The 225,293-nt window shown below is 62.5% G+C and carries 214 protein-coding genes, 2 tRNA genes, 1 pseudogene and 2 riboswitches (2 of these 219 running past the window's edge); of the genes and pseudogenes, 100 read left to right on the top strand and 117 right to left on the bottom strand.

All coding sequences use genetic code 11. The annotated features are described in order from the left end of the window. Together FDM28_RS10330 and FDM28_RS10325 are read left to right on the top strand one after the other, a co-directional pair. Positions 1–293: the end of a peptide ABC transporter ATP-binding protein gene (locus FDM28_RS10330; protein WP_138515053.1), read on the top strand. It extends 703 nt beyond the left edge of the window; 293 of the gene's 996 nt are visible here — the last part of the coding sequence; its start codon lies off the left edge, out of view; the stop codon is at positions 291–293. A gap of 29 nt (positions 294–322) precedes the next feature. Then, the gene (locus tag FDM28_RS10325) at positions 323–1,951 is read left to right on the top strand and encodes an ABC transporter substrate-binding protein (RefSeq protein WP_138515052.1); all 1,629 of its coding nucleotides are present in this window, start codon (positions 323–325) and stop codon (positions 1,949–1,951) included. Positions 1,952–1,998: 47 nt separating this feature from the next. Here the strand turns inward: FDM28_RS10325 and FDM28_RS17745 are convergent, their stop codons facing one another. Then, entirely contained in the window at positions 1,999–3,555 is a 1,557-nt protein-coding gene (locus tag FDM28_RS17745) for a winged helix-turn-helix domain-containing tetratricopeptide repeat protein (protein ID WP_138515051.1), read from the bottom strand. A 146-nt stretch (positions 3,556–3,701) separates the two neighbouring features. Here FDM28_RS17745 and FDM28_RS10315 point away from each other — a divergent pair, with 146 nt between their 5' ends. After that, entirely contained in the window at positions 3,702–4,292 is a 591-nt protein-coding gene (locus FDM28_RS10315) for a hypothetical protein (RefSeq protein WP_138515050.1), read from the top strand. A 73-nt stretch (positions 4,293–4,365) separates the two neighbouring features. Here the strand turns inward: FDM28_RS10315 and gloA2 are convergent, their stop codons facing one another. The 3 genes from gloA2 to FDM28_RS10300 form a co-directional block, all read right to left on the bottom strand. Further along, positions 4,366–4,752 (bottom strand): SMU1112c/YaeR family gloxylase I-like metalloprotein, encoded by a 387-nt coding sequence (gene gloA2, locus FDM28_RS10310; RefSeq protein WP_138515242.1) that lies wholly within the window; start codon positions 4,750–4,752, stop codon positions 4,366–4,368. A gap of 11 nt (positions 4,753–4,763) precedes the next feature. Beyond that, on the bottom strand, positions 4,764–6,527 hold the full coding sequence (locus FDM28_RS10305; RefSeq protein ID WP_138515241.1) for a thiamine pyrophosphate-binding protein: 1,764 nt from the start codon (positions 6,525–6,527) through the stop codon (positions 4,764–4,766). A gap of 84 nt (positions 6,528–6,611) precedes the next feature. Continuing rightward, positions 6,612–8,219 carry an aminotransferase class V-fold PLP-dependent enzyme gene (locus FDM28_RS10300; RefSeq protein ID WP_138515049.1) on the bottom strand — a complete coding sequence of 536 codons (1,608 nt, stop codon included), beginning with the start codon at positions 8,217–8,219 and terminating at the stop codon, positions 6,612–6,614. 128 nt (positions 8,220–8,347) lie between these two features. On the opposite strand from FDM28_RS10300, the gene FDM28_RS10295 reads away from it, so the two are divergent. Beyond that, entirely contained in the window at positions 8,348–8,815 is a 468-nt protein-coding gene (locus FDM28_RS10295; RefSeq protein ID WP_138515048.1) for an Lrp/AsnC family transcriptional regulator, read from the top strand. Between the two features lie 64 nt (positions 8,816–8,879). On the opposite strand, the gene phhA is transcribed toward FDM28_RS10295, so the two are convergent. The 4 genes from phhA to hppD are packed head-to-tail and all read right to left on the bottom strand — an operon-like array spanning position 8,880 to position 12,667. Next, on the bottom strand, positions 8,880–9,734 hold the full coding sequence (phhA, locus tag FDM28_RS10290) for a phenylalanine 4-monooxygenase (RefSeq protein WP_240791968.1): 855 nt from the start codon (positions 9,732–9,734) through the stop codon (positions 8,880–8,882). A 12-nt stretch (positions 9,735–9,746) separates the two neighbouring features. Then, on the bottom strand, positions 9,747–11,027 hold the full coding sequence (gene fahA, locus FDM28_RS10285; RefSeq protein WP_138515046.1) for a fumarylacetoacetase: 1,281 nt from the start codon (positions 11,025–11,027) through the stop codon (positions 9,747–9,749). Then, positions 11,024–11,569, bottom strand: a complete 546-nt coding sequence (locus FDM28_RS10280) for a VOC family protein (protein ID WP_138515045.1) — start codon at positions 11,567–11,569, stop codon at positions 11,024–11,026. The genes fahA and FDM28_RS10280 overlap by 4 nt, the downstream gene beginning before the upstream one ends. 9 nt (positions 11,570–11,578) lie before the next feature. Then, positions 11,579–12,667: a 4-hydroxyphenylpyruvate dioxygenase gene (gene hppD / locus FDM28_RS10275; protein WP_138515044.1), complete on the bottom strand. Its 1,089-nt coding sequence runs from the start codon at positions 12,665–12,667 to the stop codon at positions 11,579–11,581. A gap of 108 nt (positions 12,668–12,775) precedes the next feature. Between hppD and FDM28_RS10270 the strand changes: the two genes are divergently transcribed. Beyond that, a complete protein-coding gene (locus FDM28_RS10270; RefSeq protein ID WP_138515043.1) occupies positions 12,776–13,279 on the top strand; it encodes an Lrp/AsnC family transcriptional regulator in 504 nt (167 codons plus the stop codon). Between the two features lie 30 nt (positions 13,280–13,309). Here FDM28_RS10270 and FDM28_RS10265 read toward each other — a convergent pair whose 3' ends face one another. After that, positions 13,310–13,993, bottom strand: coding sequence for a ProQ/FINO family protein (locus FDM28_RS10265; protein WP_338110184.1), 684 nt, complete (start codon positions 13,991–13,993; stop codon positions 13,310–13,312). Positions 13,994–14,054: 61 nt separating this feature from the next. After that, on the bottom strand, positions 14,055–15,299 hold the full coding sequence (locus tag FDM28_RS10260) for an MFS transporter (RefSeq protein ID WP_138515041.1): 1,245 nt from the start codon (positions 15,297–15,299) through the stop codon (positions 14,055–14,057). A gap of 105 nt (positions 15,300–15,404) precedes the next feature. On the opposite strand from FDM28_RS10260, the gene FDM28_RS10255 reads away from it, so the two are divergent. Together FDM28_RS10255 and FDM28_RS10250 are read left to right on the top strand one after the other, a co-directional pair. Then, positions 15,405–16,235 carry an AraC family transcriptional regulator gene (locus tag FDM28_RS10255; RefSeq protein WP_138515040.1) on the top strand — a complete coding sequence of 277 codons (831 nt, stop codon included), beginning with the start codon at positions 15,405–15,407 and terminating at the stop codon, positions 16,233–16,235. 95 nt (positions 16,236–16,330) lie between these two features. Further along, positions 16,331–16,487, top strand: a riboswitch (FMN riboswitch). An 88-nt stretch (positions 16,488–16,575) separates the two neighbouring features. After that, entirely contained in the window at positions 16,576–17,043 is a 468-nt protein-coding gene (locus FDM28_RS10250; RefSeq protein WP_138515039.1) for a 6,7-dimethyl-8-ribityllumazine synthase, read from the top strand. A 31-nt stretch (positions 17,044–17,074) separates the two neighbouring features. Here the strand turns inward: FDM28_RS10250 and FDM28_RS10245 are convergent, their stop codons facing one another. Then, positions 17,075–17,494: a PACE efflux transporter gene (locus FDM28_RS10245; RefSeq protein WP_138515038.1), complete on the bottom strand. Its 420-nt coding sequence runs from the start codon at positions 17,492–17,494 to the stop codon at positions 17,075–17,077. A 126-nt stretch (positions 17,495–17,620) separates the two neighbouring features. Between FDM28_RS10245 and FDM28_RS10240 the strand changes: the two genes are divergently transcribed. The 3 genes from FDM28_RS10240 to FDM28_RS10230 all read left to right on the top strand — a co-directional run bounded on the left by FDM28_RS10240 (position 17,621) and on the right by FDM28_RS10230 (position 18,812). Then, positions 17,621–18,091, top strand: a complete 471-nt coding sequence (locus tag FDM28_RS10240; RefSeq protein WP_138515037.1) for a cupin domain-containing protein — start codon at positions 17,621–17,623, stop codon at positions 18,089–18,091. Positions 18,092–18,175: 84 nt separating this feature from the next. Then, positions 18,176–18,478: a nucleotidyltransferase family protein gene (locus tag FDM28_RS10235; RefSeq protein ID WP_138515036.1), complete on the top strand. Its 303-nt coding sequence runs from the start codon at positions 18,176–18,178 to the stop codon at positions 18,476–18,478. After that, a complete protein-coding gene (locus FDM28_RS10230) occupies positions 18,468–18,812 on the top strand; it encodes a HepT-like ribonuclease domain-containing protein (protein WP_138515035.1) in 345 nt (114 codons plus the stop codon). Before FDM28_RS10235 ends, FDM28_RS10230 begins: the two co-directional genes overlap by 11 nt. A gap of 27 nt (positions 18,813–18,839) precedes the next feature. Here FDM28_RS10230 and FDM28_RS10225 read toward each other — a convergent pair whose 3' ends face one another. Then, on the bottom strand, positions 18,840–19,121 hold the full coding sequence (locus tag FDM28_RS10225; RefSeq protein WP_138515034.1) for a DUF427 domain-containing protein: 282 nt from the start codon (positions 19,119–19,121) through the stop codon (positions 18,840–18,842). A 113-nt stretch (positions 19,122–19,234) separates the two neighbouring features. Here FDM28_RS10225 and FDM28_RS10220 point away from each other — a divergent pair, with 113 nt between their 5' ends. Next, on the top strand, positions 19,235–19,363 hold the full coding sequence (locus FDM28_RS10220) for a DUF3149 domain-containing protein (RefSeq protein WP_138515033.1): 129 nt from the start codon (positions 19,235–19,237) through the stop codon (positions 19,361–19,363). A 78-nt stretch (positions 19,364–19,441) separates the two neighbouring features. Here FDM28_RS10220 and clpB read toward each other — a convergent pair whose 3' ends face one another. Continuing rightward, positions 19,442–22,033, bottom strand: coding sequence for an ATP-dependent chaperone ClpB (clpB, locus tag FDM28_RS10215; protein ID WP_138515032.1), 2,592 nt, complete (start codon positions 22,031–22,033; stop codon positions 19,442–19,444). Between the two features lie 163 nt (positions 22,034–22,196). Between clpB and FDM28_RS10210 the strand changes: the two genes are divergently transcribed. Then, a complete protein-coding gene (locus FDM28_RS10210) occupies positions 22,197–22,796 on the top strand; it encodes a hypothetical protein (protein ID WP_138515031.1) in 600 nt (199 codons plus the stop codon). Positions 22,797–22,832: 36 nt separating this feature from the next. On the opposite strand, the gene FDM28_RS10205 is transcribed toward FDM28_RS10210, so the two are convergent. The 6 genes from FDM28_RS10205 to FDM28_RS10180 all read right to left on the bottom strand — a co-directional run bounded on the left by FDM28_RS10205 (position 22,833) and on the right by FDM28_RS10180 (position 29,005). After that, positions 22,833–23,327, bottom strand: coding sequence for a molybdenum cofactor biosynthesis protein MoaE (locus FDM28_RS10205; RefSeq protein ID WP_138515030.1), 495 nt, complete (start codon positions 23,325–23,327; stop codon positions 22,833–22,835). 16 nt (positions 23,328–23,343) lie between these two features. Next, positions 23,344–23,595 (bottom strand): molybdopterin converting factor subunit 1, encoded by a 252-nt coding sequence (moaD, locus tag FDM28_RS10200; protein WP_138515029.1) that lies wholly within the window; start codon positions 23,593–23,595, stop codon positions 23,344–23,346. After that, entirely contained in the window at positions 23,592–24,851 is a 1,260-nt protein-coding gene (locus FDM28_RS10195) for a molybdopterin molybdotransferase MoeA (protein ID WP_138515028.1), read from the bottom strand. Before FDM28_RS10195 ends, moaD begins: the two co-directional genes overlap by 4 nt. A 78-nt stretch (positions 24,852–24,929) precedes the next feature. Next, positions 24,930–26,369, bottom strand: a complete 1,440-nt coding sequence (gene thrC, locus FDM28_RS10190; RefSeq protein ID WP_138515027.1) for a threonine synthase — start codon at positions 26,367–26,369, stop codon at positions 24,930–24,932. Between the two features lie 15 nt (positions 26,370–26,384). Continuing rightward, a complete protein-coding gene (locus FDM28_RS10185; protein ID WP_138515026.1) occupies positions 26,385–27,707 on the bottom strand; it encodes a homoserine dehydrogenase in 1,323 nt (440 codons plus the stop codon). 71 nt (positions 27,708–27,778) lie between these two features. Next, positions 27,779–29,005 (bottom strand): pyridoxal phosphate-dependent aminotransferase, encoded by a 1,227-nt coding sequence (locus FDM28_RS10180; protein ID WP_138515025.1) that lies wholly within the window; start codon positions 29,003–29,005, stop codon positions 27,779–27,781. A 99-nt stretch (positions 29,006–29,104) separates the two neighbouring features. Between FDM28_RS10180 and FDM28_RS10175 the strand changes: the two genes are divergently transcribed. The 3 genes from FDM28_RS10175 (at position 29,105) to FDM28_RS10165 (ending at position 31,982) form a co-directional block, all read left to right on the top strand. Next, positions 29,105–29,470 carry an Mth938-like domain-containing protein gene (locus tag FDM28_RS10175; RefSeq protein WP_138515024.1) on the top strand — a complete coding sequence of 122 codons (366 nt, stop codon included), beginning with the start codon at positions 29,105–29,107 and terminating at the stop codon, positions 29,468–29,470. Between the two features lie 154 nt (positions 29,471–29,624). Next, complete coding sequence (locus tag FDM28_RS10170) at positions 29,625–30,101, top strand: peroxiredoxin (protein ID WP_138515023.1); 477 nt, start codon at positions 29,625–29,627, stop codon at positions 30,099–30,101. Positions 30,102–30,278: 177 nt separating this feature from the next. After that, positions 30,279–31,982, top strand: coding sequence for a PhoH family protein (locus FDM28_RS10165; protein WP_138515022.1), 1,704 nt, complete (start codon positions 30,279–30,281; stop codon positions 31,980–31,982). Positions 31,983–32,065: 83 nt separating this feature from the next. Here the strand turns inward: FDM28_RS10165 and dnaB are convergent, their stop codons facing one another. The 7 genes from dnaB to ppsA all read right to left on the bottom strand — a co-directional run bounded on the left by dnaB (position 32,066) and on the right by ppsA (position 39,930). Continuing rightward, positions 32,066–33,469 (bottom strand): replicative DNA helicase, encoded by a 1,404-nt coding sequence (gene dnaB, locus FDM28_RS10160; protein ID WP_138515021.1) that lies wholly within the window; start codon positions 33,467–33,469, stop codon positions 32,066–32,068. Positions 33,470–33,661: 192 nt separating this feature from the next. Continuing rightward, on the bottom strand, positions 33,662–34,114 hold the full coding sequence (gene rplI / locus FDM28_RS10155) for a 50S ribosomal protein L9 (protein ID WP_138515020.1): 453 nt from the start codon (positions 34,112–34,114) through the stop codon (positions 33,662–33,664). Between the two features lie 12 nt (positions 34,115–34,126). Beyond that, entirely contained in the window at positions 34,127–34,408 is a 282-nt protein-coding gene (gene rpsR / locus FDM28_RS10150; RefSeq protein WP_029708819.1) for a 30S ribosomal protein S18, read from the bottom strand. A gap of 17 nt (positions 34,409–34,425) precedes the next feature. Further along, positions 34,426–34,719, bottom strand: a complete 294-nt coding sequence (priB, locus tag FDM28_RS10145; RefSeq protein ID WP_257789658.1) for a primosomal replication protein N — start codon at positions 34,717–34,719, stop codon at positions 34,426–34,428. A 33-nt stretch (positions 34,720–34,752) separates the two neighbouring features. Then, the gene (rpsF, locus tag FDM28_RS10140; protein ID WP_087494188.1) at positions 34,753–35,118 is read right to left on the bottom strand and encodes a 30S ribosomal protein S6; all 366 of its coding nucleotides are present in this window, start codon (positions 35,116–35,118) and stop codon (positions 34,753–34,755) included. A 115-nt stretch (positions 35,119–35,233) separates the two neighbouring features. Continuing rightward, positions 35,234–37,540, bottom strand: a complete 2,307-nt coding sequence (locus tag FDM28_RS10135) for a VC_2705 family sodium/solute symporter (protein WP_240791967.1) — start codon at positions 37,538–37,540, stop codon at positions 35,234–35,236. After that, positions 37,540–39,930: a phosphoenolpyruvate synthase gene (ppsA, locus tag FDM28_RS10130; RefSeq protein ID WP_138515018.1), complete on the bottom strand. Its 2,391-nt coding sequence runs from the start codon at positions 39,928–39,930 to the stop codon at positions 37,540–37,542. The genes FDM28_RS10135 and ppsA overlap by 1 nt, the downstream gene beginning before the upstream one ends. Before the next feature lie 216 nt (positions 39,931–40,146). Between ppsA and ppsR the strand changes: the two genes are divergently transcribed. Then, complete coding sequence (gene ppsR, locus FDM28_RS10125; protein ID WP_138515017.1) at positions 40,147–40,968, top strand: posphoenolpyruvate synthetase regulatory kinase/phosphorylase PpsR; 822 nt, start codon at positions 40,147–40,149, stop codon at positions 40,966–40,968. Here the strand turns inward: ppsR and FDM28_RS10120 are convergent. Further along, complete coding sequence (locus FDM28_RS10120; protein WP_240791966.1) at positions 40,925–42,037, bottom strand: DUF2325 domain-containing protein; 1,113 nt, start codon at positions 42,035–42,037, stop codon at positions 40,925–40,927. The two genes, ppsR and FDM28_RS10120, sit on opposite strands and share 44 nt — an antisense overlap. A 624-nt stretch (positions 42,038–42,661) precedes the next feature. Between FDM28_RS10120 and bfr the strand changes: the two genes are divergently transcribed. The 5 genes from bfr to FDM28_RS10095 all read left to right on the top strand — a co-directional run bounded on the left by bfr (position 42,662) and on the right by FDM28_RS10095 (position 48,106). Beyond that, positions 42,662–43,138, top strand: a complete 477-nt coding sequence (gene bfr / locus FDM28_RS10115) for a bacterioferritin (RefSeq protein WP_138515015.1) — start codon at positions 42,662–42,664, stop codon at positions 43,136–43,138. Between the two features lie 130 nt (positions 43,139–43,268). After that, entirely contained in the window at positions 43,269–44,426 is a 1,158-nt protein-coding gene (locus FDM28_RS10110) for an imelysin family protein (RefSeq protein ID WP_138515014.1), read from the top strand. After that, on the top strand, positions 44,423–45,871 hold the full coding sequence (locus tag FDM28_RS10105) for a di-heme oxidoreductase family protein (protein WP_138515013.1): 1,449 nt from the start codon (positions 44,423–44,425) through the stop codon (positions 45,869–45,871). The genes FDM28_RS10110 and FDM28_RS10105 overlap by 4 nt, the downstream gene beginning before the upstream one ends. Continuing rightward, positions 45,868–46,935: an imelysin family protein gene (locus tag FDM28_RS10100; RefSeq protein WP_138515012.1), complete on the top strand. Its 1,068-nt coding sequence runs from the start codon at positions 45,868–45,870 to the stop codon at positions 46,933–46,935. The genes FDM28_RS10105 and FDM28_RS10100 overlap by 4 nt, the downstream gene beginning before the upstream one ends. Positions 46,936–46,942: 7 nt before the next feature. Beyond that, positions 46,943–48,106: a DUF1513 domain-containing protein gene (locus tag FDM28_RS10095; protein WP_170211708.1), complete on the top strand. Its 1,164-nt coding sequence runs from the start codon at positions 46,943–46,945 to the stop codon at positions 48,104–48,106. Here the strand turns inward: FDM28_RS10095 and FDM28_RS10090 are convergent. After that, positions 48,095–48,868, bottom strand: a complete 774-nt coding sequence (locus FDM28_RS10090; protein WP_138515010.1) for a tetratricopeptide repeat protein — start codon at positions 48,866–48,868, stop codon at positions 48,095–48,097. The genes FDM28_RS10095 and FDM28_RS10090 overlap by 12 nt on opposite strands. A 194-nt stretch (positions 48,869–49,062) precedes the next feature. On the opposite strand from FDM28_RS10090, the gene FDM28_RS10085 reads away from it, so the two are divergent. The 7 genes from FDM28_RS10085 (at position 49,063) to hemP (ending at position 54,527) form a co-directional block, all read left to right on the top strand. Beyond that, positions 49,063–49,278, top strand: coding sequence for a (2Fe-2S)-binding protein (locus FDM28_RS10085; protein ID WP_138515009.1), 216 nt, complete (start codon positions 49,063–49,065; stop codon positions 49,276–49,278). A gap of 127 nt (positions 49,279–49,405) precedes the next feature. Next, on the top strand, positions 49,406–51,646 hold the full coding sequence (locus FDM28_RS10080) for a TonB-dependent receptor (protein ID WP_138515008.1): 2,241 nt from the start codon (positions 49,406–49,408) through the stop codon (positions 51,644–51,646). Positions 51,647–51,675: 29 nt separating this feature from the next. Further along, positions 51,676–52,359, top strand: a complete 684-nt coding sequence (locus FDM28_RS10075; RefSeq protein WP_138515007.1) for a Fe2+-dependent dioxygenase — start codon at positions 51,676–51,678, stop codon at positions 52,357–52,359. Between the two features lie 35 nt (positions 52,360–52,394). After that, entirely contained in the window at positions 52,395–53,093 is a 699-nt protein-coding gene (locus FDM28_RS10070; protein WP_138515006.1) for an energy transducer TonB, read from the top strand. Between the two features lie 50 nt (positions 53,094–53,143). Further along, positions 53,144–53,863 (top strand): MotA/TolQ/ExbB proton channel family protein, encoded by a 720-nt coding sequence (locus FDM28_RS10065; protein WP_138515005.1) that lies wholly within the window; start codon positions 53,144–53,146, stop codon positions 53,861–53,863. Between the two features lie 21 nt (positions 53,864–53,884). Continuing rightward, positions 53,885–54,307, top strand: a complete 423-nt coding sequence (locus FDM28_RS10060; protein WP_138515004.1) for an ExbD/TolR family protein — start codon at positions 53,885–53,887, stop codon at positions 54,305–54,307. Between the two features lie 10 nt (positions 54,308–54,317). Then, complete coding sequence (gene hemP, locus FDM28_RS10055) at positions 54,318–54,527, top strand: hemin uptake protein HemP (protein ID WP_138515003.1); 210 nt, start codon at positions 54,318–54,320, stop codon at positions 54,525–54,527. A gap of 84 nt (positions 54,528–54,611) precedes the next feature. Here the strand turns inward: hemP and FDM28_RS10050 are convergent, their stop codons facing one another. After that, positions 54,612–55,019 (bottom strand): GlcG/HbpS family heme-binding protein, encoded by a 408-nt coding sequence (locus tag FDM28_RS10050; RefSeq protein WP_138515002.1) that lies wholly within the window; start codon positions 55,017–55,019, stop codon positions 54,612–54,614. Between the two features lie 213 nt (positions 55,020–55,232). Here FDM28_RS10050 and FDM28_RS10045 point away from each other — a divergent pair, with 213 nt between their 5' ends. Together FDM28_RS10045 and FDM28_RS17740 are read left to right on the top strand one after the other, a co-directional pair. Next, positions 55,233–55,928, top strand: a complete 696-nt coding sequence (locus FDM28_RS10045) for a Bax inhibitor-1/YccA family protein (RefSeq protein ID WP_138515001.1) — start codon at positions 55,233–55,235, stop codon at positions 55,926–55,928. Between the two features lie 117 nt (positions 55,929–56,045). Then, positions 56,046–56,423 (top strand): hypothetical protein, encoded by a 378-nt coding sequence (locus FDM28_RS17740; RefSeq protein WP_206021960.1) that lies wholly within the window; start codon positions 56,046–56,048, stop codon positions 56,421–56,423. Between the two features lie 12 nt (positions 56,424–56,435). Here the strand turns inward: FDM28_RS17740 and rlmD are convergent, their stop codons facing one another. From rlmD to surE, 5 genes are read right to left on the bottom strand one after another with little or no spacing between them, the layout of a single operon-like run. Next, positions 56,436–57,902, bottom strand: a complete 1,467-nt coding sequence (gene rlmD / locus FDM28_RS10035; protein WP_138515000.1) for a 23S rRNA (uracil(1939)-C(5))-methyltransferase RlmD — start codon at positions 57,900–57,902, stop codon at positions 56,436–56,438. Between the two features lie 26 nt (positions 57,903–57,928). Beyond that, positions 57,929–58,954, bottom strand: a complete 1,026-nt coding sequence (locus FDM28_RS10030; RefSeq protein WP_138514999.1) for a sigma-70 family RNA polymerase sigma factor — start codon at positions 58,952–58,954, stop codon at positions 57,929–57,931. Positions 58,955–58,960: 6 nt separating this feature from the next. Then, positions 58,961–59,857 carry a peptidoglycan DD-metalloendopeptidase family protein gene (locus FDM28_RS10025; RefSeq protein ID WP_138514998.1) on the bottom strand — a complete coding sequence of 299 codons (897 nt, stop codon included), beginning with the start codon at positions 59,855–59,857 and terminating at the stop codon, positions 58,961–58,963. Positions 59,858–59,871: 14 nt separating this feature from the next. Next, positions 59,872–60,693: a protein-L-isoaspartate(D-aspartate) O-methyltransferase gene (locus tag FDM28_RS10020; RefSeq protein ID WP_138514997.1), complete on the bottom strand. Its 822-nt coding sequence runs from the start codon at positions 60,691–60,693 to the stop codon at positions 59,872–59,874. Beyond that, on the bottom strand, positions 60,690–61,460 hold the full coding sequence (gene surE / locus FDM28_RS10015) for a 5'/3'-nucleotidase SurE (RefSeq protein WP_138514996.1): 771 nt from the start codon (positions 61,458–61,460) through the stop codon (positions 60,690–60,692). The genes FDM28_RS10020 and surE overlap by 4 nt, the downstream gene beginning before the upstream one ends. Before the next feature lie 128 nt (positions 61,461–61,588). Between surE and FDM28_RS10010 the strand changes: the two genes are divergently transcribed. Further along, a complete protein-coding gene (locus FDM28_RS10010; protein WP_138514995.1) occupies positions 61,589–62,572 on the top strand; it encodes an NADPH:quinone oxidoreductase family protein in 984 nt (327 codons plus the stop codon). Between the two features lie 57 nt (positions 62,573–62,629). Here FDM28_RS10010 and FDM28_RS10005 read toward each other — a convergent pair. The 6 genes from FDM28_RS10005 to uvrC all read right to left on the bottom strand — a co-directional run bounded on the left by FDM28_RS10005 (position 62,630) and on the right by uvrC (position 67,920). Then, positions 62,630–62,705 (bottom strand) — tRNA-His (locus FDM28_RS10005). Between the two features lie 40 nt (positions 62,706–62,745). After that, positions 62,746–64,668, bottom strand: a complete 1,923-nt coding sequence (locus tag FDM28_RS10000; RefSeq protein WP_138514994.1) for a peptidylprolyl isomerase — start codon at positions 64,666–64,668, stop codon at positions 62,746–62,748. Between the two features lie 64 nt (positions 64,669–64,732). Next, positions 64,733–64,808 (bottom strand) — tRNA-Val (locus FDM28_RS09995). 15 nt (positions 64,809–64,823) lie between these two features. After that, positions 64,824–65,096, bottom strand: coding sequence for an HU family DNA-binding protein (locus tag FDM28_RS09990; protein WP_066709320.1), 273 nt, complete (start codon positions 65,094–65,096; stop codon positions 64,824–64,826). Positions 65,097–65,353: 257 nt separating this feature from the next. Continuing rightward, positions 65,354–65,929, bottom strand: a complete 576-nt coding sequence (pgsA, locus tag FDM28_RS09985) for a CDP-diacylglycerol--glycerol-3-phosphate 3-phosphatidyltransferase (protein WP_138514993.1) — start codon at positions 65,927–65,929, stop codon at positions 65,354–65,356. A gap of 20 nt (positions 65,930–65,949) precedes the next feature. After that, positions 65,950–67,920 carry an excinuclease ABC subunit UvrC gene (gene uvrC, locus FDM28_RS09980; RefSeq protein WP_138514992.1) on the bottom strand — a complete coding sequence of 657 codons (1,971 nt, stop codon included), beginning with the start codon at positions 67,918–67,920 and terminating at the stop codon, positions 65,950–65,952. A 48-nt stretch (positions 67,921–67,968) separates the two neighbouring features. Here uvrC and earP point away from each other — a divergent pair, with 48 nt between their 5' ends. After that, on the top strand, positions 67,969–69,174 hold the full coding sequence (earP, locus tag FDM28_RS09975; RefSeq protein ID WP_240791965.1) for an elongation factor P maturation arginine rhamnosyltransferase EarP: 1,206 nt from the start codon (positions 67,969–67,971) through the stop codon (positions 69,172–69,174). A gap of 118 nt (positions 69,175–69,292) precedes the next feature. Then, positions 69,293–69,847, top strand: a complete 555-nt coding sequence (efp, locus tag FDM28_RS09970) for an elongation factor P (RefSeq protein ID WP_087494218.1) — start codon at positions 69,293–69,295, stop codon at positions 69,845–69,847. Positions 69,848–69,965: 118 nt separating this feature from the next. Here efp and FDM28_RS09965 read toward each other — a convergent pair whose 3' ends face one another. Beyond that, complete coding sequence (locus FDM28_RS09965; protein WP_420853010.1) at positions 69,966–71,150, bottom strand: HPP family protein; 1,185 nt, start codon at positions 71,148–71,150, stop codon at positions 69,966–69,968. A gap of 90 nt (positions 71,151–71,240) precedes the next feature. Here FDM28_RS09965 and FDM28_RS09960 point away from each other — a divergent pair, with 90 nt between their 5' ends. Further along, entirely contained in the window at positions 71,241–72,110 is an 870-nt protein-coding gene (locus FDM28_RS09960) for an LOG family protein (protein ID WP_138514991.1), read from the top strand. Here the strand turns inward: FDM28_RS09960 and FDM28_RS09955 are convergent. The 6 genes from FDM28_RS09955 to FDM28_RS09930 all read right to left on the bottom strand — a co-directional run bounded on the left by FDM28_RS09955 (position 72,092) and on the right by FDM28_RS09930 (position 78,288). Continuing rightward, positions 72,092–73,342: an MFS transporter gene (locus FDM28_RS09955; protein WP_138514990.1), complete on the bottom strand. Its 1,251-nt coding sequence runs from the start codon at positions 73,340–73,342 to the stop codon at positions 72,092–72,094. The two genes, FDM28_RS09960 and FDM28_RS09955, sit on opposite strands and share 19 nt — an antisense overlap. After that, entirely contained in the window at positions 73,339–74,754 is a 1,416-nt protein-coding gene (locus tag FDM28_RS09950; protein WP_138514989.1) for a DNA recombination protein RmuC, read from the bottom strand. Before FDM28_RS09950 ends, FDM28_RS09955 begins: the two co-directional genes overlap by 4 nt. A 151-nt stretch (positions 74,755–74,905) precedes the next feature. Further along, on the bottom strand, positions 74,906–75,904 hold the full coding sequence (locus FDM28_RS09945) for a 2-hydroxyacid dehydrogenase (RefSeq protein WP_138514988.1): 999 nt from the start codon (positions 75,902–75,904) through the stop codon (positions 74,906–74,908). After that, on the bottom strand, positions 75,901–77,145 hold the full coding sequence (gene pncB, locus FDM28_RS09940) for a nicotinate phosphoribosyltransferase (RefSeq protein WP_138514987.1): 1,245 nt from the start codon (positions 77,143–77,145) through the stop codon (positions 75,901–75,903). The genes FDM28_RS09945 and pncB overlap by 4 nt, the downstream gene beginning before the upstream one ends. A gap of 7 nt (positions 77,146–77,152) precedes the next feature. Continuing rightward, entirely contained in the window at positions 77,153–77,848 is a 696-nt protein-coding gene (locus FDM28_RS09935) for a nitroreductase (protein ID WP_138514986.1), read from the bottom strand. After that, positions 77,845–78,288, bottom strand: a complete 444-nt coding sequence (locus FDM28_RS09930) for an acyl-CoA thioesterase (RefSeq protein ID WP_240791964.1) — start codon at positions 78,286–78,288, stop codon at positions 77,845–77,847. Before FDM28_RS09930 ends, FDM28_RS09935 begins: the two co-directional genes overlap by 4 nt. A 278-nt stretch (positions 78,289–78,566) precedes the next feature. On the opposite strand from FDM28_RS09930, the gene FDM28_RS09925 reads away from it, so the two are divergent. Next, positions 78,567–79,118, top strand: coding sequence for a phasin family protein (locus tag FDM28_RS09925; RefSeq protein WP_138514984.1), 552 nt, complete (start codon positions 78,567–78,569; stop codon positions 79,116–79,118). A 262-nt stretch (positions 79,119–79,380) separates the two neighbouring features. Here FDM28_RS09925 and FDM28_RS09920 read toward each other — a convergent pair whose 3' ends face one another. The 3 genes from FDM28_RS09920 to FDM28_RS09910 are packed head-to-tail and all read right to left on the bottom strand — an operon-like array spanning position 79,381 to position 84,418. Further along, entirely contained in the window at positions 79,381–80,337 is a 957-nt protein-coding gene (locus FDM28_RS09920) for an alpha-E domain-containing protein (RefSeq protein WP_138514983.1), read from the bottom strand. Between the two features lie 17 nt (positions 80,338–80,354). Continuing rightward, a complete protein-coding gene (locus tag FDM28_RS09915; RefSeq protein WP_138514982.1) occupies positions 80,355–81,869 on the bottom strand; it encodes a circularly permuted type 2 ATP-grasp protein in 1,515 nt (504 codons plus the stop codon). Positions 81,870–81,928: 59 nt separating this feature from the next. Then, the gene (locus FDM28_RS09910) at positions 81,929–84,418 is read right to left on the bottom strand and encodes a DNA internalization-related competence protein ComEC/Rec2 (protein ID WP_138514981.1); all 2,490 of its coding nucleotides are present in this window, start codon (positions 84,416–84,418) and stop codon (positions 81,929–81,931) included. Between the two features lie 147 nt (positions 84,419–84,565). Between FDM28_RS09910 and FDM28_RS09905 the strand changes: the two genes are divergently transcribed. The 7 genes from FDM28_RS09905 (at position 84,566) to FDM28_RS09875 (ending at position 94,723) form a co-directional block, all read left to right on the top strand. Continuing rightward, positions 84,566–88,117 carry a transglutaminase family protein gene (locus FDM28_RS09905; RefSeq protein WP_138514980.1) on the top strand — a complete coding sequence of 1,184 codons (3,552 nt, stop codon included), beginning with the start codon at positions 84,566–84,568 and terminating at the stop codon, positions 88,115–88,117. 1 nt (position 88,118) lies between these two features. Continuing rightward, on the top strand, positions 88,119–89,216 hold the full coding sequence (locus tag FDM28_RS09900; RefSeq protein WP_420853016.1) for an AbrB family transcriptional regulator: 1,098 nt from the start codon (positions 88,119–88,121) through the stop codon (positions 89,214–89,216). 29 nt (positions 89,217–89,245) lie between these two features. After that, positions 89,246–89,953, top strand: coding sequence for a P-loop NTPase family protein (locus FDM28_RS09895; RefSeq protein WP_138514978.1), 708 nt, complete (start codon positions 89,246–89,248; stop codon positions 89,951–89,953). Positions 89,954–90,092: 139 nt separating this feature from the next. Then, on the top strand, positions 90,093–90,398 hold the full coding sequence (locus FDM28_RS09890; RefSeq protein ID WP_138514977.1) for a high-potential iron-sulfur protein: 306 nt from the start codon (positions 90,093–90,095) through the stop codon (positions 90,396–90,398). Positions 90,399–90,558: 160 nt separating this feature from the next. Continuing rightward, the gene (locus tag FDM28_RS09885; RefSeq protein ID WP_240791963.1) at positions 90,559–93,177 is read left to right on the top strand and encodes a circularly permuted type 2 ATP-grasp protein; all 2,619 of its coding nucleotides are present in this window, start codon (positions 90,559–90,561) and stop codon (positions 93,175–93,177) included. After that, a complete protein-coding gene (locus FDM28_RS09880) occupies positions 93,177–94,199 on the top strand; it encodes a transglutaminase family protein (protein ID WP_138514976.1) in 1,023 nt (340 codons plus the stop codon). The genes FDM28_RS09885 and FDM28_RS09880 overlap by 1 nt, the downstream gene beginning before the upstream one ends. A gap of 65 nt (positions 94,200–94,264) precedes the next feature. Beyond that, positions 94,265–94,723, top strand: a complete 459-nt coding sequence (locus FDM28_RS09875) for a RidA family protein (protein ID WP_138514975.1) — start codon at positions 94,265–94,267, stop codon at positions 94,721–94,723. Here FDM28_RS09875 and FDM28_RS18125 read toward each other — a convergent pair whose 3' ends face one another. The 6 genes from FDM28_RS18125 to FDM28_RS09845 form a co-directional block, all read right to left on the bottom strand. After that, a complete protein-coding gene (locus FDM28_RS18125) occupies positions 94,724–96,316 on the bottom strand; it encodes a methyl-accepting chemotaxis protein (protein WP_138514974.1) in 1,593 nt (530 codons plus the stop codon). It abuts the gene before it with no gap. 71 nt (positions 96,317–96,387) lie between these two features. Continuing rightward, complete coding sequence (folK, locus tag FDM28_RS09865) at positions 96,388–96,864, bottom strand: 2-amino-4-hydroxy-6-hydroxymethyldihydropteridine diphosphokinase (RefSeq protein WP_138514973.1); 477 nt, start codon at positions 96,862–96,864, stop codon at positions 96,388–96,390. Positions 96,865–96,867: 3 nt separating this feature from the next. After that, positions 96,868–98,475 (bottom strand): polynucleotide adenylyltransferase PcnB, encoded by a 1,608-nt coding sequence (gene pcnB, locus FDM28_RS09860; RefSeq protein WP_138514972.1) that lies wholly within the window; start codon positions 98,473–98,475, stop codon positions 96,868–96,870. Between the two features lie 30 nt (positions 98,476–98,505). Then, a complete protein-coding gene (locus tag FDM28_RS09855) occupies positions 98,506–99,192 on the bottom strand; it encodes a histidinol-phosphatase (RefSeq protein ID WP_138514971.1) in 687 nt (228 codons plus the stop codon). Continuing rightward, positions 99,189–99,872 (bottom strand): DnaA regulatory inactivator Hda, encoded by a 684-nt coding sequence (gene hda / locus FDM28_RS09850; RefSeq protein WP_138514970.1) that lies wholly within the window; start codon positions 99,870–99,872, stop codon positions 99,189–99,191. Before hda ends, FDM28_RS09855 begins: the two co-directional genes overlap by 4 nt. A gap of 9 nt (positions 99,873–99,881) precedes the next feature. Then, a complete protein-coding gene (locus tag FDM28_RS09845; protein ID WP_138514969.1) occupies positions 99,882–100,964 on the bottom strand; it encodes an AI-2E family transporter in 1,083 nt (360 codons plus the stop codon). Between the two features lie 84 nt (positions 100,965–101,048). On the opposite strand from FDM28_RS09845, the gene purM reads away from it, so the two are divergent. Continuing rightward, on the top strand, positions 101,049–102,098 hold the full coding sequence (gene purM / locus FDM28_RS09840) for a phosphoribosylformylglycinamidine cyclo-ligase (RefSeq protein ID WP_138514968.1): 1,050 nt from the start codon (positions 101,049–101,051) through the stop codon (positions 102,096–102,098). A 52-nt stretch (positions 102,099–102,150) separates the two neighbouring features. On the opposite strand, the gene FDM28_RS09835 is transcribed toward purM, so the two are convergent. Together FDM28_RS09835 and murJ are read right to left on the bottom strand one after the other, a co-directional pair. After that, on the bottom strand, positions 102,151–103,005 hold the full coding sequence (locus FDM28_RS09835) for a SirB1 family protein (RefSeq protein ID WP_138514967.1): 855 nt from the start codon (positions 103,003–103,005) through the stop codon (positions 102,151–102,153). Between the two features lie 15 nt (positions 103,006–103,020). Beyond that, positions 103,021–104,586 (bottom strand): murein biosynthesis integral membrane protein MurJ, encoded by a 1,566-nt coding sequence (gene murJ, locus FDM28_RS09830; protein ID WP_138514966.1) that lies wholly within the window; start codon positions 104,584–104,586, stop codon positions 103,021–103,023. Between the two features lie 130 nt (positions 104,587–104,716). Here murJ and rpsT point away from each other — a divergent pair, with 130 nt between their 5' ends. Beyond that, positions 104,717–105,016, top strand: a complete 300-nt coding sequence (gene rpsT / locus FDM28_RS09825; RefSeq protein ID WP_087494412.1) for a 30S ribosomal protein S20 — start codon at positions 104,717–104,719, stop codon at positions 105,014–105,016. Between the two features lie 123 nt (positions 105,017–105,139). Here rpsT and FDM28_RS09820 read toward each other — a convergent pair whose 3' ends face one another. Then, positions 105,140–105,478, bottom strand: coding sequence for a DUF3579 domain-containing protein (locus FDM28_RS09820; protein ID WP_138514965.1), 339 nt, complete (start codon positions 105,476–105,478; stop codon positions 105,140–105,142). Between the two features lie 243 nt (positions 105,479–105,721). Here FDM28_RS09820 and FDM28_RS09815 point away from each other — a divergent pair, with 243 nt between their 5' ends. Together FDM28_RS09815 and argF are read left to right on the top strand one after the other, a co-directional pair. Beyond that, positions 105,722–106,939 (top strand): aspartate aminotransferase family protein, encoded by a 1,218-nt coding sequence (locus FDM28_RS09815; protein ID WP_138514964.1) that lies wholly within the window; start codon positions 105,722–105,724, stop codon positions 106,937–106,939. After that, entirely contained in the window at positions 106,936–107,907 is a 972-nt protein-coding gene (gene argF / locus FDM28_RS09810; RefSeq protein WP_138514963.1) for an ornithine carbamoyltransferase, read from the top strand. The genes FDM28_RS09815 and argF overlap by 4 nt, the downstream gene beginning before the upstream one ends. A 27-nt stretch (positions 107,908–107,934) precedes the next feature. Here argF and FDM28_RS09805 read toward each other — a convergent pair whose 3' ends face one another. Next, complete coding sequence (locus tag FDM28_RS09805) at positions 107,935–108,438, bottom strand: hypothetical protein (protein WP_138514962.1); 504 nt, start codon at positions 108,436–108,438, stop codon at positions 107,935–107,937. 117 nt (positions 108,439–108,555) lie between these two features. Between FDM28_RS09805 and kynU the strand changes: the two genes are divergently transcribed. The 3 genes from kynU to FDM28_RS17650 all read left to right on the top strand — a co-directional run bounded on the left by kynU (position 108,556) and on the right by FDM28_RS17650 (position 111,332). After that, positions 108,556–109,866: a kynureninase gene (gene kynU / locus FDM28_RS09800; protein ID WP_138514961.1), complete on the top strand. Its 1,311-nt coding sequence runs from the start codon at positions 108,556–108,558 to the stop codon at positions 109,864–109,866. Positions 109,867–110,171: 305 nt separating this feature from the next. Next, positions 110,172–111,011 carry a tryptophan 2,3-dioxygenase gene (gene kynA / locus FDM28_RS09795; protein WP_138514960.1) on the top strand — a complete coding sequence of 280 codons (840 nt, stop codon included), beginning with the start codon at positions 110,172–110,174 and terminating at the stop codon, positions 111,009–111,011. Positions 111,012–111,191: 180 nt separating this feature from the next. Continuing rightward, positions 111,192–111,332 carry a hypothetical protein gene (locus FDM28_RS17650; protein WP_170211697.1) on the top strand — a complete coding sequence of 47 codons (141 nt, stop codon included), beginning with the start codon at positions 111,192–111,194 and terminating at the stop codon, positions 111,330–111,332. 37 nt (positions 111,333–111,369) lie between these two features. Here FDM28_RS17650 and FDM28_RS09790 read toward each other — a convergent pair whose 3' ends face one another. Further along, the gene (locus FDM28_RS09790) at positions 111,370–112,422 is read right to left on the bottom strand and encodes a DMT family transporter (RefSeq protein ID WP_138514959.1); all 1,053 of its coding nucleotides are present in this window, start codon (positions 112,420–112,422) and stop codon (positions 111,370–111,372) included. 158 nt (positions 112,423–112,580) lie between these two features. On the opposite strand from FDM28_RS09790, the gene FDM28_RS09785 reads away from it, so the two are divergent. Next, entirely contained in the window at positions 112,581–113,621 is a 1,041-nt protein-coding gene (locus FDM28_RS09785) for a zinc-dependent alcohol dehydrogenase family protein (protein WP_138514958.1), read from the top strand. Between the two features lie 21 nt (positions 113,622–113,642). Here FDM28_RS09785 and FDM28_RS09780 read toward each other — a convergent pair whose 3' ends face one another. The 9 genes from FDM28_RS09780 to hutU form a co-directional block, all read right to left on the bottom strand. Then, complete coding sequence (locus FDM28_RS09780) at positions 113,643–114,938, bottom strand: acetyl-CoA hydrolase/transferase family protein (RefSeq protein ID WP_138514957.1); 1,296 nt, start codon at positions 114,936–114,938, stop codon at positions 113,643–113,645. Positions 114,939–115,093: 155 nt separating this feature from the next. After that, positions 115,094–115,537, bottom strand: coding sequence for an SgcJ/EcaC family oxidoreductase (locus FDM28_RS09775; protein WP_138514956.1), 444 nt, complete (start codon positions 115,535–115,537; stop codon positions 115,094–115,096). Further along, a complete protein-coding gene (locus tag FDM28_RS09770; protein ID WP_138514955.1) occupies positions 115,534–116,262 on the bottom strand; it encodes an alpha/beta fold hydrolase in 729 nt (242 codons plus the stop codon). The genes FDM28_RS09775 and FDM28_RS09770 overlap by 4 nt, the downstream gene beginning before the upstream one ends. 2 nt (positions 116,263–116,264) lie before the next feature. Beyond that, positions 116,265–117,437, bottom strand: a complete 1,173-nt coding sequence (locus FDM28_RS09765; RefSeq protein ID WP_138514954.1) for an ABC transporter substrate-binding protein — start codon at positions 117,435–117,437, stop codon at positions 116,265–116,267. A gap of 97 nt (positions 117,438–117,534) precedes the next feature. Further along, entirely contained in the window at positions 117,535–118,752 is a 1,218-nt protein-coding gene (locus FDM28_RS09760) for a LysR family transcriptional regulator (RefSeq protein ID WP_138514953.1), read from the bottom strand. Positions 118,753–118,757: 5 nt separating this feature from the next. After that, complete coding sequence (locus FDM28_RS09755; protein ID WP_138514952.1) at positions 118,758–119,570, bottom strand: phytanoyl-CoA dioxygenase family protein; 813 nt, start codon at positions 119,568–119,570, stop codon at positions 118,758–118,760. A gap of 13 nt (positions 119,571–119,583) precedes the next feature. Beyond that, a complete protein-coding gene (locus FDM28_RS09750) occupies positions 119,584–119,862 on the bottom strand; it encodes a hypothetical protein (RefSeq protein ID WP_138514951.1) in 279 nt (92 codons plus the stop codon). Between the two features lie 106 nt (positions 119,863–119,968). Continuing rightward, entirely contained in the window at positions 119,969–121,516 is a 1,548-nt protein-coding gene (hutH, locus tag FDM28_RS09745; protein ID WP_138514950.1) for a histidine ammonia-lyase, read from the bottom strand. A gap of 111 nt (positions 121,517–121,627) precedes the next feature. Beyond that, entirely contained in the window at positions 121,628–123,331 is a 1,704-nt protein-coding gene (hutU, locus tag FDM28_RS09740) for a urocanate hydratase (protein ID WP_138514949.1), read from the bottom strand. Between the two features lie 91 nt (positions 123,332–123,422). On the opposite strand from hutU, the gene hutC reads away from it, so the two are divergent. The 5 genes from hutC to FDM28_RS09715 are packed head-to-tail and all read left to right on the top strand — an operon-like array spanning position 123,423 to position 128,110. Then, a complete protein-coding gene (gene hutC, locus FDM28_RS09735) occupies positions 123,423–124,124 on the top strand; it encodes a histidine utilization repressor (protein ID WP_138514948.1) in 702 nt (233 codons plus the stop codon). Next, positions 124,121–124,711, top strand: a complete 591-nt coding sequence (locus FDM28_RS09730) for a HutD/Ves family protein (protein WP_138514947.1) — start codon at positions 124,121–124,123, stop codon at positions 124,709–124,711. Before hutC ends, FDM28_RS09730 begins: the two co-directional genes overlap by 4 nt. Then, positions 124,708–125,925 (top strand): imidazolonepropionase, encoded by a 1,218-nt coding sequence (gene hutI, locus FDM28_RS09725; protein WP_138514946.1) that lies wholly within the window; start codon positions 124,708–124,710, stop codon positions 125,923–125,925. The genes FDM28_RS09730 and hutI overlap by 4 nt, the downstream gene beginning before the upstream one ends. Next, complete coding sequence (hutG, locus tag FDM28_RS09720) at positions 125,922–126,731, top strand: N-formylglutamate deformylase (protein WP_138514945.1); 810 nt, start codon at positions 125,922–125,924, stop codon at positions 126,729–126,731. Before hutI ends, hutG begins: the two co-directional genes overlap by 4 nt. Beyond that, entirely contained in the window at positions 126,728–128,110 is a 1,383-nt protein-coding gene (locus tag FDM28_RS09715; protein WP_138514944.1) for a formimidoylglutamate deiminase, read from the top strand. The genes hutG and FDM28_RS09715 overlap by 4 nt, the downstream gene beginning before the upstream one ends. Before the next feature lie 57 nt (positions 128,111–128,167). Here FDM28_RS09715 and FDM28_RS17645 read toward each other — a convergent pair whose 3' ends face one another. Both FDM28_RS17645 and FDM28_RS09710 read right to left on the bottom strand, forming a co-directional pair. Beyond that, positions 128,168–128,308 (bottom strand): hypothetical protein, encoded by a 141-nt coding sequence (locus FDM28_RS17645; RefSeq protein ID WP_170211696.1) that lies wholly within the window; start codon positions 128,306–128,308, stop codon positions 128,168–128,170. Beyond that, a complete protein-coding gene (locus FDM28_RS09710; protein ID WP_138514943.1) occupies positions 128,305–129,519 on the bottom strand; it encodes an FAD-dependent monooxygenase in 1,215 nt (404 codons plus the stop codon). Before FDM28_RS09710 ends, FDM28_RS17645 begins: the two co-directional genes overlap by 4 nt. 112 nt (positions 129,520–129,631) lie before the next feature. Here FDM28_RS09710 and FDM28_RS09705 point away from each other — a divergent pair, with 112 nt between their 5' ends. Beyond that, positions 129,632–131,086: a sensor domain-containing diguanylate cyclase gene (locus FDM28_RS09705; protein ID WP_240791962.1), complete on the top strand. Its 1,455-nt coding sequence runs from the start codon at positions 129,632–129,634 to the stop codon at positions 131,084–131,086. Here the strand turns inward: FDM28_RS09705 and cadR are convergent. Beyond that, positions 131,083–131,541 carry a Cd(II)/Pb(II)-responsive transcriptional regulator gene (cadR, locus tag FDM28_RS09700; RefSeq protein ID WP_138514941.1) on the bottom strand — a complete coding sequence of 153 codons (459 nt, stop codon included), beginning with the start codon at positions 131,539–131,541 and terminating at the stop codon, positions 131,083–131,085. The two genes, FDM28_RS09705 and cadR, sit on opposite strands and share 4 nt — an antisense overlap. A gap of 90 nt (positions 131,542–131,631) precedes the next feature. On the opposite strand from cadR, the gene FDM28_RS09695 reads away from it, so the two are divergent. Then, positions 131,632–132,255: a cation efflux transmembrane domain-containing protein gene (locus FDM28_RS09695; RefSeq protein WP_138514940.1), complete on the top strand. Its 624-nt coding sequence runs from the start codon at positions 131,632–131,634 to the stop codon at positions 132,253–132,255. On the opposite strand, the gene FDM28_RS09690 is transcribed toward FDM28_RS09695, so the two are convergent. Beyond that, positions 132,252–132,896 carry an NAD(P)-dependent oxidoreductase gene (locus FDM28_RS09690; protein ID WP_138514939.1) on the bottom strand — a complete coding sequence of 215 codons (645 nt, stop codon included), beginning with the start codon at positions 132,894–132,896 and terminating at the stop codon, positions 132,252–132,254. The genes FDM28_RS09695 and FDM28_RS09690 overlap by 4 nt on opposite strands. 116 nt (positions 132,897–133,012) lie before the next feature. On the opposite strand from FDM28_RS09690, the gene FDM28_RS09685 reads away from it, so the two are divergent. Then, complete coding sequence (locus tag FDM28_RS09685) at positions 133,013–133,906, top strand: LysR family transcriptional regulator (protein WP_138514938.1); 894 nt, start codon at positions 133,013–133,015, stop codon at positions 133,904–133,906. Here FDM28_RS09685 and acnA read toward each other — a convergent pair. Together acnA and FDM28_RS09675 are read right to left on the bottom strand one after the other, a co-directional pair. After that, positions 133,903–136,785: an aconitate hydratase AcnA gene (acnA, locus tag FDM28_RS09680; protein ID WP_138514937.1), complete on the bottom strand. Its 2,883-nt coding sequence runs from the start codon at positions 136,783–136,785 to the stop codon at positions 133,903–133,905. The two genes, FDM28_RS09685 and acnA, sit on opposite strands and share 4 nt — an antisense overlap. 38 nt (positions 136,786–136,823) lie before the next feature. Continuing rightward, positions 136,824–138,914: an EAL domain-containing protein gene (locus FDM28_RS09675; RefSeq protein ID WP_138514936.1), complete on the bottom strand. Its 2,091-nt coding sequence runs from the start codon at positions 138,912–138,914 to the stop codon at positions 136,824–136,826. A 193-nt stretch (positions 138,915–139,107) separates the two neighbouring features. On the opposite strand from FDM28_RS09675, the gene FDM28_RS09670 reads away from it, so the two are divergent. Continuing rightward, complete coding sequence (locus FDM28_RS09670; RefSeq protein ID WP_138514935.1) at positions 139,108–141,339, top strand: molybdopterin-dependent oxidoreductase; 2,232 nt, start codon at positions 139,108–139,110, stop codon at positions 141,337–141,339. A gap of 25 nt (positions 141,340–141,364) precedes the next feature. On the opposite strand, the gene FDM28_RS09665 is transcribed toward FDM28_RS09670, so the two are convergent. After that, the gene (locus FDM28_RS09665; protein WP_138514934.1) at positions 141,365–142,261 is read right to left on the bottom strand and encodes a LysR family transcriptional regulator ArgP; all 897 of its coding nucleotides are present in this window, start codon (positions 142,259–142,261) and stop codon (positions 141,365–141,367) included. A gap of 83 nt (positions 142,262–142,344) precedes the next feature. On the opposite strand from FDM28_RS09665, the gene FDM28_RS09660 reads away from it, so the two are divergent. Then, positions 142,345–142,998: a LysE/ArgO family amino acid transporter gene (locus FDM28_RS09660; RefSeq protein ID WP_138514933.1), complete on the top strand. Its 654-nt coding sequence runs from the start codon at positions 142,345–142,347 to the stop codon at positions 142,996–142,998. A gap of 30 nt (positions 142,999–143,028) precedes the next feature. Continuing rightward, positions 143,029–143,409, top strand: coding sequence for an MAPEG family protein (locus tag FDM28_RS09655; RefSeq protein WP_138514932.1), 381 nt, complete (start codon positions 143,029–143,031; stop codon positions 143,407–143,409). A gap of 21 nt (positions 143,410–143,430) precedes the next feature. Here FDM28_RS09655 and FDM28_RS09650 read toward each other — a convergent pair whose 3' ends face one another. Beyond that, on the bottom strand, positions 143,431–144,039 hold the full coding sequence (locus tag FDM28_RS09650; protein WP_138514931.1) for an IMPACT family protein: 609 nt from the start codon (positions 144,037–144,039) through the stop codon (positions 143,431–143,433). Between the two features lie 256 nt (positions 144,040–144,295). Here FDM28_RS09650 and FDM28_RS09645 point away from each other — a divergent pair, with 256 nt between their 5' ends. Continuing rightward, the gene (locus FDM28_RS09645; protein WP_138514930.1) at positions 144,296–145,486 is read left to right on the top strand and encodes a cyclic nucleotide-binding domain-containing protein; all 1,191 of its coding nucleotides are present in this window, start codon (positions 144,296–144,298) and stop codon (positions 145,484–145,486) included. A 125-nt stretch (positions 145,487–145,611) separates the two neighbouring features. Here FDM28_RS09645 and FDM28_RS09640 read toward each other — a convergent pair whose 3' ends face one another. Next, positions 145,612–147,078 carry a nucleobase:cation symporter-2 family protein gene (locus FDM28_RS09640; RefSeq protein WP_138514929.1) on the bottom strand — a complete coding sequence of 489 codons (1,467 nt, stop codon included), beginning with the start codon at positions 147,076–147,078 and terminating at the stop codon, positions 145,612–145,614. Positions 147,079–147,161: 83 nt separating this feature from the next. Beyond that, positions 147,162–147,791, bottom strand: a complete 630-nt coding sequence (locus FDM28_RS09635) for a TetR family transcriptional regulator (protein ID WP_138514928.1) — start codon at positions 147,789–147,791, stop codon at positions 147,162–147,164. A gap of 190 nt (positions 147,792–147,981) precedes the next feature. On the opposite strand from FDM28_RS09635, the gene FDM28_RS09630 reads away from it, so the two are divergent. From FDM28_RS09630 to FDM28_RS09620, 3 genes are read left to right on the top strand one after another with little or no spacing between them, the layout of a single operon-like run. After that, on the top strand, positions 147,982–149,241 hold the full coding sequence (locus FDM28_RS09630; protein WP_138514927.1) for an efflux RND transporter periplasmic adaptor subunit: 1,260 nt from the start codon (positions 147,982–147,984) through the stop codon (positions 149,239–149,241). 27 nt (positions 149,242–149,268) lie between these two features. Continuing rightward, positions 149,269–152,424, top strand: a complete 3,156-nt coding sequence (locus tag FDM28_RS09625) for an efflux RND transporter permease subunit (RefSeq protein WP_138514926.1) — start codon at positions 149,269–149,271, stop codon at positions 152,422–152,424. Then, positions 152,417–153,877, top strand: coding sequence for an efflux transporter outer membrane subunit (locus FDM28_RS09620; RefSeq protein ID WP_138514925.1), 1,461 nt, complete (start codon positions 152,417–152,419; stop codon positions 153,875–153,877). Before FDM28_RS09625 ends, FDM28_RS09620 begins: the two co-directional genes overlap by 8 nt. 150 nt (positions 153,878–154,027) lie before the next feature. Here FDM28_RS09620 and FDM28_RS09615 read toward each other — a convergent pair whose 3' ends face one another. The 5 genes from FDM28_RS09615 to FDM28_RS09595 form a co-directional block, all read right to left on the bottom strand. After that, a complete protein-coding gene (locus FDM28_RS09615) occupies positions 154,028–155,647 on the bottom strand; it encodes a M48 family metalloprotease (RefSeq protein WP_138514924.1) in 1,620 nt (539 codons plus the stop codon). A gap of 5 nt (positions 155,648–155,652) precedes the next feature. Beyond that, positions 155,653–155,952, bottom strand: a complete 300-nt coding sequence (locus tag FDM28_RS09610; RefSeq protein WP_138514923.1) for a hypothetical protein — start codon at positions 155,950–155,952, stop codon at positions 155,653–155,655. A gap of 87 nt (positions 155,953–156,039) precedes the next feature. Further along, positions 156,040–157,527 carry a CHASE2 domain-containing protein gene (locus tag FDM28_RS09605; protein WP_138514922.1) on the bottom strand — a complete coding sequence of 496 codons (1,488 nt, stop codon included), beginning with the start codon at positions 157,525–157,527 and terminating at the stop codon, positions 156,040–156,042. Beyond that, positions 157,524–158,864: a SulP family inorganic anion transporter gene (locus FDM28_RS09600; protein ID WP_138514921.1), complete on the bottom strand. Its 1,341-nt coding sequence runs from the start codon at positions 158,862–158,864 to the stop codon at positions 157,524–157,526. The genes FDM28_RS09605 and FDM28_RS09600 overlap by 4 nt, the downstream gene beginning before the upstream one ends. A gap of 404 nt (positions 158,865–159,268) precedes the next feature. Then, positions 159,269–160,630 carry a caspase family protein gene (locus FDM28_RS09595; RefSeq protein WP_206021946.1) on the bottom strand — a complete coding sequence of 454 codons (1,362 nt, stop codon included), beginning with the start codon at positions 160,628–160,630 and terminating at the stop codon, positions 159,269–159,271. 448 nt (positions 160,631–161,078) lie between these two features. On the opposite strand from FDM28_RS09595, the gene FDM28_RS09590 reads away from it, so the two are divergent. After that, on the top strand, positions 161,079–161,522 hold the full coding sequence (locus FDM28_RS09590) for a DUF3617 domain-containing protein (protein ID WP_170211692.1): 444 nt from the start codon (positions 161,079–161,081) through the stop codon (positions 161,520–161,522). 48 nt (positions 161,523–161,570) lie between these two features. Here the strand turns inward: FDM28_RS09590 and FDM28_RS09585 are convergent, their stop codons facing one another. The 9 genes and pseudogenes from FDM28_RS09585 to FDM28_RS09550 all read right to left on the bottom strand — a co-directional run bounded on the left by FDM28_RS09585 (position 161,571) and on the right by FDM28_RS09550 (position 168,865). Then, the gene (locus FDM28_RS09585) at positions 161,571–161,987 is read right to left on the bottom strand and encodes a hypothetical protein (RefSeq protein WP_138514918.1); all 417 of its coding nucleotides are present in this window, start codon (positions 161,985–161,987) and stop codon (positions 161,571–161,573) included. 107 nt (positions 161,988–162,094) lie between these two features. After that, the gene (locus tag FDM28_RS09580; RefSeq protein WP_138514917.1) at positions 162,095–162,490 is read right to left on the bottom strand and encodes a DNA cytosine methyltransferase; all 396 of its coding nucleotides are present in this window, start codon (positions 162,488–162,490) and stop codon (positions 162,095–162,097) included. Then, positions 162,423–162,575 (bottom strand): DNA cytosine methyltransferase, encoded by a 153-nt coding sequence (locus FDM28_RS18195; RefSeq protein WP_138515237.1) that lies wholly within the window; start codon positions 162,573–162,575, stop codon positions 162,423–162,425. Before FDM28_RS18195 ends, FDM28_RS09580 begins: the two co-directional genes overlap by 68 nt. A gap of 140 nt (positions 162,576–162,715) precedes the next feature. Continuing rightward, positions 162,716–162,862, bottom strand: a pseudogene (locus tag FDM28_RS18190) (Fic family protein); the annotation flags it as partial. A gap of 18 nt (positions 162,863–162,880) precedes the next feature. Next, on the bottom strand, positions 162,881–163,237 hold the full coding sequence (locus FDM28_RS09570; RefSeq protein WP_138514916.1) for a helix-turn-helix domain-containing protein: 357 nt from the start codon (positions 163,235–163,237) through the stop codon (positions 162,881–162,883). Further along, positions 163,227–163,463, bottom strand: coding sequence for a type II toxin-antitoxin system HigB family toxin (locus FDM28_RS09565; RefSeq protein ID WP_338110183.1), 237 nt, complete (start codon positions 163,461–163,463; stop codon positions 163,227–163,229). The genes FDM28_RS09570 and FDM28_RS09565 overlap by 11 nt, the downstream gene beginning before the upstream one ends. A 112-nt stretch (positions 163,464–163,575) precedes the next feature. Next, positions 163,576–165,981, bottom strand: coding sequence for a DNA topoisomerase IV subunit A (gene parC, locus FDM28_RS09560; protein WP_138514914.1), 2,406 nt, complete (start codon positions 165,979–165,981; stop codon positions 163,576–163,578). Positions 165,982–165,992: 11 nt separating this feature from the next. Then, positions 165,993–166,862: a lytic transglycosylase domain-containing protein gene (locus tag FDM28_RS09555; RefSeq protein ID WP_170211690.1), complete on the bottom strand. Its 870-nt coding sequence runs from the start codon at positions 166,860–166,862 to the stop codon at positions 165,993–165,995. Positions 166,863–166,894: 32 nt separating this feature from the next. After that, the gene (locus tag FDM28_RS09550) at positions 166,895–168,865 is read right to left on the bottom strand and encodes a DNA topoisomerase IV subunit B (RefSeq protein WP_138514912.1); all 1,971 of its coding nucleotides are present in this window, start codon (positions 168,863–168,865) and stop codon (positions 166,895–166,897) included. A gap of 136 nt (positions 168,866–169,001) precedes the next feature. On the opposite strand from FDM28_RS09550, the gene FDM28_RS09545 reads away from it, so the two are divergent. Genes FDM28_RS09545 through bamC form a run of 5 tightly spaced genes read left to right on the top strand, consistent with a single transcriptional unit; the run spans position 169,002 to position 172,957 of the window. Continuing rightward, positions 169,002–170,216, top strand: a complete 1,215-nt coding sequence (locus tag FDM28_RS09545) for an MFS transporter (RefSeq protein WP_138514911.1) — start codon at positions 169,002–169,004, stop codon at positions 170,214–170,216. Then, positions 170,213–170,347, top strand: a complete 135-nt coding sequence (locus tag FDM28_RS18120) for a hypothetical protein (protein WP_276611873.1) — start codon at positions 170,213–170,215, stop codon at positions 170,345–170,347. Before FDM28_RS09545 ends, FDM28_RS18120 begins: the two co-directional genes overlap by 4 nt. Beyond that, positions 170,332–170,919, top strand: a complete 588-nt coding sequence (locus FDM28_RS09540) for a class I SAM-dependent methyltransferase (protein ID WP_138514910.1) — start codon at positions 170,332–170,334, stop codon at positions 170,917–170,919. The genes FDM28_RS18120 and FDM28_RS09540 overlap by 16 nt, the downstream gene beginning before the upstream one ends. Before the next feature lie 33 nt (positions 170,920–170,952). After that, positions 170,953–171,849, top strand: coding sequence for a 4-hydroxy-tetrahydrodipicolinate synthase (dapA, locus tag FDM28_RS09535; RefSeq protein ID WP_138514909.1), 897 nt, complete (start codon positions 170,953–170,955; stop codon positions 171,847–171,849). Positions 171,850–171,874: 25 nt separating this feature from the next. Next, a complete protein-coding gene (gene bamC / locus FDM28_RS09530; protein WP_138514908.1) occupies positions 171,875–172,957 on the top strand; it encodes an outer membrane protein assembly factor BamC in 1,083 nt (360 codons plus the stop codon). An 80-nt stretch (positions 172,958–173,037) separates the two neighbouring features. On the opposite strand, the gene FDM28_RS09525 is transcribed toward bamC, so the two are convergent. The 3 genes from FDM28_RS09525 to FDM28_RS09515 form a co-directional block, all read right to left on the bottom strand. Next, on the bottom strand, positions 173,038–173,235 hold the full coding sequence (locus FDM28_RS09525) for a hypothetical protein (protein ID WP_138514907.1): 198 nt from the start codon (positions 173,233–173,235) through the stop codon (positions 173,038–173,040). A 155-nt stretch (positions 173,236–173,390) separates the two neighbouring features. After that, on the bottom strand, positions 173,391–173,891 hold the full coding sequence (locus tag FDM28_RS09520; RefSeq protein ID WP_138514906.1) for a hypothetical protein: 501 nt from the start codon (positions 173,889–173,891) through the stop codon (positions 173,391–173,393). After that, a complete protein-coding gene (locus tag FDM28_RS09515) occupies positions 173,878–175,008 on the bottom strand; it encodes a JmjC domain-containing protein (protein WP_138514905.1) in 1,131 nt (376 codons plus the stop codon). Before FDM28_RS09515 ends, FDM28_RS09520 begins: the two co-directional genes overlap by 14 nt. Before the next feature lie 16 nt (positions 175,009–175,024). On the opposite strand from FDM28_RS09515, the gene FDM28_RS09510 reads away from it, so the two are divergent. Beyond that, positions 175,025–175,558 carry an FKBP-type peptidyl-prolyl cis-trans isomerase gene (locus FDM28_RS09510; protein WP_138514904.1) on the top strand — a complete coding sequence of 178 codons (534 nt, stop codon included), beginning with the start codon at positions 175,025–175,027 and terminating at the stop codon, positions 175,556–175,558. A 5-nt stretch (positions 175,559–175,563) separates the two neighbouring features. Here the strand turns inward: FDM28_RS09510 and dut are convergent, their stop codons facing one another. Next, positions 175,564–176,010, bottom strand: a complete 447-nt coding sequence (gene dut, locus FDM28_RS09505; RefSeq protein ID WP_138514903.1) for a dUTP diphosphatase — start codon at positions 176,008–176,010, stop codon at positions 175,564–175,566. A gap of 9 nt (positions 176,011–176,019) precedes the next feature. Continuing rightward, entirely contained in the window at positions 176,020–177,234 is a 1,215-nt protein-coding gene (gene coaBC, locus FDM28_RS09500) for a bifunctional phosphopantothenoylcysteine decarboxylase/phosphopantothenate--cysteine ligase CoaBC (RefSeq protein WP_138514902.1), read from the bottom strand. A gap of 118 nt (positions 177,235–177,352) precedes the next feature. On the opposite strand from coaBC, the gene FDM28_RS09495 reads away from it, so the two are divergent. From FDM28_RS09495 to FDM28_RS09475, 5 genes are all read left to right on the top strand, one after another. Further along, positions 177,353–179,020 (top strand): CTP synthase, encoded by a 1,668-nt coding sequence (locus tag FDM28_RS09495; protein WP_138514901.1) that lies wholly within the window; start codon positions 177,353–177,355, stop codon positions 179,018–179,020. Then, positions 179,020–179,874, top strand: a complete 855-nt coding sequence (kdsA, locus tag FDM28_RS09490) for a 3-deoxy-8-phosphooctulonate synthase (protein WP_138514900.1) — start codon at positions 179,020–179,022, stop codon at positions 179,872–179,874. Before FDM28_RS09495 ends, kdsA begins: the two co-directional genes overlap by 1 nt. A 61-nt stretch (positions 179,875–179,935) precedes the next feature. Continuing rightward, positions 179,936–181,219: a phosphopyruvate hydratase gene (eno, locus tag FDM28_RS09485; RefSeq protein ID WP_138514899.1), complete on the top strand. Its 1,284-nt coding sequence runs from the start codon at positions 179,936–179,938 to the stop codon at positions 181,217–181,219. A 26-nt stretch (positions 181,220–181,245) separates the two neighbouring features. After that, positions 181,246–181,521, top strand: a complete 276-nt coding sequence (locus FDM28_RS09480) for a septum formation initiator family protein (protein ID WP_138514898.1) — start codon at positions 181,246–181,248, stop codon at positions 181,519–181,521. A gap of 15 nt (positions 181,522–181,536) precedes the next feature. Then, on the top strand, positions 181,537–182,160 hold the full coding sequence (locus FDM28_RS09475) for an AAA family ATPase (RefSeq protein WP_138514897.1): 624 nt from the start codon (positions 181,537–181,539) through the stop codon (positions 182,158–182,160). Here the strand turns inward: FDM28_RS09475 and hslO are convergent. After that, positions 182,157–183,146 (bottom strand): Hsp33 family molecular chaperone HslO, encoded by a 990-nt coding sequence (gene hslO / locus FDM28_RS09470; RefSeq protein WP_138514896.1) that lies wholly within the window; start codon positions 183,144–183,146, stop codon positions 182,157–182,159. The genes FDM28_RS09475 and hslO overlap by 4 nt on opposite strands. 41 nt (positions 183,147–183,187) lie before the next feature. Next, positions 183,188–183,712 carry a gamma carbonic anhydrase family protein gene (locus FDM28_RS09465; protein WP_138514895.1) on the bottom strand — a complete coding sequence of 175 codons (525 nt, stop codon included), beginning with the start codon at positions 183,710–183,712 and terminating at the stop codon, positions 183,188–183,190. Between the two features lie 34 nt (positions 183,713–183,746). Between FDM28_RS09465 and FDM28_RS09460 the strand changes: the two genes are divergently transcribed. Together FDM28_RS09460 and FDM28_RS09455 are read left to right on the top strand one after the other, a co-directional pair. After that, positions 183,747–184,586, top strand: coding sequence for a ferritin-like domain-containing protein (locus FDM28_RS09460; protein ID WP_138514894.1), 840 nt, complete (start codon positions 183,747–183,749; stop codon positions 184,584–184,586). A 33-nt stretch (positions 184,587–184,619) separates the two neighbouring features. Continuing rightward, a complete protein-coding gene (locus FDM28_RS09455; RefSeq protein WP_138514893.1) occupies positions 184,620–185,870 on the top strand; it encodes an EAL and HDOD domain-containing protein in 1,251 nt (416 codons plus the stop codon). A gap of 14 nt (positions 185,871–185,884) precedes the next feature. Here FDM28_RS09455 and xerD read toward each other — a convergent pair whose 3' ends face one another. Both xerD and FDM28_RS09445 read right to left on the bottom strand, forming a co-directional pair. Next, positions 185,885–186,781 carry a site-specific tyrosine recombinase XerD gene (gene xerD / locus FDM28_RS09450; RefSeq protein ID WP_138514892.1) on the bottom strand — a complete coding sequence of 299 codons (897 nt, stop codon included), beginning with the start codon at positions 186,779–186,781 and terminating at the stop codon, positions 185,885–185,887. Between the two features lie 9 nt (positions 186,782–186,790). Then, the gene (locus tag FDM28_RS09445; RefSeq protein WP_138514891.1) at positions 186,791–187,753 is read right to left on the bottom strand and encodes a tripartite tricarboxylate transporter substrate binding protein BugE; all 963 of its coding nucleotides are present in this window, start codon (positions 187,751–187,753) and stop codon (positions 186,791–186,793) included. Between the two features lie 66 nt (positions 187,754–187,819). Between FDM28_RS09445 and FDM28_RS09440 the strand changes: the two genes are divergently transcribed. Next, positions 187,820–188,791 carry an AEC family transporter gene (locus FDM28_RS09440; protein WP_206021945.1) on the top strand — a complete coding sequence of 324 codons (972 nt, stop codon included), beginning with the start codon at positions 187,820–187,822 and terminating at the stop codon, positions 188,789–188,791. 9 nt (positions 188,792–188,800) lie between these two features. On the opposite strand, the gene FDM28_RS09435 is transcribed toward FDM28_RS09440, so the two are convergent. Next, positions 188,801–189,814 carry a M14 family zinc carboxypeptidase gene (locus tag FDM28_RS09435; RefSeq protein ID WP_138514889.1) on the bottom strand — a complete coding sequence of 338 codons (1,014 nt, stop codon included), beginning with the start codon at positions 189,812–189,814 and terminating at the stop codon, positions 188,801–188,803. A gap of 377 nt (positions 189,815–190,191) precedes the next feature. On the opposite strand from FDM28_RS09435, the gene FDM28_RS09430 reads away from it, so the two are divergent. Then, positions 190,192–191,193 carry an MBL fold metallo-hydrolase gene (locus tag FDM28_RS09430; protein ID WP_138514888.1) on the top strand — a complete coding sequence of 334 codons (1,002 nt, stop codon included), beginning with the start codon at positions 190,192–190,194 and terminating at the stop codon, positions 191,191–191,193. Between the two features lies 1 nt (position 191,194). On the opposite strand, the gene FDM28_RS09425 is transcribed toward FDM28_RS09430, so the two are convergent. Together FDM28_RS09425 and queG are read right to left on the bottom strand one after the other, a co-directional pair. Next, positions 191,195–191,995, bottom strand: a complete 801-nt coding sequence (locus tag FDM28_RS09425) for a cysteine hydrolase family protein (protein WP_138514887.1) — start codon at positions 191,993–191,995, stop codon at positions 191,195–191,197. A gap of 13 nt (positions 191,996–192,008) precedes the next feature. Beyond that, the gene (queG, locus tag FDM28_RS09420; protein WP_138515236.1) at positions 192,009–193,073 is read right to left on the bottom strand and encodes a tRNA epoxyqueuosine(34) reductase QueG; all 1,065 of its coding nucleotides are present in this window, start codon (positions 193,071–193,073) and stop codon (positions 192,009–192,011) included. 39 nt (positions 193,074–193,112) lie between these two features. On the opposite strand from queG, the gene tsaE reads away from it, so the two are divergent. Further along, entirely contained in the window at positions 193,113–193,631 is a 519-nt protein-coding gene (gene tsaE / locus FDM28_RS09415) for a tRNA (adenosine(37)-N6)-threonylcarbamoyltransferase complex ATPase subunit type 1 TsaE (protein ID WP_138514886.1), read from the top strand. Continuing rightward, positions 193,628–195,025, top strand: a complete 1,398-nt coding sequence (locus FDM28_RS09410; protein WP_138514885.1) for an N-acetylmuramoyl-L-alanine amidase — start codon at positions 193,628–193,630, stop codon at positions 195,023–195,025. The genes tsaE and FDM28_RS09410 overlap by 4 nt, the downstream gene beginning before the upstream one ends. 43 nt (positions 195,026–195,068) lie before the next feature. On the opposite strand, the gene FDM28_RS09405 is transcribed toward FDM28_RS09410, so the two are convergent. Continuing rightward, positions 195,069–195,710, bottom strand: a complete 642-nt coding sequence (locus tag FDM28_RS09405) for a VTT domain-containing protein (RefSeq protein WP_138514884.1) — start codon at positions 195,708–195,710, stop codon at positions 195,069–195,071. Positions 195,711–195,766: 56 nt separating this feature from the next. Here FDM28_RS09405 and mutL point away from each other — a divergent pair, with 56 nt between their 5' ends. The 3 genes from mutL to FDM28_RS09390 are packed head-to-tail and all read left to right on the top strand — an operon-like array spanning position 195,767 to position 199,730. Further along, a complete protein-coding gene (mutL, locus tag FDM28_RS09400; protein ID WP_138514883.1) occupies positions 195,767–197,839 on the top strand; it encodes a DNA mismatch repair endonuclease MutL in 2,073 nt (690 codons plus the stop codon). An 8-nt stretch (positions 197,840–197,847) separates the two neighbouring features. Continuing rightward, positions 197,848–198,972, top strand: coding sequence for a competence protein CoiA family protein (locus FDM28_RS09395; RefSeq protein ID WP_170211688.1), 1,125 nt, complete (start codon positions 197,848–197,850; stop codon positions 198,970–198,972). Positions 198,973–198,983: 11 nt separating this feature from the next. Continuing rightward, positions 198,984–199,730: a DNA alkylation repair protein gene (locus FDM28_RS09390; protein ID WP_138514881.1), complete on the top strand. Its 747-nt coding sequence runs from the start codon at positions 198,984–198,986 to the stop codon at positions 199,728–199,730. Positions 199,731–199,783: 53 nt separating this feature from the next. Here the strand turns inward: FDM28_RS09390 and trhP are convergent, their stop codons facing one another. Both trhP and FDM28_RS09380 read right to left on the bottom strand, forming a co-directional pair. After that, positions 199,784–201,196, bottom strand: coding sequence for a prephenate-dependent tRNA uridine(34) hydroxylase TrhP (gene trhP / locus FDM28_RS09385; protein WP_138514880.1), 1,413 nt, complete (start codon positions 201,194–201,196; stop codon positions 199,784–199,786). A 75-nt stretch (positions 201,197–201,271) separates the two neighbouring features. Further along, positions 201,272–202,036 (bottom strand): IclR family transcriptional regulator domain-containing protein, encoded by a 765-nt coding sequence (locus FDM28_RS09380; RefSeq protein WP_138514879.1) that lies wholly within the window; start codon positions 202,034–202,036, stop codon positions 201,272–201,274. A gap of 175 nt (positions 202,037–202,211) precedes the next feature. Between FDM28_RS09380 and FDM28_RS09375 the strand changes: the two genes are divergently transcribed. The 8 genes from FDM28_RS09375 to FDM28_RS09340 all read left to right on the top strand — a co-directional run bounded on the left by FDM28_RS09375 (position 202,212) and on the right by FDM28_RS09340 (position 210,711). Continuing rightward, positions 202,212–203,606, top strand: a complete 1,395-nt coding sequence (locus FDM28_RS09375; RefSeq protein WP_138514878.1) for an MFS transporter — start codon at positions 202,212–202,214, stop codon at positions 203,604–203,606. 2 nt (positions 203,607–203,608) lie between these two features. Beyond that, a complete protein-coding gene (locus FDM28_RS09370) occupies positions 203,609–204,451 on the top strand; it encodes a shikimate dehydrogenase family protein (protein ID WP_138514877.1) in 843 nt (280 codons plus the stop codon). Positions 204,452–204,495: 44 nt separating this feature from the next. Then, positions 204,496–205,389 (top strand): DMT family transporter, encoded by an 894-nt coding sequence (locus FDM28_RS09365; RefSeq protein ID WP_138514876.1) that lies wholly within the window; start codon positions 204,496–204,498, stop codon positions 205,387–205,389. Between the two features lie 76 nt (positions 205,390–205,465). After that, a complete protein-coding gene (locus FDM28_RS09360) occupies positions 205,466–206,641 on the top strand; it encodes a glycerophosphodiester phosphodiesterase (RefSeq protein ID WP_206021943.1) in 1,176 nt (391 codons plus the stop codon). Between the two features lie 90 nt (positions 206,642–206,731). Further along, positions 206,732–208,153, top strand: a complete 1,422-nt coding sequence (locus tag FDM28_RS09355) for an MATE family efflux transporter (RefSeq protein ID WP_138514875.1) — start codon at positions 206,732–206,734, stop codon at positions 208,151–208,153. After that, positions 208,150–209,133, top strand: a complete 984-nt coding sequence (gene miaA, locus FDM28_RS09350) for a tRNA (adenosine(37)-N6)-dimethylallyltransferase MiaA (protein ID WP_138514874.1) — start codon at positions 208,150–208,152, stop codon at positions 209,131–209,133. The genes FDM28_RS09355 and miaA overlap by 4 nt, the downstream gene beginning before the upstream one ends. Next, positions 209,130–209,786 (top strand): ABC transporter ATP-binding protein, encoded by a 657-nt coding sequence (locus FDM28_RS09345; RefSeq protein ID WP_138514873.1) that lies wholly within the window; start codon positions 209,130–209,132, stop codon positions 209,784–209,786. The genes miaA and FDM28_RS09345 overlap by 4 nt, the downstream gene beginning before the upstream one ends. Before the next feature lie 82 nt (positions 209,787–209,868). Continuing rightward, positions 209,869–210,711 (top strand): substrate-binding periplasmic protein, encoded by an 843-nt coding sequence (locus FDM28_RS09340; RefSeq protein ID WP_170211686.1) that lies wholly within the window; start codon positions 209,869–209,871, stop codon positions 210,709–210,711. A gap of 33 nt (positions 210,712–210,744) precedes the next feature. On the opposite strand, the gene FDM28_RS09335 is transcribed toward FDM28_RS09340, so the two are convergent. From FDM28_RS09335 to FDM28_RS09325, 3 genes are read right to left on the bottom strand one after another with little or no spacing between them, the layout of a single operon-like run. Continuing rightward, positions 210,745–211,404: an ABC transporter ATP-binding protein gene (locus FDM28_RS09335; protein WP_138514871.1), complete on the bottom strand. Its 660-nt coding sequence runs from the start codon at positions 211,402–211,404 to the stop codon at positions 210,745–210,747. Continuing rightward, a complete protein-coding gene (locus FDM28_RS09330) occupies positions 211,397–212,980 on the bottom strand; it encodes an ABC transporter permease (protein WP_138514870.1) in 1,584 nt (527 codons plus the stop codon). The genes FDM28_RS09335 and FDM28_RS09330 overlap by 8 nt, the downstream gene beginning before the upstream one ends. Before the next feature lie 26 nt (positions 212,981–213,006). After that, the gene (locus FDM28_RS09325) at positions 213,007–214,050 is read right to left on the bottom strand and encodes a thiamine ABC transporter substrate-binding protein (protein WP_138514869.1); all 1,044 of its coding nucleotides are present in this window, start codon (positions 214,048–214,050) and stop codon (positions 213,007–213,009) included. 60 nt (positions 214,051–214,110) lie between these two features. Continuing rightward, a riboswitch (TPP riboswitch) is annotated at positions 214,111–214,204 on the bottom strand. Positions 214,205–214,257: 53 nt separating this feature from the next. Here FDM28_RS09325 and FDM28_RS09320 point away from each other — a divergent pair. After that, a complete protein-coding gene (locus tag FDM28_RS09320) occupies positions 214,258–216,924 on the top strand; it encodes an ABC transporter permease (protein WP_138514868.1) in 2,667 nt (888 codons plus the stop codon). A 36-nt stretch (positions 216,925–216,960) separates the two neighbouring features. Here FDM28_RS09320 and FDM28_RS09315 read toward each other — a convergent pair whose 3' ends face one another. The 4 genes from FDM28_RS09315 to FDM28_RS09300 are packed head-to-tail and all read right to left on the bottom strand — an operon-like array spanning position 216,961 to position 220,359. Then, positions 216,961–217,992 (bottom strand): TRAP transporter substrate-binding protein, encoded by a 1,032-nt coding sequence (locus FDM28_RS09315; protein WP_138514867.1) that lies wholly within the window; start codon positions 217,990–217,992, stop codon positions 216,961–216,963. 45 nt (positions 217,993–218,037) lie between these two features. Further along, positions 218,038–219,330, bottom strand: coding sequence for a TRAP transporter large permease (locus tag FDM28_RS09310; protein ID WP_138514866.1), 1,293 nt, complete (start codon positions 219,328–219,330; stop codon positions 218,038–218,040). Positions 219,331–219,334: 4 nt separating this feature from the next. Continuing rightward, positions 219,335–219,856, bottom strand: a complete 522-nt coding sequence (locus tag FDM28_RS09305) for a TRAP transporter small permease subunit (protein ID WP_138514865.1) — start codon at positions 219,854–219,856, stop codon at positions 219,335–219,337. Beyond that, a complete protein-coding gene (locus FDM28_RS09300; RefSeq protein WP_240791961.1) occupies positions 219,853–220,359 on the bottom strand; it encodes a gluconokinase in 507 nt (168 codons plus the stop codon). The genes FDM28_RS09305 and FDM28_RS09300 overlap by 4 nt, the downstream gene beginning before the upstream one ends. Positions 220,360–220,536: 177 nt before the next feature. Between FDM28_RS09300 and gntR the strand changes: the two genes are divergently transcribed. Next, positions 220,537–221,559, top strand: a complete 1,023-nt coding sequence (gene gntR, locus FDM28_RS09295) for an HTH-type transcriptional regulator GntR (protein WP_138514864.1) — start codon at positions 220,537–220,539, stop codon at positions 221,557–221,559. A gap of 7 nt (positions 221,560–221,566) precedes the next feature. Here the strand turns inward: gntR and FDM28_RS09290 are convergent, their stop codons facing one another. After that, positions 221,567–222,031 (bottom strand): DUF2917 domain-containing protein, encoded by a 465-nt coding sequence (locus tag FDM28_RS09290; RefSeq protein ID WP_138514863.1) that lies wholly within the window; start codon positions 222,029–222,031, stop codon positions 221,567–221,569. Between the two features lie 128 nt (positions 222,032–222,159). Between FDM28_RS09290 and FDM28_RS09285 the strand changes: the two genes are divergently transcribed. The 4 genes in view from FDM28_RS09285 to FDM28_RS09270 are tightly spaced (at most 35 nt apart) and all read left to right on the top strand, a layout consistent with a single transcriptional unit that may run on beyond the window. Then, a complete protein-coding gene (locus FDM28_RS09285) occupies positions 222,160–223,161 on the top strand; it encodes a LysR substrate-binding domain-containing protein (RefSeq protein ID WP_240791960.1) in 1,002 nt (333 codons plus the stop codon). A 35-nt stretch (positions 223,162–223,196) separates the two neighbouring features. Then, positions 223,197–223,784 (top strand): SH3 domain-containing protein, encoded by a 588-nt coding sequence (locus FDM28_RS09280; protein WP_138514861.1) that lies wholly within the window; start codon positions 223,197–223,199, stop codon positions 223,782–223,784. After that, the gene (locus FDM28_RS09275) at positions 223,784–224,749 is read left to right on the top strand and encodes a M48 family metallopeptidase (RefSeq protein WP_240791959.1); all 966 of its coding nucleotides are present in this window, start codon (positions 223,784–223,786) and stop codon (positions 224,747–224,749) included. Before FDM28_RS09280 ends, FDM28_RS09275 begins: the two co-directional genes overlap by 1 nt. Further along, on the top strand, positions 224,749–225,293 hold the 5' portion of the coding sequence (locus FDM28_RS09270; RefSeq protein ID WP_138514860.1) for a lipocalin-like domain-containing protein. 568 nt of this gene lie beyond the right edge of the window; only the first 545 of its 1,113 coding nucleotides appear in the window; its start codon is at positions 224,749–224,751; its stop codon lies beyond the right edge, outside the window. The genes FDM28_RS09275 and FDM28_RS09270 overlap by 1 nt, the downstream gene beginning before the upstream one ends.

The raw sequence follows: 225,293 nt of genomic DNA, 5'->3' as shown, positions 1-225,293 counted from the left end.
AGGTGGTGGAACAAGGCGACAAGACCACGCTGTTCGAGCAGCCGCTGCACCCCTACACCCAGGCACTCATGGCTTCCACGCCCGGCATGCACGCGCCCGGCGGCAAAAGCCAGCGCATCGTGCTCAAGGGCGAGCTGCCCTCCCCGCTGAACCCGCCGGCCGGCTGTGTGTTTTCTACCCGCTGCCCGCACGCTACCGATCGCTGCCATGCCGAGCGGCCTGTCCTGCAGCCCTTGGCTGGCAGGCAAGTTGCTTGTCATGAAGCTTCCGCATTTAGCCAACCCGCTGCATAGGCAGCATCAACCCCAGAGGAGTATCTCCAATGACCCTGACCCTGAAGAAAGCTACGGCTGCACGACGCACCAAAAGTGCATTGCTGTGTGCCCTGGCCCTGCCCGCTGCTCTGGCACTGTCGCCGGTAGCTGCCAAGACCCTGGTGTACTGCTCCGAAGGCAGCCCCGAGAACTTCTACCCCGGCGTGAACACCACCGGCACGTCCTTCGACGTGACCGAGCAGATTTACGACAACCTGGTGCACTTCGAGCGTGGCGGCACCAAGGTAGAGCCTTCTCTGGCTGAGAGCTGGACCATTTCCAAAGACGGTCTGGAATACACCTTCAAGCTGCGTAAGGGCGTGAAGTTCCAGTCCAACAAGAACTTCAAGCCCACCCGCGATTTCAATGCGGATGACGTGCTGTTCATGTTCGAGCGTCAGTGGAAAGAGAACGACCCCTACTTCCGCGTCACCAGCCCCAACCACGCCTACTTTGGCGACATGGGTATGCCCAAGCTGCTCAAGTCCGTGGACAAGGTGGATGAGTACACCGTCAAGATCACGCTGAACCAGCCTGAGGCGCCTTTCCTGGCCAACTTGGCTATGCAGTTCGCCGGTATCCAGTCCAAGGAATACGCGATTGCCATGCTCAAGGCCGGCACGCCCGAGAAGATCGACCAGGACCCCCTGGGCACCGGCGCCTTCCAAGTGGTGCAGTACCAAAAAGACTCCATCATCCGCTTCAAGGCCAACGCCCAGTACTGGGCTGGCAAGGCCAAGATCGATGACCTGATCTTCTCCATCACCCCGGATGCCTCCGTGCGCTGGGCCAAGCTGCAAAAGGGTGAGTGCCATGTCATGCCCTACCCCAACCCCGCAGACCTGGACGCCATCCGCAAGGACGCCAACGTCACTGTGATGGAACAGCCCGGCTTGAACATCGGCTACCTGGCGTACAACACCACCAAGAAGCCGTTTGACGACGTGCGCGTGCGCAAGGCGATCAACATGGCCATCGACAAAAAGGCCATCGTCTCCGCCGTGTACCTGAGCACCGGTGTGGCTGCGGTCAACCCGATTCCTCCGGGCCAGTGGTCTTACAACAAGAACCTGAAGGACGACCTCTACAACCCCGAGCAGGCCAAAAAGCTGCTGGCGGCAGCTGGTTACCCTAACGGTTTCACCACCGACCTGTGGGCCATGCCCGTGCAGCGCCCCTACAACCCCAACGCCAAGCGCATTGCGGAGTTGATGCAAGCCGACCTGGCCAAGGTGGGCGTGACGGCTGAAATCAAGAGCTTTGAGTGGGGCGAGTACCGCAAGCGCATGCAAGCGGGCGAGCACCAGATGGGCATGTTGGGCTGGACCGGTGACAACGGAGACCCGGACAACTTCTTGAACACCTTGCTGGGTTGCAGCTCGGCCAAGCAAAACGGCTCCAACGTGGCCAAGTTCTGCTACCAGCCGTTTGAAGACTTGGTGCAAAAAGCCAAGGTGGTGTCCAACCCTGCCGAGCGCACCAAGCTGTACGAAAAAGCCCAGGTGATCTTCAAGGAGCAAGCACCCTGGTTCACCATTGCCCACGCGGTGCAACTGAAGCCCGTGCGTAAGGAAGTGGTCGACTTCAAACTGAGCCCGTTTGGCCGCCACACCTTCTACGGCGTGGACATCAAGTAATCCTGCCTTGCAGGATGCACAAAGGGCCGGTGTTTACCGGCCCTTTTTTATGCTTGCCACCCGGCAGCGGCGAGCGCGGCCAAAAAGCGGGCCCGGTGTTCTTCATGCACAAACGGGTGGCCAATCGTGATGGCCTGAAGGTTGTAACCCCGGCCACCCAGCGCCTGGCTCAAACTGGCTTGGGCGGCCGGCAGGTCTCCCGCCGCTGACAGGCAGGCCGCCAACAACAGGTGGTTGAAATACCAGTCGGCGCGTTTGGCCGTAGCCTCGCGCGCATAGCGCACGGCATCGGCATAACGGCCCTCGATAAAGCAGCCGATGGCACGGCTGCGAATCCACAAGCTCAGGTGCGGGTCGTGCGGGCTGGCATCCACCGCTTGCAGAATGAACTCCTCCGCCTCTTCGGTACGGCCGGAAAACACCAGCAAGCGCCCCAATTCCCCGGCGGCCGCAGCCGCCTGCGGGTACAAGGCCAGCGCGCACTCCAGCTCCGCAATGGCTGCCTGCATCTGCCCGGCACACGACAAGGCCGTGCCCAGCGTGAAGTGGGCAAAGGCATCGCGCTCGTCATTGCGCACGGCCAGCAAAGCCAGCCGGTGCGCCTCGGCCACCGCCGCCCGCGGGTCTTCCGCCCAGGCGCCCCAGACCTTGGCCATGTAGGTGAACGACAGCAAACACAGGCTGGCCGGGTCGCCGGGCTTAATCTCCAGCGCGCGATCCAGCAAGGCTTGGGCTTGCAGCACATGGTCGGGCGTGGTGCGCCAGAAGTGCCAGCGGGCGCGCATCAGCAAATCCCAGTGCTCCATACTGTGCTGCGGCACCTCGCCGGCCACCCGCTCCTCGCTGTGCAGGTACACCGGCTCAATCGCGCTCACGATATGGGCAGAAATACGGGCCTGCACCGCAAACAAGTCGGCCAAGGGGCGGTCAAACCTGTCAGCCCACAGCGTTTTGCCCGTGGTGGTGTCCACCAGCTCGGCCGTCATGCGCAGCGTCTGCGCGGCGCGGCGCACACTGCCCAGCACCAGATAGCGCGCCCGCAAGGCCGCACCCACGGCCTGATTGCTCTCGCGGGTATTGCGGTAGGCAAAAGACGAATTGCGCGACACCACCAGCAGCCACGGCGAGCGGGTGAGGTGGCTGATGATGTCTTCTGCCAGCCCGTCCGAAAAATACTCCTGCGTTGGGTCGGCATCCAGGTTCACAAACGGCAGGACCGCAATGGTGCGGCGATAGGCTTGTTGATCGCCGGCGTCTGAAGCCGAAGCGCCGCCGGAGGACGCAGGCGCCAAGCGCAAGGCAAACCGGTAGCCCCGGCCCGGCACCGTCGCAATCGCATCGGCCCCCAGCATGCGGCGCAAGCTGGACACGTGCACCTGCAGGTTGTTTTCCTCCACCACCAGACCGGGCCACACCATGTCAAACAACTGTTTTTTGGTGACCAGCTCGCCCGCGTGGTCGACCAGCACACACAGCACGTCGAAGGCCCGGGCCCCGACCAAGAGCGGCTGCCCGTCGCGCAGGAGGCGACGCTCATGCCGCTGCAAGGTGAAAGCACCAAAAACACTGACGCCGGCATCTGTGCCGGTGGATAAAGAGTTCACGGGAGCTGTGCTTTCTTTGTAAGGGGAGACCGCTCCAACGATGAAGCGCCAACGAATTCAGGAATTTTAAGGAGTCCTTGAAGACTTTTGGGGCCCCTGCGCTCCACACTCTGTCTCACGTCGTTGCCCATAACAAACACTTTGCCATGCCCCACTCTGACCACCACCGCAGCACCAACCCGCAAGGCCTGTGGCGCCAAACCACCCTGTTGCGCAACAGCCGGGGGCAGGATGAAGCCATCAGCATCGGCCCGGACGGCATGGTGTGGAGCTTTATTGCCGGCAGCGGCCCGGACTCTGCCGGCCAGCGCCTGGAGAATTTGGGCTTGCAGGCCGACTTTGTGACTGTGGGCCGCCACAGCGACGACACCCTGGTTGTCATGGCCGCCCAAGGCCTGACTCTGCAATACCGCAGCGAAATTGCCAGCTCCGGCAGCAGCTATCTGCACCAGCGCTGGACGCCCGCACGTGCGGTGCCGCTTCCGGAGATCGCAGGAGCCGTGGGCGTGCGCAGGCTCTACACCCAAACCGATTTCAGCGGCCTGCGCATTGCCCTGATTGTGGATACCGACACGCCGGAGCATGGCCCCAGCTATGTCATGGCCTGCTCGCAATGGACGGACCAAGGCCCCGGCCCTTTCATTCTGGTGCCGCCTCTGGGCGCCCCCAAGCCTGCAGCGTCTCCTGCTGTCGCTCCCACAGGCACAGGCTTCTTCCGCCGCATCGCTTTGAGCTAAAAGAGCATCTAGCGCTTTTGGAATATGCGCAAGCAGCTATTTAATTGATAGCAATCCGCCACACCGCGGCCTGCTACGCTTCGTACAACTCCAGCGGCAAGCCATCGGGGTCGGCAAAAAAGGTAAAGCGCTTGCCGGTGTACTCATCCACCCGGATGTCTTCCACCACCACGCCTTGCGCCTCCAGCGCCTGCTTGGCAGCAGCCACATCCACCACCGCAAAACACAGGTGCCGCAGCCCACAGGCCTCCGGGCGCGATGGGCGTGCCGGCGGCGCAGGAAACGAAAACAGCTCCAGCTGCGTGCCGTCTGGCAGCGCCAGATCGAGCTTCCAGGAATCGCGCGCGGCGCGGTAGTGCTCGGCCACCACCTTCAGGCCCAACACCTCCACATAGAAATGCTTGGAGCGTGCGTAGTCCGACGCAATGAGAGCGACGTGGTGCACCGCCTGCAGCTGCAAGGCAGGCGTGCTCATCGCTTCAGGGCCGCTTGGGTCATGGCGTTCAGGGTGCCACGTGTGCTGATGAGCTCGGGCTCCAGCACCACCTCGATCACCGTGCCGTTGGGCCGCTCCAGCGCCGCCAGCAGCTCCGCCTCAAAGTCGGCGCTCTTGCGGATGGTGACACCCGCGTAGCCATAGGCGCGGGCGAGCGCCGCAAAGTCGGGGTTGGCGAGTGCTGTGCCTGCCACGTGCTGCGGGTACTCGCGCTCCTGGTGCATGCGGATGGTGCCGTACATGCCGTTGTTGAGCAGCAGGATGATGCTCTTGGCGCCGTACTGCACCGCGGTGGCCAGCTCCTGGCCGTTCATCAAAAAGTCGCCATCCCCGGCGATGGTAAAGGCCACCCGCCCGGTGCCGGCTTGGCCAGCCACGCCTTGGCTCACGATGGCGGCCGCAATGCCGGCCGGCACGCCATAACCCATGGCGCCGTTGGTGGGGGCCAGCTGCGTCTTAAAGCCAGCCGCCAAGCCGGTGTAGCGGTAAAAGCGGTGCAGCCAGCTGGCAAAGTTGCCCGCGCCGTTGGTGAGCACCGCATCGGCCGGCAAGTGCTTTTGCAGCGTGGCGATGACCGAGGGCATATCGACCAGCCCGCGCTCGTTGTCAGCAGGCAAATCCTGGATGACGCTGGGCACCAGGTTGGCCTGGTAGTCAGCGTTGCAGCCTGCGGTCCAGGCCTCCCATGGCAGGTGTACCGGCGCGGTCAGCACCTCCAGCGAGCGGGCCGCAGCGCGCATGCTGGCGTGGATGGCCAGGTCTGCCTGGTAGACGCGGTTCAGCTCTTCGGCACTGGCGTGAATGTGCACCAGCGTTTGCGCCGTTTTGGGGGCTTGCAATAGCGTGTAGCCGCCAGTCGTCATCTCGCCCAGCCGGGGGCCGATGGCGATGATCAGGTCGCTCTCACGCACGCGCTTGGCCAGCGCCGGGTTGATGCCTATGCCCACGTCACCCGCGTACTGCGGGTGGTGGTTGTCAAAGGTGTCCTGAAAGCGGAAGGCATTGCCCACCGGCAGACGCCAGTTTTCGGCAAAACGTTGCAGCGCCTGGGCGGCCTGCGGTGTCCACCCGCCGCCACCGGCGATGACGAAGGGGCGCTCTGCTTTCAGGAGCAGCTGGCGCAGATCCCGCAAGGCGCCGGGGTCACTCCAGGCCTCCACCGGCTCCACGCGGGCCAGCGGCTGGGGCAGTTTGCCATTCGCTGCCGGAACCAGTGCCTGGGTCAGCATGTCTTCGGGCAGCACCAGCACCACGGGGCCGGGGCGGCCATTCATGGCCGTGGCAAACGCGCGGGCCACGTATTCGGGAATGCGGGCCGCATCGTCAATGCGCTCCACCCGCTTGGCCATGCCCAGAGCGCTGGGGCCGAACATGACGCGATAGTCCATTTCCTGAAAGGCTTCGCGGTCGCGCTGGTCGCTGGCCACATCGCCCACAAACAGCACCATGGGCGTGGAGTCTTGAAACGCGGTGTGCACGCCGATGCTGGCGTTCGTGGCGCCCGGCCCGCGTGTCACAAAGCAGATGCCCGGGCGGCCGGTGAGCTTGCCGTGCGCCTCGGCCATAAAGGCCGCGCCGCCCTCCTGCCGGTTCACAATGAATTGGATGTGTTCGCGGTAGCGGTGAAACCCGTCCAGCACCGCGAGATAGCTCTCGCCGGGCACGCCGAACGCGTGGGTCACGCCTTGCGCTACAAGGCATTGCACCAGCAGGTGGCCGGCCAGTGCAGGAGGGGTCATGTCAGGGGTGGATTGGTGTGTCTGCATGCCCGCCATTGTGCCGCCGGGAGGCATGCGCTTCCCTCATGCCACACGCCACATTTCTCATGCCATTTCGGCCAGCGCCAAGCCGCCCTCCAGATGCCACACCTGGGTGTGCCCGCGCTCGCGCAGCCAAGCCGCCGCCTGCCGGCTGCGCGCACCGCTGCGGCAAAACATCAGCACCGGCCCGAAGGACTGCAGCACCTCTGCAGATGTGTCTGCGGGCATGGTATGCCGCAGGGTGTCCAGCGGCAGGTTGAGCGTTGGCGCCGCCGGCAGTGCATCTCTCCAGGGCAGAAGATGGGCACCGGCCTGGTGCTCGGCCACATCGCGCACATCCACCAGACGGGCATGCGGGTGGCGCTCGAAAAAAGCCGCCAAGGCGGGGGCGCAGACGCCGTGGGCATCGGGAGCATCGCCCGCCTCCACCTGCACCTGCAACTGCACCGCCGCCGCTTCGGTTGGCCTTTCACCTGCCAATGCCTGCAACACCTCACCGCAACGGGCAATGCGGGTGCAGGCCTCATCGATGAACGCGTCGTCCACCGTGGCGCCTATGGACAGGCGCACCGCGCCCACGGTTTGCCACTCCGGCAGGCCCATGGCCTGCAGCACATAGCTGGGCTCGGCCTTGGCGGCACTGCAGGCACTGCCCGCGCTGATGCGCATGCCTGCGGCATCAAACACGTTGAGCAAGGTCTTGCTCTCCAGACCAGGCACCGAAAAATTGAGCGTGGTGGGCAGGCTGCCATCGAACGGCATGTTGAACACCACCGCAGGAAAAGCGGCGCGCAGTGCGTCGGCCAGGCGGGCGCGGTCGCGGGCCAGTTGCGCGTGGGAGCGGAAAACGCCCTCGCCCCCTGCTTCCAACACCTCCAGCACCGCGCCCAGCGCGGCAATGCCGGGCATGTTTTCGGTGCCGGCGCGGCTGCCCCCTTCTTGGCCGCCACCGGCCATGAGCGCGGTATAGGGGCTGCCGGCGCGCACATACAGCATGCCTATGCCTTTGGGGGCATACAACTTGTGGCCGGAGAACGGCGCGTAGTCGATGCGGGTAGCCGCGAGGTTCAAAGCCAGCTTGCCCAGCGCCTGCACACAGTCCACCAGCCACAAGGCCCGCGAACCGCTGCCCTGCAACACGGCCTCGATGCCGGCAAGATCAGACACCACGCCCGTCTCGTTGTTGGCAGCCATGGTGCAGAGCAGGGTCGCGCCCGGCAGGTGCTGCTGCAAAAAAGCGAGGTCATGCAGGCCCTGCGCGTTGACGGGCACCGTGAGCACCGGCAGGTTCAGGCCCAGCAGGCGGTTCCAGTGCGCGATCGCCTGGGGCACGGCTTTGTGCTCGGTGGCACCCAGCAGAATCGGCCCGTCCACCCGCTCACCCGCCGCGCGCCGCGCCTGCACTGCGCACAGGGCGGACAACACCGCGGTTTGGATGCCCTCGGTGGCGCCGCTCACAAACAGCAACTGCCCCGCGCCCGTGCCCAGCACCCGCGCGGCCCGGGCGCGCACGCCGTCCAGCAGCGCCTTGGCCCGCAGGCCGGTGCTGTGGCTGCTGCTGGGGTTGCCGAACTGGCCCTTGAGGGTGCGCAGGGCGGCGTCCGCAGCGGCGGGCAGCACGGGGGTGGTGGCATTGCAGTCCAGGTAAATCTCGTGGGCAGGTGCGTGCATGGCGGGCTCGTGGGCAACATCAATGAAGCCTTTGATGGTAGGCAGGCAGCCACGAACAAACGTTCTGAAAATCCTCCTTTATTTCAATTAAATAGAATGTTCATTCTCTTTATTAAAAAATTACAGCCATGGAAACCACCAAAATACTGGACCGCACAGACCGCGCGATTCTGAGCGCACTGCAGGAAGACGGCACCCTGTCGGTGGCCCAACTCAGCGAGAAGGTGGGCCTCTCGACCACCCCGTGCTGGAAACGGGTGAAGGCCATGGAGGAGTCGGGGCTGATTGAGAAGCGAGTGGCCATCGTCAACCGCGCGCAGGCCGGGCTGCCGGTGACCGTGTTCGTGAGCCTGCGCACCAACCGGCACGACGAGGCCTGGCTGCGCGAGTTTGCCGCCGCCGTCTCCGCCATGCCGGAGGTGCAGGAGTTTCACCGCATGAGCGGCGATGTGGACTACCTGCTCAAGGTGGTGGCCGCCGACATTGCCGGCTACGACCGCTTTTACAAGCGCCTGATCCAGCTCGCCGAGCTCTCCGGCGTGTCGTCGGCGTTTTCCATGGAGCAAATCAAAAGCACCACGGCGCTACCATTGTGATAGCAGCTTGCGGATATTCCACGGGCGCTAGGGGCGTATTTTATTCAAATAGCCCGCCAACCTGTCACGCCGCCACCGGCAAGCGGCTGCGCGCGTAACTGCCATCGCCCTGCTGAAACACCCGGTCCGTGGCCAACACATCAGCAGGCGTGTACGTCGGGCCACTATTCAGCCGCTCGTAGACCGGGTCAAAGTCGATGCGGGCCAGGGCCAGCAGGTCGTCCAGGCTGTCGAGCACAAAGTAGCACTCCTGAAAATCGTCGATCCGGTAGCGGGTGCGCATGACCCGCTCCAAGTCAAACCCGATGCGGTGGGGCGATGGGCTTTGCACCGCAAAGCCGCTCTCGGTGAATGACGAGGCAATGCCCGCACCGTAAATGCGCAAAGCTTCTTGGATGCCGGCCTCGCCCGGCACCAGCTCCGTCACCAGCCCGAACTCCACCGTGTACCAGTAGACCCGCGCCAGCTCGGTGAGCTTGCCGATGCGCTGGGCCCGCAGGCCTGCCTCGCCATACAGCTGGATAAAGTCCGCCATCACCGGGTGCATGAGCATGGGCACGTGGCCAAACACGTCGTGAAACACGTCGGGCTCTTGCAGGTAGTCCAGCTGGTCCGCGCGGCGGATGAAGTTGCCACTCGGAAAGCGCCGGTTGGCGAGGTGGTTGAAAAACACCTCGTCCGGCACCAGCCCCGGCACCGCCACCACTTGCCAGCCGGTGCGGGGCATCAGCACCTCGTTGAGGGCGGCAAAGTCGGGAATCGCCTCCGCGCTCAGGGGCAAGGCACGCATGCCCTCCACAAACTCGCGGCAGGCCAGCTGGGGCAGCAGCGCCGTCTGACGCTCAAACAGCGTTTTCCACACGGCGTGGTCGGTAGCGCTGTAGTGCGCCCAGTGCTGGGGAATGGTGTAGTCGTTCACCGCCACCCCCGCTCAACGTGCGGGCAGCACCGTGCCCCGGCAATCGCCGAAGCCGATGCGCCGTGCCCCCGCAGCCTCGCAGGCCCCGCGCAGGATGATGGTGTCGCCATCCTGCAAGAAGGTGCGTGTCTCGCCGTTGGGCAAAGTGATGGGCTGCTTGCCGCCCAGGGTCAGCTCCAGCAGCGAGCCCCCCTGCTCCGGCGCTGGGCCGGACAAGGTGCCGGTGCCCAACATATCGCCCGCGCGCAGGTTGCACCCGTTGACCGTGTGGTGGGCCACGAGCTGCGCCAGCGTCCAGTAGGCATCGCGCATATTGGATTGCGACAGGCGCACACCGGCGTTGCCCGCCGCCCGCATGGCGGGGGTTTGCAGCCAGACTTCGAGTTGCACGTCCAGTGCGCCTTGGGCGCGGTTGGCCTCGCTGTCCAGATACGGCAACGGCTGGGGGTGTGCAGCATCGCGCACAAAGGGGGCGCGAAACGGGGCCAGCGCCTCCATGGTCACCAGCCAGGGTGACACGGTGGTGGCAAAGTTTTTGGCCAAAAACGGGCCGAGCGGCTGGTATTCCCACGCCTGTACGTCGCGCGCGCTCCAATCGTTCAACAGCGTGAGACCGAAGATGTGCTCTTCGGCATCTGCTATGGAAACAGGAGCACCGAGCGCATTGCCCTGCCCCATCCAGGCGCCCAGTTCCAGCTCATAGTCCAGCCGCGCGCTGGGCCCGAAATCGGGCACGCTGGCACCGGGCTTCAAGGTCTGCCCACGGGGCCGGTGAAATTGCTGGCCACTGGCGCCAATGCTGCTGGCCCGGCCGTGGTAGCCAATGGGCACCCACTGGTAGTTGGGTAAGAGCGGATTGTCCGGGCGAAACAGTTTGCCCACGGTGGTGGCGTGGTGGATGCCGGTGTAGAAGTCGGTGTAGTCGCCCACCTCGCAGGGCAGGCCCAGCTCCACCTCGGTCTGGCGCAGCAGGGCATCGGTCCACACTTTTTGCAGTGCAGAGCCTTCGCGTAGCCCCTCCCAAATAGCCAAGCGCAAGGCGCGGCGCTGAGCCATGGGTTGCGCCATCAGGCGGTGCATATCGTGGTGGTCGATCAAGCCGGTGGCGTGCAGATTGAGCACGCGGTCGCCAATGGCCACCCCGATTTGCCAAGGCTCCAGCGGGTTGTGGCGAAAGCGGCCAAACGGCAGGTTCTGGATAGGAAAGTCGGTATCCGGCGCATTGGCCGACTCCACCCAGCTACGGGTGTCCGGCGCGTGGGTGGCGTCCAGGGTCAGCACCGCCGCGCTCATGCCTTGGCTCCAAACTCATTGGCGTGCAAAAAGGCGGCGTGCTTGGGCGCGCGCTTGGTCACGCTCCACTCCTCCAGCATCTGCCACTTCACGGCGTCCATCTGCGCCAGCTTGGCTTGCTCGTCCGGGTCGGGGCACGACAGCTCCAGCCGGTGGCCGTTGGGGTCAAAGAAGTAAATGCTGTGGAACATGCCATGGTCGGTCACGCCCAGCACATCCACGCCCTGCGCCTCCAGGTGGGCCTTGAACTCCAACAGCTCCGCGCGGTCTTTCACCTTGAAGGCGATGTGTTGCACCCAGGTGGGCGTATTGGGGTCACACCCCATGGGGGGTTGGGTAGGCAGCTCAAAAAATGCCAGCACATTGCCCTGCCCTGCGTCCAGAAAAACGTGCATGTAGGGGTCTGGGGCTTTGGTGCTGGGCACCAGGTCTTCAGCGATGGCCAGCACAAAGTCCATGTGCAGCATCTTCTGGTACCAGAGCACGGTCTCTTTGGCGTCTTTGCAGCGGTAGGCCACGTGGTGGATGCTATCGATTTTCATGAAGCCTCCTTACGCGGTTTCCAAGGCGCCGCGGCGTACCTGGTCACGCTCCAGCGATTCAAACAGGGCCTTGAAGTTGCCCTCGCCAAAGCCTTCGTCGCCCTGGCGCTGGATGAACTCGAAGAATACCGGGCCCAACTGGGTTTGCGAGAAGATTTGCAGCAGCAGGCGCGGTTGACCGCCTTCTGTAGAGCCATCCAGCAAAATGCCGCGACTTTGCAACTCAGCCACCGGCTGGCCATGGCCGGGCAGGCGGCCTTCCAGCATCTCGTAGTACACATCGTTGGGCGCGGTCATCAGCGGCACACCGGCCATGGCCAGCTTGTCCACGGTGCTCACCAGGTCGTCACAGATCAGCGCGATGTGCTGGATGCCTTCGCCGTTGAATTGCATGAGGTACTCCTCAATCTGGCCTCCGCCCTGGCGGGACTCTTCGTTCAGCGGGATGCGGATTTTTCCGTCCGGCGCAGTCATGGCCTTGGAGGTCAGGCCGGTGTACTCGCCCTTGATGTCGAAATAGCGGATTTCGCGGAAGTTGAACAGGCGCTCATAAAAGTCGGCCCAAAAGGCCATGCGGCCGCGGTACACGTTGTGCGTCAGGTGGTCGATGAGCTTCAAGCCATGGCCGACCGGGTGGCGGTCCACGCCCTCGATGAATTCAAAATCGATGTCGTAAATCGACTTGCCGTCCTCATAGCGGTCAATCAGGTACAAGGGCGCGCCACCAATGCCTTTGATGGCCGGCAGGTTCAGTTCCATGGGGCCGGGGCGCAGCTCCACGGGTTGGGCACCCAACTCCAGCGCGCGGTTGTAGGCGTGGTGCGAATCTTTGACGCGAAAAGCCATGCCGCAGGCGCTGGGGCCATGCTCGGCGGCAAAGTAGCCGGCCACGCTTTTGGGCTCGCGGTTGACGATGAAGTTGATGTCACCCTGGCGGTAGAGCACCACGTTTTTGGAGCGGTGCTTGGCCACCAGCGTGAAACCCATGCGCTCAAACACCGGCTCGATCACGCCCGCGATGGGCGAGGCGAACTCCACGAACTCAAAACCCATCAGGCCCATGGGGTTCTCAAACAAATCGGTGGTGCTGGCTGTCATGGAGAGACTCCTCAAACGTTATTTTTGAAGCCTTGATTGTGGTCAATCTGCCATGCAAGGGGCGTGCAATTTAAGGGGTGCCGCGGGTCATCTATGCATAATTTATGCATGAAAACCAATAAAGATGAAGATTCATTGCTTGATAGCTTTGATATCAGCCTTCTTGCTGCACTGCAGCGGGATGCACAGGCCACGCACCAGCAGATCGGGGAGCAGGTGCATCTGTCGGCCTCGCAGGTCAGCCGGCGGGTGCAGCGCCTGCAGGCGGCCGGCATCATCCGGCGCTATGTGGCACTGTTGGAACCTGCCTCCGTGGGCTTGAGCGTGCGCGCCATCACCTATGTCACGCTCACGCGCCACAGCGGCGACGAGGGCCTGGCCTTCGAGCGCGAGATGGCCAGCTTTCCCGAAGTGTTGGAGTGTTACTCGGTGGCCGGTGAGTCCGACTACATCCTGCAAATCGTGGCAGCGGACTTGAGCGTGCTGTCTGAGCAGGTGCTGCGTCGCCTCACCCGTATTCCAGGGGTGGGCCACATCCGGTCCAACATCGTGCTGGGCCGCATCAAAAGCAGCACCGAGCTACCACTGGCGCATTTAAAGCGCCACGTGTGAGCAGGGCTACGGCGCCCGGCCCGCTCCCGATTACGCGTTGACCGCTGCCTGGCTGGCCTGCAAGCGGCGCATGGCCGCAGCGTCCAGGCCATACATGTCGGCAAATTCGGCTGCCGTTTTGCCACTCGCCTGGAAGGCGCGCTGCAAGGCCTCGTTTTTGGCGGCACGGGCCTCCACCTCGGCGCGGGCGACTTCGAGCGCGGCGTTGGCTGCCTCGTCTTTGCTGCGCACCAGGTCGGCATAGGCACCGGGGGCCAGGCCTGAGACCTCCATCGCCCGCACCATGCGGGCCACCAGCTTGGGGCGCAAATCTTCTTGGGTGCGCACCTGCCGGCGGCGGAACACCTCGACCAGCGCATGGTGCACATGCTCCGGCGCCATGGGTTCAGCCACCTCCCCTTGCAAATCGTAGCGCGGCAAGCCGGAGGCCACGGCCGTCAGGTAACGGGTGGAGCGGGTGTGAAAAGCCAGCGCGGCTCGCAAGAGCTCTTGCTCAAACGCATCAGGGTGCAGCGTTTGCAAATCTTGAAAAATGCCGCGCTTGAGCGGCAAAAACTCCGCACCGAAATGCTTGGGATACAAAGCCGCGAGCTTCTCCAGCACCGGAAACACATCGGGCTTGGCGGGGCCGGCCTTTTTGGTTTTTTGGGGGGCAGGCGCAGCAGCAGTGGAGTCTTCCGCCAGAGGGGCGGCGGGGGTCACGGAATCGGTCATGAATAAGGTAAGTGGACGGGCAACAAAGCCCTCCATCATGCCAACATTTCAGCGCCCCGCCTCAAGCGGCCTGCAAAGGCTTGGCCGTGCGCTTGCCCACGCCCAGCGCGGCACCCACACTGAGCAGCAACACCAAGGCGGCGCCCAACAGGGTGGCGCCGTACCAGCCCCGGTCCATAAACACCCCGAATACCAGCGGCGAGATCGCAAAACCCGTGTCCAACCCGGAATACACCAGGCCATACACCCGGCCAGTCGCACCCTTGGGGGTGGCCTTTTTGATCATCATGTCGCGCGACGGACCACCAATGCCCACCGCAAAGCCGGTAATGGCCAACACCACCATGGTGCCGGTGGCTCCGAGCAAGCCCGTGCCACACAAGGCCAGCAATGCGGCGCCTGCGGCCATGGCCAGAGCCACCACGCGGTCGGAGTGCTGGGACTTGGCCGCCACAAAACCGCCAATGAACATGCCCACCGCCCCGAACAGCATGTAGGACGAAATGGTGAGCGTAGCCGCCTCAAAGCTCACGCCGTGCATGGCCTTCAAGATGGACACGGCATAGCTCTGCACCACCGCCAGCGTCATGGTGGAGAGCAAAAAGAAACCGAAGCACCACCACACCACCGGCAGCTTCATGAAAGCCATGTCGTGCTCGGCTTGCGCGGCGCCCGCCACCGGCTCTGGCTTGCGCACCACCGTGGTGTGCAAATGCGCGCGCTGCACGAACAACAAAGCGATCACGCCGAGGTACATCAGCGCCGCAGCCAGGTAGGCCTGCCGCCAGCCGATGAGGGCCCCCAGCCCCGCAAAAAACACCGGTGCCAGCGCCCAGCCGAGGTTGCCCGTCAGGCCATGCGCACTGAAGGCGTAGCCCAGCCGAGGAGCCGACACCCGCTGGTTCAGGATGGTGAAGTCCACCGGGTGGAAGGTGGCATTACCCAGGCCCGCCAACACAGCCACGGCGAATAGTGCGGGGTAACCCGTCACCAGCGAGCCCGCCACACAGGCCGCCGCAAACAGGCTCAGCGCCACAAACATCAAGGGGCGGGCCCCCAACCGGTCCACCACAAAGCCGGCACAAGCCTGGCCCACGCCGGACACCACAAAAAACACCGTCATCAGCAAGCCCAGCTGCGAGTAGCTCAGGCCGAACTCCTGCATGAACACCGGAAACAGCAGCGGCAACAACAGGTGCCCGAAGTGCGAGCTGGCGTGCGCCAGACCGACCAGGCCGATCACCGCGGCGTCTTGCCGGAAAGGGGCTGCGGGAGGGGTGGAAGCGGGTAAGGTGGCAGTAGTCATGCCTGCATCGTACGGTCGTGCGGATTTTCTGGAATGCGACAAAAAGACAATAATCATCGCAAACCAGCCAATCCCCCGCCAACCCTGCCCCTCTGCGCTGTTGCCATGACCCGCACCACCAAACCCACCCGCCTGCACCCGGTGCAGAGCGACCTCTCGCCCGACCGCCCGCCCACGCGGGAGCGCCCCGTGCGCAGCCGTGGCCGGGCGCTGGCCATGAACGCCCACATCGAGCCGCACCAGCACGCGTGGTCCCAATTCTCGTACTGCGCCAGCGGCTTGATGCAAGTCACGGTCACGCAGGGCGAGCGCGAAACCACCTTCATCGTGCCGCCCAGCCGCGCCGTCTGGATACCGCCACAGGTGCAGCACAACGTGGTGGTGCTGGAGAACGCTGAGCTGCGCACCGTGGACATCGCCCCCACCGCCCTGCCCCCGGACTGGACCGAGTGCCGTGTGCTGGTGGTGAGCACCTTGCTGCGCGAGCTGATCGGGGCGCTGCAGGGCAGCCAGGCCAGCGCACGGGAAAACGCCGTCATGGCGCTGGCGTTGGACGAAATCCAGCACGCCGACACCCAGGCTCTCGGCGTGCCCATGCCCCACCCGGTGCATGGCGACAAGCGCCTGCGCGCCCTGTGCGAGGCCGTGCTGCGCGACCCGGCCGAGAAAAACCAGCTGCGCGAATGGGTGGCCGAGGTGGGTGCCAGCGAGCGCACGGTGGCTCGCCTGTTCCGTGAAGAGCTGGGCACCAGCTACCAGCAGTGGCGCACCCAGGCGGTGCTGGCCCACGCCCTGCCCCAGCTGGCGCGCGGTGTGCCGATTGCCCAGGTGGCGGCGGCCAGCGGCTACGCCAGCGACAGCGCGTTTTCCGCCATGTTCAAGCAGGCCATGGGCAAAGCGCCGCGCCACTTCCAGAGCAAATCGCTATCAAAATAGGAGCTGCTTGCGCACAAGGTACGGGCGCTAGAGGCCTATGGGGCTCATGGTTTTCGCAAGGTGGCTACAATCCCGCCCGCAGTCCGCGAGGGCTGCCGCGTTCTCAGGGCGGGGCGGAATTCCCCACCGGCGGTATCTGTGGCTTGACCTCAGCAGCCCGCGAGCGCCCCCACCGGCCTTTGCAGGTGGGGGTCAGCAGATCTGGTGAGATGCCAGAGCCGACGGTCACAGTCCGGATGAAAGAGATCGCGCACACTAGGTGCCGGCTCGCGCGTTTGCGCGCGCCGGTTCTGCGTTTGCGTGCGCCCTGATTCTTGTTAATCCTCATTGTGAGAGCACCATGAATCAGACTTCTTCGCCGCGCATTGCCATCATCAGTTCGTCTTGGCATCGCGACATCGTCCACAACAGCACCCAAGCCGCCTTGGCCGAGCTACAGCGACAGGGCGTAGCCCCCGAGCAGGTGAGCCATATCGAAGTGCCCGGCGCCTTCGAGATTCCGCTGCACGCCCAGCGGCTGGCCCGCAGCGGCCGGTTTGACGCCATCATTGCCTGCGGCCTCATCGTCAACGGCGGCATTTACCGCCACGAGTTTGTGACCACCGCCGTCATCGACGGGTTGATGCGCGTGCAGCTCGACACCGATGTGCCCGTCTTCAGCGCCGTGCTCACGCCGCGCGATTTCCATGAGCACGAGGAGCACCTGCGCTTCTTCCGCGAACACTTTGTGAAAAAAGGCACCGAGGTCGCGCAAGCCTGCCTGCAAACCCTGCGCAGCTTGCAGGCCCTGCCACCCCACGAAGGCTGACACCAACGCCTCCAAGCGGCCCAACCGCCCCTCACCGGGCCGATTGGGGCAGGCCAAACAGGCGGTCAAACGCCCAGGTAAAGCCCACGGTGTAGGCAAAAAAGAAGACCAACAGGCCCAGGTCCGCCACGAAGGCGGCCCACAAAGAAATGTCAAGCCAGTAGGCCATCACCGGCATCAGGATGATGGCCAGGCCGCCCTCAAACCCCAGCCCATGCACCAAGCGCCGCCGAGGCGAGCGGCCCTTGACACTCTGACGCGCCTCCCAGCGCTCGAACAGGCTGTTGTACACATAGTTCCAGGCCAGCGCGATGCTGGACATGACCGCCGACAGCACCAAGGCCGAGCCCGGCGGGTGAGAAAACGCCAAGGCCAATGTGGGCGTGACCACGGCGATGGCAATGCCCTCGTACAGGCAGGCTTGAAGAATGCGACGTTGGAGTGGAGACATGCCGCCATCGTAAAGGCTGTGCAAGGCGTGACAGCAGAGCACGGGTGATTTACTATCAATTCCATAGCTGCTAGCGCACACTCTACGGGCGCCAGAGCCGCTTTTCATTCATAAAGCGAGTACACCATGCCACCACCCATTGCCTTGCACGCTGCCGATGCGGCGCCACGCACCAAGCCCTCCAACTACCCCGAGCCGTTTGCCTCGCGCACAGCAGGGCGTGTGAAAAGAGCACTGGGCGATGTGTTCGGGCTGCGCAACTTCGGCGTCAACCACACCACACTGGCGCCCGGCGCCATCTCGGCCCTGCGCCACCACCACACCAAGCAGGATGAGTTCATCTACATCCTGCAAGGCCACCCCACTCTGCTCACCGATGAAGGCGCCACGCCGCTGGCCCCCGGCATGTGCGCCGGCTTTACCGCCGGCAGCGGCAACGGCCACCAGCTACTCAACCAGACGCAGGAGCCCGTGGTCTACCTGGAAGTGGGCGACCGCACCCCCGGCGATGAAGGCCACTACCCCGACGACGACCTGCAAGCCGTCATGCGCGATGGGGTCTGGGTGTTTATGCACAAGGATGGGAGCAGCTACTGAAGTAGCCGACCAACCCAGAACGATCGATTGGAAAAACACGCTACGCAAGGCACAATGCCCACTCGTCGTTGAGACACAACGCCCATGCCTACAACCCTTCATCTTGATCAGCAAGCCCTCAAGCAATTCTGCGAATCCCACCGGATTCGCAGCTTGGCCTTGTTTGGCTCGCAAGCCAAAGGCACGGCTCGGACCGACAGCGATGTCGATTTACTGGTGGACTTTGAGCCCGACGGAGTACCTGGCTTGATAGGTATGGCAGCGCTGGAAGATGAGCTGTCAGTCCTGATGGGCGGGCGCAAAGTGGACTTGCGCACGCCACATGATTTATCGCGCTATTTCAGAGACGATGTGCTGCGTACCGCCCAAGTGCAATATGCGCGCTGAAGACCGTATTCGTTTGCTCCACATGGTGGAGGCCGCCCAAGCTGCCTTGAAGTTTGTCAACGGTAAACAACTCGCTGACCTGCAATCAGACCAGATGCTGCTGTTTGCCGTAATTCGCGCCATCGAAATCTTGGGCGAGGCCGCCAACAAGATCTCAGAGGATCTGCAGTCCACCAGCCCCTCTATCCCTTGGCGCGCTATTGTCGGGATGCGCAACCGCTTGGTGCATGCCTACTTTGACGTGGACACTGAAATGGTCTGGAAGACGCTTCAAGATGAAATTCCAGCTCTGCTCCACGCGCTGCAAGCGCTACTCGCGACTGACCAGACCTGACAACTCACGCACCTACTAATCGAGGCCTCAGGCCGTCACCTGCACACCCTTCCAGAACGCCACGCGGTCGCGGACCATCTCCGCTTCGGGTTTGGGGTCGGCGTAGTACCAGACGGCATCGATATTCATCTCGCCATTCACCAGCAGCGAGTAGTAGCTGGCTTGGCCTTTCCAGGCGCAGCTGGTTTTGTGGTTGCTGAACTGCACATAGTCGCGGTTCAGGCTGCTGGCGGGAAAGTAGTGGTTGCCTTCTACGAGCACGGTGTCGGTGCTTTCGGCAATCACGGTGCCGTTCCAAATGGCTTGCATGGGGTCTCCTGAGTGGGTATGAAGCGCTCGATTGCAACACAAGCTTGATGCACATCAGTGCGCCGGCCCGCAGCAGGCCCAAGAATGGCCCTTGTTATTGAAGGAGAAAGACCATGAAACTGTGGAGTGACTTGTTTTCTACCGACTATGGCCTCATGAGCGTGGCGGTATTGGCGTTCATTCTGGTGATGGCGGTGTGGTTCACCGCCTTCTTCCGCCGCAAGATGAACGAAAACGGCTGAACACGGGCATTTGAGCCCGCCCCAAAACACAAAGCGCACCCTGAGTGCGCTTTGTGACTTTTGGAAGCAGATGGCCGTTCAACTGAAGCTGAACTGCCCCGGCGCCAGAATGGGGTCCACCCCCACCTGAATCGTCGATTTGGGCGGGAACTTGCCTTCCAGCAACAGCTTAGAGAGCGGGTTCTCGATGCGCTGCTGAATAGCGCGCTTCAAGGGCCGCGCACCGAACACGGGGTCGAAACCCACCTTGGCCAGCTCGGCCACCGCAGCGTCGCTCACGGCTAGCGTCAGGTCCATCTTGGCCAGTCGGCCCATCAACGTGGCCAGCTGGATCTTGGCAATGGAGGCGATGTTGGCAGCGTCCAGCGAGTGGAAGACCACGGTCTCGTCGATCCGGTTCAGGAACTCGGGGCGGAAGTGGTTTTTCAGCTCGCCGGTGACTGCTTCTTTCACGTCCTCGTAGTCCTGCCCCACCATGCTCTGGATGAGCTGGCTGCCGATGTTGCTGGTCATCACGATCACGGTGTTCTTGAAGTCCACAGTGCGGCCCTGGCCGTCGGTGAGGCGGCCATCGTCCAGCACTTGCAAGAGCACGTTGAACACATCGGGGTGGGCCTTCTCCACCTCGTCAAGCAGCAGCACGGCATAAGGTTTGCGGCGCACGGCTTCGGTGAGGTAGCCGCCCTCCTCATAGCCCACATAGCCGGGAGGCGCGCCGATCAAACGGGCGACCGAGTGCTTCTCCATGAACTCGCTCATGTCGATGCGCACCAGATGCTCTTCGCTGTCAAACAAAAACCCAGCCAGCGCCTTGCACAGCTCGGTCTTGCCCACGCCCGTGGGGCCGAGGAACAAGAAAGAACCCGTAGGTCGGTTCGGGTCCGACAGGCCCGAACGGGAACGGCGGATGGCATTGGACACGGCGGCAATGGCTTCTTCCTGCCCTACCACGCGGTCGCGCAGCTTGCCTTCCATTTGCAACAGCTTGTCGCGCTCGCCCTGCATCATCTTGGCCACCGGAATGCCCGTAGCGCGGCTCACCACCTCGGCAATTTCCTCCGCGCCCACCTGGGTGCGCAGCAGCTTGTTGGCCCCGCCAGTCGCGGCCTTGCCGGCTTCCTGATCCTGGGCTTCCTTGAGGCGCTTTTCCAGCTCGGGCAGCTTGCCGTATTGCAGCTCGGCCACCTTGGCGAGGTCGCCCTTGCGGGTGAGGCTCTCGATCTGGGTACGCAGCTTGTCGATCTCTTCGCGCACCTGGGCGCTGCCTTGGGCGGTGGCTTTTTCGGCCTTCCAGATTTCGTCCAGATCGGCGATTTCTTTTTGCAGGCTGTTGATCTCTTCGTTGATCAACTCAAAGCGCTTGAGCGAGGCTTCGTCCTTCTCTTTTTTGACGGCTTCGCGCTCGATCTGCAGCTGGATCAAGCGGCGGTCCAGCTTGTCCATGACTTCAGGCTTGGAGTCCAGCTCGATCTTGATTTTGGAGGCAGCCTCGTCAATCAGGTCGATGGCCTTGTCCGGCAAAAAGCGGTCGGTGATGTAGCGATGGCTCAGCTCGGCTGCAGCCACGATGGCCGGGTCGGTGATGTCCACGCCGTGGTGCACTTCGTAGCGCTCTTTGAGGCCGCGCAGGATCGCGATGGTGGCTTCCACGGTGGGCTCGCCGACCAGAATTTTCTGGAAGCGGCGCTCCAGCGCAGCGTCTTTTTCAATGTACTTGCGGTACTCGTCCAGCGTGGTGGCGCCTACGCAGTGCAGCTCGCCACGGGCCAGCGCGGGCTTGAGCATGTTGCCGGCGTCCATGGCGCCCTCGCCCTTGCCAGCGCCCACCATGGTGTGCAGCTCGTCAATGAACACTATGGTTTGGCCTTCGTCCTTGGCCAGGTCCTTGAGCACGTTCTTCAGGCGCTCTTCAAACTCGCCGCGAAACTTGGCACCGGCCAAGAGGGCCGCCATGTCCAGCGACAGCACGCGTTTGCCCTTGAGGCTGTCGGGCACTTCGCCCTCCACGATGCGCTGGGCCAGGCCTTCGACGATGGCGGTCTTGCCCACACCGGGCTCACCGATCAGGACGGGGTTGTTTTTGGTGCGGCGTTGCAGCACCTGGATGGCGCGGCGGATTTCGTCGTCCCGGCCGATCACCGGGTCCAGCTTGCCCAGGCGGGCGCGCTCGGTCAGGTCGATGCAGTATTTTTTGAGCGATTCGCGCTGGTCTTCGGCGTCCGAGCTGTCCACCTTCTGGCCGCCACGCACGGCGTCAATGGCGGCTTCCAAGCTCTTGCGGGTCAGGCCGTTGGTACGAGCCATCTGACCCGCGTCGCCCTTGTGGTCGGCCACGGCCAACAAAAACAGCTCGCCGGCAATGAACTGGTCGCCCCGCTTGATGGCTTCTTTCTCGGCGGCTTGCAGCAGGCTCACCATATCGCGCCCCACCGTCACCTGCTCGTGGCCCTGCACCTGCGGCAGGCGCTTGATACCCGCCTCGGCAGAGGCCAGCAAGCCCGCCACGTTGACGCCGGCCCGGTTCATCAGGGCCTTGGGGGCGTCGTCGGTGCGGATCATGGCGGCCAGCACGTGCACCGGCTCGATGTAGGCGTTGTCATGGGTGAGCGCCAGCGTTTGCGCCTCGGCCAGCGCTTCCTGGAATTTGGTGGTGAGTTTGTCGATTCGCATGGTGTAACCCCCGTGGAAATTGGTAATTACCCACCAGCTTGGGCCCGAGTGGGTGGTTTTCAAGTCGGTGACCCATCGGGCCTTTGATCCAGGACAAGTCTGGTGCACAAAGTGCCCGCCGCCCGATAATTGGGGGGTACCCGCTTTTTACCGCAACGCCCCCATGCAGATCCACCAGTTTCAAGTCAGCTACCTTGCCGAGCAGGACCGCATTTTGGTACGCATGAACTCCACCAACGGCCAGGAGCAACGGCTCTGGCTCACCCGCCGCATGCTGCTGGGCCTGTACCCGCACCTGGAGCAAACCTCGGCCCAACTGACGATTGCCGACGCATCCCCCGTGGGCCACGATGGGGCGGCGGGTGATGCGGTGCAGGCCTTCCAGCGCCAGGAGACGCTGGACCGCACCGACTTTGACACGCCCTTCCAATCCCCGCAGCCGCTGTTCACCGATGCCGATCAGCCGCTGCTGGTCACGGCGGCCCACATCCAGCAGCAAGGTGCCAGCATGCTGTCGGTGCGCTTTGAGGAAACCTTGCCGGGCATGCCGGAGTCGCGGCAATTGGAAATCAACCTCGGCAGCGACACCCTGGTTGCCCTGCTGCACGTGATCAGCTTGGCGCTGCAAAACAGCGATTGGGGCCTGCACACCGCCGCCGCTCGCCCGCCTACGCCACCCCAAACCATCGTGATAGAAACCGACGCTCAAGACTCCGAGTGGGACGCCTTTGCGGCAGCCGAGCCGCCCAAATACCTGAACTGAGCCAGACAAAGCCGCACGGGTCTGCGGCAGGCGCCCTCAGGCGTTGCGTGCCGCGATGCCCCAGCGCGCCAGGGCCTCGTCGTCGCTCACCCGGGCATCGACCCAGTGCGCACCTTCGGGAGTGGTTTCTTTCTTCCAGAACGGGGCCTGGGTTTTGAGGTAGTCCATCAAGAATTCGCAGGCCTGAAAGCTCTGGCCCCGGTGTGCGGAGCTCACCGCCACCAGCACCACACCTTCGGTAGGCTGCAGTACGCCAACCCGGTGCACCACGCGGGCGCCAAAAATATCAAAACGCCGCAGGGCCTCCTCCACCATCGCTTCGATGGATTTCTCCGTCATGCCGGGGTAGTGCTCCAGCTCCATCGCCTGCACCGAGCCTGCGGCACCCGGTGCATTGCGATCGCGCACCGTACCGACAAAGCTGCACATGGCCCCCACCCGGGGGTCACCAGCCTGCAAGGCCGCGAGTTCTGCGGCCACATCAAAGGGCTGCGTTTGCACGCAAACGCGAGGTACGGCAGGGTTTTCCATGCGAGGGCTCCCCAGCTCAGCCACCGGTCACCGGTGGGAAAAAGGCCACTTCACAACCTTCTGTGAGTGCGGTCGAGGCATCGCTCATCACCTGGTTGAGCGCCATGCGCACCGATCGATTGGTGCCCAGCGCCTCAGCGCCGGCACCGCCACGTGCAATCAGGGCGCTGCGCAAATCACCCAGCGTGGTGGCCTGCGTGTCCAAAACCTCGCTAGAGGTGCCCATGGCCTCGCGCATGGAGGCGAAATAGCGAACGGTGACCTTCATGCCAACAACTCGCTGAACGGGATGTAGCGCACCGTCTGGCCATATAACACAGGTTGGCCGGGCGGCACATCGACCACACCATCGCCCCAGACCGCAGAGGTCAACACCCCGGAGCTCTGGTTGCCAAACAAGTCAAGACCGCCATTGGCGTTGCGCCGTACGCGCAAAAATTCACGGCGTTTGTCGGCTTTGGGCCAATCAAAATCGGCGCGAGCAGCTATGCTTTTCATAGCGACATCCTGCACGCCCTGAAGCCGCAGCAAGAAGGGCCGCACCAGCAGCAAAAAGGTGACGTAGCTGGACACCGGGTTGCCGGGCAAGCCGATGAAGTGCGCCGCACCGATGCGCCCGTGCGCAAACGGTTTGCCGGGCTTGATGCCGATTTGCCACAGGTCCAAGGTGCCCAGGCTTTGCACGGCGGGCTTGATGTGGTCTTCCTCCCCCACCGACACGCCGCCGCTGGTGAGGATGACATCGTTGTCCGCCGCCGCACGCTGCAGTGCCCCGATGGTGGCGGCGCGGTCGTCAGGCACGATGCCCAGATCAGCCACCTCGCAACCCATGCGGCGCAGCAGATTGAGCAGGAAAAAGCGGTTGGAGTTGTAAATGGCGCCCGGCGGCATATCCTGCGGCGCTACGGCGCCGGGCATGACCAGCTCATCCCCGGTCGAGAGCAAGGCCACACGCGGCTTGCGCACCACCGGCAGCTGAGCCATGCCGATGCTGGCCGCCAAGCCCAGCTCTGCCGGCCCCAGGCGCGTGCCGGCAGGCAATACGCACTGGCCTTGTTGCACGTCTTCACCCGCATGGCGGATATGCTGGCCCGGCAAAGGCACACCCTTCACCCGGATGCGGGCTGGCGCCGGATCACTCCCATCGCTCAGCAGTTCGCAGTCTTCCTGCATGACCACGGCATCGGCCCCCGGAGGCACCGGTGCCCCGGTGAAAATGCGCGCCGCCGTGCCCGGCTCCACCCGCTGTCCGGTGCTGCCAGCAGCAATGCGTTGCGTGACATGGAGTTCGTGCAAACCGTTGAGCAAATCTTCGGCGCGCACCGCGTACCCGTCCATGGCGCTGTTGTCGAACCCGGGCACTTGCAAGCCGGACACCACAGCCACGGCCAGCACCCGGCCATCAGCGTCAAAGGTGGACACCGCCTCCTGCGCTGAAAGCGGCGCAACAGCCGCCAGCAATTGCGCCAGCGCATCATCCAGGGGCATCAAGGGCTTGCGAGGGGCGCTGGGCGCAGAGGTCATTTGCTATACATTCAGGAGCTGCCTGCGCACAGCGGGCGGGCGCAAGGCAGCAATTTCACTCAAAACAGCGATGTGAAGTCAGGCGCACTCGCGCTCGATCAAGGCCTTCACGGCAGCCACATCGGCATCCATCACCTGCACACGCTTGGGCAGGGCTTCGATGCCTTCAAACTGTGCAGGCCGCTCGGGCTCACGGCCCAAGGCCTCGACCACGGTGGCCGCAAACTTGATCGGCAAGGCAGTTTCCAGCACCACCATGGGCACGTCAGCGCTCAGGTGCTCCAGCGCCACTTTCAGGCCGTCGGCGGTGTGGGTATCGATCACCATGCCGTGCTGCTCGTAAGTGGCGCGGATGGTTTCCAGGCGGTTGGCGTGGGTGCTCTTGCCGCTCACAAACCCGTACTTCGTGGCCGCTTGCACGAACACCGGGTCGGCACTCAGGTCGAACTGGCCACTCTTGGACAGGCCTTCGCCGAACAAAGCCTTCACCCGCGCACCATCGCGGCCCAGCAGGTCGAACACAAAGCGTTCGAAGTTGCTGGCCTTGGAAATGTCCATGGACGGGCTGGATGTCTCATGCGTGTCGGCCGTGCCGCGCACGCGGTACACGCCGGTGCGGAAGAACTCGTCGAGCACATCATTCTCATTGGTGGCGACCACCAGCTTATCGACCGGCAAGCCCATCTGGCGGGCCACATGACCGGCACACACGTTGCCGAAGTTGCCGCTCGGCACGCTGAACGACACCTTTTGCGAATTCTGCTCTGTCGCCTGGATGTAGCCGGCAAAGTAGTACACCACCTGCGCCAGCAAACGCGCCCAGTTGATGGAGTTGACAGTGCCGATCTTGTATTTGCGCTTGAACTCGAGGTCGTTGGACACCGCCTTGACGATGTCCTGGCAATCATCAAACACGCCCTTGATGGCGATGTTGTAGATGTTGGCGTCCTGCAGGCTGAACATTTGCGCCTGCTGGAAAGGGCTCATGCGGCCGTGCGGGCTGGTCATGAAAACGCGCACGCCCTTCTTGCCCCGCATGGCGTGCTCTGCGGCGCTACCGGTGTCGCCACTGGTGGCGCCCAGAATGTTGAGTTCTTCACCGCGGCGGGCCAGTTCGTATTCGAACAGGTTGCCCAGCAGCTGCATGGCCATGTCCTTGAACGCCAGGGTCGGGCCGTTGGACAGGGCTTCGATCCAGACGCCGTCTTGCAGGTGGCGCAAGGGCACGATCTCGCCGGTGCCAAACACTTCGGCGGTGTAGGTCTTGGCGCACAGGGCGCGCAAATCGTCGGCCGGAATGTCGTCGATGTACAGCGACAGGATTTCAAACGCCAGCGTGGCGTAGCCCTGCTCGTGGTAGACCTTGCGCCAGCGGGTCAGCGTGGCGTCGTCTACTTGCGGGTAGGCCACCGGCATGTAGAGGCCGCCGTCCGGCGCCAGGCCTTCGAGCAGGATCTCGCAGAAGCGTTTGCGGTCTTGCGTACTGCTTGATGCAGCGCGGGTGGAGATGTAGTGCATTCGGCAGACTCCTGATTACGCCAGCTCTTCTTTGCGGATGCGGGTGATGGGCTGCAGCACGGTGGGCAGCGCCTGCATCTGTGCCAACGCCGCGTTCATCTTGGCTTCCGCGCAGTCGTGCGTGAGGATGATGACGTCGGTCTGAGTCGCCGCTTCACCGCTGATTTCGTCCGCTTCGCGCTGCAACACTGCATCGATGCTGATGCCAGCTTCGGCCAGCAAACCGGTGACCTTGGCCAACACACCGGCCTCGTCAGCCACGCGCAGGCGCAGGTAGTAGCTAGTCACAACCTCGCTCATGGGCAAGACCGGGGTATTGCTAATGGCATCCGGCTGGAAGGCCAGGTGGGGTACGCGCTGGGCGGCGTCTGCGGTGTGCAGGCGGGTGATGTCCACCAAGTCCGCAATCACGGCACTGGCTGTAGGCTCAGAGCCCGCACCCTTGCCGTAGTACAACGTGGTGCCCACAGCGTCGCCATGGGCCATGACGGCATTCATCGCGCCTTCCACATTGGCGATCAGGCGCTTGGCCGGCACCAGGGTGGGGTGCACGCGCAGTTCAATGCCGGCGGCCGTGCGCTTGGTAATGCCCAACAGCTTGATGCGGTAGCCCAGTTGCTCGGCGTATTTGATGTCGGCCGCGCCGAGCTTGGTGATGCCTTCCACATAGGCCTTGTCGAACTGCACAGGAATGCCGAATGCAATCGCGCTCATCAGGGTGACTTTGTGCGCGGCGTCCACGCCTTCAATGTCGAAGGTCGGGTCGGCTTCGGCGTAGCCCAGACGCTGGGCTTCTTTGAGCACCACGTCAAAGTCCAGGCCCTTGTCGCGCATCTCGGACAAGATGAAGTTGGTGGTGCCGTTGATGATGCCGGCGATCCACTGGATGCGGTTGGCAGTCAGGCCTTCGCGCAGTGCTTTGATGATGGGGATGCCACCGGCCACGGCCGCTTCAAACGCCACCATCACACCCTTGGCGGAAGCCGCCGCAAAAATTTCGGTGCCGTGCACGGCGAGCAAGGCCTTATTGGCTGTGACCACATGCTTGCCGGCGGCGATGGCTTCCAGCACCAGCGCCTTGGCAATGCCGTAGCCACCAATCAGCTCGATAACGATATCGATGTCGGGGTTAGCGATGACCGCACGCGCGTCGTTCACCACCTTCACATCAGGGCCGACAATGCTTTGGGCACGCGCCACATCCAGATCAGCCACCATGGTGATTTCGATACCGCGGCCGGCACGGCCCTGGATGTCTTGCTGGTTGCGCTTGAGCACATTGAATGTGCCGCTTCCCACGGTGCCAATGCCGAGCAGGCCTACTTGTATCGGTTTCATATCATTCTTACGTAAAAAGTGCGTCTAGCCCTTGCGAACAGTGCGCGGGCAGCTATCAAAATCAGAGTGAGTCAGTTCCCGTTGCGCTTGCGATAGCTCTCAAGGAACTTGGCAATGCGGCCGATGGCTTCGCGCAAATCGTCCTCATGCGGGAGGAACACGATGCGGAAGTGGTCGGGCGCATGCCAGTTAAAGCCGGTTCCCTGCACCAGCATGACGCGGGTCTCACGCAGCAGCTCCAGGAAAAATTGCCGGTCGTCCAAGATGGGGTACACCTTGGGATCCAGCTTGGGGAACATATAGAGCGCGGCCTGCGGCTTCACACAGGTCACGCCAGGAATGGCGGTAATCAGCTCGTAAGCCAAATCGCGCTGGCGGCGCAGGCGCCCGCCTTCGCACACCAGATCGTTGATGCTCTGGTAGCCACCCAAAGCGGTCTGGATGGCCCACTGGCCGGGCACGTTGGAGCACAGCTTCATGTTCGAGAGCATGTTCAGCCCCTCGATGTAGTCAGCCGCCGCTTTCTTGTTGCCCGACACCACCAACCATCCTGCGCGGTAACCGCAGGAACGGTAGCTCTTGGAGAGCGAATTGAAGGTGAGCGTCAGCACATCGGTCGACAAGCTCGCCAACGCGGTGTGCTGGATGCCGTCGTACAGCACCTTGTCGTACACCTCGTCGGCCAGAATCACCAAGCCGTGCTCGCGCGCGATCTCGATGATGCCTTGCAGCAACTCGGTGGAGTACAGCACGCCGGTCGGGTTGTTGGGGTTGATGACAACAATGCCTTTGGTTCGAGGCGTAATCTTGGCGCGGATGTCGTCCAAGTCGGGCATCCAGCCATTGTTCTCATCGCACAGGTAATGCACCGGTGTACCGCCGGACAGGCTGGTAGCTGCGGTCCACAAGGGGTAGTCCGGCATGGGCAGCAGCAACTCGTCGCCGTTGTCCAACAAGGCATTGGTGGCCATGGTGATCAATTCACTGGCGCCATTGCCCAAATAAATGTCATCCAACGTAACGCCGGCAATGCCCTGCTTCTGGGTTTCGTGCATGACCGCTTTGCGGGCCGCAAAAATGCCTTTGCTGTCGGAGTAGCCAGCCGAGTTGGGCAAGTTGCGGATCATGTCCTGCTGGATTTCCTCGGGCGCATCAAAACCGAACACCGCCAAGTTGCCCAGATTGAGCTTGATGATTTTCTGACCCTCATCCTCCATCTGACGCGCCGCGTCCATGATGGGACCGCGGATGTCATAGAGCACATTGGCCAGCTTGGCAGATTTCTGAATGGTTTTCAAAGTCCCTCCGGGAGGTGTCAGCACAGGGTGAAACCTATAATTTGACCACAGTTCGGCAGGCACCCCGCCCCGCCGCCATCTCCCAGGCTTCACCTTCCCATGAAATTCATTCCCGACGCTTTGCAAGGCCCATCTGTGACCGGTTATGGCTCCGGCTGGGTCGAGGTGAACGGTGAGAAGTACCACTCCAGCATCATCGTGAGCAGCCAAGGCATCTGCCAGCCCTGGTCTTGCGCCCGCTTTGAAGACCTCACGGAACAACATTTTGAAGAACTGACGGGCTTTGCGTCGGAATTGGTGCTGTTTGGCAGTGGCGCCGCCATCCGCTTCCCGCACCCCCGATGGCTGGCGCCCTTGTACAGCCGCCGTATCGGACTGGAAACCATGGACACCCAGGCCGCATGCCGCACCTACAACTTTTTGGCAGGCGAAGGCCGCAAAGTAGTGGCGGCACTCCTCATCTAGGTAGCCGCCTCGGGAAAGGTGGTCGGTGGACACCTTTTCAGAGTAAAATCATGGGTTGCGGTCCAGAGCGAAGAATTGCTGTCACGTTCGACGCTGTCCCCTATGACTGACCAGTCCGGCACGCCGGACTGAAACACCGAGATTGAAATTCCATATGGCGATTGTTGTCAACAAACCCCTTCCCGAATTTGAGGCCAACGCTACCGGCGGCATCAAGGTGACCAACACCACCCACGTCGGGAAAACCATGGTTTTGTACTTCTACCCCAAAGACAATACCCCCGGCTGCACCACCGAAGCCATGCAATTCAGGGACAAGTACAAGGACTTCGTGAAAGCCGGTGCCGAAGTGTTCGGCGTCTCCCGCGACAACATGAAGTCCCACGACGAGTTCAAAACCAAGCTCGAACTCCCCTTTGAGCTGATTGCCGACACCGAAGAAAAGATGTGCCATATGTTCGGTGTGGTCAAAAACAAGATCATGTACGGCAAAAAGGTGAAGGGCATTGAGCGCAGCACCTTCCTGATCGGCGCCGATGGCTTGGTCAAAGAAGAGTGGCGCGGCCTGAAGGTTCCCGGCCATGTGGACGACGTTCTCAAGGCTGTGAAAGCCCTGAAAAAAGCCGCCTGATTGCCTTGTTGTTTTGATGCACCCGGCGGTTTAGACCGTCATGGTGCTCATGCATAATGGTTCGCATGCCGTTGAAGCTCGCAACCGCGCTCCCCAAAAAAGCCGCCTTGGCTCAAGGCGGCTTTTTCGTTTTTTCGGCATCGCTTTTCCACTTTCCAACTTCTGCGAATCCACTCCATGCCACTGCCCCCTGCCCCGTCCAAGCGTGCTGACCGATTGACCGCCAAAGACTTTGAGGCTCCCGCGCGTGCATCCGCCCGCCCGGCCCGCAAAGCCAGCCCAGAAGTTGCGCCTGCCCAAGCAGCCCAGCCCATGCAAGAACGCCAGGTTGCGCGGGAAACCCGGAAATCCACACAAACTCCGGCCTTGACCCGTGCACCCGTGGCCGTTGCAGCCCCGGCCCCAACTCAGGTGAGTTTGCCGACAAAATCCGTCTCCCAAGCCGCTGCCCTTGCGCCTGAGACCAAGCGCAGCAAGCGCGCGAAATCCACCGGCCCCAAGAAGCTCTTTGTGCTGGACACCAACGTGTTGCTGCACGATCCGATGTGCCTGTTCCGCTTCGAGGAACATGACATTTATCTGCCCATGATCGTGCTGGAAGAGCTGGACGGCCACAAAAAAGGCATGACCGAAGTCGCGCGCAACGCCCGCCAAACCAGCCGCACCCTGGATACGCTGGCAGGCGCTCCGGGCGCCGATATCACAGCAGGCTTCTTGCTGGACAGCACCGGCCACAAGGATGCGCGCGGCAAGCTGATGTTCCAGACCCAGCCGCTGAACTACACCTTGCCCACCAGCCTGCCCCAGGGCAAGGCGGATAACCAGATCCTGGGCGTGGTAGAAGCCCTGCGTCAGCATTACGCCCCCCGCGAGGTGGTGCTGGTCTCCAAGGACATCAACATGCGTGTCAAAGCCCGCGCCTTGGGCTTGGCCACCGACGATTACCAAAACGACAAAACCCTGGAAGACGGCGACCTGCTGTATTCCGGCTCGCTGGCATTACCCTCTGATTTCTGGGCTACCCATGGCCAGGGCGTGGAGAGCTGGCAGCAGGGTCCGCACACCTTCTACAAGGTGGACGGCCCTGTAGTGCCGCAAATGATGATCAACCAGTTTGTGTACTTTGAGTCGCCTGGTGAGCCCAGTCTGTACGCCCGGGTGACCGAAATCCGCGGAACCACGGCGGTTTTGAAAACCCTCAAAGACTTCAACCACCTCAAGAACGCCGTGTGGGGCGTGACCACCCGCAATCGTGAGCAGAACTTCGCGATGAACCTGCTCACCGACCCGGAAGTCGATTTCGTGACCCTGACCGGCACCGCCGGCACCGGTAAAACGCTGATGGCTTTGGCGGCCGGTTTGACCCAGGTGCTGGACGATCGCCGCTACACAGAAATCATCGTAACCCGTGCTACCGTGAGCGTGGGCGAAGACATCGGTTTCCTGCCAGGTACCGAAGAAGAAAAAATGGGCCCTTGGATGGGCGCCTTGGACGACAACCTGGAAGTGCTGGGTAAAACGGACACCAACGCCGGCGAATGGGGCCGCGCAGCGACCAACGAGTTGATCCGCAGCCGCGTCAAAATCAAGAGCATGAACTTCATGCGGGGACGCACCTTCCTGAACAAGTACGTCATCATCGACGAGGCTCAAAACTTGACACCTAAGCAGATGAAAACGCTGATCACCCGCGCAGGCCCCGGCACCAAAATCATCTGCATGGGCAACCTGGCGCAGATCGATACGCCCTACCTGACCGAGGGATCGTCGGGCCTGACCTTTGCCGTCGACAAGTTCAAGGGATGGCCCCATGGCGGGCACATCACCCTGGCCCGTGGCGAGCGTTCGCGTCTGGCGGACTTTGCCAGCGAAGTGCTATAAAAATAGTAGCTACTTGCGCATATGTAAAAAGGGCTGGAAGCCGATTTGGCTTCCAGCCCTTTTTCTATTTACTTGACCGAAGATCAGTAATCATCCCCACCGCTGTGGGCCAGGTTTTCGAACTTGGTGAACCGGTTCATGAAGGCGAGCTTGACGGTACCTGTCGGGCCGTTACGCTGCTTGGCGATGATGACTTCAGCCACGCCCGGCTCTTTACATTGGTCCTTCGTGTAGTACTCATCGCGGTAAATGAACATGATGATGTCCGCATCCTGCTCAATAGCGCCGGATTCACGCAAGTCACTCATCATGGGACGCTTGTCGGGCCGCTGCTCCACTGAACGGTTCAGCTGGGAGAGCGCAATCACCGGGCATTTGAGCTCACGGGCCAGCATCTTCAAGCCCCGGGAGATTTCACCCAGCTCGGTCGCGCGGTTTTCACCGTCGCCACCGCTGCCACTCATCAGCTGCAAATAGTCCACCACAATCAGGCCGAGCTGCCCGCACTGGCGTGCCAGACGGCGGGCATTGGCACGCACTTCGCTCGAATTGAGACCGGCGCTTTCATCGATGTGCAGTGAGATGGTGCGCAGCTTCTCAATCGCCTCCGACAAGCGCGGCCACTCTTCATCCGTCAGCTTGCCGGTGCGCAAGTGGCCCTGGTCCACGCGGCCGATGGAGCCCACGATACGCACCGCCAATTGGGCGGCACCCATTTCCATCGAGAAGATGGCAACCGGCAAACCTTCGTTCAGAGCCACGTGCTCCGCAATGTTGATGGCCAGGGCCGTCTTGCCCATGGAAGGACGTGCCGCCAACACAATCAGGTCGCCAGCCTGCAGACCTGCCGTCATGCGGTCGAAATCGATGAAACCCGTGGGTACGCCGGTGACGTCGTTCGGGTTGTCCGCCATCTCCTGCACGCGGTCCAGCAAGTTGACCACGAGGTTGTCCATCGACTGGAAGCCCTGCTTATTGCGCTTGCCCGCCTCGCCGATGTTGAAAATCTTCTGCTCGGATTCGTCCACGATCTCCGAAACGGGACGTCCCTTGGGATTGAACGCATTGGTGGCGATTTCGTCACTGGCGCTGACCAGTTTACGCAGAATCGAACGGTCCCGCACGATCTCGGCGTAGCGGCGGATATTGCTCGCACTCGGCACGTACTGGGCCAGGGAGTTCAAATAGGCGAGCCCGCCCACCTCTTCTGCTTTGCCCTGGTTCTGGAGGTGCTCAAACACCGTGATCACGTCTGCTGGCTTGTTGCCGTTGATCAAGACGCCAATCGACGCATAAATCAAGCGATGCTCGTGCCGGTAAAAATCGGCATCCATCAGGATGTCGCTCACTCGGTCCCACGCCTCGTTGTCCAACAACAGCCCCCCAATCACACTGGACTCCCCTTCAATGGAGTGCGGAGGCACCCGTAGCTGGGCGATCTGGCGATCAGATTCGAAGCCATCAGTAAGAGAGGGGACTGCAGACATGAGATTTCCTTAGAGCCTGTGATCCTAAAGCGTGCCCGTGCGTACGTCGAGGAAAAGGCTGGGGGCAAGTTGTGGGAAAACTGTGCAAAGAGCGGGATAAGTCACCGCACAAAATACAAAAGCCGCAAGAGGCAGGCCCTTGCGGCTTTTGAGTTGCTGCAGTCTGTTACCAGACTGCATGCAGAGGATTGCTTACGCAGTTTCGCCGTACACGGACACGGTGATGTCCACCACCACGTCAGTGTGCAGAGCCACGCTCACAGTGCTGTCGCTCACGACCTTGATAGGGCCGTTGGGCATACGCACTTGCGACTTGGCGACTTTGTAACCAGTCTTAGCCAATTCTTCAGCGATGTCGTAGTTGGTGACGGAACCGAACAAACGGCCATCCACACCCGCCTTTTGAGTCAGCTTGATGGTGGTACCGCCGAGCTTTTCGCCCAAAGCCTTGCACTCAGCCAACTTGGCGGCTGCAGCTTTTTCCAGTTCAGCGCGCTTGGCTTCGAATTCTGCCTTGGCAGATTCAGTAGCGCGACGTGCACGGCCGGAGGGGATCAGGAAATTGCGAGCGTAGCCGTCTTTGACCTTGACGATTTCGCCGAGGTTGCCGAGGTTCACGACCTTGTCGAGCAGAATGATTTGCATGGTCGGGACTCCTTAGATCTTGTGCTGGTCGCTGTAAGGCAGCATCGCCAGGAAGCGAGCGCGCTTGATAGCGGTGTTCAGTTGACGCTGGAAAATAGCGCGGGTGCCGGTGAGGCGTGCGGGGATGATCTTGCCGTTTTCAGCAATGAAGTCACGCAAAGTGTCGATGTCTTTGTAGTCGATTTCTTCCACACCGGTCACGGTGAAGCGGCAGAAACGCTTGCGCTTGAACAGCAGCGATTGGGTGTTGCGCTTGGGACGCTTGTCTTTGTTGAAACGTTTTGGTCCGGGCATGATGGACTCCTAAAAAATTAATCTTGCAAAAATTCTTGAATATGGAAAACGACTGACTTTCCCTGTCGTGCATTTGCCAAAAAACCGGTGAAGTTCCAGACACTGCCTATGGCTTGCTTGGCAAGCCGTTCTGCCAGTGTTCCGAAGGCCACCGCCTTGACTACGACTTTCACGGTTCTGCTGCTGCCGGCTTCCTGAACCACAGACTCGTGCTCGAGCCGCAGATTCAAGGCCGGTAAGCCTGCGGGCGTGTAGCGCATGGTTTCTACCTCTGCGATACAAGCACCTAAAACCAGTGAATTCGCTTGCACTCCTTACCAGGAAAGATTCGTTAACCGATCCAATTAGGCTTGGTACTCGGCCTGTTGGGCCTTGCGTGCGTCTTCGCGCTCGACTGTCTTCATCATGGAAGAAGGACCGGTTTCAGCTTTCTTCTTGGACACAGTCAGGTGACGCAACACAGCGTCGTTAAACTTGAACGCGTGTTCGAGTTCAGACATCACAGCCTGGTCGGCTTCGATGTTGACGCACAGGTAGTGGGCCTTGGCCAGCTTGTTGATCATGTACACCATCTGACGACGGCCCCAATCTTCAACGCGGTGCACCTTGCCACCGCCAGCGGTGATCATGCCCTTGTAACGCTCCAGCATGGCAGGAACTTGCTCGCTCTGATCCGGGTGGATCATGAGGATGATTTCGTAATGACGCATTGATACTCCTTGAGGATTTCCCAGCATCTGGGTTCCCGGCACTTGCGTGCCGGTCAATAAAAGCTGCCCCCGGCGTCTAGACGGGGTGCAGCAAGGCGAAGCCCATGATTATAGCCTAACCCAGAGGAGGTGCCCAATTACCATCTTCACTAGACTCCGGCGAGGTCGCCAGGCTGACCAGGAAAGCAACTATCAGCCCCACCGGCACACCGAAAACGCCCGCCGATACCGGCTGAATGCCGAACCACAGATGCTCGCCGGAAAATCCAAACCACTGCCGCAGCAAAGGGAAATTGACCACCATGTAATACACCGTAGTGCCCAAGCCCGCGAGCATGCCGGCAACTGCACCGGTTCGTGTTGTGCGCTTCCAAAAAATGCCCATCACCATGGCCGGCACAAAAGCAGCCCCCGCCAAGGAAAACGATGCAGACACCAAATACAAAATGCCTGCAGGCCGCTGCGCCGCCGCATAGGCCGCCATCAGCGCCACAACCAAAAGCGCGAACTTGGACAACATGACGCGGCGCATCGCCTCTGCCTTATTGCTCTTGCCCTCAAAGTACATATCATGTGCTAGCGCATTGCCAATCGTGAGCAGCAGCCCGTCTGCGGTAGACAGCGCGGCGGCCAACCCCCCCGCTGCGACTAACACGGACACCACATACGGCAACCCACCTATATCGGGCGAGGCCAGCATGACCAGATCAGCACCGACCCGCAGCTCTGCAAACTGCAGGATGCCATCGCTGTTCACATCGCTGAAGGCAAGCAAATTCGGATCGCGGGACCATTGCAACATCCACGAGGGCAAGGCATCAAACGGTTGGCCTACGAGATGGGCCATCACCTCATACTTAACCAGTACGGCCAGCGCGGGCGCTGACAAATACAGCAGTGCAATGAACACCAAAGACCATGCCACCGACCTGCGCGCCTGGGCCACACCCGGCGTGGTGTAGTAGCGGGTTAACAAATGTGGCAGACCTGCAGTGCCCACCATCAAGCAAAACATCAGCGCTAAGAAGTTGGAACGGGACGCCGTGAACGCCGACTGCTCTGCAGGCGAACCATCCGGGTCCCCCGCAAATGCGCGGGTCTGCGAGGCCATGCCCCCTAAGGCCTTGGCGCGGTCGGCGTTCTCCTGGAAGCCACGACTCCACATCTCGCGGGCGGCAACCGCATCTTTGGGCAGGGCGGCCAAGGCTTTACGCGTGGATTGCACCAAGGTGTCAGGCGCCTTGCTGTCACCCAACACGCGCAGTTGGCGCCGTAACTCGGCACGCTCTTGCGCGAGCGAGGCATCGACATCCTGCAACTTGCGCTGAAACTCCTCTGCACGGCGGGCATAAATCACCACAACCTCTTGCTCCTGCGCTGACACGGCAAACGCCCGCTCCATGTCCGTAATCTTGCCCAGCTGCTGTCCATACGCCAGTGGCGCGAATGGATTGCCTGTTTGCTGGTAAGACAACCAGGACACCGGGATCAAAAAGGCCAGGATGATCACCACATACTGAGTAACTTGCGTCCAGGTGACCGCCCGCATTCCACCCAAGAACGAGCACACCAGCACGCCTCCCAGCGCCAGCAAAATACCGATTTCAAAATGCACGCCGGTCAGGCGTGAAGTGATCAAGCCTACCCCGTAGAGCTGAGCCACTACATAGGTGAATGAGCACAGCACCGCCGACCAGGCCGCAATACGCCGGGGCCAATGTCCACCAAAGCGCACCAAGAAGAAATCCGGTACGGTGTACAAATTCATGCTGCGCAGGTAGGGCGCCACCAACAGGGCGACGAGACAAAACCCGCCGGTCCAGCCCAACACATAGGCCAAACCTCCCGGCTGCGCACCGGAGCCACTGAACCCCTGGGAGTAAAGCCCTCCGGCCAAGCTGATGAAGGAGGCCGCACTCATCCAATCGGCGGCGGTCGCCATACCGTTGTACACACTGGGGATACGCCGCCCTGCAACGTAGTACTCATTGGCATCCGCGGTGCGTGCAAACACTCCGATCACCGCGTACAGCACCAAAGTCACCGACAGAAAAATACCCGCCACCCACGCCCGGGGCAAGCCCCAATGCTCTGCCAGCCCCAGCGCCATCAAAAAGCAGAGCAGCACTGCCACGAAAACAAAAAACCGGCGATGAATACTGCGGGTGTACTGCCGGTATTCAGCAGGATGAAAAAGAGAAGTTTCTTGCGATCGTCGGTTCGCGAAAAAAGCAAACGTCACCACGATGCCAATGAACACCAGCACAGACCCCTGCGCCGCAAACCAGTACGCGATCGGCCAAGAGAAAAAACTCCCGGACAGATCGCGTGCAAAAAAAGTAATCCCGAATGAGAAGACAAACCACAGCGCAAGCAGAACTGCATGCAGGCGCCAGTTGCGCCGGGTTGTCATCTCAGGCATCAAGCAGCGAGTTGCTGCCAGGTGGCAATCACCGAATCAGGGTTGAGCGAGATGGAGGAAATGCCCTGCTCGTCCAACCACTTGGCAAAGTCGGGGTGGTCGCTGGGGCCCTGGCCACAGATACCCACATACTTGCCTTGGCGCTTGCAAGCGCTGATGGCCATGGTGATCAAAGCTTTCACGGCAGGGTCACGCTCGTCGAAGTCTGCTGCCAACAGTTCCAAGCCGGAGTCACGGTCCAGCCCCAAGGAGAGCTGGGTCAGGTCGTTGGAGCCGATGGAGAAACCGTCGAAGTACTCCAGGAACTGGTCTGCCAAAATGGCATTGCTCGGAATCTCGCACATCATGATGAGCTTGAGGTCTGCCTCGCCGCGGCGCAAACCATGGCGACCCAACAGTTCTGTCACGCGCTTGGCTTGGCCCAAAGTACGCACAAACGGCACCATCACCTGCACATTGGTCAGCCCCATTTCGTTGCGCACGCGCTTGAGGGCCTCGCACTCCATGGCAAAGGCCTCACCGAACTCGTTGCTGATATAGCGTGCCGCACCGCGGAAGCCCAACATGGGGTTTTCTTCTTCCGGCTCGTAACGGCTGCCACCAATCAGCTTGCGGTACTCGTTGCTCTTGAAGTCAGACAGGCGAACAATCACCGGCTTGGGCCAGAAAGCAGCCGCAATCGTGGCCACACCTTCAGCAACACGGTCCACATAGAAAGCGCGGGGGGAAGCATGGCCACGTGCCACAGATTCCACGGCTTTCTTCAAATCGGCGTCCACGTTCGGGTAGTCGAGAATGGCCTTGGGGTGCACGCCGATGTTGTTGTTGATGATGAACTCGAGACGAGCCAGACCCACGCCTTGGTTCGGCAGTTGGCAGAAATCAAATGCCAGCTGCGGGTTGCCCACGTTCATCATGATCTTGACGGGAATCTCAGGCATCAAGCCACGCTGAACTTCGGAGACTTCCGTTTCTAGCAAACCGTCGTAGATGAAACCGGTGTCGCCTTCAGCGCAGCTCACCGTTACCAACATGCCGTCTTTGAGCAGGTCGGTTGCATTGCCGCAACCCACGACCGCCGGGATACCCAACTCACGCGCAATGATGGCCGCATGGCAGGTACGCCCGCCGCGGTTGGTCACGATGGCACTTGCACGCTTCATGACCGGTTCCCAGTTGGGGTCGGTCATGTCCGTCACCAACACATCACCGGCTTGGACTTTGTCCATCTCGCTGATGTTGTGCACGATGCGGACCGGGCCGGTGCCGATCTTCTGGCCGATGGCACGCCCTTCAGCCACAACATTGCCTTTGCCCTTGAGCTTGTAGCGGTACTCTGCGCTGGCACCGGCTTGGCTTTTCACCGTCTCAGGTCGGGCCTGCAGGATATAAAGTTGCCCGTCGATACCGTCCTTGCCCCATTCAATGTCCATGGGGCGGCCATAGTGCTCCTCGATCACCAGCGCGTACTTCGCCAGTTGCTCCACATCGGCGTCGGTCAAGGAATAGCGGTTGCGCAATTCGGCAGGCACATCCGTTGTTTTGACCAACTTACCGCCAGCGGCCTTTTCTTCTGCGCTGGTGAACACCATTTGCAAAAGTTTGGAACCCAAATTGCGGCGAATCACCGCACGATTGCCGGCCTTGAGCATGGGCTTGTGCACATAAAACTCGTCCGGGTTCACTGCGCCCTGCACCACAGTTTCACCCAAGCCGTAGCTGGAGGTGATGAAGACGACTTGATCGAAGCCGGATTCGGTGTCGATGGTGAACATCACGCCAGCAGCGCCCAAGTCCGAACGCACCATGCGCTGAACGCCAGCACTCAAAGCCACCACATCATGGGCAAAGCCCTTGTGCACGCGATAGCTAATAGCGCGGTCGTTATAGAGCGAGGCGAACACCTCTTTCATCTTGTGGAGCACGTCTTCGATGCCCACCACATTCAAAAAGGTTTCCTGCTGACCGGCAAATGAGGCATCCGGCAGATCTTCTGCCGTAGCAGACGAACGTACGGCGAAGCTGGCCTGGTCGTTGCCGGCAGACAAGGTGGCAAAAGCCTCACGAATGGATTTTTCCAAATCTGCGGGGAAAGGCTGGGCCTCCACCATGGCACGGATTTCTGCACCTACGACCGCCAAGGCACGGACATCTTCGGTATCCAGCGTTTTCAGCTTGGCGCTGATTTTGTCGGCCAAGCCGTCGTGGGCCAAGAACTGGCGGAATGCGTGGGCCGTCGTGGCAAAGCCCGTGGGGACCCGCACGCCTTGCGGCAGCTGGGAAATCATCTCCCCCAAGCTGGCGTTTTTGCCACCGACGGACTCAACGTCCGTCATGCGCAAACGCTCGAAAGGCACGACCAGGTCGGTCGCATTGAAAAGTTCAGACATAGGATGCTCCAGAAGTTAAAACCTTTCCATGACCCGCCGGACCATGCCGGGCGCGGGTCGCGCCGCCTGTCACTTTCCTGTTGTTGCTGTTGTGGGAAACGTAACGGGTACCTAAATGCGCTAAATTGCGGTGATTGTAGGTGTGCACATCGTGTAACCCGATTACGAAAACCACCGCGCCCTTGCATCAGACTGACGCTCACACACCCGACCAACATGCCCCAACGCACCGTATTTTTCATTTCCGACGGCACCGGCATCACCGCTGAAACCTTCGGTAACGCCATCCTCGCCCAGTTCGAAACCAAAGCACGGCATGTGCGCCTGCCCTTCGTGGACACGGTCGACAAAGCCCACCAGGCGGTGCGGCAAATCAACCACACCGGCGTGGTGGACGGCAACAAGCCCATCGTATTCACCACCTTGGTGAATATGGAAGTGCTCAAAGTCATCCAGGAAGGCTGTCAGGGTATGTTGCTGGACATGTTCGGCATGTTTGTGCATCCCTTGGAGCAGGAGCTGGGGCTCAAGTCCAACCACCGCATCGGCCGCTTCAGCGACGCGAGCAAAAGCAAGGAATACCACGACCGGATTGAAGCCATCAATTTCTCCCTGGCGCACGACGACGGCCAAAGCAACCGCGACCTGGAACAGAGCGATGTGATTCTGGTGGGCGTGAGCCGCAGTGGTAAAACCCCCACCTCGCTGTATCTGGCCATGCAATACGGCCTCAAAGCGTCCAACTACCCGCTGATCCCGGAAGACTTTGAGCGCCGCCAGCTTCCGCCGGCCCTGGTGCCGCACCGGGGCAAGATTTTTGGCCTCACCATCCAGCCCGAGCGTTTGAGCGAAATCCGCAATGAACGCCGCCCCAACTCACGCTACGCGTCGCTGGAAAACTGCCGCATGGAGGTGAGTGAGGCCGAGGCCATGATGCGCCGCACCGGCATCCGTTGGCTCTCCACTACCACCAAGTCAATCGAAGAAATCGCGACTACGATTCTTCAGGAAATACACCCGGAGCGGCTGGTGTACTGAGCGCTTGCAGTTTGCGCTCCAGCGATGAAACGCTGGCACTTTCCACATACACGCACTGTTTGCCGGTGCGCTTGCAAAAGTCTTTGACGCGCCAATAGGCGTTGTGGCTGATGCAGCCGGTCTGGCAAATCACCAGATCTGCAGCGGCGAGACTGGCATCCAGCACCGAGGCGTTGTCTTCCAGACCGCCATCGTGGTGGGCGAAGCGCCCACCCACCCGCTCCACCACATCGCGGTAGTTGGCGATATTGCCGCTGCGCCCGCCTACACACAGCACCGTTTTCTGGCCCAAGGCCAGATGCACCGGGTGCTCTTGCACAGCCGCTACCCGAGGCAAAACGGCGCGCTCCGGCAACGCATGTCTCTCCGCCAAGCTGCGCTCTGCAGACTGCAAGCGCCGCCGCAACTCGGTGTTGTGCTGCTCCAGCTCTCGTTGGCGCACGGTCATGCGTTCCAGCTTCTTCTGGAGATGCACCTTCTCGTCCCATTGGGACACACTGCCGCGTAGCTGCTCCAAATCCTGCGCCATGAAGGCAATACGGCTGTCTTTAGCAACGACCTCGGCCCGCACTTGGAGCAATGCCGTCTGCAGTCGATCCAGCTCTGCTTTCTTCTCCACCATCACGCGCGTCATGCGCTCCTGGACCTTGCCCAGCTCGCGGATCAGCACCGCATTTTCATCGGCGACCGCATGGAAGCGGGTCATTTCCAGACGTACACCCGCCCCCGCCTGGTGCTGGAACATGTGCAAATCTTTGCACATGGCATCGCGCAATGCAGCATCACACCGCGGATGGGTCAATGCTGCCCAAAAGGCGCCTGCTACGTCCCCCGCTTTCAAATAGCGCACCCAGAGTTCCGCCACTGCCAGCGTGTTCTTGGCGGGCCTGAATGCCTGGATTTCGCGCGCGTAGCGCACCTCCAACTCCGCCTGCATAAGCTCCGACAGCTTGCAGCGCCGCGCCGCTTCAGACACCGCGCCTGCATGCACCTCATAGTCATTGGCGACCGCGCTACCGCCCAAAGCTTTGTTCACCAAGCGCCGCAAAACGTCGATCGGCAAACTCACTCCGATCAGAGGGCAATGGCAATGGGCATCCAAATCCCACAAGCGCCGGCGACGCGAACCGGTGAGCTCCGACGGACCGGGGTGCGGAGACTGACAGCCCTGCGCAGGAGCGGAGTTGGGGTACGCCAAGGAGGGTTCATTTGCTATAATTTTAATAGCTGCTTGCGCAGATACTGCGTGCGCTAGAGGCATATTTGACTCCTAATTTCAGAAAAATCGCCCGAAGGCTGCTGGTGCCCTTGCGCAGCCAAGCGCTTACGCCACGCCATCACGGGGCGTACCACCTCGCGCCGCTGAGGCTTGCCCGCGCGAGTCTCAGCCGCAGGCTCGCAACACAGGCACCACGCCTGATAGCGGCTGCCACTTTGCGCATGCGGGTGCTGAGCCCGCATCAGCGCTTGCACGGCGGAGCCGCCTCCGCCTGCATCGTCGTTTGAGTGATCGTCCATCGCTCCTCCTCTGCAATTTCGACATGAAATGCATATCGCTCAAAACAAAGTATATGCGAATCATTCTCATTTGATGAGAATTTTGAAGTGCAAGCGAGGTGTCGATTTACCAAACTTTGCAATGCCACGAACAAGCGCGCTGGGGATAATGGCGCTTTCAACACAAGGAGCCCCCATGAAAGGCGACGCACAAGTCATTGGCCATTTGCAAGCGCAACTCAAGAACGAGCTGACCGCCATCAACCAGTACTTTTTGCACTACCGCATGTACAAGCACTGGGGCTTCGACAAGCTGGCCAAAAAGGAATACGCCGAGTCGATTGGCGAGATGAAACACGCAGACATGCTGATGGACCGCATCTTCATGCTCGACGGCCTGCCCAACCTGCAAGACATGGCCAAAATCATGGTCGGCGAGAGCGTGCCCGAGGCGCTGGAATGCGACTTGAAAGCCGAAGTGGGCGCGCAGGCCACCATCAAAGCCGGCATCGCACATTGCGAATCCGTACGCGACTACGTGTCGCGCGACCTGCTGCAAAAAATTCTGGACGACACCGAAGAGCACATCGATTTTCTGGAAACCCAGATCGACCTGATTGCCAAGGTCGGCCTGCCCAACTACCTGCAAAGCCAAATGGGCGAGCTGAGCTAATTACGCGCTCATCCCCCCTCTCTCTGCAGATTGCGCCGCGTCAAAACCGGCGCATTTTTTTCAAAAGCAATGAGAACGATTTGCATTAAGATGCGCAACATTCATCTTTAGCCATTTCAGGAAGACTCTCATGCATCAGCGCACCCTCGTTGCCGCCGCCCTGCTCAGCGCCGTTTTGTGGAGCGGTGTGGCCGCACATGCCCAGACCACCGAGCCCAAGACCGTCGTTCAGCATTACGCCAACCTCGTGCACGCCAACTACAGCGATGTGCTCAGCAGCGCCCAAAAGCTGCAAAAGGCAGTGGCAGCCTTCACAGCCGCGCCCTCGGCCCAAGGGCTTGCAGATGCCCAACAAGCCTGGCTGGCAGCGCGGGAGTTTTACGGACAAACCGAGGCCTTTCGCTTTTACAGCGGCCCGATTGACGACGACAAAGGCCCCGAAGGCCGCCTGAACGCCTGGCCGCTGGACGAGTCGTATATCGACAGCGTGGCGGGCAAGCCTAAAGCCGGCATCGTCAACAACCCCAAAATCAAAATAACCAAAGCCAATCTGGCCAAGCTCAATGAGCGCGGCGGTGAAGAAAACATTGCTGCGGGTTGGCATGCCATCGAATTCATGTTGTGGGGCCAAGACCAAAGCGACACCGGCCCCGGCAACCGCTCCTTTGAAGACTTTGTGGATGGCAAAGTACCCAACGCAGATCGACGCAGGGCTTTCCTGAACACCGCTACCGAGCTGCTGGTAGATGACTTGAGCTTTCTCGTCAACGCATGGGCGCCCGGTGCCAAAAATTACCGCGCCCGGTTCGAGCAAGGCGGCATGCAGTCGGTGCGCAAAATGATTGTGGGCTTGGGTTCCCTCTCGCGCGGCGAGTTGGCGGGCGAGCGCATGGAAGTCGCCATGAACACCCAGGACAAGGAAGACGAGCACTCGTGCTTCTCCGATAACACCCACCGCGACATCGTGGCCAACGCACAGGGCATCGAAAACGTGTGGCTGGGCAGCTATAAGCGCCTGGACGGCAGTCTCTTGCAAGGCCCTTCTCTCAAAGACCTAGTTGCAGCAAAAAACGCCCTGGTGGCGGAGCGTACCAGCCAGCAGATCGCGACCAGCGTAGCCAACGCCAGTGCCATCCAGGCTCCGTTTGACCGCGAGATCGTGGGCGACAAAAACGCCCCCGGTCGCCAGCGGGTGCAAAAAACCATCGACAGCCTGGTGCAGCAGTCCAAGGACATCACCGAAGCGGCCGCTGCCATCGGCATCACCAAGCTCGCCCAAACCAAATGAAGCTGCGGCCTCGCCAAAAGTTCGGCCTGGCTATTTCTGCCGCAGGTGCCTTCGCCGCTTTGTGTTGGCCCCTGTGGGGCAATACCAGCCCCCAAACCAGCGGCAACGCGCAAGGCGAGCTGACAGCGGGTGCAGCCACCGCTTTTGCCACCGGACGCAATGCGTTTTCCATGCCCTTGCCCACGCTGGATGATGAAGAGCGCGCCCGCTTTGCCGTGGGCAACTCTTTTTTCAGGCGCAATTGGGTGGAAGCACCGGCATCCACCACCGCGCGTGACGGATTAGGCCCTCACTTCATCGCCCGGTCGTGCGGCGGCTGCCATGTGCAAGACGGGCGTGGCGCTCCGCCCGACTTCCGCAAAGGGCTGAGCGAGCAGCCCGTGGCGCTGCTGATGCGCCTCTCGGTGCCGGGTGTGGGCGCCCACGGTGGCGTGGTGCCCGACCCGGTGTATGGCGACCAGTTCAACAACGCCGCCATCCAAGGCGTGCAGCCCGAGGGGCAGGTTCGCATTCGCTACCAAACACTGCGGGGCCGCTTTGCAGACGGCACCCCTTACACCTTGCGTCAACCCCACTACGAACTTGTCAACTTGGCCTATGGCCCGCTGGCACCGGGTGCCATGTTGAGCCCCCGCATTGCACCGCACATGGCGGGCGTAGGTTTGCTAGAGGCTATTCCTGAGGCCGACATTGTGGCCAATGCGGCTGCGCAAGCGGCAAGCCCCGGCCCCATCAAAGGCCAGGTCAATCATGTGTGGGACGACTTCGCCCAGGCCATGCGCGTAGGCCGTTTCGGCTGGAAGGCCAACCAGGCTAGCATTGCCAGCCAGACGGCGGGGGCGTTTTTGGGGGACATCGGCATCACCTCGACCCAGCACCCACAAGAAGCCTGCACCCCCGCGCAAAAAGACTGCCTCGCCGCCCCCCGAGGCGCGCAAGGAAAGGCCCCCGAGATCGACGACCGCACCTTGTCGGATGTGGTCTTTTACCAAGCCACCCTGGCGCCGGCCGCGCGCCGCCATGCCGAGTCGGCGACCGTCGCCCAGGGGCAAGCGCTGTTCACCCAAGCACAGTGCAGCGCCTGCCACCGACCCAGCTACACCACGGGCGAGCCACCGTTCCCCCGTTTGTCCAGCCCCAAGGTACAAGGCCTCACCATCTGGCCTTATACCGACTTGCTGCTCCACGACATGGGGCCCGCGCTGGCGGATGGCCGGCCCGACTTTGCAGCCAATGGCCGACAGTGGAAAACCCCGCCTCTCTGGGGCGTGGGCCTGATCCACGACGTGAACGGCCACCGCCGCTTGCTGCACGACGGGCGTGCCAACGGCGTGCTGGAAGCCATTCTTTGGCACGGCGGCGAGGCACAGGCCGCCAAAGAGCGGGTACTCAAACTTTCAGCCGATGAGCGCCGCGCACTGGTCGCTTTTGTGGAGTCTTTGTGAAACGACGTGATCTCGCATTTTTGATGCCATTTATGGCCCTAGCGCCTATGGAATATGCGCGAGCAGCTATCAAAAAAGGAGCACTCCCTGGCTGTGAAGGTACACCTGCCGCCCCAGCTCCCTACATACGCGCATCCGAATTGGTGCTGGACCTGCTGGGCCACAGCCTGTTGCCCGCCGCCAACGCATTTGCACAGCACAGCCACACGCTGCACGAGCACCTGCGCACCCGCCCCTGGGCGGACTGCCGCGCCGCCTGGGTGAACAGCATGTTGGCCTGGGAGACCTTGTCTGCCGTGCCGGTAGACGCCTTGCTGGAGCGCCGCTCTGCGCGCACCGTGGATTTTTGGCCAACGCGCCCGGCGCAAATTCAGGTGCTGCTGGACGCCGGCACTACCCGCTTTGACTCCCCGCAAGCCCTGCAAACCATTGGCGCCAGTGCCAAAGGCCTGCCTGCGCTCGAGTGGCTGCTGTTTCGCAACGATGGCAGCGCGCCCCAGCCTGCACTGGCTGTAGCGCTGGCCGAGCAGGTGCTGCTGGAAGCCCGCACCCTGGAGCAGGCTTACACCGCACTCCACCAAACGACATGGGACGAGGCAGACGCCTGGTCCGCCTACGGCAACTGGTTTGGGCAGGCGGTGGGCAGCCTGGAGCAGTTGCGGCTGAAAAAGCTCAAAGCCAATACCCGTGGCAAAGACAGCGCCATATGGGTCCGCGGCGTCAGCGGCCAAACGCGGGCTGCCTGGCAAGCACAGGCGCGTGCCTTGCAGGCATTTTTCACCGGCCCGCTGGACAGCGCACCGGGGTCTGCCTGCCACGCCGCGCTCCCTTTGCCCGGCACCCTGCACAGCCTATTGCTGGGCCGGCGTTACCCCCGGGAGGCAGAGCGCTTGCAGGTACTGACCCGCGCGATGGTGCAGGCACTCCACCAGGCCCGGCCCGAGAACACGGCCAGCCTCCAGCGTGCGCAGCAAAGCCTCGCGGGCTTGCACCGCTACGTGAGCGACCTGGGGAGCGAGCTGTTCGACTTTTCGCTGGGCTTCACCGATGCTGATGGCGATTGAGCCCTCCGTGACGCCACCCACCAGCACCCGTAGCGCTAGCCTCAGCCGTCGCACGCTGCTGCAAACCACACTGGCAGCCTGTGTGGGCTGGCTGGGGGGCACCACCCACGCAGCTGCGGCCGCACAAGAAGGGGCCGCAAGCAGCCGCTCGGCGCTGCGCGTGTTGACCGCTTGGCAACAGGGGGAGACGGCGTATGCCGGCATCTGGTCTCCGGGCGTGCAGTTGCGGGGCATCGCATTACCGGCGCGGGCGCATGGGCTGCTGCCTGTGCCGGCGGCAGCAGGCTTGCCGGGCGCCCAAGCCCTGGTGCTGGCCCGCCGCCCCGGGGAATACCTGCTGCGCATGGACTTGCACCGCCAGCGCGCCCTGCGGTGGCACCCCCTGGAAGACGATCGCTACCTGGCCGGCCACGCTTGCGCCAGCCTGGACGGCACCACATTTTTCACCACCGAAACCGATGGAGAAACCGGAGCCGGCCTGGTGGTAGAGCGCCACTGGGCCAGCCTGGAGAAACAACGCGAATTTGCCAGCCATGGCATCGGCCCGCACGCCTTACTCACCTTGCCAAACGACCATCTGCTGGTGGCAAATGGCGGCATTCTCAACCTGCCCGAAACCGGAAGGCATAAGCTCAACATCGGGCGCATGGCGCCCAACCTGAGTGTGCTGGAGCCCACCACGGGCGAGCACATACAAGGCTGGTCTCTGGACGACCCGTACCTGAGCCTGCGCCATCTTGCACGGTCTGCGGACGGCACAGTTGCCGTTGCGATGCAAGCCGAGCACCCGGACCCGACTGCACGCCAGCACGCTCCGGCCTTGGCGCTGTGGCGCGACGGGCAGTTGAAAACCGTGGACTGGCACGGCGGCCAAGCTCCGCCGGGCTGGGACGGCTACGCCGGCGATGTGTGCTGCACCCACGGCCGCTTTTGGATCAGCGCGCCCCGTGCGGGATGGATGGTGTCGTGGTCGGTGCGGGGCGACGATCAACAACTCATCCCGCTGGCGGGCGTAGGAGCACTGAGCGGGCAGGGCCCTAGATTGTTCGCGGCAGGCGAGGCTGCGGCTTTGTGGCTCCCGGCAGACGCCGCAGCCCCGACCTCGCACCGCCTCTCCACCGCGTGGGACAACCATGCGATGGTGCTACCGCCAACGGCGTTACGGAGCTAAGGCCTCCAGGCTTTCCAGCATCTGCCGCCCTACCGCTTGAAACTCAGGCGTGGGGGACTGCACAAGTTGCTCACCCGCCAAGCGCTTGTAGCCGGGCGTGGCGGTGAGGGGCACTTTTTTGAGCCACTCCAGCGCCTGTTGCAGCTGCCCCCGGGCGGCTAGCATGCTGGCGTAGTTGAACTGCCCGCGAAAGTCTCCCCCATGGGCGCCCTTTTCAAACCACGTAAAGGCTGCCTCCACGTCTCTGCGCACCACGCGGCCGTCTTCATAAAAGTGGCCGATTTTGGTCATGGACTTGGCATGCCCCAAGCGGGCGGCACGGCGGTACCACTCCAGCGCAGCCGTCGGATCTTTGCGCACACCACGGCCGGTAGCCAGCATGTTCGCATAGTTGTACATGCCCGCCTCCAAGCCCTTGTGTGCCGCCTGCCGGTACCAGTTGACCGCCGCAAACGCATCGGGCGGGGTACCCCAACCATTTTCAAAACAACGCCCGGCCATGTTGATGCCGACGATGTGGCCTTGCTTACCGGCCTTGAGAAACCACCCAAGCGCCTCCTGGGGGTTGCGCTCCACACCATGACCATCCAGCAACCACTGCCCCAGGATGGATTGCGCGTCTCCATGGCCCAGGTGCGCGGCCGCCTGCATCCAGGCAGCCGCCGCCATGGGCTCGTCCGCAGTAATGGACTGCCAGTCCTCCGGTGAAAGTGCATTCAAAGAGGCCAGGCTATCGGGGAGAGCAAGAACATTGTTCGGCATTATTTATTCGCATCAAATAAGAATTGTTCGCAATGATAGCCATCATCTGTCCGACACAGTTCATCTGGATTCCAGAGGTAAAAGTGCTGTTGTGTTTCAACCCAATAGACATTATTTCTTTACAAAGAATGCAAATGCGACAAATTCCCATTTAGAATACGCAACTTCCATTCAACGCTTCACTGTGAGCTTCCATGATTGTTTGCGTTTGCCACCGCGTCTCTGACAAAGAAATTCACCAGCACGCCAGTGAGGGGAAAAGCTTTGAAGATATCCAGATCGATCTGGGCGTTGCCACCCAGTGCGGCCGCTGCGAAGACTGCGCCCGCGATGTCGTGGAATGCTGCCACGCGAATGCAGCACTGGTCCACGGCGCATGGAAAACCATGCAGATCACGCGTCATCTGTAACCATTTTTTTGCAAGCAAACAGGAATAATTCTTGTTTACTTAAAACTTTCAGCAAGCCACGTCAGTTGTCACCGGAGGTGATGAAGACATAGCCAGCAAATTCTTTCACACGAACGTATTGAGCGCTATGCCACACACCAAACCACTGGAGACTTCCAGCCCCTCATCCCACTCCCCCGCCACTTTGCTGCCCCTGGGCGCCATGCTGCTGGCCGGCTCGTTTTCAGCGGTTGCGCAAGAAAGCGCCGGCGCCCCCGTGAAATCGCTCAAGCAGGTCACCATCACCGAGCAGGCAGAAGAAGCCCAGGGCAAAGATTCTGTGCGTGCCACCACCACCAGCATTGGCAAGGGCAAGCAGGACTTGCGGGATATTCCCCAATCCATCACCGTGGTCACCGAGAAGCTGGTCGATGACCGCAACCTCGACACCCTCAAGGACGTGCTGCACAACACCGCAGGCGTGACCTTCTTGGCCGCCGAGGGCGGTGAAGAAGACATCCGCCTGCGCGGTTTCTCGCTGGCGCAAACCGGAGACATTTTTGTAGATGGCATGCGGGACCCCGCGTTTTATGACCGCGACACCTTCAACAGCGACAAAATCGAACTCTTGCGTGGCTCTGCCTCCATGTTGTTCGGGCGTGGCTCCACCGGAGGCGCCGTCAACCAAAGCAGCAAACAAGGCCGCGCGATAGACGACAACGAAGTCACCACCACGCTAGGCAGCTACAACTACCGCCGCGTTACTGGCGACTTCAACATCAAAACCGGCGAAGACTCCGGCCTGCGTATCAACGCCATGGCGACCAAGGCCGACAACAACGGCGCGGGCAGCAGCATCGACAAGCGCGGGATAGCCGCTAATTACCGCTGGGGCATCGGCACCAAAGACGAGTTCTCGGTCAGCTTGTATTCGCTGGAAAACAATAACGGCATCAACTACGGCGTGCGCTGGATCAAACCCACATCCACTGCAGACACTGCGACCAGCGTACTCAACGAAGCCATCGCGCCACAAACGTATTACGGCATGGCCAGCGACTACAACGATGGCACTGCGAACTACATCACCGCCAGCCACACCCACCGCTTTGACGACGACAGCGAACTGAAAACCAGCGTACGCCGTGGTGTGTACACCCGCGACCAACGGGCCACTCTGTGGAACTACGCAGCCGGAACAGGAATTAACAACTTCTCAAATGCCACGGTAATTACGCGCGGAGCGCAGAACAAGATTCAAGATCTGAACTCCGTCTACCTCCAAAGCGACTACACCAAAAAGCTCACGGCCTTCGGCCTGAAACATGAGCTATTCACTGGGGTGGATGTGGCCCAAGAGAACAAAAACGTGTTCAGAGTGACTGGAGGTGCAAGCCGCCCTTCCACGACAGTAGCCACTCCAAACGACGGAGCATCCGTGGATGAAGGTGCGCGCGTACTCAGCCGCTCCAGCGCGTTCCAGGCCGATAACCTGGGTCTCTACGCCATGGACCTCGTGCAAGTCGCAGAACACTGGAAGGTGCTGGGCGGATTACGTTTTGACCGCATGCGTGGCAACTACGTTACCGAAGATGCTGCCGGCAACAAAACAGCCGCTTACGACCAGACCATTGCGAACTGGAGTCAGCGCGTTGGTGTTCTTTACCAACCTACGGAGTTGAGCTCTTACCACTTCTCATGGGGCACTTCGTACAACACGTCTGCAGACACCTACTCTTACAGCGGCACCAGCTCCAATGCACCACCTGAGCAGAGCCGCAACGTAGAGATTGGTGCCAAGCTGGACTCTGCAGACAAGCGCTACACCACTCGTTTGGCAATCTTCCAGTCGGTGAAGTTCAACGAACGCAACACCGACCCAGACAACGCTGCTGCCACAGCGGTGCTATCCGGGCGTCGCCATGCCACGGGTCTGGAAGTTGACGTCTCCGGCATGTTGACCCCGAAATGGGAGGTTTACGGCTCCTACATGTGGATGCCTGACGCCATGGTCGATGCGGCCGCACCGTGCCCCGCAACAGGAACCTGCACCCAAAACACAGCGGGTGATCGCGTTGGCGATCGCCCCTCCCTGACCCCAGTGCACAGTGGAACCGTGTGGACAACCTACCAGTTCACGCCCAACTTCCGCGCAGGCACCGGTGTCAACTTCCGTAGCGAACAGTCGCCGAACCGGAACCCGGGCTTTTTTGCACCCGGATACGCCACGCTGGACTTGATGGGCGAATACAAATTCAGCGAGAAAACCGCGCTGAAGGTGAACGTCACCAACGCCCTCGACAAGCTGTATGCCGACGGTCTGTACACCTCGTTCTACACACCCGGTGCGGGCCGCAATGTCCAGGCGACGTTGACCCACAAGTTCTAAACCCCACCCACTCCCTGCCAGCCACCGCCATGCTTTTGCACCTGCCCGAACTCCTGACTTCCGATGAAGTCACCCACGCCCAGCAACTTTTGAAAGAGGCACCGTGGGTGGACGGGCGCAAAGGCACTGGCGAGCTGGCCAAGCAGGTCAAAAACAACGAGCAGCTCGACCACGACGGCGAAATCGCGCGCAGCATCCGGGAACTGGTGCTGCGCGCCTTGGACCGCAACACCACCTTCTTCTCGGCGGCGTTGCCAAAAAAAGTGTTTCCGCCCCGTGTGAACCGCTACGGCGGGGACTCCAACTTCTACGGCAACCATATTGACGGCTCGGTGCGCTACCTACCCGGTACCGGCCAACGCCTGCGCACCGATGTGTCGTGCACTGTGTTTTTGAGCGACCCGGCCGACTACGACGGTGGCGAACTCACCATCGCCGGCACCTATGGAGAGCAAACCGTCAAACTGCCGGCAGGCCATGCGGTGCTCTATCCGGGCACCAGCCTGCACCAGGTCAAGCCCGTGACACGCGGTCACCGGGTGGCCTGCTTCTTCTGGATTGAGAGCCTGGTACGCGGCGACGAGCAGCGCCGCATGCTCTACGAGCTGGATATGAACCTGCTGAACTTGCGCCGCCGCCATGGCGATTCGGATGAAACCGTCGCGTTGACCGGCGTTTACCACAACATGCTGCGCATGTGGGCCGACACCTGAGCGTGCGCCATACCCCACCTCCCCCGTACACCGCCATGTCTACCTTTGACCTTGCCCGACCCGGCCCCCTGCCTGCCATGAGCCGCAACACCTCCATCGCCATCAGCGTGGTTGCCCTGCACATTCTGGTGCTGTGGGCGCTGCACACCGGCTTGCTACGCCGTGTGGCAGAAGTGGTGGTGCCTGCAGAAATTCTGGTGGAAATCATGGCCCCCGCCTCGCCTCCACCCCCAGCGCGCCCCACCCCCAAGCCGCAACCGGCTGCCAAGCAGACTGCACCCAAGCCCCCCACACCTGCACCGCTGGCCATTGCGCCATCCGCGACCGCACCTGCAGCCACGGCTGCGGCTCCCACCGCAACGGCACCGGCCGCCGCATCGGCCAACACCACCGCCAGCACCAGTGGCAACGCCCCCGCCGCACCACCAGCGCCCCCTGCACCGGCCAAGGTGGAAATGCCCTCCAGCGATGCGGACTACCTAAACAACCCCAAACCGGCCTACCCCGCCCAAAGCAAGCGCCTGCTCGAAACCGGCAAGGTCGTGGTGCGCGTGTTCATCGGCACCGATGGCCAAGCCAGTCAGGCCAGCGTGAAACACAGCAGTGGCTTTGACCGCCTCGACCAAGCCTCGCTGGAGACCGCTCTCAAGTGGCGCTATGTACCCGGCAAACGCGACGGCGTGCCACAGGGCATGTGGTTTGACGTGCCCTTTAACTGGCAACTCACTCGCTGAGTCGCCCCGTTTTATTCACCTGAATTTGATTTTTTGATTGGAGTAAATGTATGGAATCCCAACTCGGACTCGCCACCCTCTGGACCCAAGGCGACTGGGTCACCAAATTCGTGGCCCTGCTGTTGCTGGGCATGTCGCTGGCCTCGTGGATCGTGATCCTCATCAAGGCGCTGGACATTTTCAAGTTCAAGTCATTGGCGGCCCGCACCGAAAACTTCTGGCACAGCGCCGACTTTGAAGGCGGCATTCAGGCCTTGGGCACCCCGACCGACAACCCCTTTGTGCAACTGGCCCGCTCCGGCCAGGAAGCCACTACCCACCACCGCAACACCCAAACCCAGTTGCACGACGCCCTGGACATCAGCGACTGGATCAGCCGCTCCCTGCGCAACAGCATTGACGACAGCACCGCCCGCTTCCAGAGCGGCCTGGCCGTGCTGGCCTCGGTAGGGTCTACGGCGCCCTTCGTGGGCTTGTTCGGCACCGTATGGGGCATCTACCACGCGTTGATGGGCATTGGCGCCTCCGGCCAGGCCACCATCGACAAGGTTGCCGGCCCGATTGGCGAGGCACTGATCATGACGGCACTGGGCCTGGCCGTGGCCATTCCCGCCGTGCTGGGCTACAACGCGCTGGTGCGGGGCAACAAGTCCATCCTCACCAAGCTCAACCGCTTTGCACACGACCTGCACGCCTACTTCGTCACCGGCGCCCGGGTGAGCCACCACCAGGGTACCGATGGCAAGGTCGTTGCCATGAAAAAAGCCTAAGCCGCTGCCGAGGAACCTACCATGTCATTCGGAATGCAAGACGCCAGCGCCGACAGCGATGGCGAGGTGATGAACGAAATCAACATGACGCCCCTGGTGGACGTGATGCTGGTGCTGCTCATCATCTTCATCATCACCGTGCCGGTGATGAAACATGCGGTGAATGTAGAGCTGCCCACCGCCACCAGCCAGCCCCAGCAAACCAAGCCGGAAACCCTGCAGCTCAGCGTGGATGCGCAGGGCACCTACTTCCTGAACCAAGCCAGCGTTAGCACCGACGCCCTGCCCGGCGTGCTGCAGGCAGAGGCGGCCAAAGACCCCCAGCCGGAGCTCCACATCCGGGGAGACAAGGCCGTGCGCTACGAGTTTGTGGCGCAGGCCATGGCGGCCGCACAGCAAGCCGGCTTGCGCAAAATCGGCTTTATCACCGAGCCCCAACACTGAACGAGGCGGCATGCACACACCCAGCACCTTGGCGCCCATGCCGAACGCTCACCCCCTCCAGGCCAGCCCGAGTAGCCCAGAGGCACGCACTCCGGATTGGGGCCCGGTGGTGCAAGCCAGCGCCCTGCTGGGGGCCCGCCAGAGCGTGGACATTGAGTACAAAGGCCAGCGTTACCGCCTGCAAACCACCAAAGCCGGCAAACTGATCCTAACCAAGTAAGCCCGCGTTGGGCATAAAAATAGCTGCTGGCGCACATCCGCTGTGCGGGAGCAGCTATTTTTTTGATAGCAGCGAGAACGCGGCTTACAAACCAATGGCTGCGATGCCCGCCTTGGCAATCTGCGCGTCTTCGCTCGACTTGACGCCGCTCACACCCACCGCACCCAGGCACTGGCCGTCTTTGATGATCGGCACGCCGCCTTCCAGCAAGGCATCCAGGTGAGGGGCGCTCAAGAAAGAGACACGGCCGCCATTGATCATGTCTTCGTACACCTTGCTCTCGCGGCGACCCAAGGCAGCCGTGCGGGCTTTGCCGGGCGCAATGTGCGAGGAGATGGGCGCGGCGCCATCCAGACGCTGGAAGGACAACAGGTGGCCGCCGTCATCCACAATGGCAATGCTCACTGCCCAGTGGTTTTTGACAGCCTCGGCGTATGCAGCAGCGGCGATGGCGGCCACGTCGGAAAATTCGAGTACAGCTTTGGTTTTCATGGTGCTCAGGTTAAAAGTGGGTGAAAACCCAGAGCATACCCAAAGCGCAAGGCCTCTTTCTGCCGCCCAACACACATCAGCCCCACCCGAAAGTGCTGGAATAGACATACAAAGCACGGGGGCGGCCTTGCAAAACCCTAGAATGTTCGCATCTGCAGGTCACGCACGCACCACGCGGCGCATACCCCGCAGTTTTTTAACTGGAGTAACACCATGACAGATCGCACTACAACCTTCGGCCAGAGCCTGGGCTATGGCGCATCGACCGCGCAACGCAACAAAGTGCTGCGCAACACCTACTGGCTGCTCTCGCTGAGCCTGATTCCCACCGTGTTGGGCGCCTGGGCCGGCGTGGCACTGAATATTGCGCCGCTGTTCAGCGGCATGCTGGGCTTTGTTTTGTTCATGGCAGTGGCCTTCGGCTTCATCTTTGCCATTGAGAAAACCAAGAACTCGGCCACCGGCGTACCCGTCTTGCTGGGCTTTACCTTCTTCATGGGCTTGATGATGTCGCCCCTGATCCAGCGCACGCTGGGCTTCAGCAACGGCCCCCAGCTGATCATGACGGCCTTCGGCGGCACCGCTGGCGTGTTCTTTGCCATGGCCAGCCTGGCTACCGTTATCAAGCGCGATTTGACCGGCATGGGCAAGTGGCTGATGGTGGGCACCATCGTGCTGCTGGTGGGTGGCCTGATCAACGCCTTTGTGGGCTCCAGCGCCGGCATGATGGCGCTCTCCATGGCGGCCATCGGCATTTTCAGCTTCTGGATGCTGTACGACGTCAAGCGCATCATCGATGGCGGCGAGACCAACTACATCACCGCAACGCTGGCCCTGTATTTGGACATCGTCAACGTGTTCCAGAACTTGCTGGCCTTGCTGGGCATCTTCGGCGGCGAGCGCGACTAAGCGCTTGCGCATGCACCCTCAAAAAAGGCCCCTCGTGGGCCTTTTTTATTGCCCGCGCATCAAGGGTTAATAGTTGAGCGTAATTGCCGATATAACTGGTAGCACTCCATCCGCCCTATGACACTACGCCCCCTGCTTCTTCTTTCTGCCCTGCTGCTGACGGCTTGCGATCTGCAATCCATCCAGGCGGCCATGGCAGACCCGAAGATCGCCCAGCGCGAGGCCGAAGCCAAAGCCATCGGCAGCGCCTGCCGCCACGGGCTGCGCAGCATTGAAGACTGCTACTCGCTGAACGAGAAAGCCTCCAAAGCCGCCGTATTCGCCGGATGGAAAGAGATGGACCTCTACATGCGGGAAAACAAAATCGAAGGCGTGGCCCCCCAAGGCCTGAAGCCCGCACCGCCACCGCCGCCGCCCTCGGAAGAAGTCATCACCGAAAAAGCGGCGGACGATAGCAAGGCCAAAACCAAGCCCAAAGCAAAAGCGGAGCACTAGGCTCCGCTTTTTTTAGTTCAGCTCGAACACCGCAATACTCTCCACATGCGCGGTGTGGGGGAACATATTCACCACCCCCGCCTTGGTGCAGGTGTAGCCGGCTTCGTTGACCAGCACACCGGCATCGCGCGCCAAGGTCGCAGGAGCGCAGCTCACGTAAACGATACGCTTGGGCGGCGTCCAGCCTTGGCGCAGCTCCGGCTGCTGGTGCAAGGCGGCCAGGGCCTGCACCAGGGCGTAGGCGCCTTCGCGGGGCGGGTCGATCAGCCATTTGTCGGCGCTGCCATCGGCAATCAACAACTCGGGCGTCATCTCAAACAAGTTGCGCGCTACAAATTTAGTAGCTGCCAGCGCAGGCGTATCGGGCGCCAGAGCTTCTTTCTGCTTGGAATTGAATACCAGGTTTTCGCGCGAGCGGGCCACCAGCGACTCGGCCCCCTCCACGCCCAGCACTTCGCGCGCCTGGGTGGCCAGCGGCAGGGTGAAGTTGCCAAGGCCGCAGAACCAGTCAATCACCCGCTCGGTCTTTTGCACCTGCAGCAGCCCGAGCGCGCGGGACACCAGCACGCGGTTGATGTGCGGATTCACCTGCGTGAAGTCCGTGGGGCGGAAAGGCATGGTGATGCCGTAGTCCGGCAAGGTGTAGGCCAGGTCGCCGGTTTCATGGCCAGGCAGCTCATCCAAGCGGTGAATGGTCTCTGGCCCCTTGGGCTGCAGCCACCATTGCAGGCCGGGCTGGGTGGCCGCAAATTCGCGCAGGCGGCCCTTGTCGGCCTCTGACAAGGGCTCCATGTGGCGCATCACCAGGGCGATGACGCCAGCCTGGCTGTCCTGGCTGGTGCCCATGTCGCCCATGGCGAGTTCGAGCTGGGGAATCGTTTCCACCGCGTCCATGGACTCAATCAACTGGCGCAGCGGCAGCAGCATGGCACTCACGCGGGGCGCCAGCACAGGGCAGACCTTCATGTCGGCCACATAGCGGCTCTTGCGCTCGTGAAAGCCGATCAGCACCGCTCCCTTTTTACGCACAAAGCGCACCGACAGGCGCGAGCGGTAGCGGTAGCCCCAGGCCGGGCCTTCAATGGGGCGCACCACGTTGTCCGGCTTGACTTTGCCGATGTGCTGCAGGTTGTCTTCCAGCACCCGTTGCTTCACGGCGACCTGAGCGCCTACGTGCAAATGCTGCATCTTGCAGCCACCACAGGCGCCTTCATGCAAGCCGAAGTGCGGGCACGCCGGCTGCACCCGTTGGGAGGATTCGGTGTGGATCTCGGTGAGCGTGCCTTTCTCAAAACTGGCTTTGCTGCGGTGCATTTGGGCGCTCACCACTTCAAAGGGCAAGGCACCTTCAATGAACACCACTTTGCCATCGGGGCGGTGGGCCACGCCCTGGGCTTCCAGATCGAGGGATTTGACGGCCAGCCAGCCCTCAGGCAGCGGCTTGGGCGAAACCATGTCGTTGTTGTGTACGTCTGTCATCCCTGAATTGTCTCAGGTCGGCGCACTCAGATCAGAAACTCCCGCTTGATACCGCGCCGGGCGAGGTAGCGCTTGAGCTTGAACAGCGCCTCGTTCTGAATTTGGCGCACCCGTTCGCGGGTCAGGCCGAGGCGCTCGCTCAGGGTTTCCAGGGTTTCCGGATCGCGATCATGCAGGCCGAAGCGGGCTTCCAGCACCTCCTGCTCCCGGGCGTTCAGGGTGGCCATCCACTCCTCCAACAAGGCATCCACCTCGTGCTCCAGCGCCACATGGTCGGGGGTGGCGGACACGGTATCTGCCAGGCCGTCGCCCAGCGAATGTTCATCGCCGGAGTGGTCGGAGCGGGCATCCAGTGAGCGGGGGGCCTCTGCCATGGCCAGCAGGTCGGTCACGTCTACCGTGTCCCGGCCGAGCAAGGCGGCAATGTCCTCGACACGGATGCCCTCCGGGCGCTGGGCCAGCAGGGCCGGATCGTTCTCCAGCAGCTTGCGGGCGCGCAGCACCTGCTGCACCTCGCGCACCACATTCACCGGCAGGCGCACCGCACGGCCCTGGTACATGAGTGCGCGATCCACCGACTGGCGTATCCACCAGGTGGCATAGGTGGAAAAGCGGAAACCCCGCTCGGGCTCAAACTTGTCGATAGCGTGCATCAGCCCGAGGTTGCCCTCTTCAATCAAATCCGAAATCGGCACCCCGCGACCGGCGTAGCCCTTGGCAATGCTGATCACCAGGCGCAGGTTGTGCTCGATCATGCTCTGGCGGGCCGCAAAATCACCCGCACGGGCGCGGGTCGCCACGGCAAACTCTTCTTCGGGGGTGAATAGCGGCGTACGGCGCACGCCACGCAGGTAGACCGCCAAGGCGTCGGGGCCCTGCTCGGCGTCAGCAAGGCTATCAATCTCCGGGTGCGCAGCGTCTTTTGCTATGGAATCAGGAGCTGCTCGCGCATATTCGGCGGGCGCTAGAGAGCCATTTGACGTATAAACCGGCTCCACACCTTCACCGGGGACGTTGTCGTCATCGTCGGTGAAGGCGGGGGGCGAGGCCATGGTGTGTTACCGGGGAGGCAGGTACTTGGCAGGGTCCACCGGCTTGCCCTGCTTGCGCACTTCAAAGTGCAGCTTGACCCGGTCGGCATCGCTGTTGCCCATTTCGGCGATCTTCTGGCCCTTTTTCACCGTTTGGTCTTCTTTGACCAGCAGGGTCTGGTTGTGGGCGTAGGCCGTGAGGTAGGTGTTGTTGTGCTTGAGGATGATCAAGTTGCCGTAGCCCCGCAAACCGGCGCCTGCGTACACCACTTTGCCCTCACCGGCGGCCAGCACGGGGTCGCCCGCGTTGCCACCGATATCCACACCCTTGTTTTTCACTTCATCAAACCCGGCGAGCACCGGGCCCTTGCCGGGCCAGATCCACGCCACTTCGTCATCACCGGTGCTGGCAGCCGTAGGCGCGGCAGCGGCGGCGGGTGCACTCGCCGGTGCAGATGCGGCTTTGGCGGGCGCGCTGGCGGCGCTGCTGGCCGCTGTGGCACTGGCAGGCGCCGCAGGAGGCAAGGCGGTTGTCGTGCTGCTGGCGGCCACTACGGGCTTGGCAGTGACGGCCTCGCTGGCAACCGGCGGCACGATGCGCAGCACCTGGCCGACTTCAATTTTGTTGGGGTTCTCAAGGGCGTTCCAACGGGTAATGTCTTTGTGGCTCTGGCCACTTTCCAGCCCGATGCGAATCAGCGTGTCGCCGGGCTTGACGGTGTAGTAACCCGGTTTGCCCGCATTCTCAAAACCCGGAGGCTGCTTGACGGCCTGGGTACGCACGTCCGTCACTACCACTTGCTTGGGTGCCTGGTTGGACCGGTCTTCCACCGGCGCTCGGGTCAGGGGCTTGGAGCCGCACGCAACCAACATTCCCGTGGCCACCACGACTGATCCCACCCACAAACTACGCGAACCCAGCATATTGATTTTTTCCTTCAGGCAACGCCCGATTTTAGGGGCACAAAATGCACGGCCTCGAGAATGCTCTGGCGTAGGCCTTGCGGGGTCTTGTCCACCACCATCAAGGCCTGCCCACCCGCATGCACCGTAGGCGCCACCAAGCGCCCGCCGACGGCCAATTGGTCGATCCACGCTTGGGGCAGCACATCGCCGCCTGCGGCAGAAATAATGCCCGCATACGGCCCGCCTTGGGCATAGCCCACCATGCCGTCACCAAACAACAAATGCAGGTTGGCCAAGCGCAGATGGCGCAGGTTCTCGCGCGCCTTGTCGTGCAAGCCGCGCAGGCGCTCGACGCTGTACACCTGCTCCGCCACACAGCTCAGCACGGCCGCCTGGTAGCCGCAACCGGTACCGATTTCGAGCACCCGGCCCATACGGCCGGTGGCGCCATTGCGCAGCAACTCGATCATGCGGGACACCACACCGGGCTTGGATATCGTCTGCCCCAAACCGATAGGCAAGCTGGTGTCTTCATAGGCCTGGTTGACCAAGGCGCTGTCCACAAAACGATGCCGCTCTATCCTGCCCATGGCCTGTAACACCAAGGGGTCAGTGACCCCCTGCCCTGCCAGCTTTTGCACCATGCGCTGGCGCACGGCTTGGGAATCCATGCCTACGCCCAAGGGCACCGGAATCGCCGCCCCTTTGGATTTGCCAGCGCCCGCAACCCCTGCAGCCGTCTTGGCCACCACGGTCAAGGCGGGAGCCGCATGCCCCAAACCACCCACCGCACTGGGGCGGTTTTTGGCCAGCGTGCTGTCCAGCCGGGCCGGAAACGAAGGCCGCTCTTTCATGCGCTTGCCGGTTGCGCGACACGGCCCATGGTCTGCGCCCAGTAACCCAAGTGGGCATGGTCAGTGAGATCGATTTGCAAGGGCGTGACCGAGACATGGCCCTGCGCAGTCGCGTGAAAGTCGGTGCCTTCGGCATCATCTTTGGCCGGGCCGGCAGCACCAATCCAGTACATGGTCTCGCCGCGCGGGCTTTGTTGCTGAATCACTTTCTCCGCCGCATGCCGCTTACCCAAACGGCAGAGTTTGATAGAGCGAATGTCTTCAAACGGCCGGTTGGGAATATTCACATTCAACAGCCAAGGGGTTGTGGTGATCAACTTTTGCTGCTGCATGGCCAACACCATTTCGCGTGCCTTGTGCGCTGCAGACTGCAGGTGCACCCAGTCCTTTTCCACCTGCGAAAACGCAATCGCCGGCACGCCAAACAAAAAACCCTCCATCGCCGCGCCCACGGTGCCGGAGTAAATCGTGTCGTCCCCCATGTTGGCACCGTTGTTGATGCCGCTCACCACCAAATCCGGCCGGTAGTCCAGCAAGCCGCTCAAGGCAATATGCACGCAGTCTGCTGGGGTACCGTTTACGTAGCGGAAACCGTTGGATGCACGGTGCACGTACAAAGGGGAATGCAGCGTCAGGGCATTGGACTTGGCGCTGTTGTTTTGCTCGGGGGCAATAACTTCCACCTCGGCGACATCTTTCAAGGCCTCGTACAAAGCCACGATGCCTGGCGCCTGGTATCCGTCGTCGTTGGAAATGAGAATTTTCATAGCTAAAAAGAGTGTGAAGGCATTGTAGAGGTCGGACTACGAGCCCGTCGCCGCCGGGACAATCTGTGCTGTAGCAAGCCCACCGTGCAACCTATGATTTGGCAGGAACCACCCTTTGGAGACACTGCATGCATGCTTGGCTTTGTGAAGACCCTACAGGGGTAGACGCGCTGAACTGGAAAGAACTGCCCACGCCGACGCCCGGCCCCGGCGAGGTGCTGGTGGACATCAAGGCAGCAAGCCTGAATTTCCCCGACCTGCTGATCGTGCAGAACAAGTACCAAATCAAACCGCCCCTGCCTTTTGTGCCCGGTGCCGAATATGCCGGCACCGTGGTGGCGCTGGGCGATGGCGTCAAACACCTCAAGATAGGCCAAGCCGTGGCCTGCCTGAGTGGCACCGGCGGCTTTGGCACCCACACACTCGCGCCCGCAGCCCTGTGCATGCCGTTGCCACCCGGCTTTGCGATGGTGGACGCCGCCGCATTCATCATGACTTACGCCACTTCTCACCATGCCTTGGTGGACCGCGCGCAACTGAAGGCGAGCGAAACGGTGCTGGTACTCGGTGCGGCCGGTGGCGTGGGCACGGCCGCCATTCAAATTGCCAAGACCATGGGTGCCAAAGTGATCGCTGCGGCGTCCAGCGCAGAAAAATGCGCCTTGTGCACCACCCTGGGCGCGGATGCAACCATCAACTACCAGACCGACAACCTGCGGGATGCGCTCAAAACACTCACCGGCGGCAAAGGCCCGGATGTAATTTATGACCCCGTAGGCGGCGATTTCGCAGAACAGGCCTTCCGCTCCATCGCCTGGCGCGGGCGCTATCTGGTGGTGGGCTTTGCAAGCGGCCCCATTCCTGCGCTGCCGTTCAACCTCGCATTGCTCAAGGGAGCCTCCATCGTGGGCGTGTTTTGGGGAGACTTTGCCAAACGCGAGCCACAGGCGAATGCCGCCATGATGCAAGAGCTCGCCCAATGGTACGGGCAAGGAAAAATCAAACCCGTTATCGACCGCACCATCCCCATGGCCGACCTCAAGGCCGCTTTTGCCCACATGGGTTCACGCCAGGTCATGGGCAAATTGGTGATGGTGAACGGACCGGTGTAAAGACCACTGCAAAAGCACAGACGAAAAAAAGCCCGCTTGCGCGGGCTTTTTATATCTTGGGGTGGCTGATGGGGCTCGAACCCACGACAACAGGAATCACAATCCTGGACTCTACCAACTGAGCTACAGCCACCGTAGACAAAAATTATAACCTGAAATTCAAAGCTTTTCGGTCAATTCGTTGCCGTTTTGGCAGCACCCGGAGCCGGAACCTTGATTTGCACCTTGAAGCGCTGCTTCAAACTTTCGTAGTAGGCACTGCTCTCCGCAGCGGCAACCCATTGGGCGAATTGGGCTTGCTCCTGCTTGCCCTTTGCCTCTTCCACCGCATTGCGCGGCAGAACCTTGTTCACCCGCACAACAGCGTAACCCTGGCCTGCGACATCCGTGCCTACAAAGGCAGGCAATTTGGCCGCATTCGCTTTCAGAGCGGCATCAATCACCGCACCGGGCAAACCTTGTGCGGCATCTCGCGAGATGGTGAGAGCCGCTGGAAAAGTGACAGCGCCGGGGTTTGTTTGCAACGCAGCAAGCTTGTCAGCACCTTCTTTTTTGGCCTGCTCCAATGCACGGCTGGCTACCAGGCGCTCACGCACTTGCGCCTTGACTTCATTCAAAGCCAAAGAACGTGCAGGGCTGTAAGACACCACACGGGCAGACACCAGTTGGTTTGCACCCAGTTCCAGCGCCTCTGTGTTGCGTTTTTTCTCCAGAGAGTCCGCATTGAAAATTGCTTCCAGCAATTTGGCATTCGCCAGAGGTCCCGTTGCGCCAGGCAGAGGCTGGCGTTGCACGTTGGCAGCGGTCTTCACTTCCAGCTTCAGGCGATCTGCCACAGGCTTCAGGCTGTCAGACTGTTCGTACACCCCGTTGGTGAACGATTCTGCAATTTCGGCGTATTTGCGCTGGGCCAATTGCGTACGCAACTCAGGTTCCAAACTGGCACGGGCTTCCTCGAAGCTGGGTTGCTTGGCTCCTTTGATATCTACCAGCTTGATGATGTGGAAACCGAAATCCGACTCCACCACTTCACTGATATCACCCTTTTTCATGGCGAATGCAGCCTCTTCAAAAGGCTTGACCATGGCACCACGACCGAAGAAGTCCAGGTCACCACCGCGGGGCGCAGAGCCTGCATCCTGGGAGTTTTTCTTGGCAAGTTCAGCAAACGACTCCGGCGCTTTACGCACTTGGCTCAACAGCGCTTGCGCACGCTCTTTGGCCTTGGCGCGGTCCGCGGCCGGCATATCCTTGGGCGCATTGATCAAAATATGGCTGGCGCGACGCTCTTCCTTGGCGCTCAGGCGATTGGCATTCTGCTCAAAGTAGGACTTCAAGTCTGCTTCGCTCACGGTCACCGTCTTTTTGACAGCGTCTAAATCCAACACCACGTACTCCACATTCGCAGTTTCGGTGGACTGAAACAATGCCGTGTTGGCTTGGAAATACGCCTCGATGTCGGCATCCGAGGGGTTGATTTTTGCGGCGTAGTCTGCAGGGCTGAAACGCAAAACCTGCACTTCGCGGCGTTCAAAAAATGCATTTAGCGCCAAGTCGGACAAGGCTTTGGGTGAAAACGCCGTAGAAGTGACCGCAGACTCCACTTGCATCAAGGACAGATCGCGGCGGACACGGGCCTCAAACCCCTCGGGCGTCAGCCCCTGACTGGCCGCCAACTGGCGATAGCGTTCCATATCCAGTGTGCCGTCCGGCTTGCGCAAACTGGCAATCGTCGGGTTTTGTTGCAACTCACGGGCCAGACGTGCATTGCTGGTGGTCATGTGGGCACTTTGCACAGCCTCTGCCATCACCTTTTCGCGCACCAGCCGCTCCAGCGTGGTGTAGCGTGCCTCGTCAGATTCCAACAACTTGGGATCCAGATTGGGCACCGAGGTGCGCAGGCGATCCACTTCGTTTTTATGGGCGAAATCCCATTCTTCCTGGGTGATTTTTGTATTGCCAATGGTGGCCACCGTTGCCCCCTTGGCCGCCATGTTTTTATAGCCGTCCACACCTACCAGGATGAAAGCCAGGATGATCAACAAGAACAGGGGGCCTGCAATCACCTTGCTGTGCTTGCGAACAAAATCAAACATGCGCTAACTCTCCATGTGAACAACAAAAAAGGCGAACAATTTGTTCGCCTTTGCTGGGTGGGGGTGGTGGGTGATGACGGGCTCGAACCGCCGACCTACGCCTTGTAAGGGCGCCGCTCTACCAACTGAGCTAATCACCCCCCGAAAACCGGATTTCAGTTCAGGGCATCTTTCAATGCTTTACCTGGACGGAATTTTGGCACCTTGGCTGCCTTGATTTTAATCGCAGCGCCGGTACGTGGATTGCGACCTGTGCGAGCAGCGCGCTTACCAACTGCAAATGTACCAAAACCCACGAGGGAAACTGTACCGCCCTTTTTCAGGGTGGTCTTGACTGCGCCGATGGTGGACTCCAGCGCGCGAGTTGCAGCTGCCTTGGAAATGTCAGCGTGCTTGGCGATGTGCTCGATCAATTCTGTTTTATTCACAAAGACCCCTTAGTCGGAAGCGGAGTTGAACAATGTCTCTTCAAATTTCTGGTGCGGCACCCGGTTTGGCAGGCGCTTGGCGCTTTCTGCAACAAACGGTACCGGTATATGGCACCCGCTTTTGAAGCGGTGCGGAGGCGAATTCTAGACGTAAAACCTGAGAGTTCCCTTGCACTTGCTGTTTTTTTCTTTCATCCGCGTTTCGTGCATTTGCAAGCAGATGCAACAAGGTCCTCAGGCGCGCTCATCGCGCACTTCTACCTCGCTTTGGCCCGGATTTCTGGGAGCGCCTTTTGCAGGTAGTAGACCATAGACCACACCGTCAGCACCGCCGCCATCCAGATCAACCAGACACCCCAAGCGTGGGTATCGATCAAGCCGAACAGCGTGCCGTTGAACAGCAGAAAGGGAATCGCCACCATCTGCACCAACGTTTTGAGCTTGCCGATCATATGGACGGCCACACTCTTGCTGGCACCGATCTGGGCCATCCACTCCCGCAAGGCGGAGATGGCAATTTCGCGGCCAATAATGATGAGTGCCACGAATACATCGGCACGCTGCAGATGCACCAGTACCAGCACACACGCGCACACCAAAAACTTGTCCGCAACGGGGTCGAGAAACGCACCGAATGACGAGGTCTGGTTCAGTTTGCGCGCCAAGTAGCCATCCAGCCAATCGGTCAGTGCAAACAACACAAACATGACGGTGGCCACCAGGTTCCGTTCATAAGCGCTGGCCATGCTATCGGGCAGATAGAACACGCCCACGATGAGGGGAATCGCGAAAATTCGCGCCCAGGTCATGATGGTGGGGATGGTGGTAAACATGGTCAGGATTGTGGCACGGCTTAGTGCAGGGCCCGGTAGATTTCCTCGGCCAGCTCGCGCGAAATACCTTCAACCGAAGCGATGTCCTGCGCACTGGCCTGCTCCACCCCCCGCACGCCACCAAAACGCTGCAACAGCCTGGCGCGCCGCTTGGGGCCAATGCCCGGAATCTCCTCCAGCTTGCTACCGCCGGTGCGCACCTTGGCACGGGCGGCACGCATACCGGTGATGGCGAAGCGGTGCGCTTCATCGCGAATCTGGGCCACCAGCATCAAGGCCGCCGAGTCTGCACCCAAATAGACCTTGTCGCGCCCATCGGCAAACACCAGCTCCTCCAGCCCAACCTTGCGGCCTTCGCCTTTTTCAACACCCACGATCAGCGACAGGTCCAGCCCCAGGCTTTCAAACACCTCTTTGGCCATGGACACCTGGCCTTTACCGCCGTCCACGAGCACCAAGTCCGGCAAGCGCGCATTGCCGCTCAGGGCGGTACCACTGTGCTTGGCCTCCCGGATTGCCTCCGCCATCTTGCTGTAGCGGCGCGTGAGCACCTGGCGCATGGCCGCGTAATCGTCCCCGCCGGTAATGCCATCGATGTTGAAGCGCCGGTACTCGGCGTTTTGCATCTTGTGGTTTTGGAATACCACGCACGAGGCCTGCGTCGCCTCCCCTGCTGTGTGAGAAATATCGAAACACTCAATACGCAAATCGTCCAGATTGTCGAGCGCCAGATCCAGCGCATCGGCCAGCGCGCGGGTACGGGCCTGCTGCGACCCCTCTTCGGCCAGCAGGCGTGCGAGCTGCAGGCCAGCATTGGTTTGGGCCATCTCCAACCAGGCCCGGCGCTGCTCGCGCGGCTGGTGCACCGCCGTCGCCTTGACGCCGGTCTGCTCTGACAACGCTTGGAGCAGGCCTTTGCCAACCGGGTCGCTCACCACCAGCACCGAGGGCATGGGCACCTGGATGTAGTGCTGCGCGATAAAAGCTTCCAGCACCTGCACCTCGACCGACGCGCTCGCGGCGCCCTCCTCCGCAGCATCCATGGCAGAGGCATCTTCCACATGCACCGGAAAGTACGGCCGATCGCCCAAATGGCGACCGCCACGCACCATGGCCAGATTCACGCAGGCCTTGCCGCCTTGCACCTTGACGGCGAGGATATCCACATCCCGGTCCGACACATTGTCCACCGACTGCTGATGCAGCACGTTGGATAAGGCCGCAACCTGGTTGCGCAACTCGGCAGCCTTCTCAAACTCCAGCTTTTCGGCGTGTGCCATCATGCGGGACTCCAGCCCCCGCATCACGTCCTGGGCCTCGCCCCGCAGAAAGCGCTCGGCATTCGCAACATCTTGCGCATAGTCCAGCGGCTGGATGTGCCCCACACAAGGGCCCGAGCAGCGCTTGATCTGGTACAGCAAACACGGCCGGGTGCGGTTGGCAAAAATCGAATCCTCACAGGTACGCAAGCGGAACACCTTTTGCATCAGCAAAATGGCCTCTTTCACCGCCCAAGCACTCGGGTAGGGGCCGAAGTAGCGGTGCTTTTTTTCCACCGCACCGCGGTAATACGACACCCGGGCAAACTCCACCGGCTGCGGCGCGCGTGCAGGCGCACCGGGTTCAGCAGGCGCCATATTCTTGGGCACCGGCGGGGTGCCGGTCATCTTCAGATACGGATAGCTCTTGTCGTCCCGAAACAATATGTTGTATTTGGGGTTCAGCGTCTTGATGAGGTTGTTTTCCAGCAGCAGCGCCTCGGCCTCGGAGCGGACCACTGTGGTCTCCATGCGAGCGATCTTGCTCACCATATGGCCGATACGGGTGCCACCATGGTTTTTCTGGAAATAGCTGCTGACCCGCTTTTTCAAGCTGATGGCCTTGCCCACATACAGCACCTGCCCATCGGCATCGAAATACCGGTACACGCCAGGCAAAGACGGGAGTGCCGCCACGTCTCGCAGCAACTCTTCAGGATGGGTATCACTCATGGGGCGCTATTGTCGGGCCACGCCGCCCCCTTGTGCACAATCGGGCGCATGCCTTTTCCTGAAGTCACTTCCAGCCCCGCAAATGTCAGCCAGTCGCCGATGCTGTGGGATGTTTTTTGCCGGGTCATCGATAACTTTGGCGACATCGGTGTGTGCTGGCGCCTGTGTGCCGACCTCGCGCACCGCGGACACACCGTGCGGCTGTGGGTGGACGACAGCAGCGCGCTGGCCTGGATGGCCCCCGGCGCACGGGACAAGCAGTGGCCAGGTGTGACCGTGCTGGACTGGAACCAAGCCAGCAACACCGATTTTTTGCAGCACCTACCCCCGGCAGATGTGTGGATCGAGGGCTTTGGGTGTGACATTGCTACTGAATTCATAGCTGCTCGCGCACACACCACGGGCGCTGGAGGCATAAATAGCCCTCAAACACCTGTGTGGGTAAATCTGGAATACCTGTCTGCCGAAGGCTATGTAGAGCGCTGCCACGCACTACCCTCCCCGGTCATGCAGGGGCCTGCCAAGGGATGGACCAAGCATTTTTATTACCCCGGCTTCACCACGGGCACAGGAGGCCTGCTGCGCGAACCGGCGCTGCCCCAGCAGCCCGACATGAGTGACGCCACCCGCGCCGAATGGTTGGCTGCGCACCATGTGCCCTGGGCGGGAGAGCGCCTGGTCAGCCTGTTTTGCTACGAGCCTGCAGCGTTGGCAAACGCGCTGGCGGCCTGGATGCAAGCGGACACCCCTACCCTGCTGCTGGTCACACCAGGTCGGGCAGCCCAGGCCATCGAGGCGGCACTGCCCACCGCCCGAGAGCAGGCAGGTCCCCACCTGCGCCCTGACGCCCTGCGGCTGCATCACCTACCCGCGCTGAGTCACCCCGACTTTGACGCCCTGCTCCACGCCTGCGACCTGAACCTGGTGCGCGGGGAAGACTCCCTGGTGCGTGCGCTGTGGGCCGGCAAACCTTTTATTTGGCACATCTACCCGCAAGACGATGGTGCCCACGCCGACAAACTGGCTGCCTTTCTGGACTGCATGGGAGCAAACAACACCGTGCGCCAGTTGCATGCCGCCTGGAACGGCCTGCCGACAAGCGCTCTGGGGGCCGCCACCCTGCCCGGGGGCTCCGGCTGGGCAGCGCTGCCCTTGGCGCCGTGGCAAGCGCAGGTGCACAGTTGGCGCACACGCCTGCGGGCACAGCCCGACTTGGTGAGCACGCTGATCGGCTTCGTGCAGAAAAGGCGATAAAATGCGAGGCTTTGCTGAATTTGCCGCCTGAACCGCCTAGGTTTGAGGGGGGCAAATCATGCCCCGCCGCAGACTGCGGCCTACAGTCGCTGTACGCGACAAACGTCCTCGCAACCCTATGAAAATCGCACAAGAAATCCGCGCCGGCAACGTGATCATGCACGGCAAAGACCCCATGGTCGTCCTGAAAACCGAATACAGCCGCGGCGGCCGCAACTCTGCCACCGTGCGCATGAAGCTCAAGAGCCTGATCGCCAACTTCGGTACCGAAGTCGTGTTCAAGGCCGACGACAAGATGGACCAGATCATTCTGGACAAGAAGGATTGCACTTACTCCTACTTCGCTGACCCCCTGTATGTCTGGATGGACGCTGATTACAACCAGTACGAAGTCGAAGCCGAAAACATGGGCGACTCCCTGAACTACCTGGAAGACGGCATGACCGCCGAAGTGGTGTTCTACGAAGGCAAAGCCATCTCCGTCGAACTGCCCACCAGCGTGGAACGTGAAATCACCTGGACTGAGCCTGCTGTGAAGGGTGATACCTCCGGCAAGGTGCTCAAGCCTGCCAAGATCGCCACCGGTTTTGAAATCGGCGTGCCAATCTTCGTGGCCCAAGGCGACCGCGTTGAAATCGACACCCGCACCGGCGAGTACCGTAAACGCGTCTGACCAGCCGCGTTGCCGCAAACGCGTCTAACCCACACGTTTCACACAGACACTGCGGTGTCTGTCAAAAAATGGCTCCTCCGGGAGCCATTTTTTTTGCGCGCAAGTAGCAGATCTCGAATCAGGCCTCGACCCGCACCGCACGGTACAACGCCCGCACCAGGTCGGACTGGGTGATGATGCCCACCAGGCGCGACTCGCCATCGATGATGGGAATGTGGTGGTGCCCGTCTTCCGAGAACAGGGGAACCAACTCCATCAGCGGCCGGTGTGCGCTGGCCACACGCACTGTGCGCGTCATGATCTGGCCGGCCACCTCGGGCTTGTCGGAGCTCAAGGTGCCGGAAGCGCGGATGAACGCGCGCAAGCGCTGCCCCAATCCGTCCGCATCCGCCAAGCCTGCATGGCGCATGAAATCTGCCACCGTGATGATGCCCACCATCCGCCGCGCGCGGTCTACCACTGGCAGCGCTTTAACACGATGCATCTGCAACAAGGACCACGCCTCGCGAAGCGGCGTGCCGAACTGCACCGACACCGGGCTGGCCGACATCACATCCTCGCACCGCAAAGCACCCAGCTTGCGACGGTAAGCAGCCAACTCCGCTTGCTCAAGCAGCGTTTCGAGGTCATCACGGCTCACGTCCAGCAGCTGGTGGTAATGGGCCAGTGCCGCATCCATGTCCGCCTTGGTGAACCGTCCCTGGGCATCAATGGTGGAGGCTGGCGGCCGGTGCGGCTGAGGGTATGCGCGGCCGGTAAGCGTGTTGTAAAGCACCCCGGCAGCGATCAGGAGCGCCGCATTGGCCAGCAGCGGCGCCCAAGGCACACCCGCATCCGCCCAATGCCCCAGCACCGCAGACAAGGCCATGGCACCGCCCGGTGGATGCAGGCAGCGCAAATACAGCATCAGCACAATAGCCAGCGGTACCGCCAAGGAGGCGGCCAGCACCGGGTTGTCCACCCAGCGCGCGCACAACACACCCACCAAGGCAGACACCCCGTTTCCGCCCAATACCGCCCACGGCTGGGCCAGCGGGCTCAGGGGCACGGCAAACACCAGCACCGCACTCGCGCCCAAGGGGGCCAGCAGCCAGATGCCCGAGGCTTGTCCTGCGAACAGCCCGTGGCTGATGACCGCCGCCAAGGCCACCCCCACCCCGGCGCCCAAGGCGGCGCGCCAACGTTCGCGTGACTCCATGGCAATCGGCGCGGGCCAGAAGGCCAACCCATACATGCGCCAACGCGCCCGGCGCGACAACGTGTCGACGGAGGCGTCAGAGGAAGGCGGTGATTCTGTTGGCATGGCGCATGCTTGAAGGAGCGGGAGAAAACATTATCTGTGCGCCGCTCCCTGCGTCACAAAGGCTGCTTGAAAGTGCCGCACAATGAAGCCATGGAAAACACGCAAAACCTCAACGAAAGCCGCATTGCCAACGCCTGGGCAGACCTGCAAAACCACTCCGACCAAGGCGGCGCCCTGGACCAGGACGCCTACCGCCTGGCCTTTGCCGATCCCGAATTTTTGCTGCGCCGCGAGACCCGCGGCATCCGTATCCAGCTGGAAATGCTCAAGCCCGACATCGACCAGGCGGAGCAAGGCGTCGACAACACCGTGGTCGTGTTCGGCAGCGCCCGCTTTCCGTCGCCCGAAAGTGCCAAAGCCTCTTTGGAAGCCGCCGAAAAAAGTGGCGATGCCCAGCAACTGGCTTTGGCACAACGGCACATGCGCAACGCCAAACACTACGACAACGCCCGCTTGTTTGCCCGCCTGGTGGCTGGCCACAGCGCCCGCAAGCCCAAAGAGGAGCGTCTGTTCATTTGCACCGGTGGCGGCCCCGGCATCATGGAAGCGGCCAACCGTGGCGCGCATGAAATGGGCGCCCTCACCCCCGGCCTCAACATCACCCTGCCGCATGAGCAGCGGGCCAACCCTTACGTGACGCCGTCCTTGAGCTTCAAGTTCCACTACTTCGCGACCCGCAAAATGCATTTCATGATGCGGGCCAAGGCACTGGTGGCGTTTCCCGGAGGTTTTGGCACGCTGGATGAGCTGTTTGAAGTGATCACCCTGGTGCAAACCAAGAAGGCCAAGCCGGTGCCCATCATCCTCTTCGGCACCGACTACTGGAAGCGCCTGATCAACATGGATGTGCTGGTCGAAGAAGGTGCCATCTCGCCCGAAGACCTGAACCTGCTGCACTACACCGACGACCCGCAGGACGCCTGGGACACCATCCGTAACTTCTACGGACTGGCACTCTGAGACCCCTCACGCAGCCCCCAGGCTGCGTGTGAACCTAGCCCCACCAGGGCGCCCACCGTCCAGAACACCACCGACACACCCACCACCACACCCGCCGTGCCGAACAACATGGGCATGAGCACGCTGGAGAGGTTGAGCGTCATCAAGCGCAAGGCAATCGCTTGGCCATGCAAATGGTGCGGCGTGATCTGGTGCAAGGTGCTCATGATCATGGGCTGCACCGTGCCCAAGGTCAGCCCCAGCAGCACCGAACACGCGCCCATGGCCCAGGCGCTGGGCATGAAGGGATAGGCAGCAAACAACACTGCCGTGACCACCATGGCAGTGGTGACCACTGCCCACTCCCGCAAATGGGCCGCCAGCAAGGGCAAAAACACCCGCACCACCGCAGCCGCCACTGCAAACGCGCCCAGGATGGTGCCGATGACCGAGGCGCTGTACCCGCGCTCGTGGCCCAGCACCGGCACCACAAAAGTGTGCACATCCCAGCAGCTCGACAACAACCAGTTCACCAACAGCAGCCGGCGCATCTGCGGCTCCCGCAACAAGGGCCAAGCGCTGGGTGGGCCGCCTTCCGCGTGCACTACCGGAGGCAGCTCGCGCGTGGAGCGTACACATAGCCAGGCCAATGAAGGCAAGAGCGCGGTGAATGCAAACGCGGCCACAAAGCCGTTATGGTCTGCCGCGCGCCCGCCCAACCACACCCCCGCGTGGTCAATCAGCAAGCCGGCACACACCGGCCCGAGAAAGTTGGACACTGCCGGCCCGCTGGACAACCAGCTGAACACCCGGCGCAAATCGGTGGCATCGGCAGCCGCGCGCCCCACGTGGCGCTGCAAGGCAATGGCGGCAGAACCGGTGGCGCCGCCCATCATCAGCGCCGCGAAACACAGCACCCCGAATTGGGGAAACGCAGCGGCTGCAGCCGCTCCCACCATCGACACACCCACCGCCCAGAACACGGGCTTGCGCAGGCCGTGCCGGTCGGCATACCGGCCGGCAGGCAAGGCCAAAAACACCTGCGACAACGAAAACAAGGCCAGCAAAAACCCGACGGCCAACGGCCCATAGCCCTGCTGCAAGGCCCACAAGGGCGCCGCCAAGCGCATGCCGGCCATGCTGGCGTGCAGGCACACATGGCCGCTGATCAGCCTGAGCAGTGCCAATAAGCTTTGGGGCTCTACAGGCGCATCGTGGCCCGGTGCGCCCGGGTTGCTAGGGCTGTGACTCATAGACTGGCGCCGTCGGCATCCCGGTCCCCATCACGGTCAGCATCGCGGTCTATGGGTAACAAAGCCTGCGCCTGGGTATCCGGCAAGGCTTCCACTTTTTTGAGCGCCCGCCCCATGGCGCGGCTGCGCACTTCGGCGCTGTCCAGGGTTTTGAGCACGGTCTCGGTTTGCGACTTGACCTTGGCCAGCACATCACCGAACTTGCTGAACTCAGTTTTGACAGCACCCAGCACCTGCCACACCTCGCTGGAGCGTTTTTCCAAGGCCAGGGTGCGAAAGCCCATCTGCAATGAGCTGAGCATGGCCAACAAGGTGGTGGGCCCCGCCAGGGTGATGCGGTGTTCGCGCTGCAAAGCCTCCATCAGCCCGGGGCGGCGCAGCACCTCGGCATACAAGCCTTCAGTGGGCAGGAAAAGAATGGCGAAGTCGGTGGTGTACGGGGGTTCCACATACTTCTCGGAAATCGACTTGGCCTCCAGCCGGATGCGCATTTCCAGCGCCTTGCCGGCGGCCTCGGCAGCGGCGGCGTCCGCCCTGCCCTGCGCATCGAGCAGGCGCTCGTAGTCTTCGTTGGGAAACTTGGCGTCAATCGGCAGCCACAAGGGCTCGCCGTTATCCGACTTGCCGGGCAGCTTGATGGCGAAGTCCACCACGTTTTTGCTGCCGGGGCGGGTGGCCACCTGCGTGGCGTACTGGTCGGGCACAAACACCTGCTCCAAGAGGGATGCCAGCTGCGCTTCGCCGAACATGCCACGGGTTTTGACGTTGGTGAGCAAGTGCTTCAAGTCGCCCACGCCCTGGGCAAGCGACTGCATTTCGCCCAAGCCTTTGTGCACCTGCTCCAGCCGCTCAGCCACCTGCTTGAAGCTCTCGCCCAAACGGGCTTGCAAGGTGGTCTGCAACTTCTCGTCTACCGTGGCGCGCATCTCGTCAAGCTTGGCCGAGTTGGTGGTCTGCAACTGGGCCAATTGGGCCTCGAGTGTCTGGCGTACTTCTGCCATGCGACGGTCGTTGGATTCGCTCAGCGCGCTAAGCTGGTTCGCCAGGGTGTCGGACAGGGTCTTTTGCAAAAGCGCGAGTTGCTGGCCGAAGGCATCGATCTGGGTGTTCTGGGTGCGGGTGGCTTCGGCAGTTTGCTGCACCAGGCTTTGCTGGAAGGTGGCCAGGTTTTGTGCCAGCTCCTGCCGGCCACTGCGGGCGCTCTCTTGCACCTCGCGACGCAGCTCGCGCTCCACACGTTCGCTGCTGCTTTGCAGGCGGGCCAGCAGCTCCTGGCGCGGGGCCTCCTGTTGCGCCAACTCTTGGGCACGGGCCTGCGAGTCGTCGGGATTGCGGCTACGCAAAAGCAACACGAGCAAAACCAGTTGCACCAGCCCCAGAGCCACGCCCGCCACCACCATCCATTCCGTCATAGTGTCCTTTTAGTTATGCATCATTTGAGCCGCTAGCGCTCGTTCCATATGCGCCAGCAGCTATCAAAACAATAGCAATTGATTGCTCGCGCCACACAACTGCGCTTGCGGCCCGCGGCCTTACCCGCCCGCAAACGCCGGCGCATGCCTTCTAGCGCCGTACGCTCACCGGCGTATTCACAGGGGTGAGCACCTCGCCAGTCGCGAAAAAGCGCAGCAGGTTGTCGGCCGCTAGTTGGGCCATGGCCCGGCGCGTGGCCAGGGTCGCACTGGCGATATGCGGGGTCAGCACCACGTTGGGCACGGTGAGCAGGTCCGGGTGCACTTGGGGCTCGCCTTCAAATACGTCCAGCCCTGCGGCGGCAATCTGCCCGCTGCGCAAAGCGTGGGCCAGCGCAGCATCGTCCACAATGCCGCCGCGCGCAATGTTGGTCAGCGTGGCCGTGGGCTTCATCTGCGCCAACTCTGGCGCGCCGATGGTGTGGTGCGATTCAGCAGAGTACGGCACCACCAGCACCAGATGGTCGGTCTGTGCGAGCAGCGTGGCTTTGTCAACATACTGCGCGCCGCAAGCCGCTTCCAGCCCCGCATCCAGACGGCTGCGGTTGTGATAGATCACCTTCATGCCGAAGCCGTGGAAGCCGCGCCGCGCAATGCCCTGCCCAATGCGGCCCATGCCCAGAATGCCGAGTGTGGCGCCATGGATGTCGCTGCCGCAAAACATGTCGTAGCTCCAGCGCTTCCACAAACCGGCACGCAAAAAGTGCTCGCTCTCGGCCATGCGGCGGGCGGCGGCCATCATCAGCGCGAAGCCGAAGTCGGCGGTGGTCTCGGTGAGCACATCCGGGGCATTGGTGCCCTGCACGCCACTGGCCGTCATGGCCTGCACATCGAAGTTGTTAAAGCCCACGGCCATATTGGCGCAGATTTTGAGTTGCGGGCAGGCCTGCAGCAGCTCGGCGCTGATGCGTTCGCCACCGGTGGTGAGCACGCCGTCTTTGCCTTGCAGGCGGGCGGTCAACTCTTGGGCCGACCAAACGGCGTCCGCCTGGTTGTGTTCGACCTCGAACACCGACTCCAACTGGGCGAGCACTTCCGGGAAGATGGCCCGGCTAACGAGGACGCGGGGTTTGGGATTGCGTGTAGTCATACAGAAACAGACAAGTTGGGGGCCGACGGTGCATCCACCGGGCTCGGGATTTCAAACACCTGGCGCAAGTAGGCCAGGTATTTCTCGTCATCGCACATGTTCTTGGAGGGTGTGTCGGAGAGCTTGGCCACCGGCTGGCCGTTGCAACGCACCATCTTGATGACGATTTGCAGCGGCGTGTAGCCGAGATCATTGGTCAGATTAGTGCCGATGCCAAAGGCCAGCTGGCAGCGCCCGCGGAACTGCTGGTACAGCTCAATGGTGCGCGGGATGGTCAAGCCATCGCTGAAGATCAGCGTCTTGGTGCGCGGGTTCACCCGGTTATGCAGGTAATGCTCGATCATGCGCTCGCCCCAGGTGAAGGGGTCACCGCTGTCGTGGCGCGCGCCATCGAACAGCTTGCAAAAAAACATGTCGAAGTCGCGCAAAAATGCGTTCATGCCATACACATCGCTGAGCGCAATGCCAAGGTCACCACGATATTCGCGGGCCCAGGACTCGAAGGCGAATATCTGACTGTCCCGCAGGCGCGGGCCCAGGGCCTGCGAGGCTTGCAGGTATTCATGCGCCATGGTGCCCAAGGGCGTGAGGCCCAGCTTCATGGCGAGCAACACATTGCTGGTGCCGGCCAACTGCCCCGGCCGGCCGGCTGCGTTGCCGGGGCTTTGCAAGGTGCCGAGCTTGGCACTGAGCACGCGCAGCACTTCGTCATGCCAGGCACGGGAGAAGCGGCGGCGGGTGCCGTAGTCGGCAATCTTCAGGTCTTCCAACCCTTCTGCACGCAACTGCTCGATCTTGGTTTCAAGGCGCTTGCGCCCTTCTACAAAATCCGGCACGCGTTGGGTGTTGCGGAAGTACACCTCGTTCACGATGGCCAGCACCGGAATTTCAAACAAGATGGTGTGCAGCCAAGGGCCGACGATGCTGATCTCCAGCTCACCGTTGGCCTGCGGTGTCACCGTGATGTACTTTTCGTTCAGGCGGAACAGCCCCAAAAAGTCCACAAAGTCGCTCTTGATGAAGCGCATGGACCGCAGGTAGGCCAGCTCGCTCTCCGAGAACTGCAAGCTGCACAGCGAGCGGATTTCCTCGCGGATTTCAGCCGCATGGGCTGCCAGATCCACGCCCGGGTTACGGCACTTGAAGCGGTACTCCACCTGCGCCCCGGGAAACTGATGCAGCACCACCTGCATCATGGTGAATTTGTAGAGGTCGGTGTCCAGCAGGCTGGTGATGATCATGCCGCGCTCACTCCAACCAGCGGGTGAAATCGGCCACCGGCACGCGCGGGGTGTGGAAGGTGTTGACCGGCGCTTCCGGGTCGGCATAACCGAGCGACATGCCGCAAACCAGCATTTCGCCCTCGCCTGCACCGATGTGCGGAAGGATGATGCTGGAAAAGCCATTCCACGCCGCCTGCGGGCAGGTGTGCAGCCCGCGCCCCCGCGCCGCCACCATGATGTTTTGCAAAAAGGCTCCGTAGTCCACCAGCGAACCACGGCCCATCACCTTGTCCACGGTAAACATCAGGCCGACGGGCGCATCGAAGAAGCGGAAGTTGCGCTGGTGCTGGGCGTGCATTTTGTCTTTGTCGGCCTTGCCGATGCCCAACAAGCCATAGAGACCCCAGCCGTTTTCACGGCGACGGTCGATATAAGGGCTGACCCACTGGGCGGGGTAGTAGTCGTATTCCTCCTTGTACTGCGCAGCCAGCTCAGGGTTGGCACGGATGGCATCGTGCGCGGCACAGGTTTTGTCGACCAGCGCATCGCGGCTCGCACCTTGCAGCACATAGACCTTCCAGGGTTGGCAGTTGGTGCCGGATGGCGCACGGCTGGCGACCTCCAGAATGGCTTCAATGTCTGCCCTAGCAACCGCTTGGGGCAAAAATGCACGGGCGGACATGCGGGAGCGGATGGCGTCATCGACGATGGCTGCGGTCATAGCAAGGTCTCCAGTAGTTGTCTCAAAGCATCAGGAAGCGGCACAGGCTTGCGGGTGAGCCTGTCTACGTACACATGAATGAAATGCCCTTTGGCGGCGGTCGTCTCGCCTTGGCCGAAGATGCCGATCTCGTAGCGCACGCTGGAAGTACCGAGCTTGGCCACACGGATACCGGCTTGCACCGTCTCGGGAAAAGCCACCGACGCAAAGTAGTTGCATTGGGTTTCGACCACCAGGCCAATCGTGGCACCGGCATGGATATCCAACACGCCCTGCTCCATCAGGTAGGCATTCACCGCCGTGTCAAACCAGCTGTAGTACACGACGTTGTTCACATGCCCGTAGACATCGTTGTCGGACCAGCGGGTGGGAATGGGGCGCAGCACCCGGTAGGCACTTCGCGGCTCGGCGTAGGGTTTGGGCAATGCGGGTGGCTGCATGCAGACCATTTTGCCAGCGGTGCGGATACCTTCGCCCCGGCACCGGCAATGCCGGCGACACCGACATTCAGCGTGCGGTGACGCGCGTATGACAAAACCCCGCACCCGGCCGGTTTTAGGCATATTTCACCAAATTGTTGCACCGCAACAAAAAGTGCTTGCATTGATGGAACGACTGCCTATAATTCGATCCATGCTGCACTGCAACATAAAGTCCCCGGGGGACACGGTTACGGAGCAGATGGTGATTTTTTACCTTAACTTTTGGAGATATCTCTATGCTGACCGTTGAACAAGTTATCGCTTCCCACAAAGCCAACCTCGAAACCCTGTTCGGCCTGACCAACAAGGCTTTCGAAGGCGTTGAAAAAATTGTGGAACTGAACCTGACTGCTTCCAAAGCTGCGTTGTCTGAAGCCGCCAGCCACACACAAACTCTGTTGAGCGTGAAAGACGCCCAAGAGCTGTTGGCTCTGCAATCCGGCCTGCTGCAGCCTTTGGCTGAAAAGACCGCTGCTTACAGCCGTCACCTGTACGACATCGCTACTTCCACCAGCGCTGAATTCACCAAGAATGCTGAAGCCCAAGCTGCTGACGCACAAAAGAAATTCGCTGGCCTGGTTGACAGCGCTGCCAAGAACGCACCCGCAGGTTCCGAGTCTGTGGTTGCAATCCTGAAGAGCTCCGTGTCTGCTGCCAACAATGCACTGGAATCCGTGCAAAAGGCTGTGAAGCAAGCTACTGAAGTGGCCGAAGCTAACTTCAACGCTGTGGCCGCCACAGCAACCAACGCCACCAAGGCCGCTACTTCTGCTGCCAAAAAGCGCTAATTGGACGGTGGACATTAAAACAATTTAGGTTTTTTTGTCCTACCCTCTAGCAACCAAGGGAAAACCCTGAGATAATTTAGTCATCAGAAACATTCCCTTGTTTCTACCGGTTGTCTCCTCGGGTCCTTTCGAAACCTCAAGGTTCAGGGATCCCTTCAAGGCCTCGTTGCAAAACGGGGCCTTTTTTTTGCCCCTACTTTGAGCTGATTGACAGACGAAAAAAATGCGGCCGAAGCCGCTTCTCTGCCAGGTCACGGGCCGGTCAATTCACCGGAACCAGAAACTCCCGGCTGATGTGGATGCCCAGGTCGTTCACCCGGTCCAGGAACTGGGTCAAGTAGGCATGCAGACCGGTCGCCAGAATTTCGTCGATACGACCATATTGCAGCTCCGAGCGCAGCTTGCCGGCACGGCGCAGGGTTTCACTCTCGGGGTTGCTGGCCACCAAAGCCAGATTACTGACCACTTCATTCAAGCTGGCATGCAAAGAGCGCGGCATGTCAGACTTGAGGATCAGCAGCTCCGCCACGCGCTCGGGTTTGATGACGTCGCGGTACACCTTGCGGTAAATCTCAAACGCCGACACGCTGCGCAAGATGGCGCTCCAGTGGTAGAAGTCGTACTCTTGGTCCTTCTCGCTCGCGACGCCAAAAAAGTCGCTCTGCACAGCATGGAACTTCACATCCACCAAACGTGCGGTGTTGTCGGCCCGCTCCAGGAAAGTGCCCAAGCGCATGAAGTGCAAGGACTCGTCCATCAGCATGGTGCCCACCGTCACCCCACGGGAGAGGTGGGAGCGGAACTTTACCCACTCAAAAAACTGCGAAGGATCTTTTTCAAAGTCTCCGCTCTTGATCATGCGTTTGACTTCGAGCCAGGTGGTGTTTTGCGTTTCCCAGACCTCGGTAGTCAAGGCACCGCGCACCGCGCGGGCGTTCTCGCGGGCGGCGCTCAGGCAGGACATGATGGAAGACGGATTGCTCTCGTCCTTGACCATGAAGTCCATCACTTCGCGGGCCTGAATTTCGCCATGCCGCTCTTTGTAGGAGTACAGCAATTCACTGATGGACAGCAGGCCTTGCCAGCCCATCTGGGCCACGGCATGGGATTGGGGGAGCAGCGATGTCTGGTAGTTCACATCCAGCATGCGCGCAGTGTTTTCGGCCCGCTCGGTGTAGCGGGACATCCAGAAAAGGTGGTCAGCGGTGCGTGACAACATAAAAGGTTTCCTCGTCCTTAAGCTGACTGTGTTTGCGACTGGGTGGCGGCTGTTGCAGCGGGAGCCGCAGGCACGTCTTCTTCCAGAATCCAGGTGTCTTTGGTGCCGCCGCCCTGGCTGCTGTTGACAACCAGCGAGCCTTCTTTCAAGGCGACTCGGGTCAGGCCACCCGGCACCATTTGCACGGTCTTGCCCGAGAGCACATAGGGGCGCAGGTCGATGTGGCGCGGTGCGATGCCGCTCTCCACAAAGGTGGGGCAGCTGGACAAACTCAGGGTGGGCTGAGCGATATAGCCGGCGGGGTTGGCCAGCACTGCTTTGCGGAAGTCTTCAATCTCGGCCTTGGTGGCAGCAGGCCCCACCAGCATGCCGTAGCCACCGGCACCGTGCACCTCTTTCACGACCAAGTCCTTCAAGTTGGCCAGCGTGTAGGCCAGGTCATCCTTGTTGCGGCACATGTAGGTGGGCACGTTGTTAAGGATGGGCTTCTCACCGAGGTAGAACTCGATCATCTTGGGCACGTAGGGGTAGATGGACTTGTCGTCCGCAATGCCGGTACCTACGGCGTTGCAGATGGTCACATTGCCCGCGCGGTAGGCGTTGATGAGGCCGGCGCAACCCAAGGTTGACGTAGGGCGGAAGACGGTAGGGTCCAAAAAGTCATCATCCACGCGGCGGTAGATCACATCCACACGGCGCGGGCCGCGGGTGGTGCGCATGTAGACAAAGTTGTCTTTGACAAACAAGTCCTGCCCCTCGACCAGCTCCACCCCCATCTGCTGGGCTAGGAAGGCATGCTCAAAGTAAGCACTGTTGTACATGCCGGGCGTGAGCACCACCACGGTGGGCTCGGCGGTAGTGGCCGGGCTGCTCTGGCGCAGGGTCTCCAACAGCAAGTCGGGGTAATGGGCCACAGGCGCCACGCGGTGCGCGCTGAACAGATCAGGGAACAACCGCATCATCATCTTGCGGTCTTCCAGCATGTAGCTCACGCCGCTGGGTACGCGCAGGTTGTCTTCGAGCACGTAGTACTCGCCGTTGCCCTTGGCATCCGGCGCCCGCACGATGTCGATGCCGGAGATGTGCGAATAAATCTGGTGCGGCACATCGACCCCCACCATCTCGGGGCGGAACTGGGCGTTGCCCTCAATCTGGTCGCGCGGCACGACGCCGGCTTTCAGAATTTCCTGGTCGTGGTAAATGTCGTGGATGAAGCGGTTGAGCGCATTCACGCGCTGCACCAGGCCTTTTTCCATGCTGGACCATTCGTGGGCCGGGATGATGCGGGGGATCAGGTCAAACGGGATCAGGCGCTCGGTACCGGAGCCGTCCTCGTCCTTTTCGCCGTACACGGCGAAGGTGATGCCCACGCGGCGGAAGATCATTTCCGCCTCCTCACGGCGTTTGGCCATCATGTCGCCGGGCTGGCGCGCAAGCCATTCGTCGTAAATCTTGTAGTGGTCTCTTATCTGGCTGCCCTTGCTGAAAAATTCATAAGGGAGCTGGGTGTACATCTCGTCGAATTTCTGCATGTAAAAGACCTCTCTGAATACCTCTTATGCAAACTTCGGGCCACAGCACCGATGCACCACTATGGCACATCGTGGCGCCAATAATGCCGCTCGTCTTCCCGCATACACGCCACATTTTGGGGCTCTGCAGAGCGCCAGCGCGCTGCACCACAACGGGGCGATGGCACCAGATGGATGCGTAAATCCTGGTAGCGCTCCAGCACCGCAGCGGCCGGATGACCATAGCGGTTGCGGTAGCCCGCCTGCACCAACGCGTGCTGCGCTTGCACCGCCTGCAAGAACTCGGGCGTGCTGGATGTTTTACTGCCGTGGTGCGGCACCAGCAACACGTCGGCGCGCAGCTTGGCGGCAGTCGCCGGATCGGCCAGCATCTGCCGCTCCTGGGCCGCTTCGATGTCGCCCGCCAGCAATACAGTCTGGCGGCCATTGCTGATGCGCAGCACGCAGGACAAGGCGTTGGGCTTGGGTGCCGGCTGCCCCTCGTAAGCGCCGGCCTGCGGCTGCAGCACCTCGAACTCCACCCCATCCCACGCCCAGTGTTGACCGGCCTCGCAGCGCTCGGAATGGCGGAGTTGCTGCAAGGCATGCTGCGGCTCCAGAGAGCTCAGCAACGCCGCTTGCGGCTGCTGCATGAGCACCGCTGCGGCGCCGCCCACATGGTCCATATCCCGGTGGCTGAGCACCACGGTGTCCAGCCGCACATCCAGTGCTTTGAGCAAAGGCAGCATTACGCGGTTGCCGGCATCGCTCTCCAAGCTGTAGCGCGGGCCGGTGTCAAACAGCAAGGCGTGGTGCGCGGTTTGCACCAGCACCGCATTGCCTTGGCCGATGTCGGCGGCCAGTAACTCAAACTCCCCTGGTGCCGGCAATGCGGGGCGCCACAGCACGGCGAGCCATAGCAGGGGCACACCCGCACTCCGCACCGCCCACGGCATGGGCAGCACCAGCAACACGCCGCCCAGCACCCCGGCCATGCCCATTGCCAGCGGCGGCACGGGCGCACTCCAACTGCTCCAGGGCCAGGCGGCCAACACATCCAGCCCCGCATACAACAAAGCCACCGCGCCGCTGGCCGCCGTCCACAACTCGGGCCACACCACGCCCGCCATGGCCAAGGGGGTGAGGACCAGCGTGACCCACGGAATGGCCAATGCATTGGCCACCAGCCCAATGAGCGACACCTGCCCGAACAGCAACAGCCCCAGCGGTGCCAGCGCCAGCGTGACCACCCACTGCTCGCGTAGCAGATGCACCACCGTCAGCACGCCCCAGCGGCAGACACGGCGAACTTGAGAGTCTTTTGCCGCGCTAGCGCGCGCAGCATCTGCGGGAGCAGCTCTCAAATCCATAGCAATGCTGGTCGCAAATAGCACCCCCACCGCCACAAAACTGAGCCAGAAGCCCGCCTGCAGCATCGCCCACGGGTCCCACAGCAAGACCACCACGGCGGTGAGCAACCACACCCAGGGCCACGGCCAGCGCGCGCCCGACAAGCGCAGCACCGCCACAGTCGCCAGCATCACGCACGTGCGCTGCGCCGGCACGCCCCAGCCGGAAAACAAGGCATAGGCCCACGCCAGCGCCACACCACACATCAACGCCGCCTGCGGCGCCGGCCACCAACCGCACAAGCGGGCTGAGCCACGCCACAGCCACCCCACCACGCCCACCGCCAGCCAGGCAAACATAGTGATATGGGTACCAGAAATACTCACAAGATGGCTCACCCCTGTGGCGCGGAACACATCCCAGTCGTTGCGGTCGATAGCGCGCTGGTCGCCCACCACCAGCGCGGCCAGCAGGCCGGCGGAGCGGGCATCGGCCACATGCGCCTGGATGCGCTCACGCACCCACTGACGGGCCAGGGCCACGGGCGCCGCCCAGGTTTGCCCCAGCATCTGCGGTGGCGGTGCGCTGGCGGTAGCGCGCACATAGCCGGTGGCCTGCACGCCTTGCTCCCACAGGTACAGCTCGTAGTCAAAACCATGCGGATTCACACTGCCGTGCGGCGCTTTCAGGCGCAGTGACAGACGCCAGCGCTGGCCGGCGCGCAGGTCCGGCGGCGGGCGTTGCAGCTCCGGCACTTGCGCTTGGGCGTTGTAGGCGCTGGTGTACCAGCCCACATCCAGCAGCGCGGGCACCTGCACCGCTTGCCCATCCAGCTCCGCGGCCTCCGTCGCCAAGCGCAGGCGCAAACCGGCCTCCGTGACTTGGGGCATATCGACCACCACGCCGGTAACCAGCACGTCGCGCCCCTCCAGGGCCGGGTTCAGTGCCTGGCTCACAAACAGCAAGGCCCGCAAGCCGGTCAGGCCCCATGCGAATGCCGCAGCGGCCAGCAGCACGGTGACCTGGCTTCCTGCATCTGCTCTCTTTTTGATAGCTACTAGCGCATACAGAACGAGCGCTAGCAGCACAAATAATGCATAAATTCCTGCTGAAAGCAAGCCCGCCTGCTGTAGCTGCAAGGCCATGCCCAGCAGCAGCCCGCCGCCCAACGCCAGGCCGGTGCGGGGCCAGATGGCAATGCGGGAGGCAGTGGCGTGCATGGTGGCATGCTAGCGTGGTCACTAGGGGGCGATGGCGCGGCCATGGCGCGGACCTTGCTTGAAGTGCTTGTCAAACCCGATTGTTAGTATGGGGGTTGCGCGGCCCGGGCCGCGCGGCTTTCCTGTGAGACTTACCGAGACCGGCCCATGTCCATTCACGCAGCGCTGAACCACGTTACCCACTATTCGTACGACCGCCTGGTCAACCTCGGCCCCCAAGTTATCCGCCTGCGCCCGGCGCCACACTGCCGCAGCAAAATCATTTCGTACTCGCTCAAAGTCGAGCCCAGCACCCACTTTGTGAACTGGCAGCAAGATCCGTTTGCCAACTACCAGGCCCGCCTGGTGTTCCCCGAAAAAACCAAGGAGTTCAAAGTCACGGTCGACCTGGTGGTCGAAATGGCGGTGTACAACCCCTTTGACTTCTTCCTGGAGCCTGCGGCCGAGAACTTCCCCTTCAAGTACGACAAGCTGCTGGGCCAGGAGCTGGCTCCCTACCTGGTGGCCGAGCCGCTGACCCCGGCGTTCGAAAAATTCCTGAAGGCTATCGACCTCAAGGAACGCCGCACCATCGACTTTCTGGTCTACATCAACCAGCTCGTACATAACGCCGTCAGCTACACCATCCGCATGGAGCCCGGTGTGCAAACGCCGGAAGAAACCCTGACGCTGGCCAGCGGGTCGTGCCGCGACTCCGGCTGGCTGCTGGTGCAACTGCTGCGCCACTGCGGGCTGGCAGCGCGCTTTGTCTCGGGCTACCTGATTCAGCTGGCCCCGGACGTCAAATCCCTGGACGGCCCCAGCGGCACCGAAGTCGACTTCACCGATCTGCACGCCTGGTGCGAGGTCTACCTGCCCGGCGCAGGCTGGATCGGGCTGGACGCCACCAGCGGCTTGCTGGCCGGCGAAGGCCACATCCCGCTGGCCTGCACCCCGCAACCCAGCGGTGCAGCCCCGATTGAAGGTGGCGTGGACAAGTGCGAGGTGGAGTTCGCCCACCACATGCAGGTTACCCGTCTGTACGAATCCCCCCGCGTTACCAAGCCCTACACACCCGAGCAATGGGCCGAGGTCATGACCCTGGGCGACGCGGTAGACGCAGAACTCGTGGCCGGCGATGTGCGCCTGACCATGGGTGGCGAGCCCACCTTTGTGGCGGTGAACGACCGGGACGCGCCCGAGTGGAACACCGACGCCCTGGGCCCCACCAAGCGCGGCTTCGCCACCGAACTGGTGCACAAGCTGCGCGACGAATACGGCCAGGGCGGCTTTCTGCACTTCGGCCAGGGCAAGTGGTACCCCGGCGAGCAGCTGCCACGCTGGGCCCTCAACATTTACTGGCGTGCCGACAAACAAAAGGTGTGGAACAACCCCGCCCTGTTCACCGACGAGCGCAAGCCCACTCACTACACCGCCGAAGACGCGGGCACCTTCATCCGCACCCTGGCCAGCCGGTTGGGGCTGACCGACCAATACGTGCAAGCCGGCTATGAAGACACTTGGTATTACCTGTGGCGCGAGCGCCGCCTGCCGGTGAATGTGGACCCCTTCAACAGCAAGCTCGACGACGAGATGGAGCGCGCACGCCTGCGCCGTGTGTTCGAGCAGAAGCTGGACTCAGTGGTGGGCTATGTGCTGCCGCTCAAGGTGGGCGATGGCCCGCGCCTGACCGGACCGAGCTGGACCACCGGCCCCTGGTTCTTCCGCGATGAGCGCATGTACCTCATGCCCGGCGACTCGCCCATGGGCCTGCGCCTGCCGCTGGATTCCCTGCCCTGGGTCAGCCAAGGCGACTACCCCTATTTGGTGGAACGCGACCCGACCGTAGACCGCGGCGCGCTGCCCCCACACGCAGCCTTTGCACAGCGCTACGCACCCAACGCAACCACGGTCGCGGGAACCGCCAATGCAGGCGCCACTGGGACAGCAATTACAGGGTCAGTGGCCGCCAATGGCATGCCCTACCTGGCCGGCAACCTCGCCGTGCCGGAAGCCGGCCGCAAGATGCAAACCGCCAAGGGCACCGGCGACACCAGCATTGCCACCAACGCCCAGAGCGCCAAGCAGCCTGAGCCTGCGATGTACGCGCAGGCTCCGAACCGCTTTGAGTCCGCCCACTGGATCACCCGCACCGCCCTGTGCGTGGAAGTGCGCGACCCCCGCCGCGCCAGCGGCCCCAAAGCCGAGGCCGTGGGCTCCAAATCGGGCGTGATGTACATCTTCATGCCGCCGCTGGAGCGCCTGGAAGACTACCTGGACCTGCTGGCCGCCATCGAGGCCACGGCCACCGAGCTCAAGATGCAAGTGGTGCTGGAAGGCTACCCGCCCCCCCGCGACCCCCGCCTGAAGCTCCTGCAAGTCACCCCCGACCCCGGCGTGATCGAGGTGAACGTGCACCCGGTTACTAACTGGCGTGAGCTGGTCACCAACACCGAGTTTTTGTACAACGCGGCCTTTGAGTCTCGCCTGAGTGCCGAGAAGTTCATGACCGATGGCCGCCACACCGGCACCGGCGGCGGCAACCACTTTGTGATGGGCGGCGCCACGCCCGCAGACAGCCCGTTTTTGCGCAAGCCGGAGCTACTGGCCAGCCTGCTGCTGTATTGGCACAACCACCCATCTTTAAGCTACCTGTTCAGCGGCATGTTTGTCGGCCCCACCAGCCAGGCCCCGCGCGTGGACGAAGCCCGCAACGACCAGCTTTATGAGTTGGAAATTGCCATCGAGCAGATCTACAAAAACCGCGAGTTGTATGGCCAGAGCATGCCGCCCTGGTTGGTGGACCGCACGCTGCGCAACATCCTGATCGACGTCACCGGCAACACCCACCGCAGCGAGTTCTCCATCGACAAGATGTACTCGCCGGATTCCAGCACAGGCCGCTTGGGCCTGCTGGAATTGCGCGCCTTCGAGATGCCGCCCCACCCCCATATGAGCAGCGTGCAGCAACTCTTGCTGCGCGCACTCGTGGCCCGCTTCTGGAAAACGCCGTACAAGGCACCGGTCACCCGCTGGGGCACCGAGCTGCACGACCGCTACATGCTGCCCACTTTCATCAAAATGGACTTTGATGACGTGATCGCCGACATGAACGCGGCCGGCTACGCGTTTGATACCAGCTGGTTCGCCCCGCACTACGAGTTCCGCTTCCCGCTGGTAGGCTCGGTCAAGAGCATGGGCGTCGAGCTGACACTGCGCAACGCGCTGGAGCCCTGGCATGTGATGGGCGAAGAAAGCGCTGCTGGCGGCACCGCCCGCTATGTGGACTCCAGCCTGGAGCGCCTGGAAGTGCGTGTCACCGGGCTGAATGAGAGCCGATACGTGGTCACCTGCAACGGCGAAGCCTTGCCCATGACCAGCACCGGCACCGTGGGTGAATTTGTAGCCGCTGTGCGCTACAAAGCCTGGAACCCGCCGAGCAGCCTGCACCCCACCATCGGCGTGCATGCCCCGCTGACCTTCGACATTGTGGACACCTGGATGAAGCGCTCGCTGGGCGGTTGCCAGTACTTTGTGGCCCACCCCGGCGGGCGCAATTACGACACCTTCCCAGTGAACAGCTACGAGGCCGAGAGCCGCCGCTTGGCCCGCTTCGCCGCCATGGGCCACACACCGGGCATGCTGGTGGTGCCACCTGCCACCATCCATGTGCCTGGCAGCAAAGAGTTTCCATTCACCAAAGACATGCGCAGGAACTGATCTGCGATTTCCGTCTTTACGCCACCGGCCTCGGCTGCACTGGCCGGCCCTGCTGTTGTGCAGCGCGCTGGGCAGTGCCGTGTTTCTCAGCATCGGCGTGCCGGCAGGCATGCTGCTGGGCTGCATGCTGGCCGCCGTCGTGCTGGCCACGCAGGATATGGAGGTGCAAGTACCTGCCCCGTTGTTTGCCATTGGTCAGGCTGTCATTGCCTGCCTGATGGCGCGCAGCCTGCACTTCGAGGTGCTGCACCGTGTGGCCGGTGAATGGCCGCTGTTTCTGGGCATTGCATTCGCGGTGATGAGCGCCAGCGTGCTGCTGGGCTATTGGCTCATGCGCAGCGGCCTGCTGCCGGGCAGCACTGCCGTGTGGGGCCTGGCACCGGGTGCTGCCTCAGCTATGGTGCTGATGGCAGGCGACTTTGGTGCCGACACGCGGCTGGTGGCCTTCATGCAATACCTGCGGGTGGCCATCGTCACGGCGATTGCCTCGCTGGTGGCGCACTACGCCTCGGTGTCGGCTGCGCCGGCCGGCGTGGCGGCACTGAGCTGGGGTGCGCAATTCGGCCAGTGGCTCACCATCCACAACCCCACCCACGCCGGCATCAGTGTGGCTTTGGTGCTGGTAGCTGCTTGGCTGGGGCGGGTGCTAGGGTTCCCGGGGGCAGCGCTGCTCGTGCCCATGGCGTTGGGCCTGGTGCTGGACAACCTCAGCCCCTGGAAGCTGGAGCTACCCGGCCCGCTGCTGGCCTTGGCCTATGCCGTGTTGGGCTGGGGCATCGGCCTGCGCTTCAACCGCGCGATTTTGGAGCACGCCTGGCGGGTACTGCCGCGCGTGTTGCTGGCCATTGGCGCACTCATTGCGCTGGGCTTGCTGATTGCCACCGGCCTCATGGTGCTGGGTGGCGTGCCGCCCCTCACCGCCTACCTGGCCACCAGCCCGGGCGGCGCAGATTCGGTCGCGGTCATTGCGGTAAGTGCCGCCGTGGATGCCGGCTTTGTCATGGCCATGCAGATGGTGCGTTTTTTCATGGTGCTGTTGCTCGGGCCACGCCTCTCGCGCTGGCTGGTGCAACGCGTGGCCGGCCGCACACACCCTTAATTTTTCTTTTCACTTCACCCAGGATTCTCATGCCCTCCATCAACTTCATAGGCGGCGAAAAAGGCGGCGTCGGCAAATCAGTCGTCGCACGCCTGCTGGCCCAGCACTTCATCGACAAGGGCCGTGCTTTCACCGGCTTTGACACCGACCGCTCGCACACCTCGTTCACCCGCTTTTATGCCGACTACGCCGCCCCCGTGGTGGTGGACAGCTACGAAGGCCTGGACCTGATTGCCGCGCAATTTGAAGACATGCCTGCACATGGCGTGCAGCCCCACATCATCGTGGACCTCGCAGCCCAAACCGCTGCCCCCCTCGCCCGCTGGGTCAAAGACTCCGACCTGGTTTCACTCATGGCCAGCATGGGCATCACGGTTAACTTCTGGCATGTGGCCGATGCAGGCAAAGACTCGGTCGATCTGCTGGACCGCCTGGTCACCACATTTGGTGCCGGCCCCAACTACATCGTGGTGAAAAACCAGGGGCGTGGTAGCGACTTTTCGCAACTGGAAAACTCTGCCGCGCTCAAAAAAGCCGTGGCTTTGGGCGGGCACGTCATCAGCCTGCCGCAACTCCACGAAGCCAGCATGCGCAAGATCGACCGGCAGAACGCCAGTTTTTGGGCCGCCATCCACCGCAAGGAGGGCGACGATGCCCTCGGCATGCTCGAGCGCCAGCGCGTCAAAACCTGGTTGAAGAACTGCTACGCCAGTTTCGACGCCCTGCCACTGGGCTAACACCCCTGCCATGCCACACAACACTGGAGTGCATTAGCCGGGTATTGATACGGATCAAGTGAACCACCCGCGCTTTTCATAACAATGCAGGGCTGAACCGCTATCCTGCGGCCCAGCCCCCCAACAAGGAAACCAAGCCATGACACAACGTCGCGAATTCATGCTTCAAGTCGCGCTCGGCAGCACTGCGCTGCTGGCAAGCCAGGTACACGCAGCCGCCCCCATGGTGGACGAAAAAGACCCCCAAGCCACCGGCCTGGGCTACAAAGCCGACGCCACCAAGGTCGACAAAACCAAGTTCCCCAAATACGCCGCCGGCCAAGCCTGCGCCAACTGCGCCTTGTTCCAAGGTAAAGCCGCTGACGCAGCAGGCGCTTGCGCCCTGTTCGCCGGCAAGCAAGTCGCTGGCAAAGGCTGGTGCAGCGCCTACGCCAAGAAGGCCTAAACCTCACTGGCGCTCTGCGCAAAAAGCCGCTGTGACCTTCGGGTTGCAGCGGCTTTTTTTATAGGCCTCTCGGTTCTTGCGGTAACGGTAACCACGGCACACGCCTTGCTTGGGGCTTCCGATACCCGCCAATCCCCCCTAGACTGGCATACTCCGCCCAGTGACTACGCCGCCAAACCTTCACCCGGAACCGCCCTCCCCCGACGCCGATGCGCCCCCCCGCATCGCGCAGGCCTGCGCGGCAGCCACCGGACACTTTGACGAGCTGCGCGGCGCTATTAATTCAGGAGCTGCTGGCGCACGTTTGACGGGCGCTTGGGCCCAATTCTTTGCCCATATGGAAGCGGGCGATGCCGCAGGGCTCGACCAGCACTTTGCCAGCCTGCAGCGCCAGATACGCGACAACGGGGTCACCTACAACGTGTATGCCGATACCGAGGGCCCGCAGCGCCCTTGGTCCCTGGACCTGTTTCCCCTGATTGTGGATGTGCCGGACTGGCAGCACATCGAAGCCGGCGTGCAGCAGCGGGTGCGCCTGCTGGACGCCGTGATGGCCGATATTTATGGCCCCCAGCAGTTGCTGACCTCCGGCTTGTTACCCCCTGCGCTGGTGCACGGCCACCCCGGCTACCTGCGGCCCATGGCGGGCGTGCAACCCGCCGGCGGCGTGCATTTGCATGTGGCCGCTTTTGACCTGGCCCGCGGACCGGATGGCAACTGGTGGGTAGTGGGCCAACGTTGCCAGGCGCCCAGTGGCTTGGGCTACCTGCTGGAAAACCGGCTGGCGGTGTCGCGGCAGTTTCCGCAAGCCTTTCAAGCCCTCAAAGTGCAGCGCCTGGCCAGCACCTACCGGGCCCTGATGGACAGCCTCAAAACCGCCAGCCCCGCTGGCGCGCAGGCCCACATTGCCCTGCTCACCCCCGGCCCCTACAACGAAACCTATTTTGAGCACGCCTACCTGGCCCGCTACCTCGGCTTGACGCTGGTGGAAGGTAGCGACCTGCTGGTGCGCGACGAGCGCCTCTTCCTCAAAACCCTGCGCGGCCTGGTGCCGGTGCACGGCCTGCTCAAGCGGGTGGACGACCAGTACCTCGACCCGCTGGAGCTGCGGCCCGACTCCACGTTGGGCGTGCCCGGTCTGCTGCAAGCCATACGCGCGGGCAACGTGCTGGTGGCCAACACGCCGGGCTCGGCGTTTTTGGAGTCGCCCGCGCTGCTGGGCTTTTTGCCGGCCATTGCGCAATCGCTGCTGGGCGAGCCCTTGGCATTGCCCTCCCTGCCCACATGGTGGTGCGGCGAGCGCAGCGCCATGGAAGAGGCCCTGCCCCTGCTGGCCGAGCGCACCATCAAGCCCACCTACCCGGGCTCCAGCATCCACCCCAGCTTTGACGCCATGCTGGGCCACACCCTAAGCCAGAGCGCGCTGGACCGGCTGGCCGGCCGCATCGTGCGCCAAAGCGAAGAGCACACGGTGCAGGCCTACATTCCCCTCTCGCAAATGCCCACCTGGCACCGGCAGGCAGATGCGGCCGACGCGGCCATGGTGGCCCGTTCGGTCATGCTGCGGGTGTTTGCCGTGTCCGACGGGCGCAACGCCCAAGGCCAGCCTCAGTGGCGGGTACTGCCCGGCGGCCTGGCCCGCGTGGCGGGCGCCAGCGCTGACATTGCTGCCATGCAGCGCGGCGGCAGCAGTGCCGATGTCTGGGCGCTCACGCAGGGCGAGGTCGATACCACCAGCCTGCTGCCCACCACCCTGACCCCCGCCGTGCTAGCCCAGCGCAAACGCCTGGTCACCAGCCGGGCTGCCGAAAACCTGTACTGGCTGGGCCGCTACACCGAGCGGGCGGACAACACCATCCGCCTCGCGCGCCTGGCGCTGGAGTGCTTGGGAGGCGAAGACCAGTCCAGCCCCCCGCTGCTCGACTGGTTGAGCCAGCTGGCGCAACTCAACACCCTGGTGCTGCCGGGCGTGCCCTCGGCGGTGCAGGCGCGCCGGGTGTTTGAGCGCTCGCTGATTGCCAACCTCGCCTCGCCCGAGGGCGCTACCAGCGTGGGCTTCAACATGCGAGCCCTCAAAGGGGCCGCCGCCACGGTGCGCGAACGCCTGTCGCAAGAGCACTGGAACATCATCCTGCGCGCGGAAGAAGACATCTTCCAGCGCTGCGCGCAACTCACCGCCCAGGGCGACTACGCGCCGCAGCAGGCCCTGCGCATCCTCAAAGATGCGAGCGACCACCTGGCTGCCATCACCGGCGCCCAGACCGACCGCATGACCCGCGACGATGGCTGGCGCCTGCTGAGCATCGGCCGGCATGTGGAGCGCTTGAACTTTTTGGCCGCCGCGCTGGATTTGTCGTTCGACACAGGCGCGGTGGACACCGACGGCGGCTTTGAAGCCCTGCTGGGCTTGTTTGACAGCACCATCACCTTCCACGGCCAATACCAGCAAAGCCGCGATGTGGCCGCGCTGATTGACCTGCTGGTACTGGACCGCGACAACCCCCGCTCGCTGGCCTGGGTGGCCCACACCCTGCGCGGGCGGCTGGCAAAGCTGGCCCAAAGCCCCACCCAAGACGCATGCGCCATGAGCCAGTTGGTGCCCGCCCCCGATGACTGGGACTTGGCCGGCTTGTGCGACACCCCGTCGGACGGCCCGGTCATGCCCGCCTTGCGCGCCCTGCTGCAATTGATCAAGAGCGCGGCGTACACCGTGTCCGAGAGCATCAGCGCCACCTACTTCACCCACTCCGGCGAAACCAAGCAAAGCGTAGGCACCTGATGCTGCTGCAAGTCACCCACGAAACCCGGTACGACTACCAGCCGGCCGTTGAAACGGCCCAGCATGTGGCCTACCTGGAACCACGGCCCCACGCCGGCCAACGGGTGCTGAGCCACAGCCTGCTCATCAGCCCCCAGCCGGTGCAGCGCCGCGCCAGTGATGTGTATGGCAACCGCCGCTGCTTTTTCTCGTTGCAGGTGCCGCACAGCGTGCTGGAGGTGCGGGCACGCAGCCTGCTCTCCACTCAGGCCCACGCCCTGCCGGAGAGCGCCCAGCCCTGGGAGCAGCTGCGCGACAGCCTGCGCTACCAAGCCGGCGCGGCCTACCAGCCGGCCAACGAAATGGGGTTTGCCAGCCCCTTTGTACCGCGCCAGCTGGAGTTTGCCGGCTACGCACGCCCCAGCTTTGTGGCGGGGGCCGATGTGCTCACCGTGGCGCGCGACCTGATGGAGCGCATCCACACCGACTTCACCTACGAAACCCACAGCACCCAGATCAACACCCCGGCGCTACAAGCGCTGGAGCAGCGCAAGGGCGTGTGCCAGGACTTTGCCCACATCATGCTGGCCTGCTGGCGCAGCATGGGCCTGCCGGCGCGTTATGTGAGCGGCTACCTGCTGACCCAACCGCCCCCCGGCCAGACCAAGCTGATCGGCAGCGATGCCTCGCACGCCTGGGTCAGCGTGTATGTGCCCGACCTGCCCGAGGGCGCCCGCTGGGTGGACCTGGACCCGACCAACAACCGCTGGGGGTGGCATGCACCGGGCGTGGACTACGTGACCGTGGCCACCGGGCGGGATTTTGGCGATGTCTCCCCCTTGCGCGGAGTGATTCATGGCGGCTCGCGCCATACGCTGTCGGTGGGCGTGACGGTAGAGGAAATCCGTGACGACCTCGAGACCCCTGCGCCGCTGCCTACCGATAATCAAGCCCCCGCGCTGCCGGACATGCGCCAGACGCAAGGCCAAAGCCAAAGCCAAAGCCAAAGCCAGTCCAGCGGCAGTTTGCTACAAAATCCATAGCTGCTCGCGCAAGTGATACGAGCGCTAGAGCCTCTTTTTATTCATCAACTCACAGGAACAACACCATGAGCATTTACGACAAACTCGCCGAACTCCAGATCACCCTGCCCCCCGTGGCCGTGCCTGCTGCCGCCTACGTGCCGTTTGTGCAAACCGGCAACCTGGTGTTTTTGAGCGGCCACATTGCCAAGAAAGACGGCGCCGTCTGGGCCGGCCAACTGGGCAAAAACATCAGCACCGAAGAGGGCAAGGCGGCAGCCCGCGCTATCGCCATCGATCTGATGGGCACCCTGCACGCCGCCGTGGGCGACCTCAACAAGGTCAAGCGCATCGTCAAACTGATGTCGCTGGTCAACTCCACGGGGGATTTCACCGAGCAACACCTGGTCACCAACGGCGCCAGCGAGCTGTTTGGTCAGGTGTTCGGCCCCCAAGTGGGCGCGCATGCCCGCAGCGCCTTTGGCGTGGCCCAGATCCCCATGGGTGCGTGCGTAGAAATTGAGCTGATCGCCGAAATCGGCTGATCAGCGCAGCAACAGCGTCGCCTCGCCGCCCGCCAACTGGCGCGCGGAGGCGGCGTCCACCTTGAACACTGAGACCGCCTGCGCCAACTGCGCCGCCTGATCGCGCAGGCTCTCGGCGGCGGCGGCGCTCTCTTCCACCAGCGCCGCGTTCTGCTGGGTCATCTGGTCGAGGTTGCTGATGGCGTGGTTCACATCGGCAATGCCGCTGCTTTGCTCGCTGGAGGCTGCGGTGATTTCGTTGATCACATCCACCACCCGGCGCACGCTCTGCACGATCTCTTGCATGGTGGCGCCCGCGTTGGTCACCAGCTGAGTGCCGGACTCCACCTTGTCCACCGAGGTGCCGATGAGCGCCTTGATTTCCTTGGCTGCCTCGGCACTGCGGCCGGCGAGTGAGCGCACTTCCGATGCCACCACCGCAAAACCACGGCCTTGCTCGCCTGCGCGGGCGGCTTCCACGGCCGCGTTCAGCGCAAGGATGTTGGTCTGAAAGGCAATGCCGTCAATCACGCTGATGATGTCGGCAATCTTCTTGCTGCTGGCATCAATCTGCTGCATGGTGCTTACTACCTGCATCACCACCTCGCCGCCGCGCTGCGCCACTTGCGACGCACTGGCAGCCAAGGTGCCAGCTTGGCGAGCGTTGTCCGAGCTCAGGCGTACCGCGTGGGTCAGGCTGTCCATGCTGGAGGCCGTAGAGGCCAGGTTGCTCGATGTTTCTTCGGTGCGATGGGCGAGGTCGTTGTTGCCGGTGGCAATTTCGCTGCTGGCGGTGGCAATGCTGTCGGTGCTATGCCGCACCTGAGACACCATGACCGAGAGAGCCCGGTTCATGGCCGCGAGCGAGCGCATGAGGTCGCCAAACTCGTCGGAGCGGGATTCGTCCACCACCGTGGTCAGGTCACCCTCGGCAATGCGGGCGGCCAATTGGTTGGCCTGCACCAAGGGGCGTTTGATGGAGCGGATCAAAAAGGCTGCTCCCACCAAAATGCCGCAAATCACCAGCACCAAAGCGCTGGTGGACAGCAAAATCAGCTTGCGCCCTTCGGCTTCAAACTCCTCGCGCGCTTTTTCGCTAGCGGTGTCTTGCATGACAACAAACTCGTCATGCGCTTTTTGCAGCGCCACGACTGCAGGGCGGTATTGGGTTTCCACAAAGGCCGGCATCTCGCCAGGTTTGGTCACCTTGAGCAGCGCGGTCTGGCTGGTCAGGTCTTGCAGCGTTTTACGCAAGCCGGCAATCTTGGCGATTTGCTGGCGATCTTGCTCGGTGGGGTCGCCCGACTCGATCAGCTTTTGGAATTCGTCAATTTGGGTGTTGCTGGCGGCGATTTCGTCTTTGAAGGCTTTGGCCACGCCCGGATCAATCGACACCACCACCGCATAGGCGCGGGTGGCGTTGACATCTTCCAACGCAGCCCATTGGTTGGACTGCTTGATTTGCGTCACCAACTTGGCATTAAGCGCACCGTAAGCCTCGCGGGACTTGCGGGATTGCAGCGCCGTGAGCGCAATGATGAAACCCAACGACAACACCATCACCACCATGGCGGTCCACAACTTGGTGGCCAGCCGCATGCGGTTGAAATGCATTCCAATCTCCTTTAATTATTCTGTAATTTAACCACAGCGGTACAAAGTACAGAACGGGAAAAAGAGAGGATTTACCCTGCCAGTCGCCAGGCCCCTTGGTCGCGCACGGCATCCAGTTGGGCCGCTGACACCTCGTCCGGCGCGAGCTCCGCCAGCGGCAAAAGCACAAACGCACGTGCATGCATGCGGGGGTGCGGCACGGTAAGCACGGGGCTGTTTATCCGCGCGCTGCCGAAGAGCAGCACGTCCAGGTCCAGGGTGCGGGGGGCATTGCGGTAGGGCCGCTCACGCCCCCCCTGCAACTCCTGTTGCAGCAAGGCCGCCAACAGGGCCGGTGCAGTCAGACTGGTGCGAATCTCGGCCACCGCATTCACATAGTCCGGGCCACTGGAATCCACCGGTGTACTGCCGTAGAAGCTGGAGGCGCGCACCAAGCGTGTGGCAGGCAAGTAGGCCAGCTGCTCCAAGGCATTGCGCAACGCCGCCACCGGATCGCCCAGGTTGGCCCCCAGACCAATGAACGCCCGGACCGGGTCACGCAAGATCATGGCTTACTCGCCTGCGGGGGCCGAACCACCCTCGCCAGCACCACGTGCGGCACCACCACGGCGGCGACGGCGGCGCTTGCGGGGCGCGTCGTTGGAGCCTTCTGGGGCAGATTCGGCGAAGTCATCGCCAGATGCGTCACGGGGAGCAGCATCCTGCGCTTGCCCTGCGGGCGGAATCTGTCGTGGATCACGCGCCGGTTTGGGGCCACGCGGGCCTTTGGGCGCCTGTTTGCGCTGTTGCTGCTGTTCGGTGCGCACCTGGTCCACCATGTCCTGGCGCACTTCGTCGCTGGCCATGCTGAATTCTTGCCACCAGTCAGCCAGCACCTCGTCAATCTCGCCGGCATCGGCACGCAGGCGCATGAAGTCGAAGGACGCGCGGAAGCGCGGCTGCTCCACCATGCCAAAGGGCGTGCTGCCAACCCGCTTCTCAAAACGGGGTTGCATGAGCCAGATTTCGCGCATGTCGCCAGCCAACTTGCCACGGCCGGACACATCGCCGATGCGGGCGTTGAATACGTCTTCAATCGCGTCTTGCAGCGCCGGGTGGCTGTGCTGGCCGCTTTGGAGGCGCTGGGCCCAGCCATCGCGCACATCCGCCCACAACACGCAGGCCAGCAGGAAGCTGGGCGCCACCGGCTTGCCCTCGCCGACGCGGCGGTCGGTATCTTTCAGGGCCGCAGCGACAAACGGTTGGTCTGCTCGCTCCACCACCACGTCCAGCAGCGGGTAGATGCCACGGGCCATGCCCAAGGCCTTGAGCTGCTCCACCGAGGCCAGCGCGTGGCCGGTTTGCAGCAGCTTGAGCATTTCGTCAAACAAACGGCTTTGCGGCACGTCGTTCAACAGTTTTTGGCTCGTGACCAGGGGGCCGGCGGTTTTGGCTTCCAACTTGAAGCCCAGCGGGCTCAGCTTGGCCGCAAAGCGGATGGCCCGGATGATGCGTACCGGGTCTTCCCGGTAGCGGGTGGCAGCGTCGCCAATCATGCGCAGGGTGTGACTCTTGGAGTCTTTCAAGCCATTGTGATAGTCGACCACGATTTGCGTCTCGGGGTCGTAGTACATGGCGTTGATGGTGAAGTCGCGGCGGACCGCGTCTTCTTCCTGCGGGCCCCACACGTTGTCACGCAGCACCCGGCCGGTGCTGTCTACCGCGTGCTTCATGCCGGCCAGCTCGCTCTTGCTGGTGCGCTCATTGCCCGCTACTTGCTCGGCGGCAGCGTTGTCCAGATACGCGCGGAAGGTGGAGACTTCAATCACCTCATGCTCGCGCCCGCGGCCGTACACCACGTGCACGATGCGGAAGCGCCGCCCGATGATGAAAGCCCGGCGGAACAGGCCCTTGACCTGCTCGGGCGTGGCGTTGGTGGCCACATCAAAGTCCTTGGGGCGCAAGCCCACCAGCAGGTCGCGCACCGCGCCGCCCACCACATAGGCCTCAAACCCGGCTTGCTTCAGGGTACGCACCACGTTGATGGCGCGTTCATCCACCAGGTTGGGGTCGATACCGTGCACCGACACGGGAATCTCCACCCGTTTGCCGAACTGGGGCTTTTTGCTGGTGCCTGCGGGGCTTTTGCCCAGCAATTTGTCGATAAATTTTTTGATCAAGTTCTGGTTCCTAGCGGTCCTGCCCGGGGGTCAGGAGAAGAGCTCGAGTATGCGCCATCCACGCTGCTCGGCCAGTGCGCGCAAGCGCGGGTCGGGGTTGGTGGCCACGGCCACATCGGCTTTTTCCATCAAAGGCACATCGTTGATAGAGTCTGAATAGAAGGTGGTGTGCACCGTCTCCCAGCTCAGGCCCCGGTCTGCGAGCCATTGGTTCACCCGGGTGACCTTGCCTTCGCGGAAAGACGGCACGCCGGCGATTTCACCCGTGTACCAGCCGGTGCCGCCGGGGGCGTCGTCCGTTACCAAATCAACCGCAATCAGGTGCTCCACACCGAATGCCGTGGCAATCGGGCGGGTCACAAAGGCGTTGGTAGCGGTCACGATGATGACCGTATCGCCCGCAGCCTGGTGATCCTGCACCAGCTTCAGGGCCTGGGGTTGAATGGCTTTTTGGATGATAGCGCTCATGAAATCTGCGTGAGCAGCTATCGATTTAGTAGCGCCTTGGCGGATGACGGCTGCGGTGGCAAAACGGATGTACGCGTGGATGTCCAGCGTGCCGGCCTTGTAGTGCTCGTAAAACTCCTGGTTTTTTTGCTTGAAGAGTTCGGCATCGGTCCAGCCGCGTGCGGTGGTGAATTCGCCCCAGGCGTAGTCGGAGTCCAGCGGAATCAGGGTGTGGTCCAGATCGAACAGGGCGAGCTTGGTGACGGTCATGTGTTTTCCAGCATGGATTTGATAAGGGGGATGGTGATGGCGCGCTGGGTCTGCAAGGCGTAGCCATCCATCAGGTCGAGCAGCTCCATGAGGCTGCCCAGGTCGCGGCTGAAGCGGTTGAGCATAAAGTCCATCACCTCATCGCCCAGAAACACGCCCCGCGCATCGGCAGCCTGGCGCAGCACGCTGCGCCGCTCCGGCTCGCTCAGGAGCTGCAAGCCAAAAATATGGCCCCAGCCGAGGCGAGTACGCAAGTCGTCACGCAGCTTGAGCTCCACCGGAGCGAATTCTCCTGCCGCCAGCACCGGCTTTTGGTGGGTCTGGGCGTTCACAAACCAGTTGAATGCGGCGTGTTGCTGTTCGGCGGTGAACAGGTGCACATCGTCCAGCACCACGGCGGCCCAGGCTTCGTCGAACTCGGTGGGCTCGTCTGCGGCACCCAACCAGCCCACGCGGGCGCCTTGCTCGCGCAGGCCTTCGCGTGCGGCTTTGAGCAAATGGGTTTTGCCACTGCCTTCCGGCCCCCAGAAATAGGTAGGCACCGGGGAGCGGCTTTGGGCATGGCCTTTGTCACCAATCCACAGCGCCAGGTGCTTAAGGGCGGCTTCGTTGGGGCCGGCAAAAAAATTGGCCACCGTGGGGCCGGTGGACAAGCCGATGTCCAACGCGATCTGTTTCATACGCAAATATCAACCCAGGTACAAGCGGCTGGCCAGGTAACCCGCACGGATGCGACGTATTGCCACCAGCAGCACGGCACTGGCTGGCAGGGCCACCAGCACGCCGACAAAACCAAACAGCTGGCCGAATGCCAACAAGGCAAAAATGACCGCCAGCGGGTGCAGGCCGATACGCTCACCCACCAACCGGGGTGTGAGCAAAAAGCTCTCCAGCACCTGCCCCACGCCGTATACCACGGCCACCATCACCAAAGAATAAGCAATGCCTTGGGTGGCCGAGAACTCCAGCAGGCCCGCAAACAAGGCCAACACCAGCCCTACCCCAAAGCCCAGGTAAGGCACAAAAATCGCCAAGCCGGTAAAGATGCCAATGGGCAAAGCCAGGTCCAAGCCGAAAAGCGCCAAGCCCACGCTGTAGGCCACCGCCAAAATGAGCATCACCAGCAGCTGCCCGCGCAGGTACTGGCCCAGCACCTCATCCGCCTCGCGCAAAAAGCCGTCGGTGGGCGCCCGCAGGCGCGGCGGCACCAACTGGCGCAGCTGGCCCATGAAGCGGCTCCAGTCCATCAGCAGGTAAAACAAGGCCACCGGGATCAAAATCACGTTACCAATCAGGGCAAACGCCACGCTGCCCCCGAGCTTGACGGAGGCCAGCACCGAGCCCAAGGCGTCTTCCACATTGGCATTCAGGTACTTCATCACAAAGCCTTTGATGCTCACCACATCAAGATTGAGCTTGATGCCCCACTGGGCCAACAAAGGCTTGAGCGTGTCATTCAGGCTATCGAGCAACAAAGGAAATTGCTCGCGCATCAGCGGCAACTCTTTGGCCAGAATGGGCACGATCAGCAACAGCACGCACAACAGTGCGAGCAAAAACAGCACTTCGACCAGCACCACCGCCACGACGCGAGGAATGCGGCCCAGGCCCACATCGTCCAGCCAATCGACCACCGGCGTGAGTGCGTAGGCCAGCACCGCAGCCACCGCAAACGGTGCCAATACCGGTGCCAACAGCCAGAGCGCGAGCACGGTAAACGCCGCGATGGAGGCCCAGGCGGCGAATCTTTTTTGGGTGGGGGTGAATTGCATGGAGGAAAGAGAAGGGGCAAACCCTTAAAATCTGGGCAAATTCTATCGGGGTCTGCCTCCGCTCCACCCCAAAAGCTACTTCCCATGACCCAATCTTCTGCCTCCACTCCCCTTTCTTACAAAGACGCCGGCGTCGACATCGTTGCCGGTGATGCACTGGTTGAACGCATCAAACCCCTGGCCAAAAAGACCATGCGCGAAGGCGTGTTGGCCGGCATCGGCGGTTTTGGCGCCCTGTTTGAAGTGCCCAAGCGCTACAAGGAGCCGGTGCTGGTCTCCGGCACCGACGGCGTGGGCACCAAGCTCAAGCTGGCATTTGAGTGGAACATGCACGATACCGTGGGCATCGATCTGGTCGCCATGAGCGTGAACGACGTGCTGGTTCAGGGCGCTGAGCCCCTCTTCTTCCTGGACTACTTTGCCTGCGGCAAGCTAGACGTGGACACCGCGGCTGCCGTGGTGGGCGGCATTGCCAAGGGTTGCGAGCTCTCCGGCTGCGCCCTGATTGGCGGCGAAACCGCTGAAATGCCCGGCATGTACCCCGCCGGTGAATATGACCTGGCCGGCTTTGCCGTGGGCGCGGTCGAAAAATCCAAAATCCTGACCGGCGCCGACGTGAAGGCCGGCGACGTAGTGCTGGGCTTGGCCTCTGCCGGAGTGCACTCCAACGGTTTCAGCCTGGTGCGCAAGTGCATTGAGCGTGCCGAGGCTGCTGGCACCGTGCCCGCCACGCTGGACGGCAAGCCCTTCAAGCACGCCATCATGGAACCCACCCGCTTGTATGTGAAGAACGTGCTGGCGGCGCTGGCCGCCCACCCCATCAAAGCCCTGGCCCACATCACCGGTGGTGGCTTGCTGGAGAACATTCCCCGCGTGCTGCCCGAAGGCTTGGCCGCTCACCTGGTCAAGGGCAGCTGGCCCCAGACCGAGTTGTTTGCCTGGCTGCAGAAAACCGCCGGTATAGACGACATCGAGATGAACCGCACCTTCAACAACGGTATCGGCATGGTGGTGGTGGTGGATGCGGCCAACGCCGAAGCGACTGCAGCCACTCTGCGCGCCGCTGGCGAAACCGTGTACACCGTGGGCGTGATTGCTGCCCAAGGCGCAGGCGAGCAAGTCGTCGTCGCCTGAGCAACATTTACCGGGGCCACCGCGCGCGGCTCTTGGTAGGGTACATCAGTGCCTAGAGGCCGTGTTGGGTGCGTAGCGCCTTGACCTGGTCTACCACCTGCTCCACATCCACGACCTGATCTGCGTGCTCCAGATAGCGCTCCAAATCGGCGAGCGCTTCTACCGGATGGCCCAACTCGGCGTGGGCCAAACCGCGATCGCGGTATTCAGACCAAGACTCTGGTAACAGAATCACCAAGCGCTCCTGCACCGCCAGCAGCCGTGGCCAGTCCTGCTGGGATCGGTAGATTTCCTTGAGGTTGCGCAGCATGCGAGCCAGGATATCGCGCGAAGTGGCTGATTGCAGGTACAAACCCAGAGGCGCCTCAAACTCGTCCACCAGCCCACTGCGGCGGCGGTAGGGCTCCAGCAACTCGGACAACTCTTCACGGCTGAGTGACCGGCCAGACATCGGGTCGATGACGGCTTGCCCCATGGGCAAATTCACCTTGACCATGAAGTGCCCGGGAAAACTCACACCGTGCACGTCCAGATGCAGGCCCTGGGCCAGTTCCATCCAGAGCACCGCCAGGGAGATCGGGATTCCGCGACGGGTCCGCAACACCGCGGACAAAAAGCTGTTGTCCGGGTCGTAGTAATTGTTGACGTTGCCGGCAAAGCCTAGGTCGGTGAAGAAAAACTGGTTCAACACCCGCACACGCTGCAAGGCGGACGCATCATCGGCCAGCCGGCGCCGAACGCGGTCCAAGAGCTGGTCAACTTCATCGAGGCTCGCCTGCATGTCCAACTCGGGATATTCGTCCTGGCCCAAGCTGAGTGCGGCTTCAAACTGGGCGAAATCGTCATCGTCTTGCACCAGACTGGCGAAATACTCCAGCGGAGTGGGTAGGGACAGATCCAGCTTCATGCTTTGCCTCCCGGTTCAGCGCCGCAGGAATTGGCGCACATTCAAACCCGCCGCCCAAAGGGCCCCGAAATACACAACTGCCGCGCCTGCCATCAACAACGCCAACCAGCCGATGCGCAGCCAGGCTTGCGCCCGCAAAGCCACCCAATCCACCAGACCTGCGGCCCACAACAGGTACACCACCAGCACCGCCGCCGCAGCCACCACTTGAAGCAAGAAACGGCCCCAACCCGCCAGAGGCTGAAAACTGCCACGTCGAATCAAGCCCACCAGCAGCCAACCGGCATTGAGCATCGCCCCCAGGCTGATGGAGAGTGACAAACCCGCTTGCTTGAATACGGGCACCAAACCTAGGTTCATCAACTGGGTAGCAATCAGCACCACCACCGCAATCTTGACCGGGGTTTTGATGTCCTGGCTGGCGTAGTAGCCCGGCGCCAGCACCTTGATAGCCACAATGCCCAGCAAACCAGCACCCCAGCCCATCAAGGCCCAGGTGGTTTGCTGCACATCCAGCTCAGAAAACGCGCCGTAGTGGTAAAGCACAGCCACCAAGGGCTTCGAAAACGTCAGCAGCCCGATGGAGCACGGTACAGCCAGGAGCACCACGATCCGCAAGCCCCAATCCAGCAGCGCGGAATAGCCCGCCGCATCGTTTTTAGCGCGCGCGCCTGCGAGCTGCGGCATCAGCACCACCCCCAAAGCAACGCCCAGCATGGCCGTGGGAAATTCCATAAGCCGGTCGGCATAGGTGAGCCAACTCACGCTGCCCGTGGGCAAGTGCGACGCAATCTGGGTATTGATCAGCAACGAAATCTGCGCCACGCTCACGCCCAGCAATGCCGGAAGCATAAGCTTGCCGATGCGGCGGGTCTCTGGATCGGCCATGGCCTCCTGCAGCGCCTGGAGCGTGAGACCGAACCGGGGCAGCATGCCCAGTTGCCGTAGAGCCGGAATTTGCACCAGCAACTGCAGTAAGCCCCCGAGCATGACACCCACGGCCATTGCATAAATGGGCTGTATGCCCTGCTCCCGGAACCAAGGCACCAGCAACCAAGCCGCACCGATCATGCTGATGTTGAGCAAAACAGGGGTGGCGGCTGGAACCGCAAAGCGCTTCCAGGTATTGAGCACGCCCGACGACAACGCCACCATCGACATGAACCCGATATACGGAAACATGAACCGTGTCATGAACACGGCCGCGTCATAACCGGCTGGATCTTTCTGCAAGCCGCTGGCCATCGCCCAGACCAGTAGCGGCGATGCCACCACCCCGACGATACAGGTCAATACCAGCGCGCAGGCCAGCAATGTAGCCACCCGGTCTACCAGCAATTTGGTGGCATCGTCTCCATGGCGCGCCTTGCTGGCGGCCAACACCGGCACAAAAGCCTGGCTGAATGCGCCCTCAGCAAACAAACGCCGGAACAGGTTGGGGATGCGGAAGGCCACATTGAAGGCGTCCGTCATGGCGCTGGCACCAAAGGCGGCAGCCACCAGCAACTCGCGGGCCAGACCGGTAATGCGGGAGGCCAGTGTCCACAAAGACACGGTAGATACAGATTTAATAAGGCTCACGGGCGGAGTGTAGCCGGCCCCTGTGACCGCTTTCGGACGGCTGGCCGAGGCTGCGCAGACGGCTTTACAGGCCTCGGTATATAATCATCGGCTTTGCTGACAACATCCTCCAACACAAGGAATATTAATCATGGCATCTGGTAAACCCAAGAAAAAGAACCCGCGCCTGGCGTCGGGCCGTAAACGCGTCCGTCAGGACATCAAAATCAATGCAGCAAACACTTCTTTGCGTTCCAAGTACCGCACCGCGGTGAAGAACGTGGAAAAGGCAGTTGTGGCCGGTGACAAGACCAAAGCCGCAGAATTGTTTGCCAAGATGCAAGCCGTGGTGGACACCGTGGCTGACAAGGGCATCTTCCACAAGAACAAGGCAGCACGCGACAAGAGCCGTTTGGCTTCCAAGGTGAAAGCCTTGGCACTCGCAGCCTAATCACTTAGGCAATCGCACGGACCTTGGCAACAAGGTTCGCCGTTTGTTAGGGTGCGCTGTCAGCAAAAGCAAAAAAGCCGTTCATCTGAACGGCTTTTTTGTTTCTGTCGTCAGGACAAAAAATTATTCGGGAGCTGCCGGACGGGCGGCAGGCGCAGCGGGCACCTCAGGGCGGGTCTCACTAACCTGCAGCTCGTTGTCACGGGCGAAATTGAGGCAGAAATCCCAGGCCATGACGTCGTAGTCCCGCAGGTCGGGGTGCACGATGACGCATTTCACCTGTCCGATCGAGGTGGGCACGCACCAAGGCGAATAGCCGAGGTGGCTGCCACGGGTGGCGCCACCGGGGCGGAATTGGCTCATAACACCGGCCAGACGCTCTGCCCAGTCACTGGGGCGAAAGGTCTTGCCTTGCCGCGTGATTCCCAGGATGTAGAGTTCTTTTGGAGGAGTGGTGGCCATCAGTACGTGCGAAATTTCGGGGTGCACACTGCACCGTAAAAAGCCGGTGCTGCGCCGCACAAGAATTCTACCCGCTCCGCTGTCATGGAGATGACAAACCAGCTATGCGAGTGCGCATCAGTGTGATGTGGATTTGTCACGAAACCGCCATGCCCAGTGCGCCTAAAATCAGGCTTCAACGGCCCGACTGGCCTTTGCAGCAGTCGGGCCGATCTGTTTTGTAGCCAACCCCGGAGTTATGACATGACCGCCGCCACCCTTACCACGCCGTCTTCACCCCACGTGATGAACACCTACGGCCGACTGCCCATCGCCCTGAGCCATGGACAAGGCTGCCGCGTGTGGGACGTGAACGGCAAGGAATACCTGGACGCCTTGGGCGGCATCGCGGTCAACACCCTGGGCCACAACCACCCCCAACTGGTGCCAGCGCTGCAGGACCAGTTGACCAAGCTGATCCACACCTCCAACTACTACCACATCCCCCTGCAGGAAGAGCTGGCCAAGCTGTTGGTAGAGCGTTCCGGCATGAGCAATGTGTTCTTCTGCTCCACCGGCCTGGAAGCCAATGAAGCTGCGTTGAAGCTGGCCCGCAAGTTCGGCCACGACAAGGGCATAGCCCGCCCCGAAGTGGTTGTCTATGAAAAGGCTTTCCATGGTCGTTCCATCGCCACGCTCAGCGCCACCGGCAACCCCAAAGTGCAAGCCGGTTTCGGCCCGCTGGTGGAAGGCTTTATCCGCGTGCCGGTGAACAACATTGACGCACTCAAGGCAGCGACCGAAGGCAACCCGAATGTCGTGGCCGTGTTCTTTGAAGCCATCCAGGGCGAGGGCGGCGTGAACCCCATGCACGTGGACTACCTGCGCGACGTGCGTGCCTTGTGCGACCAGCGCGACTGGCTGTTGATGATTGACGAAGTGCAGTGCGGCATGGGCCGCACCGGCAAGTGGTTTGCCCACCAGTGGGCAGGCATCCAGCCCGACGTGATGCCCCTGGCCAAGGGCCTGGGCTCCGGCGTGCCGGTGGGCGCTGTGGTGGTGGGCCCCAAAGCCGCCACCATCTTCCAACCCGGCAACCACGGCTCCACCTTCGGCGGCAACCCGCTGTCCATGCGCGCCGGGGTCGAAACCATCCGCATCATGGAAGCGGAAGGTCTGCTGGCCAATGCCGAGAAGGTGGGCGCCCACCTGAAAGCCGGTCTGGAAGCCGCCTTGAAAGCCGAGATTGCCAATGGCGGGGTGAAAGAAGTCCGCGGCCAGGGCCTGATGATGGGCGTGGACCTGTCCAAGCCCTGCGGCGCCCTGGTGCAACGCGCAGCCGATGCAGGTTTGCTGATCAGCGTGACGGCTGACAGCGTGGTCCGCCTGGTGCCCCCACTGATTTTGAGCGTGGCCGAGGCCGACGAGATCGTCGCCATCCTCGCGCCCCTGATTGCTGCCTTTTTGAAAGAAACCGCATGAGCCTCTCCAGCAACGCCGTCCCCAGCACCCTGCCCCAAGGCGCGCCGCCAGTGCGGCACTACCTGCAGTTCGACGACTTCAGCGCCGACGAATACGCTTACCTGCTGGAGCGCGCAGCCTTCATCAAGCGCAAGTTCAAGACCTTTGAGCGCCACCACCCGCTGGCCGACCGCACGCTGGCCATGATCTTCGAGAAGGCATCCACCCGCACCCGCGTGAGCTTCGAGGCCGGCATGTACCAGCTGGGCGGCAGCGTGGTGCACCTCACCACCGGAGACAGCCAGCTCGGCCGCTCCGAGCCGATTGAGGACAGCGCCAAGGTCATCAGCCGCATGACCGACATCGTGATGATCCGTACCTACGAGCAAACCAAGCTACAAGCCTTTGCGGCCAACTCGCGGGTGCCCGTCATTAACGGCCTGACCAACGAATTCCACCCCTGCCAGATCTTGGCGGACATCTTCACCTACATCGAGCACCGCGGCCCCATCCAGGGCAAAACCGTGACCTGGGTGGGCGACGGCAACAACATGGCCAACACCTGGCTGCAGGCCGCCGCCAAGCTGGGCTTCCACTTGCGTGTGTCCACCCCCAGCGGCTATGAAGTCAATGAGAAATTGGCCGCCAGCGCCGGTGGAATGGGCGCGGGCAGCTATAAAACCTATAGCGATCCGATGGAAGCCTGCCAAGGTGCCGACCTGATCACCACCGATGTGTGGACCAGCATGGGCTACGAGGCCGAAAACGAAGTCCGCCGCAAAGCCTTTGCCGCCTGGTGCGTGGACCGCAAGATGATGGCGGTGGCCGCGCCCAACGCCCTCTTCATGCACTGCCTGCCCGCCCACCGGGGCGAAGAGGTGGAAGCCGAAGTCATCGATGGCCCGCAAAGCGTGGTCTGGGACGAGGCCGAAAACCGCATGCACGTGCAGAAGGCACTGATGGAGTACCTGCTGCTCGGCAAGCTCTGAGTTGCCTGCGCCTGATGCGCGCGGGGCTTAGCGCATCAGGTCTTCCATCGCATCCACCACCATGCTGGTGCCAATCGCGATGAGCAGAATGTCATTCGCCACCCGCACATATTTGTAGCCGGCCGGCGGCAGTCCGATTTTTACGCTGACTGCGCGCGGCACCGGGTAAAACACCACATCTCTCGGCAAGGGCTGGCCGCGTGACCACTTCTTGGCTTGCCCCGGTGGCTGGCAGCCATTGTTTTTCTTGGCCAAACCGGGCGGGCAGCGGCCCTTGGCTTGCTCTTGGCCGTAGTAGTCCGACGCCGCACGGCGCTGCTCGTCGCCAAAATAGCCGCCCACGCGAATCTCCACCGAGGTGCCCTGCTCTTGCCGGTGCTCTGAGCGCTGCTCGTCTTCGCCGTGTTTGCCATGCCCTTTGCCCGCCCACTCGGGCTTGCCCGCATTTGCGCTGACTGCAAGCGCCAGTCCTGCGGCCACCAGCGACGCTGAACGCCAAAAAACCTGAGCGGTGTGAAACGAAACCTGCATACCAACTCCTCGCCTCGCGGCAACCAAAACCCGATTGTGAACCTGTTGAAAATAACCGACACCACGCATTGAAACCAAGTGTTAACTTTGCGCCGCTTTACGAACTTGAGGATTGACATGAGCACAACCCCCACCACCCTCTCTCATTGCCAGGCACTGGATGCTGCAGATGCCCTGCGCCCTTTGCGCGACCTGTTCGACATTCCCGCAGGCGTGATCTACCTCGACGGCAATTCGCTGGGCGTGATGCCCAAAACCGCCGCCGCCCGTGCGGCCGAAGTCGTCACCCAGGAGTGGGGCCAAGGCCTGATCCGCTCTTGGAACACCGCGGGATGGTTCAGCCTGCCGCAGCGCTTGGGCAATCGTATTGCCCCCCTGATTGGTGCGGACGCCGATGAGGTGGTGGCCACCGACAGCACCTCCATCAACCTGTTCAAGGTGCTGTCTGCTGCCCTGTCCATCGCCGCGCAGGACGCGCCCGACCGCAAGCTCATCGTGAGCGAGCGCAGCAACTTCCCCACCGACCTCTACATCGCCGAAGGCCTGTGCAAAGAGCGCGGCTACACCCTGAAGTTGGTGGAGCCCGAAGAGATTGCTGCCGCACTCACGGCCGACGTGGCCGTGCTGATGCTCACCCACGTGAACTACCGCACTGGCGCGATGCACGACATGCCTGCCGTAACCGCTGCGGCTCACGCCGCCGGCGCTTTGATGATTTGGGACCTGGCGCACAGCGCAGGCGCGGTGCCGGTGACGCTCAAAGCCTCGGGCGCCGACTTTTCGGTGGGCTGCGGCTACAAGTACCTGAACGGCGGCCCCGGCGCGCCGGCCTTTGTGTGGGTGCACCCCCAGCACGCCGACCGCTTCTGGCAGCCCCTGGCCGGCTGGTGGGGCCACGCGGCACCCTTTGCCTTCACCCCCGATTACCAACCTGCCCCCGGCATCACCCGCTACCTGTGCGGCACCCAGCCCATCGTCAGCATGTCGCTCTTGGGCTGCGGCCTAGAAGGCTTTGAGGCAGCCGAAAAATTGGGCGGCATGACGGCCCTGCGCGCCAAGTCACTGGTGTTGACGGACCTGTTTATCAAGCTGGTGGAAGAGCGCTGCCAAGGCTACGGCCTGGGCCTGGCGACCCCACGTGAGCACGCCCAGCGGGGTTCGCAGGTGTGCCTGACCCGCGAGCACACCGCTGGTGGCGACTTGGGCTCTGGCGCCTTTGCCATCGTGCAGGCACTGATTACGCGCGGGGTGATTGGGGACTACCGTGCGGGCGATGGTGGCATCCACAAAGACATCTTGCGCTTTGGCTTCACGCCGCTGTACATCGGGTTTGAAGATGTGTGGAACGCGGTGGAGCACTTGCGCCAGGTCTTGGAAACTGGCGAGTGGCAAAAGGCGGAGTTCAACCAGAAGCATGCGGTGACCTGAAAGCCAGCTGCCAAGGTTTTGATGGGTGCTCGCACGGCAGGTAGGCGGTACAGGCCCGGGCCTCATCAGCTCCTTCGGAGCAGCAAATCGGCCCAGACCTGCACCACCTCCCCGCCTTGGGTGCGAGCGACAGTGACGCCGAGACACCCGCACACGTTTTGTATCGCCCACCCCGGAGCCGGGACGGAGAGCGGGGTATGGGTTATGGCCGATTTGCTGATCCGAAGGATCTGATGAGGCCATAGCCCATACCCCGCTCTCCGTTTCAGCGATCACCAAAACACGACTAAAGAACAAAGCCAACCATGACCTCTACCGAAAAAATCGTCGCTGACGAAAAGGCCCAGCTCGACTTCAGCAAAACCATGAGCTATGGCGACTACCTGCAAATCGACACCATCCTGTCGGCGCAGCACACGCTCTCGCCCACGCACGACGAGCTGCTGTTCATCATCCAGCACCAGACCAGCGAGCTGTGGATGAAGCTCATGCTGCATGAGCTCACTGCCGCTATGGCGCATATCGCGCAGGACGACTTGCCACCCGCCTTCAAGATGCTGGCGCGTGTAAGCAAAATCATGGAGCAGCTGGTGCACGCCTGGGACGTGCTAGCCACTATGACGCCCCCCGAGTACACCGCCATGCGCCCCTACCTGGGCCAGAGCAGCGGGTTCCAAAGCTTTCAGTACCGGTGCATTGAGTTCTCGCTGGGCAACAAAAACGCCGCCATGCTCAAGCCCCACGCCCATGCGCCCGAGCGCTTGGCGCTGGTGCAGGCCGCGTATGAAGCGCCGTCTTTGTACGACGAAGCCCTCAAGCTCATGGCCCGCCGTGGGATTGCACTGCCTGCCAGCCACCTGCAGCGCGACTGGACCCAGCCTTACACCGCCAGCCCAGAGGTGGAAGCGGCGTGGCTGCAGGTCTACCGCGACCCCAAGGCGCACTGGGACCTGTACCAACTGGCCGAGGAGCTGACCGATTTGGAAGACGCCTTCCGCCTCTGGCGCTTCCGCCACGTCACCACCGTGGAGCGCGTCATCGGCTTCAAGCGCGGCACCGGGGGCACCGGCGGCGTGAGCTACTTGCGCAAGATGCTGGATGTGGTGCTCTTCCCCGAGATCTGGACGCTGCGGACGGCGCTGTAGGCCAGTTACAAGAAAAATGCGCCGCTAGCGCTCGCGGAATATGCGCAACCAGCTACTAATTTGATAGCAAATTGGTGATACGACATCCTCAAGACGGAGACCAACCACCCCGGGGGATGTCAGGTAGACTGGACCAAAGGAAACATCACTATGGCCGGCGTATTTGGAAAAGACCCCAACATGAAACGAAGCGGGAGCCAGCAGGAGCTGGACCGCGTCATGGGTGAGCGTGCCCGCAACAAGGCGGCAGCGGCAGCCAAGTTCCGGGAAAAGAAGCCCGCAACCGCAGCCCCACAGAAAGCGACGCCTCCCAAGGGCTGAAGCACTCAGGGCGGCTAATCACACAGCACGCGGCGGCTCAATGCACATGCTGATGATGCACATCGGGCACGTGCGTATGGCTGTGCCGCAAGGGCTCATGGACATGCCTGTGGCTGTGCACCCCGACGGGCATGGGGGAGTGGGTGTGGTTGTGATGCCCATCGTTATGGTCGTGGGCATGCTCATGATCCAGGGCTTCATGGTCGTGCTCGTGACCATGGCTCTCTGCCAGGTGGAGGGCCACACCGCACAACATCAAGCTCCCTCCGACTGCCATCAAGAAACCAGCTGATCGGTCGCCCAAGCCGAATGCCACAAAGGCACCGATGAACGGTGCAAAAGCGAAAACAGACCCCGTGCGTGCTGCACCAAAGGCTCTTTGCGCCAGCAGATAAAAGCGCAAACTCAAGCCATACCCGGTGGCACCCACGGCCAGCAGCCCCAATCCAACATACAGGCTTGGCAAGGACTCACCGCTGAGCCAGGCAAGCACCATGGTCAAAACCGTGCCCATGGCGGCTTTGACCACCACGACCTGGCTCGGGTCTCTTTCGGCAAGTTCCCGTGACAGCGTGTTGTCAACGCCCCACGACGCGGTTGCAACCAATACAGCCAATAGCCCCAAGGTTTGCACGCTGCCCAGCATGCCTTGGTCCAGCACCAAGGCCATTCCGCCCGCAAGCAAGAGCAGCATGGCGAGCCAGACGCGTTTATCCATGCTCTCGCCATACAGGCGCCACGCCAGCACGGCAGTGAACAGCGCCTCCAAGGTCAGCATGAGCGACGCACTGGTGCCACTGGTGCGCTGCAGCCCCCACGCCAAGGCAACCGGCCCCATGGCTGCGCCAAATAAAGCCATGGCTGCCAATCGCGGCAAGTCTGACCGTTGCAATCGAGCCTCTTGCTCACGGGGGCGCCGGGTGAATAGCCCCACCACGGCGGCACCGCCATAGAGCCATGCCGCTGTGCTGAATGCCCCGAGCCCCACCCCAAGTTTTTGTACCAGTGGCGTGCTGACACCAAACAGCACAGCGGCAAGCAGGGCCAGCAGGCCACCACGCAAAGCGGGTGCATTCATCAGGGGGGACATGGGTTGATTTTTCAATGAAGTTGGCGGCGATGAAATGGCAGCTCAGGGAGTAGAACATGTAGAAGGTTTGCTTGGAAGCCGTGATGGGCCTCGGCCGCGCGCACCGGAATGCGCCCGTTACCATGTGCGCTATTTCCCAGCCCCCTCAAGGACCTCCCATGCAAGCCGTTGTCTACGAAGCCTTCTCTGCCCCACCCCGCCTGCAAACCGTGCCGGACCCGACGCCCGAGACACATGGCGTGGTCGTCAAGGTGCAGGCCACCGGCGTATGCCGCAGCGACTGGCATGGCTGGGTGGGGCATGACACCGACATCGTGCTGCCCCACGTGCCCGGCCATGAGCTGGCGGGCACGGTGGAAGCCGTGGGCAAAGACGTGACCCGCTGGAAGGTGGGCGACCGCGTGACCGTGCCTTTTGTGGGCGGTTGTGGCAGCTGCCCGGAGTGCCACTCCGGCAACCAGCAGGTGTGCGAAAAGCAGTTCCAGCCCGGCTTCACCCACTGGGGTTCGTTCGCGCAATACGTGTCCATCCACAAGGCGGACCTGAACCTCGTGGCCCTGCCCGAGACGCTGGACTTCGCCACCGCTGCCAGCCTGGGTTGCCGCTTTGTGACCTCCTTCCGCGCCGTGGTCGATCAGGGCAAAACCTCAGCAGGCCAATGGGTAGCGGTGCACGGCTGTGGTGGCGTGGGCCTATCGGCCATCATGATTGCCCACGCAGTGGGCGCCAACGTGGTGGCCATCGACATCTCGGACGACAAGCTCGCCATGGCGCGCGCCATGGGCGCGGTGGCCACGGTCAACGCCACCCAGGTGGCCAACGTGGTCGACGCAGTGATGGAGATCACCCAAGGCGGCGCGCATGTATCGCTGGACGCACTGGGCCACCCCACCACCTGCTTCAACTCCATCAGCAACCTGCGCCGGCGCGGCAAGCATGTGCAGGTGGGGCTGATGCTGGCCGAGAACAGCGCACCCGCCATCCCCATGGCCAAGGTGATTGCCCATGAGTTGGAGATTTTGGGCAGCCACGGCATGCAGGCCCACCGCTACGGCGCCATGCTGGACATGGTGCGCACCGGCAAGCTGGCGCCTGACAAGCTGGTGGGCAAAAAAATCAACCTGCAACAGTCAATTGATGCGCTGATGAACATGGACAAGTTCGAGGTGGCCGGCGTCACCGTCATCACCGAGTTCTGACACTCTCTACCGGTCGACGACTCACAAAATTTTCAGTTGCTTGGCCTGCGCGGTCAGCTCGTCGCGGAACTTGGGGTGAGCAATGGCGATGAGCGCTTGCGTGCGCTGCTTCATGGACTTGCCGCGTAACTGGGCCACGCCGTATTCGGTCACCACGTAGTTGATGTCGTTCTTGCTGGTGGTGACGTGGGTGCACGGCGACAGCGAAGGCACGATGCGGGAGATAGTGTCGTCCTTGGCGGTGGACGGCAGCACGATGAAGGCCTTGCCGCCCTTGGAGCGGTTGGCCGCGCGCACAAAGTCCGACTGCCCACCGGGGCCGGAATATGGCGCATGGCCCAGGCTCTCTGAGCCGCACTGGCCCAAAAAGTCGATCTGCAAGGTGGCGTTGATGGCCACCAGGTTGTCGTTCAGGCCGGCAATGGCCGGATCGTTGGTGAACTCCACCGGGTGCATCTCCAGCCCCGGGTTGCGGTGCATAAAGCGGTAGAGCTTGGCCGAACCCAGGCCGAAGGTGGCCACCATTTTCCCGGGCATGAAGTTCTTGCGCCGGTTGGTCACAGCGCCCGCCTCCACCAGGGTCATGATGCCGTCGCCAATCATCTCGGTGTGGATGCCCAGGTCCTTTTTGCCGGTGAGCTGCATGACCACCGCATCGGGAATGCCGCCATAGCCGATCTGCAGGGTGGAGCCATCGTCAATCAAATCGGCCACGTACTTGCCGATGGCCTGCTGCACCGGCCCGATTTTGGGCAGGCCCACTTCCATGACCGGCGCATCGCTCTCCAGCAAGGCCGCCACCTGCGAGATGTGCACATGGCAGTTGCCAAAGGCAAAGGGCACGTTGGGGTTCACTTCAAGCACCACGGCGCGAGCCTTTTTGACGGCCGCCATGGTGTAGTCCGCCCCCAGGCTCAACGCAAAGAAGCCGTGCTCATCCATAGGCGACGCCATGGCGAAAACCACATCCGCAGCCATCTGCCCACGCTCGATTTGCGCCGGAATCTCCGAGAAGTAGTTGGGGATGAAGTCAATCCACCCCTCTTGCCCGCCGGCACGTGTGGCCCCGCCAAAAAAGAAGGCCACGTGGCGCACATGTTCGGTGGTGTCGGGGTCGATGTAGCCGTACTTGCGCATGGCCAAAATCTGGCACACCTTCACATCGCGAAAGCTGCGCCGCTGCTCTGACAGCGCGGTCAGCAAACTGGGGGGCTCGCCCACACCGGTAGGGACGATGATGGTGTCGCCATCACGCACCTGCCGTATGGCTTGGTCGGCAGATGTGCGCTTGTGTTCGTAAGACTGCTGGTGCGTCATGGGGAGCCTGCGTAAGGGTGTAAACGTTGAATCCGCCGATTCTTCGCCCACTAACTGACGCAGTGCTTTCCACGGCAACTCGTGGCATCACTCATGCGTCAAATAGGCCTATAGCCCTTATGAAATATGCGCAAGCAGCTACCAAATCAATAGCATTACCCCTCCCGGCGAAACAGAATGAAACGCGCCTCCCGGTGGCGAATTCGCCACCCTTCCGGGGTTAGCACCAGCGCGTCCACAAACTCACCGACCTGGCTCAGTGCATCTGCAGCACGGCCCTGCGGAGTCAGCGGGCTGCTATGGCGCCCGCTCCACAGCAACACCTTGCTACGCACCGTGGCGCCCGTGGCCTGTGCGTCGAGATCGACGTGTTGGTTACAGACCAGGTGCTGGGTGAGCCGGTCGGGGTCGCGGGCCGCGTAGGCAGCAGCAATGGCAGCGCGGCCTTGCAGCACCGTGCCATCCAGCCGCTGCAAGCTGCCATCAAGGGTAAAAAGCGCTGCAAAGGCCTCCGCGTGGCCCGCGTCCACAGCGTCTGCCCCTTGCTGTACCAGGTCACAACAGGCGGCGCGCAACGCCCACACAGCGAGCGTGCTCATACAGTCGACTCGCGCTGCAGCCAGCGCACCAGGCTTGCCGCCACGGCTTCGGGACGCTCCATGGGTGCCATGTGGCCGGCATCGGCCACCACATCCAACACGGCATGGCGTGCCAGTGCGCGCATGGCTTCGTGCTGCGCGGGCGGAGACCAGGCATCTTGCGCCCCGCACTGCAACAGGGTGGGAATGCGCAAGCTGCGCAGCACATCACTGGCATCCGGCCGGCTCAGCAGGGCCTCGATCTGTGCCGCAAACACCGCTGCACTTTTGCGGGCGAACATGGCGATCACCGCGTCCAGCAAGGCGGCGTGTTGCAGACGATCGGGGTGCACCATGCCCTGCACCCAAGCATGGGCCATGGCCGCCACGCCCTGGTTGCGGGCTACCTCCAGCAGCGCGTGGCGCTTGGCAGCCTCTTGCGCACCGGCCTCTCCGGCGGGGCGGGGTAAATGGCCGGTATCCAGCAAAGCCACATGGCTAACCCGCTCGGGCGCCAGGCGCAGCACCTCCAGCGCCACCCGTCCGCCCATGGAATGGCCCGCCACCGCCAAGCGCCCGGCGGGTGCCTGGGCGAGCACGAGTTCCGCCATGCCGCTCAAACTGCGGCTCAAGCCGTAGTCCGCGACCCAAGGCTTGCACCCGGCCGGCAGTCCCGGCAGCACAGGTTGCCAGACGGCGGCATCGCACATCAAGCCCGGCAAGAGCACCAGCGTTGTATCTGCCATGCTCACTTGCCCGCCTTGGCCGAGTCTTTGACGGCAGTGAAGGTCTGCACCTCGGTGTTCCAGAGCTGGGCACCTACCTTCTCTACCTTGCGCACATAGATGTTGTGCACCACATCTCGCGTCTGCGGGTCGATGCTGATGGGGCCACGCGGGCTCTCAAAGCTCTGGCCTTTCATGGCTTGCAAGAGTGCATCTCCACCCGCGCCTTGGGTGGCCTTGGCAGCCTCGTAGATCACGCGCATGCCGTCATAGGCCCCCACCGCCATGAAGTTGGGGCGCAGGCCGCTGTTGGCTTTGCCGTAGGCTTCCACAAAGCGCTTGTTCAGCGCGGAGCTGTGCGCGGCCGAGTAGTGGTGGGCCGTCACCACGCCCAGCGCCACATCGCCCATGGCATCCAGAATGTCGTCATCCGTCACGCTGCCCTCGGCGATTACACGGATGCCCGCCTTGTCCAGCCCCCGCTCGGCAAACTGTTTCATCAGCGCGGTGCCCACACCGGCAGGCACAAAGGTGAACAGTGCATCCGGCTTGGCATCGCGCACCTTTTGCAGGAAGGGCGCGAAGTCCGGACTGCGCAGCGGCACGCGCAGTGCCTCTACCACCACCCCACCCTGCGCCACAAACCGCTGGTTGAACCAGGTCTCGGAATCCACGCCCGGCGCGTAGTCGGTCACCAGCGTCACGACCTTGCGGATGTCGTTTTTGATCGCCCAGTCCGCCAGGATGGTTACCACCTGCGGTACGGTGAAACTGCTGCGCACGATATAGGGCGAGGCCTCGGTGATGCTGGAGGTGGCGGCGGCCATCACCACCATGGGTGTTTTGGACTGGGTTGCAATCGGGGCGCTGGCCATGGCCAGCGGCGTGAGGCCAAAGCCGGCCAGCACGCTCACCTTGTCATTCACCACCAGCTCCTGCGCCAGGCGCTTGCTCACATCCGGCACGCCGGTGTCGTCTTTCACAATCAACTGCACCTTTTTGCCCCCCACCGTATCGCCGTTTTGGGCGATGTAGAGGCGCGCTGCGTTTTCCAGCTGCTTGCCGGTGGAGGCAAAGGGGCCGGTCAGTGGCAGCAGCAGGCCGATCTTGAAAGTATTGTCTTGCGCCCAGGCCAGCCCTACGCTGGCGGTCAGCGCGGTAACTGCCGCGGTGCGGATGAAGGTACGTTTTTGCATGGCTTGTCTCCGGTTTTTAGTGTCCGGCGCCAGTGTGCAATTCCCACGCAGCAGCGTCCAATGCAAAGGCCTTCTGACCTATGCAATTTGCTTATACCTACGTACTATCCCCGAGTGCTTCACCTACCTGCCGCAAGATGCCCTGCCACTGCGCCACAGCCGGTGTGGGCAGGTAGCCGGTGCGCCACATGGCACCAATCTGGCGTGGCGCATGCTGTACCGGCAAGGGTAGCTCCACCAGCAGGTCTGCTGCGATTTCGCGCGCGACTTGGCGGGGCGACATCAGCGCCAGACGGTCGCTGTCTTGCAGCATGGCCTGCATCATCAGCGCGCTGTTGGCGCGCACCTGCCCGTCGGTTGGTGGCAGGCCTGCGGCTTGCAGCATCTGTGCAAATGCCTTTTCGGCCGGGGTATTGGGCATGGGCATGACCCACTGCGCCGTACTCAGGGCCGCCCAGCCCAGGCGGCGGCGCTGCGCCAGCGGGTGGCCTGCGCGGGCCACCACGGCCAGGCGGTCTTCAAACAGCACCTCCTGGCTCAGGTCTGCCGATGGCGGTGTGCTGCGCAAGGCGCCCACGATGCAGTCCAGTTCCGCATGGCGCAGCTGCGCTACCAGTGCATCAAAGGTGCCGTCGATCAGCACCAGCTGCACCTGGGGTTGCTGTGCCAGCAACTGCTCCACCGCCGGGGCCAGCAGCATGGTGGTGGAAAACGGCAGCGTGCCAATCACCAGCCGCCCCTGCAGGGCCGCACCGGGCTCCGGCCATTCGTCCACGGCCTGGCGCAGCTCGGCCTGCGCCAGCCGGCTGGCGAGCAGCAGGCCCTCGCCCGCATCGTCCAGGCGCAAACCGCTGCGCGCGCGGATGAACAATGGTGCGGCCGCCATGTGCTCCAGCTGCTGCAGGCTTTGGTGCACGGCGGGCTGGCTCACGCCCAGTTGCGCGGCGGCACGCCCTTCACTGCCCGTGTCCACCAGCGCCTGCAGCACCTGCAGGTGGCGTGCGGCCACGCCCAGTGCCAGCGGGCTGCCGGTCCAGGCCACCACTGCGCTGCGCGCGCGGTGCCGGTCGGCATCGGCCAGCAACTGCAGGGCGCGCGCGGCGCGCAACGCCAGTTGGCGGCCGCGTGCGGTGGGATGCATGCCACGCCTCACGCGCTCAAACAGCGGGCTGCCCAACGCGGCCTCCAGCTGCTGCACCGCGCGGACGACAGACGACTGCGCCACGTGCAGCAGCGTGGCCGCCCGCTGGCTGCTGCCCGCCTGCGCCACGGCCGCCAAGGCGCGCAGCAAGCGCAAGTGCGGCAGCAACTCCATGTGGCCTAGCGCCAGTTCAGCAAGGGAAACAGTGCGTCGTCCATCACCGCACCATCGGGCAGGCGGTCTGCCAGTCCGGGGAACGGCGGCGAGGTGCGCCAGCTGCGCACCGCGTGGCGCGCGTCGTCGCCCAGGTAGCGGGCTGAGAACACGCGGCGGCGCGTGCCCGGCCCCACGCCGCTGCTGGCATGCAGGGTGAGCATGTGGAAGGCCACGGCATCGCCCGGCTGCAGCGCCCAGCCCAGTTGTTCAAACTGGTCAGGGTGCGCGTCAATCTGCGGCAGCTCGGCCAGTGCTCCCTCGGGGAACCACTTGGCCTGCTGATCGCGAAAGGTGCGCGGCATGTACCAGGTGCCCGCGTGTGAGCCGGCCACAAAGCGCAGCGTGCTCTCCAGCGGCACCGGGTCCACCGGAATCCAGAAGCTCACGTTCTGCCGACCCGCCACGTTGTAATAGGGCTGGTCCTGGTGCCAAGGCGTGGGCTGGCGCGTGCCGGGTTCTTTCACCAGCAGGTGGTCGTGGTAGATGCGCACGGTGTCGCTCTGCATCAGCTGCGCGGCCACGCGGGGCAAGGCGCTGTGTTGCATCACGTCCGCATAGTCCGCGTTGTGCTGCCAGGTGCAAAAGTCTTCGACAAACTTGCCCGGATCGTCGGCCTGGCTGGCCACCAGCGCCAGCGGGCTCAGGTGGGCCAGGTTGTGTTCGATGCCGCGCGCCAGCGTGGCCACTTCATCGGGGGTGAGCACGCCGCGCAGCACCACGGCGCCTTGGCGCGCGTAGTCGTGCACGGTGACGGGGGGCGTGTAGGCGTCGCGCATGGTGCGGTGCGCCCTACTCGGCCGCACCCTGCGCCAGCGCCTGCTGCATGCCGGGGGCGTAGTCGGTGTAAATCCACTGAGCAATCACCTCGGGCGTCAGGCTGTCGGGGTGGCCGGCTTCCTCGCTCACGCGGGCCACTTCTTCGGCGCCAGTGAGCGTGCCCACGAACATCTGCAGCACGGCTTGCAAGCCGCCCTGCGCCAGTGCGGCATCGCCCAGTTGTTTGAGGGCCTCCCAGGCTTGGGCTTCAGAAGTGGCGCTATTGGAAACGTAGGGGGTGTTGCTTGGCATGGGGAAGTCCGTCTATGAATACAAAAATGCCATCCGGTCGCGCGGCGGCTTGGTGAGCCTACCCATTATCCAGCCACGCCCCTCCCCCGCTCTGTCAGAAACGATGTCAGCCCGGAATCCACAACGTGGGTAATCCCGCCAGGGGTTTGAGCAGCTTGGCCACTGCACCGCCTTGCACCAGCACCGTGGCGTGCGCAATGTCGGGCGCCAGGTAGCGGTCCACATGGTGGGCGGGCACGTCCTTGCGCAGCAGCGCGTGCACCTCTTCCAGCACGGGTGAACTCTTGAGCGGACGCAGGAACTCGATGCCCTGCGCGGCGGCCAGCAGCTCGATGCCGAGGATGTGCGCGGTGTTCTGAATCATGCCCTGCAGGCGGCGCGCGGCGAAGGTGGCCATGGACACATGGTCTTCCTGGTTGGCACTGGTGGGCAGGCTGTCCACACTGGCCGGGTGGGCCATGGATTTGTTCTCCGACGCCAACGCGGCGGCGGTGACGTGGGCGATCATGAAGCCGCTATTCAGCCCCGCATCGGCCGTGAGGAAGGGCGGCAGGCGCGAGACGCCGCTGTCGATCAGCATGGCAATGCGGCGTTCGGCAATCGCGCCTACTTCGGCAATGGCCAGCGCCATGCCGTCGGCGGCCAATGCAACCGGTTCGGCGTGGAAGTTTCCGCCAGAGATCATCGCGCCGTCATCAGGGAAGACCAGCGGGTTGTCGGTGACCGCATTGGCTTCGATCAGCAGCACGCGCGCGGCGTGGCGCAGCTGGTCCAGGCAAGCACCCACCACCTGCGGCTGGCAGCGCAGGCAATATGGGTCTTGCACACGGTCGTCCCCCTCGGCGTGGCTGGCGCGGATGGCGCTGCCCTTGAGCACCTCGCGGTAGTACTGGGCCACATCGATCTGGCCGGGCTGGCCGCGCACGGCGTGGATGCGCGGGTCAAACGGGCCGTCGCTGCCGCGTGCGGCGTCCAGCGTCAGTGCGCCGATCAGCAGCGCGGCTTCCAGCACCGGCTCAAACGCGAGCAAGCCGTGCAGCGCCAGCGCGGTGGAGGTTTGTGTGCCGTTGATGAGGGCCAGGCCTTCCTTGGCTTCCAGCTCCAGCGGGGTGATACCGGCGGCTTGCAGGGCCTGCAGTGTAGGCACACGCTCGCCATTCACCATCATGTCGCCCTCGCCCATCAACGCCAGCGTCATGTGAGACAGCGGCGCCAGATCACCCGAGGCCCCCACCGAACCCTGCGAGGGCACACAGGGCACCAGGCCTGCGTTATGCACCGCCAGCAGCGTGTCCACCACCAGCTCGCGGCAGCCAGAGTAGCCGCGCGCCAGGCTGGCGGCTTTGGTGGCCATCATCAGCCGCATGATGGGCGCGGCCAGCGGCTCACCCACGCCCACGCTGTGGCTGCGAATCAGGTTGCGCTGCAGCGTGGCCAGTTGGTCTTTGCTGATTCGCTTGTTGGCGAGCTTGCCAAAACCGGTGTTGACGCCGTACACCGGCGCGTCGCCATCGGCCGCGGCCTTGACCAGCGCATGCGACGCCCGCATGGCCACACGGGCCGATTCGGGCAAGCTCAGCTGGCACACGCCAGCGTGGATGAGGCCCAGCTCATCGAGCGTGATCTTGCCGGGGTTGAGAACGAGAGAAGTCATAGGTATATCCGGAGTAAGTGTCTGTGTTCAGAGACACCGCAGAACTGGCTCCGCCAGGCTGCTGGTGTCGTCCCCTTGAGGGGAAGCGCCAAAGGCGCACAGGGGTGCTACTTAACTATTCAGCATGGGCAGGTTCATACCCTGTTCTTTGGCGCACTGTACGGCGATGTCATAGCCCGCGTCCGCATGGCGCATCACGCCCGTACCGGGGTCGTTCCACAGCACGCGCTCCAGGCGCTGGGCCGCTGCGTCCGTGCCATCGGCCACGATGACCACGCCGCTGTGTTGGCTGTAGCCCATGCCCACGCCGCCGCCATGGTGCAGGCTGACCCAGCTGGCGCCGCCGGCGGTGTTGAGCAGTGCGTTGAGCAGCGGCCAGTCGCTCACGGCATCGCTGCCGTCCTGCATGCTTTCGGTTTCGCGGTTGGGGGACGCCACACTGCCACTGTCCAGGTGGTCGCGGCCGATGACGACGGGGGCTTTCAACTCGCCACTCTTGACCATCTCGTTGAAGGCCAAACCGGCGCGGTGACGCTCGCCCAGGCCGATCCAGCAGATGCGCGCGGGCAGGCCCTGGAAGGCGATGCGCTCACCGGCCATGTCCAGCCAGCGGTGCAACGCGGTGTCTTCGGGGAACAGCTCTTTCATCTTCGCGTCGGTCTTGCGGATGTCTTCCGGGTCACCACTCAGTGCCACCCAGCGGAAGGGGCCCTTGCCGCGGCAGAACAGGGGGCGCACATAGGCGGGCACAAAGCCGGGGAAGTCAAACGCGTTCTTCACGCCCTGGTCCAGCGCCACTTGGCGGATGTTGTTGCCGTAGTCCACCGTGGGAATGCCCATGGCCTGGAAGTCCAGCATCGCCTGCACATGCACGGCGCAGCCTTGGGCGGCGGCCAGGCGCAGCGCGACGTGTTGGGTATCGTCCGCCTGCGCGGCGTGCCACTGCTCCACCGTCCAGCCGCTGGGCAAGTAGCCGTTGACCAGATCGTGGGCCGAGGTCTGGTCGGTCACGATGTCGGGGCGCACACCACCGGTAGCACCATTCTTCACGCGCTTCACCAGCTCGGGCAGGATGTCGGCCGCATTGCCCAGCAGGGCGATGGACACCGCTTTCTTCTCGGCGGTGTACTTCGCCAAGCGGGCCAGCGCATCGTCCAGATCCTTAGCCTGTTCGTCCACATAGCGGGTCTTGAGGCGGAAGTCAATGCGGCTTTGCTGACATTCGATATTGAGCGAGGACGCGCCCGCAAAGCTGGCCGCCAGCGGCTGCGCACCACCCATGCCGCCCAGGCCGGCCGTCAAAATCCAGCGCCCGGCCAGGCTGCCACCGTAGTGCTGCTTGCCGGCTTCCACAAAAGTCTCGTAGGTGCCTTGCACAATGCCCTGGCTGCCAATGTAGATCCAGCTGCCTGCCGTCATCTGGCCGTACATCATCAGGCCCTTTTTATCCAGCTCGTGGAAGTGCTCCCAGGTCGCCCACTTGGGCACGAGGTTGGAGTTGGCGATCAACACGCGCGGAGCATCCGCATGCGTGCGGAACACGCCCACCGGTTTGCCGCTTTGCACCAGCAGGGTTTCGTTCTCTTCCAGCGTGCGCAGGGAAGACAGGATGGCGTCAAAACACTCCCAATTGCGCGCTGCCTTGCCAATGCCGCCGTACACCACCAGGGCGTCGGGGTTCTCGGCCACTTCGGGGTCCAGATTGTTTTGCAGCATGCGATAGGCCGCCTCCGTAATCCAGTTCTTGCAGTGCAGCGCGGTGCCACGGGGTGCGCGCACGGGACGCGCCTGGGCAGGTGTAGGGGTGGATGCCATGGAATGTTTCCTCACAAACAACAAACATTGAACAAAGAATGCGGCGGAGTCTACTTGTCTAGACATGTCTATGCAACTAGAATTTACCCCCATGGCACAAGCACCCTATACCCGCGTCAAAGACTTCCTCAAGCAAGGCCTGGCGGATGGCCGCTGGACGCCGGGGGCACAAATGCCCTCCGAGTCCGAGCTGGTGAGCCAGTTCCAGGTCAGCCGCATGACGGTGGGCCGTGCCATCCGCGAACTGCAGGCCGAAGGGCTGGTAACCCGGGTGCAGGGCGTGGGCACCTTCGCCGCGCACCTGGCCCGCGTGTCGTCCACCCTCACCATCACCGATTTGCACGAAGACATCCTTGCGCGCGGCCACCAGCACCAGGCCCGCGTAGTGCTCTCGCGCGAAGAGGCCACCACCGACGGTCTGACCCAGCAACTGGGCCTGCCGCTGGGCGCGCCGGTGTTTCACACACTCATCGTGCATTACGAGAACGGTGTGCCCCTGCAGTGCGAAGACCGCTATGTGAACCCCGCCTGTGCGCCCGATTACTTGGCGGTGGACTTTACCCAGACCACTCCAACCCACTACCTGCTGGAGGTGGCGCCCCTGTGGGAAGCGCAGTACTCCATCGAGGCCGGTCCGCCCAGCCCACACGAGGCCGAGCTGCTGGGCATCACCACCGCAGACCCCTGCCTCATCGTCGTGCGCCGCACCATGAACCGGGATGTGCCCATCACCCTGGCACGCCTGGTCCACCCCGGCACGCGCTACCAGATTCACGGGCAGTTCAAACCATGACACCGCAACGCATTCAAGCGCAGGACTGCGCACCCCAAACCTGGCGCAACGGCGGCGGGCAAACACGCGAACTGCTGACCTGGCCACCGGTAGGTGACTGGCAGCTGCGCATCAGCCGCGCGGACATTGATCGTGACGGACCGTTTTCCGCCTTCCCCAATGTGCAACGCTGGTTTGCCGTGTTGGAGGGTGCGGGCGTCGCCCTGCAACTCGGCACCGAACAAAAAATCCGCAAAGGGGACTCGCCCCTGTGTTTTGACGGCGCGGCTGCCCCCGCCTGCCGCCTGCTAGATGGCCCCACCCAGGACCTGAACCTGATGGCACGCAAGGGCCGGGGCTTTATGCAAACCGTGCGCCCGGGGCAAGCGTGGACCGCCACCTTCAGCACCTGTGGCGTGTACACCTGCCATGCCGGCACCTGGAGCGATGGCGTGCAACAGCAACACCTGGACGCCCACACCTTGCTCTGGCACCCGGCACCACGCGGTGCGGCTTGGCAGTTTGTAGCTGACGATGCAGGCGAGCCCGCCTGTGCCTACTGGCTGGGCTTCTCGCCGGCCAGCCTCACGATAGGAGGTCACGCATGAACGCCCTCACCCTGTGGCGTCACGCCCGCCTGGCCACCTTGGCGGGCCCCAACCCGTGGGGATGGGTGCCGGACGGCGCCCTGCTCACTCACAAGGAACGCATCGTGTGGGCCGGCCCGCTGGCCGAGCTGCCTGCTGCACACACCACCCAAATACAGAAAGACATTGACCTCGGTGGCGCCCTCGTGACCCCCGGCCTGGTGGACTGCCACACGCACCTGGTCTACGGCGGCCAGCGTGCTGCCGAGTTTGAGCAACGCTTGCAGGGCGCGAGCTACGAGGAAATTGCCCGCGCAGGTGGCGGCATCCGCTCCACCGTGGCCGCTACACGCGCCGCGAGCGACGAGGCGCTGCTGGCCAGCGCCACACGCCGTGTACAGAGCCTGATGGCCGAGGGCGTGACCACGGTGGAAATCAAATCGGGCTACGGCCTGAGCGCGCACGACGAAGCGCGCTGCCTGCGCGTGGCACGCGCGCTGGGCGACGCGCTGCCGCTCAATGTGCGCACCACCTACCTGGGCGCCCACGCCGTGCCGCCCGAGTTTGCGGGCCGCACCGACGACTATGTAGACGCCGTCTGCGCCTGGATGCCCTTGCTGCATGCGGAAGGTCTGGTGGATGCGGTGGATGCGTTTTGCGAAAACATTGGCTTCACACCCGCCCAAACGCGGCGCGTGTTTGAGGCCGCACGAGCCTTGGGCCTCCCGGTCAAGCTGCATGCCGAACAGCTCAGCGACCAGGGCGGTGCGGCGCTGGCGGCCGAGTTTGGCGCGCTGTCGTGTGACCACCTGGAGCATCTGAGCGAAGACGGCATCCGTGCGATGAAGGCAGCTGGAACCGTGGCCGTATTGCTGCCCGGCGCCTATTACTTTTTGCGCGACACGAAGCTGCCCCCCATAGACACCCTGCGCGCCCACGGCGTACCCATGGCGGTCGCCACCGACCACAACCCCGGCACCTCGCCCGGCCTCTCCTTGCTGCTCATGCTCAACATGGCCTGCACCCTTTTCCGCCTGACGCCCGAAGAAGCACTGCGCGGCGCCACAGTGCACGGCGCACGTGCCTTGGGCCTGCATGACCGCGGCACACTGGCGGCCGGGCAGCGCGCTGACTTTTGTGTGTGGGACCTGGAGCACCCGAACGAACTGGCCTACTGGTTTGGCCACAACCCTTGCCGCCGCGTCATCCACGGCGGGCTGGAGCGCACGGTATGAGCACGTCGATCACCTCCCCCGTTTTCACCCTCACACCCGGCAGCACGCCGCTCTTGGTGAGCTTTCCCCATGTGGGCACCGAGATTCCGCCGGAGCTGCAAGCCCGCATGGTGCCGCGCGCACTGGCCACCGAAGACACCGACTGGCACTTGGAGGCGCTGTACGCCTTTGTGCGCGCCATGGGCGCGGGCACCATCGTGCCGCGCTACGCCCGCTATGTGGTGGACCTGAACCGCCCGCCTGAGAACGCCCCCATGTACCCCGGCGTGAACAACACCGAGCTCTGCCCCACCCGCTTCTTCAGCGGCGAGCCGCTCTACCTCGAGGGCATGGCACCCAACGAGGCCGAGATTGCTGGCCGGGTTGACACCTACTGGCGCCCCTACCACGATGCACTGCAAGCCGAGCTGCAGCGCCTGCGCGCCGTGCATGGCCACGCCGTGCTGTTTGATGCCCACGGCATCTGCTCCGTGCTGCCCTGGCTGTTTGAAGGCCAGCTGCCCGACCTGAACCTGGGCACCGTGAATGGCAGCAGCGCCTCGCCAGACCTGCGCGAGGCGCTATCCAAAGTATTGCAAAGCCAAAACCAATTCACCCAGGTGGTGGACGGCCGCTTCAAGGGTGGCCACATCACGCGCCACTACGGTCGCCCAGCCGACAACGTGCACGCTATCCAGCTGGAGATGTGCTGGCGCTGCTACATGGCAGAAGAACCGCCCTACGCCATCGACCCCACACGCGCCACCGCTGTGCTGCCGGTGCTGCAAGCTCTGGTGCAAACCCTGGTGGATTGGAGGCCCGCATGAGCGAGCAACTTTTGTGGGCGCCACAAGCCTGGATCAACGGCCGCTGGGAACAGAACGTATGCCTGGCCGTGGATGCGCAAGGCCACTGGGCGGACATCACGCCTAATGTCACCACCCCGCCCGCCCACGCCACCGTGCTGCCCGGCCCGGTGCTGCCGGGCATGGTCAACGCCCATAGCCACGCCTTCCAGCGTGCGTTTGCGGGCTTGGCCGAGCGGCGTGAATCGGCGGCCGACGACTTCTGGTCCTGGCGCGACCGCATGTACGGCGTGGCGCTGCGCATCACGCCCGCGCAGCTGCGCGCGGTGGCGGCCCAGCTGTATGTGGAGCTGCTGCAAGGCGGCTACACGCAGGTCTGCGAGTTCCACTACCTGCATCACCAGCCCGATGGCCAGCCTTATGCCGACGAAGCCACCATGGCCTGGGCCGTGGCGGATGCGGCAGCCGATGCCCGCCTGGGCCTGACCGTGCTGCCCGTGCTGTACGAGCGCGCTGGCTTCGCCCAGCCCGCCTTGAGGCCCGACCAACGCCGCTTTGCGGGCACGCCGGACTTCATTGCCCGGCTGCAGGCTACCGTGCAAGCCAGTGGCCGGCCATTGGTGAATGCGGGCGTGGCCCTGCACTCGCTGCGCGCAGCCTCGGCCGAATCTATCGACGCCCTGCTCGCCCAAGTGGGCGATGCAGACATGCCCATCCACATCCATGTGGCCGAGCAAATGCAGGAAGTGCGAGACTGCCTGGCCGCCACCGGCCAGCGCCCCATCGCCTGGCTGGGCCAGCGCTGGGCGATGGACACGCGCTGGCAGCTGGTGCACGCCACCCACACCGAACAGGCCGAGATAGACGCCGTAGCGCGCAGCGGCGCGGGCATGGTCATCTGCCCCAGCACCGAGGGCAACCTGGGCGACGGCTTTGCCGACCTGCCCGCCTGGCTGGCCGCGGGCGTGCCCATGGCGCTGGGCTCGGACAGCCATGTGGGCCGCCAGTGGGCCGAAGAGCTGCGCTGGCTGGAATACGGCCAGCGCCTGCGCTTGCAGCAGCGCAATGTGGCCGCCGCTCCCACCCAGCAACCGGCCACGGCCGCGCGCTTGTTCGACGCGGCACTGCACGCGGGCGGCCCGGCTGCGGGCCAAGCGCTGTGGGGGTTGACACGCGGTGCCCGCGCCGACGCTTTGGTGCTGGATGTACAAACGCCGGGCTTACTGGGTGTGCCCGCCAGCCACCAGCTGGACGCACTGGTGTTTGCCAGCCAAGGAGCGGCGTTTCAGGAAGTTTGGGTGGCCGGACGGCGGGTCATCCACAAGGGGCGCCACGTGGCGCAAGACCGCATCGCCAGTGCATTTGGGCAGGTAATGCAGGCGCTGTGGAATATGGATTAAAACAGCCTCTAGCGCCCGAGCTACCTGCGCGAGTAGCTATTGAATAAATAGCAGTCTTCAGGCCAGAAACCGCACCATGCCGTACAGCGACAAGGCGCCGCACACCACCAGCATGCCGGTTTTGACAGCCCGGTTGCTCGACAGTGTGCCGGCCACGCTGCACACCAGAATCGCGATAAAGATAAAACTCGTTTTCATGCCTGCGATGCTACCGGAGCCCGGTAGCCATAGAGCCACGGCAAGTCCAGCAATTTGTCGCCCAGCAGGGCCAGCGAGGCATCGCGCGCCACCCGCAGGGGGCCTTGCAGGTGGAAGATCTCGCCATTGCGGATGGCCCGGGCCTGCACCCGCGCATTGCGTTGCCAGCGGGTCTGGGCGTAGTGCGCCAGGGCCCGGGGCTCATCGCCGGGGTGCGCGTGCAGCGACAGGCTGAGTTGCTGGGCATCTTCAATCGCCATGCCTGCACCTTGGGCCAGATAGGGGCGCATGGGGTGGGCCGCGTCGCCCAGCAGGGCCAGGCGGCCTAGCACCATCTCATGCGCACTGCGCATCGGCGGGCGGTCGCTCAGCGCCCAGAGGCGCCAGTCGTCGATGGCGTGCACCAAGTCCAGCAAGCCGCTGCCCGCGTTGGCCAGGCGCACCCGCAGCTCGCCGGCGTTGGCGCTGTGGTCCCACACCGCGGGGTCGCCCACCACCGTGCCATGCACGATGACCACCACATTCAGCCACGCCCCACCACGCACCGGGTACTGCACCGCATGAAAATTCGGGCCCATCCACGCGGTCACCACCTGCGAGCGCAGGGGCGGCGGCAAATCCGCTTGCGGCACCATGGCCCGAAAGGCCAGGTGCCCGGTCACGCGCGGCGCCCCGTCGTCCACCAGCTGGCGGCGCAGCGTGCTCCACACGCCGTCGGCACCCAGCACACAGCGGGCCTCCAGCTCACGCGCATCGTGGGTGAGCAGTTGCACCCTGTCCCCCACCGGAGCCACGCTGGCAATGCGGGTGGCCAAGTCCACCTCCACGCCGCCCATGGACTCCACGGCGGTGCGCAAAAGCCCATGCAAATCCTGCCGCGCAATGGTGACGTAGGGTGCGCCGTACACGGCCTGGGCGCGTGGGCCCAAAGGCAGCGTGCCCAGCACGCGGCTGCTCAGGGCACTGCGCACCTCCAGCCGCTCGGGGAAGGCTGCCACCTGGGCCAGGGCGCCTTGCAGGCCCCAGCTGTGCAGCACCCGGGTGACGTTAGGGCCCAGTTGCACGCCGGCTCCCACCTCGCCGAATGCCGGAGCCTGCTCGATGAGGCGCAGCGCCTGCCCGCCGGCACCAAAAGCCTGCTGCCGCCCGCATGCCAGTGCCGCAGCCAAGCCGCCAATGCCGCCACCTACGATGACCATGTTGTGTTCCATGAGGGCGGATTCTGCCGCGTCAGGCCCCGCCACATACTGAGCCAGCGCAAACCTGCAGCACAGGCTGCGCACCGCTATAGTGAAGTGCCCGCAGATTTGATTGCCGCCCACCATGTCCAGCCACACCGATTTCGAGTTGCTTTTTGACTCCGCCCCTATCTCTCTCTGGCTGGAGGATTACAGCCAGCTCAAGAACCTGTTTGACCAGTGGCGTGCGCAGGGCATTACCGACCTGGAGGCCCACCTGCGGGCCGACCCGGCCCGGGTGCAAGCCTGTGCTGCGTGCTATCAGGTTCTGAAAGTCAATCGCAAGACGCTGGAGGTATTTGCAGCACCCCACCAGGAGGCGCTGATTGACCGCCTGCACGAGGTGTTTCGCGGAGACACCTTCACCCGCATGCTGCCGGAGCTGGTATCGCTCTGGAAGGGCAACGCCCTTTACACCGGCCAGGCGGTGAACTACGCCCTGGACGGCCGGCGCATGGATGTGCGCATCAGCATCAAAATTCTGGAAGGGCACGAGGCCCGTTGGGACCGGGTGATGGTCTCGCTGGAAGACATTACCAAGCACACCCTCGCCCAGACGCTGCTGGAAAACAGCGAGCGCCATGCCCGCAACCTGTTTGAGTTTTCGCCTGTTTCGCTGTGGGTGGAGGACTTCAGCGGCGTGAAGCGGCTCATGGACGAGGTGCGGGCCTCCGGCATTTCCGACTTCAAAACCTTTTTGAGCGTGCACCAGGAGTTTGTGCCCCGCTGCATGGAGCGCATCCGCGTGCTGGATGTGAACCAGCACACCCTGCAAATGTTCTCGGCGCAAAGCCGTGAGGAGCTGCTGCACCAGCTGGAACGCATTTTCCGGGACGAAATGCAGCACTCGTTCGCCGAGCAACTGCTGGACCTGTGGAACGGCAAAACCGTGCAAACCCGGGAAGTGATCAACTACTCGCTCAACGGGGAGCCGATCAACATCCACATGCAGTTCTCGGTGCTACCCGGCTACGAGCACGACTGGAGCCTGGTGCTGGTGTCGCTGGTAGACATCACCGCGCGCAAAAAGGCCGAGGCCTACCTGGAGTACCTCGGCAAGCACGACGCCCTCACGCAGCTGCGCAACCGGGCCTTCTTCGTGGAAGAGCTCAACCGCATCTCGCGCAAAGGGCCGTGGCCGCTCAGCGTCATGGCCATGGACCTGAACGGCCTCAAGCATGTGAACGACAACCACGGCCACGCCGCAGGCGATGCCATGCTGCGCCGCACCGGCGAAGTGCTGGCCAAGGCCACGGCCGGCCAATCGCTGTGCGTGGCACGCACCGGGGGCGACGAATTTGTGATCCTCATGCCCGGTCACGATGAGCGGGTGGCCCAGGGCCTCAAGGAGCGCATCGACTCGATGCTGGAGATGAACAACCAGTTCTACCCCGGCCAGAAAATCAGCCTCTCCATCGGCATTGCAAGCTGCCAGAGCCCGGTGGACCTGGAGGAGGCCGCCCAGCTCGCCGACCAGCGCATGTACGCCGCCAAACGCCAGTTTTACGAAACCGCCAAATTGGAGCGCCGCAGCAGCTAAACGCTGCGCACCGCCCCTTTGCGGTGGCTGCCGTGCACATGGCCTGCCGCCTGCACCGCCGGAGACTGGGCCGCAAGGCCTTCCAGAATGCCGCAGTGCGCCACATCCAATGCCCCTTGGCATTGCGCGCGCAGGTCTTTGAGTTGCTTCTCCAACGCCCGCAACTCGCGAATGCGCTGGGCCACATGGCCGATATGGGCGTCCAGCAAGGCATTGACCTCGGCGCAGTTGTCGCCTGGGGCATCCTGAAACGCCAACAGCGCGCGGATCTCATCGAGGCTCATGTCCAGGCTGCGGCAGTGGCGCACAAACTGCAGGCGCTGGGTGTGGGCCTCGGCGTAATGGCGGTAGTTGGCCTCTGTGCGGGCCGCCGGGGGCAACAAGCCCTCGCGCTCGTAGTAGCGGATGGTTTCCACCGGAGTGGCTGTGGCCTTGGCCAGATCACCGATTTTCATGCTGCGCCCTTCCTCGATATAAAGTCAGTGTAGCGCTTGACCCTGAAGTGGCTACAGGGTTTCCAATGGCGGCATTGAAAGGAAAACACCATGTCCCACGCCTGCGAACACCACACCCCTGCCGCGACCGCCGTCCACGACCTGCCCCGCTACCGCCGGGTGCTGTGGGTGGCCTTGCTGATCAACGCTGCCATGTTCGGCGTGGAGCTGCTCAGCGGTTGGCAGTCCGGCTCGCTGTCACTGCTGGCCGACTCGATTGACTTTGCCGGCGATGCGCTGAACTACGGCGTGTCGCTGGCCGTGCTGTCTGCCGCGCTGGCGTGGCGGGCACGGGCGGCAGTGGCCAAGGCCGTGTGCATGATGGGCTTTGGTGCGTTGGTGCTGGGCCGCGCCGCCTGGGGCTTGTACACCGGTGCGGTACCGGATGCCACCACCATGGGCCTGGTGGGCCTGCTAGCGCTGGTGGCCAACGTGGCAGTGGCTTGGATGCTCTACGCCTTCCGCGAGGGCGATGCCAATATGCGCAGCGTGTGGCTGTGCTCGCGCAATGACGCGATCGGCAACCTGTTAGTGATGCTGGCCGCCGCCGGCGTGTTGGGCACGGGCAGCGGCTGGCCGGACCTGCTCGTTGCCGCCGGCATGGCCGCACTGGCCTTGCAAGGCGGCTGGCAAGTCATGCGCCAAGCCCGGCGGGAGTTGGCGGGTACGCCTTAGTTGGCGACGGTAAAGCGCTTTTGGACGTGCTTGGGCGACTCGATTTCGTCCACGATGGCCACTGCCATGTCTTGCACCGAAATGCTGCCGGGCGCGCCACCCTCGGCCCACAAAGGCGCATCCGCGCCCACGCGGTACTGGCCGGTGCGCACGCCGGGGTTCAGCAGGATGGCGGGGGACAGAAAGGTCCAGTCCAGCGCGATTTCCTGCTGAATCAGGTTCAGCGCATCACGCGCGGCAGAGGCGGCCACTTTGATTTCGGCGGGGAACTCGGGCGTATCCACCAGTTGCACACCGGGCGCCACAAACAGGCTGCCGGCACCGCCCACCATCAAAAAGCGCTTCACGCCGGATTGCTTGACGCCCTCAAAAATGGCGTGGGTGGCTTGCAAAAAAATCTCGCCGATGCGGGGCTCGGTCCAGCCGGGGTTGTAGGCGCTGACCACGGCATCGTGCCCGGCCGCGGCTTGAGCTACCTGTGCGGCGTCCAGCGCATCGGCTTGCACCACGGTCAGGCCGGGCTGGGGCGCCAGCTTGGCAGGGTTTCGGGCCAACACGGTCACGCGGTGGCCACGGCTCAAGAACTCGGTGAGCAAGGGGGTGCCGACAAAACCAGTGGCGCCAATGAGAGCGATCTTCATAAAAAAACTCCTGTATTCAAGGTGTGAAGGAATAGCGTGAGTTTGATTGCTTCACGAAATACTGAATAGACGGTAAATTCTGCTTTGACTGTGAAGTAAAACTAACAAATAAGCCCATGGACCAACTCAAACGCATGGCCGTATTCGCCGAAGTGGTGGCCGCCGGCAGCCTGAGTGCTGCGGCCCGCCGCCTCGGCATGACGCCCTCTGCCGTGAGCCAGCACCTGCGCCAGCTGGAAGACGCGCTGGGCCTGGCCCTGCTCAACCGCTCCACCCGCAAGCTCACCCTCACCGAGGCCGGCGCCCGCTATGTGGAGGGCTGCAGTGCCATGGTGGCAGCCGCCCGCGCGGCCGACCAGGCGCTGGTGCTGCACCGCGACGAGCCCGAGGGCGAGCTGCGCATTACCGCCCCCATCGGCATGGGGGCGCTTTTGGCCCAGGCGCTGTTGCCGCTCAAAGATCACGCCAAACTGCGCATCACCCTGCTGCTGGACGATGCGGTGCTCAACCTGATTGACGAGCGGGTCGACATTGCCCTGCGCACTGGCAGCCTGCCGGATTCCAGCCTGGTGTCGCGCCGGCTGGGGGTGATGGAGGCGCAGATGTGCGCCTCCCCCGCCTACCTGGCCCAGCACGGCTGGCCGCAGCACCCGCACGACCTGGCCCAACACGCCTGGCTGGGCGGGCGCCCCTCAGGCAGTGGCGAAGAAACCCTGGTGCTGCACGGCCCCAAGGGCGAAACCGAGCGGGTACAGGTGCTGGGCCGGGTGCAGGCCTCGCAGGTGACCGTGCTGCATTCGCTGTGCGTGGCGGGCTGGGGCATCAGCGTGGTGGTCACCGAGGACGACCGCCGCGCCATGGCCGACGGCCGCTTGGTGCAGGTGCTGCCCGAGTGGAAATTGCCCGAGTTTGTGATCTACGCGGTCACCCCACGCCGGGGCGAGCAGCCCGCCAAGGTGCGGCATGCGCTCACCCTGCTGGCGGACTACTTTGCCAAACTCCAGGCCTAGGCGGCCAGCAGCTGCCGCAGCACAAACGGCAGAATGCCGCCGGCGCGGTAGTAGTCCACCTCGATCGGGGTGTCGATGCGCAGCAGCAGGGTATGGCGGGTCTGGGTGCCGTCCGCCCGCGTCACCACCAGCTGTGCCTCGCTTTGCGGCGTGAGGGCGGCATCCGGCACGATGTCAATGGTTTCACTGCCTGTCAGGCCCAGGCTCTGCCAACTCTCACCCGCCTTGAACTGCAGCGGCAGCACGCCTATGCCCACCAGGTTGGAGCGGTGGATGCGCTCAAAGCTCTGCGCCACCACCGCCTTGATGCCCAGCAACTGTGTGCCCTTGGCCGCCCAGTCGCGGCTGGAGCCGGTGCCGTATTCCTCGCCGGCGAACACCACCGTGGGCGTGCCGGCGGCCTGGTAGCGGCTGGCAGCGTCAAAAATGGAGAGTTTGTCGCCCGCGCCCTCCGCCCCTTGGTACAAGGTATAGCCGCCCTCCTCCCGCGCGCCAGTCGCCAGCGCCGGCAGCATCAGGTTCTTGATACGCACATTGGCAAAGGTGCCGCGCACCATCACCTCGTGGTTGCCCCGGCGCGCGCCGTAGGAGTTGAAGTCCGCTTTTTGCACACCATTCGCCAGCAACCACTGCCCGGCCGGTGAACTCTCTTTGATGTTGCCTGCCGGCGAAATGTGGTCGGTGGTAATCGAGTCACCAAACAGCGCCATGATGCGGGCACCGTGCACAGCTTCTGCTGAAGTTTTGGAGCCTTTTTGGCCTCTAGCGCTCGCAGAATCTGCGGGAGCAGCTCCTTTTTCCATAGCAAACGCATCAAAAAACGGCGGTTGGGCGATGTAGGTACTGGCCGGCCAGGTATAGGTTTGGCCGCTCACACCCTTGATTTTTTCCCACAGCTTGCCGGGCTCGGTTTTGACCTTGGCGTAGTTGGCGCGGAAGGCTTTGCCGTTCATCGCAAATTTCAGCAGCTTGTAGATTTCGTCGCTGGTGGGCCAGATATCGCCCAGGTACACCTCTTTGCCGCCTTTGCCCAGGCCTACCGGCTCGGTCATCAAATCACGGGTGACGTTGCCGGCAATGGCGTAAGCCACCACCAGCGGCGGGCTGGCCAAAAAGTTGGCCTTGAGGTTGGGGTGGATGCGTGCCTCAAAGTTGCGGTTACCCGAGAGCACGGCGGCGCACACCAGGTCGTTTTGGGTGATGACCTCGTTCAGCTCAGGCGCCAGGTCGCCCGCATTGCCGATGCAGGTGGTGCAGCCGTAGCCGGCCAGGGTGAAGCCCAGCTTTTCCAGGTAGGGCAGCAAGCCGGTTTCCGTCAGGTAGTCGGTCACGATGCGCGAGCCCGGCGCCAGGCTGGTTTTGATGTGCGGTGCCACGGTGAGCCCGGCCTTGACCGCCTTTTTGGCCAGCAGGCCGGCGGCGAGCAGCACGCTGGGGTTGCTGGTATTGGTGCAGCTGGTAATGGCAGCAATCAGCACATCGCCGTTTTGGATCAGCAGGGGCGTGGCGTCGCCACGGCGCGGCATGGTGGGCTTGGCGGTGGGCAGGGGCGCGGGGTACAGGGTGTGCAGCGTGGCGGCGTCCTTGCTGAAGCCATTGGCACTGCCCGGCAGGCTGAACAGCTCGGTGAACTTGTCCGCCACATGGCCCAGCTCAATCCGGTCTTGCGGGCGCTTGGGGCCGGCCAGGCTGGGCGTCACATCGCGCAGGTCCAGCTTGACGACGCGGGTGTAGGCAATGTCCTCCATCCCGGCCGACGCGCTCTTGCCTCCCGGCACGCCAAACAAGCCCTGCGCGCGGAAATAGGCTTCAAAGGCCTCGATCTCCGCCTTGGTGCGGCCGGTGCCCTTGAAGTAATCCAAGGTGCGCGCATCAACCGGGAAGAAGCCCATGGTGGCACCGTACTCGGGCGCCATGTTGGCAATGGTGGCGCGGTCGGGCAAGGCCAGGTTTTCGGTGCCGGAGCCGAAGAACTCCACAAAGCTGCCCACCACTTTTTCACGGCGCAGCATCTCGGTGACCCGTAGCACCAGGTCGGTGGCGGTCACGCCCTCGCACAGGGCGCCGGTCAGCTCAAAGCCCACCACATCCGGCGTCAAAAAGTACACCGGCTGGCCCAGCATGGCGGCCTCAGCCTCGATGCCGCCCACGCCCCAGCCCACTACGCCAATGCCGTTGATCATGGTGGTGTGGCTGTCGGTGCCCACCAGGGTGTCGGGGTAGTACACCGCAGGCTGCTTGCTGCCATCGGCCGCGCGAGGCTGCTTGGCTTTGTGCACGCCACGGGCCAGGTATTCCAGGTTCACCTGGTGCACGATGCCAAAGCCCGGCGGCACCACGCCAAAGGTGTCAAAGGCCTGCATGCCCCATTTCATGAACTCGTAACGCTCGCGGTTGCGCTGGAATTCGAGCTTCATGTTCAAGTCCAGCGAGTTTTTGTGGCCGTAGTCGTCCACCATCACCGAGTGGTCCACCACCAGATCCACCGGCACCAGCGGCTCGATGCGGGCGGGGTCGGCGCCCAGGCGCTCGGCCGTGCTGCGCATGGCGGCCAAATCGGCCAGCAGCGGCACGCCGGTAAAGTCTTGCAGCACCACGCGGCTCACCACAAACGGGATTTCGGCGGTGCGCTCGGCCTGGGGCTGCCAGTTGGCAAGTTGCGCCACATGCGCGGCGCTGACCTTTTTGCCATCGCAGTTGCGCAGCACGCTCTCCAGCACGATGCGCAAAGACAGCGGCAAGCGCCGGATGTTGGGGTACTTGCGGGCCAGGGCCGGCAACGAGTACATCTGGCCGGTTTTGCCGGCAGCGGCCTGGAAGGTCTGGCGGGTCGAGGCAAAAGCATGCATGGCGGGCTCCTGTGAACTGCGAAACCCCATTCTGTCCGCAGAAAAATGACAGTTGCGCGAAAGGGCTTTCAGGGCAGAGGCTGCGTCCACGCCGCGTGTGGCTGCCAGCCGGCCACCCAGTCGGGCACTTCGCAAGCCGGCATGGGGCGGGCCACGCCATAGCCCTGCGCGCATTCACAGCCCAGCGCCAGCAGGCGCACGCCGTGCTCCAGGGTTTCCACCCCCTCGGCAATCACCTTGCGCTGGAAGGCGGTCGCCAAGCTGATGACGCCCTGCACGATGGCCAGGTCGTCGCGGTCTACCAGCATGTCGCGCACAAAGCTCTGGTCGATCTTGAGCGTGCCGGCAGGCAGGCGCTTGAGGTAGGTGAGCGAGGAGTAGCCGGTGCCGAAGTCGTCCACCGCAAAGTGCACCCCCATGTCCCGGCACTGGCGCATGATGCAAGACACCTTGTCCATATTGGCCAGCGCGCTGGTCTCCAAAATCTCCAGCTCCAGGCTGGCCGGCTTCACCGTCGGGTGCAAGGCGAGGCGTTCCGACAAATCGGCCACAAAACCTGCGTGCTGCAGCTGCCGGGCACTGATGTTGATGCTCACCGGCAGCACTAGGCCCTGGCGCTGCCAGGCTTCCATCTGCGCCAGCGCGAAGTCCAGCACCCAGGCGGCCACGCCATCGCTCAGGGGCAGGCCTTCGATCAGCGGCAAAAAGGCCGCAGGTGCCAGAATGCCCCGGGTCGGGTGCATCCAGCGGATCAGCGCCTCCACGCCCAGCACTTCGCCGGTGCGCATGTTCACCTTGGGCTGGTAGTAGAGCGTGAGCTCGCCTGCCGCCAGCGCCTGGGCAATGCGTGCCAGCTGCTCACCGCGCGACTTGAGTTCGGCCTCGTGGGCGGAGTCAAAGAGCTGGTAGCGGTTTTTGCCGGCTTGCTTGGCCTCGTACATGGCCTTGTCGGCATGGCGCATGAGCTGGTCGGCGTCCACATCGTCCTGCGGGTACAGGGTGAGGCCCATGCTGGCCGAAATCTGCAGCACCTTGCCTTCCACCAGCACCGGCTCGGCGCAGGCGTGCAAGATGCGCTCCACCATGCGCACACAGTCCTGCATGGTTTTCACATCCACCAGCACCGCCACAAACTCGTCGCCGCCCATGCGGGCCAGGGTGTCCACCTCGCGCAACGCCTGCTTCATGCGCTGGCTCAGGGCGATGAGCAGCTCGTCGCCCACGTTGTGGCCATAGCGGTCGTTGACATACTTGAAGCCATCCAGGTCCAGGTAGAGCACCGCCAGGCTTTGCTCGTGGCGGCGTGCCATCACCATGGCCTGCTTGAGCCGGTCGGCCAGCAGCAGGCGGTTGGGCAGATCGGTGAGGGCGTCAAAGTGCGCCACATGCTCCAGCCGCTCCTGCTGCGTGCGCAGCGGGGTGATGTCGGCAAACAGGCCGATGTAGTGTTTGAGTGCCCCGTTGTCGTCGTGCACCGCACTCACGGTGAGCAGGCCGGCGTAGGCTTCGCCGTCTTTGCGGCGGCTCCATACCTCGCCCTGGGCATGGCCGGTGGTTTGCAGGGCCAGCCACATGCTGGCATACACCTCCGGCCCCTGCCGGCTGGAGCGGAACATGCGGGGGTGCTCGCCAATGACCTCGCCATAGTCGTAGCCGGTGATGCGGGTGAAGGCAAGATTCACCTCCAGAATCTTGCCTTGCGGATCGGTGATCACCACGCCTTCCCCGCTGTGGGTGAACACATTGGAGATCAGTTGCAAGCGGGCTTGCACCGCCTTTTGCGCCGTGATGTTGCGGGCGATTTTGGAGGCGCCGAGCAAGTTGCCGTGCTTGTCGTGGATGGGCGAGACGGTGACCGACACCTCCAGCAAGCGCCCGTCTTTGTGCACCCGCTGGGTTTCGAAGTGGGTGACCCGCTCCCCCTGGCGCAGTTTTTTGACAATGGTGTCTTCCTCGCTGCGGCGGTCCAGCGGGATCAGGGTGTAGATGGACTGGCCGATCATCTCCCCCGGGGTATAGCCGAATATGGCTTGGGCGCCGGGATTCCAGCTGGTGATGATGCCGTCGATGTTTTTGCCGATGATGGCGTCGTCGGTAGATTCCACAATGGCCCGGAAGTACTCCAGGGCGGTGTCGATATTCAAGATGCTGGGCGGCATAGAAGTCTTCAAAGTGGGCCTATCGCGTTCGCATGGGGCATTCTGCGGCGCGCAGCGGTTTCGTGCAATGGTTCCTTGGGGCCTGCGTGGTAAAGCCTGCAGGCGGGTTCTCACCGCCACTTGTCACCTGCGTTCTGGACACCCGCGCCACGCTGGCCGATAAAGCGCCATCGCAACCCCCAACACCCCCACCATGAGCGAGACAAGCCCCCACACACGCACCCACCACCGCATCTGTCCCCTGTGTGAGGCCTGCTGCGGGCTGGAAATCAAGGTGCAAGACAACAAAGTGATCAGTATCCGTGGCCACGAGGCCGATGTGCTGAGCCGCGGCTACATCTGCCCCAAGGCCATTGCCCTCAAAGACCTGCATGAAGACTCGGACCGCCTCCGCACCCCGCTGATCAAGCGCAATGGCAAACACGAACCTGCGTCCTGGGAAGAAGCCTTTGCCGAGATTGAGCAGCGCCTGCCACCGCTGATGGCGGCCCACGGCAAAGACGCCGTGGCCATGGCGGTGGGCAACCCCTCGGCCCACAAAATCGGCCTGCTCACCTACTTCGGCAAGCTGGCACGCGCCATCGGCAGCCGCAACGTGTTTTCCGCGTCCACCCTGGACCAGATGCCCAAGCAACTGGCTAGCGGCCTGATGTTCGGCCACTGGCTCTCCACCGCCCTGCCGGACATCAGCCGCACCGATTTGCTGGTGGTCATTGGCGCCAACCCGCTGGCCAGCAATGGCAGCATGTGGACGGTGCCCGACTTCAAGGGCAAGGCCAAGGCGCTCCAGGCCCGGGGCGGCCAGCTCATCGTGATCGACCCTCGCCGTACCGAAACCGCCGCTGTGGCCGACGCGCACCACTTCATCCGCCCGGGGGCTGACGTGTTTTTGTTGGCGGCCATGGTGCAGGTGCTGTTTGCAGAAAACTTGGTGAACCTGGGCCGGGTGGCCCCTTGGGTGCACGGCACCGAGGAGGTTCGCGCAGCGGTAGCCGGCTTCACGCCTGAAGCCGCGGCCGCCCGTTGCGGCCTGCCGGCCGACACCATCCGCAGCCTGGCGCGCCAGATTGCCAGCACACCCAAGGCGGCGGTGTATGCCCGCATTGGCACCTGCACCCAGCAGTACGGCACGCTGGCGAGCTGGCTGGTGGATGTGCTCAACACCCTGACCGGCCACCTGGACATGGAAGGCGGCATGCTGTTTGCCAAGTCTGCAGCCTTTGCCAGCAACACCATGGGCAAACCGGGGGTAGGCAAAGGCGTGAGCACCGGCCGCCACCATGCCCGCGTGAGCGGCGCGCCCGAGGTCTACGGCGAGCTGCCCATTACCTGCTTGGCCGAAGAGATCGAAACACCGGGTGAAGGCCAGGTGCGTGCGCTGATCACCGTGGCCACCAACCCGGTGCTCTCCAGCCCGGACGGCCCGCGCCTGGCTAAGGCGCTGGACTCGCTGGACTTCATGGTGAGCCTGGACATTTACCTGAACGAAACCACCCGCCATGCGGATGTGATCCTGCCCGGCCTCTCGCCGCTCGAAGACTTGCACTACGACGTGGCCTTCCCCCAGCTCTCGTGGCGCAACCATGCGCGCTACAGCGCACCCGTGTTGCCCCGCCCCGAAGGCCAGCCCGAAGAGTGGCAGACCCTGCTCAAGCTCACCGCCATCGTGCAGGGCCAGGGCGCCCAGCAGGACGCCAACCTGCTCGACGACCAGCAGTTTGCCGAGGATGCCAGCCGCTTGTTCGGCCCCCATGCCACTGCAGTCATCGCAGCAACCGGCAGCTTGCGCGGCCCCCAGCGCGGGCTGGATGTGGCGCTGCGCAGCGGCCCCTACGGCGACCAGTTCGGCTTGAAACCTGATGGCCTCAACCTCCAGAAAGTCATGGCTGCCAGCGACAGCGGCGGCATTGACCTGGGCGAGCTACAACCCCGCATTCCCGAAATGCTGCGCACGCCCAGCGGCAAGGTGGAGCTCGCACCTCCGCTTTTGCTACAAGATTTGGAGCGCGCTGCGCAGGATCTACGGGCGTTAGCACCCGATTTGGTCATCATCGGCAGGCGCGATGTGCGCACCAACAACAGCTGGATGCACAACCTGCCCACGCTGGCCAAAGGCCCCTTCCGCTGCACCGCGCTGGTCCACCCCGGCGATGCTGCGCGCTACGGAGTGCAGGACGGTGGCATGGCCACCCTGCGCAACGGCCACCGCAGTGTGCAGGCGCAAGTGCAGTTCAGCACCGACATGATGCCCGGCGTGGTCAGCCTGCCGCACGGCTGGGGCCACAACCTGCCGGGCGCGCAGCTGCGGGTAGCGGCGGAGCGCCCGGGCGCCAATATCAATGCGCTTCTGGACGACCAACTGCGCGACCCGCTCTCGGGCAACGCCGTGCTGGGCGGCGTTGCCATCACCATGGAAGCCGCGTGAGGAAACTGCCCCGCAAAGGCGGGCGCTAGAGCAGCGTCTGTGAGGCCGCAGCCACCACGCTGCGGGTCAAACGCTCCAGCTCTGGCAGGGGCTGTTGGGCCACCTGCCAGTACAAGGGCACATCCAGCGCGCGGCCCGGCACCAGCTCCACCAAGCGGCGCTTGTCCATGTGCTCTTGCACCGAGAGCAGCGGGTTCATGCCCCAGCCCACATCGGCCAGCGCGGCATCCACAAAGGCCTGTGAAGACGGCAGGCGGTGGGCCGGCAGAGCCACATCACGGCGCAGCTGGCGGCGCACCCAGCGCTCCTGCAGGCGGTCGTTGCGGTCGAACACGATGCTGGGTGCGCGGGCCAGGGTGTCGGCATTCACGCCGCCGACAAAGTGCTGCTGCATGAAGGCGGGCGACGCGGTGGCGCAATAGCGCAAGGTGCCCAGTTTGCGCACCTTGCAGCCCTGCACCGCCTTGGCGTGCGAAGTGACAGCGGCCAGCACATGGCCACGGCGCAGCCATTCGTTGGTCTGGTCCTGGTCGTCCACCGCCACATCGAGCAGCACACGGCTCTGCGCGCAGAAGTCGCGCATGGCAGTCACAAACCAGGTGCTCAGGCTGTCGGCGTTGATGGCAATGCGGATGGTGCTGTGCACCGCTTGCGCGTCTTCGGGGGCGAGGGCCGGCAGGTCGCGCCGCAAATCGTGCTCCAGCATGGCCACCGAATCCGCATGGCGGCAGATGCGTGCCCCCGCCTCGGTGGCGGTGCACGGCTGCCCGCGCACGATGAGCACCGCACCCACCCGCTCCTCCATTTGGCGAATCCGCTGCGACACCGCCGACGGGGTGATATGCAGCAGCCGCGCCGCGCGCTCGAAGCTGCCTTCGCGCACCACGGCGGCCACAGTCGCAAGCAAGGTAGATTCGAGCATGATGATGTGCAATGTAGTTTGGCTTATTCCAGCGTAGCAGAATTCATGTTCTCTGCCTCTTGCCGCACCCCATACTTGGCAGCATGCAAGACATCACTCTCTTCTCGACGCTGGTTGCCGCCCTGCCCAGCATCACCACCGGCCTGACGCTGAGCCTCTCGCTGATCGTGGCCATCGGGGCACAAAACACCTTTGTGCTGCGCCAGGGCCTGCGCCGCGAGCACGTGGCCGCCGTGGTGGCGGTGTGCGCCCTGCTGGACATGAGCCTCATGACCCTGGGCGTGAGCGGGCTGGCCGCCACCCTGGGCAACTACCCGCGCGCGCTGAATGCGCTGGGCCTGGCCGGTGCTGCGGTAGTGGGCTGGTATGGCCTCTCGGCCCTGCACCGGGCGTTTGCCCCCCATGCCATGCAGGCCCAGCTGCAGGGGGCGCCGCAATCCTTGCAAAAAACGGTGTTGCAAACCCTCAGCATCAGCCTGCTGAACCCGCATGTGTACCTGGACACGGTGATTCTGGTGGGCGCAGTGGGTGCCAAGCAGGCCGCAGGCACGCAGGGCTGGTTTCTGGTGGGGGCCGGTGGCGCGAGCGCGCTGTGGTTCATCACCCTCGGCTTTGGTGCGCGCCTGCTCAGCCCGCTGTTTGCACGCCCCATCGCCTGGCGGGTGCTGGATGTGCTGGTGGCGGCCATGATGGCACACATCGCCTACGGTTTGTGGGCGCAAGCGACGGTGCTGTAGGCTCACGCCTCTTTCACACAGGAGACGGATATGCAGTGGTTGGATTTGGTCACGGTGCTGGCGATTGGGCAGTACATCTGGTTTGGCGTGCTGGTAGGGCAAGCCCGTGGGCGTTACGGCGTGCATGCGCCGGCGGTCACCGGCCACGAAACGTTTGAGCGCTACTACCGCGTGCAGATGAACACCCTGGAGCTGCTGGTAGCCCTGGTGCCGGCCATGTATCTGGCGGCGCGCTACTGGTCGCCGCTGTGGGTCGCGGCGGCTGGCGTGGTTTTTATCGTGGGCCGCTTCATTTACCTGCGCGCCTATGTGTCCGACCCCAAAACACGCTCGCTGGGGTATGCGCTCAGTGCCTTACCGCTGTTGGGCCTGTTGGTCGCGGTGGTTGCGGGCGTGTGGATGGCCGCTTAAGCGCCCCTGCCGGCCGGCAGGTCAATCCGCCGGCTCGGCATCAGTGAGGTCCATCCAGACCACTTGCCCGCTGCCCGCGTCGTTCAGGCGGGCGACCAGGGCCAGAGTCGCATGGGCCGGCAGCGCGAATTCCAGCGTTACCCGCTCGCCGTGTTGCACCTCGCCGAGCGTGGCACCGGCTGCGTCCAGCTCGCGGCGCACACGGCCCTCCAGCGGGTATGGCACCGCGCATTTGAGCGCCTGCATTTGCACAATCGGCACCTTCTCCGCTTGCAGCAAGGCCTGCGCGACCGTATCGGTGTAGGCCCGCACCAGCCCGCCGGCGCCTAGGTTCACACCGCCGTAGTAGCGCACCACCGTCGCCAGCACGCCCTCCAGATCCTGGTGGCGCAGCACGTCGAGCATGGGGCGCCCGGCGGTGCCACTGGGCTCGCCATCGTCTACCGCGGCCGAATGGCCACCAGCCATCAGCGCCCAGCACACATGGGTGGCCGTCGGATGCTCAGCCCACAAATCCGCCACCACTTTTTGCGCCGCCGCGCGGTCTGCCACAGGCTGCACACGGCCAATGAAGCGGCTTTTTTTGACAAGGAGTTCGCTGTGGGCCGGGCCGGCCAGGGTGTGAGACATAGGTGTAAAAAGTGCTTCTAGCGCTCGTAGATCATGCGCAAGAAGCTATGAAATCAATAGCAAATGGCGACAAGCCAGAGACCGGTATTGCACCACAGCTCCTTGTGCGGGCTTGGTCCTTAAAAATTAAGTTATCCAATCAATTCAAATTTAATTGATAATATCTGCGTATTTGTTTTAATTAACATTTCTCACCATTTACGCCGTGTGCGGCAGGCTCCCATGCCGCCCCACCTCGGCACCGCAGGATAACGAGATGAACACCTCAACGACCGTGAGCCCGCCCTCGATGGCAGCGCAGTTTGACTATGCATCTCAGCTGACACAGCAGCGCTTTTACGCCGGCGATGTGATCTACACCGAAGGCATGCCCTACAACAATATGTATGTAGTGAAAGAGGGCGAGGTGGACTTCTACCTGATCCGGGAGGAGAAGAAGGTCGTGGTCGCCACCCTGGGCAAGGGCCAGTGCTTCGGCATGATCCCCAAGCTGCTCAACGGCAACCACCCCACCCACGCGGCGGCCAAAACCTACTGCGAGCTCTATCTCATAGAGAACGAAAAGCTCGAAGCCGAGCTCAAGGAAATGCCGCAGTTGATGACCAGCATCCTGCGCACCCTGGCCCAGCAGACCAATGTGGTGAACGAGCTGATTGCCACTCGCGTGAACTACCAGCCCGATGTGCTGGTGTATGCGCAGTTGCTGCAGCTACTGGGCGCGGCGGAGGTTGGCAAAGCCAAAGCAGAGTCGGCCTCCGGCCCGGCGACCCTGGCCAGCCCCTTGCTGAGCGAGGTGTTCAGCTCAGCGCGCACGCTATTGGGCCACTCGGATGTGCACATCCGCAACAGCCTAGGCAACCTGGCCATGCTGCACCTAGTGCGCATCAATGACGAAAAAGGCACGGGCAAGCGCGTCACCTTCTCCCCCAAAGACATCGTGGCCAACGCCCGCAAAGTGGCGAGCCAGCACAAAGACCACGGCAAGCTGGACTATGAGTACATCAACCTGCAAGACTTTGCTGCGCTGGTAGAGGTGCCCGCCGGCACGCTGATGCGCAAGCTCGCGGGCAATGAGTTTGCTGAAGACATCTTTACCTTCCGCAAATCGGAAATCATGCGTTTGCTGAGTGAAAAGGGGCGCAAGCTGTTTGCCGAGCGGCGCATCAAGAGCCCCGACGAGTTCACCGATATCAACGACATCGAATTCGCGGACCAGAAGTCGATTTTCGAAATCCTGTCGCGCTGCGATGTGTTTGACCTCACCAAGCTCATGAGCACGATTGACGAAGAAAGCGTGCGCGCCAAGATCATGAGCAACCTGCCCCGCTCCAAGCAGGAAGAAATCGAGAGCGACCTGAAAGACCTGAAGCCGGCCGACCCGATTGAGGTGCAGCAGATCGGCAAAAACATCATTCAGGCCATACAGAAGCGCATGCTCAAGCAGTAGTGGGCAAAGAAAACACCATTTAAAAAGACGAAAGGCCGCATGCAGCGGCCTTTCCATTTGGTGCATCTTTCAGCTTATTAGCGTCCGGAGTACATATGTGCTCCGGTCAAAACCTTCGAGCAACTTCAGTGACTATCTGCCTGCCGCGCGGCAGCCACGGCATCACGGGTGTCTGCACCGGCGCCGTTGAAAAACAGATTGAGCAGCAGCGCCGCCATGGAGGTCAGCAGAATGCCCGACTCGATCAGGGGGTGCAGGCCGTGTGGCATCCACTGCTTGAAGTTGGGGGCCACCAGCGGAATCATGCCCATGCCGATGGAAACGGCCACCACAAAGGCGTTGTAGCGGTTGGTCTTGAAGTCCACATTGGCCAGGATGCGGATGCCCGTGGCAGTCACCATGCCAAACATCACCAAGCCGGCGCCGCCCAGCACTACCGTGGGCAAAGACTCCACCAGGGCCGCCATCTTGGGCAAGAGACCCAGCACGACCAGAATGACCCCACCGGCCACGCACACGAAGCGGCTCTTCACGCCCGTTACGGCGACCAAGCCCACGTTTTGCGAGAAACTGGTGTAGGGGAAGGTGTTGAAGATGCCGCCAATCAGCGTACCCAGGCCATCGGTGCGCAACCCCCGTGTCAGTGCGGCCTGGTCCACCTTCTGGTCGGTCATGTCTCCCAAGGCGAGAAACATGCCGGTGGACTCGATCATGACCACCACCATCACCAAGGTCATGGTCAGGATGAGCATGGGGTCGAACACGGGCGTGGCAATGGCAAAGGGCGTGACCAAGTCAAACCAGGCGGCCTTGCCCACCTTGTCAAAGTTCATCAGGCCCAGCGCAGTGCACACCACCCCGCCCACCACAATCCCCAGCAGCACCGAGATATTGGCCACAAAGCCTTTGCCGTACTTGGCAATCAGCAGGATGGATACCAACACCAAGGCCGCAATGCCGACCCCGGAGAGGTCTGCATACTTGGGGTTGGGCACAGAAGGCACCAGAGCCAGCCCTTTGGGCACGGCGGGAAAGGTACTGCCAGGCGCGGTGGCGACTGCACTCACATCGGCCAGCCACTTGGCGTGATCCGGGTTCACCACATTAGGCGCCGTGGGGCCGAAAGGATTGCCAAATATCCAGTTGATGCCAACCCGCATGAGGCTGATACCGATGACGGCAATGATGGTGCCGGTGACCACCGGCGGGAAGAAACGCAGCATGCGACTGACCAAGGGAGCGATCAGCATCGCAATGACCCCGGCGCCCATGATGGAGCCAAAGATCAGCCCGGCCCCCTCGACACCGGGTATGTTGTTGGCAGTCGCCACCATGGGTGCCACCGAGGCAAACGTCACCCCCATCATGACCGGCAGCCGGATGCCGAACCACTGCGTAGCCCCCAGCGACTGGATCAATGTGACCAGCCCGCAGCAAAACAGGTCGGCAGAAATCAGGGTGGCCACCTGCTCGGGCGAGAGTTTGAGCGCGCGCCCCACGATCAGGGGAACCGCCACAGCCCCCGCATACATGACCAGCACATGCTGCAAGCCCAACACACCGAGCTTGCCCAAAGGGATGCGTTCTTCCATGGGAACCCTTTCGTTTCAAAAGTGTATACAAAAACTGTATACACTTTTGAGCAAGGGTAGATGGGGGCTAACCCCTAGGCGCCTTAGCGCACCGTAGCCAGAGGACGCAGCCCCGCCAGAAAGGTGTCCAACGTGGCCAGGCCGACCTGCTCCAGGTCGAAGGCCTGCGGATCGAGCAGCCAGTTGTACTTGATGCCCCCCACCAGCGCGAACAGGCCAATGGTGGCGTGGGTGACCTGCACATCACTGCGGATGTGGCCTTTTTGCTGAGCCAGACGCAGCTGGTCTGCCATGTCGTCCATGCATTCATTGCGGCCGCTGATCTTGCGCTGCTGCAGTTCTTGCAACTCGTCCACGTATTCCACCTTTTGCATGGCAATCTCGAATACGCGGCGCACTTGAGGGTCATGGACAACCTGGCGCAGTGCGGATGCGGTGTTACGCCGGATTTTTTCCAGCGGTTGGTCTTCGTCCCCCGGGGTGACCTCTGTCATGCGGGCCATCATGGGCAGGGTGACACGCTGCATCATGGCGTCAAACAGCTCGCCCTTGTTTTCAAAGTGCCAGTAAATAGCACCCCGGGTCAGGCCGGCGTCCTTGGCAATTTCCTGCAGCGACGTGCGCGACACCCCGCGCTGATGAAACACGCGTTCAGCAGCGTCCAGTATCAACTCACGGGTGGCAAGGGCTTCTTCTTTGGTGCGGCGGGCCATGGATTGACCTTGTGTAAATATAGGTGAATTGTAGTTATTTTGTTACATACATTCGTGCATGTATGTATACTAACTCCCATTGCCGTGCTGTGGTCATGTATTTTTCGTAGGCTTGCCCTAGATCAAACCGCCGGCAACCCCTTCTCTCCTGCTTGCCACCCCAACCACCTTTGTCACAAGGGAAAACTGTATGTCGCTGTTCCGTCAGATCCAGGGTAACGCACCCGCTCTCTCTTCCGGCCGTGTGGCCTTGTTGGCCATTCCGTTGGCAGTGGCTCTCGTGGCCTGTGGCGCCAAAGACGGTGCCCAAGGCGGCGGTACTCCCGGCGGTGGCATGCCCCCTGCCGAGGTGGGCGTCGTCACGGTGTCCAGCCAGGCCGTGGCTTTGCAATCCGAATTGCCAGGCCGCGTGAGCGCCCAGCGCGTCGCCCAGGTACGTGCCCGCGTCAGCGGTGTGGTGCTGCAGCGCCAGTTCCGTGAAGGTAGCGAGGTCAAGGCCGGCCAGGTGCTGTACCAGCTGGACGCCGCCCCCTACCGCGCCACGTACGAGAGCGCCCAGGCCACCGCCGTGAAAGCGGCCGCCACACTGGCCCAGGCCACGGCGCAAGTGGAGCGCAACAAACCCTTGGCGGAGGCGAATGCCATCAGCAAGCAAGAATTCACCACCCTGCAAACCACCCAGCGCCAGGCAGAAGCCGACTTGGGTGTGGCCAAAGCGGCCGTGGAAACCGCACGCATCAACCTGGCCTACGCCACCATTACCGCTCCGATTTCCGGCCGCATCGGCCAGTCTTCCGTGACCGAAGGTGCACTGGTGGGCGCGTCTGACGCCGCCGCGCTCGCCACCATCCAGCAAACCGCCTCGGTGTATGTGAACTTCACCCAGTCCAGTACCGAAGTGCTGCGCCTGCGCAAAGCCATTGCCTCCAAGCAGTTGCGCTCTGCGGGCGATGGCTCGGTGCCGGTGCGCATCGTGCTGGAAGACGGCAGCGAGCTGCCCAAGGCCGGCAAACTGCTGTTCAGCGACCTGACGGTGGACGCCACCAGCGGCCAGATCACCCTGCGCGCCGAAGTACCCAACGCCGATGGCTTGCTGTTGCCCGGCCAGTATGTGCGTGTGCGCCTGTCGCAGGCTGAGCTGCCTTCCGGCATCTTGCTGCCCCAGCAAGCCGTGACCCGCACTAACCAAGGCGACACCGTGCTGGTAGTGGGTGAAGGCGGCAAGCCCGGCCCACGTCCGGTGAAGGTGGGCAACGCCCAAAACAACCAGTGGGTGATTTTGGGTGGCCTCAAGGAAGGCGACCAGGTCATCGTGGACGGCTTCCAGAAAATGATGGTGCCCGGCGCCCCGGTGAAGCCCGTGCCATGGAACCCCAATGCAGCCCCCGCCGGCGCGCCTGCTGCGCCTGCATCCGCTCCAGCCGCTGCCGCGTCTGCGGCGGCCAAGTAATCGCCACTCCTCCAAGAGGCACCTCTCATGGCCCAGTTTTTTATTGACCGTCCCATCTTTGCGTGGGTGGTATCGCTGTTCATCCTGGTGATGGGCGGCGTTGCCATCACGCAGCTCCCCATCTCGCAATACCCGCCGGTGGCGCCCCCCGCCATCGTGATCAACGCGGCCTACCCCGGCGCGTCGGCGCAAACGCTGGAGGACAGCGTGCTGTCCGTCATCGAGCGCGAAATGAATGGCGCTTCCGGCCTGATCTACATGGAATCGGTGGCGCAAGCTGACGGCTCCGGCAGCATCACCCTCACCTTCGAGACCGGCACCAACCCCGACCTCGCCCAGGTGGAAGTGCAAAACCGCCTCTCGCGCGCCAACCCGCGCCTGCCGGCGGCGGTGACACAGCAAGGCGTGCGCGTGGACAAATCGCGCTCCAACTTCCTGATGTTCACCATGCTCTCCAGCGAGAACCCGGACATCGACCCCATCGCGCTGGGTGACTACGCCTCGCGCAACGTGGTGCCCGAGTTGCAACGCCTGCCCGGAATCGGCCAGGCCCAGCTCTTCGGTACCGAGCGCGCCATGCGCATCTGGATTGACCCGGCCAAGCTCGCCAGCTTCAACCTGTCTGCGGCCGATGTCAGCAACGCCATCAAAACGCAAAACGCCCAGGTGTCTGCCGGCGCCATTGGCGACCTGCCAAACATCACCGGCCAGAGTATTGCTGCCACCGTGGTGGTCAACGGCCAGCTCAGCAGCGTGGCGCAGTTCGGCAACATCGCCCTGCGCAGCAACACCGATGGCTCTGCCGTGCGCCTCAAAGACGTGGCTCGCATCGAGCTCGGTGCGCAGGCCTACGCCACCTCGGCCCGCCTGAACGGCAAGCCTGCCGTGGGTATCGGTATCCAGCTCGCGCCCAGCGGCAATGCGATGGCGGCCGCCCAAGCAGTGCGTGACCGCATGCAGCAACTGCAAGCCTTCTTCCCCCAGGGCGTGAACTGGTCCATTCCTTACGACAGCTCGCGCTTCGTGAAAATCTCCATCGCCCAAGTGGCGGAAACGCTGGTCGAAGCCGTGGTACTGGTGTTCTTGGTGATGTTCCTGTTCCTGCAGAACTGGCGCTACACCGTCATCCCCACCATCGTGGTGCCGATTGCGCTGATGGGTACGTTTGCCACCATGCTGGCCATGGGCCTGTCGATCAACGTGTTGACCATGTTCGGCATGGTGCTGGTGATCGGTATCGTGGTGGACGACGCCATCGTGGTGGTGGAAAACGTCGAGCGCATCATGAGCGAAGAGGGCCTCTCGCCCCTGCAAGCCACCAAAAAGGCCATGGGCCAGATTTCGGGCGCCATTGTGGGCGTGACGGTGGTGCTGATTGCCGTGTTTGTGCCGTTGGCCTTCTTCAAGGGCTCGGTGGGCAATATCTACCGCCAGTTCTCCGCGGTGATGGTGAGCTCGATTGCACTGTCCGCCTTCCTGGCGCTGTCGCTCACACCGGCCCTGTGCGCCACCCTGCTCAAGCCGGTGGAGGCAGGCCATGCCCATGCCAAGACCGGCTTCTTCGGCTGGTTCAACCGCGTGTTCAACCGCACCGCCAAGGGCTACGAAAGTTTTGTGGCCCGCCTGCTGCGCAAGGCTGGCCGCTACCTGGTGATTTACGCCGCCATCATCGGCGCCGTGGCCGTGATCTACATGCGTTTGCCCACGTCCTTCCTGCCTGGCGAGGACCAGGGCACCATCATCGTGAACATGCAGTTGCCCCCGGGCGCCACCCAACAGCGCACCCAAAAGGTGGCCGAGCAGGTGGAAGGCTTCATCCTGAAGCAGCCCGAAGTGCAGAGCATGGTGTCGGTTCTGGGCTTCAGCTTCTCCGGCCAAGGCCAGAACGCGGCCCTGGGCTTTGTGACGCTCAAGCCCTGGGACGAGCGCGTAGGCCCCGAGCACAGCGCCCAGGCGCTGGCCGGCCGCGCCTTTGGTGCGCTCATGGGTATCCGCGACGCCTTCATCTTCCCGCTGGCACCGCCCCCCATTCCGGAGCTGGGTAACGCCACCGGCTTTACCTTCCGCCTGCAAGACCGTGGCGGCAACGGGCACGATGCCTTGGTCAACGCCCGCAACCAGTTGCTGGGCATGGCCTCCAAGAGCAAGGTGATTACCCAGGTGCGCCCGGACGGCCTGGAAGATGCGCCGCAAATGCAAATCGACATCGACCGCGACAAGGCCAGCGCCCTGGGCGTGAGCTTTGACTCGATCAACAGCACCATCTCCACCGCGCTGGGTTCGAGCTACATCAACGACTTCCCGAACGCCGGCCGCCTCCAGCGTGTGGTGGTGCAGGCGGACTCCACCGCCCGCATGCAGCCGGAAGACATCCTGAAGTTCAACGCGCTCAACACCCAGGGCAAGCCGGTGCCGCTGTCCGCCTTTGCCACGACCCGCTGGATCAAGGGCGCCATGCAGACCGTGCGCTACAACGGCTACCCTGCCATCCGCATCAGCGGTGCGGCAGCGCCGGGCTACAGCACCGGTGAAGCCATGGCGGAGATGGAAAAGCTGGCCTCCCAGCTGCCCGCAGGCTTTGGCTTTGAGTGGACCGGCCAGTCCCGCGAGGAAAAGCAGGCCGGCTCGCAAGCCACGGTTCTTTACGCGTTTGCGATTCTGGCGGTGTTCCTGTGCCTGGCTGCTTTGTATGAAAGTTGGTCCATCCCGCTGTCGGTGATCATGGTGGTGCCGCTGGGTGTGTTTGGTGTGGTGACGGCCACCCTGCTGCGCAGCTACGCCAATGATGTGTACTTCCAGGTGGGCCTGATCACCATCATCGGCCTGTCCGCGAAGAATGCGATTTTGATTATCGAATTCGCCAAAGACCTGCAAGCTGAAGGCAAGAGCCTGATCGAGTCGGCCTTGATGGCAGCGCACCTGCGCTTCCGCCCCATCGTGATGACCTCGATGGCCTTCATGCTGGGTGTGTTGCCGCTGGCCATTGCCAGTGGCGCCGGCTCGGCCAGCCAACGTGCCATCGGCACCGGCGTGATCGGCGGCATGGTGATGGGCACCATCCTGGCCGTGCTGTTTGTGCCTATCTTTTTTGTGGTGGTGCGCGGCATCTTCAAGGGCAGCGAGCGCCAGCACCAATTCGACATTGCCCACGGCCACCACATCGGAGCCCCTGACCATGAATAACAACACCTCCTTGCGCCCCCGCGCCCTCGCATATGCCGCAAGTGCTGCACGCCCTGCCCTGCGCTTGGCTACCTTGTCGGCCGCACTGTGGCTGGCCGGTTGCAGTTTCATCCCCACCTTCAGCCGCCCGGCAGCGCCTGTGGCGCCGGCCTTCCCCGAAGTAGCCGCCACCGCCCAACCGGCCGCAGACGCCAAAGCGGCAGCCGATATTGAGTGGCAGAGTTTCTTCCAGGACGCGCGCCTCAAGCGCCTGATTGAGCTGTCGCTGGAGAACAACCGCGACCTGCGCGTGGCGGCCCTCAACATCGACGCTACCCGCGCCAAGCTGCAAGTGGCCCGCGCCGACCAGCTGCCCACCGTGAATGCCGGCATCACCGGCAGCCGCGGCCCGGCTGCCAGCGGCGCCATCACCAGCAGCTACACCGCCGGCCTGAGCGTCACCGCCTATGAGCTGGACTTTTTCGGCCGCGTGCGCGCCCTGAGCCAAGCGGCCCAGTCGCAACTGCTGGCCACCGAGGAAGCCCGCAAGACGGTGCAGATCAGCCTGATTGCATCGGTGGCCAACACCTACCTCACGCTGTTGGCCGACGATGAGCTGCTGCGCGTGACCCGCGAAACACTCAAGACGCGGCAAGAGAGCCTGCGCCTGATGCAGCTGAAATACGACAACGAAGCCGCCTCCAAGCTGGACCTGAGCACCGCCCAGAGCCTGCTGGAAGCCGCCAAGGTATCGCTGGCCCAGCAAACCCGCCAACGCGCCACCGACGAAAGCGCTTTGGTGCTGCTGGTAGGCCAACCCCTGCCGACCGACCTGCCTGCAGGCTTAGGGCTGGCAGAGCAAGGCTTTTTGAGCGACCTGCCGGCCGGCGTGCCGTCCGAGCTGCTGGTGCGCCGCCCCGATGTGCGCCAGGCCGAGCAAAACCTGCTCGCCCTGAACGCCAACATCGGTGCAGCCCGCGCGGCCTTCTTCCCCAAGATCACGCTCACCGCCAGCGCCGGCGTGGCCAGCAACGACCTGGACACCTTGTTCAACAACGGCACCAGCGCCTGGACCTTTGTGCCCCAGTTACTGATGCCCATCTTCGATGCCGGCCGCAACAAGGCCAACCTCGAAGCAGCCAAGGTGAACAAGGACATCGCCATCGCCCAGTACGAAAAAGCCATTCAGACCGGCTTCAAGGAAGTGGCCGATGCACTGGCCGGCCGCGCCACCCTGGGCGAGCAACTGCAAGCCCAAACCGCGCAGCTCGCTGCCACCCAGACCACCATGCAACTGACCGACCTGCGCTTCAAAGCCGGCGCGGCCAGCTCGTTTGATGTGCTGGAAGCGCAGCGCTCGCTATTCACCGCCCAACAAGCCCAGGTGCAGGTGCAAACCCAGCAACTGCAAAACCTGGTGACCCTGTACAAAGTGCTGGGCGGCGGGTGGACGGAGCCCGCAGCGCAGAAATAAGTACCAAATCGGGCTCTAGCGCTCGTGGAATATGCGCAAGCAGCTCCTGATTTAGGAGCAAATTTCACCATCTCCAGCGATCTTCATGGGTGAGTAAGAAGCCGGATCCGCAGTCATGCGCTGTAGGTGCCTTCTTACTCGTCCGTCACGCTACTTGAGTTTAAGTTTGCCCGCCAATTGGTCTGCCAACTCCTTGGCCTTTTGTTCCGATGCCGCTGCAATAGCGCGCTTCTCTTCATCGGTTTGTGCGTTAACGATGCAGGCATCACGATAGTTGGCTAGTGTCAGTGCACAGGTGTTTGCCATCGCTCGCGCTTCGTTCAAGTAGCCACTGCGGCGGTAGAGCCCGATCACCTCAGGCCATAACGCGGGAGCCTTTTGAAAATAATTGAATTGCTGCTCCCACAAAACGCGCGCATTCTCGCGGTTCGACTGAGCTGCCTCTTTGATAACGATGGAGGCATATTGCCAAGACCGCTCTGCCGCCGAAAACTGGCGTTTGTCCAGCGCGGACACAGAGGTGCCTGGCTTAGCCAGTAAGGTGGCAGTGCGCAAAAGAGAGAGTGGCCATGCATCATTGGAAGTGCGGCCCGAGGCTGCAACTGTGGCTGTCTTCAGCGCCTCTGCATAAGCATTGCGCGACAACGCTTCTTCCACCTTCGGTAACAAGGCGTAGTGCGCAAGGATTTCGGCGGTGCCGATTTCGTTCTTGATTGCTTCCCAAGGCGCAGTGCGGGTGCTTGAGCGAGAACGCCCTGCCAACGCTGGCACTACCGCTTTGGTCAATTTTTCTTCACGTGTATCGGCATCCTCATGCGTCTCTTGAGCGAGGGAAGCGGCCGAAGAGAGGGCTCGTTTTATGGCTGCACCGGCGTCGAACATCGCAGCGTTGAGCTTGACCTCCAGGTTCGATACCCCCGCCTGTAGGCCAGTAACGTCTTTGGTATCGCCTTTCGCCTGCCTCGCACGCTCGGCAACGGCACTCAAACTGGCCTCGCGCTGGAGACGCTCCGCCTCGTTGCTCGCCTTATTGACCTGTTCGCGTTGGATGGCGTCGTAGCTAGAAATACGCTCCAACACGGTCTTGAATCCGCTCGGATAGCTGTAATTGGCACGCAGGCTGAGGGTGGCACCAAAACGATCAGCCTCCTCTTCGACTGAGCGCTTCCAGGCCGGAACTAGGGTGCTGGCTGCCACCGAGCGCAACGCTCCGATCGCGTACACCCCGTTTAGCCCAGCAGCATTGGAGGTCTTGTCAGCCAAAGCAATGCCAATCGCCGCCAGGCGGCTGGCAGCGTCCCCGGCGTTGGACACGTCATACACAATGTGATGGCCTAGATAGATATGCCCAAACTCGTGTGCGAGCAAGGCAAATATCTCGTCCTCCGACTCGATGGACTGCAACCAACCCAGCGACAGGTAAATGTTGCCGGCAGGAGTCGCGTTGGACTTGAGAGAAGTGTCTGCGAGCACGTAAACCTCGCCTGGCCATTCCGGATGCCCGCCTTGGCTCTTCAGCTGGCGATAAAGGCCGTTCAAATACGCTTGCATGGCCGGCATGGCGACGAGCCCCCAGCCGCCGATTCTGTAGTCGTTGACATCTTGAGCCGCATCTGCCCAAGTTCGGCTAGGGGCAGGCGCCAAAGGCCCCTCCAAGGCAAGGCCTTGCGTTGCCTTTTGCAGCGGCTGCGTTTCGCAGGCACTGAGAAGGCAGGCAGCCAGGCCGGCGCACACCACAGCGATAACAGAGCGCTTGAGAATTGCAGCCATAGCGCTTAGCGGCAACGTTCTGACGACGCACCCAGCTCGGCCGCTACCTGCGCACCCTGGATGGCTGCACAGCGGGCGGAAACCTTCTGACTGGCGCGCACCATCAACGCATCCACCCACACGTCACGCCCCCCCACATTCACTTTAAAAAAATCAGCCCGCGACTCTTTGATAACCCACGGCAAACCGGTGGCCGGAACCGAGCCGGTCGGATTGGCATCGCCCGGGCTGGCGAACACAGGCAAAGGATCCACCTTGGCAGACAACACACTCATGGTGGTAACGGGTTCTGCTGCATAGGCCATAGACGCGAGGCCTAGTATGCTGACCCAAACGCCTCGCTTCAAAACGTGTTGAATTGACTTCATAGTTCATCTCCCTTGGTTGATGTTTTAAGTGTTGCCTGTGTGTGAGTCGTGCGCGCCTTCGGCGCTCGGGCTTTTCAGCCAATCCCAGAGTCCCTCGTTCCACTCCAACCATTCGGCAGCAAAAGAGAACAGGGCCACATGAATAACGGTCAGAAAGCCCAGGCCAAACAGCCATCGGCCTGCTGCCAACATCGCAATAATGAAACACGAGTACATGACGGTTTTGACCAACAACCGTCCCGCCCATGTCGAAAATTGGCTCCATCTACTCCTGCCACTAGATTCCTTTTTTTTCGAACAGAGCTCAAGAAAAAGTCTGCCAAAAACGACCAAAAACAAACCGGCCACAAGAAGGCCCAACACCCTCATGCCGTCGGAGGTCGCACCCAAGTGGGCAGCGCGGTGGTATCTGTCGCCATAGGTCAATAAATTGTCCAGCGCCATGGCGTGCATATAGACGCCGGGTATCCGGCCATGCAGTGGTGACAAGACCCGGTCGTTAGACCCTTGCAACGCGGTACCCAGCATCACAACCCGCCCGCCCAAATGCTCGGCAAGCCACTTTTCTTCCTCGTCCGAGGTAGTTTGCAGGTCAGATGGGTACAGCGTGTTGTGGAAGACGCATATCGGCTTGGTCGCATCTGCATCGACCTGGCGTCTCACGAAGGCGGGTAGTGCCTCAAACAAGGGGTGTCCCGCAGCGCGGCAGTACGATGCGGCTTTGGCATCGTGCGGTGTATGCGCTTCCTCGCCATGCGCACCGCCGTGGGCTGGCGCAGACTGCAATTGCAACCAGTCAATACCACGCTCCGCCGGCTGCAAACCCCAGTTCACCGCCAGTTCAGCATGCTGGTGTTTTGGCATCACGCCACCCATGTCGCGGTAAATGCTGCCTGCCGCGCTCCGAATGGCACCATCTGCAGCATCAGAGTCGGCGGCGACAGGATAGGTCCAGGCAGTTTGATCAACAGCGTCAGGATCGTATTCCACTGCGACCTTTTGCAGGCAAGCAGGTGCCAAGGCTTCCAAGTCGGGACGCAGCAGGAAATGCCCCGCGGGATCGCGCCGAGCCGCAAAGTAGAGCTTGACCCCGGCCGCATGGGCGCGACAGGCAGCGGCGAGCAGCCGTTCAATAGAGGGGTCCTTGCGTTCTGCTGCAAACACGACATCAATGAACACTGCACGTGGCTTATAGAGCGTTAACGCATCCAACAAGCGAGCGTAATACCCGTAATCCGCGGGCCAAGATTGACCTGCACTTTGCAGAGAGGTGTCATCCACCAGCATGACCGACACTTCGTCGCGTTGCTCGTTGCCGTGCCAAGCGCCCGCCAAAGGGGCGTAAACACGGGCGACTTGACGCACCAAAAACTCTTCCCCCATGACGAGCGGTATGACATAAGAAGCGATCACCCCAATCACGATGGCGATGGCGCCTTTGGATACCTCTTCGCGCCAATGCACAGCGCTCCATTTACTCCGCCACTTGGATAAATTCAAAGAGAAACTCATTCAGCGATCCATTTATAAGAAGCCCAAGCCAACACCGTGCCGACGACCAGTCCTACCAATGAGTGACCACTGGCGACGCTCGCCAGCACGACCGCCCAAAACAACACCCCCGCCAAGAAAGGCAGAAGGGGTGCTCGCGGGTGGTAGGCATCACGCCACACCGTTTGGGTCGCCTCACCAATCATCTGCACACCTACCAGCGTCAACGCCACTGCCACCGTCAGACTGGGCACCAGTGCCACCCAGCGCCCTGCCAGCATCGCAATGGCAGCAACGGTCAGGCCATGCGCCAGTGAGGCCATCGGGTGCGTTGCGCCCAAATTGCGCAGTACCACGGTGCGCGCACTCGAGTAGGACGAGCAACAGCCCCCCACGCAAGCTGCCACTAGATTGCTGGTCGTTGAAACCTCCAAGAGGCGCGTGCGCTTTTGGTGGGTGAGCGAATCTCCATCGGGCGCAAAAGCGGTCAAGCTTTCTATCAAGAGCACGACACCGAGAGCCACGCCGGCCGCCAGTGCCAACGCCCTCATCAGGGGTGACATAGCACCCGCAAAGGCACCGACCACCTGGTGTGCGCGCTGGGACAAAAGCGACCAATCCAGCGTGGTGTCGCCTAGACGTTTGCATTTGTCTGCGTGAGGCAAGGCCAGCACTGTTGCCTCGTACGCACACCAAGAAACCCCAGCCGCGATCGGCAGGCCCATGGGCTGCACGAGCTTTAACAGCTGCTGCGTGCGGCGCATGGGCCCCGCCGCTAGCGCGGAGAGGGCGGGCTTCCACAGAACGCCCCCAATCACAGTGGGTAGGAAGATGGCCCAACTGGTCAACTCGCTCACCTGCAAGCAACCATAGAGTTGCTTAAAGACGGCATCGCAAACAATGAGGGTCGCTGTCGCATACATAAACCCCTGCACCACGCCCAACGGGGCTTTCTCCAGCGCACCTTGGACTTTGGGGTGCCGGGCTGCCAGCAAGGTCAGCGCAGCCCCGACTAACAGCATGCCCACCAGACCCACTTGTTGCGAAGGGCTTGTGCCTAGATATTGACCCAGCCACGCTGACAGCCCTCCCAAAATAGCCACCGATGCGCCGCGCGGACCGGCCAGAAAAACCGCACGACCCGGCCATGCCAGCAATGCCGCAACAACGACCGCCAGCAGCACCAAGAGCGCCCCTAGTGAAGACGCAGTCGGTGTTTCCCCAAAAAATTTACTGCCAAGTGTCGCCCCCAGGCCGAGGTATTCAGCATAAAAAACAAGGGCACTGACAGCCCCAGCCCACAGGTTCTTCAAGGGGTCTAGCGGCACTGCAGGCCGGTCGGAGGGTAGGCTGCTCATGGACAGGCTGTGTGGTTTTGCACCATCTCGATAGCGGGCGCAGTGCGAAGCCGGGCAGGCCCATCTGCGCGTGCGCGCTCAGAAAAACGGAGTTGAAATGCACCAAACTCATCAGGCCCGTAAACGATATAAGCATCTTCGGCGCGGAGCAGGCGCTTGATTGCCTCGCTCGTGGCTTCGGGCACAAAATCCACCGAGGCATGACTACAGGCCGCCACTGCAGCGACGCCCCGCCCACCCTCTTTTGTATGGACATGGCTCGGCATGCCTTTCCAAAGACCGGCAGCGATACCCAAGAAAAGCAGCAAGGTCACCAACGTAAAAGCCGCTTGGCGGGAGAGCCACAACCCACAACGCTCGAGAAACTGACACACTGTTTGGACCTTTATAAAAACGTATCGGAATTAACGGCTGGGAAGGGACAGGCTCTTTTGCAAGCGCTTTATGTCCTCAGGGGAGTGAGCGCCTTGTGCATTGAGCATTTGCTGCTGAAAAACCGCTTTGAATTGATCCATCGCGCCCGGAATGTCTCGCTGCGCACCGCGGCCCTCCAACTTGAGCTGCCCCAAGTCCAGCTGCGCTCGCGCTACGCCCCGGTCTGCCGCCAGCGTCAACCACTTGTACGCATCAGCCCAGTTTCCTCGGGCGTATTGCAGCTCACCCAATAAGGTTTGGGCAGGCACATGGCCACGCTCTGCGGCACGGCGGTACAGCTTGGCGGCCATTGGCAGGTTGCGCTCGACCTGGGAACCGGATTCTGCGAGCATCCCCGCCAACACGGTGTCGTAGAGCGATGCATGGGCAGCCTGGCCTCGGTCCAGCGCTCTGCGCGCCTCACGCTGGTCCATGTGCGCGACAGCGCGCTGCAGCGCCATATCCTCGGCATCCCAATCTGTGGTTTCGCGGCCTTCGGGGGGCAGTGCTTGGCGTGGCAAATCCGGCCTGTAACCCACTTCGCGAGTAGCTGCTTGGGTGGACGCGCCACCTGCTGCCATGCGGGTCGAGGGCGTGCTGCGCAATTCGATTCCCGTTGCGCCAAACCACCAACCGGCACGCATGGAGGATCGGTACTCGGGCACTTGCTGAGCGCCTGTTTGGCGGTACACGGTGTCAGCCGTTTCGCTGAACACCTCCTCCAGCGAGCGAGGGCGTTTTCCCAGCGCGGCAACCAAAGCACGCGCATAAGGACTACCCGCCGCATCCGAGCCGTCCAGTGCTTTGGTGTAGGGCGCGGTAGAAAACCCTACAAACAAGCCCGCTGAGTCAACCTTTGCCAAACCAGTGGGTTGGACGCCACGCGTTGCCGGGGGCCTGAATGGATTGTTTCGGCAAGCATCTACCGTGACTACGGCTGCCCGCGGATTCACTTGGGCGATACGGCGCAGCAGCTCATCCAGGTCATAACCGCTGCTTCGCACCTCGGCCTCGGACTCGAAGCGGCTGTCCACACCCAATAAGTAGTTGCGACCATCCACCTGCACCGCATGGCCGCTGTAGGACACCCAGACCGCGGTTCGTTGCGCCTCCATCGATTTCAAAAATCGATAGATCGTTGCAGCCAGCTGTTCGCGTCCCAAGTCGAGCGCAACCTGCGTGGTCGCCCCCAATGACCTCAGTGCAGGCGCCAATAGCGCCATATCCGTTGCGGGATTATTCAGCACGGCATTGCTTTGGTAGCGGCTGTTACCAATCAACAAAGCGGTGCAAGGCACGGCCTCTGGACTGCTGCCGTAGGTCGTAGACCCTGCCGCCGCCACTCCGGCCATGAGCAGAGTTCGCCGACGCAATGGGTAAGTAGGTGATGCTGTGAATCGAATCAAAGTCTGCAACCGTTCTGCATCGGCACAGGGAAGGCTGGCAATTATGTTTTTATAGCCTGCCCGTGAATGTACGTCGCCCATCCCACACCTCCCGTGTGAAAGAGCGAATGCAGTGTACTGCGCCAAATAGGCAACTCTGCACACGGATGCAAGTTTGTGGCAAAGAAGCGACTCGGTAGGCCAGGGGGCACCCGCCGTATGACGCGGTCAAAGCACAAGTCCAGCTTGAAAGCAAAAACGGGCGCTAGCGCCCGTGAACTATGCGCGAGTAGCTCCTGAATCAGGAGCGCTTGTGAGTAAGCGTAAATCACCCGTTTGGGGGATAGGCACCCAAGCCCCCGGTCCATAGACTGCGGCTTTCTTTTTGCCGGAAGCACTTGCACCCATGAGACGCATGACACGCATCGCCCTCGCCCTAGTCTTGGTGAGCACCTTCGCCCAAGCCGGCGACAACATCCGCCCCGACCCCGGCATGTGGGTGGGTGTCACCAAACTGTCGGTCGATCGCACCAACTGGCGCACCATGAGCGACAAACGGGGCTGCCTGACCAAGGAAGACGCGACCGACTGGGAGAGCAACGCACGCCAACAAATAGCAGCGGCGCAATGCTCGGTACAGAGCCTGACCGTGAGCATGGGCAAGATCAGCGGCACCATCAGCTGCGCTACCGAAACCCAAGTGCAGATGAAAGTGGACGGCCGCTACGACAACCGCAGTTACGACATCGACCTCGTCTCCACCAGCACCATCATGATGCCGCCCGCCGCCGGCGGCCAAGCAGTTCCCGTCAAGCTTTACGGCAAGTGGACCGGACGGATGGTGGGGGTTTGTTCTTAATGAAATTTGGCTCTAGCGCATGCGGTATATGCGCTAGATGCTCCTAATTTAGGAGCATATTTTCTTGCTGACGAGCATTAAATCCAATAGCGAAATTGCAAACGGATGCCCTTGCTCGGCCTTGTCCGGCTTGCTTGCCAGAGCAGACATATCCCAACCCATTGATTCAAACTCTTCAGCCCGCACCACGTCGTACACCAAATACGAAGCCTGCGTTGGCGTAGTCGGGTAACCCATTGCACTCAAATCTTCGGCGGTATGGACTCGAGGGCCCGATTCAGGATTTTGGATTCTGAATAGCCCCGGGACAGCTTGTCCGTTGCTGCCATGCAGCAACAAATAAGTTGCCCCCACCACCTGCGCCGACAGCCGCAACCCGCCCACTGCGCTGCCCATGCGGAAGTTGTACTTACCTTTGGACTCAATCCACTGCAAATGGGCGTCACTTTTGACCCAACCTACCACGACAAATGTCTCTCTTAACGGAGTCGCACGCAGGTTACTAACGGCCACCCATCCATACTTTATTTTTCCAAAGCCCTTCTCGCCCGTTATCTATTTTGGTCCAGGGGCTATAAAGCATCGAGGTTCTCCTCGAAAAGATGTTGCTGTCCAAGGACATCAACAATTTCACGCAAAGATTTTCTAGGTCGTTTAAATATCTGGTGAGCGATTTCCCTACCAATGACGGCAGCAAGAATTGGGGGGACGGCATTGCCAACTTGGCGAATGGGATGTCGCGACGTCCCAGAAAACTCCCACCAGTCCGGGAACGTTTGCATCCTGGCAGACTCTCGCGGAGATACTTCCCGTGGTTCAGTTGGGTGCACATGCCCTTTTCCGCCACCCTTATCTGACCCCACAATGATGGTGTAACTAGGCCTGGCTGGGTCCAGTTTGTTAATGCGGGTTTTGGAGTCGCGCTCGCCATGAACCAACGCTTTGTAACGCGCGACTATCTGTTGCATATACCGTCTCGAATCCAGCGGCTTCAAGACCTAAATCAAGCCCCCCCCCCCCACTGAACAAAGACACCAGCTTTAACGGCTTCATAGATGTCTTTGAAGGGGTGTTTTCACGCTTACTTGTGCTCACTAAATCTCCAATCAATTACTTGTTTTATCTTCTTGCAAAAACACTGTTTAAAACACTACGCCATAACTACATTCGGGCAATTAAGCTAACGTTTTTTACTATGACCGTCGTCCAATGTTTTGCATCGAACTCTGGGGCGAATCGGATAGTGTCATCTCAGTCAATCTAGGACTCAACGCTGGCTCAAGTTGGTTGCGAGCAAAATTCACACAGTCGTTTAGCCCCGGTGCCAGCATGATTTCCCTGGTTGAGCAATGTCCCGGCTATGCCCCCGACAGCAAGCTCTCAAAAGGAATATGCAACCCATCGTGTAGCTTGCGCACCATCTGCAAACTCAAGCGGCGTTTGCGGTTGAGAATTTCAGAAACCCTGCCGCTAGAACCCAAAAAAGGCTCTAAGTCTTTGGGTGTGAGGTTTTGCTGCTCCATCCTGAACTTGATGGCCTCTACCGGGTCTGCCGGGCCAATCGGAAAGTGTTTGCGCTCGTAGGACTCAATGAGCGTGACCCATATTTCCATTTCATCGGCTTGTTCCGAGCCCTCAGGTGCCTGAAACACCAGTTCAAGCCGCTTGAACGCAGCACGCAAGTCGTCGTCGTTGCGAATCGGCTTAATAGTCATTGACGGTCTCCACGTTGATCTGGTCGTATTGGGCATGGGTGCCCACAAACTTCACCCAAGCAATACCCGCCCGGTATTGCATTTCCACGACCAAGCGGTACTTGTTTCCTGCGATATTGAACACCACACGGTTGTTGCCGCAGATGCTTGCACTGCTGTATTGGTCTTTGATGTCTTGCGGGGTCAGCCAATCTGCTTTTAGCGCTTCGTCATGCCAACTTTGCAACGCGCCTTTGGAATCAGCCCGCCCGGGCTGACTCCAAAAATTGACCAGCGTACTTTTCGCAATCACACGCATTAATTTTACTCCCAATTTGGGAGAAACGAATCCAGCTTCATCACTCCACCCGCGTAATCCGGTTCGGCTTGAAGCCCAAGTCCGCCGCTTTGCCCTTGCGGCCACGGGCGGCGCGGGCATTGTTGAGGCTGCGAATCTCTAGAGTTTCGTCGCGCTCTTTGCCACCGCGGCCGATACCGTCAATGCGGATGCTGCGGGTGTAGGCGGCAGCGCCGGCCAGGGTGTCTTTGGCTTCCAGATCGATCAGCATCAAGCCGCGGCCACCGTTGGTCATGGTCTTGAGTTCGGTGATCTCAAAGGTCAGGATGCGCCCGCCGGTGGACGCGCAGGCCACGTGGGTCGCAGGCGCCACTAAAGCTGACGGCGTACCCGCCACAGTGACCTTGCCTTGCGCACCCGACACCACCGAGGGCGCACACAGGGTTTCGCCCTCGCCCACGCCCACAAAGGCCTTGCCGGCCTTCTGGCGCGAAGTCATGTTCTCCACGCTGGCAATAAAGCCGTAGCCACCGCTGCCGGACAACAGCAACTGCGCGCTGGCCGGGCCGGCAAAGTAGTACAGGATTTGCGTGCCGCTTTCCAACTCCAGCAGCGTGGTGACCGGCTGGCCATCGCCCCGCCCGCCGGGCAACGCAGACACCGGCACGGTGTAGATACGCCCGTTGGAGCCGAATACCAGCAGCGTGTCCACCGTGCGGCACTCAAAAGTGCCATACAGGCCGTCACCCGCCTTGAAGACAAAGGTAGACGCCTCGTGCCCATGGCCGGTGCGGGCACGCACCCAGCCTTTTTCAGACACCACCACCGTCACCGGCTCGTCCACCACCTTCACTTCAGCCACGGCCTTTTTCTCAGCCTGAATGAGCGTGCGGCGTGGGTCGGCAAACACTTTGGCGTCCGCCTCAATCTCTTTGACCATCAAGCGGCGCAGTGCGGCGGGGCTGCCCAGAATTTCTTCCAGCTTGCCTTGCTCAGTGCGCAACTCAGACAGCTCTTGCTCGATCTTGATGGCTTCCAAGCGCGCCAATTGGCGCAGACGGATTTCCAGGATGTCTTCGGCCTGGCGATCACTGAGGTTGAAGCGGGCAATCAGCGCGGCCTTGGGCTCGTCGCTGTTGCGGATGATGGCAATCACCTCGTCGATGTTGAGCAACACCGTTTGGCGGCCTTCCAGGATGTGGATGCGGTCCAGCACCTTGCCCAAGCGGTGGCGGCTGCGGCGCTCGATGGTGCTGGCACGGAAGGCCACCCACTCCACCAGCATCTGACGCAATGACTTTTGCACCGGTTTGCCGTCCAGCCCCACCATGGTGAGGTTGATGGGGGAAGAGGTCTCCAGGCTGGTGTGCGCCAAGAGCGCGGTAATCAGCTCCTGCTGCTCGACCGTACGGCTCTTGGGCTCAAACACCAAGCGCACCAGCGCGTCTTTGTTGGACTCATCACGCACCACGTCCAGCACGCTCAAAATGCTGGCCTTGAGCTGGGTTTGGTCCTGGCTCAGGGCTTTTTTGCCGGCTTTGACCTTGGGGTTGGTGAGTTCTTCAATCTCTTCCAGCACGCGCTGGCTGCTCACGCCGGGCGGCAGCTCGGTGACCACCAGTTGCCATTGGCCACGGGCCAGGTCTTCAATCTTCCAGCGCGCGCGTACCTTGAGGCTGCCGCGGCCGCTGCGGTAGGCATCGGCAATGTCGCTGGCGCTGCTGATGATCTGGCCGCCACCGGGGAAATCCGGGCCGGGGATCAGGGTGAACAGCTCATCGTCGGAGAGCTTGTCGTTCTTGATGAGCGCCACGCAAGCGTCGGCCACTTCGCGCAGGTTGTGGCTGGGGATCTCGGTGGCCAGGCCCACGGCAATGCCGCTGGCGCCGTTGAGCAAACTGAACGGCAGGCGCGCAGGCAGCTGGCGGGGCTCTTCGGTGGAGCCGTCGTAGTTGGGCTGGAAGTCCACCGTACCCTGGTCGATTTCGTCGAGCAGCAGCGTGGTGATTTTGGCCAGGCGGGCTTCGGTGTAGCGCATGGCGGCGGCGCCGTCGCCATCCCGACTACCGAAGTTGCCTTGGCCATCGACCAGCGGGTAGCGCTGAGAAAAATCTTGCGCCATGCGCACCAGGGCGTCGTAGGCGGATTGGTCGCCGTGCGGGTGGAAGCGGCCCAGTACATCGCCCACCACGCGGGCGCTCTTGACCGGCTTGGCACCCGCGTTGCCATTGGCGCCGCCAAAGCCGAGGCCCATGCGGCCCATGCTGTACAAAATGCGGCGCTGCACGGGCTTGAGGCCATCGCACACATCGGGCAAGGCACGGCCTTTGACGACCGAGAGTGCGTACTCGAGGTAAGCGCGCTGGGCGTAGGTGGCGAGGTTGAGTTCGCCATCGTCACCGGGTGGCACCGGACCGGTGGGTTCAGCGGGTTCGGGGATCAAATCGAGCGTGGTTTGGTCAGTCATGTTTCTTCAGTTCAGTCCACTGCAATCCGGGATTCTTTAGGGGCCACAGGCAGGGCCGGGGTGATCATGTTGCCGCGTCCGATGGCCCCACCGGGCATGGCGCCGGGTGCCAGCACATAGGCCGTGCGCGAACCCGACAGCACATAGCCATCGCCATAGGCGTTGACCACCCGCTTGGTAGCCACCGCCGGCGGTGCCGCCACGGGCGGTTTGAGCGCAGCGTAGAGCTCCGTGACGGTGGCCACGTAGTTCTGGGTTTCTTTGAAATTGGGCACTTTGTTACCCGCCTTTTGCACCGCGCCCTCGCCTGCGTTGTAAGCCGCGAGTGCCAGATCGGTGCGGCCGGGGAACAGGTCAAGCAACAGGCGCAGGTAGCGCGCCCCGATGCCGACGTTGATCTTGGGATCGGCCAGCTTGGCCTCCACCGACAGCCAGCGGTCGCTGTCCACACCGAAGCGGCGTGCTGTGTCGGGCATGACCTGCATGAGCCCGATAGCGCCTTTGGGCGACACAGCAGTCGGCTCAAAGCCGGACTCGGTAGTCACCAGCGCCTTGAGCAGCTCGTAGTCCAGGCGGTACTTGCGGGCGGCCTCTTGCAACAAAGGCTGGGCTTTGCGGTAGCGCGGGGAGTTATCAAAAAAGGCCGCCAGCTTGGGCGACAGTTCCGGCCCCTCCGGCACCGCCGCCTCGGGGGCAGCAGCCTCGGCGCCCTTTGACTGCGCACGGAGGGAGGCGCGGAAAAACAAGCTGAAGCGCTCGTCCGTTTGCTCTGCGGAAAAGTGCGTCTGCCCCTGCGGGTCCACATAGACCCACACATCGGCTTTGGCATCAAAAGTGGCTGCAGCGCTCATCAAACATGCGCAAGCAGCTACTTTTTTCATAGCAAAACGTGACACAGCAGCAAGCAGGGGCATCAGACGTCGATCTCTACCGAGTCGCCATGCAGCTCCATCAGCTCGCGGCGGGACGATGCCTCGCCCTTGCCCATGAGCTTGGTGATCAGCGCTTCGGTGTCGCCGAAGTTGACAGCGCCCAGCATCACCGGCAGCAAGCGGCGGGTGTCGGGGTTCAGGGTGGTGTCCCACAGTTGTTCGGCATTCATCTCGCCCAGGCCTTTGAAGCGGCTGATGGACCAGGCGCCTTCGCGAACGCCTTCTTTGCGCAGCTTGTCCAGGATGGCGGTGAGCTCGCCTTCGTCCAGCGCATAGGCCTTGCTGGCGGGCTTTTTGCCGCGGGCCGGCGCATCGACCCGGAACAACGGGGGGCGGGCCACAAACACATGGCCGGTTTCGATGAGCTTGGGGAAGTGGCGGAAGAACAGCGTGAGCAGCAGCACCTGGATGTGGGAGCCGTCCACGTCCGCATCACTCAAGATGCAGACCTTGCCGTAACGCAGGCCGCTCAGGTCGGGCGTGTCGTTGGGGCCGTGCGGGTCTACGCCGATGGCGACCGAGATGTCGTGGATTTCGGTGTTGGCAAACAAGCGGTCACGGTCCACCTCCCAAGTGTTGAGCACCTTGCCACGCAGGGGCAGGATGGCCTGGTTTTCCTTGTCGCGGCCCATTTTGGCGCTGCCGCCGGCGGAATCGCCCTCGACCAGGAACACCTCGTTGTAGGCAATGTCGCGGCTCTCGCAGTCGGTGAGCTTGCCGGGCAGCACGGCCACACCGCTGCTCTTGCGCTTTTCGACCTTCTGGCCGGCCTTCTGGCGGGTCTGCGCGGCTTTGATGGCCAGTTCGGCCAGCTTTTTGCCGTAGTCCACATGCTGGTTCAGCCACAGCTCCAGCGCGGGACGCACAAAGCTGCTGACCAGGCGCACCGCGTCGCGCGAATTGAGGCGCTCTTTGATCTGACCTTGGAACTGCGGGTCCAGCACCTTGGCGCTCAGCACATAGCTGGCGCGGGCGAACACGTCTTCGGGCATGAGCTTGACGCCCTTGGGCAGCAGGCTGTGGAACTCGATAAAGCTTTTGACGGCTTGGAACAAGCCATCGCGCAAGCCGCTTTCGTGCGTGCCGCCCGCGCTGGTGGGAATCAGGTTCACATAGCTTTCGCGCACCGGAGCGCCATCTTCGGTAAAGGCCACGCACCAGGTTGCGCCCTCACCTTCGGCAAAGGTGTCGTTGTTGCCATCGGCAAAGCCTTCACCATCAAACATGGGGATGACGGGGTCTGCGCTCAGAGTCTGACCCAGGTAGTCTTTCAGGCCGCCCTTGTAGAGCCAGTTCTGGCTTTCCTTGGTCTTTTCATTCACCAGCGTCACGCTGACGCCCGGCATCAGCACCGCTTTGCTGCGCAGCAGGTGGGTCAGCTCGCCCATGGGCAGGACGGCGGATTCAAAATACTTGGCATCCGGCCACACCCGCACGGTGGTGCCTTGCTTGCGGTCGCCGTCACCGGCCTTGCGCACTTGCAGGGCCTCGGTCACGTCGCCGCCTTCAAACACCAGATGAGCGACGGAGCCTTCGCGGTAGCTGGTGGCTTCCAGGCGCTTCCCAAGCGCGTTAGTCACTGACACACCGACGCCGTGCAGGCCGCCGGAAAAGCTGTAAGCGCCACCCTTGCCTTTGTCGAACTTACCGCCCGCGTGCAGGCGGGTGAACACCAGCTCGATCACCGGGGCGTTTTCCTCCGGGTGCATGCCGAAGGGAATGCCGCGGCCATCGTCTTCCACGCTGACGGAGCCGTCGGCGTGCAGGGTGACTTTGATTTTCTTGCCGTGGCCGGCCAAGGCTTCGTCGGCAGCGTTGTCCAGCACTTCCTGGATGATGTGCAGGGGGTTGTCGGTGCGGGTGTACATGCCCGGGCGCTGTTTGACGGGCTCCAGGCCCTTGAGCACGCGGATCGACGATTCAGAATATTCGGGGGTGGGTTTGACAGCCATAGCGGCGGATTGTAGGGGAACTGCGGCAATCCACTGTATATGCATACATACAAATACCAATTCTTAGACCCGAGACAGGGGCGCTCTGTGTCCCGCCCGCAGCAAACGATCCGCCGAAACTGGCTACATTTGCAGGATGAGCTCTTCCCCCAAAACCCTCTCCATGTCCCAGGTGCTGGTGTGCGGCGCCACCATCGTGACGCTGTCCATGGGCATACGCCACGGCTTCGGCCTGTGGCTGCAACCGATCACCCAAGCCCAAGGGTGGACGCGCGAAACCTTTGCCTTTGCACTCGCCATTCAGAACCTGGCCTGGGGCTTGAGCGGGATATTTGCGGGCATGGCGGCCGACCACTTCGGGGCCTTCCGGGTCATCATCATTGGCGCCCTGCTGTATGCCCTAGGCCTGTGCGGCATGGCACTGACGACCTCGCCCCTGATGTTCACCCTCGCCACGGGCATACTGATCGGCATGGCGCAGGCCGGCACCACCTACGCCGTGATTTATGGCGTGATCGGACGCAATGTGCCCGCAGAAAAACGCTCCTGGGCCATGGGCGTGGCCGCAGCAGCGGGCTCGTTCGGCCAGTTTTTGATGGTTCCTACCGAAGGCTTTTTGATCAGCCACTTCGGCTGGCAAGAGGCCTTGCTGGTATTGTCGGTCGCCGCACTGCTGATGATTCCTCTGGCTCGCGGCCTGAAAGAGCCCGGCTTCGCGGGCAATGCGCCCCCCGTGCGGGAGCAAAGCATTGCCCAGGCACTGCGCGAGGCCTTCAAGTACCCCAGCTTCCAGTTACTGATGGCGGGTTATTTTGTGTGCGGCTTTCAGGTGGTGTTCATTGGGGTGCACATGCCGAGTTACCTGAAAGACAAGGGGCTATCGCCCCAAGTAGCCAGCTATGCGCTGGCTTTGATTGGCCTTTTCAATGTGTTCGGCACCTACGCCGCCGGCGTGCTGGGGCAAAAAATACCCAAGAAGCACATCCTCTCCTTTATCTATTTCTCGCGCGCAGTAGCCATCAGTGTGTTTTTGATCGTGCAGCTCACACCCGCCAGCGTGTATGTGTTCTCAGCGGTTATGGGCTTTTTGTGGCTCTCTACCGTGCCACCGACCAACGCCACCATTGCGCAGATATTTGGCGTGGCGCACTTGTCCATGCTCGGCGGGTTTGTGTTCTTCAGCCACCAGATTGGTTCTTTCATGGGCGTATGGCTAGGGGGCTACCTGTATGACCGCACGGGTAGCTACGACATCGTCTGGTACATCGCCATCGCGCTGGGCGTTGCCGCAGCCTTGGTAAACCTGCCGGTGCGCGAGGCGCCGATTGCCCGCACACCGCAAGCGGCATGAAAACAGCGCCTCTGCTCAAAAAAACAGCGATCGGGCTGGCCGCTTGCCTGCTGCTGACCGGCGTATTTGCGCTCTATGTGCAGCCCGACTTCATGGTGCAAGTGGCCAATCAAGTATGGGCCTGCTTTTGACGGCGCACAGCGCGCTGTCTGCACCATCTGCCTGGATACAGCAATGGAGCCACCTTGTGCAGCAAGGCACCTCGGTGCTGGATGTAGCCTGCGGCAGTGGCCGCCACCTCGACTGGTTTGCAGCGCGCGGTTGCCAGGTAACGGGGGTGGATATTGATATTGGTACCGCACAGAGCCAGGTGCCAGCAGCACGGCTGGTGCAGGCGGACATAGAAAACGCCCCTTGGCCCCTGGTAGACCCCGGTACCGGCCGGCCTGAGCAATTTGGGGCGGTGGTGGTTACCAATTATTTGTGGCGGCCACTCATGGCAACCCTGCTGGACAGCATCGCCCCCGGCGGAGTATTACTGTACGAAACCTTTGCGGCCGGCAACGAAACTGTAGGCCGCCCGGCCCGGCCCGACTTCTTGCTGCAAGCCGGCGAGCTGCTGCGCTTGGGCGGCGATATGCACATCGTGGCCTATGAAAACGGGTTTTTGGCGCCGCCAGAGCGCTTCGTGCAGCGCGTAGTTGCCACCAAAATCTTTACCCCCGGTGCACACAAAGGCGTTCCGACGCGTTATGCACTCTAGTTAAAATGTTTGTTTACTGATTCAACACTAGCCATGAACGCTTCTACAGGTCCAATCCGGGGCAGCATCGTAGCCCTCATCACTCCGATGCTTGACGACGGCTCCGTCGATTACCCCGCCCTTCGCAAGCTGATCGATTGGCACATCGCCGAGGGCACCGATTGCATCGGCGTGGTGGGTACCACCGGTGAGTCCCCCACCGTCAGCGTGGAAGAGCATTGCGAAATCATTCGCGTGTCGGTGGAGCAATCCGCTGGCCGTGTGCCAATCATGGCCGGTTGCGGAGGCAACTCCACCCGCGAGGCGATCGCCTTGGCCAAGTTCGCCAAGCAAGTAGGTGCCGACTGCCAACTGCAAGTCGTGCCTTACTACAACAAGCCGACCCAAGAGGGCCAGTTCCAGCACTTCAAAGCTATTGCAGAGGCCACTGGCGACCTGCCTATCGTGCTGTACAACGTGCCCGGACGCTCCGTGGCCGATATGGCGCACGACACGGTATTGCGCCTGACCCAAGTGCCCGGCATCGTCGGCATCAAGGAAGCCACTGGCAATATTGAGCGTGCGCAATGGCTGATCAAGGATGCGCCCAAGGAATTTTCCATTTACAGCGGCGATGATCCAACTGCTGTGGCTTTGATGCTGTGCGGTGGCCATGGCAACGTGAGCGTCACGGCCAACGTGGCACCTCGCCTCATGCACGAGCTTTGCATGGCCGCGATTGCTGGCAATGTGGCACGCGCCATGGAAATTCAATTGAAACTTTTGCCTGTGCACAAGGCTCTATTTATTGAATCAAACCCGATTCCGGTGAAGTGGGCCGTATCGCGCATGGGGCTCAGCAAGCCCGCATTGCGCTTGCCCCTGACTCCCTTGACTGAGGCCAACCAACCGGTAGTTGAGCGCGCCCTGCAGTCCGCCGGACTGATTTGAGCGCACGACCTTTTTAAGGATCTCTGTGAATTCCATTTCCAAAGTTATTTTGATCGGCACGACCCTTGCCCTGGGGGCATGTTCCGCCCTCGAAACTGACAAAGTGGATTACCGCTCTGCAGCCAAGGCTCCAACGCTGGACATTCCGCCCGATCTGACCCAACTGTCCAAAGACACCCGCTACACCGTAGTGGGTGGGGCCGTATCGGCCAATGCCTCCAAAGCAGGGCAAGTAGAGACCTCCAAAACCGCGATTGCGGCCACATCGGTGGGCGATGTGCGCATTGAGCGGGCCGGCAACCAGCGCTGGCTGGTCGTCAACCGCCCCGCCGAAAAGCTGTGGGAGCCTGTCAAAGACTTCTGGCAAGAAAACGGCTTTTTGCTGGCCATGGACCAGGACAAGCTCGGCATCATGGAAACCGACTGGGCAGAGAACCGCGCCAAGATTCCGCAAGACTTTCTGCGTGCCTCACTCGGCAAACTGCTGGACTCTTTCTACTCTACCCCCGAGCGTGACAAGTTCCGCACCCGCTTGGAGCGGGACGCCAATGGCAACACGGAAATCTTCATCAGCCACCGTGGCATGGTCGAGGTGTACACCGCCGACCGGACCAACGAAACCGTGTGGCAACCCCGCGCTGCGGACCCGGAGCTGGAAGCCGAGTTTTTGCGCCGCTTAATGGTCAAGCTGGGCATCTCACAGGAGCAATCCAAAGCTCTGGTGGCCAACAGTGCGCCCAAACAAGTGGCCGTCGTTGGCAACGTCAATGGCCAACCCGTGGTGCAACTCGAAGAAGGTTTTGACCGCGCATGGCGCCGTACTGGCTTGGCCTTGGACCGCACCGGCTTCACTGTGGAAGACCGGGATCGCAAGCAGGGTATCTACTTTGTGCGCTACCAGAACCTGACCTCCGAAAACTCGGAACCCGGTTTCTTCAGCAAGCTGTTCAGCGGCTCCAAGAAGGCCAACGAAGCCACCAAGTACCGCATCTCTGTGCGCAGTGAGGGCGAAAAATCTACGGTGAGCGTGCTGGATACGGATGGCAACCCCGAGTCCTCTGCCACCGCGCAGCGGATCGTGAAAGTCATTGCAGACGACATCAAGTAAGGCTCTTTTTGCATTCCCTTCGGGGGATGCAGGGACGAAAAAAAACCACCTTTCGGTGGTTTTTTTCGGCTGCAAGCAGATTACTGCTTAGCTGGCTCGGAAGCTGCAGCTGCGGGAGCAGCAGCAGGAGCTTCGGCAGCAGGAGCGGAAGCAGCAGCAGCGGGAGCAGCAGGAGCTTCAACAGCTGGAGCGGGAGCAGCAGGAGCTTCTTCTTTTTTACCGCAAGCAGCCAAAGCAGCAGCAGCGATCAAAGCTGCCAAAACGAGAGACTTGTTCATTTTTAAAGACTTTAGTGAGTTAACGAAACAATTTCCGGAAATTGTCTGAGCAGCAAGCCACCCAGCCCTGACGAAAAGCATTCGGTCTCTTTCCACCAGAGCTTGAAATTATACAAGACCCAAAACAGTGCATGCGGGTAAACCCTCTTGAGGCACTACAAGCCCAATGTGGTGGCGGGAAACCCCGGTGAACTCTGCCGCCGGCACTCCTCTAATAATTCAGTCAATTCGATGCGGCTGCGCACCTCTTGACTACAAATACCCACCGAACGCGCCATATCCCGCCGATGGATGAACCACTCCGGCCCCAACATCGCGCTCGGAATTTCGCTATCGTCGAGATGCTTGACGACACGGCAGTCCACCAAGTGACTCCACGTGCCCCGCCATTGGGCAAAACGCGGATGCAACAGCGGCACCTGGTTGTATCGCTTCGCAAGCATGATGAGCTGGCGCCCTGGACCCGCCCATGCATTCAGTGCGTAGACCACGGCTTTCTCGCGCAGAGGCCAATCTTCAAAATTCACATCGCTCCACACCATGCGCGGCCACTGCTGTTGTGCCGCCACCTGAATCATGTCCCGCACGTGCTGGGCAAACTCGCCGAGGCCCGCGAATCCGCCGGCAACCAACGAGACCGGCTCATTGGTCGACATGCAACCACCCGGCATCGCACCAGTCCTGCACTAGCTCCAAGGCTCCCTCGCTCAGGCGCTGCACTTCTTTGGCATCGAGGTATCGTTGATCTGCAAGCCGCTTGATCAGCTGTGCATCCCGCCCCGCAGCGTTGAAACTCTCACCGTTGATAAACACATGGTGTGCGTCATAGAGCATGCGAGTGCGGCGGTCCAAACGAATGGCACCTTCCACATCCTGCCCCTCACCGTCAAACCAGACGTTGGCTTTGGGTTCACTCAGGTATTCGCCCAAGGCGCGCGCCACCGCTTTGGGGTCTTTGAGTGCAGCCTGCAAGGCAGCTTGTGCAAATTCCACCATGGCATCCGGCAGCGCCGCATGGGCATCCACCGCAGGCTGCTTGGGGTCGGTGTACAGCGTGCTCGGAAGATCGTCTGCAGCGTTTTCCGCCAAGCGCTGCAACACTTCCTGCGCGAGCTCCGACTGTGACGGGGAGCGAAAACCGATCGAATAGGTCATGCATTCCCCCTCAGCAATGCCGTCATGGGCGTACTTGGGCGGGAGGTACAACATGTCCCCGGGCTCCAACACAAACTCTTCTTCCGGCTCAAAGTTCGACAGAATTTTGAGCGGCACGTCCGGCTGCAAAGACAAGTCCTTCTGGCGCCCGATACGCCAACGGCGCCGGCCATGCGCCTGCAGCAAAAATACGTCGTAGCTGTCAAAGTGGGGGCCGACACCGCCTTGGTCGGTGGCGTAACTGATCATCAAATCATCCAAACGCGCATCCGGCACGAAACGGAATTGGTTGATCAGGCTGTGTACCCGTTCATCATGCGTGTCCACCCCCTGCACCAACAAGGTCCAACCGGCTTGCTTGAAAGGAGGCAGACTCTTGCGAGCAAAGGGCCCGTGCTTGAGCTTCCATCCTGCGGCTTTGCCCGACACGTCTTGCACTACCAGACGCGACTCCACTTCCTCCTGCGCTGCCAACTCCAGCAACTCAATACGCTCCAACAGGGGCGCAAAGCCGGGGATGGCCTGCCGGATCACCAAAGGCTTTTTGTGCCAATAGCGTTGCATGAAGGTTTCCGGGCTGATGCCGCCCAGCAGCTGGAGGGGAGTTTCAATGTTCATGGGACAATTCTGCCCTATGGAAATCACCACACAATGCGTCGTTGCCCTGACCTGGACGCTGAAAGACACTTTGGGCGAAGAACTGGACGTTTTGGACGAGCCGGTCGAGTTTTTGCTGGGCGGTAGCGATTTGCTGCCTTCGATTGAAGCGGCATTGCAAGGCCACGCTGCCGGAGACAAAGTGCAACTGCAGATCGAGCCGGATCAAGCTTTTGGCGACTTCAATGACCAGCTGATCTTTTTGGAGCCGCGTACCCTGTTTCCTGCCGAGCTCCAGGAAGGCTTGACCATGGAGGGCTATGCCTTGCCCGAAGGCTGCAACCCGGATGCGCCCAAAGATGCGCTCTACGCCATCACCGACATTTACCCCGAGCACGTCGTGCTGGATGGCAACCACCCACTGGCAGGCATTGCCATCCGCATTCAGATGAAGGTGGAGTCCGTGCGCGAAGCGACCGAGGAAGAAATTGGCGCAGGCACCTTGGGTACCGGTTTTTTCCGCATCCAGCCCCTGCACGAGCAAGGGCCCGGAAACGAACACCTGCACTGAGCTGATCAAGCTTTTCCGGTAGAGCCATAGCCCCCCTCCCCGCGTTGTGACGCGGGGAACTCGGTGACAATATTGAATTGGGCTTGGACCACGGGAACGATCACCAGCTGGGCAATCCGCTCCATAGGTTCGATCGTAAACGGAACTTCACTGCGGTTCCACGCGCTCACCATGAGCTGCCCTTGGTAATCGCTGTCAATCAAGCCCACCAGATTACCCAACACGATCCCATGTTTGTGCCCTAAACCGGAGCGCGGCAGGATCAAGGCTGCATAGGCCGGGTCTTCGAGGTAGATCGCCATGCCAGTGGGCACCAGTTGCCACGCATTGGGCGCCAGGGTGAGCGGCGTATCCAGGCAAGCGCGCAAGTCCAGCCCGGCGCTGCCCGGTGTGGCGTAGGTGGGCAGATTGTTGGTCAGGCGGGGATCAATTATCTTGACGTCGATTTTCATGGAATTCTTTCAATGGGAATGCAAGCGCTTGGCGATCTCGGCCACCAATTGGCGCGCGAGTTGAAGCTTGGTATTGCGGGGGAGTTCGGTGGCGCCTTGGGCGTCCACCAGCAGTAGGGCATTGTCGTCTTGCCCAAAAGTCGCGGGCCCGATGTTACCCACCAGCAGGGGCACTTTTTTACGCAGCCGCTTGGCCGTAGCGTGGGCCAACAGGTCATGACTCTCGGCCGCGAAACCCACGCAATACAAGCGCCCGTCCGCCGCACGCGGACTGGACGCCACCTCTGCCAGGATGTCCGGGTTCTCCACGAACTCCAGCCGCGGAGTCGCGCCGCTACCATCCTTTTTGAGTTTTTGATCTGCCGCCGTTGCCGGGCGCCAGTCGGCCACTGCCGCAGTTGCTATAAAAACAGTAGCTGCTCGCGCAAAATCCACGGCCGCTACATGCATATTTAATGCTGATTTCACGTCCACACGGGCCACACCGCGAGGCGTGGGCAAAGACACCGGCCCGGCAATCAGGGTCACCTCGGCGCCCGCCTCCTGCGCGGCCCGCGCAATCGCGAAGCCCATCTTTCCGCTAGAGAGGTTGGTGATGCCGCGCACAGGATCTATGGCTTCAAACGTAGGGCCCGCAGTCACCACGACCTTCTGCCCGGCCAACAGCTTGGGCTGGAAAAATGCGATGACTTCGTGCAGCAATTCCTCGGGCTCCAGCATGCGCCCGTCGCCGGTCTCGCCACAGGCTTGGTCCCCATTGCCTACGCCCAGCACATGGGTGCCATCCGCGCGCAATTGCGCCAGATTGCGCTGGGTCGCGGGGTGAGCCCACATCTCGCGGTTCATGGCAGGTGCAATCAACAGCGGCACGGTATCGATGGGGCGCGCCAAGCACATCAGGCTGAGCAAGTCGTCGGCACGCCCGTGCAGCAACTTGGCCATGAAGTCGGCGCTGCAGGGGGCAATCAAAATCGCATCCGCCTCCCGGCTCAGATTTATGTGCGGCATGTTGTTGCGCTCACGCGCATCCCATTGCGAGTCATACACCGTGCGATTACTCAAGGCCTGCATGGTCACGGGCGTGATGAACTGTGCCGCCGCCTCCGTCATGACCACCTGCACCGTGGCTCCTTGCTTGATGAGCGCCCTGCAGAGCTCGGCCGCCTTGTAGCAGGCGATGCCGCCTGTCAAACCCAGAACAATATGCTTACCGGAAAGGTCCATGTCGTACTCATTTCGTGATGGCGGTGCGCACTGAGGTGCCGCCGCAGACCGCCGCAATGTAGCAGACCCCTATAATCTCGCTTTACCACCTCATCGAACCCTCAGGTTCGCCCCTGACATGACCAAATTTGTCTTCGTCACCGGCGGTGTGGTGTCTTCCCTCGGAAAGGGAATCGCCTCAGCCTCCCTTGCTGCGATCCTGGAATCGCGGGGCCTGACAGTCACCCTCATCAAGCTGGACCCCTACCTCAACGTTGACCCCGGGACCATGTCGCCCCTGCAGCATGGCGAGGTGTTTGTCACCGACGACGGCGCAGAAACCGACCTCGACCTCGGCCACTATGAGCGTTTCATTGAAACGCGCATGCGCAAGTCCAACAACTTCACCACCGGGCAGATTTACAAGAGCGTGCTCGACAAAGAGCGCCGTGGTGACTACCTGGGCAAGACCGTGCAGGTCATTCCCCACGTCACCAACGAAATCCAGGAGTTTGTAAAGCGCGGTGCGCGCTTTGGCGAACCCGATGCCGTCGATGTGGCGATTGTGGAAATCGGTGGCACCGTGGGTGACATCGAGTCCCTGCCCTTCCTCGAAGCCGTGCGCCAGATGAGCCTGAAGCTCGGCCCGAACAACAGCGCCTTTGTGCACCTGAGCTACCTGCCGTGGATTGCTGCAGCCGGCGAGCTCAAGACCAAGCCCACCCAGCACACCGCGAAGCAGCTGCGCGAAATCGGTATCCAGGCCGATGTGCTGCTGTGCCGCGCAGACCGCCCGATTCCTGACGAGGAGCGCTCCAAAATTTCGCTGTTCTCCAACGTGCCCGAGTGGGGTGTGATCTCCATGTGGGATGTGGACACCATCTACAAGGTGCCCCGCATGTTGCACGAGCAAGGCCTGGATGGCCTGATTTGCGACAAGCTGCGTCTGAACACCCCCCCTGCCAGCCTCAAGCGCTGGGACGATCTGGTCTATGAAACCGAACACCCCCAAGGGGAAGTCACCATCGCCATGGTCGGCAAGTACGTGGACCTGACGGACAGCTACAAATCGGTCAACGAAGCCTTGCGCCACGCCGGCATGAAGAACCATGTGCGCGTCAAGATCGAGCACGTGGACTCGGAAACTATCGACGCTGCCAGCGTCAACCAGCTGGCCAAATACGATGCGATTCTGGTACCCGGCGGCTTTGGCAAACGTGGCATTGAAGGCAAGATCAGCACCGCCCGCTTTGCCCGCGAGAACAAAGTTCCTTACTTGGGCATCTGCCTGGGTATGCAAGTAGCCACCATCGAGTTTGCTCGCCACGTGGCAGGCTTGAAAGACGCCAACAGCACCGAATTTGAGCCCGAGAGCCCTAACCCGGTGATCGCCCTGATCACCGAGTGGAAGGACGCGGACGGCACCATCAAGACACGTGACGCCAACTCCGACCTCGGCGGCACCATGCGCTTGGGCGCCCAAAGCTCTGACGTGGCCAAAGACACGCTGGCGCACCGTATTTACGGCGACGTAGTGACAGAGCGTCACCGCCACCGGTATGAGGCCAACGTCAATTACCTGGACACCTTGCGTGCCTCTGGCTTGGTGATTTCGGCATTGACGCAGCGCGAGCAACTCACCGAAATCGTGGAGTTGCCCGAAAGCGTGCACCCCTGGTTTGTGGGCGTGCAGTTCCACCCTGAATTCAAATCCACCCCATGGGATGGCCATCCCCTGTTCAACGCCTTCATCAAGGCGGCAGTGGATCACCAGAACGGTGGCAAAAACCTGAAAGCGGTTGCCTGATGAAATTGTGCGGTTTTGACGTTGGCTTGGAGCACCGCTTTTTCCTGATCGCGGGCACCTGCTCCATCGAAGGTCTGGAGATGTCCATCGAGGTGGCGGGCCGATTGAAGGAAGCTTGTACGGCGCTGGACATTCCCCTGATTTACAAGGGCTCGTTCGACAAGGCCAACCGGTCTTCCGGCACCAGCAAGCGCGGTGTGGGCATAGACGCAGGTTTGAAAATTCTGGACGAAGTCCGCCGTCAGTTGCAATTGCCCATCCTGACGGACGTGCACGACGAGTCTCACGTCGCCGAAGTCGCCAGCGTGGTTGATGTGATGCAAACACCCGCCTTTTTGTGCCGCCAGACCGATTTCATCCGCGCAGTAGCCCAATCCGGCAAGCCGGTGAACATCAAAAAAGGCCAGTTCCTCGCGCCTTGGGACATGAAAAACGTGATCGACAAGGCCCGTGCTGCTGCCGAAGAAGTGGGGCTTTCAGCAGACCGTTTTCTGGCCTGCGAGCGGGGCGTGAGCTTCGGCTACAACAACCTCGTGGCAGACATGACCAGCTTGGCCGAAATGCGCAAATCAGGCGCACCGGTGGTGTTTGACGTGACCCACTCGGTACAAAAGCCGGGTGGCTTGGGTGGCAGCAGTGGTGGCGCCCGCGAAATGGTACCTGTGTTGGCTCGTGCCGGCGTTGCCGCTGGCGTAGCAGGCCTCTTTATGGAGACCCATCCCCGCCCCGCAGAAGCTTGGTCCGATGGCCCCAACGCTGTGCCCCTCAAGCACATGAAAGCCCTACTCGAGACCCTGGTCGCACTGGATTCCGTAACCAAAAAAACTCCGCTCCTGGAAACTGATTTCCACTGAACGGCAGCATGATGGAACGTGACATTTTTTGTTTGTGTGTTTTTGAACTTGAAAGAAACCAATGAGCGCAATTGTTGACATCGTCGGCCGCGAGATTCTGGACTCCCGTGGCAACCCTACTGTTGAATGCGATGTGTTGCTGGAATCCGGCACCATGGGCCGTGCGGCCGTTCCCTCCGGTGCATCCACCGGCTCCCGCGAAGCCATTGAGTTGCGTGACGGCGATAAAAAACGCTACCTCGGCAAGGGTGTGTTGAAAGCCGTTGAGCACATCAACACCGAAATCTCCGAAGCCGTATTGGGCTTGGATGCTTCTGAGCAAGCGTTCCTGGACAAGACCTTGATTGACTTGGACGGCACCGAAAACAAGTCCCGCCTGGGCGCCAACGCGATGTTGGCCGTGTCCATGGCAGTGGCCCGCGCTGCAGCCGAAGAGGCTGGCTTGCCCCTGTACCGTTACTTCGGCGGCATGGGCAGCGTGCAAATGCCCGTTCCCATGATGAACGTCATGAACGGTGGCGAACACGCCAACAACAACCTTGACCTGCAAGAGTTGATGATCATCCCCGTGGGTGCTCCGTCGTTCCGCGAAGCCCTGCGCTGGGGTGCCGAAGTATTCCATGCGCTGAAGAAAATTCTGCATGACCAAGGCATCAGCACTGCCGTGGGCGACGAAGGTGGCTTTGCCCCCAACGTGGCCAACCACGAAGCCGCTATCCAGATGATCCTGCAAGCGATTGACAAGGCTGGCTACGTGGCCGGTGAACAAATCGCTCTGGGCTTGGACTGCGCAGCTTCCGAGTTCTACAAAGACGGCAAGTACGAACTAGAAGGTGAAGGCCTGAGCCTGACTGCCCAGGAATGGACCGACATGCTGGCCACTTGGGTCGACAAGTACCCCATCATCTCTATTGAAGACGGCATGGCCGAAGGCGACTGGGATGGCTGGAAGGTCCTGACAGACCGCTTGGGCGCCAAAGTGCAGATCGTAGGTGACGACTTGTTTGTGACCAACACCAAGATCTTGAAAGAAGGCATCGACAAGGGCATTGCCAACTCGATCCTGATCAAGATCAACCAGATCGGCACCTTGTCCGAAACCTTCGCTGCGATTGAAATGGCCAAGCGTGCCGGCTACACCGCCGTCATCAGCCACCGCTCCGGCGAAACCGAAGACTCCACCATCGCTGACATCGCAGTGGGCACCAATGCCGGCCAAATCAAGACGGGTTCTTTGAGCCGTTCTGACCGCATGGCCAAGTACAACCAGCTGCTGCGCATCGAAGAAGACTTGGGTGATGTGGCTGTGTACCCCGGCCGCGCTGCGTTCTACAACCTGCGTTAAACGCATCCACAGACCGAACCACTGCTATGGGTAACCGCTGGGTCCCTGCCGTGTTAATCGCCCTGCTGCTGATCCTGCACGGACAGCTGTGGTTCGGTCGTGGAAGCATTCCTAACGTTGCCAAACTTTCCCGGCAACTGGAAGAGCAAAAGCAACACAACGCGCAAGCGCTCCAGGCCAACGAGCGTCTGGAAGCCGAAATCCATGACCTCAAAGAAGGTTTGGAAATCGTGGAAGAAAAGGCCCGCTCCGAGCTGGGCATGGTGAAAGCGAACGAAATTTACGTTCAAATCGCCCGCTAACATCACGCGTCTCTGATGAAAATCGCGGTTCTGGGTGCGGAATCCACCGGCAAGAGCACCCTGTGCCACGCATTGGCCAAGGCTCTGCACTCGGCTGGTAATCCAGCTGTGGTGGTAGACGAATATCTGCGCAAATGGTGCCTCTCTGCACAGCGCACACCCCGACCTGAAGAACAAGCCGCCATTGCCCAAGAGCAATCACGGCGTATCCATGCGCTTTCAGCGGCCACGATCGTCGCCGACACCACCGCCCTGATGACGGCGGTCTACAGCGATGTGCTGTTTGCGGACACGACGCTTTACCCCCTTGCCTTGAGAGACCTGCAGCAGTTTCAGCATGTATTGGTCACCGCCACCGACTTGCCTTGGGTTGCCGACAGTTATTTGCGGGACAGCCCCATAAGCCAACAAGCCATCCATCAGCGTTTGCAAGAAGTGCTGCGAGACCACGGCGTGGCGTACTCGATGGTGTACGGGCGCGATGCGCAACGTCTACAAGCCGCGCTCGCCATTGTCCAGCCATCCTCCACCAACTCGGCAGAGGAGCTCCAGACCTACCGCCGCTGGATGGCACGGTGCGAAAAATGCTCCGACGCGGCCTGCGAGCACCGCGTGTTTCAAGACATCAGCAACGCTTAGTGCGTCCCTGCGGCCCCCTGCTGCAGCTGCACTGCATCGGTAAACAGCTGGGCGGCGTCCACCGGGTCAAACCGGTATTGCACGCCGCAGAACTCGCAACCCACCTCAATGTCGCTCCGCTCGGACAGGATGCTCTCCGCCTCGTCACGCCCAAGGTTCACAATCATTTTCGCAACGCGTTCGCGGCTGCAGGTGCAGGCAAAGCGCGGAGCTGTCTCACCAAGCAAAGGCTCAAACCGCGTGACAGGCTCTTCCCAATACAGCCGACGCAATACCGTGTCCACATCCAGCTGCAATAGCTCCTCCGCCTTCAAACTCTTGGCGAGGATGGAAATGCGGTTGTAGTGTTCGTTGAGGCCAATAGCGTCCTCGTTTTCACGCGACACCATGCTGCCGGCCAAATTGCCAACCCCCTCCAGGGGCAGGCGTTGAATCAGCAAGCCGGCAGCCACTTTGTCATCTGCGGCCAACACCAGTGTGGTGTCGAGCTGCTCGCTTTGCAGCATGTAATGCTCCAGCACTTCGCTCATGCGCTCCAGTGGCAGGCCAGCATCATCAAAGAGCGGTACGACGCCTTGGTAAGGTTGTTGCCCGGGGAACTTGGTCTTGGGGTCCAGGGTAATCGCGCAACGGCCTTGGTTCGTGGCATTTACCATCTGGCTCAGCGGCATCCCGGGCGCAACGTCGCCGACGACGGTGGCCGTGGAGCGCAGGCTGAAGTCAGGTTGCACCTCCGTCACGGCCAACTTTACGGGGCCATCGCCGAAAATCTGCAGCACCAGCGCGCCATCAAATTTGATGTTGGACTGCATCAATGCCGCCGCTGCAGTGATCTCGCCCAGCAACGACCGCACTTCCGCCGGGTAGGCGCCATGCTCCGTGTTAGATGCGCGGCGGCGCAAAATTTCCTGCCAAGAGTCCGTCAAGCGGACAATCGCTCCCCGCACCGGCAAGCCATCGAATAAAAATTTGTGCAGTTCAGACATGCACCACTCCAAAAAAAATAGGCCCCTTACGGGGCGAAAAACTAGGCGATCTTCTTCAAACCAGAACGAAATCGCTGCGCATTGGCTATGTAGTGACGGGCACTCGCCAGCAGACCCTGCTTTTGCTCTTCCGAAAGCCCTCGCACGGCTTTGGCTGGGCTGCCCAAAATCATGCTGCCGTCGGGAAACTCTTTGCCCTCGGTGACCAAGGCACCCGCACCGACCAAGCAGCCTTTGCCGATACGGGCGCCATTCAGCACTACCGCACCAATGCCGATCAACGAGCCGTCGCCAATGGTGCAGCCGTGCAACATGACCTGGTGCCCGACCGTGACGTTCTCGCCAATGGTCAGAGGCTTGCCGATATCGGCATGCAGCACGCTGGCATCCTGGATATTGCTTCCCGCCCCGATGCGGATGGTTTCCGTGTCCCCACGCACCACCGCACCGAACCATATGCTGGCATCGGCTCCAATTTCAACCGCACCCATAACTTCCGCGCTATCGGCAATCCACGCGCCATCTGCAACCCGGGGCGCCACGCCGTCCAATTCGTAAAGTGCCATAGAACCCCGCTGCCTAAAATTTAGAATTGTAAGGATGGAACTCCGTCAACACGCCTATGCGGTTTTTGAATCATCCTCCCCCCAAGCCAAAGTGGAGGGAGCGCTCGCATTGGGGCGGGAAGCAATGGCCTGCGCACTGGATATTGGCCGCAACTTCGCGCCACTGGACAAGCCAGGGCGCCCCCCAAAGCCTGCCTTGGTAGAGCCTAAAGATGTTCCCCGGCGCTCGCCGTACACCGTGCAAGGCCATGCAGCGCTGATGCACAGCATTGCCCATATCGAATTCAATGCCATTGACCTGGCACTGGACTGCATATGGCGGTTCACGGACATGCCAGAAGCGTTTTACCGGGACTGGGCCGCCATCGCTGCGGAGGAGGCAAAACACTTCAGCCTGCTGCAAGCACACCTGCATGCACTAGGTTTTCTCTATGGCGATTTTCCGGCCCACACCGGGCTATGGACCATGTGCGAAAACACTGCGCACGATATCGTGGCCCGCATGGCGCTGGTTCCGCGCACCCTGGAAGCGCGCGGTTTGGATGCCACCCCCTTGATACAGGCCAAACTGGCCAAGGTGGCCGGCCCCGCAGCCCACGAGGCCATTGGCATTTTGCAAATCATCCTAGATGAAGAGGTAAGTCACGTGGCCACAGGCAACCGCTGGTACCACTGGTTGTGCGAACGAGCGCACTTGGATGCCGGCGCCTACTACGCCCAAGCAGCACTGCAACATGCCGCGCCCCGGCCCAAGCCCCCTTTTAACTACAGCGCCCGGCGAGCAGCCGGCTTCACCCAGGCAGAACTGGAAAACCTGAACCGGAGTGCCGGTTTACCCCCCGACGTGCCCGCCGAACTGTTGGGCGCGACCTAGAATGGCCTGACGCCCAACCTACCCGGCAACGCAATGCCTCACCCAGAAAACGCCACTACACCGCCCGCGCCACCCTCCATCACCATGGCACGACAAGCCATCGTGAGTGGAAAGGGCGCCATCATGGGTTACGAGCTATTCAACCGCAGTGTGTCCGTCGATGCACACACCGCCTCCAGCGATGCCCAGATGCTGTTTCACCTGCTGTCCATCTCCGAAGGCGAGACACTGGTCGGTAAAACAAATCTCTTCGTCAACTGCACCCACGACAGCTTGGCCGGCGGACACCTGGAGCTGGTAGCCCCCGAACATGTAGTGCTGGAAATTCCGTCCATTCCCACCGCACAGCTGGAACAGATTGCGTTGCGCCTGCCCACACTGCAGGCCATCCATACCCGGGGATTTCGCTTGGCATTTGACTACTCGGTACTGACCCATTCCTATGAAGAATGGCTGCCACTGGCCTCATTCATCAAGTTCGATGTCAGCATCCTGCGGCCCCAATCCCTGACCTCGTTTGTGCAACTGGCGAAGACCAAGACCCGGGCCAAGCTGGTTGCAGAAAAGGTAGAAAACGAATCGCAATTCAACATGCTGCAGGCGCTGGGCGTGGATTACTTCCAGGGCTACTGGTTTGCCAAGCCCACCCTGATCGAAGGGCATATGCTGCGGCCTTCGCAAGCGGCCACCCTGCAACTGATCAACCTGGTCCGTAAACAAGCCAGCACCGCCGAGATTGAAGAAGTCCTCAAGCGCGACCCCACCCTGTCGTTCAACCTGCTGCGCTTTATCAACTCTGCAGGCTTCGGGCTGCGCACCGAGGTGACCTCGTTCAAACACGCGGTCATGCTGCTGGGGTTGAAAAAGCTCTTCAAATGGGCCGCCTTGTTGCTGACCACGTCATCCGCCGGCGGTGTGGTGCCTGCCTTGGGCACCACAGCCGTGGTGCGCGGCCGGCTCATGGAGTTGCTGGCAGCCGAAGCCCTGCCCCCGGAAGAGTGCGACCACGCGTTTGTGGTGGGCATTTTTTCGCTGCTGGACAGCTTGCTGGGCATTTCGCTGGAAACCGCCTTGGCCAGCCTCTCCTTGCCGGACAGTGTCACCCACGCCCTGCTGCAACGCACAGGCCCCTTGGCGGAGTACCTGAACCTCACCCTGGCATGTGAGAGCGGCGACGACCACGCCTTTGCAGCGAGTGCCAAGGCACTTCAGCTGACCGAAAAACAAATCAACTGGGCACACCTGCAAGCCCTGGCTTGGGCCGAGACCCTGGGGCAGGAATAGCACCGCCCTGCGGCTTACCCCCGGGGATGGTGCTGGGCGTGCAGCGCCGCCAAGCGGTCGCGCGCTATATGGGTATAAATCGTGGTGGTTGAAATATCGGCGTGGCCAAGCAGCATCTGCACCGAACGCAAATCGGCACCATGGTTCAGCAGATGGGTGGCAAACGCGTGCCGCAGGGTATGAGGCGACAAAGGAACCCGGATACCTGCCTGGGCGGCATAACGCTTCACCAGTGACCAAAACATCACGCGGGACATCGCACTTCCGGCTGTCGCGCCACGCACTGTCACAAACACATCAGAAGACTGGCGTCCTGCCAGCAAATCGGCCCGGGGCCCCTGCAGATAGCGCTGCAGCCAGAGCGCCGCCACTTGACCAAAGGGAACCAGCCGCTCTTTGCTGCCTTTACCCATGACCCGTAAAACGCCCTCATTGAGCCCCAGGTGGACCATGCGCAAGCTCACCAGCTCGCTCACCCGCAAGCCACTGGCGTACATCAGCTCCAGCATGGTTTTGTCCCGCACGCCGAGCGCCTCCTGGGTATGCGGTGCATTCAGCAATGCTTCGACCTGCGCCTCCGTCAAGGTCTTGGGCACCCGCAGCGCCTGCTTGGCCGCCTGCAACTTAAGCGTCGGGTCCTGCACAATCTGTCGCTCCCGCAAGGCCCAGCGGTAAAAACGCTTGAACACCGTCAGGCGCCGGTTCGCCGTAGTGGCTTTGGTGCTGGCATGCCGGGCTGCAAAGTAGGCCTGCAAGTCTGCCTCTTGGGCATCTGTCAACGGCCTGCCCACCAGAAACTCTGCGAACAAAGTCAAATCCCGCCGGTAGGCTTGGAGGGTGTTTTTGGACAGCCCTTCCTCCAGCCACAAGGCATCAATGAACGCATCCACCGATGCCGTGTCTGTCTCCATACCCCAACCTTACTCCAGGCTCAACTTTGCGGTATCCACCACTTTTTTGTACACCTCAAACTCCGCCTTGATCTGGGCAGCAAACTGCTCTGGGCTATTGCCCACCACCAGCGAACCGGTATCTTCAATGCGCTTGCGCACGGCGGGGTCTTCCAGCACCTTGCGCACGCCGGCATTGATCTTGTCCACCACGTCTTTGGGCAAGCCCTTGGGGCCATAAATGCCGTAAAACGCCATGCGGTTCACGGGCTCCAGACCCACTTCCTTAAAAGTCGGCACATTGGGCAACTGGCTCAAGCGCTGCGGTGCGGCAATCACGATGGGTACCAGCTTGTTGGCATTGATAAATGGCAGCGCAGAAGGCAGGTTGTCAAAAATCATGGGGACCTGACCGGCCACCGTGTCATTCAGCGCCGGGCCGGCACCCCGGTAGGGGATGTGGGTGATAAAAACGCCGGTCAAGTTCTTGAACAACTCGGTTTGCATATGCCCGATGCCACCCGTGCCAGACGATGAGTACGAGTATTTGCCGGGGTTCTTTTTGATTTCCGCCAAAAAGGCTTTGTAGTCCTTGGCCGGAAAGCTCGGGTGCACCGCAATCACATTGGGGGTTGCCGCCACGTTGATGATGGGCGTGAAGTCTGTGAGCGGGTTGTAAGGCGTTTTCGGATTGATGGCCGGGTTGGCCGCGACCGTAGACACGGTAGCCACGCCCAAAGAATAGCCGTCAGGCGCCGACTTAGCAGTCTCGTTCGCACCGATCACGCCACCGCCGCCGGCCTTGTTTTCAACCACCACGGGCTGGCCCAACACCTTGCCCAGAGGATCGGCAATGATGCGTGCCACGATGTCCGTGGTACCACCGGGCGCAAAGGGCACCTGCAGCTTGATGACCTTGTTCGGATACGTTTGGGCCCAGCTCGCACACGCAACGGTAACCAGCCCCACGGTCCACAAAATACTACGATACATACGCTTGAACTCCTCTTTGAATCTGCACGTTTTACATACCGGCCGGCATGCAATGTCACGATAGTAATGCCGCGCTCGCCGGCCGGTCTATGCGGTGGAACCCGAGGCGGCTGGTATCCTCACCGCGTGAATTACGCCCAGCTCCTTTTCCCCGACTTTTCGCTCATCTTTTTCGGCTACCTGGTCTGCCGCTACACCCAACTCAATCGCCCCTTGTGGGAGCAGGTCGAGGCCCTGGTGTACTACCTGCTGTTTCCGGTGCTGTTGTTTCACTCCATCATCAAAAGCCCGCTGGACTTGAGTGTGGCCTCCAGGCTGATGGCCGCTGGCTGGGCTACCGGACTCGCTGGCATCGCACTGGCCTACGCCCTCCCCCGCTTGCCGGTGCTGGGGCGGCACATGCCCGGCCCCGACCATGCTGCCAGCGCGCAGATTGCGTTCCGCTTCAACTCCTTTATCGGCTTGGCGATTGCTGATCGGCTGGCGGGCCCGCAAGGGCTGCAGCTGATTGCGGTGCTGATCGGTGTGTGCGTGCCTCTGTTCAACGTGGCAGCGGTCTGGCCCATGGCGCGGCATGCGCAAAAAGGTTTTGCCAAAGAGCTGATCCGCAACCCGCTCATCATCGCCACCGTGTTGGGCCTGGTGTGCAACCTGGCGGGCTTTCGACTGCCCGTGTGGCTGGAGCCCACGGTCACCCGGCTGGGCGCGGCCTCCCTGGCGCTGGGCCTGATGGCGGCAGGGGCCGGCATGCAGATCGGCGCATTGGCACGTGCCAAGACTCTGGCCGTGTCGGTGCTGGCCATTCGCCACCTGATTACGCCCATGATTGCGTGGGTAGTGGCCCGCATGCTGGGCTTGGACGCTACCCAGACCACCATGCTGCTCGCCTTCTCGGCCTTGCCCACCGCATCGAGCTGCTATGTGCTGGCCGCCCGCATGGGTTATGACGGCGCGTATGTGGCCGGCTTGGTCACGCTGTCCACCCTGCTGGGCGTGGTCAGCCTGCCGTTTGCACTGGGCGTGCTGCGAGCGCTTTAAGCGCGACGCTTAGTCGTACCAGAGCTGCAAGGCTTCGGCGTGCATAGCGTGGCGGTAGCTGCCCTGGGGCAGCCAACTCGACGCACTGCAGGCCGCCCGGGCAATAAAGTCCAGAAACGCCAAATGCCTGCGCAGCACCCGCTGCTGGCGATGCCCGATCAGCGGGTTAAAAATGCCCAAGCGGCTGAAGAGCTGGCGCGGGTTCTTTTTGATCCACAGCCAGGAGCCCATCTCCAGCGTGAGCGGTAAAAACACCTGGGCCTCGGTATCGGGCAACTGGGCATGCAGGTGGTCCCACAAATCGCCGTGGGTCAGGTACTGCAGGCTCTGCGGTTCAAACACATAGGGGTGCTGGTTGTAGCTTTGGCGGTAGATGCGCTGCAGCACATACATCTCGGCCAAATGCGCCATGGGCTGGCGGGTATGCGCGTACGGAAACCACAAGCGATCCCGCACCCCGAAGCCCGAATGGCAATCCACCGACATGCTGAACGCCCGGCTGGTGAGCTCGCGCTCCACCACCTCGCACAAGGCCTGCGCCTCGGGTTGCATGGGCTCGCCCTCCACCCCGCGGTACCACGGCAGCCGGGGGCTGAAACGCTGGCCGCCTACCCAGGCTGGCACCGGCTCCACCGCATCCAGCGGGGCATTGCGCATCAAATCCACGCCGGCGGGGTTGGCACGGGTGCCCAGCTGCATACCGCCGGGGTTGACCACCGGCATGAACACCATGCGCATGGACTCCAGTTGCTGGTGCAAGGTGTGGTCCCACCCCATGCGCATGACCAGGCTGTTGAGAAACGCCAGCACCACCTCCGAGCCAATGCGCTCCAGCCCGTGCACCCCACCAAAAAAGCCAATGGCCGGCACCGAGGGCGACGGGTTGCCCATCGTGACAACATACACCGGCAGCGACGCCCCATCGGCAGCCACATCGCAAGCCACTCGCACATCCACGCGATCTCCCGCGAGTTGAAGAATGCGCTCCAGTTCAGACAGCGCCGCCAAAGGGGGTTGAAGCACGAAAAATCTCCCGAGAAGCCGACGAGCTTAGCGCCCGCCACACCGCTTGCAAAGCCTTGCAACCGATACACCACAGTGCCATCAAAGCGTCACACAAAGGGCATAAATTCGTTTCAGCAAAACGTAACCGGGAGCTGTCATGATCCTCAAACTGCTGGGCTTGCAACGACTGTTGGATGAACTCTTTGACGACGAATGGCTAGACCCCATTGCGTTGATTGAAGTATGAAATTCGCCCCCAAACACCGCGCCCGCCGCAGTGCCAAAACCTGGTTGGCCCTCACATTGGCCATGCTGCAAGGGGCCTCCGAACTCTTTGCCTTGCAGCGCAAGCAGCGCTGAACGGCCGCGCCGCGCCAGGCACGTAGACTGTGCGCATGCGCATCAAATATTTGCTGTGGGGCATCGCAGCCGCCCTGTTGGCCGGCCTGGCCAGCGTGGCTTGGTTGCTGGAGCACCCACCCGCACTCGACAGCGTGCGGCCCCTCTTCTGGTCCACCAGCACCCCACCGGACCCGACGCTAAAGGTGAGCTTTCTGGGTGTGGCCACCGTGCTGCTCGACGACGGTGAAACCTCGCTGCTCACCGACGGCTTTTTCTCCCGGCCCGACAAGCTCACCACCTTTCTGAAAAAAGTGGAGCCCGACCTGCAAGCCATTACCCAAGGGCTGCAGCGCTCCGGTATCAGTAGCAGCCACAGCAAGCTGGCTGCTGTCATTCCCCTGCATTCGCACTACGACCATGCCATGGACGCCCCCGAGGTCGCGCGGCGCACCGGTGCCCTGCTGCTGGGCTCCAGCTCCACGGCCATGGTCGGGCGCGGCTGGGGGCTGCCCGAGCGCCAGATACAGGTGGCAGAGCTGGGCAAGCCCTACACCTTCGGGCGCTTTACCGTCACCCTGTTTCCTGCGGTGCACACACCCACCGGCTTTACCGGTGGCGTCATCAGCGAGCCGCTCCAACCGCCCGTGCGCGCCAGCGCCTACAAAGAGGGCCAAAGCTATATCGCGCTCGTCACCCACAACGGGCGCCGCCTGCTCATTACCGGCACGGCCGGCTTTGTGCCCGGCGCGCTGCAAGGCCAGCAGGCGGATGTGGTGATGCTGGGCATAGGCGCCATGGGGCCCCGCAGCCTGGAGTACAAGCAGGCGTATTGGCACGAGGCGGTGACCACGGTGGGCGCGCGACGCATGATTCCCATACATTGGGACGATTTCTGGATTCCCTCCACCCTGCCCATGCAGCCCATGCCGCGCCCGCTGGACGACTTTGATGCGTCCATGGCCTTTTTGCAGGCGCAGGGGGCCAAGGATGGCGTAGACATCCGCCTGCCCATAGGCTGGACGGCGATGGACGTGTTTGCCGGCCTGAAGCGCTAAGTCAGTCCAGCGACGCCATCGCGCCGGTTTGCAGGCCGGCCGCGCGGGCTTCCGCCAAAAAGGCCTCGCCCGCTGCCTCAAAGCCGGGCACCGGGCTCATGGCGTCGGTCAGCAAAACCATGCGTTGCAAGGCAGCTGCAGGCAACTCCCGCATCAGGTCGGTCACAGACGCGGCCACGCAGTGGCTCAAAGCCTCACCCGCTATTAAAAGCGTAGCACCTTGCGCAGACAGATCGTGCACTAGAGGCTTATTGAGCATGGTACTCGCGTCATCCGCGCGCGGCACCTCGGCTTTGAAAGCGCTGTACTGCTCAGTGAGCGGGTGTTGGCCTTTGAGTACCTTGCGGCAGGTGCGGCCGGTGTGCAGCTCCCAGGCGGCAATCGCCTCGCTCAAGGCGGGGTGAATGTTGTGGCCCCAGGTGCCCACCACGCAATGCACCGGCCACACCACCAGCTGCCGCTGGCCGCTAGCCTCTAAAGCACGCAGATACGCCAGCACCTCGTCGTGCAGCGCCGCGTGGCGAGGCCGGTAAACGCCCTGCTCCAGCTGGGCCGCGGTGATCACGGTAAACGGTGCCACCGGGCTGGCATCGGCCTGCAGCCAGAAGGTGGTGCGCTCCACGCCCACGCTGGCGTGGGAATCCAGCGTCACCGTCAGGTTGCGCACCTGTGCGGGGTGGACGGCAAGCCAATGGGCAAGGCGGTCCATGTCCGCCTGCGCACCAGGCACCGGCAGGGCCGCCCCGGCCACATCCAGAAAATCGTTTTGGGGGTCGATGATCAGCAAGTCGTACATGCGCATGGCAAATCCCTCGTCAGCTAACGGTGTGTGTGAATAAAAGCGCCCACTGCACATGCTCTTGCACCAGCGGGTCCGGGTGTGCCAGCCGGCGCTGCAAGGAGCGGGCCATCGCCTCGCGGTGCGCCGGCAGCAATGTGGGCTGGCGCAGCGCATTGCCCATGGCCACTGCCACATTGCGCAGCCAGCGTGCGTGGCCGATGCGGCGTATGGGGCTGCCCTCAGTGTGTTTCAAAAAGGTGTCTTCGGTCCAGTCCAGCAGCGTGGCCAGTTGCGCACCGGCCAGGCCCTCGCGGGCATCAAAGTCGGGCAGGCTGCTGCGCTTGGCAAACTTGTTCCACGGGCAGACCAGCTGGCAATCGTCGCAACCGTAGATGCGGTTGCCGATGAGCGGGCGCATCTCCAAAGGAATCGGGCCATCGTGCTCAATCGTGAGGTACGAAATGCAGCGCCGCGCATCCAGGCGGTGGGGCGCAAGAATGGCTTGCGTGGGGCAGGCGGCAATACACGCACTGCAACTGCCGCAGTGCGCCTCCACCGGCGCGGTGGCAGGCAGGGCCACATCCACATAGATTTCGCCCAAGAAAAACAGGGAGCCGGCCTCGCGGTTGAGCAGCAGTGTGTGCTTGCCGCGCCAGCCCTGCCCGCTGCGGGAGGCCAGCTCGGCCTCCAGCACCGGGGCGCTGTCGGTGAACACGCGGTAGCCCAAAGGGCCTATCTCGACGGCCATGCGGTCGGCCAGCTTTTGCAGGCGGTTGCGCAACACCTTGTGGTAGTCCCGCCCACGGGCGTAGAGGGACACAATGCCTTCCTGCGGGCGCTGCAGGCGGGCCAGCTCCTGCTCCGTCCAGTCCTCGGGCGTGGCGCGGGGCAGGTAGTCCATGCGCACCGTAACCACGCTCACCGTGCCCGGCACCAGCTCGGCGGGGCGGGCCCGTTTGAGGCCGTGGTGGGCCATGTAGGCCATGTCACCGTGGAAACCTTGCGACAACCAGGCCAATAAACCGGCCTCTGCAGACGACAAATCCACACCGGCCACGCCAATTTGGGAGAATCCGAGTTCCCGGGCCCAGCCCTGCATCAGGGCGACCAATTGGTCGCCATCGAATTGAGCCTTGATTTGAGTGCTGTTGATCGTCACCTCCCCATTGTAGAAAGCGCACCCTCCCGCCGGGTGCTGCTGTGGCCGGATGAAGCGGCTACCGCCGCCTTTGCCACGCGCTGGGCGCAGCAAGCCGAGCTGGCGAATGCTTTTATTGCCTTGCATGGCGACCTGGGTGCCGGCAAGACCACGCTGGTGCGGCACTTGCTGCAGGCCCTGGGCGTGACGGGCCGCATCAAAAGCCCGACGTATGCGGTCGTCGAACCGTACGAGCTGCCCGCCCTGAACATATGGCACTTTGACTTTTACCGCTTCAACGACCCTGAAGAGTGGGAAGAGGCCGGCTTTCGCGACATTTTTGCCAGCCCCGGCCTCAAGCTGGCCGAGTGGCCCGACAAGGCCGCCGGCATGCTGCCGATGGCTGACGTGGCGCTGCACCTGCACACCCAACCCGACACCACCCGCCAGGTCACGCTGGTAGCGGGCACCCCGCGCGGCGAAGCCTTGCTGCGCGCCTGTGACGGAGCCGCTGCATGAAACGCCGCACCCTGCTCCAGGCAGGCAGCGTGGTGCTCAGCTTGGGGGCCACCGCCTTCGCCCGCGGGGCCGGCATCATGACGGTGCGGGTCTGGCCGGCACCGGAGTATTCGCGCGTCACCATCGAGTCGGACGCAGCGCTGTCGGCTAAGCAAACCTTTGTGCCCAACCCACCGCGCCTGGCGGTGGACATCCAGGGCATCACCCTGAACCCGGCGCTCAAGGAGCTGGTAGCCAAGGTGAAAGCGGATGACCCCAACATCGCCGGCATCCGCGTAGGCCAGTTCACCCCCGACATCGTGCGCCTGGTGGTGGACTTGAAGCACCCCATACGCCCCCAGGTATTCAGCCTCGCCCCCGTGGCGGCCTACCAACACCGGCTGGTGCTGGACCTGTACCCGGTGGCCGAGGTAGACCCGCTGGAGGCCCTAATTACCGACCGCGCGGTAGAGAGCAAAGCTGCGCAAGCCGCCAAAGCGGCAGCGCAAGACCCGCTGGAAGCCCTGATTGCCCAGCACAGCCAGCGCCCCGCGCCGGCAGCCTCGGGTACCACCGTGGCCGCGCTGCCTCCAAAGAACACCGACGCTATCAAAACAGGAGCTACTCGCGCAGACACTGCGGGCGCTAGCAGCCCAAAAGATGCTGCAAGCACCGGCGTAGGCGCGACCGACCGCCTCATCATCATCGCACTGGACCCCGGCCACGGCGGGGAGGACCCCGGTGCCATCGGCCCGGCCGGCACCAAGGAAAAAGACGTGGTGCTCAAACTGGCCCACCTGCTGCGCGAGCGCATCAACAACGCCACGGTAAACGGCAACGCCATGCGCGCCTACCTCACGCGCGATGCCGACTTTTTTGTGCCCCTAGGCACACGCGTGCAAAAAGCCCGCCGGGTGCAGGCCGACCTGTTTGTGAGCCTGCATGCGGATGCGTTTTTCACCCCCGACCCGCAGGGCGCCAGCGTGTTTGCCCTGAGCCAGGGCGGTGCATCGAGCAGCGCAGCGCGCTGGATGGCGGCCAAGGAAAACAAGGCAGATTTGATTGGCGGCCTCAACGTCAAGGCAAAAGACGCTACCGTGCAGCGCGCCCTGCTCGACATGAGCACCACCGCCCAGATCAACGACAGCCTCAAACTCGGCAGCAACCTGCTGGGCGAAATCAAACGGGTGGGCAAGCTGCACAAGCCCCGGGTGGAGCAGGCCTCGTTCGCGGTGCTCAAGGCGCCGGACATTCCGAGCGTGCTGGTGGAGGCCGCCTTCATCAGCAACCCCACCGAAGAAACCAAGCTCAACAGCGAGGACTACCAGAACCAACTGGCCGATGCGCTGATGCGCGGCATCGAGGCCTACTTCGCCAAGAACCCGCCGCTGGCGCGGGTGCGCACTACCAGCTGAGGGATTGCCGGCAGCAGGCGCTACCAGCGGAAGGCTGCGCGGCTCAGGCTACCGCTTTGCGCGAACGCAAAGCGCCCACCACAACCAGCAAACCAGGCACCAGAATCATCGCCCAGATGATCTTGTCCAAATTGGCCTTCACCCACGGGAAGCTGCCCAAAAAGTAACCCGCCGTGCAAATGCCCACCACCCACAGGCAAGCCCCGATCACGTTGAACAGCGTGAACTTCGTCCGGCTCATCTGCGCCACGCCGCCCACAAAGGGCACAAAGGTGCGCAAAAAAGGCATGAAGCGCGCGGCGATGATGGTGAAGCCGCCATAGGTTTCGTAAAACGTGTGCGCCTTGTCGAACGCCCCCTTGTTGAAAAACCGGCTCTGCTCCCACTGAAACACCTTGGGGCCGAAGTAGCGGCCTATGCTGTAGTTGCACTGGTCGCCCAGAACGGCCGCCGCCAGCAGCAGGCCCACGGCGAGCGGGTAGCTCATCAGCCCCGCACCGCACATGGCGCCTACAACAAACAAGAGCGAGTCGCCGGGCAAAAACGGCATGACCACCACGCCGGTTTCCACAAAAATAATCGCAAACAGCAGGGCATACACCCACACGCCATAAGTCTGCACAAAGGCTTCCAGGTACTTGTCGACGTGGAGAATGAAGTCAAAAAGCGAGGTGATAAGTTCCATGGGCGCTGATTATGGCTGTGCCCTGCGACATTCAGCCACCACCCTAAAATGCTTTGGTGAATGCACCGCTTACTCCCCCTCTCCGCCGCCCTATCCGCGAACTGCCCGACGAACTCATCAGCCAGATTGCGGCCGGTGAAGTGGTGGAGCGCCCCGCCAGCGTGGTGCGCGAGTTGGTGGACAACGCGCTGGACGCCGGCGCCACCCAAGTCACCCTGCGCCTGCTGGCCGGCGGCGTGCGCCTGATCAGCGTGGAAGACGACGGCCAGGGCATCCTGCGCGACGAGTTGCCCATCGCCTTCAAGCGCCACGCCACGAGCAAAATCGGCAATCTGCGCGATCTGGAGAGCGTGGCGACCATGGGGTTTCGCGGCGAGGCGCTGGCCGCTATCAATTCCATAGCTGACTGCGCAATCTTGTCGAGGGCTAGCGGCCTGAATGATGCCTATCTGCTCGATGGCCGCACCGGCGAGCTACGCCCGGTGGCACGCAGCCAGGGCACCACCGTCGAAGTCAAAGAGCTGTTTTACAGCACCCCGGCACGCCGCAAATTTTTGAAAACCGACGCCACCGAACTGGCACATTGCATCGAATCCGTACGCCGCCACGCCCTCGCCCGCCCTGATGTGGGCTTTGCCATCTGGCACGAAGGCAAACTGATCGAGCAGTGGCGCCGCTGCTTGGATGTGCCGCTGGCCGATGCCCCGATCGACGCTGCACTCGCCGCGCTGGACCAGCGCTTGTCTGACGTACTGGGCCCCGAGTTCCTGGCCCAAAGCGTGCGGGTGGACTGGCACAGCAGCCAAGCCAACGAATTCGGCCAACCCGCCCTGCGCCGGGATGGACAGCAGCCCCTTCGGGTCTGGGGCCGCGCCGGCGTGCCCGACGCCGCCCGCTCGCGCGGCGACCAGCAGTTTTGCTACGTGAACGGCCGCTTTGTGCGCGACAAAGTGCTTACCCACGCAGCCCGCAGCGCCTATGAAGACGTGCTGCACGGCAACCGCCAACCGGTCTACGCCCTCTACGTGGCCATGGACCCGACGCGGGTGGACGTGAACGTGCACCCCACCAAAATCGAAGTGCGCTTCCGCGACAGCCGCGAAGTGCACCAGGCCGTGCGCCATGCGGTGGAAGATACCTTGGCCGCCCCACGCGCTGCAGCCGCGGCTGGCACTACCGCCGGCCAGCCCCAGGCACCCAGCCTGTTCGGCAACACGGGTGACGCCAACGCCCTGCCCGCACCGGGAAGTTATGTGCCGAACAAGCCGGTAGCGCCCATGTACAGTGCGCAACCCGCTATCAAATTTGAAACAGAAGAAGGTTTGATCGGCCACCGCGTCAACGACCTCAGCCTGCTCTGGCAGCGCAACGCTACGACCCAAGAAGGCTGGGGGGCTGCGGGCTCTGCGCAGGTCAAGGAGGAGCCCGCCAAGCGGGCGGGGGACACGGAGCAGAGCCCGCAGCCCCCCAGCCGTCTCGCAAGCGAAGAGGCGTGGCCCCTCGGCCGCGATGGCAACGAAAACGCTTGGCACTTGGGCCGCGCGATTGCCCAACTGCAAGGCGTCTACATCCTGGCCGAAAACAACCAAGGCCTGGTCATCGTAGACATGCACGCTGCCCACGAACGCATCGTCTACGAGCGGCTGAAAACACAAATCAGCCTCACCGCCCCCGACGGCAGCGTGCACCCGCTAGCCAGCCAGCCCCTGCTGATCCCCGCCACCTTCGCCGCCACGCCGGATGAAGTGGCCACCGCCGAGGCACATGTAGCCACGCTCAACACGCTGGGCCTGGAGATCAGCCCCTTCTCGCCCAAAACCCTGGCCGTGCGCGCCGTGCCCACCACCCTGGCCCAAGGCGATGCGGTAGAGCTGGCTCGCAGCGTGCTGGCCGAGTTGGCGCAACACGACGCCAGCACCGTCATCCAGCGCGCCCAAAACGAGATTCTGGGCACCATGGCCTGTCACGGCGCGGTGCGCGCCAACCGCAAGCTCACGCTGGAAGAAATGAACGCGCTCTTGCGCGACATGGAAGCCACCGAGCGCAGCGACCAATGCAACCATGGCCGCCCCACCTGGCGCCAGCTCACACTCAAGGAGCTGGACAGCTTGTTTTTGCGCGGGCGCTGACGTCGAATATGTCCTTGCGCGTACCGTTCGGGCTCAAAGAATCGACACTTTATGAGCCGAATGGCGTACCGAATGGGAAGGCCTGCGGATGTGTTTGTCCTGCGTGCAAAAGGCCACTAATCGCCAGACAAGGCGCTGCCACGCCGCACTTTGCACACGCGCCCGGCGAAGATTGCGCTCGGGGCTTTGAAACCGCAGTCCATCTAGCGGCCAAACAAATCATTGCAGAGCGCAAAGAGGTTCGTCTGCCGATTGTGGAATACCAAAGCACACTGCAATACGCACCATCAAAAGTACACACCGCAGAACGGCTGCTACGCTTAGATGAAGTGGAACTTGAAGTTTGGATGAGCAATATTCGCCCGGACATTTGGGTAAAAGCCGGAGATGAGCGCTATCTGGTCGAAATTGCAGTCACTCATTTTGTAGATGAGGAAAAAAATGCCAAGATTCGAGAACTAAGAATTCCTGCATTTGAAGTGAATCTAAAGTCTCTTAAAGATTGCTTTACTTTCACAGCACTGGAGAGAACGCTCTTCAGTTCTCCGTACCCAGCGATATGGATTTTTAATGAGCATATCGAGGCAATGACTGCTGAGGCACAGCAACTCCATACATTGGAATCAAATCGTCAAAGAGAGATTGAGAGACAGGCCAAAATTGAATTTCAACGGATCGAATCGAGAAGGGTTCAACGTGCTCTAGAAAGGGCTGAAAAATTTCGCCGCTACAGAAACATGCCCCCTCTCGACAAGCTGGAACGAAATATTCGTCAGCTTGGGCTAACAGAAGGTCAAATGAAAAAATTCAGCACATTTGTACCTTGGGAACTCTCATTCAGTACTCCACGTGAAGTGTGGCAATCAGCGGTGTTGGTTTATATCGCCAGAGTGGAAAAATTTGGTCCTGAAGAATTCCTTTGCATCGATTTCGAACATGAAGATTGCCTCGCTTGGCTTCGCTTAGCTTTTGAAGTGAAACCGCAAGTCCCTAACGGAGACAGCATTGCGCTTTGGAAGTATCTCAAGCACCTTGAAACGCTAGGAGTACTAAAACAGCTTAGGAACAAGTTTTTCGCCATAAAGATCGGACCAACTGATTGGACGCGAATGTTTCCACACGGCAACCGTTAGCTCCGAAAGTGATGTTTTTCGCAACTGATACAACAGTCAAAGTTAGCCCCGAGGCCCGCGCAGCCGAAAGTGCGCTGTTCGCATGGGCGGATGCCGGCAAAGCCCAAACGGCTGCGCGCTACTTCCAAAGCGGCCCGGGGCAATACGGCGAGGGCGACCGCTTCCTGGGCATCCGCGTGCCACTCATCCGCGAGACCGCACGCCAGTTCAACACCCTCATGCTCGCCGACTGCGCCGCCCTGCTGCAGTCCCCCTACAACGAAGTGCGCTTGCTGGCGCTAGATGTGATGGTGCGGCGCTTTGCCAAAGGCGACGAGGCGACGCAGACGGCGGTGTACGACTGCTTCATGGCGCAGCGCGCGCGCATCAACAACTGGAACCTGGTGGACGGCTCGGCCCCCTACATCAGCGGCCCCTACCTGCTCCAGCGTGATCGCAGTGTGATCTGGCAACTGGCCGAATCGCCCGTGCTGTGGGACCGGCGCATCGCCGTGCTCAGCACTTTTGCCTTCATTCGCGCAGGCGACTTTGACGACGCGCTCAGGCTTTACGCCCAGCTGCTGGGCGACCCGCACGACCTTATGCACAAGGCCTGCGGCTGGATGCTGCGCGAACTGGGCAAGCGCGACGAGGCGCGGCTGCTGGATTTCTTGCGCACCCACTACGCCGCCCTACCCCGCACCACGCTGCGTTACGCGATTGAGAAGTTCGATGCCACCACCCGCCAAGCCCTGCTACAAGGCCGGTTCGAGCGCTGACACATCAAGCCAAATCGGCCTTCAGCGCTTGTGCAGCTTGCGCGAGTAGCTCCTTAAACCATAGCAACGACTGGTTCGGCCACTGCCGGTGCTTCCGGCTGTACATAGCGGGCCACAAACGCGCCCACCGCCTGCTGCGGCAAGTCCACCCACACCGTGTGCCCGCTGCCGGGCGCCAAGTCCATGGCTTGTCCCTCGGCGTTTTCCATGCGGGTCAGGGTGGCATCCACATTGCCGGCGGGGTGGATGATTTCCAGCCGGTCGCCCACCGCAAACTTGTTGCGCACATTCACCTGCGCCAGGCCGCGCTCTGTATCAAACGCCAGCACATCGCCCACATACAGGCTGCGCCCGCTCTCGGAGTAGCCGCGCAGGTAGTTTTGGGTGGCCTCAGGCGTGTGGCGCTGGAAGAAGCCGCTGGTGTAGCCCCGGTTGGCCAGGCCTTCGAGCTGGCCCAGCAGCTCGGGGTTGAGCGCACGGCCTGCCACCGCGTCGTCAATCGCGGCACGGTAAGCCTGCGCAGTGCGGGCCACGTAATACGGGCTCTTGGTGCGGCCTTCAATCTTGAGCGAGTCGACGCCGATTTCCACCAAGCGCTGCACATGCTCGATGGCGCGCAAGTCTTTGGAATTCATCACGTAGGTGCCGTGCTCGTCTTCCTCGATGGGCATGTAGTCACCGGGGCGCTGGCTCTCTTCCAGCAAATAAGCAATGCTTTGGTGCGCCTCGATGGGCACCGTGCTGCCCTGTCCGCAGGCGTGGCCGCTGCGCTGAGGGCTCAGCACATCACCACTCGCATCGACTTGGGCCGCATGTGTCTTGTAGTCCCAGCGGCAAGAGTTGGTGCAGCTGCCCTGGTTGGCATCGCGGTGGTTGAAGTAGCCCGAGAGCAGGCAGCGGCCTGAGTAAGCAATGCACAGCGCGCCGTGCACAAACACCTCCAGCTCGGTGTCCGGGCAGTCCTGGCGGATTTGCGCCACCTGGTCCAGCGACAACTCGCGCGAGAGGATGACGCGGCTGATGCCCACCTTGCTCCAGAACTTCACCGCTGCCGCATTCACCGTATTGGCCTGCACCGAGAGGTGAATCTCCATCTCCGGCCAGGCCTCGCGCGCCAGCATGATGAGGCCGGGGTCGGACATGATCATCGCGTCGGGCTTGAGGTCGATCACCGGCTGCATGTTTTTCACGTAGCTCTGCGTCTTGTTGCCATGCGGGAAGATGTTGGACACCAGATAAAACTTCTTGCCCTGCGCGTGCGTGTACTCAATGCCGGCGCGCAGCACATCGAGGCTGCCAAAGTCGTTGTTGCGCACGCGCAAGCTGTAACGCGGCTGGCCCGCGTACACCGCCGTGGCGCCGAAGGCCAAGGCCGTTTGCAACATGGCCAGCGAGCCGGCAGGGGCGAGCAATTCAGGGGTGCGGAGGGAGGAGCGCAAAGGGCTAGAAGGGGCAGCAGAAGTCATGCTCAAATTATCCAGGCCGCACCCTTCTCCGGGCCGGCGCAAACATTGACCGGCATCAAGAAAACCGCACGCGCCTCAAATGATGCTGCGCAGGACTTCCGCCGTGTCTTGCAGCGCCGGCAGCAGCTTTTTTTGTGCCGCTTCGGGAGGGTAAATCTCCCGCTGGTAGGTCATGCTGAGGGCACCGTGGCAGTGGCCCTTGCGGTCCAGCAGCGGCACCGCCACCCCGGACATGCCCACGTTGATGAACTGGTCGGTCATCCAGTAGCCCAGATTGCGGGCGGACTCCACCAGCTCCATAAAGGCATCGGGCTTGGTAATGGTTTGCGGCGTGAAGCGGCTGAAATCGTGCCCCTCCACCCAGCGCTCCAGCTCGGGGCGGGTGTAGGTCGACAAAATGGCAAAGCCCGCCGACACGCAGTGGGCCGGAATGCGCGCCCCGGTGTGGTAGCCGATGGACAAGACCCGTGGTGCATTGCTGCGCAGCAGGTACACCACGTCCTGCCCGTCGAGCACGCTGAGGTTGGCGGTTTCTCCCGTCTGCATGGACATGCGCTGCAAAAACGGTTGCACCAGGCGCGGCAGGCGAGCCGAGTCCAGGTAGCTCTGCCCCAGGCGCAAGATGCTGGGCAGCAGCCAGTAGTACTTGCCGTCGGTGCCGGCGTAGCCGAAATGCACCAGGCTCAGCAGGTAGCGGCGCGCAGCCGTGCGGGTCAGGCCGGCCAGCGCACCGGTTTCGGTGGCGGTGAGCCGGGGGCGCTCGTCAGAAAACGACTCGATCACCCGCAGGCCCTTGCCCAGGCATTCAATCAACAACTTCGGATCTATTTCTGTCGACATGGTGGTGTGTGAGTCTAGGGTGAAACCCTTATTGCGATCATTCAAAGCGCACGCGCGATCGATGATTGTACGCAGCACACATCGCAGACCTCGTATTTACCCGAACAGACCACTACATTCACCGCTCTTGCCACTGAGGCGCGCTGCGCGTGGGGCATTTCATTTTGGAGCGTACATGTCAAGTTCTACCGGTGTGCCGCACGACAGCGGCCAAACCAAAAAAGCAACCGCCAGCGGTTGGATCGGCTCCGTGCTGGAGTATTACGACTTCTTCATCTACGCCACGGCTGCGTCGCTGATTTTTCCGCAGCTGTTCTTCCCCTCTACCGACCCGCAAATGGCCATCATCGCCTCGCTGGCGACCTATGGCGTGGGGTACGTGGCACGGCCCATCGGCGCGTTCTTTTTGGGCCACTGGGGCGACACGCATGGCCGCAAGCAGGTGTTGATTCTGTGCATGTTCCTGATGGGCTTCTCCACCCTGGCCGTGGGCTTGCTGCCCACCTATGCACAGGTCGGCCTTTGGGCGCCTGCCTTGTTGGTGGTGTTGCGCCTGATGCAGGGCTTTGCCGTGGCCGGTGAAATCTCGGGGGCCAGCTCCATGATCATGGAGCACGCACCGTTCGGCCGCCGGGGCTACTACGCCAGCTACACCCTGCAAGGTGTGCAGGCCGGCCAGATTTTGGCGGCCGCCATCTTCTTGCCCCTGGCCTACTTTTTGCCCAACGAAGCCTTTAACAGCTGGGGCTGGCGCATTCCCTTCCTGCTGAGCTTTGTGGTGATCATTGTGGGCTTCTACATCCGCAAGGAAGTGGAAGAAACGCCCATCTTCGCGGAAGAACAAGCCCAGGGCGTGGTACCCCGCGCCCCCATCGTGCAAGCCTTCACCGAATGCTGGCGCGACATGCTGCGCGTGTCCTGCATGGCGCTGATGAACGTGATTCCGGTGGTGACCACCATCTTCGGTGCCGCCTATGCGGTGCAGGCAGGCTACGGCATCGGCTTTGACAAGAGCGTGTACCTCTGGATTCCCGTCATCGGCAACTGCGTGGCCGTGGTGGTGATTCCCATGGTGGGCAACCTGTCTGACCGCATCGGCCGCCGTCTGCCGGTGGTGGTGGGTGCACTGGGCGCGGGCTTGCTGTCCTTCGGCTACCTGTACGCCATCAGCGTCAAAAACGTGCCGCTGGCCGTGGGCATGTCCATCCTGATGTGGGGTGTGGTGTACCAGGGCTACAACGCCGTGTTCCCCAGCTTCTTCCCTGAAATGTTCCCGGCCCGCACCCGTGTGACCGCCATGGCCATTTCGCAAAACGTGGGCACCATGATCACCGCCTTGCTGCCAGCCTTGTTTGCTACCGTGGCGCCCCCCGGCTCGGCCAACATCCCGCTGACTGTGGGCTCGATTGCCCTGGCCATCACGGCCATTGCCGCAACAGCTGCCTGGACGGCCCGCGAGAACTCGCGCATCCGGCTGCAGGACCTGGGTAACCCGAACGCCATGCCGGTAGAAGAATCGGCATACTTGGCCCAACGGCAACAAGCCATTGACTCCGCAAAGGCAGCTTAACCATGCGTATTACCGGTAACACCGAGCTCGTCGCTCACATCGGCTTCCCTACCCACGCCTTCAAGGCGCCGATGATTTACAACCCCTGGTTTGAAAAATGCGGCGCCAACGCGGTGGTCGTGCCCATGGGCTGCAAGCCTGAGGACTACCCCGCCTTTTTGCGCAACGTTTTCCGCCTGAGCAACATCCGGGGCGCGCTGATCACCATGCCACACAAGGTCACCACCGTGGGCCTGCTGGACGAGGTATCGCCCACCGCCTCGATTGCCGGGGCCTGCAATGCCGTGCGCCTGAGCGCCGACGGAAAGCTGCAAGGCGACATGTTCGATGGCGAAGGCTTTGTGCGCGGCGTAAAGCGCAAAGGCTGCGTGCTCCAGGGTGCCCGCGCGCTGGTGGTGGGTTGTGGGGGTGTGGGCTCGGCGATTGCCGCCTCCCTCGCGGCCGCCGGCGTGGCGGCGATCGCCCTGTTTGACCCCATGGATGCCTCCCAGCAAGGGCTGGCCTCGCGCCTGCAAAAGCACTACCCAGCGCTGCAGGTGAGCACCGGCAGCAACGACCCGGCCGGCTTCGACATTGTGGTCAACGCCACCCCCATGGGCATGAACGTGGGCGACCCCATGCCCATGGACGTGAGCCGCATTGCCGCCAGCACCTTTGTGGGTGAGGTGGTGATGAAGTCCGAGATGACCGCATTTTTGGAAGCCGCCCGCGCGCGCGGCTGCCGCTTCCAGATCGGCTCGGACATGCTGTTTGAGCAGATTCCGGCCTATCTGGAATATTTCGGCTTCCCCAGCACCACCGCCGACGAACTGCGCGCCATCTCTACGCTGCACTACGAAGGCTGAGTGTTTTCAAGGGTCCGTGCCACTGCGTGACAATGGCCGGGCCCATGAAAACCAAATACTTTGTCCAGCTGGTGGCGCTATCGTCCTTATGGGGCGCCTCCTTCCTCTTCATCCGCATCGCCAGCCCGGTATTCGGCCCCAACCTGCTAGCCCTGTTGCGGGTCAGCATGGCCACTCTCACGCTGGCACTGCTCATGCGCCTGATGCGCCAACCCTGGGCCTGGCAGCAGTGGCGCACCCTGGCCGTCATCGGCCTGCTGTCGGTGGCTGCGCCTTTTTTGCTATTCGCGTGGGCCGGTTTGCAACTGCCGGCCGGCTATAGCGCCTTGCTCAACTCCACCGCCGTCATCTTCGGCATGTTTGCCTCGGCCCGCATGGGGGAAGACACCATCACCCTCAAAAAACTGCTGGGCTGCGCCTGCGGCTTCGGGGGCGTCGCCCTAATCGTGAGCCTGGGGCCCGTGGAGCCCTCCTTCAAGGTGGTGATGGCCGTGCTGGCGTGCGTGGCGGCATCGGCCTGCTACGGTTTTTCCACCCCGATTACCAAACGCGCTGTCGGCCAAATGCAGCCCCTGCAGATTGCGGCCGGCATCCACGCCCTATCGTGGCTCATGCTGTTGCCGGGTGCGGCCTACAGCCTGCCGCAAGCCGGGTTTTCGGTGTCCGCCTTGCTGGCGGTGGCGGTCATGGGGGTGGTGACCTCGGGCCTCGCCTACTGGGCCCACCTGCGCATCATGCAGCACGTCACCCCAGTGGCGGCCATGAGCCCCATCTTCATGGTGCCGGTGTTCGGCGTGCTGTGGGGCCATGTGTTTCTGGGCGAGCAGCTGGGCCATGGCCTGCTGCTGGGCGGGGGCTTGGTGCTGCTGGCCAGTGCGCTCATTACCGGCTTCAACCCCCTGCAGCGCTGGCTGGACCTGGTAGACGCCAAGCCCTAGCGCTTGTCACGGAACGGTCACGCGGCGCCACCATCATCCGCCGCTGACTGTTTTCACTACTAGGGACTCTTTGTTTATGACCTCCATCCGCTTCACGGCAAGTGCCGTTGCCATGTCTGTTGCCGCCTTGCTGGCGGCCTGCGCAACCAACGGCGTGCAAACCTCCGCCTACCCCACCCTGAACGGCGCCAAGCCGCTGGTCATCGGCCACCGCGGCGCCAGCGGCTACCTGCCCGAGCACACTCTGGCCTCCTACAAAAAGGCGATTGAAATGGGTGCCGATTTCATCGAGCCCGATCTGGTGGTCACCAAAGACGGCGAGCTGGTAGCCCGCCACGAACCCAACATCACCGCCACCACCGATGTGTCGGTCCGCGCCGAGTTCGCCAGCCGCAAAACCACCCGCAAGGTGGACGGCGTGAACGAAACCGGCTGGTTCGTCACCGACTTCACCCTGGCCGAGCTGCGCACCCTGCGCGCCAAGCAACCCAACGCCGCACGCGACAAGTCGTTCGACGGCCAGTTCCAAATCCCCACCTTCCGCGAAATTCTGGAGCTCGCCAAAACCGAGTCGGCCCGCACCGGCCGCACCATCGGCGTGTACCCCGAAACCAAGCACCCCACTTACCACGTGGATGCGGGTCTGCCCATCGAGCCACGCTTACTGGCCATGCTGGCTGAGTATGGCTACACCAAGAAAGACTCTCCGGTCATCATCCAGTCGTTTGAAGTGTCCAACCTCAAAGCCTTGCGCAAGTTGACCCAGGTGCGCCTGGTACAGCTGGTGGACGCCGACGATGTGGACGCCAAGGGCAACGTGACCCTGGTCGCGCCTTTCGACAAGCCTTATGACTTTGCTGTGGCCAAAGACAGCCGCACCTTCCCCGACCTGCTGACCCCCAAGGGTCTGGCCGAAGTCAAAACCTACGCTGACGGCATCGGCCCCTGGAAGCCCTATCTGGCCAGCGCCGCCCAAGTGCTGGGTGCCGACGGCAAGCCGCGTGACCTGAACGGTGACGGCAAGATCACCGACAACGACCGCGTCGCCCTGCCCCCCACCGATGTGGTGAAAAACGCCCACGCCGCCGGCCTGTTTGTGCACGCCTACACCTTCCGCAGCGAAGCCCCCGGCCTGCTGTCCGACTACAAGGGCGACCCCAAGGCCGAGTACAAGCGCTTCTTCGCGCTCGGTGTGGACGGCTTGTTCAGCGACTTCCCCGACACCGCCGTGGCGGTGCGCGACGGCAAGTAAGCACCTCAGGTGCTCCCTGCAAAAACAGCGCTGCAGCGCTGTTTTTTTATGCCCGGACCAGCGCGGGCAGGCCCGTAAAATGGCCGGCTGATGACCGCACGCCCCGCCCCCTCCCACCCGCCGCTGTCCACCCGTACCGAATTTGCGGCCCTGTGGCAGCTGGCCTGGCCCATCCTGATCGGTCAACTGGCCAATGTGGGCATGTCGGTGGTCGATGTGGCCATGGCCGGCCACGCATCGGCGCATGACCTGGCCGGCATCTCGCTGGGGGTGTCCATCTGGAACATCATCATCATCACCCTCATGGGGTTGATGATGTCGGTCGCCCCCCTGGTGGCCCACCATGTGGGTGCCCGGGAGTTTGACAAGGTGCCCCACCTGGTGCGCCAGGGCCTCTGGAAGGCACTGGGCGTGGGCCTAGTGGCGCTGGTGCTGGCCCAGCTCTCGGCCCGCGTGTTTGACCACATGGACATAGAACCCCATGTGCATGAGGTGGCCACAGGCTTTGTGCAGATCATCAGCTTTGCCCTGCCCGCCTTCGCCTGCTACCGCGTGCTCTACGGCTACAGCGCCAGCCTCAACCAGACCAAGCCCTTGATGGTGATGTCGCTGGGCGCGCTGCTGCTCAACGTGCTGGTGAACTGGCTGCTGGTGTTTGGCGTAGGGCCCTTCCCGCGCCTGGGCGGGCTGGGTTGTGCCTGGGCCACGCTCTTGTGCGTGTGGTTCAACCTGATCGGCCTGCTGGTGTGGATGCGCCTGTCCCCCGCCTACCGCAGCACCTGGCCGTTCGCGCACTGGGAGTGGCCGCACCCCGAGAAGCTGGCGGCCTTGTGGAAGCTGGGCTTTCCCATCGGGGTGACCTACTTTGCCGAGACCAGCGCCTTCGGTCTGATTGCGCTGCTGATTGCCGAATTCGGCAGCCGCGAGGTCGCCGCGCACCAGATTGCCCTCAACTTCACCTCGCTGATTTTCATGGTGCCGCTCAGCATGGGCACCGCCTTGCTCACCCGCGTGGGCCAGAGCCTGGGCGCGGGCGACCCGGTGGCAGCCCGCTTCCGAGCCTGGGTGGGGGTCAAAGCGGGTCTGGGCTTCGGGGTGTTGTCTGCCCTGGGCATGGCGGCCATGGCCCACCAGATTGCCTGGGCCTACACCAATGACGCCACCGTGGCCACGCTGGCCGCGCAGCTGCTGTTTTTGGCGGCGGTGTTTCAGATGTCCGACTCGGCGCAGGTGGTCATCAGCTGCGCCATTCGCGGCTACAAGGTCACCCGCAGCCCCATGGTGATTCACCTCACCGCGTTCTGGGGCTTCTCGCTGCCACTGGGTTGTGTGCTGGGCCTGGCACCCGAGTGGCTGCCCTGGCGCCCGGTGCAGGCCATGGGCGCACAGGGCTTCTGGATTGCGCTGGTGGTGGGCTTGACCGTAGCAGCTACCGGCTTGCTGCTGTTGCTGCGCCGGGTCACTCGCGCCCACCTCACCACCCAACACGCACCACACCACACCACACCATGACGACCGCCCTGCCTTTTTACCTCTGCCTGGCCGGCCCTACGGCAGCCGGCAAAACGGCGGCGGCGCTGGCCATCGCGGCGGAGCATGACGGCGAAATCATCAGCGTCGACTCGGCCTTGGTCTACCGTGGCATGGACATCGGCACCGCCAAACCCGAGCCGCACGAGCTGGCCGCCGTGCCCCACCACCTGATCAACATCCGCGACCCGCTGGACGCCTACAGCGCGGCCGAGTTCGTCAAAGACGCACAAGCGCTGATCACCGACATCCACGCCCGCGGCAAGCTGCCCCTGCTGGTGGGCGGCACCATGCTCTACTTCAAAGCCCTGTTTGACGGGCTGGACGACATGCCCGCCGCCAGCCCCGAGGTGCGCGCCGCGCTGGAGGCCGAAGCAGCAGCGCTGGGCTGGCCCGCCATGCATGCGCAGTTGGCGGTGGTAGACCCTGTCACGGCGGCCCGCTTGGCCCCGGCGGACAGCCAGCGCATCCAGCGTGCGCTGGAGGTGTACCGGGTGTCCGGCCAGCCGCTTTCTGCGTTTCACGCCCAGCAAAGTGCTATAAAAAAAGAAGCTGCTCGCGCAGATGCTACGGGCGCTAGCGCCCTGTTTTCCTTGGAACCTGCCGATCGGGCCTGGCTGCATGGCCGCATCGCCCAGCGCTTTGACCTGATGCTGCAAGGCGGTTTTTTGGACGAAGTGCGAGCGCTCATGGCCCGTGGCGACCTGCACCCCGACCTGCCCAGCATGCGCTGCGTGGGCTACCGCCAGGCCTGGGAAGCACTGGCCGGCACCAGCCCCATGGCAGAGCTGCGCGACAAAGGCATTGCCGCCACCCGCCAGCTCGCCAAACGACAAATCACCTGGCTGCGCTCCATGCCGCAGCGCCAAGTGGTGGTCGCAGACCAGCCGGGCGCGCAAAACGCCTTGCTGCACGCCGTGCGCCCCCTCATCCACACCCACCACAAGCGCAGCGCCCCATGACCTTGCAACTCCACGCCCTGGGCAAGCACTACGGCAGCACACCGGTGTTTGCCAACGTTTCGCTCAACGTGGCGCCGGGCGAGTTCGTGGCCATCGTGGGGGAGTCGGGCGTGGGCAAATCCACCCTGCTCAACTGCATGGCCGGGCTGGACAGCTGGGACACCGGCCGCGTGCACCTCGCCGGGCACGACCTGGGCGACCTGAACGACGACCAGCGCGCCCTGCTGCGGCGTGAAAAAGTGGGCTTTGTGTTTCAGGCCTTCCATGTGCTGCCGCACCTCGATGTGGCGCAAAACGTCGCCCTGCCTTTGCTGCTGCTGGGCCGCAACGAGCCAGAGCGGGTCGACGCCTTGCTGCACGCCGTGGGCCTGGGCGGCCTGGGGGCACGCCTGCCGCAACAACTCAGTGGCGGCCAGTTGCAGCGGGTGGCGATTGCCCGTGCACTGGTGCACCAGCCCGCGCTCATCCTGGCGGACGAGCCCACCGGCAACCTGGACCCCACCACTGCCGCCAAAGTCATGGCGGCACTGGTCAGCCAGACCCGCCTGCACGGCAGTGCGCTAGTGCTGGTGACCCACTCGCTGGCTGCCACTGAACAGGCCGACCGGGTGCTGCATTTGCGCAGCGACGGCATCGCCCCGGTGCCCGGCTGACAAAACCGGTGCGCTGCGCTAGACTGAAACGCAGCCCTCCTCCACCCGGCGCAACCCGCCCCAACTCCAAGCGCAGATGCAAATGCAAGTGCAAGTGATCCACCCTGCTATTCGCAGCGCCGTTGTGACCGTATCGCTCATGGTTTGGGCTGGCGCCAGTGCGGCGCACTGTAGCCGCGCTGTACAGGTACCGGTGTCGGCCACCGGGTACAGCGTGGTGATCGAGGGGCAGTCGGTGCGCGGTATTTACCCCGAGATGCTCAAGAGCATTTCCGACAAGGAAAATTGCCGTTTTGCCATGACGCCGGTTCCACGCGCCCGTCTGGAGAAACTGTTTGAAACCGGCAAGGCCGACATGATCGTGGCCGCGCAGCGCTCGACCCACCGCGATGAATTTGGCGTGTTTGTGCCCATGGTGCGCAGCCGCGCCACCCTGATTTCCCTGGACGATGCACAGCGCGCGCCCTTCAAAAACTTTCAGGAACTGGTCGACCACAAAGAGGCCCGCCTGGTGGTGGTGCGGGGCTACGACTACGGCAGTGGCTACCAGGATCTGATCGACACCCTGAGCCATGACAACCGCGTGGTCTTTGAGGTCGACCCGCAAGCCGTGGGCCGACTGCTCAAGTCCAACCCCGGCGATGTGACCATCATGGTGCCCACCATTTTGTATGGTGCCATGCAGGAAGACCCCCGCCTGCGCGACCAGCTCGACAAGCTGCGCATCGAACCGCTGGACAACCTGGTCTGGGGCGAAAGCGGCGTGTACCTTGCCAAGGCGATGGAGCCCGGCCTCTTCAAATACCTGCTGGCCGCCATGCAGCGTGCGGCCCAGAGCGGCACGGTGCACAAAGGCTTTGCCTCTTACTATCCAGTGCAAGTGCTCAAAGACAGCATCAAGCCGCTGGACCGCCCCCAGCCCTGAGCGCAGGCGCCCGCCCCGTGCGGCAGGGCCATATCACCACTGCTGCACCAGCACCCCGTTCAACAAGCGGTAACCACGCACCGCCATGGCCCGCGCCTCGGCCTCGTCATGGGTCACCCACAGAGTCGCCATGCGGTGCTCGGCAATGTGGGACTTGAACTCGTCGCGCAGTTGCAGGCGCAAATCGGCATCCAGCGCCGAAAAGGGCTCGTCCAGCAGCAGCGCGCGCGGGCGGGTGATGAGGGCCCGCGCCAGGGCCACCCGCTGCTGCTCGCCCCCCGAGAGTTGCCAGACCTTGGAGTGGGCATAGGCCGACAGGCCAAAACGCGCCAGCATGGCCACCGCCTGCTCGCGTGCAGCGGCTTTCGGCACACGCTGCTCCACCAGGCCAAAGGCCACGTTGTCTTGCACATTCAAGTGGGGAAACAGCGCAAAGTCCTGAAACATGAGCGCGAAACCGCGCCGCTCGGGCGGCAGGCCGGAGATATCTGCACCATCCATGCACACCCGGCCGGCATCGGCCTGCTCCAGCCCGGCGGCAATGCGCAGCAAGGTGCTTTTGCCACTGCCGCTAGGCCCGAGCAACGCCACCGTGTCGCCAGCGGCTACGGCCACTGAAGCGCCCTGCAGCAAGGCCTTGGGCGCGCCGTGCGGCGGTGTCCATTGTTTGAAAATGTTCTGCAACTCAAGCACGCGCGTCTTCCTCGTTATCGATCTCTTCGGCCGGCCACTCAATGAGCACAAAGGCCAGCAAGGCCAGCGCCATCAGCACACAGGCGAGCACCTGCGCGGCGGCCAGATTGTCGGCGCCCGGCTTGCCCAGGTGCTGGTAAATCAGGGTGGTGAGTGTGGCCCACTCCGGGCGCGACAAAAACAGGCTCACCGCAAACTCCCCCACCGCGGTGGCGGCCGCAAAGGCCATGCCCCTGCGCAAGGCCGGTGCGAGCAAGGGCAGCGTCACCCGCCAGAAACAGCGCCACGGGCTGGCGCCCAGGCTGCGTGCGGCCTCCAGGTAGTGCGCGGGCAGGCTGTCCAGCCGCGCGGCCAGTGCTTTGGCCACAAAGGGATAGGCTAAGAGCGCATACGCCGCCACCAACACCCCAAAGCTGCCACTGGCCTGCGGGTACAGCAGCAGCAAGCCAAAGGCCACCATCACCGGCGAGACGATGAAGGGCAAAAACACCAGCGTGCGCAGCCACAACACCCGCTGCGCCGCCAGCGCGTGGGCCAACCCGAGGCCGGTGGCCAGCACCAAGGCCAGCACCGAGAACTGCGCCGTGTTGCCCAAAGCGAGCAGCGTGTCTTCATCGGTCAACACCTCCCAGACGGATGCTCCTGAATGTATAGCGCCTTGCGCAATACTGGCGAGCGGTAGCAGGCAAATCAACACCCAAAGCAGCACCACCGCCACCACTGCGAGCCACTGCGCGGCACCTGCGGGCCGGCGGCGCGGCAGGGCATCAGCACGCGCGGGGGCGGCCATGCGCCGCTCGATGGCGGCATAGCTCCAAGCCACCACGCCGGTGAGGGCCAGCATCCACAAGGACAGCACGCCGGCCTGCCCCAGTTGCAGCTCATGCGCCACCAAGGTGTAAATCTCGACCTCGGCAGTCGCATAGTCTTGCCCGCCCAGCACCAGGGCCAGCCCGAAACCCGAAAAGCAATACAAAAACACGAGGCACAAGGCAGACGCCAGCCACGGCGCAATGGCCGGCCACTCCACGCGCCAGAAGGCACGCCACGGCGTGGCGCCCAGGCTACGGGCCGCCGCCACGCGGGCTGCGCTCACCTGAGACAGTGCATCCACCCCGGCGCGCACCACCACACACAGATTGAAAAAAAGGTTGCCATAGAGCAGCAACCACGGCGTGCCCTGCAAGTCCGGCCCGCCCCACTGCACCAAGAGGCCCCGCGGCCCCATCAGGGCCAGCACGCCCATGGCAGCCACCAGCGTGGGCACCACAAAAGGCAGCATGAGCCCGCGCAGCATCCAGTGGCGGCCGGGAAACTCCAGCCGTGCCAGCACCCAGGCCATGGGCAAGCCCAAGAGCAGCGTGGCCCCGCAGGTGATGGCCGCCTGCGCGAATGACCAGATCAGGCGGCCGCGCAGGTAAGCGTCTTGCCACGGCGCCCACAGGCTCTCTGCCCCCCAGCCCTCCAATAGCAAACGCAGCGCAGGCGCCACCAGCACCACCGCCAAAAAGGCCAGTGGCAGCGCCGCCAGCGCCCAGCGCTGCCAACGGGAGGGGTGCAGTGCGGCGTGCCGCATACCGCAGAGGCCGCAGCGTTTGAAACTTACTTCAGCACCACCTTGGTCCAGCGGGCCACCCAGTCAGCGCCCTTGGCGGCGATGTCGGTATCCGAGGGTGCGCTGAACGCGGTGGGCTCTGGCGCGAACTTAAAGGCATCAGCCTTGGCGACACCGGCCTCTGCGGGGTACATCCACATCTCCGTCTGCATGCCGCTCTGCACGGGGGCGGAGCGCAAAAAGTCCACGAACTTATCGGCCAGTGCACGCTCTTGGCCGCCTTTGACCAAAGCCACACCTTCGACCTGGCGGAACACAGCGCCGGGCAGGCTGAGCGAACCGGTTGGCGGCTCGGCCAATTTGGTCTTGCTGTAAAACAACTCGGCCGCCGGGCTGGTGGCGTAGCTCACCACCAAGGGGTGCTTGCCGCCGTTCTGGCTGAACTCGGTGTAGTAGGCCTCGGTCCAGCCCTTGGCCACTTTCAGGCCGTTGGCGCGCAGCTTGGCCCAGAAGTCAAAGGCTTTGTCTTCGCCCAGCGTGCCGATGGTGGAGAGCAAAAACGCATAGCCGGGGCTGCTGGTGGCGGGGTTTTGCACCACCAGCAATTTGGCGTAGGCGGGTTGGGTCAGGTCGTCCAGGGTTTTGGGCAGGGCTACGCCGTTTTTGGCGAACCAGGCTTTGTCGTAGTTGAGCGTCACGTAGCCGTAGTCCACCGGCACCAGCGGGGCAGGCAACTCGGCTGCCGGCTTGCGGCCTGCTGCCGTGGCAGCGGAGGTATCGAGCACGCCGGCTGCCAGGGCTTTGGGGGCCAGGGCGTTGTCAATGCCGTAGACCACATCGGCAATCGGGTTGGCTTTGGTGAGGATGAGCTTGTTCAGCATCTCGCCCGCATCACCGGCTTTGGTAATACGCAGTTTCACGCCGTTGTCTTTTTCAAACTGGGCCAGCAGCGGCTTGGGAACGGAGAAGGAGCTGTGCGTGAGCACGCGCAGGTCAGCGGCGTGGGCCCCTATGTGAGCGGTAGCCAGGCCTGCGGTCAGCAAGGCGGCGGCCAAAGTGGTTTTCAGGTGCGAAAAAATCCCGTGTTGCATGGTGTGCTCTCTTTCAATGCGCCAACGCGGACCGCATCAAAAGCCGGCACCCACAGGGGGACAACAGGCTTCTCACACTTCCTACGCTGGCATGACCCAGATCAGGTTCGTGGGGTATGTCTCAGCCCTGTGAAGGGCACCCCCGGTGGAAGCCGTGATTGTAGGCCGCCGGCACCCGAGCGCCCCGGGGGGACGCACAATCGCCCCATGGTCCCGTCATTGCGCAAACCCCTTTGGCCGCTGCTGGGCAGCTTCTCGTGGCAGGAGCTGCGGCAGCACCCGTGGCGCAATGCAGCGGCCGTGGTGTCGGTGATGCTGGGAGTGGCGCTGGCCTTCTCGGTGCACCTGATCAACGCCTCTGCGCTGGACGAGTTTTCGCAAGCGGTGCGCTCGGTCGGCGGCCAGCCGGACCTCGAGCTGCGCAGCGCCAACAGCAGCGAAGGCGTGCCCCTGGCCCTGTGGGGCCGGCTGCAGCAGGACCCGGACATTGCCCTGGCCGCACCGGTGCTGGAGCTGAGCACCTACGTGGTGCCCACGCTGCCTGCCCCCGGTGCCCATACACCCCACGATGCGCCCCAAGATACCCCGCGCGTGCTGCTGCGGGTGGTGGGGGTGGACCCCGTGCAAGTGGCCGCCGTGGCCCCGGAGCTGCTGCCCCGGCCCGACGCCAGCGCGGGCAGTGAACGGCTGGCCTTCTTCGCACCCGACACGGTATTCCTGAACCCCACAGCGCGCCAGGCCTTGAAGGGCAACACCCTGCAACTGCAAACCGGTTTGCGCCTGAGCACGGTGCGGGTGGCGGGCAGCGTGCAGGCCGGTGGCGCGCCCTTGGCGGTGATGGACATCGCCGCAGCGCAAGACCTGTTTGGCGTGGGCGAACGCATCACGCGGGTGGACCTGCGGCTGCGCGCGGGCGCAGACCGCCAAGCGCTGATGCAGCGCCTGCAAGCCGCCGCCGATTGGCCCGCAGGCGCCACGCTGCGCGAGCCGGGAGATGCAGTGGCCCGCATCAGCAACCTCTCGCGCGCCTACCGGGTGAACCTGACGGTGCTCGCGCTGGTGGCACTGTTTACCGGCGGGTTTCTGGTGTATTCGGTGCTGGCCCTGAGCGTGACGCGCCGCTCCCAGCAATTCGCCCTGCTTGCCGTGCTGGGCCTCACCGGCCGGGAGCGCCTGCAACTGGTGCTGTGCGAGGCCACGGTGCTGGGCGCCTTGGGCAGCGCGCTGGGGCTGTTGCTGGGCACCGCCTTGGCAGCCCTGGCCCTGCGCCTGCTGGGCGGCGACCTGGGCGGGGGCTATTTCAGCGGCGCCACACCGGCTTTGCAATGGAGCCCCTGGGCCGCGCTGGTTTTCGGGGCACTGGGCACTGCGGCGGCCCTGCTGGGTGCCTGGGGCCCGGCGCGCCTGGCGCAGCAATTACCACCGGCCCAAACCCTCAAAGGGCTGGGGCACCACAGCGGTAGCCGCACGCCGCTGCGCACCGGCGCCGCACTGCTGCTGGCGGGCGCCCTGCTGGCCCTGCTGCCCCCGGTGTGGGACATGCCGCTGGCCGCCTACCTGAGCGTGGCGGCCCTGCTGCTGGGTGGCATCTTGATCCTGCCTGCGCTGGTGGGCGCAGTGCTAAACCGCGTTGCCCCCCTGCTCACCCGCCACTTGCTGCCCCTGCTGGCGGTGGAGCGGGCACGCCGCGTGCGCGAGAGTGCGGCGGTGGCGGTGAGCGGTGTGGTCGCGGCCCTGAGCCTGGCCGTGGCACTCACGGTGATGGTGGCCAGCTTTCGCGGCTCGGTGATGGACTGGCTGGACCAGGTGCTGCCGGCCGACCTCTACCTACGCACCGCCGTCAGCAGCAGCGCGCTGGACACCGCCTACCTCGACCCCGCCTTCGTGGCGCAAGCAGCCGCACTGCCCGGCGTGGCGCGCGCCACCACCCAGCGCACGCTGCAAGTCTCGCTGGACGCGGCCAAGCCCGCCGTGGCGCTGATTGCCCGCCCGCTGCGCGATGCGCAGAGTGGCCAGCTCCACCTGCCGCTGGTCGGCGAGGTGGCGCCCGTGCCCGAGGGAGCGATTGCCGTTTATGTGAGCGAGGCGGTGGTGGACTTGTATGGCGCCCGGGTGGGGCAGGCTTTTCCGGCGCTTGAGCGCATTTTCAAGCCCAATCAGGCTCTAGCGCCCGCAGAACAAGCGCGAGAAGCTCCTTTTTTCATAGCAGGTATCTGGCGCGACTATGCCCGCCAAACCGGCGCCATCACCCTGGAGCAAGCCGACTTTGCCCGCCTGAGCCGCGACACGCGGGTGAACGACATGGCCTTCTGGCTGGAAGACGGCGCCAGCCCCACCGCATTGCAAAGCCAGATGCGGGCCTTGGCCGACCGCCTGGCCAACACCCCGGGTGGCGAGGCGGGCCGGCTGCTGGAGTTCGGCTCGGCGCGCGAGATACGGGCCACCAGCCTCAAGATTTTTGACCGCAGCTTTGCCGTGACCTACTGGCTGCAAGCGGTGGCCATTGGCATCGGGCTTTTCGGGGTGGCCGCCAGCTTCAGCGCGCAGGTGCTGGCGCGGCGCAAGGAGTTCGGGCTGCTGGTGCACCTGGGGCTCACACGCCGGCAGATACTGCGGGTGGTAGCGCTGGAAGGCGCGGCCTGGACCACGCTGGGCGCACTCGCCGGCGTAGCCTTGGGCCTGGCGGTGGCGGTAGTGCTGGTGCATGTGGTGAACCCGCAGAGCTTTCACTGGACCATGGAGCTGGCCCTGCCCGGGGGGCGCCTTGCGGCCCTGGGCGCAGCGGTGATTGCGGCGGGCACCCTCACCGCCTGGCTCTCCGGCCGCGCAGCAGCCGGGCGGGATGCGGTGATGGCCGTGAAGGAGGACTGGTAAGCCCCGCCTTCACAGCCGCGATCGCCCGCAAGCCACTTATTTTTTGCCGCGGATTTTGCTCAGCTCGGCCTGGGTTTCGTTCCACAAGTCCATGCCGATGTCCGCGCCAATCGAGGCATACACCCGGGTCAGCTTGTCGCGCATGCGGGTGGATTCGGCAGGTGAAAGCTCGTTGATTTGCATGCCCTTGGCCTTGAGATCGGCCACGGCCTTGGCGGCTTCGTCGCGGGTGTCTTTGCGCTCGAAGTCGCGGCTCAGCTTGGCAGCGTCGCTCAAGATCTTTTGCTCATCCTTGGACAGCTGATCCCACCACTTCTTGCTCACCAGCACAATCCAGGGGCTGTAGACGTGGTTGGTCACCGTCACGTACTTTTGCACCTCATAAAACTTGCTGGACAAGATGGTGTTGAAAGGGTTTTCCTGCCCGTCCACGGTGTTGGTTTCCAGCGCGCTGAACAACTCCGAGAAGGCCATGGGCACGGCGTTGGCGCCCAGGGTCTTGAAGCTGTTGAGGAACACGTTGTTCTGCATCACGCGCAGCTTGATGCCTTCCAGATCTTCCACCTTGTTGATGGCGCGCTTGCTGTTGGTGAGGTTGCGGAAGCCGTTTTCCCAATAGACCAAGCCCACCAAGCCCTTTTCTTGCAGCTTGTTGCGGATTTTGTCGCCCACGGGGCCATCCAGCAGGGCATCGGCTTCCTTGGCGTTGCTAATCAAAAACGGCGTGTCCCACAAAGCCATTTCTTTGGTAATGCCGACCAGCGTGGCGGTAGAGCCGACCATCATTTCCTGCGCGCCGCCGATCAGCGACTGCTGCATTTGCGTGTCCGGGCCCAAAGCGGCGGCACCGATGGCGCGCACCTTCATCTTGCCGCCGGAGGCTTTTTCCACCGCCTCGGCAAACACCTTGGCCGCGCGGCCCTGGTTGCTCTGTTCGTTGAGGCCGTAGCCGAAGCGGATCAGGCGGGGTTTGATGTCCTGCGCCAGCGCAGGCAGCGCGGCGCTGAACACAGCGGCACCCGCCACGGCCAGGACGGCGCGGCGGATCAGGGTGGTAGAGGCTTTCATGGTGTGTCTCCTAAGCGTTGTGGGGTTGAAAGGTGAAAAAGAGGCTCAGCGCATCCACGCCACCGGCGCGGTCACGATCTGCGGGAAAAGCACGAAGAGGAACAAGATCAGCGTGTAGGTCATAAGGAAGGGGTTCACCCCCTTCACCACCCGGTGCAGCGGCAAGCGCCCCACGCCGGCCACCACATTGAGCACCGTGCCCACGGGCGGGGTGATGAGGCCGATGGCGCCGTTGAGCACAAACATCAGGCCGAAGTACACCGGGTCGATGCCCGCCTTGACGGCAATGGGCAGCATCACCGGCGCAAAAATCAGGATGGTGGGCGTGAGGTCCAAGGCGGTGCCCACCAGAATGAGCACCAACATCATCACCAGCATCAGGAGGCGCGGGCTTTCTACCAGAGGGCCCAGCCAGCCGGAAAGTGTGCTGGGCAAGTCGGCCAGCGTGATCATGTAGCTGGCCACCTGCGCACCGGCACACAAAAACATGACGATGGCCGTGGTTTTGGCAGCCCGCACCAGCACGCCATAGACCTCGGGCAGCTTCATTTCGCGGTGCACAAACAAGGCTACCACCAGGGCGTAAAACGCGGCAACCACAGCCGCTTCGGTGGGCGTGAACACACCGGTTTTCATGCCGCCGATGATGATGATGGGCATCAACATCGCCCAGAAGGCTTTCAAGGTAGCTTGCAAACGCTCACGCAGGGGCAAAGGCTTGCCTTCGGGCAGGTCCATGTCGCGCAACACGTATTTCCACGCCACGATCAGGCCCACGCCCATGATGAGGCCGGGCACGATGCCGGACAGAAACAGCGCGGAAATGGACGTGTTGGTGGTCACCCCATAAATCACAAACGGCATGCTGGGCGGAATGATGGGCGCGATGATGCCACCCGAGGCCAGCAGGCCGGCCGAGGTATGCATGGGGTAGCCCTGCTGGCGCATCATGGGCATGAGGATGGTGGCCAGTGCCGCCGTATCCGCCAGGGCCGAACCGCTCATGCTCGCCATGAGCACCGCTGCGCCAATGGCCACATAGCCCAGCCCGCCACGGATGTGGCCCACCCAGGCCTGCGCCATGGTGATGATGCGCCGGCTGATGCCGCCGCTGTTCATCAGCTCACCGGCCAGTATGAAAAAGGGCACGGCCAACAGCGGGAAGCTGTCCACCCCGGCCACCAGGTTTTGGGCCAGCAACTGGGTGTCCCAAAAATCCAGCACCCAGGCCATGCCGGCACCGGTGAGCACCAGGGCCAGGCCCATGTTCATGCCGATGCCCATGAGGATCAGCATGCCCAACGAGAAAACAATGAATGCGAGTCCTTCGTTGCTCATGGTCTTATTCCACTTCGGCGGTATGGCCCAGGTCCAGCGGGGCGCGTTGAATCAGCTCCCACAAGGCCATCGCACCGATGGACAAGGAGCACAAGAAAGCGGGCAGCGGCAACAGCGCCGTGGGATAGGCCAGCACGACCGAGTAGCTGTCCAGCCCCACCACAATTTGCTGCCAGGCCCCCCGGCCCAGCAGCACACAGGCCAGCAACACCAGCACGCGGATGAGCGCGGTGACCAGCGTCAAGGCCAGCGGGTGGCGCTGCAACAAGCCGACCAGGCTGGTAAACGCCATGTGCTCACCGGCCGGGTAGGCCGCCGTGGCGCCGATGAAGACCATCCAGACGAACAGCAAACGCGAAAGCTCTTCGCTAGCGGCCACGCCGCTGCCAAAGCCGTAGCGCAGCACCACATTCACAAACACCGACAGGGCCATGACCCCGAGGCAAATCGCCATCAGCACATTGGTGGTGCGGACAAATCCGCTGGTGCGCGCCGATTGGTCCGGCGCAGCGTGGGGGGTGCTCATAAAGTCTCCTCAAAAGTCGCCAGCCATTCGGTAATGGTGGCTTGCAATGCATCCAGCGGCAGGGTGGCATCCAGCGTCAGAACGCCGGCCTCACCCACAGGGGGCTGCAAGGTGGCGAACTGGTTGTCCACCAGGCTGGTCGAAAAAAAGTGGCTGGCCGCCCGCGCCGTAACGCGCGCCTGGGCCTCGGCCTGGGTGATTTCCAAAAACACAAACAGCAAACCCGGCTCGGCCGTGCGCAGGCGCTCGCGGTAACTGCGTTTGAGCGCGGAGCAGGTCACCACTGCACCCTGCGGATGCCGGCGGATTTGCTCGCCCAAGGTGGCCAGCCAGCCCTCGCGGTCGGCGTCGGTCAGGGCAATGCCTTGCTGCATCTTGCTGCGGTTGGCGGCGCTGTGGTGGTCATCGCCCTCTACCAGCGGCATGCCGGTGGCTTCAGCCACGCGCGCGCCGACGCTGGATTTGCCACAGCCCGCCACCCCCATGATCACAATCGATTTCATAGCTTTCTTTTTGGATAGCGCTATCCAAACTATTTCAAAAAAAATGCAGCATGCCCGCCAAACGCAGTTTCATGCAGCGCAGTCAGACGATGCGGGTTAGTACCTTGGTACACCGTCTTTGGATAGCGCTATCCTATGAGAAGATTTGCAAAACCCTTTCAGTAGTTTCCCTAGTCCATGAACCACCCACTCCGGCCCCGCGCTACCGGCCGCGTCACCTTGTCCGATGTGGCCCAGTTGGCGGGCGTGAGCCCGATCACGGTGTCCCGCGCCCTGCGGGGGGAGCGCGCCGTGGCACCGGAGCTGGTGGCCAAAGTGCGTGCAGCGGCCGACACCTTGGGCTACGTGCCCAACCCGGCAGCGCGGGCTCTGGCCTCCGGGCAGAGCAGCCATGTGGCGGTGCTGATTCCGATGCTGTCCAACGCCTTGTTTGTGGATCTGCTGGAGGCCTTGCAACAATCCCTGCGGCATGCGGGTTTTCAAACCCTGATCGGCATCACCCACTACGACCCCAGCGAAGAGGAAAGCCTGTTGCGCGAGCAACTGCTGCACCGCCCCGCCGGGTTGGTGGTCACCGGGCTGGAGCGGCATGACAGCACCCGCCAGCTCATCGCCCAAAGCGGCGTGCCCTGCGTGCACCTGATGACGGCCGACGCCCCCGAAGGCGCCCACTGCGTGGGCTTTTCGCAAAAAGACGCCGGGCGGGACATGACCCGCCACCTGCTGGACCGCGGCTACCGCCGCATTGCGTTTGCCGCAGCCCAGCTGGACCCGCGCACCCTGCAGCGGTTGGATGGCTGGCGCAGCGCCCTGCAAGACGCCGGGCTGCATGACGAGGTGCTGGAGTGGCTGAACCCGGCGCCCTCGTCGCTAGGCCTGGGTGCCCGCATGTTTGAACAAATCATGGGGCAGACGCCGCCGGTGGACGCCATCTTTTTTTGCAATGACGACCTCGCGCAAGGCGCCCTGCTGGCCGCCATGCGCATGGGCGTGGCCGTGCCGGAGCGGGTCGCGATTGCGGGCTTCAATGATCTGACCGGCAGCGACCAGATGGTGCCGCCCTTGACCACGGTGCGCACCCCGCGCGCAGAAATCGGCCATGCGGCCGCGCAGATGCTAATTGCATTGATGCACGGCGACCGCATTCCTGCGCCCGCCGTGAACCTGGGCTATGCCCTGCAGGTGCGGCAGAGCACCTGAAAAAGAATCAAGGCGCGTTGGACTCCAACCCGCGCAGCACCTTGCCCCGGCCTGCCGTCAATAACTCGGCATAGCCTGCCAAGCCCGCGAGCAAGCGCCCCATGGCGCGCACCACCAAGGCCAAGCCGTGGCCAATGTCGCGCAGCGGCTGCACCACATTGGCCTGCCAGCGCGTGGCCATGCAGTTCTCGGGCTGCGGCACCCATTCGAGTTGAATGCCATCTTGCCCTTTGTACGCCCACGCCTCCACCACCACGCGCTGCCCGGCGCGCAGTCGCAAGTCATGGCCCAGGGCCACAAAGTGGTCCCCGGTCTCGGTGAGCGGGGTGTGGCGCGACACATCCAGCGTCGCCCAGGCCCGGCCACTCACCACCCGCAGCACACCCGCCGTGCGCGGCTTGATCGTGACGGCCTGACCTTGCGGCAAGGACCAAGTAGACAAAGGGCTGGTGGATGGGCTTAGCGATGACATGGAAAACTCCTTGAAAAGTGTGGATGGGCCAACGAATGATCCGCCCGGTGCCCCTTCACCGTCCAATGAAATCGGGCTATGCTATTCATTCCGATCACGCATCAATCACCCTAGCCCGCTCCAGCACCATGTCTGACGCCATTGCCCCGAACACCGAAATCCGTCTGCGCACCCGCCCGATTGCCGTAGGCCACTTGCGTGCGCTGGAGGCGGTGGCCCGCCACCTCAATTTCCGGGCGGCGGCCGAGGAACTGGCCTTGACGCAAAGCGCGGTGAGCCGGCAGATTCAGGCACTGGAGGAAGAGGTGGGCGTGCCCTTGTTTTTGCGCCACACCCGCGCGGTAGAGCTCACCGGGGCGGGCGGGCAATTGTTGCGTGCGGCGGTACCCTCGCTGGAGCGCATTGACTCGGCGGTGCGACAAATCCGGCGCACGGCGGGGCGCAAAAGTGTGGCCATTTCCACCTGGGCGTCGTTCGCCTCGATGTGGCTGATCCCCCGGCTGGAAGCCTTTCAGGCCGAGTACCCGGACATCGACATCCGCATCGACGCCACCGACAACCCGGTGGACCTGGACACCAGCGATGTGGACTTGGCCATCCGCTACACCCAGCCCGGCAATGTGAGCACAGATGCGGTGCGCCTGTTTGGCGAGCAGCTCACGCCGGTGGCCAGCCCCTGGCTGCTCAAAAGCGGCGCGCCCTTGCGCAAAGCCGCCGACTTGGCCCGCTTCGCGCTGCTGGAAGCCAGCGACACCCACCGCGTGCAAAACCTGGAGTGGCTCACCTGGCGCCGCTGGCTAGAGATCAACCAGCAACCGCGCCTGGAACCCAAGCGCTGGATGTATTTCAACTACGCCCACCAGATTGCCCAAGCCGCCCTCACCGGCCAGGGCATTGCCCTGGCCCGCATGCCCCTGGTGGCCGACAGCCTGGCCAGCGGGGACTTGGTGGAGGTGCTGCCCGGCGGGCGCATCGACACGCCCATGGTCTACTGGCTGCTGGTGGGCGCGCGCAACAGCGGCCGCCCGGAGATACAGGCCTTTTGCGATTGGTTGCTCGCGCAGGCAGCCATCACCCGCACGGCGATTGGCGAGGTGCCCGACCCCGAGACGCAGGCCCATCCGGACTGATTGCCGTGGTCCGCTGCTTGCCGGACAATGCCGCCATGCCCCACACCCCATTTTTTCGCAGCCTGGTCATGGCACTGGCCTTGGGTGCCGCACCGCTGGCTTGGGCCCAGAGCGATGCCCTGGTGACCAAGCGGCCCAGCCCCCTGCGCGACGCACCGGCTGACACCGCCGGGACGCTAGCCACCTTGCCCGCACAAACCGCCCTCACCCGCCTGCCGGCTCGCCAAGGGCCCTACCTGCAAGTCAAGCTCGCCAATGGCAGCACCGGCTGGGTACACCTGTTTGACGTGAACAGCCCCACCGAACAAAGCAGCCTGGCCGCCACGGCTACCGGCGCGCTACGGGGACTGAGCAGCCTGTTTGGCCGCAGCCCCGCCAGCACCAACAACACGCCCACCGCCACCGTAGGCATCCGTGGCCTGGGCGCTGAAGACATTGCCAACGCCCAGCCCAACACCGCCGCTTTGGCGCAAATGGAAGCCCAGCGTCAGGACGCAACCCAAGCCCGCAGCTTTGCAAGCAGCGCCGCCTTGCAGGCCCACACGGTAGAGCCGCTACCCGTCCCCGCGCCCCCGGCCCCACCCGCCGGGCCGGCCGGCCGCCGCATGGAGAGCAACAATTGATGCGCCACCAACTCCACGCCATGGCCCACCACGCCACCCCACGCCATGCCGTCCTGCGCGCCGTCTGCGCCGCAGCGCTCACCGTGCTCTGCTGCCTGCCCGCCGCCCATGCCCAAGACCCCGGCAAAGCGCTGGGCAACCTGTTTCAAAACTTGCTCAAACAAGGCAGCGCGGCACCTGCTGTGAGCACGAATGCCTCCAGCGCCCAGCCTGCGGACCTGGCGGGCCTGCTGAGCCAGTCGATTGAGCAAATCGACGAGCCCAAAGAAATTGAAATGGGCAAGCAGCTCGCCGCCGTGCTGCTGGGCGCCAAGCCGCTGCTGGCTAACCCGGCGCTGCAGCGTTATGTGAACCGGCTGGGCCGCTGGATTGCGCTGCAATCCGCCCGGCCTGACCTGCCCTGGACCTTTGGCGTGCTGGACGACGCCGGCTTCAACGCCTTTGCCGCGCCCGGGGGCTATGTGTTTGTGACCAAAGGCCTGCTGGACGCGCTCAACGACGAGTCCGAGCTGGCCGGCATCCTGGCGCACGAAATCCAGCACGTGGTGGGCAAGCACCACCTCAAGGCCATGCGCAAAAGCGCCCAGGCCGGCCTGCTGACCAGCGTGATTGCCGCCCGCCTGAGCGACCGCACCAACGGCGCACTGCACGGCCAGCTGCTGATGCTGGGCAAAGACATTTACGCCATAGGCTTGGACCAGAGCGACGAACTGGAGGCCGACCGCGTGGGCGTGACCCTGGCCGCCCGCGCCGGCTTTGACCCCTACGGGCTGGTTGCAGTGCTGCAAGGCTTGCGCACCGCAGCGCCGGACAACCCTATGTTCAGCCTGCAGCTCAGCACCCACCCGCCCACGCAAGTGCGGCTGGACCAGCTGGAACAGGCCATGGGCCAGCGCCTGGATGCTTACGCCGGCAAGCCCACGCTGACCATTGCCCAACGGCTGGCGCGTGGCGTAGGCCGCTGATGGGCTTGCACCGCCGACACCTGCTGCTGGCACCCGCCCTAGCTGGCGTGTTACCACCGGCGCACGCCCTGCCCCGCACCACCTTGCGCTTTCCGCGCGATGCGGGCAGCCATAACGACTTCAACACCGAGTGGTGGTACATCACCGGCTATGCCCAGGTGCCGGCCTCGAGCAAGGCACCGCGCCTGTTGGGCTTTCAGCTCACTTTTTTCCGCAGCCGGGTGGCGTCCACGCAGGGCATGCAATCGCGCCTGGCAGCGCGCCAGCTGGTGTTTGCCCACGCGGCGGTGACCGATGTGGATGGCAAAAAGCTGTGGCACGACCAGCGCATGGCCCGCTGGTCCGGCGAGGCACCGGGGCGCAACCCGGCCGACACCGCCCATGCCAGCAGCACCGACACCGCTGTCACCCTGCGCGACTGGCGCTTGCAGCGCGAGGGCCAGGATTTGCACGCCACCATCGTGGGCAACGATTTTGCGCTGGACCTGCAGTTTCACGCCAGCCAGCCGGTGCTGCTACAAGGGGTGGACGGCCTCTCCCGCAA

Origin of the sequence: Rhodoferax bucti (assembly GCF_005876985.1) — a bacterium.
GTDB classification, from domain to species: Bacteria; Pseudomonadota; Gammaproteobacteria; order Burkholderiales; family Burkholderiaceae_C; genus Allorhodoferax; species Allorhodoferax bucti.
The sequence above is the reverse complement of the archived record's forward strand: the minus strand, read 5'-3'. Positions and strand labels throughout refer to the sequence as shown.

Coding starts and splice junctions, on each gene's coding strand:
- FDM28_RS10205 (WP_138515030.1), bottom strand. CDS start 23,327: ATGGAAAACCCTGCCGTACCTCGCGTTTGCGTGCAAACGCAGCCCTTT.
- FDM28_RS09445 (WP_138514891.1), bottom strand. CDS start 187,753: ATGTATCGTAGTATTTTGTGGACCGTGGGGCTGGTTACCGTTGCGTGT.
- FDM28_RS09775 (WP_138514956.1), bottom strand. CDS start 115,537: ATGAGCACGCTCGCTGTGTGGGCGTTGCGCGCCGCCTGTTGTGACCTG.
- FDM28_RS09455 (WP_138514893.1), top strand. CDS start 184,620: ATGCCTCACCCAGAAAACGCCACTACACCGCCCGCGCCACCCTCCATC.
- FDM28_RS09600 (WP_138514921.1), bottom strand. CDS start 158,864: ATGAGCAGCCTACCCTCCGACCGGCCTGCAGTGCCGCTAGACCCCTTG.
- FDM28_RS09710 (WP_138514943.1), bottom strand. CDS start 129,519: ATGGAACACAACATGGTCATCGTAGGTGGCGGCATTGGCGGCTTGGCT.
- FDM28_RS10090 (WP_138515010.1), bottom strand. CDS start 48,868: ATGCCGAACAATGTTCTTGCTCTCCCCGATAGCCTGGCCTCTTTGAAT.
- FDM28_RS09475 (WP_138514897.1), top strand. CDS start 181,537: ATGAAAATCGCGGTTCTGGGTGCGGAATCCACCGGCAAGAGCACCCTG.
- FDM28_RS09540 (WP_138514910.1), top strand. CDS start 170,332: ATGGGCCTGCTTTTGACGGCGCACAGCGCGCTGTCTGCACCATCTGCC.
- FDM28_RS09880 (WP_138514976.1), top strand. CDS start 93,177: ATGCTGCTGCAAGTCACCCACGAAACCCGGTACGACTACCAGCCGGCC.
- FDM28_RS10210 (WP_138515031.1), top strand. CDS start 22,197: ATGCAGATCCACCAGTTTCAAGTCAGCTACCTTGCCGAGCAGGACCGC.
- FDM28_RS09960 (WP_138514991.1), top strand. CDS start 71,241: ATGGAAAACACGCAAAACCTCAACGAAAGCCGCATTGCCAACGCCTGG.
- uvrC (WP_138514992.1), bottom strand. CDS start 67,920: ATGAGTGATACCCATCCTGAAGAGTTGCTGCGAGACGTGGCGGCACTC.
- FDM28_RS10085 (WP_138515009.1), top strand. CDS start 49,063: ATGATTGTTTGCGTTTGCCACCGCGTCTCTGACAAAGAAATTCACCAG.
- FDM28_RS09345 (WP_138514873.1), top strand. CDS start 209,130: ATGACCTTGCAACTCCACGCCCTGGGCAAGCACTACGGCAGCACACCG.
- FDM28_RS09405 (WP_138514884.1), bottom strand. CDS start 195,710: ATGGAACTTATCACCTCGCTTTTTGACTTCATTCTCCACGTCGACAAG.
- argF (WP_138514963.1), top strand. CDS start 106,936: ATGAGCCTCTCCAGCAACGCCGTCCCCAGCACCCTGCCCCAAGGCGCG.
- FDM28_RS09410 (WP_138514885.1), top strand. CDS start 193,628: ATGAAACGCCGCACCCTGCTCCAGGCAGGCAGCGTGGTGCTCAGCTTG.
- FDM28_RS10080 (WP_138515008.1), top strand. CDS start 49,406: ATGCCACACACCAAACCACTGGAGACTTCCAGCCCCTCATCCCACTCC.
- FDM28_RS09280 (WP_138514861.1), top strand. CDS start 223,197: ATGCCCCACACCCCATTTTTTCGCAGCCTGGTCATGGCACTGGCCTTG.
- FDM28_RS09965 (WP_420853010.1), bottom strand. CDS start 71,150: ATGCCAACAGAATCACCGCCTTCCTCTGACGCCTCCGTCGACACGTTG.
- FDM28_RS09640 (WP_138514929.1), bottom strand. CDS start 147,078: ATGGAAGAACGCATCCCTTTGGGCAAGCTCGGTGTGTTGGGCTTGCAG.
- moaD (WP_138515029.1), bottom strand. CDS start 23,595: ATGAAGGTCACCGTTCGCTATTTCGCCTCCATGCGCGAGGCCATGGGC.
- FDM28_RS10305 (WP_138515241.1), bottom strand. CDS start 6,527: ATGACCCCTCCTGCACTGGCCGGCCACCTGCTGGTGCAATGCCTTGTA.
- FDM28_RS10135 (WP_240791967.1), bottom strand. CDS start 37,540: ATGCCTGAGATGACAACCCGGCGCAACTGGCGCCTGCATGCAGTTCTG.
- FDM28_RS17645 (WP_170211696.1), bottom strand. CDS start 128,308: ATGAAAACGAGTTTTATCTTTATCGCGATTCTGGTGTGCAGCGTGGCC.
- FDM28_RS09635 (WP_138514928.1), bottom strand. CDS start 147,791: ATGGCCCGCCGCACCAAAGAAGAAGCCCTTGCCACCCGTGAGTTGATA.
- FDM28_RS10175 (WP_138515024.1), top strand. CDS start 29,105: ATGAAATTCATTCCCGACGCTTTGCAAGGCCCATCTGTGACCGGTTAT.
- FDM28_RS10240 (WP_138515037.1), top strand. CDS start 17,621: ATGCCACCACCCATTGCCTTGCACGCTGCCGATGCGGCGCCACGCACC.
- FDM28_RS09460 (WP_138514894.1), top strand. CDS start 183,747: ATGGAACTCCGTCAACACGCCTATGCGGTTTTTGAATCATCCTCCCCC.
- FDM28_RS09370 (WP_138514877.1), top strand. CDS start 203,609: ATGCGTATTACCGGTAACACCGAGCTCGTCGCTCACATCGGCTTCCCT.
- FDM28_RS09935 (WP_138514986.1), bottom strand. CDS start 77,848: ATGACCGCAGCCATCGTCGATGACGCCATCCGCTCCCGCATGTCCGCC.
- trhP (WP_138514880.1), bottom strand. CDS start 201,196: ATGACTTCTGCTGCCCCTTCTAGCCCTTTGCGCTCCTCCCTCCGCACC.
- FDM28_RS09395 (WP_170211688.1), top strand. CDS start 197,848: ATGTCCTTGCGCGTACCGTTCGGGCTCAAAGAATCGACACTTTATGAG.
- xerD (WP_138514892.1), bottom strand. CDS start 186,781: ATGGAGACAGACACGGCATCGGTGGATGCGTTCATTGATGCCTTGTGG.
- rpsF (WP_087494188.1), bottom strand. CDS start 35,118: ATGCGTCATTACGAAATCATCCTCATGATCCACCCGGATCAGAGCGAG.
- FDM28_RS09525 (WP_138514907.1), bottom strand. CDS start 173,235: ATGAACAAGTCTCTCGTTTTGGCAGCTTTGATCGCTGCTGCTGCTTTG.
- FDM28_RS09595 (WP_206021946.1), bottom strand. CDS start 160,630: ATGGCCGGAGTGGCGGCGGCAGGGTCTACGACCTACGGCAGCAGTCCA.
- FDM28_RS09325 (WP_138514869.1), bottom strand. CDS start 214,050: ATGCAACACGGGATTTTTTCGCACCTGAAAACCACTTTGGCCGCCGCC.
- FDM28_RS09605 (WP_138514922.1), bottom strand. CDS start 157,527: ATGAGTTTCTCTTTGAATTTATCCAAGTGGCGGAGTAAATGGAGCGCT.
- FDM28_RS09705 (WP_240791962.1), top strand. CDS start 129,632: ATGTCCAGCCACACCGATTTCGAGTTGCTTTTTGACTCCGCCCCTATC.
- FDM28_RS09910 (WP_138514981.1), bottom strand. CDS start 84,418: ATGCACGCCACTGCCTCCCGCATTGCCATCTGGCCCCGCACCGGCCTG.
- dapA (WP_138514909.1), top strand. CDS start 170,953: ATGAACGCTTCTACAGGTCCAATCCGGGGCAGCATCGTAGCCCTCATC.
- rlmD (WP_138515000.1), bottom strand. CDS start 57,902: ATGACAGACGTACACAACAACGACATGGTTTCGCCCAAGCCGCTGCCT.
- clpB (WP_138515032.1), bottom strand. CDS start 22,033: ATGCGAATCGACAAACTCACCACCAAATTCCAGGAAGCGCTGGCCGAG.
- fahA (WP_138515046.1), bottom strand. CDS start 11,027: ATGAGCGCGGCGGTGCTGACCCTGGACGCCACCCACGCGCCGGACACC.
- bfr (WP_138515015.1), top strand. CDS start 42,662: ATGAAAGGCGACGCACAAGTCATTGGCCATTTGCAAGCGCAACTCAAG.
- FDM28_RS09955 (WP_138514990.1), bottom strand. CDS start 73,342: ATGAGTCACAGCCCTAGCAACCCGGGCGCACCGGGCCACGATGCGCCT.
- FDM28_RS09590 (WP_170211692.1), top strand. CDS start 161,079: ATGACACGCATCGCCCTCGCCCTAGTCTTGGTGAGCACCTTCGCCCAA.
- FDM28_RS09375 (WP_138514878.1), top strand. CDS start 202,212: ATGTCAAGTTCTACCGGTGTGCCGCACGACAGCGGCCAAACCAAAAAA.
- kynU (WP_138514961.1), top strand. CDS start 108,556: ATGAGCACAACCCCCACCACCCTCTCTCATTGCCAGGCACTGGATGCT.
- FDM28_RS09815 (WP_138514964.1), top strand. CDS start 105,722: ATGACCGCCGCCACCCTTACCACGCCGTCTTCACCCCACGTGATGAAC.
- FDM28_RS09320 (WP_138514868.1), top strand. CDS start 214,258: ATGGTCCCGTCATTGCGCAAACCCCTTTGGCCGCTGCTGGGCAGCTTC.
- FDM28_RS09390 (WP_138514881.1), top strand. CDS start 198,984: ATGTTTTTCGCAACTGATACAACAGTCAAAGTTAGCCCCGAGGCCCGC.
- FDM28_RS10235 (WP_138515036.1), top strand. CDS start 18,176: ATGCCTACAACCCTTCATCTTGATCAGCAAGCCCTCAAGCAATTCTGC.
- FDM28_RS09755 (WP_138514952.1), bottom strand. CDS start 119,570: ATGCGCGACGCCTACACGCCCCCCGTCACCGTGCACGACTACGCGCGC.
- eno (WP_138514899.1), top strand. CDS start 179,936: ATGAGCGCAATTGTTGACATCGTCGGCCGCGAGATTCTGGACTCCCGT.
- FDM28_RS10220 (WP_138515033.1), top strand. CDS start 19,235: ATGAAACTGTGGAGTGACTTGTTTTCTACCGACTATGGCCTCATGAGC.
- FDM28_RS09365 (WP_138514876.1), top strand. CDS start 204,496: ATGAAAACCAAATACTTTGTCCAGCTGGTGGCGCTATCGTCCTTATGG.
- miaA (WP_138514874.1), top strand. CDS start 208,150: ATGACGACCGCCCTGCCTTTTTACCTCTGCCTGGCCGGCCCTACGGCA.
- FDM28_RS09440 (WP_206021945.1), top strand. CDS start 187,820: ATGCCGCGCTCGCCGGCCGGTCTATGCGGTGGAACCCGAGGCGGCTGG.
- FDM28_RS09615 (WP_138514924.1), bottom strand. CDS start 155,647: ATGGCTGCAATTCTCAAGCGCTCTGTTATCGCTGTGGTGTGCGCCGGC.
- rpsT (WP_087494412.1), top strand. CDS start 104,717: ATGGCATCTGGTAAACCCAAGAAAAAGAACCCGCGCCTGGCGTCGGGC.
- FDM28_RS09645 (WP_138514930.1), top strand. CDS start 144,296: ATGAACACCTCAACGACCGTGAGCCCGCCCTCGATGGCAGCGCAGTTT.
- FDM28_RS09580 (WP_138514917.1), bottom strand. CDS start 162,490: ATGCAACAGATAGTCGCGCGTTACAAAGCGTTGGTTCATGGCGAGCGC.
- FDM28_RS10280 (WP_138515045.1), bottom strand. CDS start 11,569: ATGAAAATCGATAGCATCCACCACGTGGCCTACCGCTGCAAAGACGCC.
- FDM28_RS09925 (WP_138514984.1), top strand. CDS start 78,567: ATGCTGACCGTTGAACAAGTTATCGCTTCCCACAAAGCCAACCTCGAA.
- FDM28_RS09895 (WP_138514978.1), top strand. CDS start 89,246: ATGCCCTCCATCAACTTCATAGGCGGCGAAAAAGGCGGCGTCGGCAAA.
- FDM28_RS09750 (WP_138514951.1), bottom strand. CDS start 119,862: ATGCCAAGCAACACCCCCTACGTTTCCAATAGCGCCACTTCTGAAGCC.
- FDM28_RS09630 (WP_138514927.1), top strand. CDS start 147,982: ATGTCGCTGTTCCGTCAGATCCAGGGTAACGCACCCGCTCTCTCTTCC.
- FDM28_RS10245 (WP_138515038.1), bottom strand. CDS start 17,494: ATGTCTCCACTCCAACGTCGCATTCTTCAAGCCTGCCTGTACGAGGGC.
- FDM28_RS09760 (WP_138514953.1), bottom strand. CDS start 118,752: ATGGAGTTGCTGCCGCACTTGCGCTTGCTGCGCGCCTTGGCGGCCGTG.
- cadR (WP_138514941.1), bottom strand. CDS start 131,541: ATGAAAATCGGTGATCTGGCCAAGGCCACAGCCACTCCGGTGGAAACC.
- rpsR (WP_029708819.1), bottom strand. CDS start 34,408: ATGCCCGGACCAAAACGTTTCAACAAAGACAAGCGTCCCAAGCGCAAC.
- FDM28_RS10065 (WP_138515005.1), top strand. CDS start 53,144: ATGGAATCCCAACTCGGACTCGCCACCCTCTGGACCCAAGGCGACTGG.
- FDM28_RS09845 (WP_138514969.1), bottom strand. CDS start 100,964: ATGCAATTCACCCCCACCCAAAAAAGATTCGCCGCCTGGGCCTCCATC.
- FDM28_RS10165 (WP_138515022.1), top strand. CDS start 30,279: ATGCCACTGCCCCCTGCCCCGTCCAAGCGTGCTGACCGATTGACCGCC.
- kynA (WP_138514960.1), top strand. CDS start 110,172: ATGACCTCTACCGAAAAAATCGTCGCTGACGAAAAGGCCCAGCTCGAC.
- FDM28_RS10315 (WP_138515050.1), top strand. CDS start 3,702: ATGCCCCACTCTGACCACCACCGCAGCACCAACCCGCAAGGCCTGTGG.
- FDM28_RS09610 (WP_138514923.1), bottom strand. CDS start 155,952: ATGGCCTATGCAGCAGAACCCGTTACCACCATGAGTGTGTTGTCTGCC.
- FDM28_RS09875 (WP_138514975.1), top strand. CDS start 94,265: ATGAGCATTTACGACAAACTCGCCGAACTCCAGATCACCCTGCCCCCC.
- FDM28_RS10060 (WP_138515004.1), top strand. CDS start 53,885: ATGTCATTCGGAATGCAAGACGCCAGCGCCGACAGCGATGGCGAGGTG.
- FDM28_RS10260 (WP_138515041.1), bottom strand. CDS start 15,299: ATGACTACTGCCACCTTACCCGCTTCCACCCCTCCCGCAGCCCCTTTC.
- FDM28_RS09890 (WP_138514977.1), top strand. CDS start 90,093: ATGACACAACGTCGCGAATTCATGCTTCAAGTCGCGCTCGGCAGCACT.
- FDM28_RS09950 (WP_138514989.1), bottom strand. CDS start 74,754: ATGACGGAATGGATGGTGGTGGCGGGCGTGGCTCTGGGGCTGGTGCAA.
- FDM28_RS09340 (WP_170211686.1), top strand. CDS start 209,869: ATGCAAGTGCAAGTGATCCACCCTGCTATTCGCAGCGCCGTTGTGACC.
- FDM28_RS10010 (WP_138514995.1), top strand. CDS start 61,589: ATGCATGCTTGGCTTTGTGAAGACCCTACAGGGGTAGACGCGCTGAAC.
- pgsA (WP_138514993.1), bottom strand. CDS start 65,929: ATGTTTACCACCATCCCCACCATCATGACCTGGGCGCGAATTTTCGCG.
- FDM28_RS10300 (WP_138515049.1), bottom strand. CDS start 8,219: ATGCACGCACCTGCCCACGAGATTTACCTGGACTGCAATGCCACCACC.
- FDM28_RS09930 (WP_240791964.1), bottom strand. CDS start 78,288: ATGCAGCCACCCGCATTGCCCAAACCCTACGCCGAGCCGCGAAGTGCC.
- FDM28_RS09765 (WP_138514954.1), bottom strand. CDS start 117,437: ATGCAAAAACGTACCTTCATCCGCACCGCGGCAGTTACCGCGCTGACC.
- FDM28_RS10110 (WP_138515014.1), top strand. CDS start 43,269: ATGCATCAGCGCACCCTCGTTGCCGCCGCCCTGCTCAGCGCCGTTTTG.
- hemP (WP_138515003.1), top strand. CDS start 54,318: ATGCACACACCCAGCACCTTGGCGCCCATGCCGAACGCTCACCCCCTC.
- FDM28_RS10270 (WP_138515043.1), top strand. CDS start 12,776: ATGAAAACCAATAAAGATGAAGATTCATTGCTTGATAGCTTTGATATC.
- acnA (WP_138514937.1), bottom strand. CDS start 136,785: ATGGGGTTTCGCAGTTCACAGGAGCCCGCCATGCATGCTTTTGCCTCG.
- FDM28_RS09715 (WP_138514944.1), top strand. CDS start 126,728: ATGAGCGAGCAACTTTTGTGGGCGCCACAAGCCTGGATCAACGGCCGC.
- FDM28_RS10030 (WP_138514999.1), bottom strand. CDS start 58,954: ATGGCCTCGCCCCCCGCCTTCACCGACGATGACGACAACGTCCCCGGT.
- FDM28_RS10025 (WP_138514998.1), bottom strand. CDS start 59,857: ATGCTGGGTTCGCGTAGTTTGTGGGTGGGATCAGTCGTGGTGGCCACG.
- FDM28_RS09515 (WP_138514905.1), bottom strand. CDS start 175,008: ATGAACATTGAAACTCCCCTCCAGCTGCTGGGCGGCATCAGCCCGGAA.
- FDM28_RS09305 (WP_138514865.1), bottom strand. CDS start 219,856: ATGAGCACCCCCCACGCTGCGCCGGACCAATCGGCGCGCACCAGCGGA.
- FDM28_RS09555 (WP_170211690.1), bottom strand. CDS start 166,862: ATGAAAAAAGTAGCTGCTTGCGCATGTTTGATGAGCGCTGCAGCCACT.
- FDM28_RS09300 (WP_240791961.1), bottom strand. CDS start 220,359: ATGAAATCGATTGTGATCATGGGGGTGGCGGGCTGTGGCAAATCCAGC.
- FDM28_RS10195 (WP_138515028.1), bottom strand. CDS start 24,851: ATGACCTCTGCGCCCAGCGCCCCTCGCAAGCCCTTGATGCCCCTGGAT.
- hutI (WP_138514946.1), top strand. CDS start 124,708: ATGAACGCCCTCACCCTGTGGCGTCACGCCCGCCTGGCCACCTTGGCG.
- FDM28_RS09805 (WP_138514962.1), bottom strand. CDS start 108,438: ATGCAGGTTTCGTTTCACACCGCTCAGGTTTTTTGGCGTTCAGCGTCG.
- FDM28_RS09675 (WP_138514936.1), bottom strand. CDS start 138,914: ATGCCGCCCAGCATCTTGAATATCGACACCGCCCTGGAGTACTTCCGG.
- FDM28_RS10050 (WP_138515002.1), bottom strand. CDS start 55,019: ATGAAAACCAAAGCTGTACTCGAATTTTCCGACGTGGCCGCCATCGCC.
- parC (WP_138514914.1), bottom strand. CDS start 165,981: ATGACTGACCAAACCACGCTCGATTTGATCCCCGAACCCGCTGAACCC.
- purM (WP_138514968.1), top strand. CDS start 101,049: ATGACCCAATCTTCTGCCTCCACTCCCCTTTCTTACAAAGACGCCGGC.
- FDM28_RS10255 (WP_138515040.1), top strand. CDS start 15,405: ATGACCCGCACCACCAAACCCACCCGCCTGCACCCGGTGCAGAGCGAC.
- FDM28_RS09670 (WP_138514935.1), top strand. CDS start 139,108: ATGAGCGAGACAAGCCCCCACACACGCACCCACCACCGCATCTGTCCC.
- hda (WP_138514970.1), bottom strand. CDS start 99,872: ATGAAACAGATCGCGTTGGACATCGGCTTGTCCACCGGCCCCACGGTG.
- FDM28_RS10170 (WP_138515023.1), top strand. CDS start 29,625: ATGGCGATTGTTGTCAACAAACCCCTTCCCGAATTTGAGGCCAACGCT.
- FDM28_RS09685 (WP_138514938.1), top strand. CDS start 133,013: ATGGACCAACTCAAACGCATGGCCGTATTCGCCGAAGTGGTGGCCGCC.
- FDM28_RS09905 (WP_138514980.1), top strand. CDS start 84,566: ATGTCCATTCACGCAGCGCTGAACCACGTTACCCACTATTCGTACGAC.
- FDM28_RS09620 (WP_138514925.1), top strand. CDS start 152,417: ATGAATAACAACACCTCCTTGCGCCCCCGCGCCCTCGCATATGCCGCA.
- FDM28_RS18125 (WP_138514974.1), bottom strand. CDS start 96,316: ATGCATTTCAACCGCATGCGGCTGGCCACCAAGTTGTGGACCGCCATG.
- FDM28_RS09920 (WP_138514983.1), bottom strand. CDS start 80,337: ATGTTGTCACGCACCGCTGACCACCTTTTCTGGATGTCCCGCTACACC.
- FDM28_RS10230 (WP_138515035.1), top strand. CDS start 18,468: ATGCGCGCTGAAGACCGTATTCGTTTGCTCCACATGGTGGAGGCCGCC.
- FDM28_RS09780 (WP_138514957.1), bottom strand. CDS start 114,938: ATGACGCACCAGCAGTCTTACGAACACAAGCGCACATCTGCCGACCAA.
- FDM28_RS09290 (WP_138514863.1), bottom strand. CDS start 222,031: ATGTCATCGCTAAGCCCATCCACCAGCCCTTTGTCTACTTGGTCCTTG.
- FDM28_RS18195 (WP_138515237.1), bottom strand. CDS start 162,575: ATGAAGCCGTTAAAGCTGGTGTCTTTGTTCAGTGGGGGGGGGGGGCTT.
- kdsA (WP_138514900.1), top strand. CDS start 179,020: ATGAAATTGTGCGGTTTTGACGTTGGCTTGGAGCACCGCTTTTTCCTG.
- hppD (WP_138515044.1), bottom strand. CDS start 12,667: ATGACAGCCAGCACCACCGATTTGTTTGAGAACCCCATGGGCCTGATG.
- FDM28_RS09495 (WP_138514901.1), top strand. CDS start 177,353: ATGACCAAATTTGTCTTCGTCACCGGCGGTGTGGTGTCTTCCCTCGGA.
- FDM28_RS10185 (WP_138515026.1), bottom strand. CDS start 27,707: ATGAAACCGATACAAGTAGGCCTGCTCGGCATTGGCACCGTGGGAAGC.
- FDM28_RS09520 (WP_138514906.1), bottom strand. CDS start 173,891: ATGTCGACCAATGAGCCGGTCTCGTTGGTTGCCGGCGGATTCGCGGGC.
- FDM28_RS10250 (WP_138515039.1), top strand. CDS start 16,576: ATGAATCAGACTTCTTCGCCGCGCATTGCCATCATCAGTTCGTCTTGG.
- folK (WP_138514973.1), bottom strand. CDS start 96,864: ATGATCTTGCGTGACCCGGTCCGGGCGTTCATTGGTCTGGGGGCCAAC.
- FDM28_RS10020 (WP_138514997.1), bottom strand. CDS start 60,693: ATGAAAGAGCGGCCTTCGTTTCCGGCCCGGCTGGACAGCACGCTGGCC.
- FDM28_RS10225 (WP_138515034.1), bottom strand. CDS start 19,121: ATGCAAGCCATTTGGAACGGCACCGTGATTGCCGAAAGCACCGACACC.
- FDM28_RS10000 (WP_138514994.1), bottom strand. CDS start 64,668: ATGTTTGATTTTGTTCGCAAGCACAGCAAGGTGATTGCAGGCCCCCTG.
- FDM28_RS09820 (WP_138514965.1), bottom strand. CDS start 105,478: ATGGCCACCACTCCTCCAAAAGAACTCTACATCCTGGGAATCACGCGG.
- FDM28_RS09770 (WP_138514955.1), bottom strand. CDS start 116,262: ATGGCAGATACAACGCTGGTGCTCTTGCCGGGCTTGATGTGCGATGCC.
- FDM28_RS18120 (WP_276611873.1), top strand. CDS start 170,213: ATGAAAACAGCGCCTCTGCTCAAAAAAACAGCGATCGGGCTGGCCGCT.
- FDM28_RS09285 (WP_240791960.1), top strand. CDS start 222,160: ATGTCTGACGCCATTGCCCCGAACACCGAAATCCGTCTGCGCACCCGC.
- FDM28_RS09945 (WP_138514988.1), bottom strand. CDS start 75,904: ATGACTACACGCAATCCCAAACCCCGCGTCCTCGTTAGCCGGGCCATC.
- FDM28_RS10295 (WP_138515048.1), top strand. CDS start 8,348: ATGGAAACCACCAAAATACTGGACCGCACAGACCGCGCGATTCTGAGC.
- FDM28_RS09430 (WP_138514888.1), top strand. CDS start 190,192: ATGCGCATCAAATATTTGCTGTGGGGCATCGCAGCCGCCCTGTTGGCC.
- FDM28_RS09660 (WP_138514933.1), top strand. CDS start 142,345: ATGCAAGACATCACTCTCTTCTCGACGCTGGTTGCCGCCCTGCCCAGC.
- thrC (WP_138515027.1), bottom strand. CDS start 26,369: ATGCACTACATCTCCACCCGCGCTGCATCAAGCAGTACGCAAGACCGC.
- FDM28_RS09665 (WP_138514934.1), bottom strand. CDS start 142,261: ATGCTCGAATCTACCTTGCTTGCGACTGTGGCCGCCGTGGTGCGCGAA.
- gntR (WP_138514864.1), top strand. CDS start 220,537: ATGAACCACCCACTCCGGCCCCGCGCTACCGGCCGCGTCACCTTGTCC.
- FDM28_RS09855 (WP_138514971.1), bottom strand. CDS start 99,192: ATGACCGTCACCAAGCTCGCCCTGTTCGATCTGGACCACACCCTGATT.
- FDM28_RS09360 (WP_206021943.1), top strand. CDS start 205,466: ATGACCTCCATCCGCTTCACGGCAAGTGCCGTTGCCATGTCTGTTGCC.
- FDM28_RS09835 (WP_138514967.1), bottom strand. CDS start 103,005: ATGAAGCTGGATCTGTCCCTACCCACTCCGCTGGAGTATTTCGCCAGT.
- hutH (WP_138514950.1), bottom strand. CDS start 121,516: ATGACTTCTCTCGTTCTCAACCCCGGCAAGATCACGCTCGATGAGCTG.
- pncB (WP_138514987.1), bottom strand. CDS start 77,145: ATGATCATCACCAGCCTGCTGGACACCGACCTCTACAAATTCACCATG.
- ppsA (WP_138515018.1), bottom strand. CDS start 39,930: ATGTCTGAACTTTTCAATGCGACCGACCTGGTCGTGCCTTTCGAGCGT.
- FDM28_RS09785 (WP_138514958.1), top strand. CDS start 112,581: ATGCAAGCCGTTGTCTACGAAGCCTTCTCTGCCCCACCCCGCCTGCAA.
- ppsR (WP_138515017.1), top strand. CDS start 40,147: ATGCCCCAACGCACCGTATTTTTCATTTCCGACGGCACCGGCATCACC.
- coaBC (WP_138514902.1), bottom strand. CDS start 177,234: ATGGACCTTTCCGGTAAGCATATTGTTCTGGGTTTGACAGGCGGCATC.
- FDM28_RS09310 (WP_138514866.1), bottom strand. CDS start 219,330: ATGAGCAACGAAGGACTCGCATTCATTGTTTTCTCGTTGGGCATGCTG.
- FDM28_RS09510 (WP_138514904.1), top strand. CDS start 175,025: ATGGAAATCACCACACAATGCGTCGTTGCCCTGACCTGGACGCTGAAA.
- rplI (WP_138515020.1), bottom strand. CDS start 34,114: ATGCAAATCATTCTGCTCGACAAGGTCGTGAACCTCGGCAACCTCGGC.
- FDM28_RS09425 (WP_138514887.1), bottom strand. CDS start 191,995: ATGCGCATGTACGACTTGCTGATCATCGACCCCCAAAACGATTTTCTG.
- FDM28_RS09695 (WP_138514940.1), top strand. CDS start 131,632: ATGTCCCACGCCTGCGAACACCACACCCCTGCCGCGACCGCCGTCCAC.
- FDM28_RS09545 (WP_138514911.1), top strand. CDS start 169,002: ATGAGCTCTTCCCCCAAAACCCTCTCCATGTCCCAGGTGCTGGTGTGC.
- FDM28_RS09655 (WP_138514932.1), top strand. CDS start 143,029: ATGCAGTGGTTGGATTTGGTCACGGTGCTGGCGATTGGGCAGTACATC.
- FDM28_RS09690 (WP_138514939.1), bottom strand. CDS start 132,896: ATGAAGATCGCTCTCATTGGCGCCACTGGTTTTGTCGGCACCCCCTTG.
- FDM28_RS09730 (WP_138514947.1), top strand. CDS start 124,121: ATGACACCGCAACGCATTCAAGCGCAGGACTGCGCACCCCAAACCTGG.
- FDM28_RS09275 (WP_240791959.1), top strand. CDS start 223,784: ATGCGCCACCAACTCCACGCCATGGCCCACCACGCCACCCCACGCCAT.
- queG (WP_138515236.1), bottom strand. CDS start 193,073: ATGCAGGGCTGGGCCCGGGAACTCGGATTCTCCCAAATTGGCGTGGCC.
- FDM28_RS09790 (WP_138514959.1), bottom strand. CDS start 112,422: ATGTCCCCCCTGATGAATGCACCCGCTTTGCGTGGTGGCCTGCTGGCC.
- FDM28_RS10265 (WP_338110184.1), bottom strand. CDS start 13,993: ATGACCGATTCCGTGACCCCCGCCGCCCCTCTGGCGGAAGACTCCACT.
- hutC (WP_138514948.1), top strand. CDS start 123,423: ATGGCACAAGCACCCTATACCCGCGTCAAAGACTTCCTCAAGCAAGGC.
- FDM28_RS09315 (WP_138514867.1), bottom strand. CDS start 217,992: ATGAAAGCCTCTACCACCCTGATCCGCCGCGCCGTCCTGGCCGTGGCG.
- FDM28_RS09330 (WP_138514870.1), bottom strand. CDS start 212,980: ATGCGGCACGCCGCACTGCACCCCTCCCGTTGGCAGCGCTGGGCGCTG.
- FDM28_RS09570 (WP_138514916.1), bottom strand. CDS start 163,237: ATGACTATTAAGCCGATTCGCAACGACGACGACTTGCGTGCTGCGTTC.
- dut (WP_138514903.1), bottom strand. CDS start 176,010: ATGAAAATCGACGTCAAGATAATTGATCCCCGCCTGACCAACAATCTG.
- FDM28_RS10075 (WP_138515007.1), top strand. CDS start 51,676: ATGCTTTTGCACCTGCCCGAACTCCTGACTTCCGATGAAGTCACCCAC.
- FDM28_RS09380 (WP_138514879.1), bottom strand. CDS start 202,036: ATGTCGACAGAAATAGATCCGAAGTTGTTGATTGAATGCCTGGGCAAG.
- FDM28_RS09480 (WP_138514898.1), top strand. CDS start 181,246: ATGGGTAACCGCTGGGTCCCTGCCGTGTTAATCGCCCTGCTGCTGATC.
- efp (WP_087494218.1), top strand. CDS start 69,293: ATGAAAATCGCACAAGAAATCCGCGCCGGCAACGTGATCATGCACGGC.
- FDM28_RS09355 (WP_138514875.1), top strand. CDS start 206,732: ATGACCGCACGCCCCGCCCCCTCCCACCCGCCGCTGTCCACCCGTACC.
- FDM28_RS17650 (WP_170211697.1), top strand. CDS start 111,192: ATGAAACGAAGCGGGAGCCAGCAGGAGCTGGACCGCGTCATGGGTGAG.
- earP (WP_240791965.1), top strand. CDS start 67,969: ATGCCTTTTCCTGAAGTCACTTCCAGCCCCGCAAATGTCAGCCAGTCG.
- FDM28_RS10105 (WP_138515013.1), top strand. CDS start 44,423: ATGAAGCTGCGGCCTCGCCAAAAGTTCGGCCTGGCTATTTCTGCCGCA.
- FDM28_RS17740 (WP_206021960.1), top strand. CDS start 56,046: ATGACACTACGCCCCCTGCTTCTTCTTTCTGCCCTGCTGCTGACGGCT.
- surE (WP_138514996.1), bottom strand. CDS start 61,460: ATGAAAATTCTCATTTCCAACGACGACGGATACCAGGCGCCAGGCATC.
- FDM28_RS09550 (WP_138514912.1), bottom strand. CDS start 168,865: ATGGCTGTCAAACCCACCCCCGAATATTCTGAATCGTCGATCCGCGTG.
- hutU (WP_138514949.1), bottom strand. CDS start 123,331: ATGGCATCCACCCCTACACCTGCCCAGGCGCGTCCCGTGCGCGCACCC.
- hslO (WP_138514896.1), bottom strand. CDS start 183,146: ATGTCTGAACTGCACAAATTTTTATTCGATGGCTTGCCGGTGCGGGGA.
- FDM28_RS10070 (WP_138515006.1), top strand. CDS start 52,395: ATGTCTACCTTTGACCTTGCCCGACCCGGCCCCCTGCCTGCCATGAGC.
- FDM28_RS09625 (WP_138514926.1), top strand. CDS start 149,269: ATGGCCCAGTTTTTTATTGACCGTCCCATCTTTGCGTGGGTGGTATCG.
- FDM28_RS10325 (WP_138515052.1), top strand. CDS start 323: ATGACCCTGACCCTGAAGAAAGCTACGGCTGCACGACGCACCAAAAGT.
- FDM28_RS09650 (WP_138514931.1), bottom strand. CDS start 144,039: ATGTCTCACACCCTGGCCGGCCCGGCCCACAGCGAACTCCTTGTCAAA.
- hutG (WP_138514945.1), top strand. CDS start 125,922: ATGAGCACGTCGATCACCTCCCCCGTTTTCACCCTCACACCCGGCAGC.
- FDM28_RS09915 (WP_138514982.1), bottom strand. CDS start 81,869: ATGCAGAAATTCGACGAGATGTACACCCAGCTCCCTTATGAATTTTTC.
- dnaB (WP_138515021.1), bottom strand. CDS start 33,469: ATGTCTGCAGTCCCCTCTCTTACTGATGGCTTCGAATCTGATCGCCAG.
- FDM28_RS10045 (WP_138515001.1), top strand. CDS start 55,233: ATGACAGATCGCACTACAACCTTCGGCCAGAGCCTGGGCTATGGCGCA.
- FDM28_RS09465 (WP_138514895.1), bottom strand. CDS start 183,712: ATGGCACTTTACGAATTGGACGGCGTGGCGCCCCGGGTTGCAGATGGC.